This window comes from Nocardia anocheti, from assembly GCF_029675105.1.
GTDB lineage: Bacteria > Actinomycetota > Actinomycetes > Mycobacteriales > Mycobacteriaceae > Nocardia.
Window position 1 is genome coordinate 400,272 of sequence record NZ_JAQQFV010000005.1, and the last position, 196,283, is coordinate 596,554.

The following is a 196,283-nucleotide window of genomic DNA, read 5'->3' on the forward strand; positions in this document are numbered from 1 at the left end:
TTCGCGACGTTCATCCTCGGCATGCTGTGGAAGCGGATGACCCCGGCGGCGGGCTGGATCGGCCTGGTCAGCGGCACGCTGGCGGCGGTGTTCGTCTTCCTGCTCAACGAGACCGGGGTGACGAACCTGTCCGGACAGGGCGCCAGTTTCGTGGCCGCCGGTGCCGCGTTCGTGGTCGACATCGCCGTCAGCGTCGCGGTCACCCTGGTGACCAGGCCGAAACCCGCCGCCGAGCTGGTGGGCCTGGTGTACTCGGAGACGCCCAAGGCGCTGCGCACCGATCCCGACGCGGACTCGCTGCCGTGGTATCAGCGGCCCGTGCTGCTGGCCGGGATCGCGCTGGTGCTGGTGATCGCGTTGAACATCGTCGTCGGATAGGGAGTCAGGGCAATGCTTTTCGATATCCGTACCATCATCGGCGCCCTGCTGGGCTGTTACGGCGTGGTACTGGTGGTCACCTCGCTGCTCCAGGACGACGCGGTCCAGTCGGCCAAGACCGGCGGCGTCGACGTGAATCTGTGGGCGGGCCTCGGCATGGCCGCGGTGGCGGTGGTGTTCGTCGGGTGGGCGCTGCTGCGACCGGTGCGTGCCCCCGCGCCCGAGGAACACACGCCGGACCCGTGACGGGTCACGCCTGGTTGGCGCCCGCGATGCCGTCCTCGACCACGAAACTCGCCCGGTCGGTGATCGGCGCACCGGGCCGGGTGACGTACGGGACGACCCGGAAATCGCTGCGCCACCACCGATGATCCAGTTCGACGCGGACGTAACCGCGCTGGCGGTTGTAGAACTTCATATCGGGATTGGCGGCGAGCAGGACGCGGCCGGTGTCGGTGAGGTCCCCGCCGTCACCGCCGGTGGTGATCGAGGTGCCGGTGAACTCGGTCGCCACCACGGCGGACCCGGGATCGCTGTAGTCGCGGCGCAGATCGGCGACGTAGTTCTCGTGGCGGTCACCGGTGATCACCACCAGATTGCCCGCCGCGCGGTCGGCGGCCGCGCCGAGTACGGCATTGCGGTCGGCGACGTAGCCGTCCCAGGCGTCGGTACCCACCAGCAGCGCGGGGCCGGGGTCGTAGTCGGACTGCGCCATCGCGACCTGGTTGCCGAGCACCTGCCAGCGGGCCGGTGAGGTGGCCAGGCCGTCGACGAGCCAATCCCGCTGGGCCGCACCGAGAATCGTGCGGTCCGGGGCGAAGCGCTCGGCGCAGCCGGTGACCGCGGTGCCGTCGCCGCAGGCCAGCGCGGAGCGGTACTGCCGGGTATCGATCATGGTGAACTCGGCCAGGTCGCCGAAACGGTAGCGGCGGTGCAGGTGCAGGCTCGGCCCGATCGGCAGCTGGGCGCGGCGCATCGGCTGGTGCTCGTACATCGCCTGGAAGGCCGCCGCCTTGCGGCGCCGGAACAGCGGGGGCAGACGGTGGATGTCGAAGCCGAGGCCGGGATGCTCACCGGCCCAGTTGTTGTCGACCTCGTGGTCGTCGAGGGTGACCAGCCAGGGGAACGCCGCGTGCGAGGCTTGGAGCGGCGCCTCGGATTTGGCCTGGGCGTAGCGCAGCCGGTAGCCGGTCAGATCCACGGCCTCCCCGGCCAGCTGCGGCGGCATGCTCGCCCCGCGCCGGGCCAGCAGCCAGGAGGTCTCGTAGATGTAGTCGCCCAGGTGCACGACCAGGTCGAGGTCTTCGGCGCCCAGATGCTCGTAGGCGGTGTAGTAGCCCGAACTCCAGGACTGACAGGACGCGAACGCGAACCGCATCCGCGCGGTCGGGCTGTCCGAGGCGGGCGCGGTGCGGGTGCGCCCGACCGGTGAGATCGCCGAACCCACCCGGAAGCGGTAGTGGTACCAGCGGTCCGGGGCGAGCCCGGCGATCTCGGGGTGCACGCTGTGGCCCAGCGCGCGGGTCGCCACCGCCTCACCCCTGGCGACGATCTTCGCGAACCGCTCGTCCTCGGCGACCTCGTAGTCGACGGTGACCGGCGCGACCGGCATCCCGCCGTACCCGTCGGGCGCCAGCGGGTCCGGGGCGAGCTTCGTCCACAGCACGAAGCCGTCCGGTGTCGGCTCGCCCGAGGCGACACCCAGCGAGAACAGGTCACCGCCAGGGCGGCGCGGGGCGGCGAAGCGGGCGCTGCTCGCCGCCGAGGCACCCACCGCGGCCGCGAGCGACCCCGCGACGCCGTAGCGCAGCAGCTGCCTGCGGGATACCGCCATCGCCCGTGGTTCCTTTCGCCGCCGACCGGAGATCACTGTCGATTCTGTCCGGTTTCCGCGCGTGCGGCGAGTGCGATGCGTCCCGGCCCCGCCGGAGGACAGGCCGGGACGCGGTGTCCGCTACTTCGCGGGCGGGGTGAACGGGGCGTTGATGGTGGTGACGTACTGGATCGCCGCCCCGACCGCGACCGGCGCGGCGATGAGGACCTGCCCGGCCAGCGCCCCCAGCGAGCCGACGGCGAGGATGCCCCCGAGGCAGCCCACCGCCGCGGCCGGAATGAACGGACCGAACAGTCCGATGATGGTGGCGGAGGCGACCGTCGCGCCGATGACGCCGCCGAGCACACAGCCGACCGCCGCGCCGCCGATGCCGCCCACCAGCGCGCCGATCGCGGCACCGAGGCTGATCGTGCTGGTCATCCGCGACCAGGCGGCCTGCTCCCGGTCGTACTCCGACTTCCACGGTGCCTTGTCCTCGAAGGGCAGCGCGACCGGCTGGTAGACGGCCTTGGCCATATCCAGTTCGGGGGTGAGGGTGGCGCTGCGGCCGGTGATCTGGGCGGCGATCGGGAACTCGAAGTCGTCGAGACGGAAACGCAACGGGGTCGCGGCGACGGTGGTGCCGTCGGCGGCGAGCACCTTGAACGCGCCGTCCTCGGTGATCAGCGAGCCCGCGTCGGTGGTGATGTGCGAGACGCCGTCGATGGCTTCGGCGGTGAAGCCGATCGGGGCCGGGTCGGCGTGGGCGGTGGTGGCGGTGACGGTGCCCGCGGCGAGCAGGGCGGCGGTGGCCAGGGCGAGCTTGGTGAACGTCATGGTGGTTCCTTCATCCGGGATGTCTACGGGCAGGCGTCATCGCGACGGCACCCGAAGACGGGAAAGTGTGTGGCGGCGCGGCGGTTTCGCCACGCCGAGTAGGGGAGTGGGGTCAGGCGTCGGGGTAGGCGCGCGCGGCCAGGCCGAGTGCGACGTCGACGAGCAGGAAGGCCAGCAGGCTCAGCCCGACGAGCGGAATGAACCAGCCGACACCGACCGCGGCGACGACCAGCGGCACGGCCAGCCACGGCGACGTGCGTCGCAGGACCCCGCGACGCGGCGGCGTGCCGAGCGCGAGCCGGGTCGCCTTGCGGGTGGGCCTGCGCTGCCACCACATGAGGTAGCCGAGCACGGCGACGGTGATCAGGCCGAGCATGATCGCGAGCAGAAGCAGCTGGTTGGGCAGCCCGAACAGCAGACCCATGTGGAAGGCGATGCCCCAGTTGGTGAGCTTGGCCATGAGCGGCCAGTCGGCGTAGGCGAGCCGGTCGGTCACGGTGCCCGTCGCGCCGTCGACCGCGACGGCGTCGATGGTGTAGGTGCCCGGTAGGCGGATCTCCTTGACGACGAACGCCTGCTCCGGCTTACCCGGAATGCTGATCTCGGCGCCCTGGTCGATGCCTTCGGCCTGCGCCACCGCGAAGACCCGGTCGAGCTGGGCGATGATGGCGGTCGGGTCGGCCGGGGCGGGGGCGACGGTGCCCGCGCTGTGGTGGTCACCGCCCGCGGGCTGGGCCGGGCCGGTCGCGCCGGGCAGGGTCGCGGTGACCGCGGGGGTGGTCCAGCTGAGTTCCTGGCGCAGCTTCGTGACGTTCTCGCCCGCGTAGGTCGACCAGGTCATGCCGGTGGCCGAGAGCAGCAGCGCCACCGGCAGCACCCACAGCCCGATCGCGCCGTGCCAGTTCATCTTCCGGCGTCGGGGCTGGGACAGGTCGGGCGTCAGCAGCCAGCGTGCCTGGTTGCGGGCGCGGCGCTTGCGTACCCGGTGCACCCACAGCACCAGGCCGAACAGCGCGATCACCCACAGCCAGGACGCGGCCAGCTCGCTGTAGAGCCTGCCCGGTTCACCCAGGTGCAGGCTGCGATGGAATTCGCTGAGCCACGCCCGCAGCGGCAGCGCGCCGCCACTGCCGTAGACGACGGCCTCGCCCACCGGCTGCGCGGTGTGCGGGTCGACGAAGACCGAGAGCCGCTCGGAATCGCCGAGCGACGGGTCGTTGAACAGCACGCGGGTGGTGTCACCCTGGCCGGGTGCCGGGGCGACGGCGACCGGAGTGAGATCCGGTCGGGCGGAGACGGCGGCGCCGACCTGGGTCGAGAGGGCCTGGTCGGGGCCGGTGGTGTCGACCTGGAGCAGATCGCGCGAGACGATCTGCTCGAGCGTCGGCGCGATCGCGTAGAGCGCGCCGGTGAACGCCGCGACGAGGATGAACGGGGCGACGAAGATCCCCGCGTAGAAATGCAGGCGCAGGGCCAGCGGCGCCAGGCGCACGGCCCGGCGTCTGCCGGGCGGAGGGGTTGCCGAGGTCTCGACCTCGACCGGACGGGTGTCCGTGATGCTCATGATGATTCGTTTCTGCCAGGGCTGGAGCCCGGTGGCGCGCGTGATGACCCGACGACGGATCGTGCGCACCGGACCTGGCCAGCGCTGTCCACGCCGCGAAGCTCGCGGCCGATCCCGCATCGTCGACAGTGCCCATGGGACACGTCAGGGGTCGGCCGGGAGACCCGGCGAAACAGCGCACGGGGAAGGTCCGTGCACCGGGTGAGGGAGATCAGAAAGGAATCGCGAGGGGTGGACCGCGGGTGCGCAGCGTCTGCGCGGCGAAGATCCGCAGGATGACGCGGTCACGATGGATCAGGCGCAGCGGCGCCGGGTCGGGGACGCGGGGGGCGCGGTAGCGCAGGGGCAGGATCCGCGCCAGCACGGCACTGCCGATCCGGTAGGCGGCCTCGGCACCGAGGATGACGGCGGCGGCCAGGATCGCGGCCACCAGGTGGGCGGCGAGCATGCCCAGGCCGAGCGAGTCGGCGCCGTGATGGGAGTGCCCGGACCAGCTCATGGTGGTGTGGCCGAGCAACTGCCCGCCCAACAGCACCGCGGCCAGCCCGACCGCGCCGTGGCGCAGCGGGCCGATCCCCGCCACCACCGCGCCGATCACGGCCGAGACCGCGGCCAGCAGGGCGACGGTGGTACTTCCGGGCAGCGCGCCCCCGGCGGCCAAGCCGTGCGCGGCCAGCGACAACGCCCCCGACATCGAGCCCGCGCAGGCACCGCGCAGCCGCGCGCCGACGGCACGCGACGGCGCGGAGGCCCGCGCGAACTCGATGATCACCGGCTGATGATAGACGACCGGTATCGGCTCACTGCCCGTCGACCGCCATCTCGACCAGCGGCTTGCGCAGCAGTTTGCCGGTGGCGTTGCGCGGCAGTTCGTCGAGGAAGATCACCTCGCGCGGCACCTTGTAGCGGGCCAGGTTGGCGCGCACGAACTCCTTGATCTCGGCCGCGTCGCGCGCCGAGTCCGGACCGGGCACCACGAACGCGCGCAGCCGCTTGCCGTAGTCGCGGTCGTCGACGCCCACCACGGCCGCCTCGAACACGTCGGCCCGGCCCGCGATGAGGTTCTCCACCTCGAGCGGGAAGACGTTCTCGCCGCCGGAGACGATCATGTCGTCGTCGCGGCCGTCGATGTAGAGCAGCCCGTCTTCGTCGAAATGGCCGACGTCACCGCTGGACATCATGCCGTCGACCATCTCCTTGGTGCGGCCGTCGGTGTAGCCGGTGAAGGCGAAACCGTTGTCCACGAAGATGGTTCCGGTGACATTCGGCGCGGTGATCGGCTGGCGGTTCTCGTCGAGCAGCACGATCCGGATGCCGACCGGTGCCTTGCCCGCGGTGGTCGGCGCCTTGCGCAGGTCCTCGGGGGTGGCCACGGTCATCACCGCGCACTCGGTGGAGCCGTAGAGGTTGTAGAGGGTGTCGCCGAAGTAGTCCAGCGTGCGGGTCACCACGTCCGGGGCGATGGCCGAGCCCGCCGCGAAGATCACCTTCATGGTGCGCGGGTCGTAGTTCGCCAGCACCGCCTCGTCCAGGTCGAGGATGCGCTGGAGCATGGTCGGCACCACGACCAGCGAATCCGCCCGGTATTTCACGATATTGGCGAGCGTGAGTTCCGGATCGAACTTGCGCTGCTGGAAGATCACCCGATTGCCCAGCGCCAGCCCGAGGGTGAACTGCGACAGGCCGGTGCCGTGGAAGATCGGCGCGGCCATGATCATGGTGCCGTTGTTGGGCAGCGGCACCCGGTCCACGAACTGCGCCGAGGCGAACGGCGAGACCTTGTCGCGCGGGGCGCCCTTGGGGGTGCCGGTGGTGCCGCTGGTCAGGATGACCATGCCGCCGGGCTTGCCGGGCGCGCTCAGCGGCGCGACCGAGCGGCCCGCCACCAGCGAGTCCACGGTGGGGATCGACGGGTCGACGCCGTGCGCCTCGTCCACCCAGGTGAGCACGCGCGGGATGTCGGCCGGGATGGCGCTCATCAGGTCGACGAACTCGCTGTCGTGCAGCACCGCCTTGACCTTCTCGCGCGCGGCCACATCGGCGAACTGCGGCTTGGCGAAACCGGTGTTCATCAGCACCGCCCGCACGCCCAGCTTGCCCGCGGCCAGCAGGCTCAGCACCATGCCGCGATGGTCGCGGGCCAGCACCGCGACTACATCGCCCTCGGCGATCCCGCTGGCCCGCAGCCCGCGCGCGAAGGCATTGGACTGTTCGTCGAGCTGGCCGAAGGTCAGCTCACCGCGCTCGTCGACGATCGCGCCCGCGGTGGGCCGCGACTGCGCCGCGTGCATCACCACGCCCGCGAACGGCCCGAACTTGGAGACGTTGAAGAACGAGCGGGCGGCATGATCGGGACGCAGCGGATTGAACAGCTTGCGATCGACCATGACCTTGACGCCGAGCGCGAAATCACCGGCACGTCGGGCGGTGCCACCGAGCGCGGGCAGAGACAGAGACATCGAACAGCCTTCCGGCGGTGGCCCATGACGAGGGGGCCGGACCGCGTCCTCGAGATCCAGTGCTGGGTGACAGTATCAAGTACCGGCGGTTCCGGTGACAAGCAGTCTCAGGTACTCGCCGGTATCACTGGGAGACCTCATAGTCGACGAGCGCCCGCCGCAGGATCTTGCCGGTGGCGTTGCGGGGGAGTTCCTCGACGAACACGACCTCGCGCGGCACCTTGAACCGGGCCAGATTCGACTTCACGTGCTCCTTGATCTCGGCGGCCTCGACCGAGTGGCCCGGCTCCACCACGATGAAGGCGCGCAGCCGCTTGCCGAACTCGTCGTCGTCGACGCCGACCACGGCCACGTCGAACACGTCGGGCCGCTCCACCAGCAGGTTCTCGACTTCCTGCGGGAAGACGTTCTCGCCGCCGGAGACGATCATGTCGTCGTCGCGGCCGTCGACCATGAGCAGGCCGGAGGCGGTGAAGTGGCCGAGATCGCCGCTGGACATGTAGCCGTCGATGATCTGCTTGTTGCGCCCGTCGGTGTAGCCCTCGAACGGGGCGCCGCTGCGCACGAAGATCCGGCCCGGCGTCTCGGGGGTCTGGACACGCTGGTCGTTGTCGTCGTAGAGGCGCACCTCGCAGGTGATCGGCGAGCGGCCTACCGTGCCCGGCGCCTCGGCCAGCTCGGCCGGGTTGGCGATGGTGGCGATGGCCACCTCGGTGGAGCCGTAGAGGTTGTAGAGCACCGGGCCGAACGCCTCGGTGGCGCGGACGCACAGCTCCGGGGTGAGCGCGGAACCGGCGAACAGGATGACCTTCAGCGAGGACAGGTCGTACTTCGCGCGCACCTCGGCGGGCAGTTCGGTCATCCGGTGCAGCATGGTCGGCACGCAGACCAGCATCTCGACCTGGTGCTCGGCGATCGCGGCGAGGGTGGCCTCGGCGTCGAAGCGGCGGCGCATCACGATCTTGTTCGACAGGATCGAGCCCACCAGCCAGGTGCCCAGGCCGGTGCTGTGGAAGATCGGCGAGACGATCATCATGGTGCCCTGCTTGGGGAAGGGCACCCGGTCGACGAACTGCGCGGTGGCCATCGGGGTGACCTTGGTGCGCGGGGCGCCCTTGGGCAGGCCGGTGGTGCCGCTGGTGAGGATGATGAAGCCGCCGGGCTTGCTCGGGGCGGGCAGGTCGTCGGTGCTGTTGTTCGCGATGAGATCGTCGAAGGTGGTCGCGCCCTCGGGCAGTTCGGTGCCCTCGTCGACCCAGGTGAGGTAGCGCGGCAGCTCGGGCGGCAGGGCGTCGAGCAGGCCGAGGAATTCGCTGTCGTGCAGCACCGCGCGCACGTTCTCGCGCGCGCACACCTCGGCGAACTGCGGCTTGGCGAAGCCGGTGTTCATCAGCGCGATCCGCGCGCCCAGCTTGCCCGCCGCGATCATCGACATGATCAGCCCGCGGTGATCGCGCGCCAGCACGGCGATGACGGTGCCCTCGCCGATGCCCGCCGCCTGCAGTCCGCGCGCCACCGCGGTCGACTGCTCGTCGAGTTCCCGGTAGGTGAGTTCCCCGCGCTCGTCGGCCAGGGCGACCTGGTCGGGTACCACGCGGGCGGAATGCCGGACCAGGGTGGCCTGCGGGCCGTAGATCTTGGATTCCTTCATCGTCCGCAGGGTCTCGAGCGGCTTGGTCGGGTCGGACACGCCGCGCGAACGCAGCACTCCGAGGGCCTTCACGCTTTCGAGCAGGTGGGACACGTTCACTCGGCTACCTCCGGGCTTCGCTGATCTGATGCTCACCGTAGCAGCCGGTATGCTCTACATCACAGTGTTCTAACCGGACAATTGGGATATTTCTCCGCTCACCGCTGCGCGCTGGCCAAGGTCGCGAGCAGCGGGACGAGCCTGGCCTCGGGAACCTCGAAGCGCCCCCGCCCGGCCGTCTGCAACCAGCCGACCGCCGCGAGCTGACGAAGGTGCTGGTAGATCTCGGCCGAGGTGCCCAGTTCCTCGATCGCGGCGAGGTCGGCGGCGGTGCGGCGGCCGTAGACGATCTCCTGCAGCAGTCGCAGCCGGACCGGGTCGGCCAGGGCGGCAAGGCAATTGGCGGCCTCGATGGTCCACACGTCGCCCACCACGGCGTCGGTGGCGAACTGGGCCTGCCAGTTCAGCTGCTCGCCGGTGGGCAGGTGCAGCGCGCCCGCCAGCAGCACGCCGCCGTTGCGCGCCCCGGCGGCCTCGAACTCCTGCCGCAACCGGGCCACGGCCCACGGCAGGTTCGGGTCGCCACCGTCGGGGCGGTTCTCCAGGGCGGTGACCCGCCGTTCCAGTTCTTCGAGTCGGTCGACCAGATCCACGCGGTCAACCTACGCCACGCCGAAACCCTTGCGCCGCAATCCCACCCTCGCGTGACCCGGAACGCGGCAGCGCACCCCGGCGCGGTGCCGGGGTGCGCTGGGAAAAAACCGCTCAGCCGGTGACGGCGCCGAACGAGGGCTGCTGGATGGTGCCCAGCTGGTAGGCGTACCCGTCGGGGTGCTGCTCGTCGACCGGGACCGACCAGCGGTGCCACAGCGTGCCGTAGACCGCCGCGACGATCAGGCCGCCGCCGGTGTTCAGCGCCGCGGTGCGGATGGTGGTGTCCACCGGGACGTCCTGGTGCTCGGTGAGCACCGCGGTGCCGCTCTGCCCGTTGGACAGGTTCAGCCACATCACCTCGAGTTTGGCGCCGTTCTGGTTCGGCGAGATCGTGCCGGGGCCGCCGAAGAAGCCGAAGCGGAAGCCGTCGATGTCCAGGGCGATGCCCGAGCCGTAGACGCCGGGACCGCCGCCGTTCTGGCCGATGTCGGAGGTCGCGGGAATCTGGAACGGCTGCGCGGGCAGCGCCACCTCGACGGTGCCGTCCTCGGTCAGCCGGTCCAGGGCCGCCAGCGCGCCCTCGTTCCCGGCGACGGAGGTGCGCAGCTGCGCGACGGCGGCGGCCACGTCCACGGTCCGCGGCTCGGGATCGGCGACCGCGGGGGCCGCGAAGACGACGGCGATCGCGGCCGAGGTGGCGGCGACAGCGGTGGTGAGACGACGCATGAAGATCGAATGACGCATAACCAGCTCTCCCTCGAGTGTTCCTGGTACTGCTTTCACTCGAGCACCGTAACCGAGACGCGTATCACACTCGAGGCCACCCCGCTATCACGGCATCGGGGCGATCTGCACCTTGTATCCGCGATAGAGCTCCGGCTTCGCGGTGAGCACCGGCATGTCCAGGTGCTGGGCGGTGAACACCACCGGCGCGACCAGCGGCCAGTCGATATGGTCGTCGGCCATCGGCACGGTGGTGCCGACGCGGATGGCGGTGGCGGCGTCGAGTTCGGCCCAGCGCACCGCGACGCGATTGTCGAGCAGGCGGCCGAGTTCGTCGATGTTGTCGACCGCGCGCATGGCGGCCATCAGGCTCACCGAGGGCACCACCATGATCCGGCGCTGCTGGGTGAACTGGCGCATGATCACCTGGCCGAACAGCGGTGAGCGGGCCAGCGAGGTGAGCGCGGTGTGGTCGGCGACGCTCACCGCTCGCTCGCGGCCGTGCCGTTCAACGCGCGCATCAGGGTGCTCAGTTTCGCTTCCGCGTCGGCGATCTCGGCCTCGGAATGCTGCTTGATCCGATCGTCGAGCCTGCCGAGGATCTGTTCGCGCAGATCGTCGTTGAAGTACGCCGGGGGTAATGCCCCGTGCCGTAACACCTCAGCGGGTACCACCGCGACCAGCTCCTTCCCCTCCCGGGTCACGATCACCGGCCGTCCGCTCGCGGACACGCCGTCGAAAACACTACCGAGCTGCCCCCGCAACTCGGTCAGTGGCACTGTCTCGTAATCAGCCATAGTCCACTGTACATCGCTGTGTACAGTGGACTGTCGGCTTCGGCTCAGGCGACTTTGCGGGCCGGTTCGCTGCGGTAGCGGGTGGCCGGGCCGTCGATGCTCAGCAGCTTCCAGGTGAGCTTGGCGACGGGATTCATCATGCCGCTGTTGGTGGCCAGCGCCCGCACGTCACCGAAGATGTTGCGGATGGTGCTCTGCGATTCCTCGCAACCCCAATACGCCTCGCGCATCACCTCGGCGGGGATGTCGAACTTGTCGACGAACTCCTTGGGTGGGGTCATGATCATGTCGAGCATCACCCGCATGGCGATCGGGAAGGCCACCGAGAGTACGGCCTTGGTGATCGGGTTCATCCCCGGCACGTTGCGGCGCAGGTACTCGTGGGCGAAGGAGATGTGGCGGGCCTCCTCGGCCACGTGGATCTGCATGACGCGCTGCACCATCGGATGCAGGTCGACCCCGGCGCGCAGCAGTGACTTCTGCAGGTGGTCGATCGGCTCCTCGCCGCCCAGGATCATGGTGAAGAACAGCTCGGGGAAGTACTTCACGGCGGGCCAGATGGCCATCGTCAGCTTGCGATCGATGCTGCCCATGCCGACCACATCGCGGTAACCGATGCGGTTGATCATCTCCTGGAACATCATCGTGTGGTTGCACTCTTCGGCAGCCTCGTGGGTGACGTAGCGGAATTCCGGGTCACCGTTGGGCACCGAGACCAGGTACTGCATGAGCCCGCGGATGAGCAGTTGCTCGAAGTCCAGGCCCACCTTGGCGATGCCCGCCTGTCGCCACATGCCCATGGCGATCTGCTTCTCGACCGGCTGTGCCTTGTACCAGGGATGACGGCCCAGCGGGTCCTCGTCGGGCATGATCCAGCGCGGGTCGTCGGAGTGCACGGCGAACTCGGGCGAATCCCAGTCGATGTCGACATAGGGATCGAAGTGCCGGTTCACCGAGCCTTCGGACAGGTTGCGCAGGATCTCGTGGTACTCGGGATCGGTCGCGGTGTTCTTGGTTGTCGACAGCATCGGTGATGTCTCCTTCGTGTGGCGCACGTCCCACTTTATATGAGACCCAGGGTCTCAGACAACAGCGGCTCGCGCGAGTTCGCGTATCCGGCTCGCGCCACCGAGCGCACGTAGCATGGAGTGATGGCCCGTCTCACCCCCGCCGGAGCCACCTGGCCCGAGCTGAGCGTCGACTCCTGGTCCGATACCCGCGACACCCTGCACATGTGGTTGCAGATCGTCGGCAAACTGCAGCTGTCGGGAACCGCGCTGGTCAATCACTGGTGGAACGCCACCTCGCGGGTCAGCGCCCGCGGGTTGCGCACCGGTGCGATCCCGGTGGACGGGCGGGTGCTCGACATCGAGTTCGACTTCGTCGACCACGAACTGAACCTGCGCACCAGCGACGGCCGCCGGGCCTGCGTGGTGCTGCGTCCACGCACGGTCGCCGACTTCTACGGCGAGCTGCGTGACATCCTGGGCAGCCTCGATGTCGCCATCGACATCGACGCCTCACCCAACGAGGTCGACCCGGCCATCCCGTTCGCGCGCGACACCACCCACGGTTCCTACGACGCCGATGCCGTGCACCTGTTCTGGCAGCAGCTGGTGCAGATCGACCGGGTCTTCGCGCTGTGGCGAGCGGGTTTCGCCGGGAAATCCAGTCCGGTGCACGTGTTCTGGGGCTCGTTCGACCTGGCCTGCACCCGTTTCTCCGGCCGCAGCGCACCCCCGCATCCCGGCGGCGCGCCGAACTGCGCGGACTGGGTGATGGAGGAGGCCTACTCGCGCGAATGCGCCAGTGCCGGTTTCTGGCCCGGCGGCGCCGAGGGCATGTTCTACGCCTACGCCTATCCCGCTCCGGAGGGCTACAGTGACCGTCCCTCGGGTCCCGACGCCGCCCACTGGGACACCGACCTCGGCGAATTCGTGCTGCCCTACGAGGCGGTACGCACCGCACCCGACCCCGACGCCACCCTGCTCGACTTCCTCGACACCACCTACGCGGCCGCCGCCGACCTGGCCCACTGGGACCGCAAGCTGCTCGACGTCGACCCGCACCGCCTGGACCGGCGCCTCCACCTCGACGACACCACCCGCCTGTGAACTAGTCGTTCGCGGGCTCCTCCGGAGCCTTGCGCCGCAGCTGTCCCCGGACCATCAGCACCCCCGCCGCCACCAGCCAGATCACCGCGTAGATCACCGCCCGCACCGGGCTCCAATTCGCCACCAGCAGGCCGACGGCCACACCGCCCGCCACGCCGAGGATCATGATCGGATTCCCAGTGCTGCTCATGCGAGCGATCATTCCACGGCGCGCGCCGATGAGTTCGCCGATCGCGACCCGTCCACATCCGTATGGACCGTGATCTCATCGAGCGTCGACTGCGCGCCGAACGCCTCGACCTCGCCGATTTCCTCGAGCGACTCACCCCCGACGAGTGGTCACGCGACTCGCTGTGCGGGCAATGGTCGGTGCGCGACGTCGCCGCCCACCTCACCACCGCCGACACCCTCGGCGCCACCCTCACCGGCCTGATCCGCGCTCGTGGCAATTGGGACCGGATGAACGCCGACGCGGCCGTCGCGCGCGCGGCCCGACACACCCCCGCTGAACTCGTCGCCCAGCTGCGGGCCTTCGCCGAGTCCCCGCGCCGCTCGCCCGGCGCCGCCCCGCTGGACCCGCTGGCCGACATCATCGTGCACGGCCAGGACATCGCCCGCCCGCTCGGCCGCACCCGCACCGCGCCCACCGACGAGGTCGTCGCCTGTCTCGACCACATCGTCGCCAGCCGTTTCTACGGCGCCCGCAAGCGCCTGCGCGGCCAGCGCCTGACCGCTACCGACGCCGACTGGACCTACGGCACCGGCCCCGAGCAGGTGCAGGCCCCCGCCCTGGACCTGCTGCTGCTCGCCACCGGCCGTCCGCTCGCGTCCTGAACCGGATGGCGAGGCGGCGACCGTCGGGCTCGGGGGGTGATGGTCGTGCTGGAGTCCTACTCCGGGTGATCCGGTAGCGACGCGACGACCGCTTCCCACGCGTCGTGCAGGTGATGGCACACCGGCCCGGTCTGGGTGAGCACGGTGACGCACCGGTTCTGGTGGTCGTAGAGCTCCACCGCCGAGGTCTTCCCGGCGACGCCGTGCGCCTCGGTGACCCAGCATTCGGCCAGCAGGCTCGGGTCCAGCGCGTACCGCGCCGCGTTGTACATCACCGCCACGTGACCGCCCGCCCACTCGGCCATCGCCGCCCGCCCGCGATGCAGCTGCACACACCCACCGCCGGGCACGGCGACGGTGTGGGCCAGGCTGACCTCGGTGAGATGGGTCAGCAGATGCGGCACGACCCGCTCGTCGACGCGCCGGGCGCCGGTGAACGGCAGCACCCGGTAGCGCGCGGGCGACAGGTCGTCGAGGTGGGTGATCTGGTCGGTCTCGCGCCAGTTCACCGTCGTCCAGTCCAGCGCGCTGGCCGGTTCCGGCTCGGCCGCCGGTGCCGATTCCAGCGCCTGCACCATGAGCCGGTCCGACATCGGAGTGAGGTAGGCGCGGTGGGTGCCGGTGGCGTCGGCCAGGGTCAGCGCGCGCGGGGTGAGCACGGTATCGGTGACCAGGCCGGGGTGCACCCGCAGCGCGATCTGCTGATCGCCGCAGCTCAGCGCCTCACCGGGCAGCGCGGGCTGCTGGTATTCGCCGGTCTGGCTGAGCAGGGCGACATCGTTGGCCGTCACCGAGACGACGGTGCCGAGGGCGGGCAGCGCCGCGGCGACCACGCGGGGGCCCGCGACGAGGTGGCGGGCCGGGCAGCGCTCGCAGCGCCCGTTGTCAGTACACATCGCGGACGTACCGCTTCTCGCGCTTGAGCGTGTTGACGTAGGCGTCGGCGCCGTCGGCGTCGAGTCCGCCGTGCTCGGCGACGATCGCGTGCAGCGCCTTGTCCACGTCCTTGGCCATCCGGGTGGCGTCACCGCACACATAGAAGTGCCCGCCCTCCTCGAGCCAGGCGAACAGGTCGGCGCCGTGCTCGCGCATGCGCGTCTGCACGTAGATCTTCTCGGCCTGGTCGCGGGAGAACGCGAGGTCGAGCCGGTTCAGCACGCCCGAGTCGTGCCAGCCGGTCAGCTCGTCGGCGTAGATGTAGTCGTGCTCGCGGTGCTGGTCACCGAAGAACAGCCAGTTGCGGCCCTGCGCGCCACGCTGTTCGCGTTCCTGCAGGAACGCGCGGAACGGCGCGATGCCGGTCCCGGGGCCGACCATGATCATCGGGGCGTCGTCGTCGCCGGGGACGCGGAAGTGCTTGTTGGGCTGCAGGAAGATCTTGGCGCCCTCGCTGCGATCGGCCAGGAAGGTCGAACACACCCCGCCGCGCTCACGCCCGGCCCCCTGGTAGCGCACGCTGGCCACCGTCAGATGGATGTGGTCGGGATGGGCCAGCGAGCTCGACGAGATCGAATAGGCCCGGTGTACAAGGGGTTTGAGAAGTCCGACGAACTCCTCGAGGCTGAGCGCGTCACCGCCGATGCGCAGGATGTCGAGGATGTCCTTGCCGTAGAGCCAGCGGTCGAGCACGTCCTTGACCCCGCCGCGCAGCACGTGCGAGAGCTCCTCGTGCTCGGCGCGGCTCTCCACCTCGCTGAGCAGATCCTTGGACGGGGTGCTGATCTCGTAGCGATGACCCAGCAGCTCCCCGAGCGGCTCGCCGTCGACGAGGGTGTCGGGCGAGACCCGGAAGTGCTCGGTGATGGCCGCGACCAGTGCCGGATCGTTCTCCGGTACCACGGCCAGCGCGTCGCCCGCCTCGTAGACGATGCCGCTGTCGGCCAGCGCGAACTCGAAGTGGCGGATCTCCTTGCCCGAGCCCGCCCCCGACAGCACCCGATTCACCGGCAGCAGCGCGGAATACGGGTTCTTGCGGGTCCAGCCGGACCGCGCCACCGTGCTCGGTGGCGGTGTGCCCGGATTGCCGCTGGCCCCGGCCAGGGTGACCAGCGTCGAGACCGCGCTGTGCACCCATTCGGCGGCGGCGGTCTCGTAGTCGACATCGCAGTCGGCCCGGCCCACGATGCGGTGCGCGCCCAACTGCTCGAGCCGGGTGTCGATGAGCTTGCCCGCCTGACAGAACCCGTCGTAGCCGGTGTCACCGAGCGCGAGCACGCCGTAGGCGACGCCCTCCATGCGCGGCGCGGTGGTGGCCGAGAGCGCGTCCCAGAACAATTCGGCGTTGTCGGGCATCTCGCCCTCGCCGTAGGTGGAGGTGATGATCAGGACGTACTTCAGCCCGGCGAACTCGTCGAGCGCGATCTCGTCGAGCCCCCTGACGGTGGCGTCGAACCCCTGCGCCTTGGCCGCGGCGGCCGCGTCCCCGGCGACGCTCTCGGCATTGCCGGTCTGGGTGCCGTAGAGGATGCGCAGCGGCACCCGCGGGGCCCCGGTGTCGGTGACGGCCGCGGGCGGGGCGGACAGGTTCATCGCCAGCCGCGAGTGCAGCCCGGCCAGGAAGCCGGACAGCCAGGCGCGCTGGTCCTCGTTGAACGGGGCGTCTTCGGGAATGTAGGCGATTTTCATGCGCTGGTGACCGTTTCGAGGGCGGGGCCGGACAGGGCGACGACGGGAACGGCCTGGTGGGCGAACAGTTCCTCGAACGACGGCAGACGGCCGATCTTGTCAATGTTCTTGGCGGTCTGGAACAGGATCCAGCCGTAGGTGCCGGGGCTGTCCATGGACCGGACATTGCGCCTGCTCAGCGCCTGCTTGTAGTCGGAGAGGCGCTTGTCGGCGACGAGCACAGCGAGATCGTCGTCGCTGAAGCCGTCGATGGCCTCGCGGGCGTACTTCTGCAGCTTCTGGATGAGGAAGAAGTCCTCGGTGAGGATCAGATTCCGCACGGCCTTGCCGACCACCGGATCGTCGACCTTCGCCGGACCCGACATGCGTGAGAGCGCCAGCTGCTGGGCCATGTTCAGCACCGTGTAGGTGTTGAGCAGGGCGAACATCTCTTCGTTGTCGGTGTCGCCGTAGCCGGGGACCGAGCCGTCCAGGACGGTGCGCTGCTCACGGTAGGACAGCTTGAACTTGCGCACCTGGTGTCCGGCCAGCGCCGCGGCGAGCTCGTCGAGCAGTTCGCGGCGGGTCTTGGCGGCCAGGATCGCGTCGGAGTCCTGGTACTGCAGCAGCGCGCGCGGCATGGCGTAGCTGAGCAGGTGCCGGGTACTTTCCCAGTCTTCCAGCAGCGCACGGCCTTTCACCGATCCGGTGGCGGCGACATGCCATTCGAGCATGGTGCGCGCGGCCAGCTCGTGGAACGGCGCGTCGGTGATCGGCAGCACCAGCACCGAGTCGGCGCTCACCTTGGCGGCCAGGTCACCGTCGGGGTTGTACTGGTAGAGGAATCCGCCGCTCATGCCGTTGGCGACGCCCTTGCCGAAGCCGCCGATATTGAGCACGGCACCGTTGGTCATGTACTCGCACAGGAATTCACCCACGCCCTCGACCACCGCGGTGGCGCCGGAGTTACGCACCGCGAACCGGTCACCGGCCTGGCCCTCCACGAATAATCGACCACCGGAGGCACCGAAGAGCGCGAAGTTGCCGATCAGCACATTGGCGCCCTCGGCGCCGCCGCCGGGGGAGCGCACCACGATGGTGCCGCCGCAGGCGCTCTTGCCGACGCCGTCGTTGCAGGTTCCGGTGTGGGTCAGGGTCATGCCGTCGGTGCAGAACACGCCGTAGCTCTGGCCCGCCGAACCGGTGGTGGTGACGCCGACGCTGTCGGGCAGCAGATACCGGCGCCCGCGATCGTCGACGGTGACCGCCGCGCCCTCGGCGCCCTCGTGATTGAGCAGGCGCTCGATGTCGATGGCGAGCTGCCCGCCGACGCTCTTGTTCCGATTGGTCAGCGCCACCGGCGCGTAGGAGACCCCGCCCAGATCGAGCCGCGCGAGGAAGGCGTCGTCGATCGCGAAGTCCTTCTCCATGTAGATCGGGTCCGCGACGATCACCTCCTCGGCGACCTCGAGCATGCGCCGCAGATCCAGCGTGCCGATGCTGGACGGGTGGTCGTGCAGGTGCAGCAGATCGCTGCGCCCGCGCGCCTCGCGCAGCGAACGCAGCCCCAGCGTCGCCAGGATCTCGCGCACCTCGTGCGAGATGTTGAGCAGATACTGCGCCAGCGCGCGCGGATCACCTTCGAACACTTCGGCATTGGTGGTGAGCCCGGCCGGACACTTGATATTGCAGTTCTTGGCCATCACGCACTTGAGCATCATCAGCGCGGTGGTGCCGAACTCGAAGCTGTCGGCGCCCAGCAGCGCCGATTTCACCACGTCACTGGCGGTCTGGTGCGCGCCGGAACAGCGCAGGATCACCTTCTGGCGAATCCCGTTGGCGCACAGCGCCTGATGCACCTCGGCCACACCGATCTCGGCGGAACGCCCCGCGTACTTGAGGCTCGTCACCGCCGCGGCGCCGGTGCCACCGGTATTGCCCGCGACATTGATGACATCGGCCCCGGCCTTGGCCACGCCGACCGCGATCGTGCCGATGCCCTCGGAGGACACCAGCTTCACGATCACCCGCACGCGGGCGGCCTTGCAGTCGTGGATCAGCTGGGCGAGATCCTCGATCGAGTAGGTGTCGTGATGCGGTGGGGGAGAGACGAGTTCGACACCGGGCGTGCCACCACGCGCCGCCGCGATCTCCACGGTCACCTTCGGCGCGGGCAGCTGACCACCCTCGCCGGGCTTGGCGCCCTGACCGATCTTGATCTCGAGTTCCTGCAGCATCGGGTCGGCCAGGTACCCCGACCACACGCCGAAGCGCCCGGAGGCGAACTGCTTGATCCGCGACCCACGGATGGTGCCGTAGCGGGTGATGTGTTCGCCGCCCTCACCGCAGTTGGACATGCCGCCGACCATATTGGTGCCGTGCGCGACCGCCTCGTGCGCCGGAGCCACCAGCGCGCCGTGACTCATCGCGCCCGAGGCGAGGGTGCCGGTGATCTCGCTGGCGGGCTGAACCCGGTGCAGCGGAATCGATTCCGGTGCGGTGCGGACCGCCGCGAGGTAGCGCTCGGCCTCGCCGGTGGCGCGCAGGCGCAGGGTGTCGTCGACGATCGCGTGATGTTCGATCGCCGTGCCGAAGCGCGCGTACAGCGATTCCGCCAGGACGGTCAGCCGCTCGGGACCGTGGGCCAGCCGCAGGACGAACTCGCCGTCGACCCGCTCGCACGAGAGCCCGCGCACCTGGAAGTCGTTGTTCCCGAGGCGCGCGAACTGGCCCATCTCGCTGCGGAATTCGTCGGCGGTGTGCACGAAGTTCACGTCGGCGGGCAGGGCCAGCACATCGCGCAGCGCGGCCGGGCGACGGGTGCGCTCGGCGTTCATGGCCCGCACGAAGTGCCGGTAGCCCGGGGTGATGTCGAAGCTGTCGATCGCGCGCGGGGTGAGCTGGTCGAAGCTGGTGTTGCGGTAGGCGTCGTCGTCGAGACCGAAGGCGCCTTCGAGCTGGTTGAGCGGCAGCAGGCGCAGGAAGGTGGCGTCGGTCATGGCCGGGTTGTCGGGGCGGGCGGTGTCGTCGAAGGAGATGGCCTCCTCGGTCATGTCGACGAAACCGCGCACCGCGGTGGTGCCGTAGGAGTGGCCAGCGCCCTCGGCCCGCTCCTTGAACAGGCCCAGCAGTGGGATGTCCTTGTCGCCGGTCACGGTGAGCGCGCGGGCGTGCCAGTCCGCGACCGCCGCCGCCAGCGTCGCGAACCCGACGCCCGCCACCGGCGAGACCACGTTCGGGAAGTACTTGTGCAGCACCGGGTCACCGGTGTCGAGATAGTTCGGCTCGAAGAACTCGCCGCCGATATAGCTCTCGACCGTGCACAGCCCGACCCGGCCCATGGTCTTCATCAGCGACTTCTCGGCCGCCTTGGCGAAGTGCTTGAACGCGGCGTCGGCGTCGTCACCGAACTTCTCCTCCGCGCGCATCTGCACGGCCAGCGGATACACCGCCGAGGCACCGAAGCCCAGCACGGCGGCGATGTGGTGCGAGGAGCACAGCTGCCCGCTCTCGGCGATCACCGAGACCCGCAGGCGCAGACCCTGTTCGATCAGGCGCTGGTTGATCGCCGAGACCACCATGATCAGCGGCATGGCCGCGCGTTCGGCCGAGACGTGCCGGTCGGTGATCACCGCGATGCCGCCGGACTCGCGGGCGAAGGCCTCGATCTCGTCGCACAGGGCGTCGATCGCGGCCACCAGCGCCTCGGCATTGGCGGCCGGGTCGGTGAGGTCGACGCGGTAGCGCATGCCGAAGCGGCGCACCGGGGTCTGCTCCTGATCGCGGATCTTGAGCATGTCCAGGTGGGTGAGGATCGGCGAGCGCACCACGATCTGCGGCGCGGCGGTGGCGCCGCTGTTGGGCTTGGCGCCCAGCGCCACCCGCAGCGTCATGCCGTCGGCCTCGCGGATGCTGTCCAGCGGCGGGTTGGTGACCTGCGCGAACCGCTGCGAGAAGTACTTGGCGACCCCGCCCTCCTGATCCGACAGGGCGTTGATCGCCGCGCCGTAGCCCATCGCGGAGATCTTCTCCTGGCCGGTGGCCAGCATCGGGTCCATCAGGAACTTGAAGCTCTCCTGATTGAGCGAGTACGCGACATAGCGCTGGTGCCGGGTCAGATCCCCGTCGTAGCGGGCGGGCGAGCCCTGACCCACCGGCGGCACGGCGGGCAGGTCCGCCAGATTCGTGCGCGCGGCGGCGAGCATGGCCGGATAGTCGTGGCGCGCGGCCAGCATCTCCAGCGCCTCGGTGGTGGTGTAGGACCGGCGCTGAGCGTGATCGAAGTAGAGCATGCCGCCCGCCTCGATCCGGCCCCGATGGGTGACCTCCTCCGGCGGGAAGTACACCTGACCCGCCTCCGACATCACGCCCAGGTACTCGGCGGTCTCCACGGTGCGCAGCGGGCGCAGGCCCAGGCGGTCCAGGCGGGCACCGATGATGGTGCCGTCGCCGAAGATCAGCGCGGCCGGGCCGTCGTTCTTCTCCTCGTAGAGGCTGAAGTACTCCAGCATCGCCGTGACCCGCGGCGACAGGGTGGTGTCGTTCTCCCAGGCGGGCGGCATCATCGCGACGACGGCGGTGACCAGGTCCAGCTCGTCCTCGAGCACCCGGTTCTGCAGGGTCTGGTCCAGGCGACAGCTGTCGGACTGGCCCAGCGGCCGGATGATCGCCCGGTTGCGGGCCAGCGCGATCGCGTTCTCCGACAGGCGGTTCTTCTTGTCGGTGTTGAGCTCACCGTTGTGGGCCATCAGCCGGAACGGCTGGGCCATCGTGGCGTTGGGCGCGGTATTGGTGGAGAAGCGGGTGTGGAAGAACATCGAGTGCACCTCCATCCGCGGATCGTTGAGATCGCGGAAGTAGGGCACCACTTCGTTCGAGTTGAGCCTGCCCTTGAGCACCTGGGTGCGCGCGCTCAGCGACAGCGGATACATGCCCAGCAGTTCCGGGCGGGTGTAGGCGATCGCCTCGATCGCCATGAGCGCGTCGTGGATCTTGCGGTCGTCGTCGGCCCGGAACACCCACTGGCGGATCGGCAGCTGGTACTTGCGCGCCGCCGGGCGGATGGCGTCGTCGTCGACGGGCACCTCGCGCACGCACAGGATCTCGAACCCCTGCGCGCGCAGCGCCGCCTCGATGACGGCCTCGGCCTCGCCGTGGAACGCCGGATCGGTGGGCAGGAAGAAGTTGCCCACGCCGAACTGCCCGAGCGTGAGATCCGCCCGCCCGGTGACCTCGGCGAAGAACCGCAGCGACAGGTCCAGGTTCACCCCGGCCCCGTCACCCACGCCCTCCGACGACATCCCGCCACGATGCGGCACCGCGCACAGCGCCTCGTGCAGCTTGTGGATGATCTCGTGCGTCTGAACGCCGTCCTTGCGCGTCAGAAACCCGACCCCGCAACTGCTCTTCTCCAGCGCCGCGTCATACAGCCCACTCAAACGACGATTCTCCTCGGCCCGCGCCACCAACGACGCACCCACTCTGTCTTCCTCTGCCGCCCGACCCAGCACACGGCAAATGAGCAGAGCCTAGCCTAAGTAAGCCTCAGCTAAGTCCCCGAGCGGCCAGCATCACACCCCTCACAAGACCCCAAACCAAACTGATAGGTATGTGACCAGCCCCTGGTCGGTTCACTCGCGTTGCGCAACAATGGAGTTCGTTCTCGCGGGGCACGTCGACGGACAAAGGGGGAGGCCGCATGGCACAGACGACTGTTTCTGTCGAAGCCAGGGACGACTACTGGGTGATCGCCTTCAGCCGCCGCGACGATCAGCTGCTCGACGCGCTCAAGACGGCCATCCCGCAGCGTTCACGCAGCTATGACAGGGCGAATGTCGAATGGCACATCAGGGTCGACGTCAGCGGCCTTCTGTCCACCTTCGAGCGGCTCGACGCTCGGGTGGAGCGGCTCGGTGAGCAGGCCGCACGAGATGATGTCCCCGGCGACGTCGCGCACTGGAAAAACAAGTACGACGTGATGGACACGACGGCCCGGCAACAGCAGGTCTACATTCGGCAACTCGAGGACGAGATCGAGCAACTACGCACCAGCGTGCAGCGGCTGCGGAAGGAATCGGCGGAACGGGTCGGTGGATCGGGCGACGGCGGAACCTGGGCTGAGCAGTTGTTCGGTTACCTGGCCGCCAGTCGTACGGAGGCGGTTTTCAAGGCGCTGACGAAGACCTTCCATCCCGACAACATCAAGACCGGTGACACGGTTCTGATGCAGCAACTGAACGACGCCCGTGACCGGTAAGCGATGGTGGCGGACCAGCGGAGGTGATCGTGACCGATCCGCCACGATGGGTGGCCATGGCCCGTATACGCAGGCAGAGCGGTCCTTCCATCTCGAACTGGCACAATGGCAGACCGAACAGGATCAGCTCGACACCCTCGTCGCGGTGGCGCGGAGGATGGCCCGCCGCGGCGGCGGGACGGAATACGGCGTGGTGCTGAAGTCGGGCGAGACGGCATTGTTCGCGGACAACAGTCGGCTGATCGAGCCGAGGAGGCAGCGGGGGTACTCGTCCGGCCGATCGTCAGGGGTGAGTGTTCGCATCGCCAGAGGGGTTTGGTACCGCACCAGCGGCTATCGGGGAACCTATGTGCCCGGGCCTGAGCTACAGACGTCCGTTGATATCGGCCGGGCGGTGATCACCACTGCCCGAGTGATCTTCACCGGCGGCAAAATCACCAGGGAGTGGCGGTTCGACAAGCTGGTCGGTGTCGCCAGCGAGGGCGACGTGGTCCTGATGCACGTCGAGAATCGTCAGAAGGTCTCGGGGTTGCTCGTCGACTGTGGCTCCGCGGAATTCCGTGCCTACCTCGAGGTCGCACTGGCCGTAGCCCAGCGCGGCATGGCCGCCGCCGTCGAGGAACTGAAAGCGGCAGCAGACGCGCACATGGCCAGACAACCGCGGCAGTTCGGGCAGTACTGATCAATCGATGAGTTGCTGGACCCCAAGTTGATATCGCCGATGCGGTGGCGATATCGGACGATCCGAATCAGGTGGTGCTGGCGTGGGCGGCGATGATGCGCCAGCCGTGGGTCTCGTCGTGGTGCCAGGTTCGGGTGTAGCGCATGCGGGCGGCGAAAGGGGTGCCGTGGACGGTGCCTTCGACGGTGCCGAGGAACCAGGTGACTCCGGTGGGGCCGTCGGTGCGCACGGTCAGGTCTTCTTCGATCAGTTTCGTCATCACCTGGGCCCGGGTGCGATGCAGTTCGAGGTCGTCGGACTTGGTGTAGACATCGCCGCCCATGGTGAAGATCAGGCGGTCGTCCAGTAGGCGGTCCAGTGCGTCGACGTCGCCAGCGAGTTGTGCGGCCTGCAGTCGATGTTCGGCGTCGCGTAGATCCTCCATGCGTCCGAGCCTGCCAGTCGCGGCGCCGCGGGGCTCGGGTTTTCACGTTCGGCTGAATGCGCGCACCCCGGAAAACGAAGAACCGGCACGAGTCGACTCGCACCGGTTCTCCGTTGTCTACCAGCTCACTTCAGCTCGGCGGAGGACTTCCCGAGCACGCGGCGAGCCACGATCAGCTGCTGGATCTGCTGGGTGCCTTCGAAGATGTCGAGGATCTTCGAGTCGCGGCCCCACTTCTCCAGGAGCAGGCGCTGGGAGTAGCCCAGGGTGCCCGCCAGTTCGACGGCCTTGAGGGAGACGTCGGTGCCGGTGCGACCGGCCTTGGCCTTGGACATCGAAGCCTCGAGCGAGTTGGGCTTCTTGTTGTCGGCCATCCAGGCCGCGCGCAGGGCCAGCAGGTAGGCCGACTCGTAATCGGCTTCCATGCGCAGGAATTCGGCGGCGGCGGCGTGCTGGTTCATGGCGGGGGTGTCGTAGGAGATCTCGACACCGGCCTCGGTGAGGATGACGCGCAGCTCCTCGAGGGCGGCGCGGGTGACGCCGATCGCCATGGCGGCCACCAGCGGACGGGTGTTGTCGAAGGTCTGCATGACCCCCGCGAAACCCTTCTCCACGTTCACTTCCGGCGAGCCGAGGATGTTGTCGGCGGGAATCCGGCAATCCTGCAGCAGCAGCACGGCGGTGTCGGAAGCCTTGATGCCGAGCTTGTGCTCGAGACGCGCCACCGACAGGCCGGGAGCGTCGCGCGGCACGACGAACGACTTGATCGCCGCGCGGCCCAGGCTCTTGTCGACCGAGGCCCACACCACGACGTGGGTGGAACGCTCACCGGCGGTGACGAAGATCTTCTCGCCGTTGAGGACCCACTCGTCGCCGTCGAGCACGGCGGTGGTGGTGACGGCCGCGGAGTCCGAGCCGAAGGACGGCTCGGTGATGGCCATCGAGGCCCACACCTTGCCGAAGCGGGCCAGCTGCTCGTCGGTGGCGACCGCGGCGATGGCCGCGTTGCCCAGACCCTGGTAGGGGATGGTCAGCATCAGGCCGACATCGCCCCAGGAGGTCTCGAGCGCGTTGAGCAGCGCGGACATGTTGCCGCCGTTGGCATTGGCGACGATGCCGGTGTCGGCCGCCTCGTCGTTGCGGCCGCCCGCGGCGCCACCGATCTTCTGGGTGCCGGAGTCCGACAGGCCCTCGATCATGGCGGCCATGGTGTCGAGCTCGACCGGGTACTCGTGCTCGGCGAGGTCGTACTTGCGCGAGATCGGACGGAAGATCTGGGAGGCGACCTGGTGGGCCTGGTTGGCGCTCGCCTTCAGCTTCTTGGGGAGTTCGAGATTGATCATGGGAAGTCTCCTGGAAGGTAAGAAACGGGCCGTTACACCAGCACGATGCCCTCGGCGACGCCGATGGCACGAAGGTCGCGGTACCAGCGCTCGACCGGGTGTTCCTTGGTGAAGCCGTGGCCGCCGAGCAGCTGCACGCCGTCCAGGCCGATCTGCATGCCCTTGTCGGTGGCCAGCTTGCGCGCCAGCGCCGCCTCGCGGTGGAACGACAGGCCCTGCTCGGCGCGCGACGCACCCCGCAGCGTCACGAGCCGGAGACCGTCGAGCTCGATGGCCATATTGGCGACCATGAACGCGACCGCCTGACGGTGCGAGATCGGCTCGCCGAACGCCTCGCGCTCGTTGACATAGGGGATCACGTAGTCGAGCACGGCCTGACCGGTGCCGATGGCCAGCGAGGACCAGCCCAGCCGCGCCAGCTGCACGGCGTCGGTGTACTCGGCGGCGCGGGCGGCGGCGTCACCGTCGCCGAGCACGGCGTCGGTGCTCACGGCGACGTTGTCCAGGATCAGACGGCCCAGGCCCGCGGCGCGCAGACCCATGCTCGGGTCGGCTTCCACCGACAGACCGGCGGTGTCGGACTCGACGACGAACAGCGCGGGGCGCCCGTCGAGCTCGGCGGCGACGATGAACAGCTCGGCGTCGGCGGCGGCCGGGACCAGGCTCTTCACGCCGTTGAGGCGGTAGCCGCTGGGGGAGCGGGTGGCCTTGGTCTGTAGGGCGAACGGGTCGAACAGGGCGCGCGGCTCGTTGATCACCACGGACGCCTGCGGCACGTTCTCGCCGGTGAAGGCGGGCAGGTAGGTCTTCTGCTGGGCGTCGGTGCCCCACTGCGACAGCGCCACGGCGACACCGCTGGGCGCCAGGATCGGCAGCGCGAGGCCCATGTCACCGTGCGCGAGCGCCTCGGCGACCAGGGAGTTGGTGACGGCGCCACGCTCGGAGGCGGCGCCCTCGAGCTCCTCGGGCACGTTGATCAGGGTGATGCCGAGTTCGGCGGCGCGCTCGAGCAGGTCGCGCGGGGCCTTGGCGGCGTTGTCGGCCTCGTAGGCGGCCGGGCGCAGGATCTCCCCGGCGAAGTCCTTCACGGTCTCGACGATCATCTGCTGCTCGTCGGACGGGGTGAGGTCGAAGTAGTCCTTGGTCTTGGACTCGTTGTCGGCCAGGCGCTGCGGCTTGCCGCCACCGGTGACCTTGGCGAAGGTGCGGGTGGCCGCGCCCAGTGTGCGGAACCCGGTCTTGGTGCCCTCGTAGGTGACTCGCTCGATGGGCTTGCGCAAGTTGTACTTCTCGGCGAGCTCCGACCCGGTAATGGTCGTCAAAGCGCGCATCGCGGTGCCCATCCAGTCCCGCTTGGGCTGGCTGAGGCCGACCGCGGACGTGTCGTTCGGACGTCGCTTGGTCGCGCTGTCTCGAGTGCTCATCATCACCTGATTTCCTCGGCTGTCGGGACACTGGCTGCCCCGCCTATCTTACTCCTCGGTAAGACTATCTTACTCCGGAGTAAGAAATGCAATGATCCCTTGGGAGAATCGCCGGATTCTGTCACGCTGGACTGGTGTCTGTCCTGGTGTCGGCCTTCGCGCTCGTCCTGTTGCTGACCTCCCCGCGCTACGGCTACCACCGCGACGAGCTGTACTTCCTGGCCGCCGGACAGCGCCTGGACTGGGGTTATCCCGATCAACCACCGCTCGTCCCCGCCCTCGCGCGACTCCTGAGCGCCATCGATCCCGACGCCCTCTGGCTGCTGCGGTTGCCCGCGACGCTGGCGGCCACCCTCGTCGTGGTCTGCGCCGGGCTGATGGCGCGCGAACTCGGTGGCGGGCGCGGCGCGCGGGTCCTGGCGGCGGGCGCCGTGGCGAGTGCCGCGCTGGTGCAGGGCGCGGGTCACCTGTTCGGGACGACGATCTTCGATCTGGCCGCGTGGTCGCTGATCTGCCTGCTGGTGCTGAAACTGGTCCGCGGGGCCGACCCGCGCTGGTGGCTCGCGGTCGGCGCGGCGGTCGGCCTCGGCGTCCTGAACAAGGTGCTGATCGTCGTGCCGGTGGCCGCGCTGACGTTCGCGCTCCTGCTCACCCCGGCCCGAAAGATCCTCGCCACCAGGTACTTCCCGGCCGCGATCGGCATCGCCGCGGTCCTCGCCGCGCCGTATCTGTGGTGGCAGGCGAGCAACGACTGGCCGCAGTGGACGCTGAGTCGGGCGATCGCCGCCGGTTCCTCGGGCACCTCGGACTCGCCGATCATGTTCGTGCTCTTGCAGTTCGGCCTCATCGGCCCGCTGCTCGTGCCGCTGTGGGCCTACGGGCTGTGGCGATTGTGGCGCTCGCGGTATCGGGCTTTCGCGCTCGCCTACGGCCTGCTGTTCGTGGTCTTCCTGATCGCGGGCGGGAAGGCGTACTACCTCGGCGGGATGTATCCGGTACTGCTGGCGTCCGGCGCGGTCGGGCTGACCGGGTGGTTGGGTGCGAACCGGAAGCGCTGGGCGGCAGCGGGTTCCGTGGTGGCACTCAATGCGGCCCTGTCGGCCTCGTTGTTCCTGCCCTTGCTCCCGGTGCAGGCCGTCTCCGAGTCACCGATGCTCGCGGTGAACTACGACGCGGGCGAGACCATCGGCTGGCCCCGCTTCGTCGAGCAGGTCGCCGCCGCCCATCCGCCCGGCGCCGCGATCCTCACCGCCAACTACGGCGAAGCGGGCGCCATCGAGCACTACGGCGCCGCCCACGACCTACCCACCCCGCATTCCGGCCACAACGCCTACTGGTCGTGGGACCCGCCACCGGACACCGCGACCACGGTCCTCACCGTCGGCCTGGCACGCGACCGCCTCACCGCCCTGTGCGCGACCGTCGAACCGGCGGGCGTGATCGACACCGGCCTCGACAACGACGAACAGGGCGCCCCCTTGTTCCTCTGCCAAGACCCCCGCCACCCCTGGTCCCAGCTGTGGCCCCACCTCCGCACGCTGGGGTGACCGAGCTGGTGACCAAGGGTCCAGGTTCAGAGGTGGTGGCGGTCGAGGAAGTCGGTGAGGAGTTTCTGCCACGCGTCGGGCTGCTCGAGCATGACGACGTGGCCCGCGTCGATCTCGGTGTACTCGGCGTCGGGGATTCCGGCGGCGAGGGCACGGGAGTTGGCGGGGTCGATCAGCAGATCGGCGGTGGTGGCGACGACGAGGGTTGGCACGGTGATGCCGGGCAGGTCGGCGGTGGTGTCGACCCGGGCGACCAGGTCGGCCTGCTGGCGGGTGCCACCGGGGATCGCGGCGCCGATCTCGTCGACGAGCGTGTCGACGAGCTCGGCGGGCAGGGCGTTGAGGTGGCGCGCGGAGAACCCGGTCGCCATGATCAGGCGCGCGAAATCGGCGTGGTCCGCGCGGTCGATGAGGTCCTGCCAGCCCCGCAGGATCAGCCGTGCCCGATTGTCCGGCGCGGCGAAGCCCGCGGTGAGGATCAGGCCGGTGACCCGCTCGGGATGACGGGCGGCCGCGCGCACGGCCACCGCGGTGCCGAGCGAGAACCCGACGAGGGTGAAGGTGTGCACGCCCGCCTCGACCGCGGCGGCCACCAGCGCGTCGGCGAGGGCGTCGAGGGTCAGCGGGGTGTCGTCGGCCGGGTAGTCCGAGCCGACCACGGTGTGGGTGCGGGCGAGGGCGGGAATCACGGGACCGAAGTTGGCCTCGATCCCGCCGCCCGCGCCGTGGGCGAGCACGATGCCGGGGCCCGAGCCGTGGACGGTGGTCTGCAAGGGAATCGCTGTCATGGCAGCGAAGTTAGGTATTCACATGGATGTGAAGGTCAAGTCCGGTGCGGGAGGTCACATGCTGATCGGTGAACTGGCCCGGCGCACCGGCGTCGCCGCGCGGCTGCTGCGCTACTACGAGGAACAGGGCCTGTTGCGGCCGAACCGCGGTCCCAACGGCTACCGCACCTACCCTGAGGACGCGCTGCGGACCGTCGAACGGATTCGCGAACTACTCGCTGCCGGACTGACCACCGAGGACATCGCCGCCCTGCTCCCGTGCGCGCACGCCGACGCCCCGGTCCAGGCGTGCGAGATGTCGGTGCGGATCATGGCCGAGCGCACCGCCGAACTCGACCGACGCATCGAGGTCCTCGACCGTCAGCGTGCCCAGTTGACCGCGCAGCTCGACGCCAGCCTCGCCCACGCGGACCCGACGGCCCGTTGAACCGCGGCGGGGACCCCCGCCGCGGAACCTCATTCGCGCACGTAGAACCGCAGCGTGAGATAGGCGGTGAGCGCGGCGAACACGATGCCGATGGGCGCGATCGTCAACGCGACCACCGCGATGTCGTCACCGGTGATGCGCGGGAACACATTGCTGTCGAACAGCGGGCCCAGCGCCCGGTCGATCACCAGCGGCCGCGCGATCACCAGACCCAGCACCGCCAACACCGAGCCCACGAACGCCGCCGCCACCGCCTCGAGCAGGAACGGCAGCTGGGTATACCAGCGCGTCGCGCCGACCAGACGCATGATGCCGACTTCCGTACGCCGGGTGAACGCGGCGATCTGCACCATGTTCAGCACCAGCAGCATGGCCGCCAGCGCCATCACCAGCGCCAGGCCGAACGCGGCGTTGCGCAACCCGTCGAACAGGCTCACCAGCCGGTCCACGAACTCCTTGTCGTTGGCCACGATCCGCACGCCCTGGCGGGTGGCGAAGCTGTCGTAGATGTGCTGGTACTGGTCGGCGTCGGTCATCTTCACCCGCAGCGAGGCGGGCAGCGGTGAGTCCTTGATGTACTGCACCATCTCGGGCTGGTCGGCGAAGAGCTTCTGGGCCTCCTCCAGCGCGTCGGCGCGATTGAGGAACTGCACGCTCTCCACGCCCGAGGTCGACTTCAGATCGGCCAGCAGCGTCTTGCACGGCTCGGCCGCGCAGTCCGGGTCGGTGTCGGAGATGGCGTCGTCGAGGTAGAACCGCACCTCGAGGCGGCCGATGAAGAAGTTCTCGGTCTTGTCGGCCATCCGCACCGACAGCATGCCGCCGCCGAGCATCATCAGCGACACCGCCGTGGTGAGGATCATCGCGATCGTCATCGTCAGATTGCGGCGCAGGCCGTCGGCGACCTCGGTGAACAGGAAACTCAGTCGCATTATCGCCCCACCCCGTAGACGCCGGTCGCCTCGTCGCGCACGAGTCTGCCGTGGTCGAGTTCCACCACCCGCCTGCGCATGGCGTCGACGATGTGATTGTCGTGGGTGGCCATCAGCACCGTGGTGCCGATGCGGTTGATCCGCTCCAGCAGCGCCATGATGTCGGCGCTGGTCTCGGGATCGAGATTGCCGGTGGGCTCGTCGGCCAGCAGCACCAGCGGCCGGTTGACGAACGCGCGCGCGATCGCCACCCGCTGCTGCTCACCCCCGGACAGCTCCGAGGGCAACCGGTTGCCCTTGCCACCGAGCCCGACCATGTCGAGCACCTCGGGCACCGTGCGCTCGATGAACTGGCGTCGCTTGCCGATCACCTCGAGCGCGAAGGCCACGTTCTGCTCCACGGTCTTCTGCTGCAGCAGCCGGAAGTCCTGGAACACGCACCCGATGCGCTGACGCAGCTTGGGCACCTTGCGGCCGGGTAACCGGTCGACCCGGAAGTCGGCCACCCGGATCTCGCCGGAGGTCGGCGACTCCTCCTTGAGCAGCAGCCGCATGAACGTCGACTTCCCCGAACCGGACGGACCGATGATGAAGACGAACTCGCCCTTGTCCACGTCGACCGAAACGTTGTCCAGCGCGGGCCGCGTCGAGGTCTTGTACGACTTGGTGACGTTGCGCATGGTGATCACGGGGAGCCAGTGTAGCCAGCGAGCGCCCGGTGACCTGGCCGGTGACGGGACCGGGCGGGCTCAGCGCGTCGGATCGACCCAGGCCGGGACGGTGTTGAGCAGCGTCGTCGGCGGGGTGTCCACCTTCTCGACGGGCTTGACGAGCACATAGACGACGAACGTCGACAGCCACGCGGCCATCAGGATCGCCGTGGACTTACGTGGTTTCACTGATTCCTTCCTTCCGCAGCGCCGCGGCGACCCGTACGCGCAGCTCGCGACCCACTTCGAATTGCTTGCCCGGCAACGTGCGGGCAACCATCCGGATGTTCATCTCGTCGAGGGTGAGACCTTCCACACCCATCACCGACGGCTCGTCGAGCAGCAGCGGCTCGAGCTTGCGGTCCTGATAGGCGGTGGTGCACACCTCGTGCAGTACTTCGTTGATCTTGGTGATGTCGGCCTGGGCGGAAACCGGCACGTCGATGGCGGCGCGGGCCCAGTCCTTGGACAGGTTGGTCACCTTCACGATCTGGCCGTTGGGGACCGTGATCACCTCACCGTCGGAGTTGCGCAGCGTGGTGATGCGCAGCGTCACGTCCTCGACGGTGCCCTCGGCCGGGTCACCCGAGCCGGTGACCGCGATGCTCACCACGTCACCGAAGCCGTACTGGCGTTCGGTGATGAGGAAGAACCCGGCCAGGATGTCCTGCACGATGCGCTGCGCGCCGAAACCGAGCGCGGCGCCGAGCACCGCCGCGGGCGCGACCAGTCCGGTCACCGCGAAGCCCAGCCGACGTAACACCTCGATGCCGACCAGCACGTAGACGATGGTCAGCACCACCCAGGTGATGACCTGGGCCAGGGCGTGCCGGTGCTTGGCCGCCTCGGTGCGGACCAGCGCGTCGCTGGTGCGGAAGCCGGAGTCGATCTTGCTGGTCACGCGGTCGCGGATGAACGCCGCGAACCGGCCGAACAGCATCGCTCCGACGACGAGCAGCACGATCTCGAGCCCACTGGATCGCAGCCAGGCGGTGATCTCGGGGGCGGTCTCGATCGCGAGGTGGTCGTTCACACGAAAAGGTTACAGGCCGGTCACGGTGCCAGGTCAAACGCACGTGAGCGCATCCCGGCGAGCGAATCGGTGGCTACGCGTCGGCCTGATCGCGCATGCGCCAACGGATTCCGGACTCGATGAACCCGTCGATGTCGCCGTCGAGCACCGCCGTGGGGTTGTTCACCTCATGATTGGTGCGCAGATCCTTGACCATCTGGTACGGATGCAGCACATAGGAACGCATCTGGTTGCCCCAGGACGCGCCCTCGTTGGTCTTGAGCGCGTCCATCTGGGCGCGCTCCTCCTGGCGCTTGCGCTCGAGCAGCTTGGCCTGCAGCACGCGCATGGCCGAGATCTTGTTCTGCAGCTGCGACTTCTCGTTCTGGCAGGTCACGACGATGCCGGTGGGGATGTGGGTCAGGCGCACCGCGGAGTCGGTGGTGTTGACCGACTGGCCGCCGGGGCCCGAGGACCGGTACACGTCGACGCGCACGTCACCGTCGGGGATCTCGATGTGGTCGGTGGTCTCCACCACCGGCAGCACCTCGACCTCGGCGAAGGAGGTCTGGCGGCGGCCCTGGTTGTCGAACGGGCTGATCCGCACCAGGCGATGGGTGCCCATCTCGACCGAGAGGGTGCCGTAGGCGTAGGGCGACTTCACCGCGAAGGTGGCGCTCTTGATGCCCGCCTCCTCGGCGTAGGAGGTGTCGTAGACCTCCACGGAGTACTTGTGCCGCTCGGCCCAGCGGATGTACATGCGCATCAGCATCTGGGCCCAGTCCGCGGCGTCCACGCCACCGGCGCCGGAACGGATGTTGACCAGCGCGTCGCGCTTGTCGTACTCGCCGGAGAGCAGGGTGCGCACCTCCATGGCCTCGATGTCGACGCGCAGGCTGGCCCGCTCGGCGTCGGCGTCGGCGGTGGCCTCGGTGGCGGCCGCGCCCTCCTCGGCCTCGGCCAGCTCGTAGAGCACAGGGAGGTCTTCGAGGCGCTGGCGCAGGTCCTCCACGCGGCGCAGCTCACTCTGCGCGTGCGAGAGCTCGCTGGTCACCTGCTGGGCGTGGTCCTGGTTGTTCCACAACTCCGGATCGGCGGCCTGATGTTCGAGCTCGTCGATGCGACGGCGGAGCTCCTCGACATCGAGGACCGACTCGACCGTCTTGAGCGTGGTGTCGAGTTCGGCGAGATCGGCGATAACGTCAGGATGCACGATTCCCAAGGTTACCGGTCGCCTCCGACACGGTGAAACACCGCGCTCGGCGGCCCCACAACTGAACCCCGAGGTGCCCTTGGTGAGCTGATGCAGATGCACCCGCTCCCGCGGACTCAACCGCAACGTGTCGGCCAGCGCCGAGAGCACCGGCGGCGAAGGATGCCGATCACGCCCCTGCTCCAGCCGGATCAGATACTCCACGCTCACCCCGGCCAGCATGGCGACCTCGGCGCGGCGCAGGCCGGGGGTGCGTCGGCGGGGGCCGGTGGGCAGGCCGAGCTCGGCGGGGGAGACCGCTTCGCGGCGGGTCCGCAGGAACAGCCCGAGTTCGTTGTCGCTCACCTCGTCGACGGTACCGACGGGAACGGTGTTGAGAGTGGCCGTGTCACTACCACTCTCAGCGTGGTCTCCCTGCCAGGTTCGCCCGGCGGAACAGTGGGTGGCACCGGCCGATCGGGGCCGGTCACGACCCAGGAGGACAGCGTGTCCACACAGCCACTGAAGCTCGCGATCGTCATCGGCAGCGTCCGGGAGGGGCGGTTCGGTCCGGTGGTCGCGAACTGGTTCGCCCAGCAGGTCGACGATCGTTTCGACGTCGACGTCATCGATCCGGCCGACGCCGAGGTGCCCGCCGCGCTGCCCGCGGTCTCGCCCGCGCTCGAGCCCGACCCGGTCCGTCCGGCGGGCATGGCCGACCTCACCGCGCGCCTGGCGGCCGCCGACGCGTTCGTGATCGTCACCCCCGACTACAACCGCAGCTACCCGGCCGCGCTCAAGGCCGTCATCGACTGGCACTACACCCAGTGGGACGCCAAGACCATCGGCTTCGTCGGCTACAGCGGCGCCTCGGGCGGCCTGCTCGCCATCGAGCACCTGCGGCAGGTGTTCAACGAACTCAACGCGCACACCGTCCGTGACTATGTCTCGTTTCCGCGCTACTACCTGCTCTTCGACGAGGCCGGACAGCTGCGCGAGCCGGACGAGTCCGAGGCCGCCGCGCGCGCGATGCTCGACCAGCTGCACTGGTGGGCGAGCGCTCTGGTGGCGGCTCGGTCGTCGTCGGTCGCGGCCTGACCCGCGACGCGCGGGACCGCGTCGGGCCACACGGGCCCGCCGAATACACTGCCCGCGTGGCTGCCTACACCGCTGACCTGGACCTCGCCCTGCGCTTGGCCGACGAAGCCGACGCGATCTCGAAGGCGCGCTTCGGCGCCGTGGACCTGAAGGTCGACGCGAAACCGGATCTCACGCCCGTCTCCGATGCCGATCTGGCGGTGGAGCAGGTCGTTCGGCGGGTGCTCGGCACCGAACGTCCCGGTGACGCCGTGCTCGGCGAGGAGTTCGGTGGCGACGCCGAGTTCACCGGCAGGCAGTGGGTGGTCGACCCGATCGACGGCACCAAGAACTTCGTGCGCGGCGTCCCGGTGTGGGCGAGCCTGATCGCCCTGCTCGAGGACGGCGTCCCGGTGGTCGGTGTGGTGAGCGCGCCCGCGCTGGGCAGGCGCTGGTGGGCGGCGGCCGGGTCGGGAGCCTGGGTGCAGGTGCACCCGGGCGCGCCGCAGCCGCTGTCGGTCTCGGCGGTGGGCGCTCTCGGTGATGCCAGCCTGGCGTTCTCCAGCCTGTCCGGCTGGCACGAGCGTGGTCTGCGGGAGAAGTTCGTCGATCTCACCGACGAGGTCTGGCGGGTGCGCGGCTACGGCGATTTCTTCAACTACTGCCTGGTCGCCGAGGGCGCGGTGGACATCGCCGCCGAGCCGGAGGTCTCGCTGTGGGACCTGGCCGCCCTCGACATCCTGGTCCGCGAGGCGGGCGGCACGTTCACCTCCCTGGACGGGCGGCCCGGTCCGCACGGCGGCGACGCCGTGGCGAGCAACGGGCTGCTCCAGGCCGAGGTCCTGGACCGTTTGCGCGGCTGAATCGGAGTTGTCCACAGGTGGACAACTTCCGGTCAGGGCCCTGATCCGGGCCCTCGGCCGGGCTGCGGGCCCGCCGCTCGCTCGTAGGATGGCCCGGTGAGCAATTCCGGCGCCACAGCCCCCGACATCGACGACTTCCCGCCCGAGGACTACCCGCCCGACGACGCCTACGCGTCCGCCGGTGGTTACGTCTCCGAGCACGACTTCGACGACACCGGCGGCTTCCACTTCGACGATCTCGCCCCGGCCGGTCCCGCCAGGGCGGCAGCTCCCGGCCGCCCCGAGACGGCCGAGGAAGTGCTGCGCCGGGTCTTCGGCTACGACAGCTTCCGCGGCGACCAGGCCGCCATCGTCGAGCAGGTCGTCGGCGGGGGCGACGCGCTGGTCCTCATGCCGACCGGTGGCGGTAAATCGCTGTGCTACCAGGTGCCCTCGCTGGTGCGCCCGGGTGTCGGCGTGGTCGTCTCGCCGCTGATCGCGCTCATGCAGGACCAGGTCGACGCGCTCAGCGCCCTCGGCGTCCGCGCCGGATTCCTCAACTCCACCCAGTCGCCGGATCAGCGCCGCACGGTGGAGGCCCAGTTCGTCGCCGGTGACCTCGACCTGCTCTATCTCGCGCCGGAACGACTGCGTCTGGACTCAACGCTGCGGCTGCTCGATCGCGGCACGGTGGCGCTGTTCGCCATCGACGAGGCCCACTGCGTCTCGCAGTGGGGTCACGATTTCCGGCCCGACTACCTGGCGCTGTCGCTGCTGCACGAGCGTTGGCCCGATGTCCCGCGCATCGCCCTCACCGCGACCGCCACCGAGAAGACCGCCGCCGAGATCGTCGAGCGCCTCGATCTCGGTGCGGCGAAACAGTTCGTCGCCAGCTTCGACCGGCCCAATATCCAGTACCGGATCGAGAGCAAGAACCGCGCCGACCGTCAGCTGCTCGACTTCATCCGCACCGAGCATGCGGGTGACGCGGGCATCGTCTACTGCCTGTCGCGCAATTCGGTCGAGAAGACCGCGGCCATGCTCACCGAGAACGGTGTGCGCGCGGTGCCGTATCACGCGGGCCTGGACAACCGCACCCGCGCCGAGAACCAGGCCAGGTTCCTGCGTGAGGACGGCCTGGTCGTGGTCGCCACGATCGCCTTCGGCATGGGCATCGACAAACCCGACGTGCGCTTCGTCGCCCATCTCGACCTGCCCAAATCCGTCGAGGGCTACTACCAGGAGACCGGCCGCGCGGGCCGCGACGGTCTGCCGTCGACGGCCTGGATGGTCTACGGCCTGGCCGATGTCGTCCAGCAGCGCAAGATGATCGACTCCAGCGAGGGCGACGCCGCGCACCGGCGTCAGCTGCAACTGCACCTCGACGCCATGCTCGCGCTGTGCGAGACGGTGGGCTGTCGCCGCGTGCGGCTGCTGAACTACTTCGGCCAGCCCGGCGCCGCGTGCGGCAACTGCGATGTGTGTCTGAACCCGCCGCAGACCTGGGACGGCACCGTCCCCGCGCAGAAGCTGCTGTCGACGGTGCTGCGGCTCAAACGCGAACGCGGCCAGGCCTTCGGCGCGGGCCACCTCATCGACATCCTGCTCGGCAAGACCAACCCGAAGATCACCCAGCACCGGCACAACGAGCTGTCGGTCTTCGGCATCGGCACCGACCTGCGCGACACCGAGTGGCGCGGTGTGGTCCGGCAGCTGCTGGCCGGTGGGCTGCTGGCCGTGCAGGGCGAGTACGGCGTGCTGGCCCTCACCGACGCGAGCAACGAGGTGCTCTTCGAGGGCAAACAGGTGCCGATGCGGCGCGAACCCGAACGCGCGGCCAAGCCAGCCAGGGCCGCCAAGACGGCCAAGGCCGTCGTCGACCTGCCCGCCGCCGACGTTCCGCTGTTCGAGCGCCTGCGCGCCTGGCGCGCGGCCACCGCCAAGGAACAGGGTGTGCCCGCCTACGTGGTGTTCCACGACGCCACCCTGCGTGAGATCGCGGCCCGCAAGCCCGCCGATCTGGCCGCGCTGGGCACCGTCGCGGGTGTGGGCGAGAACAAACTGGCCCGCTACGGCGAGGGGGTGTTGTCCACACTCCACGAGGAATAGCCCGTCGACCGGCGCATCGCGCGTTACTGTCGAGGAATGGCAGACGGTGACGGAGCCGACGAGGACACCTCCGGTGGCGCGGGCGGGGCGGCCGAAGCCCCACCGCCACCCGCGCCGCGCCGCGTGACCGACCCGGTCGTCGCGCCCGTCCTGCTCGGCAATCGCCACCCGGTGATCCATCGGGGCCGACCGCGCTGGACCACCGTCGGCCTGATCCTGCTGTTCACCGCCGCGCTGATCCTCTACCTGGCGCTGCGCCCCGGCGGCTGATCACGCCATGGAATAAAGCGCTGGCGCCGTCACTTAGAGTTGACCGTTATGAAGGAGAAAGGCCGGAAGGTCATCGCGACCAACCGCCGCGCGCGGCACAACTACACGATCCTCGACACCTATGAGGCGGGGATCGCGCTGGTCGGCACCGAGGTGAAGAGCCTGCGCGAAGGCAAAGCCTCCCTCGTCGACGCCTTCGCGACCGTCGACAACGGGGAGGTCTGGCTGCGCGGCCTGCACATCCCGGAGTTCAGCCACGGCACCTGGACCAACCACTCGCCGCGGCGCACCCGCAAGCTGCTGCTGCACAAGCGCGAGATCGAGCACCTGGTCGGCAAGTCCAGGGAGGGCAACCAGACGCTGGTGCCGCTGTCGATGTACTTCTCCGACGGCAAGGTCAAGGTGGAGCTCGCACTCGCCAAGGGCAAGCAGGATTACGACAAGCGCCAGGATCTGGCTCGCCGACAGGCCGAGCGTGAGGTCACCCGCGAGATCGGTCGACGGGTCAAAGGCATGCGTTGATCTCCGTCGCGCTCGCCCTAATCGCGGCGGCGGGCTACGGAGTCAGCGACTTCTTCGGCGGCATCGCCGCCCGACGGGTCACCGCGTTGCGCGTGGTCGTGGTGTCGTATCCGTTCTCGGTGCTGCTGGTCCTGGTGATCGCGCCGCTGGTCGGCGGGCACGCGGACGCGGCCTCGGTCTTCTGGGGTCTGGCCGCCGGGGTGGCCAGTGGGCTGGCGGTGTGGTGGTTCTACGCCGCCCTGGCGGACGGGCCCATGTCGGTGGTGTCGCCGGTGACGGCGGTGCTCGTCGCCGGGATCCCGGTGATCGCCGGGTTCTTCCTGGGCGAGCGCCCCGGCCCGCTAGCGGTGGCCGGGATCGCGCTCGCGCTGGTGGCGGTCGTGCTGGTCAGCCGGGAGGCGCCCGACGAGACCACCGAGGAGATCATCGGCGGTCGCGAACTGCGCTTCTCCCGTCGCGTCGCCCTGCTGACGGTCGGTTCCGGCGCCGCGTTCGGCTTCGCCTTCTTCTTCCTGCACGAGACCAGCCCGGAGGCGGGCCTGTGGCCGCTGCTCGCCCAGCGCGTGGCCGCCACGGTCGTGGTGTGGACCTCCGCGCTGGCCGCCGGGGAGTTCGGCGGCCTGCACGGCGAACCGCTGCGCCTGGCGCTGGCCGTCGGCGTGCTCGACGTGATCGCCAACGCCGCCCTGCTCTACGCCTTCCACGGCTCGATGCTGTCGGTGGTCAGCGTGATCGGCTCGCTCTACCCGGCCGCCACCGTGCTGCTGGCCATGGTGCTGCTCGGCGAGCGGATCGGCGGCTGGCAGAAGGTGGGGATGGGCCTCGCGCTCGCGGCGGTCGGGATGATCGCCGCGAACTAGAGCCGCGTGCAGGGCTCGTGGATCCCCAGCTTGCCCAGCGTGGTGCCCTGATATCCGGTGCTGATCGCCCGCGCGCCCATCGGCGCGGACTTGTCCGGTTCGAACACCACCGACCACTCCGCCGACAGATCCGGCGCGCTGGCCCCCGTCGGGTGCACCACCACCATGCCCTCGCCGTCGGGTTTCAGGTCGGTGACCGTGCGCCGCAGCCCGGGCCGGGTCAGCTCACCGGCCTCGGCGGCCGCGATGAGCAGGGCCTTGAGCGGATAGGAGATCGCCCAGCCCAGCGAGTAGCCGAAATTGGCCGGTTCGCGATCGACCGCCGCGCGCGCGTGCTGGGCGCCGAGGCTGTCGCCCGCCCACCCGTCGACCGGGGTCGTGTAGTTGAACAGCGCGGTGAGCGCGGGCGCGGCGGGCGTCTGCAGCAGCGCCGCGTTCCAGGTGGGCAGCGAGCCCAGGAAACGACCGGTGAATCCGGACTGCACCAGCTTGCCCACGATCTCCGCGGTCTCACCCGGTCCGGTGGCCAGCATGACCAGATCCGGTGAGGCCGCCAGCACCTCCTCCACCGGCCCGTCCTGATTGCCCACCTCACCGTTGGGCCCGGTCTCGATCATGTCGACGATGGTGGCGCCGTTGGCGACCGCCCACTTCATCGCGCCCGCGGCGTAGTCGCCACCCCAGTTCCCGCGATAGGCCACGATGGCGATATCGCGCGGGTTGTAATGGTTCTCGGCGAACCAATCCAGGCCCATCACGGCCTCGGTGCAGTACGAATAGCCCGCGCTGAGCACCAGATTGCGGTCCGCGCTGCGATAGTTCCAGCCCGACCACTGGGTGGCGGCCACGCTCACCATGTCGTCGGCGTCCATCTGGTTGAGCAGCGCGATCGACTGCCCGGTCCCCAGGCTCTGCGCCAACGCGAGCACATGCGGCTCGATCTCCTGATACGCCGTGCGATGGGTGCGCGGGTCGAAGGAGGTGTTGCGGGCGTAGGTGGTGATGTCGACGTCGTAGCCGCCGATCCCACCCGACTTGTTCACCTGGTTCCAGAACGCCAGCTGGCCCTCGTTCATCGAGATACCCAGCGGCGCGAACGGCCCGCCGCCGAGATCGGAGAGCACGCCGAGATAGATGCACCCCCGGTCCTTGTGCTCGGAGCCGGGACACGGCTCACTCGTCACACCCGGTCCATAGTTCTGCGCACCCGTCGAGCAGGCCGCCACGGCCGACACGAGCGCGGCCACGACCGGGATCACCACGGCACGGCGCAGTGCCCGCGGTTTGGTGAATGCCATCAGGTAACTCCTAGTTCCAGTCGCCCAGAGGATCTCGCTGTCCCAGTGCGGCCGAACGAGAACAGTACCCGCCTCCACCGGCCCGGCCACCCGGATTGACCCAGCCGGATTGGCGATGTTCGCTACCCGGTGACCGAGCCGACACCGCCCACTGGCACAAATAAGGGGAAGAAACGTCGCGGCGGGAGTGTTAACATGACTAGCCCGCACGGTGCGGGCACGTACGGGGCTGAACGGTTTCGACTGCGTACGTTGATTCAGGGGAAGCGTGTCGGTGCAGGCAAGAGACCACCGTAAGCGTCGTTGCAACCAATTAAGCGCCGATTCCAATCAGCGCGAGTACGCCCTCGCTGCCTAAGTAGCAGGTCGTCTCTGTCAGACCGGGTTCGTCTCTCGACCCGGACCCTGGCATCAGCTAGAGAGACTCACCGTCCGGCCCGGTCGCGGGGTCGGGTGGAAAATCAAACAGTGACTGGGATCGTCATCCGAGCTTGTTCGCGAGACCCGGAGATCCAAGTAGAGACCTAGCGAACTGCACACGGAGAAGCCCTGAAGACGCGGCGGAGGACCCGGGTTCGATTCCCGGCAGCTCCACTCGAGGCCCCTCACCTGACACGCAGGTGAGGGGCTTTTTCGTGGGTCAGAGACGGGCGCCCTTCTCCAGGTTGCACCTGCGGCACAGGATCTGGAGGTTGTTCACGCTGGTCGCGCCGCCGCGGCTGAGCGGGATGACGTGGTCGAACTCCAGGTAGTGGGTGTCGGCGCACTGGCAGCACTTCCCGCCGTCGCGCTGCCACACTTCGGATTTCACGTTCGGCGGGATCGACCGGGTGTCGCGCTGGCCCGGTGCGAGCACGAGTCGTTTCGAGACGCGCAGTGCGCCTTCGAGTACCGCCGCGACGTACTCGGGGTCGGGGACGCTGTAGGTGCCGCCGCCGCGCGCGGTGGTCGCCGAGATGATGACGTTGCCGTATTCGCTCGTCACCGACACGATCCTGGCCCAGGGCAGTTCGCTGCCCGCCGCCGCGCCGACGAACCGCAGCTTCTTGCTGCTGCCAACCAACCTGCCGTTCGTGTGCTTCGGCCCGCTGGCCAGGTACTTGGTGTGGGTCGCGTTGACGTCGATGTAGAGCGTCTCGTCGGAGTCCAGGTGCAGGTCCTCGCGTCGGATGCGGGGGAGATCACCGGCCCGGACCTGGGTGAGCGAGCGGCCGCGCAGCATGCGCTGGCGGAGCTGGTCGATGTGTCGGCGGGCGACGGACAGATCGACGGCCGCCTCGAGATCCTGGATGGCCCGTTCGAAGCCGCTGAGCTCGGATTCCTCGATCTCGTCGTCGGCGAACGCGAAAGTCACCAGCCGCTCCAGATAGGCGACGGCGAGCGGCCGCAATGTCTCCCGGCCGCTCTCGTCGTCGATCCGCTGGAAGCGCAGACCCGTCCAGAGGTCGTCCCACCCGCTGCCCTGCGGACCGGAGGTCGTAAGCACCTGCCACGCGTGGGTCCGCCACATCGCGAGGAACCGGTTGACGTCGCCTTCACACCACCGACAGGGCGGCGGGCTACCGAACCGGGGCACACGCTTGTCCCGGCCGCAGCGCTCGCAGATCGCGGGGTCCGCCGGAAAGATCTGCTGGAAGTCCTCGGTCCACGCCGAGCCGTTCCACCACCGGAGTCGCCCGGTCTGTCCCGACTCCGGGTACCAGCCAGGTGCCATCCGAGCCGCAGCCGCAGCCGCAGCCGCAGTCGCAGTCGCAGCAGGACCCAGGGGCGGGGCCGGAGCAGCGATCGGGGGAGGCGGCGGAGCCGGGGCCGGGGGCGGCGGGACATGATCGGCCAGTGCGGAACCCTCCGGCGAATCGTCGACCGACACCCCGAACTCCTCGGCGAGCCCCCGCAGCCCACTGGCCCACCCCTGCCCGACCGACCGGAACTTCCACAGCCCGTTGCGTCGATAGAACTCCCCGAGCATCATGGCCGTCACCGCGTCGGGCTGGTCGACATCGAACGAGATCAGCGTCTCGCTGCCGTCCTTCACGGTCAATGTCAGGTCGGTGACGTCGCTGAACGATTTCTCCTCGACCGAACTCGAGATGACGATGCGGGAGACCGCCGGTTCGACGGTGGTGAGCGACACCGCGAGCACCGCCCGACCCGCCCGCGACTCGGTGAGCGCCACCGCGCCGGAGGGATGGCGAGCCGCGTTGTAGAAGACGAAATCCTCGTCGGTGCGTATCTTCCCGGTCTCGGCCAGCAGTAGTGCCTGGGGGTCGACCTCGTGCTGCGATTTCCACGTCAACACCACTGTCACTGCGGGGGAAGCGACCGCAGCGTTCTCACCTCTGGAGAGCTTCACGCCTGCACACCGTCGGCATGCGAGGTTCCGTTACACATCCGGCGTGGCGCAGCTCGGCGAGTTCTATTTCACCGCAAGGGATTTCGCCCACCAAGCCGTAGGTGGCCGGTCCGGGAAGATTGTGCGGGAACGTCCGGGAAAACCGGTCCGAGCAGCGACGATGGTGAATCTGTGCCGCCTTGGCCCACTGTGCACACCCCCTCGGTAGGATCCAGCCAGGCGGGGTAGGGCCGGAGGGAAATGTTGTGATCGAGGTGTGGGGTACGCGGGTGGCCGTCCGGTACGGGGACGGGCGGCTGGTGACTACGCCGCTGCGGGCCGACAACGAGGTGGGCCTCGATGTCTCGGTCGCGGAGCTGGCCAGGGTCGCGTTGGCGACCACCGAGGACGGGCTGCTCGCGCTGTTGCTGTTCTTCCGCTCGGCCGACCATGTGGTCAACGGGGTGCCCACCGAACGGCAGCCGGTGCCGGTGTTCCTCGAGACCGGGGTGCGCGCGCAGGCGCAGGTGCTGGTCCGCGCGGTCGAACGGGACCTGATCGGTCTGCGGCGGATGTTCCCGCCCCGGCCGAATCTGGTGCCCCCGCAACTGGTTCCCGGTCCCGACGGCCCGCAGCGCCCCGATGTGACGGCGGCCGCGGGCCGCATGCGTTATGTGGGCAATTCGCTGCCGGAGATCGCGCTGCTGCACGGCTGCGCGCGGGCCGACGAGTACGTGCTCGAGATCGCGCAGGCCGGACACGAGGGGGTGCCGGGTCTGGTAGCCGTCAGCACCCTGCGGCTGCTGTTCCTGTCGACCTGGGCGGTCTACGAGTTCCCGGTCGCGGTCGTCACCGGCTCGAAGATCCTGACGCCGCCGGGAAAGGTTGCCACCCTGCGGGTTTCGGGCGCCGGAGCCGAGCTGGACTTCCTGGATTGGGATCCGGTCGATTTCGTCCGGGTCGCCGAGGCGCTGCGCCTGGCCTGCGAGATCGAGCACGCCGACGGCTCGATCGCCCAGTCGCTGCCGTCCTCGGCGGACCTGTTCGACGAATGGCAGCTGCTGGTGGAGCGTCGCAAACTCGGCATGGTCGAGGACGATCCGTTCCGCCGTCGGGCGGTCGGGATCATGCTGGCGATGCCGGGCTGAACACCGGCGCGCCCCGGTGCAGCGCCACCCGCCGCCACGGGCTCGACGGTCGCAGGTGCAGTCCGGCGATCATCCGGCTGCGTTCGGCCACTTGCCTTTTCGCGGCCGAGAGGTCCTGGGTGGCGGCCCAGAAGATGGCTCCGGTGAGGAAGCCGTCGCCGAACTGACGCCAGTTGCGGTAGTGCTGCCTGGCCCGGTCCAGGCCGGTCAGCATGTGTTCCCAGGCTTCGTCCTCGGTGAGGTAACCGGCGGTACACGCCGCCCGGGCGATGAACACCAGCCGGGCCAGGTCCCAGGCGGTGGCGTCGGTCTGCAACGGGCTCGGCAGGCTGTCGGTGATGCCGAGTTTGATGGCCTGCAGCCAGGCGTCGTAGTCGCGGTCGATACCCGCCGGACCCCGGTAGCCACGGAAACCCGAGAGCGTGTGCAGGAATTCGCGGTGCTCGTCGGCCAGACCGGTGCGATCCACGCGCCCGTTGTCGCCCGCCGCGGCCACGGCCAGCGGGTGCACGAGTTCGAACAGTGGCGCGTGCATGCCCGCCAGCAGCCTGCGGACGGTGTCGCGGGCATCCTCGGCGTTGTCCACACCCCACGATTCGTGCAGGCCCTCGATGGCGGTCTCGCGCCGGGTGACGGTGCTGTCTGGCTCCTCGGGCAGAAAGGCGACGCCGTCGCAGTGCGCGCCCCAACTGCGCCCGTAGTAGGCGCCCACCGCGAGCGCGGTGATCCGGTTGTCGTCGATCGCCGCGCCCGACCACACGTCGGGCTCGGTGTCGATGTCGGACCCGGGAAAACTCGCGATCCGCGGCGCCCCACCGCGCACCGATGCCGCTGATTGCATGGAGCCCACCCCTCCGCCGAACGGAATGCTGTCGCCGCCAGATGCTACCGACCGCTACCCGGCCGCCCGTGGCGCGTACATGATGATGCCCACCCCGGCCAGGCACACCAGCGCCCCGACGACATCCCACCGATCCGGTCGGAACCCGTCCAACGCCATCGCCCACAGCAGCGACCCCGCCACGAAAACCCCACCGTAAGCGGCCAGAATCCGCCCGAAATGGGCGTCCGGCTGCAGGGTCGCCACGAACCCGTACACCCCCAACGCCACCACCCCGGCCCCGATCCACACCGTCCCGCGCTGCTCCCGCACCCCCTGCCAGATCAACCAGGCTCCACCGATCTCGGCGACAGCCGCCAGCACGAACAACAACGCCGAACGCAGGACGGTCATACGGGGACCCTATGCCGGACCGGGACGTGTCGGTGGGCAGGGCTACCGTCGGGTGATGACCGAGTACCGGGAGCGCGCGGCACGGATCGACCGGGCCGTAGTGTGGACGCGCGGTGTCGGCGCGTCGGCCGGGCAGGTGACGGTGTTTCCCGACGGGTGTATGGATCTGATCTGGACCGAGGGCGCGTTGACGGTGGCCGGGCCCGACAGCCGGGCCTTTCTCGCACCCGCGGCGCGCGCCGGGGAGTTCGTCGGGATCCGGTTCGCGCCGGGAGGCGCGCCCGCGCTGCTGGGGGTGCCCGCGGTGGAACTGCTGAATCAACGCGTCGACCTGGCTGATCTGCTTCCCGCGCGGACGGTCCGGACACTTGTCGACACGATCGACAACGCGCCCGACCGCGCGGCGGCGCTGGAGACCGTCGCCGCGCGCTTGGCGGACGGAAAGGCGCGGGCCGATCCGGTGCTCACCGCCGTCGCCGACACCCTCGCCACGGGCGCGACGGTGGCGGAGACGGCCGTCCTGACCGGGCTCTCGGCACGGATGCTGCACCGACGGAGCCTGGTGGCGTTCGGGTACGGGCCCAAGATGTTGGCCCGAATTCTCCGATTCCAGCGGGCGCTCGCCGCCGTACGCGCCGGAATCCCGGCCGCCGAAACCGCCGCGGTGACCGGGTTCGCCGATCAGGCCCATCTGTCGCGAGAGTTCCGTGACCTGGCCGGATGCTCGGTTCGGGCGCTGGCACCGCCGTAATCGGTCGCACCGTGCCCGGAAAGTCTCATTCGGCAACGACCCGGGGGAAAGTTATGCTCACAGAGCACGCCCCGTCGCTTGTGCCAGGCAAGTCCGAAACACGACGAGAGGATGTGACCCGAATGATCGACGAATCCGTGTACTCCACGCTCCGTATCGAGGCCGAACGAGACGAAGTCCGTCGACTTGTCGTCGGTGCCGTCGTCGTCCGCCACCACCGGGTGCTCATCCTCCGCCGCCGACGATCCGACGCGCTGGGCGGCCGCTGGGAACTACCGAGCGGGGTCGTGGAACCCGGCGAGGCCCTCGACGACGCGGTGGCCCGCGAGGTCGCCGAGGAGACCGGACTCGAGGTCACCGGGGTCACCGACTACCTGGGCGAATTCGACTACCTGTCCAGTACTGGCGCGCGGACCAGGCAGTTCACCTTCGTCGTCGACGTCGCCGCGACCGGACCGGTGCGCCTGACCGAGCACGACACCCACCTGTGGACCAGGCTGACCGGGGAACCGCCGGTCAGCGACGAGGTCCGCGAGATCCTGGGCCGGTACCAGCGACGGCAGCGCGATCCGAGCGGCTGGTCGGCCTACTCGCTGGGCAACGGGGCGTAGAGGTCGATGCCCTGGCCGTCGGGGTCGGCGAGCGAGGCATAGCGCTGACCCCAGAAGGCGTCCCAGGGTTCCAGTTCGCCGTGATAGCCGTCGGCGACGAGCTCAGCCCACAGTTTGTCCACCTCGGCAGGGTCGGCGCAGCGGAACGCGATTCCGCTGCGGCCGGACCCGGTGGGCGGCTGCCAGCCCGGGGAGAAGGAGGCGATCACCGCCTCGGTGTCCAAGGCCAGGCGCAGGCCGCCGCCGAGCGGGGCCTCGGTGTGGGCCTCGGTCTCCGCGCCTTCGGGGAACGCGAGGCCGAGCTTGCGATAGAAGGTCACCGAGGCGGCCATGTCGGAGACGACGAGCGAGATCACATCCAGCTGTGGAGTCATATCCGCAGCGTAGGCGAGGGATCGGTGGTCGTCTTGAACGAATCGGACACTCAGCGGGTGGGCGCGGGCACCAGTTCGGCGATGAGGTTGCCGATCAGGATGCGCAGGTGGTCGCGGATGCCGCGCACCACTTCGATGGGTTGCCCGGCCGGGTCGGCGAGGACCCAGTCGCGGTAGCTGATCCCGGGGAAGTACGGGCACACCTCGCCGCACCCCATCGTCACCACCACATCCGAGACGCCGACGGCGTCGTCGGTGAGCGCCTTGGGTCGTTCGCCCGCGATGTCGATGCCGATCTCGGCCATGGCCGCCACGGCGACCGGGTGCGGCGCGTCGGCCGGTTCGCTGCCCGCGGTACGCACCTCGATGCGGTCCCCGGCCATCGCGCGCAGCAATCCCGCCGCCATCTGTGACCGACCCGCGTTCTGGACGCAGACGAACAACACGCGGGGTGTGTGGGCCATGGTCGCCCTTTCGGCGCAGGAGCGAAGTGCTTGTGGCACTTCAGATATACCCGCGCCGACAGGCCGGAACAACCGGTACCGGGGGAATCAGTCCAGCGGACCCAGCACCCGGCGCACGTAGTCGTTGGCGAACACCCCGGTCGGGTCGAGGCGACGGCGCACCGCGGTGAACCGGTCCCAGTCGGGGTAGCGCGGACGCAGGGTCTCAGCGGTCTGGTAGTGCCGTTTGCCCCAGTGCGGCCTGCCGCCGTAGGTGTCGAAAACCGCTTCGCAGGCACGGAAATACGGGTCCCACACCATGCCCTCGTACTGGTGCACCGCGATGTAGCAGGTGTCGCGCCCGCCCGCGGGGGACAGGAACGCGTCGTCGGGGGCCACCCAGCGCACCTCGATCGGCATGGGGGTGTCGAAGCGCTTGGCGAGCTCGACGATCTCGCGGACCGCCGCCACCGAATGCTGCCGGGGCACGGCGTATTCCATCTCGTTGAACCGCACCAGGCGCGGGGTGGCGAAGACGCGGTAGGAGCGATCGATCTGCCGGTTGTTGCTGCCCGCGAACGCGGCCAGTCGGTGGATGGTGGGGATGGCGGCCGGAATCCGCCTGCCCACCTTGCACATCCCGTCGTAGAGGTGGTTGGCGAGCAGGATGTCGTTGAGCCACTCGGTGATCCGGCCGCGCGGCTGCTCGACGGCGTCGGTGCGGTTGAGGGCCTTGGTCATCGCCACCGGGCTGTGCGGGAAGGCGAAGAACTCGAAGTGGTCGTTGCCGTCGACGTAGCTGTCCAGATCGGCGAGCACCTCGTCGAGCGGGACCGGCCGTTCGACGTTGTCGAGCACGAAGGAGGGCTCGAGCTGCAGCGTCGTGGCGGTGACGACGCCGAGCGCGCCGATGCTGACCCGCGCGGCCTTCCAGCCGTCCGGATCGGTCTGCTCGTTGAGCTCCACCCGGCTGCCGTCGGCCAGCATGACCTCCACCGAGTGCAGCGCCGCGGAGATGTTCTGCAGTTTCGCGCCGGTGCCGTGGGTGGCGGTCGCGGTGGCTCCCGCGATGGTCTGGGTGTCGATATCGCCCAGGTTGGGGAACGCCAGTCCGTGCTCGTGCAGCAGCGGGCTGGCCGCGTTGAGCGTGAGCCCCGCCTCCACGCGGACCCGGCCGGTCGCGGTGTCGACGTCGAGCACCCGGTTCAGTTTGCCCAGGTCGAGCAGGGTGCCATCGGTGAGCACCGCGTCGGTGAACGAATGACCCGACCCCGCGACCCGCACGGTGCGTCCCGCGTCGGCCGACGCGGTGACGATCTCGGCCAGTTCTTCGACGCCGCGGGGCGCGGCGACGACGGCGGGTGTGCAGCGCTGCTCGCCCGCCCAGTTCACCCAGGTGCTCTTGGTCATGTGTCCAAGAGTAAGGGATGAAGTGTGACGCGCGCTACTGGTCGGCCCGGGTGGCAACCGACCGGCGATCCGGGGCGTGCTGGTGAAATCGGTTCAGCGGCGGCGGCCGATGCAGCCCGCGGCCTTGGCCTGCTCGACTTCCTCGTCGGTGAGCGGGTCGACGAGCAGCGGGCGGCGGGGGACGGCGTCGCTGCGTACACCGTTGAGGGTGACAGCCATATAGCGCTGCCACACTTCGGAATTCACCGGACCCGCGAACTCGGCGAACGCGTTGACCATGTGGATCAGGGCGAAGAAGTCCGAGGTGGTGATGTCGGCGTGCACGGCACCCGCCTCACGGGCGCGCTCGACGATCGCGGTCACCGATGGGCGGATGCGGTCGCGCAGTTCGGCGAAGCGCGCCGGATCTTCCTCGAGTTCGAGCATCACCTCGCCGAAGCCGCGATTGGCCGCGAGGTGGCGGCAGGCGTTCTCGAAGAACTCCACCAGGCCGAGCCAGGCGTCGGGATTGTCGAGCGCGGCCTCGGCGGCCTCGGCGAAGTCGACCAGGTGCTGGTCGAAGACCTCGGTGATGAGCTCTTTCTTGTTCGCGAAGCGGCGATAGACCGTGCCGACGCCGACACCGGCGCGTTCGGCGACGTCGTCGAGGGTGATCTCGAGACCGTGGTCGGCGAACAGTTCGCGGGCGGCCGCGACGATCCGCTGCTGATTGCGCACGGCGTCGGCGCGCAGGCGGCGGGGTGGTGCTGGGGTCGTCGTGGCGTGATTCACAGGTGCATCCTAGCAATCCGGGGATTAAGTGGAGGTGGTTTCTCCGTTAATCTGGTAGCTTCAGTGAAGCGGAGGCGGTATCTCCAATTATGCCACCGGAAACACACCAGACGACGCACAAGGGGAGTTATGACCACCACACTCGACACCGGGACCAAGCGTCCCGCGGACGCGGGCACGAGCCGCCGGGGTTCGCACGCCCTGCGCTGGTGGGTGCTCGCCGTCCTCGGCATCGCCCAGCTCATGGTCGTGCTGGACGCGACGATCGTGAACATCGCCCTGCCCGCCGCCCAGGCCGACCTCGGCTTCGGCGACGGTGACCGGCAGTGGGTCATCACCGGCTACGCGCTGGCCTTCGGCAGCCTGCTGCTGCTCGGTGGTCGGCTCAGTGACCTGTTCGGCCGCCGCAACACCTTCATCGTCGGCCTGATCGGCTTCGCGGCCGCCTCGGCCATCGGCGGTGCCGCGAGCAGCTTCGAGATGCTCGTCGCCGCCCGCGTCGGCCAGGGTGTGTTCGGCGCGCTGCTCGCGCCCGCCGCGCTCTCGCTGCTGACGGTCACCTTCACCGAACCCAAGGAACGCGCCAAGGCCTTCGGCATCTTCGGTGCCGTCGCCGGTGCCGGTGGCGCGATCGGCCTGCTGCTCGGTGGCGCGCTCACCGAATGGGCCTCGTGGCGGTGGGCGATGTACGTCAACCTGATCTTCGCCGCCGTGGCGCTGGTCGGTGCCGTGCTACTGCTGGCCAAGCACACCGCGACCACCCGTCCCAAGCTGGACTGGCCCGGCACGATCGCCGTCACCGCCGCGCTGTTCGGCATCGTCTACGGCTTCTCGCACGCCGAGTCGCACGGCTGGAGCGATCCGACCACGCTGGCCTTCCTGATCGGTGGCGCCGTGCTGCTCGCGGTGTTCGTGTGGATCGAGACCCGCGTCGCGCATCCGCTGCTGCCGCTGCGCATCGTGGCCGACCGCACCCGTGGCGCGTCCTACCTGACCGTGTTCACCATGGGCATCGGGATGTTCGCGATCTTCCTGTTCCTCACCTTCTACATGCAGCTGACCCTGGAATACACCCCGATCGTCACCGGTCTGGCGTTCCTGCCGATGGTCGCGGGCATGGTGGCCTCCTCGACCACCGCGCCCTCGCTGCTGCTGCCCAAGGTCGGCCCGAAGATCGTCATCAGCGGTGGTTTCCTGGTCGCGGCCGTCGGCATGATCTGGCTGACCCGCATCGGCCTGGACACCAGCTACGCCACCCACATCCTGCCCGCCCTGATCCTGCTGGGCCTCGGCCTGGGTGCCGCGATGTCGGTCGCCTTCCAGGGCGCCACGGCGGGTGTGCACCACGAGGACGCCGGTGTCGCCTCGGCGATGGTCAACACCAGCCAGCAGGTCGGTGGCTCGATCGGCACCGCGTTGCTGAGCACCATCGCGGCCTCGGCGATGACCGACTACGTGTCCTCGCATCAGCCCGGCCCGCTCACCCTGGCGCAGGGCGCGATCGAGAGCTACACCACCAGTTTCTGGTGGGGCGCGGCCACATTCGTGCTCGGCGCGATCGTGATCGCCGTGCTCATGCCGAACACGGTGCCCGCCCCGGCCGAGGGCGAGCCGGTGCTGGCGCACTGATCGACGCGACGAGAACCGAAGGCCCGGACCGGATAACGGTTCGGGCCTTCGGCCTGTGCGCGGTTTGCCCGGTATTCGCTGTATCGCGGACGCGCCGCGACGGTGCCAGCCGAGGCGGACGCGGCGGATGTCGGTGGCTGTCGATACCATGAGCAACGACCATCAGCGGATCGGACGCGGCCTCGGCCGCTCGATCCGCGGTGCCCGGCCACGATCGCGACCCGCTGGGCGAGGCCGTATCGCACGGACGACGTGAACGCGACGGAAGGGGGCCGGGAGATGAGCGTTGCGCTCGGATCCGTCGGCGGCATGCTCGGGGCACCGGCCCGCGACCGAGGGGTGCCCGCGCGTCGCGAAACCACCCCGCCGCCGGGTGGGTCGGCGGTTACCATTGTCGATCCGGCGTCGCCGGGTGGTCCGACCGGCGCGAGCGCGGGCGCATGATCCTCATGACCAGCCGCGCGCAGCCGACACGAAAGGGTACTTCTGCCATGGCCCACGATCGCGCCGGACGGCCCGCCCGCCCGACCGACCTGGTGGACGTCGCCCACCTGGTCACCGCGTACTACAGCCGCGTTCCCGATCCGGCCGAACCGGGCCAGCGGGTCGTCTTCGGTACCTCCGGCCACCGCGGCTCCAGCGTGGACTGCGCGTTCAACGAAGCGCACATCATGGCTATCACCCAGGCGATCGTGGAATACCGCGCCACCCGAGGGATCACCGGTCCGGTCTATCTCGCGCGCGACACCCACGCCCTGTCCGAACCCGCCTGGACCACCGCGCTCGAGGTCCTCGCCGGGAACGATGTCACCGCGGTGATCGACGCCCGCGGCCGCTACACGCCCACCCCCGCGCTGAGTCACGCTGTGTTGCGGCACAACCGGGGCGGCACCAAGCACCAGGCCGACGGCATCGTCGTCACGCCCTCGCACAACCCGCCCGGCGACGGCGGCTTCAAATACAACCCCCCGCACGGCGGTCCGGCCGACACCAAGGCCACCGACGCCATCGCCGCGCGCGCCAACGAGCTGCTGCGCGGCGGCCTCGCCGAGGTCCGTCGGGTGCCGCTCGACCAGGCGCTGAACACCCATGTGCAGCGCTACGACTACCTCGACCACTACGTCGCCGATCTGCCGAATGCCCTGAACCTGGACGCGATCCGCGGTGCGGGCATCCGCCTGGGCGCCGACCCGATGGGCGGCGCGAGCGTGGACTACTGGGAGGAGATCGGACAGCGCTTCGATCTCGAACTCGAGGTCGTCAACCCGTTCGTCGACCCCACCTGGCGCTTCATGACCCTCGACAGCGACGGTCAGATCCGGATGGACCCGTCCTCGCGCCACGCCATGGCCGCGCTGGTCGGCATCAAGGACGACTACGACATCTCCACCGGCAACGACGCCGACGCCGACCGCCACGGCATCGTCACGCCCGACGGTGGCCTGATGAACCCCAACCACTTCCTGGCCGTGGCCATCGAATACCTGGTCGCCAACCGCATGTGGTGGGACGCGCTCACCAAGATCGGCAAGACGGTGGTCACCTCGTCCATGGTCGACCGGGTGGTCGGCGTGCTCGGCCGCGATGTGCACGAGGTGCCGGTCGGGTTCAAATGGTTCGTGCCCGGGTTGTTCAGCGGCAGCCTGGCTTTCGGCGGTGAGGAGAGCGCGGGCGCGTCGTTCCTGCGGATGGACGGCACCGTGTGGACCACCGACAAGGACGGCATCCTGCTGGCCCTGCTGGCCGCCGAGATCGCCGCCGTCACCGGGCAGACGCCCTCGGCCCGCTACGGCGAATTGGAACGTCAGTACGGCAGCCCCGCCTACGCGCGCATCGACGCCGTGGCCACCAGCGAACAGAAGGCCAAGCTGGCCCGGCTCACCCCCGACGCCGTCACCGGCACCGAGATCGCCGGGGAGGAGATCACCGGCATCCTCACCACCGCGCGCGGCAACGGCGCGCCGCTGGGCGGGCTCAAGGTCACCACCGAGAACGCTTGGTTCGCCGCCCGTCCCTCCGGCACCGAGGACAAGTACAAGATCTACGCGGAGTCCTTCCTCGGCCCCGAGCACCTCACCCAGGTGCAGGCCGCGGCCGAGGAGATGGTGAACCAGGCGCTGGGCGAGTGAGCGCGCCGGGCAAAGTCCGGCTACCCGCCGAGATCTGGGTCCTGATCGCGGCGGCCTTCGTGATCGCGCTCGGTTTCGGGCTGGTCGCCCCCGTGCTGCCGCAGTACGCGCGTCAGTTCGGCGTCGGCATCGCGGCCGCCTCGGCCATCGTGAGCGCCTTCGCGCTGATGCGGTTGTTGTTCGCGCCCGCGAGCGGACGGCTGGTGCAGAAGCTGGGGGAGCGGCGGGTCTATCTGGCTGGCATCGTCATCGTCGCGCTGTCGACCGGCGCGTGCGCGCTGGCGCAGACGTATTGGCAACTGCTGGTGCTGCGTTCGCTCGGCGGCGTCGGGTCGACGATGTTCACCGTGTCGTCGATGGCGCTGATCATCCGGGTCTCGCCCCCGGCGGCGCGCGGACGGGTCTCGGGGATCTACTCGACCAGTTTCCTGATCGGTTCGCTGCTGGGTCCGCTGGTCGGTGGCGGGCTGGCCGGGCTCGGACTGCGGGCGCCGTTCGTCATCTATATGGCCGCGCTGCTCGTGGTCTGCGTGATCGTCTTCGCCGGACTGCGCGACTCCCCGGTCCTGGTCGCCGACGATGCCGCCGCCACGCCGGTGTTCACCTTCCGGCACGCCTGGGCCGAACCCGCCTACCGGTCGGTCCTGCTGTCGAGCTTCGCGGGCGGCGCGGCCGTGTTCGGCGTGCGGATGGCGTTCGTCCCCCTGCTGGTGGTGGAGACCCTGCACCAGGAATCCGGCATGGCTGGCGTCGCGCTGACCGTGTTCGCCGCGGGCAACGCGGCGGTCCTGTTCGTCTCCGGACGGCTCTCCGACCGTTTCGGCCGCAAACCGTTCCTGATCGCCGGTTCGGCCATCTGCGCCCTGGGCACCGGCGTCCTCGGCTTCGCCCCCTCGCTGACCTGGTTCCTGATCGCGTCGTTCGTCGCCGGGCTCGGCTCTGGCATGTTCAGCCCCGCCCAGCAGGCGGCGCTGGCCGACGTCATCGGGGCGCGGGCCCGCGGCGGCCCGGTGCTGGCCGCCTTCCAGATGGCGGCCGATCTGGGCACCGTGCTCGGGCCGATCGTGATCGGCTGGCTGGCCGAACGCACCTCGTTCGGCGTGGGCATGGCCGTCACCGGCACGCTGCTCGCTGTGTCGGCCGGGGTCTGGCTGGCGACCCCCGAACCGTCCCGGATCGTCCATCCCGAGGACCCCACCCACCCCGATCACGCCGGTGACGGCATCGACCCGCAGTGCGGCTGCGACGGCGCCGACGGTCTCCCGGTGGTGCGCGACGGCCTGCTCGCGACCGCCCGCCGCGACAAGCACGACGCCACCCGCTGACGCGCAACCGCAGGTCAACGCCATTTCCGGGTGCCCGGACACCGCCCGGCCAGCGACTCGAGGCAGAGTGGACGGGTGAGCAGCGCCAAGTCACCCCACAATCCGCGCCCCGTGTCCAGCAACACCACCTACGCGCTGGCCGCGGTGGCGCTCGTACTGATCGGGGCGATCGTGTTCGCCGCGTACCAGTGGGGCAACGACGGGCCGCCCCCGGTGCGCAACGAGGGCTACGGACCGGTCCACGACCCGGCCGTCCAGGCGAGCGTCACCCCCGAGGGCGTGATCCGCCTCGGCAAACCCGACGCCGCGAAGACGATCGACCTGTTCGAGGACCCGATCTGCCCCGCCTGCGGTGTCCTCGAGACCAGCTACGGTCAGGAACTCGCGCAGAAGATCGACGAGGGCGAGCTCGCGATCAACTACCACTTCGTCACCTTCCTCGACGACAAGTCCAAGAGCAAGGACTACTCCACCCGCGCCTTCGCCGCGAATCTCTGTGTCGCCCAGACCGGTTCGGGCCCCGTCTACGGCAAGTTCCACGAAACCGTCTTCACCACCCGCCAGCCCGACGAAGGCGGCGCCGACCTGAGCAACCCCGCCCTGGCCACCATCGCCACCGAATCCGGCGCCCCCGAGTCCGTCGCCTCCTGCATCACCGGCGGCGCCCAACTCGACGCCGCCCGCACCGCCGCCGCCAAGAACCTCGCCGACCTCGACGCCCGCACCGACAACAAGGCCGCCACCCCGGCCCTCTTCGACGGCACCACCAAGATCGACTGGTCCGACGAGAACTGGGTCACCACCCTCACCCCCTGACCCACCCCCAGTGAGGTTCCCCACACCCCACCCCTCACCCACGACACTCCCACCCCCACCACCCCCTCCCGCCCCACCCTGGATTCCCCACTTTTCCGCCCTCTACCAGCCGATTTGTAGTCGCCGAGAACCATGGTGTAACTTCATTCAGGCAGCAGCGAGAGCGGCTGAAACAAAAGAACAAGGGGCTATGGCGCAGCTGGTAGCGCACCACACTGGCAGTGTGGGGGTCAGGGGTTCGAGTCCCCTTAGCTCCACTTTCGAAAAACCCTCTCCGATCTGCGTCGGAGAGGGTTTTTTCATGTCCTGGGCATGTCCTCCGCCGCTCGGTGAACAGTCGCGGCCGACCCACGGACAAGGCCGCCGAACGTCAGTGCCGTGCTCGGTCTCGGATGGCGCTCTCCGCGTGCTCGTCGGCGTCGAAGCTCAACTGCAGGTCGTGGCCGATCTCGTTGCCGGAGACGGTGACCCGGCTGGTCACCGGTGGGTAGCTGCGGGCGATGAGGGTGTACTCGCCGTCGGGCAGGTTGGTGACCGAGTAGCGGCCGTCCTCGTCGGTGCGGGCGGTCTTCATCGGCGTGCCGGAACTGTCGAGCACGGTCACCTGGACGCCGTAGATCGTCCGGCCGTCGGCTCGTACCGTGCCCGACAGGCTCGCCATCGGCGCCAGTTCGACATCGAAACGCAGCAGGCCGCTGTCGGGGACGGTCAGCGTCACCGCGGTGGGCCGCATCCGGTCGGCGACCGCCACGAGGGTGTAGGTGCCCGCGACCACGCCATGGCAGGCGTAGGTGCCGTCGGTCGTTGTCACCGCGGCACCGACGACCTCGCCGTGCAGGTCGGTCACGGTGATCGTGGTGTCGGGCACGGGTTCCTGGATGGCCGTGCGGACGACTCCCGACAGTTCGCCGGATGCGCGCAGGGCGAGGTCGAGGTGCTGGGCGCCGCCGTCGGTGACCGTGACGTGCACCGCCTCCGGCTGTAGCCCGTTCGCCGCGACGATCAGGACGTAGCGTCCCGAGGTGGGCGGGTCGATGAAGAAGTGGCCGTCGGGGTCGCCGGTCGTTCGGGAAACCTGATGGCCGCCCGCGTCGATCAGGGTCAGTGCCGCGTCCGGCACCGGATGCCCGTTGTCGCGCAGGACGCGGCCGCTGAGCGTGCGGCCCAGCATCCGTTCGGTGGCCGCGCCGAGGACCGGATGCTCGGGCACCCGCTGCTCGGTATACGCCGCCGCGGCGTCCACCGACAGCACGTGATCGGACCGCAGTTTCGTGCCTTCCACATCGATGTCGGGCAGGATCCGATCGAGCCACTTCGGCATCCACCACGACCATTTGCCCATGATCACCAGCAGCGCGGGGACCAGCACCATGCGCACCAGCAGCGCGTCGATGGCGACACCGGCGGCCAGCGCGAACCCCATGGATTTGGCGGTGACATCGGACTCGAGCAGGAAGGAACCGAACACCGAGATCATGATGATCGCGGCCGAGGTGACCACCCTGGCGCCGTGGTGGTAGCCGGAGATCATGGCGTGCCTGGGCGACTTGCCGCCCACGTATTCCTCGCGGATACGGGTCACCAGGAACACCTGGTAGTCCATGGCGAGCCCGAACACCAAGCCGATCAACATGATCGGCAGGAAACTGACGATCGGCTGCGGATCGGCGATCAGGTCGAAGGCGCCTTCCTGGAACACCAGCACCGTGGCGCCGAAGGTGGCCGCCATGGACAGCAGGAAGCCGAGCGCCGCGGTGAGCGGGACCAGAATGGACCGGAACACCAGGATCAGCAGGACGAAGGCCGCCGCGGCCACGATCGCCAGGTAGGGGACGATCTTGCCGAGCAGGACATGGTCCATGTCGGCGTAGATGGCGGTGGTGCCGGTGATGCCGTACTCGATGCCGAAGCGCTGGGTCAGCTCGTCCTCGGCGTCGCGGGCTTCGCGCACCAGGTCCTTGGTGGCCTGGTCGTTCGGCCCGGACCGCGGTACTCCGTTGAGCATTGCGCCGAGCCCGTTCTCGCTGAACTTCGGTGCGCTCAGGTAGTCCATCTGCGGGAACGTGGCGAGCCGCTCGCGCAGTGCCTCGACCGCGTTCGCGCGTTCGCCCTGCGGCACGTTCTCGAGGTCGGCGACCACGGTCAGGACGCCGTTGCTGCCCTCGCCGAAGCCCTCGGTGCGAATGTCGTAGGCCTGCCGGACCGTGGAGTCGGTCGGGAAACTGTCCTCGCCGGGCAGGCCTAGTTGCAGGTCGAGTGCGGGCAATGCCAGCGCGCCGAGGGCGGCCACCGAGACGACCAGCGCGGCCCAGGGCGCTCTGCCGATCAGCCGGGCCACCCGCATGCCGAAGGTGACGGAGGTGTCGTCCTCCGGGTCGTGCCGGGCGACCAGCGGGATCCTGGGCTTGAACAGGGTCCGGCCGAACGCGCCGAGCAGGGCGGGCATCAGGGTGATGGCGGTGAGCACGGCGAAGAACGCGGCGATCGCGCCACCGAGCCCCATGAAGGTCAGGAAATTGACGCCGACGATGCTCAGCGCGCCCAACGCGATGATCACGGTGAGACCGGCGAACACCACGGCGGACCCGGCGGTGCCGACCGAAATCCCCGCGGCCTCTTCGGGACTGCCCGCCACCCGCAGTTCGTGCTTGTACCGGGAGACGATGAACAGCGCGTAGTCGATCGACAACGCGATACCGATCATGGACGCCAGAAAGGTGGTGAAGCTCGGCACTTCGATGATCGCGGTGCCCAGCATGATCACCGACAGCGCGGCGCCGAGGCCGACGATGGCGGTGATGATCGGGACGACCGCCGCCACGATCGCGCCGAAGGCGATCACCATCACGACCAGGGCCACGCCCATGCCGATCATCTCGGCCTGCCCGCCGGGCTGCTGCTGCTCGTGCGCGATCGCACCGCCGAGTTCGACGGTCAGCCCGCGTTCACGGGCGGGATCGGCGACCCGGTAGGCGGCATCACGGGCCTCGTCGGTGACGTCGACGGCCGAGGCGATGTCGAACGGCACGGTGAGCACGGCGACGGTGGCCGGGGCGTCGGCGTTCAAGACGTTGAGCGGGGCGCCGGAGCACTGGGCCGGGTCAGGCTTGCTCAGGCATTTCATCGCTTCGGTCACGTCGACCGGATTCCGCAGCGCCGCACCGTCTTCGCCGGTGACCAGTGGCTTGCCATCGACCGCGAGCGTCCGCAGATCGGCGATCACCGCGTCGATGGCCGCGCGATTTTCCTTGTCGGTCAGCTTGGTTCCCGCGGGTGCCGCGAAGACGTAATCGCCACTGACGGCGTCGATGCCGAATTGGTCGGACATGCCGGGAAACTGTTTGTCCAGGATGTCGGTGGCACGTTCGGACGGGAGCGACGGCATGCTGAACTCGTCGCTCATCGAGGTGCTCACCATGGCACTGGCCGCGCCGAGTACCCCGAAGAGCACGAGCCAGACCGGAAGCACGATCCACTTTCGCCGGAAAGCGAATTTGCCCCACCGATACAGGTATACGGACACGCGGGTTCTCCTAGAGGTCACCGAATTGTGCCGAGCTCAGAACTCGTAGACAGCACCCACGCGGCCCGCTCCGCCGTCGAACCGCCACCACCCGGCGCCCTCTACCTACCGTTTGGTCGACAGACTACCGAGTCGTAAACGGAGGAGTCACCTCGACCTTCGCGAGCGTGTGTCCTCGCCCAGATCATCGTGGTCCGATCACCCGCCGGACCGAGCCGGTTCCGGTCATCATGACGGCCAGGCCGTCTCGTCGATCGCGAGCCATGGTGCGCTCGCGACGAGGGTCGGGGTCAGCGCGGTGATCACCTTGGTGCGGCGGTGGAGGTGGGACTGGTCGACATAACCCGCCGCGATCGCGGTCTCCGCGGGCGAGCGGCCCGCCGCCAGGAGATGGGCGGCACGGTCGAAGCGGACGAGGTCGGACGCGCGGTGGGGCGAGACGCCGAGCCGGGTGCGGAAGTGGGACCAGAGTCGCTGGGGGGTCCAGCCGGTTTCGGTGGCGATGGTTTCGATGCGGAGCCGTCCGCCGGTGCGGACCGTTCGGTCCCAGGCGTAGACGAATTCGGGTGCGACAGTGAAGTTTCCGGGTGTCCGGCTTCGTAGGAACGCGCTCGTCAGGGCGAATCGGTCGTCCCACCGCGGGATCGAACGGAGTCGCTCGATCAAGAGGACAGCGCTGGTGCCCCACAGGTGCGACAACGGGGTCACGGTGCCGCCGATCATCTCGGTGTCTCGGAGAATCGCGGCGGCGACAATGGGGGACAGGCGGATCTGCAACACTTCGCCGGGCCCCGCGCCGGAGATGCGGAAGGCACCGGCGCCGAGCCCGATGACCGCGCTCCCCGTGACCGGGCCTCGGGGACCGTCACAGACGACGCCACGCTCGCTGAGATCGACCAGGAGCGTCACCGACGGATGCGGGATCATCGTGAGGTCCACGGGACCTGCGTCGTGGTAGCGGAAACCCGCCATCCGGACTCCCGGCATCGCGACACCGCCCGGGACAGCGACGTCGACCCTGCCCCAGTCCAGTCGGTCGACGGTCATATCTCCCAGGCTAGCCGGACCGGGACAGCGTGACATTCGTACAAGACGGCGCGACGAGTCGTCGACGAAGCTGTCGGTATGAGCGAATCGAGCCCCGACCGGACCCGTATCGACACGACAGTCCACGGGATGCACGTCGTCATCGACGGGGACCCGGCCGCACCGCCGCTATTGCTCATCCACGGTTCCGGCGCCACCGGTTCGATGTGGGCACCGGTGGTGCCCTCGCTCGCCACGACAAATCGGGTGATCACCATCGACCTGCCAGGGTGCGGCCGCTCCGAGCCCGCGTCCACGTACGCCGTTGCCCAGCAGGCGGACCGGACAGCGGCACTGTTGGACGAACTCGGATTCCGGAATCTGACAGTCGTCGGCCACTCCAGCGGGGGATACGTCGCCACCGCCCTGGTGGAGCGTCGTCCGGACCTGGTCGGTGAGCTGGTCCTGGTCAGCACCGGCCCGAGCCTCGCGGCGCTCGCGCCCGAGCCCGCGATCATCAAGGCCCTCACCGCGCCGCCCTTCGGACCGCTCGTGTGGGCGATCCGGACCGACTCGATGATCCGCCGCGGACTGGCAGCCACCGCGGCGGCCCCGATCACGGTGCCCGACACCGCGATAGCCGATCTGCGAAGGACGAGCTATCGCGAGTTCCGTGCGATTCTCGCCGCCAATCTCGACTACCTCACCGAGAAGAACGTGCCCGAGCGCCTCATCGCCGCCGGGAAACCACTCCTGGTGATCTTCGGAGATTCCGATCCGCGCTGGGACCCGGCCGCCGCGCACCAGTACGAGGCGGTGCCGGGTGCCGAACTCCGATACCTGCGCGGCGTCGGGCACCTGGCGATGCTCGAAGACCACGAAGCCCTCGCCCGCTCGATCCTCGACTACACACACTGATCCCGCCGACAGCCGCCACTATTCGAGCAGCGGAAACCTTCCAGAGGTGAGCAGGCCCGCGATGGCGTCGATCTTGGCCTGCGGAGCGGCGTAATCGGGATGGGCCAGTAGCAGCCCGGCGGCGGTGTGCAGGTGATCGAGCTGGGCGGCCGCGGCTCTGACGTCGCGGCCACCGGGGGTGATCGGGTGGGTCGCGAAGACGAGGTCATCCGTGACCCGGCCCAGTTGCCGCGCCCTGTCGACGCGGCGGGCACAGCGGCACTTCGCCGAGGGCTCGACCACCCCGCACGTCGAACGCAGGAATCCGCCGAGACGCCGCTTGGCGCGTTCCAGCCGCTTCTGACAGGCCGCGGGTGTCGTCTCCAGAATCCACGCCGACTCGGCGGCGCTCAGCCCGAAGACCTCACCGAGCACGAACACCACCCGCTCCTCGCGGCTCAGGCATTGCAACATCGCCTGCGTGCAGCTCAGTCGGGTCTCCTCAGTGAGCAGCACCGCTTCCGGGCCTCGATAGTCCGCGTCGGCGAGCCCGTCGGCGAGGTCGGCACGGAACTCGTCCAGCCCGATCTCCGCGCGTTCCTGCGCCGACCGTCGACGCTGGTTGAGCAGGTGGTTCACCCCGACCCGGTAGGCCCAGGTCAGCAACTTCGCCTCCCCGCGCCAGGTGGCCAGGCGGGTGATCACACGCAACAGGATCTCCTGCACGGCGTCCTCCGCGTCGGCCGGACGGCCCACCATCCGCAGCGCCAGCCGGTACAGCGGATCCTGGAGGCGGGCGATCACCTCACGCAGCGCCGCCTGATCACCGTCGACCGCCCGCGCGACGAGACGCCGTTCCTCGGGGTCCGGGCCGCTCTCCGGTTCGGTGCTCACCAGTCCGTACCCTGCCCGGCGCGGACGTTCAACCCGTGCCTGCGCAGCCAATTCGCCACCGCGTTCCCGATGGCGTCGGGCTGGTCTTCGGGGCTGTGATGGGCTCCGGGCCCCACCGACTCGACTTCGATCGAGGCGAAAGTCGCTGCGGCCCAGTCGATGAGTTCCGGGGCGCCCAGACCCACACCCGGTTCGACGCGCATCAGCAGCTTGGGCACCTCCGGGCTATCCCGCATCCACCGCCCGTACCGCTCGACCCGCGCGCTCACGTCGGCCGGTGCGCCGTCCAGCGGAAACTCCCTGGCCCAGGCCAACATCGGGCGACGCGAGGCCGGTGTCGGGTAGGGCGCGCGGTAAGCGTCCAGGTCGGTCTCGGTCAGTCCGGCGATCAGCTTGGGCAGGTTGTATTCGATGAACAGATTCTCCTCCAGCACCGCGCGTTCGCCAGCCAGGGAACGGAAGGTGCGGAACATCTCGGCCGACGCGGGCGGCAGCTCCTCCCAGGCCAGGGGCCGCAGGAAGGTCTCGATCAGCGCGATCCCTCGGACGCGGCCGGGATGGCGGGCCGCGTAGTCCATCGCGAGTGCCCCACCCCAGTCGTGGCCGACCAGGATCGTCTCCCCGAGGTCGAGCGCGTCGAACCAGGCGTCCACGTAGCGGGCGTGGTCATCGAGGCGGTACGCGATGTCCGGTTTTCCGGACTCGCCCATCCCGATGAGGTCCGGCGCCAGGCAGCGGGCGTGCCCGTCGACGTGCGGAATCACCTTGCGCCACAGATACGACGAGGTCGGGTTGCCGTGCAGGAAGACGACGGGCGTCGGGCCCGATCCGGTGTCGCGGTAGTGCAGAAACGAGTCGAGAACCTCGACGATGGCCATGGGATGTCCTTTCCATTGTGTCCTTCACTCCGGTTGGACACCGATGACCATGTCGATCCGACAGAGCTTCGCTGTGATGTGCGTTACCGATGCCATCGTGGCGGGAGGCGGGCAGACTCGATGGGCTATGGATGTTCGTGACATCGGCCGGGGTACCGCGCGTCGACAACTGCTCTCCGGCTGGCCGCAGGTGCCGGGATGGGTGGTCGACGGCGTCGTCACGGCGGTCGTGACCGTGGTGACGATCGGGCCGCAGGTGCTCGACGGGCGGCCGTGGTGGGTGATCGGGCTGGCCGCGATGGCCTCGGTGCCGCTGATCTGGCGCAGGCGGGCGCCGCTGCCGACACTGGGGGTGGTCGGGGTCGGGATCATCGCGCTGGCGTGCGCGCACGCACTGCCGGTCCTGCCGTACGGAACCGTGGTGTGCGCGTACACGATCGCCGCCTACGCCGGAACGGCGGAGCGCGCGATCGCGATCGTCACGGGCGTGCTGGGGATTCTCGTCTCGCTGGTGCTCCCGGGCGAGCCGCTCGAGTCCTACGGGTACGCGGCCTTGTCGTTCCTCACCGCATGGGCTCTGGGCACCGGCGTTCGGGCACGTCACACCCAGATCGAGTTGTTGCGCGAGCGGACGCGTCGGGTGGACGAGGAGCGAGTCGCGGCGGTGGCCCGCGAACGGGTCCGGATCGCGCGGGACGTGCACGATATCGTCACGCACGCGCTGGGTGTGATGATCGTGCAGGCCGAGACCGGTCCGCTGGTCACCCACACCGATCCGGTGCGGGCGGATGACACCTTCGCCGGAATCGCCGACACCGGTCGCGCCGCCGTACGCGAATTGCGGCTCAGCTTGGCCACTTTGAGCGATGGCGGTGAGACCGCGCGGCATCAGCCGGGGCTCGAAGCCATCCCCGATCTCGTGGAGCTGAGCCAGCGCGGTGGACTCCAGGCGAGTTTCCGCGAGAAGGGCGAGCGCGCAACGGTTTCCGGCGAGGTCGGCACGGCGGCCTACCGGGTGGTGCAGCAGGCGCTGGCCAATACCCTCGAGCACGCGCGAGCTCGGCGGGCGGAGGTCGTGCTGCGCTGGTCCGAGTCCCTGCTCACTGTCGAGGTCGGCGACGATGGCCGATCCGGAGCCGCCACCGCGCCCACGGGCTCGGGGCTGGGTTTGATCGGCCTGCGGGCGCGGGTGGAAGCCTGCGGTGGCGTGCTGACGGGCGGTCGATCCGAGTCCGGCTTCACCGTCGTCGCCGAACTGCCGGTCGAGCGGGAGCGGTGAGCATGCGGATTCTCGTGGTCGACGATCAGGATCTGTTCCGCGCCGGTTTCTCGATGATCCTGTCGGCCGAAGCGGACATGACCGTCGTCGGGGAGGCCGCCGACGGGCTCGAAGCCGTCGAGTCGGCCGCGGCGCTGGCCCCCGATGTGGTGGTGATGGATGTCCGCATGCCGCGCCTGGACGGCGTCGCGGCCACCGCCCGGATCTGCGCCGCCACCACGGCGAAAGTCCTGGTGCTCACCATGTTCGACGCCGACGAGTACGTGTACGCCGCGCTGCGCGCCGGTGCCAGCGGGTTCCTGCTCAAAGACGCTCGTCGCGAGGAACTGGTCGCGGCGGTGCGCGTGGTCGCCGCCGGTGAGGCCCTGCTCGCACCGGCCGTCACCCGCCGCCTGATCGCCCGACTCGCGCACCAGGGCCTGCCGCGACCGGAACTGGCGAACCGGCTCGACGACCTCACCGAACGCGAACGCGACACCCTGCGCGAACTGGCGCGCGGCCAGTCCAATGCCGAGATCGCCCGCGCCCTGACCGTCAGCGAGCACACCGTGAAAACCCATGTCAGCACCGTGCTCTCGAAGCTCGCACTGCGAGATCGGTTGCAAGCGGTGGTCTTCGCGTACGAGGCCGGGCTCGTGGTCGTGGGACGGGATCACCCGTAGGGGCGAGTCCCGGTTCACTCTCGTCGGCGATGCGTGTGCGCGGTGGTCCGACCAGCATCGAGAGGGTGAAAAGTTACCTGTCGGTGCCCTTGGCGGTCGCTGTCTCGGCGGTGCTGTGGCTGTTCGGTACCGGTCTGCACCCGTATCCCGGACTCGTCGCGCTCGCCCCGCTGCCCGTGCTGCTGATGGCCTCCCGCGTGCCGGGCCCGATCGCCTTCGGCGCCGCGCTGATCTCCTGGCTCCTCGGCGCCGCCCCGTTCGTTCCCTACTTCTCCGGCACGCTCGAGCAACCTCCGCTGCCGACCATCCTGCTGCTGGGCGTCACCGCCACGACCTACGCCAGCTCGATCCTGTTGACCGGCACACTGATTCGTCGTGGTCGGCCGGGCGCCGCCGTGCTCGCGCTACCCGCGGGCTGGGTGCTGATGGAATTCCTGCTCGCCGCGACCGGCCTGTTCGGCGCCTGGTGGAGCCTGGCCTACACCCAGGCCGAGGTGCTGCCGCTGATCCAGATCGCGGCCCTGACCGGGCGGCTCGGAATCTCCTTCCTGATCCTGCTGATTCCATCGACCCTCGCGGTGCTGATCGACGCACCTCGACCGCTGCGGATCCGCTGTGCGGCCGGGACGTGCGCGGTGCTTGTCGCGGTCGTCGGCTACGGACTGTGGCAGTTGTCCGCGCCCGCCGGACGTGAGTCGGTCGCCGTCGCGCTCGTCGCGGTGTCCCAACCCGAAGAGTACGTCCCGGTCGACACCCCCGAGGGGCGCGACATGATCACCAGAGTGGTGACGGAGGTCGACCGGCTCGCCGACCAGGGCGCGCGAATCGTGGTGCTCCCGGAAAAGGCTTGGCGTGCGGACGAATCGACATTGCCGCTGCTGGCCGACCCGCTGACCGGAGTCGCCCAGCGTCGTGGTGTGGACATCATCGCCGGACTAGTCCTCACGCGTGGGGAGACCAGCGTGAACGCGGCGATCGACTTTCCGTCGGGCCTGGTCTACGCCAAACACCATCTGGTCGCGGGCCTGGAAGACGAACTCACCCCGGGCACCGACCTCGCGGCCCTGCCCGGCACGGACTGGGCCATGGCCGTGTGCTTCGATCTGGATTTCCCGGACCTGGTCCGCGCCAACAGGAATCAGGGCACCTCGCTGCTGCTGGTCCCGGCTTTGGATTTTCGCGTCGACCACTGGCTGCACAGCCGCATGGCGGTATTGCGCGGCGTCGAATCCGGTGTGAGCGTCGCCCGTTCGCCCCAGCTCGGTGACCTCGTGCTCAGCGACGCGAACGGCCGAGTCCTCGCCACCGCCTCCGCCGACATCACTCGCACCGTGTCGGTCCTCGCCGACGTTCTCCTGCCCCCGCATCCGACTTTCTACGCCCGGACCGGTGACTGGTTCGCGGCGGTGGCGGGCCTGCTGCTCGCGTTCTCGGTCCTCACCGTCGTGCGCGGCCGCGACGCCCGGTCTCGGCAGCCGGACCCCTCGTCGTCCGGCTAGCTGGAACTTCCGGGCAGCAGTCCCGCCGAGCCGCTGCCGAGCTGGGCGTCGCCGGTGACCTCGAGGACGAGGGTCTTGGTGGAGGAGCCCTGGGTGGCCACGATCGTGTAGGTGCCCTTGGCCGGTGGGCGCCAGCCGCCGCGCAGCGCGCTGCGCTCGCGGTCGGGGTAGTCCAGGCGCTCGGCCGAGGCGAGCTCCTGGCCGTTGATCGTCAGGGTGGCGGGCAGCGCGTAGTCGGCACCGAACATCCGGGCCATCACGGTGCAGTTGGCGCCCACGTAATCGCACGCGACGGGTATTTCGCTGTTGCCCCAGGCGGAGACGGTGATGTCCTCCACCTCCGCTGAGGCCGTGGGGATCAGGATGGCCGGGAGAACGAGTGCGCCCGCCGCGAGGGCGGTCAGTCCTGCGATTCGCATGGGTCAGGTGGTCCTTCGCATCGGTGTGATCGGTCCCCGGCAATCGTCCGGGAACCTCATGAAGCGGTAGGTTTCCACAGTTTCCGAAGGCCCGGTACCCCGAAAAACCAGGGCTTGTCGCCGAATTCCGGCCTCGCGTGTCGGCCGTGGATCTGTTATGGTCAAATAGACCATAACTAAGGAGAAGGCGATGGCAGACATCAGTAGCTACCCCGGATTGCGGCACCTCAGGGGAGCCCCGACCGTCCACGTCCGGCACGTCCGCCGGGGCCGGGTTCTGCACGACGGCACCGGGCTGAGCTTCTGGTTCCGTCCGAGCACGGCGGTTCTCAGCGAGGTCCCGGTGGACGATCGCGAGCTGCCGATGCTCTTCCACGCCCGCACCCGCGACTACCAGGACGTCACCGTCCAGCTCACGGTCACCTACCGCTGCGTCGATCCCGAGACGGCGACGAGCCGGATCGACTTCTCGATCGACCCCGACACCGGAACCTGGCGGCAGGACCCGCTGAGCCAGATCGCCAACACCCTCACCGAGAACACCCAGCAACACGCCCTCGAGGTCCTGGCCACGCTCGATCTCGAGACCGCCCTGCGCACCGGCGTCGACAAGGTGAAGGAGGCCACCTCGGGCAGGCTGACCGCGGCCCATATCGGCCTGGAGATCATCGACATCCGCGTCGTCGCGATCCGTCCGGACGCGGAGATGGAGAAGGCGCTGCAGACCACGATCCGCGAGAAGGTCCAGCAGGAAGCCGACCGGGCAACCTTCGAGCGGCGCGCCCTCGCCGTCGAACGCGAACGCGCGATCAGCGAGAACGAACTGCAGAACCAGATCGAGCTGGCCAAGCGCGAGGAACTGCTGGTCGTCCAGCGCGGTGCGAACACACTCAAGAAGGCCGAGGACCAGGCCAGAGCCAGCAGGATCGCCGACGACGCCAGGGCCGACGGCATCCGCAAACTCGCCGAGGCCGAAGCCGCCGGTGAGAAGGCGCGCCTGGACGCGTACCGGGAGGTCCCCCGGGAAACGCTCTACGCGCTGGCGGCCAAGGAACTCGCGGGCAACCTGCCGGAGATCGGCAGCATCACGCTCACGCCGGACATGCTCGCGCCGATCCTGCAACGGCTCACCCGATGAGCCTGGCACCGCGCATCGTGCTGGTGCACCGCCGCACCGAGCTGTCCGAACTGCTGGCACGGCACGGCACGCGCGGGCAGGTGGAGTTCTTCCTCCGGTCGCGCGACCGCTCGCTGGACGAGGTGGCGGAGCGTGACCGGCAGCTGCGCGCGGCATTGGCCGAGGTCAGCGGCGCGATCCCGCTGGGATGGCGACGTGGTGTGGTCGAGCGGGAGGATCTGTCGCGGTTCCTGTTCGCGCCCGAGGACATCGTCGTGATCGTCGGGCAGGACGGGCTGGTCGCCAACGTGGCGAAATATCTCGACGGCCAGCCCGTCATCGGCATCAGCCCCGAGCCGGGTGTGCTCGCCAGGCATGCCCCCGCCGACGCGGCGCAACTCCTGCACCACACCGGCGACACCGACGCCCTCACGATGGTCGAGGCCACCGCCGACGACGGCCGGAAACTGCACGCGCTCAACGAGATCTACCTCGGCCACCCCAGCCACCAGACCAGCCGCTACCGCATCCACGACGAACGCCAAGCCTCCTCGGGCATCCTCGTCGGCACCGGCACGGGCGCCACCGGCTGGTGCTCCTCGATCCACCGCGAACGAAAGAGCCGACTACCCCTCCCCACCCCCACCGAACGCCGACTCGTCTGGTTCGTCCGAGAGGTCTGGTCTTCCCCGACCACCGGCGTCACCCACACCGAAGGCGAGATCACCGACGAAAACCTCCACATCGACATCGAATCCGACGGCCTGGTCGCCTTCGGCGACGGCATCGAACACGACGCCCTACGCCTGTCCTGGGGCCAACGCCTGACCATCACCCCCGCCCCCACCCACCTCCACCTGGTCCGCTGAGGGCGGCTCGTGCTGTCGACGATTCGCTGGACATTTCTCACGAGCGGGTGTGCGAAACATCCCGAGCATCCTCGCCTCCCCGCTAATATCGAACATCGTTGTTGCAGTTGAAGGTTGGGTCGACCTGTCGGTGACTTGGGCGTGGGGGTGCTGTTGTCGGTCCCGGAATCTCGCCCGCTGGACAGACCAGTCGCGAGGGGGAATGCACGCTGGATTCCGACGAACTGGCCCGCCGCGGCCGCGAGGTGTTGGTAGCTGCCGGTACACGGCGCCAGTGGCCGCCCGGAGCCGTACTCATGAACGAGGGCGACCGGTCGGACCATGTCGTGATCATTCAGGCCGGCAGAGTGAAGGTGACATCGGCAGCGGAGAGCGGCAAGCAGGTTCTGCTCGCCATTCGAGGACCCAGTGACCTGCTCGGTGAGTTTTCGGCGATCGACGGTCGGGCGCGATCAGCGACGGTGACCGCACTGTCCACCGTGACCACGACCGTGGTATCCGGCCAGGCCTTTCGAGCGATGCTGCGCGATGACGGCCTGACCGCATTCGCCATGCTGCAACTGGTGGTTCATCGCCTACGTGAGGCCGACATGCAGCGTCTGGAGTATGGCGCGCATACCGTGATCGAGCGCGTTTCGCGGCTCCTGCTCGACTACGCGTCTCGGTACGGACACGTCGATGACGATCGCGTGGTCATCACTCTGCCGCTGACCCAGGACGAACTTGCCCATGCCGCGGGGGCCTCCCGCGAAGCAGTCGCCAAGTCGCTGCGGCGGCTGAGAGACCGCAATGCCCTGCGAACCGGACGGCGGCGTATCGAAATTCTCCGGCCGGACCTCCTCGCGGAGTTCGCCGGCGGCGTCCCGAGTGTGTATTCGGACGCAGACATGCCGGGTGCGTCCGACCGAACATGAGGTAGCCCCGACGTCCCACGGAGGAATCATGAACGCACCTATGCACCGCAGCTTTCTCGTAGTCGATGTCGAAAATTCCAGTGAGCTGGGCAATGTCGAGCTTGCTGCGATGCGCGCGACGCTCTACAGCGTGCTCGACGATGCGCTGACGGGGTCCGTCGCCGTCGTGGCCAAGGAGGACCGAGGCGACGGCTTCCTGCTCATCCTGGAAGCCTCGGTGCTGGATGTGCTCGATCGGTTGGTCGGCCAGCTGCTGGAGGGTGTCCACCAGCACAACGGCACGGTTGGTCCACTGGACTGGCTGCGGATACGAATCGCGGCACATGAGGGCTATGTGCACCAGGGGCCGAACGGATGGTCGAGTGATGCGCTGACGGCTACCTTCCGCATGAACAACTCCACTCTGGTGAAGGAAACCCTGAAAGGGGCCTCTCGGGCTGAGGCCGTGGTCGTGGTCTCCGACGCGGTATATCAGGGGATCGTGCGGCACAACTACCGGCCGACGGTGACTGCGACGGGGTATTGCAGCGCGGATATCCCTATCCAGGGTGATGCCCGGGTGTGGATCCGTGTGCCCGGCTATGCGGAGCCGCCGGTACCTGTGCGTACGGACGCGGCGCCGCCGGCCGAGCAGACCGGACGGAAATCCATGCCCGGAGTCGACGGGGTGACCGCCAACAACATGTTCGTCGGCGATGTGCACGCCCAGATGATCATCGGGCGAGACAACGTCAGCAGGCCGGCGTGAACGAACCGAAGCCCGCAAGTCAGCCGAAGCCGGAGCCGCCAGCGGAAGGTCCGAACCGATCCGCGCCCGGAGAAGAAGCCGATGCTGGTCCAGCTGATGCGGGTTCGGAGGAGGAGAGTCACCGCGACCGGGTAGCGGCTGCTGCCAATCGCCGTGACCCACGTTCCGCGTGGTGGGCACGGGTCGATGCGCTCAGTGAGTTGAGCGGGGACCAGCCGCTGGCGACCAACCTCTTCTTGGGCAGCGTGCAGGTCGGCACCCTGGTTGGTCGGGACAGTCATGTCGGCACAGTGAGCACCGGGTTGGTACCCAGTGGCGCGGTCTCGGCGAACTTGTTGGACGAGATCGCACAGCAGTTCGTGGCTCCGCCGGTGTTCACGGAAATGCGCCGCAGGCTACGCGAGCAGGCACTGTTGCTCGTCCGGGCGCCGCAGGGATGGGGGCGGACAACGGCCGCATTGCATGCGCTGCAGCTCGACACTTCCGCTGGTGTGCGAAAGCTCGGCCCCGACGTACAACTGCGGTCCCTCGATATCGAGTTCGTTCCGCACTCGGGGTACTTGGGCGATGTCTTGGAGGTGGATCAGGTGCGGACCCTCCGCGAGTTCCATCTCGAGCAGTTGGCCCGACGTCTCCACGAGGCCGGATGTCGGTTGATCGTACTGCTGGACAGCAAGGCTCGGTTGTCGCCCGATGTCGAACCCTTCGTGCTGGACGGAGGTGACCCCACTGGGGCGCCGTCGATTGTCCGCCATCATCTCGACCGGAACGGCTGCCTGGAGATACTCGAGGATGCCGAGGCCGCATTACTCCTCGCGGAGATCACCGAGGATCGTCCCTCTGCGCGAGAAATCGCCGGTATCGCGGCGAAACTTGTCGATGCAGCGCACGGGAAGATAGACGTCGTTGAGATCAGGACGCAGCACTCAGCCTCGAGGGAGAGCGAATTCCAGCACTGGTTCTCGCAACTCGACAGCGAAACCCGGACGTTCGCTATCGCTCTCGCGGTTTTCAACGGAATGCCGGTGCACCTGGTGTCCAATGTCGGGCTGATGCTCGCGCAACGAATTCAACAAGAACAGTCTGTCGGTGAGGGCGAGCCGCAGCGATTGGTCTTCAGTAAGCGAACCTCCGACCTGCTCGCTGAAGCCGAGGCAACGCTGTGCGACTCGGACGAGGAGACCGAGTACGGTCGGATCTCGGTCCGAGCTGTGAAGTATCGGGACAGTGGACGACCTCGCCGTGTTCTCGAGCACGTCTTGCACGAATATCACGCCGCGCACCAATTGATTCGTGAGTGGCTCCGCGATCTCGGTGGGTATGCAGACCTGGATGTGTGTACGCGGGCCGGGGTAGCGATCGGATTTCTGTCCACCTTGGAGTTCGATCACGCACGACAGCTGGTCATCGAACCGTGGGCAGATAGCGGCGATGAGAACGAGCAGGCTGCTGCGATGGGTGCCCTCCAATTCCCGGCCCTGGTGCCCGGACTCCTGCCTTTGCTGGATCGCATGCTCACGGCATGGGTACGGCGCGAGCAGCCGCTCGCGCGGAAGTTGACGGCGATCGCGGTGTTGGGGAGCACGGTCGGCCAGCAGATGCCGGACCGCGCGATCGAGATACTGCGTGGGATGGCTCGGAGTAAGAACTGGGCCGTTCAAGATGCGGTCGGCGACAGCATTATCCAGCTGTTTCTCGAGGGGGGTTTGACGGGACGAGTTCTCGGCGAGGTTCGGAAATGGACTGGGTCAGCGCATTACAGCGTTCGTGAGACCGGATTCTGGTGCGCTCTGCGGTTGAGTGTGTCCATGGACGTGGACACTTCGCGGGGCGCGGTGGCATGGCCGGTGATGGTATTTCTCGCCGATCTCTCGGAAAAGTACCGAAACGACGTGGTGGCCATCTTCTCCCGTTTGATGGATGCGCCGATCTTCATGCCTTTGGCATTCGACGAGCTGCGTCGCTGGGTCGATCTCGCCGAGAAAGATCGAGAACTTCGGGTGCCGCTGGGACGACTCTTGATCGACTTCGGGATGGCGACGCGAGACCTGGATACTCTGGCCTTTCAGCTACAGGACTGGCGTGAGGATCCTGACGGTCCGGTCGCTGCTGTCGACGACTTGTTGGTGATGCTCGATCAGAAGAGGGGAAACTGAGATGTTCACCGATGGACCGAGTCCTTTGATTCGCTACGTGGAGATGAATCGCACGTCCTGGAGGAGGTTTCGACCTGCCGCAGGCGGTCACCTCGTGGCAGTGTCGGTCGGCCGCGGCAGCGATCTGGCGGTCGCAGATCGCCGCCTCTCGGCAGCCGAGGCGTATTACAGTCCGCCGCTGGCCATGTACTGGGTGGACGTCGGGGTGCACCATGCGGTCGACAAGTTCGATCTCCCGACCGCCGAGGGGGTGTTCACCTTCGCCGCGGAAGCGGATTTGTCGTGGCGGATCAGCGATCCGGTGCGCGCGGTCGCGGATAGAACCTCCAGCGGGGAAGCGGTATACCGCCCGTTTCTCGCGCAGGAGTTCCGCCGATTGAGCAGAGATTTCGATCCTGATCAGTTCGCCGAGGCGGAGAAATGCATCAACGAGCACCTCGGAGATCGCAGCTTCGAACTCACTTGTGGCGTAACGCTGCTGGGCTGCGCTGTGCGGCTGCGTCCGGGCGCAAGTACGCACACCCATCTTCGAGAAGCCGGGCTCGACAAGCGACGAGCGCAGCGTCGTGAAGCGGCACACAGCGCCTTGATGCATTCGGCGGAACTTCATCGGGTCGAGGACGCCACGTTGCACGACCTGACGCGACAGAACAGGGCACACCGCCGGGAACTCACCGAACTGGAGCAGCAGCATCAGCTGATCCTCGAGCAGCAGCGGATGAGCGTCTACGCGGATGCGTTGCAGACCGGTGAACTCGGCGTGCTCGCCCTCCGCCTGGCCACCAACAGAGAAGACGTGAACCAGGTCATCCAATTGATGATGGACCAGAAGAAGCTCGATTTCGATTCCGCTCGGTTGACGCTGAACGCGCTCCTGGAGCAGCGCTTGGTCAGCCGGAGAGATGTCCAAGACATCATGTCGCACGCAACCAAACTCGTTGCGGGACAGCTGAATCCTCGCGCGATGGTGGGTGCATCCGTACCTCCGAAGTCTCCTGAGCTGACCGCACTGGTGAAGCCGGCCGTAGAGGAGGCCGAGATCGTCGATGCGCCGGGTTCCAGCGGGGGTGATGGTGGCTAGCGCGGCCCCGTCCGGAAACGCGTTGACGGAGCTACCTCTCATCGGCGGCATACTCGGGGAGACGGATCGGCTCCTGCTCGATCTGGGTTACTCCGTCTGGTGGGCGCAGACCGTCGAGTTCATGATCCTGATGATCGTGCTCTTCGTGGCACTCACGACGTTGCTGGGCCGATTCGTGCCGTGGGTGAGCGATGCGCTGGTCCGCCGAGCGGACCGCTTGGTCGCGCCGCTGCCAGCCCTTCTGCTGGCGCCGGAATGGGTGGCCACCACGCTGAAAGTCAGACTCGGTGGTACCCCCGGCCGCGTGGTGTACGGATATGGTGACGGCGTGCTGCTTCTCGTCGACGGCGTGCAAGCGCTCCTGACCGGCGGATTGCGGATCCTCGGCGTGATCGGCCGGTTCGGCCGGCCGATCACATGTCTTCTCATCGTCCTGGGATTTCTGTCGTGGAACAGCGGATCCTGTGTAGGTGGTGATCCGCAGACCTGTGTATCCCCTGCTCGGCACTGGAGCCAACAGCTCGACGATGCGGCCGCGCCTCGGTGAGGCCCGCCGACTATCCCCACAGCGTTGCCAGCAACCAGACCACGAACACGACCACACTGACCGCGCTCCAGCGCAAAGCTACTGCGAACCGTCGGTACTTGCGTCTGGCGATCTCGGCGAGCGCGCCAGCCTGTCGCCAGGCATGGTCGGCGAGTGCCGGTGCGGGCGGGCGGTTACTGCCTTCCTCGGGAAAGGTCAGAAAGCAGAACCAGTTTCCCGCACCGGCTCCGCGAAGGTCCGGTCGTAATGTGACGCCGAGGTAGCCCATGCACACGATCAGGCTCGTTGACAGGACGATCGCTACCGCACCCGAGGTCGCGCTCATGCCGGTCCGGCCCACGGTGACCAACCCGGTCAGGGCGAAGCCGTTTGCGGTCAGCAGCAGTCCGGCCTTCGTGTCGGCGGCGAGGATGACCCGGTTGAACTCCGAGATCGTCCGGAGTGCGGTATTGAGATCGTCGACGCGGCCGAGTCTTTTCCTGGGAATTGTCATGAGACCAGGGGACCATCGGGCTGAAACGGACTCCAGGTACTAAGACACAGTCGTCAGCGGAGGGCGATTTTCGAGCCGCCGGAGAACGCGGAGTCGTGCAGTTCGAGGGCGGCGGGGGTGGTTCCGGCGGGGACGTCGAAGACGACCACCACCTGAACCGAATTGCCGGGATTGATCTCGGAGGTCATCGCGGAGTCCTCGTTGACATTGATTCCGGCCATGGTGTCGTTCTCGAACTCCCGGCCCTGGTCATCGATCAGCTTCTGGTTGTTCGCCCAGTAGGACTGCGCCTTGTTGCCGATGTTGGTGACCGTGAACTCGAATTTTCCGTCCCGCACCGTCGAACCCGCTGCCGCGACGTCGTTTTCGGGTTCCGGAGCGGAAGCGCCCGGAGCGGCGGGTGCCGCGGGTGCCGCAGTGGTGAACGTCGCCGCGACCTTGTCCTCGCTGTCGCTACCCGCCACCAGCGCGAGGCAGCCGCCGAATCCGCACAGCACGAATACCCCGACGATCGTCAAGATGATGACATTCGAGTTGCTCTTGCGCGGCGGAGGCGGCGGATAGCCGGGCCGCGGGCCGTACGGCGGCTGGGGATTCGAGGGCGGCGGGTACGGCGGTGTCGTCAAGTGTTGTTCCTTCGCTAGGTCTGCGCGGTTCCACGCGGAAGGATCATCTCCGGTGATCGTGGAAGTGTTACGCATGTCACGAAGTTGCGAGGTTTATCCGCCGGGCCTCCGAATCCACTGGTAGTGGGTGGGTCTGGTCGTCAGTGGATGTCGTGGCCGGGGTGTTGGGTGTCGTAGGTGTGGCGGGATTCGGCGATGGTGTCGCGGTGGGCGAGGGACCAGGCGGCGAGGGCTTCGACGAGGTGGGTGAGGCTGGCGCCGGTGGGGGTGAGGCGGTAGTCGACCTGGGCGGGGACGGTGGGGTAGACGGTGCGGGTGAGCAGGCCGTCACGTTCGAGGCGGCGCAGGGTGAGGGTGAGCATGCGCTGGGAGATGCCGTGGATGCCGCGCTGGAGTTCGCGGAAGCGGCGGGGGCCGCGGGCCATTTCGACGATGACCAGGACCGACCACTTGTCGCCGACACGGTCGAGGACGTCGCGGATGCCGCAGTCGGGGTGTTCGGGCAGGCCGCACGGGTCCAGGTCGGCGGGGTGGGTTACTGCGGTGTGCGTGGGTGACATGAGAGTGCCTTCTTGTGGGCGGACGACGGGCGGACGACCATTCACTGTAGTTACCGAAGAGAACCACACGGGGAGAAGGCAATTCGATGATCATGGTCACGGGCGCGCACGGTCAGCTCGGTTCGGGTGTTCTCGCGCGCTTGCGGGCGGACGGTGTCCCCGCGGTCGGCGGGAGCCGCACGGCCGCCACGGATATCCGGCCGCTCGACTTCGACGACCCGGAAACCCTCGACCTGCGCGACATCTCGACGCTGGTGCTGATCTCGGCCGGTTACGCCGAGGACGATCAGGTGATCAGGCGGCATCGCGCGGTGATCGACGCGGCGGTGCGCGACGGGGTCGGGCACGTCGTCTACACCAGCCTGGCCGGTGTGGGCGACCACCTCGCTTTCGCCCTGGCCCATCGCGCCACCGAACGCCTGCTCACGGACAGCGGCCTGCCCTGGACCGTGCTGCGCAACGGTCTGTACGCGGAGCTGTTCGGTTCGTCGCTGCGGTGGGCGGACGCGGACACCGTCGAATCGGCGTTCGGAACGGGCGCCCTCGCGGCGGTGGCCCGGGCCGACCTCGCCGAGGCCGCGGCTGTCGTCGCCACGGCACCTGCCGCCCACGCGGGCCGGATCTACGAGCTCGTCGGCACCCCGATCACCGCCGACGCGGTGGCCGGAGAGCTGGGCGTCCGACACCGTGACATCGATCTGGCCACCCTCCGCGCCGGGGCGCTCGCCACCGACGGCCTCCTACCGTTCCAGCCGCCGATGATCGCGTCCATCGCCACGGCCGTCCGCCACGGATTCCTCGCCACGCCCGGCCACGATCTGGAAGCACTGCTCGGCCGTCCGATCACCGACCCGCTGCCCGTCGCCGCCGAGACGGCCGCGCTCCTGCGTCCACCGGTGCCCGCGGTGCGGTGACCTGCCGGGCTCGTCTTGGGCCGTGCGCGACCCGTCATCGGCGATACTCGAGCGACTCGGGCGTGAAGCCCATCGGACGAGAGGCGTGCGATGACGGTTGTGGCGTTGATTTTTCTCGGCATCGCCGTGCTGTTGCACGGCTACATCTTCGTGATGGAGTCCCTGCAGTGGACCAGTCCGCGTACCAGGGCGACCTTCGGGATCACCGCCGAGCAGGCCGAGGCCACCCGGGAGATGGCGTTCAATCAGGGCTTCTACAACCTGTTCCTGGCGGTGGTCGCGGCCGTCGGCATGGGCTTCACCGTCTTCGGTGACACCGGGATCGGTCTGGCGCTGGTGCTGGCGGGAGCGGGGTCGATGGTGGCGGCGGGGGTGGTGCTGCTGGTGTCCTCGCCGGACAAGGCGCGCGCCGCCCTGATCCAGCTGGTCCCCCCGCTGATCGGCTGCCTCGCCCTGGTGATCGCGCACTGACCCGCTGTTAGGATCCGGCAGTCAGAATCCGACGAGCAGGTGAGCGAGGCCGTGGGCGCCGAGGACGCAGGGGACGGGCAGGGCGGCAGGCCCGCGCCGAAGAGCTCGCGTGGTCTGCGGACCAGGGCCGCGCTGGTCACCGCGGCGCGTGAGGTCTTCGAGCGCGACGGTTTCCTCGATGCCAGGACCAGCGATATCGCCAAGGCCGCCGGGGTCGCGTCGGGCTCGTTCTACACCTACTTCGACGGCAAGGACGAGATCTTCGCCGAGGTGGTCCGGCAGCTGCGTGAGGAGATGTTGCATCCGCACGTGCGTGAGCGCACCGGGGTGGATGATCCGCGCGAACTCATCGCCGCGGCCAATACCGAATACCTGCGGTCCTATCGTCGCCACGCGCGGCTGATGGCGGTGCTCGAGCAGGTCTCGCAGGTGGACGAGACCTTCCGCGCGCTGCGCTACGAGCGCGGGTCGGCGCTGATCGAGCGCAACGCGGCGATGATCCGGGACCTGCAGCGGCTCGGGCGCGTCGACGCCGAACTGGATGCCAGGGCGACGGCGCTGTCGCTGTCGGCGATGGTCAGCCGGACCGCGTATCTGGTGTTCGTCGGCGGTGAGCAGGTGCCGTTCGACACGCTGGTGGAGACGTTGAACCGGTTGTGGTTCAACGCCCTCCGCCTCACCTGACTCACACGAACGCGAACAGCGGCGGCACCGCGCAGACGACCGCTGCCGCCCAGATCCCGTACACCGGAAGGTAATCGGTCTGCCAGCGTTCGAGATCGGCGAAACCGCGCCGCCCCCGGACGAAACCGATGCCCAGCCGCACCGACCACACCAGGTTCACCAGCAGCACCACATTCATGCCGAGGGCCACCACTTTGTTGGGCGTCGAGCCGAATTCGGCGATCCGCGACAGCATGGCCGCCAGCATCACCACGTCCACGGCCAGCGCGCTGATCACCAGCACCAGCTGGACGCGGTCGAAGAGGCCGGGCGGGGTGAGCGGGTCGCGGGCCGAGATCGAGTAGAGCAGCAGACCCAGGACCAGGACGAGGATCAGGTCCATCAGGATCAGCAGGTCGCGGTCGACATCGATCACGTCGCGGGTGGTCGCGAACGCCACCAGCAGGGCCACCAGCATGACGATGGTCAGCGGGGTGAACACCCTGGTCAGCACGGGCGCGATGTTCTCCACCACGCTCTGCTTGGCCTCCACCAGCCAGGCCGCCACGACCATGGCGCCCGCCACGCCGAACGGCAGCACCCAGTTCTGGAAGATCGGCTCCACGTCGAGGTCGAGGGTGCTGAAAGCGCCCGCGGTCAGCCCCATCAGGACGCCGCCGCCGAGGGCGAGCAGGCTCAGATAGACCACCCATTCGCCGGTGAACCGGATGAAGTCCATCCGGCGCCGTGCGCAGCGCCAGTCGCCGCCGACATAGGCGAGGCCGACGGCGAACCACAGGGCGATCGGGGTGTGGATGGCGGCGATGATCTCGGTCGCGCCGTCCTCCTCGAACGGGTACAGGTTCACTACCAGCGCCGCGAGCAGGAACGGAACCACCAGCAGCGCGGTGACTTTCGCGCTCACCTGACGCTTCCACGCGAAATACCCCGCGAGGAACGGTAGGACGAGCAGGCTGACGTTCAGTCCGAGGTAGGGGCCGTCGAGGAAGGTGACGCCCGCCTTCAGCGCCAGCGCGGCGCCGACGGCGAGGCCGAGGACCACCGTCAGCTCCCGGTTGCTCTGGCGCTCATCGTCTTCGGTGGTGTCGGGCAGCAGGACGAGCTGTTTCCAGAGTCGCTCGGAGTGCTCGCGGGCGAACTCCCGCGAGATCGCGTCGACGGCGCCCATCCGTTTCACCGCGACCAGGAAGGCTTCATCGTCGGCCAAGCCCGCCTCGCGCAGGGTCGAGATGCGTTCGCGCAGATGGTCTTCCATCTCGTCGACATCGGCGACCGAGATCGCGCGGTGGCGCTGGACATAGCCGCGCCACTGGTCGATGTGGGCCTGCAGCTGTGCGTCGGTGCTCATCACGCCCATCCCTTCGCGGTCGTCGGCGGGCGCGTGGCGTCGCGCCAGACCTGTTCGAGTGCCTCGGCGACCACCTGCCACTGCGCCTGTCGTTCGGCGAGCGCGGCGCGGCCCGCCTCGGTGATCAGGTAGTGCTTGCGGCGGCGGCCGCTGTCGGCGGTGCGCCAGGCCGAGGACACGTAGCCGAGTCGCTCGAGGCGGTGCAGCAGGGGATAGAGCATGCCGTCGGTCCACTGCATCCGGCCGTGCGAGAGCGTGGTGACCTGCTCGAGGATGGCGTAACCGTAGGACTCGCCGTCGGCCAGAATGCCCAGCACGAGGGGGGTGGCCGAGGCCGCCACCAGGTCTTTGTCGATGCGCATCGGGCTCCTATACCTAGAACTGCTAGGTCATAACCTAACAGATCTAGGTATGGATTCCCGGGGGGTGCGGATTTCGCACCCTAGGGTGATAATTCGGCCGGATCGCCTAACGGGTCCTCGGAGGGTCCCGATGTTGCCTTCGTACGCGCAATCGCGCACTGGGGACTCGGAATCGAGGAAACATGAACAAGGCAGTTCGGATGAGTGCGCTGGTCGCGATCGCCGCGGGGTTGGTCGCGGGCTGCACCGACAGTGACGGGGTGGTGACCCTGCCGTCGACCTCCCGCGCGACGACCTCCGCGCCCGCCCCGTCCGGTGACGCGGCTGCGACCACGGCCCCCGGCGTGACACCCGCGCCCGACGGCGACCCCGCGGTGACGCCCGCGCCCGGCGGTGGCGCGCCCGCGGTCACACCCGCGCCGGGCGGGTCCGAGGTGCCCGCCGACGACATCGGCGGGCCCGGCCGCTGCATCGATCCGGCCTCGACCGGCGTGCGGGACGCGGTCGCCGGACTCGGTGGCGGCTGGGTCGCCACGCAGGCCGCTACCGATGTGCCGGGGGACTGCGGTCAACTGCTCTGGGTCCGCGCGGTGGGCGGCAACTCGGCGGGCGCGCCGATCCACATCCTGTTCTTCCACGACGGAACCTACTTGGGCACGGCCACTTCCGAGCCGTACGCGTTCACGTCGGTGAGCGGGTCGAACGGCAACGCGGTGAGCGTCGACTACAAGTGGCTGGTGGCCGACGAACCGTTCGCGGCGCCGCAGGGCGGTCCGGCCACCATCACCTACACCTGGACCGGGTCCGGTGTGGTGATGAGCGACCCGCTACCGCCGGAGGTCACCCAGCCGCACCGCTGAGTGTCAGGCCGCGGTCCGGTCCGGGTGCAGCACCAGCACGGTGATCTCGCTGGGCGCGAAGACCCGCAGTTGCGGACCCCAGAAGCCGGTGCCGCGGCTGGTGTAGAGCTGGGTGTGGTTCGCGTGCCTGCTCAGCCCGGCCACGACCGGCTGATCGAGGCGGACCAGATAGTGGAACGGCCAGATCTGCCCGCCGTGGGTGTGTCCGGAGATCTGCAGCGCGACCCCCGCCGCCGCGCTGTCGGTGATCTGCTTGGGCTGATGGGCCAGCAGCACCACGGGCAGTTCCGGATCGGCACCGGCCAGCGCGGCGGGCAGATCGGGGCCGTGACCGGGCAGGCCGACGCCGGTCGGGTCGTCGATACCGGCGATCACCAGGCGCGCGCCGTGGTGGGCCAGGGTGCGGTGTTCGTTGTGCAGGGGCTGCCAGCCGAGACCGGCCATGTGGTCGATCCAGCCCTGCGCGTCGCCGAAGTACTCGTGGTTGCCGGTGATGTAGAAGCGGCCCAGCGGGGCGTCGACCTTGGCCAGCGGATCGACCTGGGCGCGGCGCTTCTCGACCGAGCCGTCGGCCAGGTCACCCGCGTGGCAGGCGATATCCGGGCGCTGCGCGTTGACCACCTCGACCACCCGTTCCGACCAGCCGCGCCGGTCCAGCGCGGCGAAGTGGGTGTCGGTGACGACCACGACGCGCAGGCCGTCCAGCTGCTCGTCCAGGCCACGCAGGGCGACGTCGACCGTGCGCACCCGCGGCACCCGCCGCGCCTCGTACACGCCCCACGCGATCAGTGCCGCCGAGATCGTCAGCACCCCGGTCGCCACGATGCGCGCGGCGAGCGCTCCGTCGACCCCGGCGATCGCCAGCGCGCCCCGCGCGAGCAGGCCGAACACCGACCACGCCAACACCACCCACAGCACGCCGAGCAGGGTGTCGCCCACGATCACCGCGGGGTCGGACTGCGCGGGCCCGTGGCCGAGGAACATCCCGGCGGGCAGGGCGAGGAACCCGAGCACGGCCAGCGCGGTGCCGGTCCAGAACAGGGGACCGGTGCCGCCGGTGGGCGCGGCGACCAGGGTCCACCACGGCAGTGCGAACAGCACCGCCGGGACCAGCAGGAACATCAACAGGCGTACGGCGAGCTTCACGGAGGTCCGTCCTTGGCAGGGCCGCCGGGGGCGCGGCCACGATCGACCATCCAGCGTAGCGTCCGCCGACGCGGGGCCGGTCGGCGAGAACGCGCAGGCAGCGCAGGTGGCGCGAAGCGGATTGCCCCGCATCGCAATTCGATGTGCCCCCGGCTTCGGGGGCGCGCTATGCTGCCCGGCAGGATCCGTGGCGCAGGTCGTGCGCGTACGGCGGGTCGCGTGGGGAAGCGGCGAGGCCGCGTGAACGAAAGGTCTGATCAGCATCATGCGTGGCGTAATTCGGGGAGGCGCGCAGGAGCGCCGGGACAGATCGGGCCTGGTCCGGCGGACTCTGGTCGGGGCGACGGTGGCCGCGCTGCTGCCGTGGGGCCTGGTGGCCGCGCCCGCCTCGGCCGACGCCGATCCCTCGGCGATCGACTTCCCGGTCGACTCGTCGATGGGCACCATCAACACCCGCATCATCCGCGCCGCCGACGGCAACACCGACCGGGTGGTCTACCTGCTCGACGGCGAACGCGCCGAGAACGACCTCAACGGCTGGGAGAAGCACACCTCCATCCCGGCGCAGATGGCCAAGTTCAACATCAATGTGGTGATGCCGGTCGGTGGCCAGTCCAGCTTCTACGCTGACTGGGACCAGCCGAGCAGCTTCAACGGCGTCAACCCCGACGGATCGATGCTGCCCAGTGCCGACTCCGGTTCGGCCATCGGCGGCTGGGAGGACACCCAGGGCAAGACCAACACCTATCGGTGGGAGACCTTCATCACCGAGACCCTGCCCGACGCGCTGAAGTCGCGGCTGGGTTTCAGCGACACCCGCAACGGCGTGGTCGGGCTGTCCAGCGGTGGCAGTGCCGCGCTGCTGATGGCGGCCTACCACCCCGAGCAGTTCACCTACGCCGGATCGCTGTCGGGCTACCTGCACATGTCGATGCCGGGTATGCGCGAGGCGCTGGCCGGGGCGATGATCGCCAGCGGCGGCTACAACATCGAGTCGATGGCGCCCGCCGGGAGCGAGAAGTGGAAGCGGATGGACCCCTACGGGTTCGCCGAGAAGCTCATCGCCAACAACACCCGCCTCTACATCTCGGCCGGTAGCGCCAAGCCCGCCGACCAGGACCTGTCCTCGATCGACGCGATCACCCAGGGCATGCCGCTCGAGGCCATCGCGCTGGCCAATACGCGGTCGTTCGAAAAGCGGCTCACGGCACTGGAATACACCAATGTCAGCTACGACTTCCCCGACATCGGTATCCACAACTGGGGTACCTGGGAGCAGGTCGCGATCCGGTTGATGCCGGACATGGCGCGCAATATCGGCAAGCCGCTGCCCGCGGGCGCCCCGCCCGCCGGTGGGGAGCCGCCGGTGGGTGCGCCGCCCGGGGGTGGACCCGAGGGTGGTCAGCCGCCTGCGGGTGAGCCGCCGAAGTAGTTTCTCGGACAACGAAACCGCCGCTCCGATTCGGGGCGGCGGTTTTCGCTTTCCTCGGGCTGGGCGGAACTTCTGCGGTTGGTGCGGAAGCCTCTACGTGCGGTGCGGAAGCCGCCGTCGACTCGCGGTGGCGGCCTCCGTCGTCCGGTCAGCTGGTTCGTATAGGACCGGGAGTCGTCCAGCCCCAGCGGGTTTCGGTGTGGACATCGATGTCCGCCGGGGGTGCGGCGACGTAGCGGGTGAGGCGTTGGAGTTCGCCCCAGTCGCGGGTCCAGTCCTCGGCGAGGTAGGCCGGGATGGTGGCTGATCGCGTGAGCATGCCGGTCCAGCCGAGGGGGCCGCCGCCGGTGTCGCCCTGCCAGGTCTCCGAGACCTGGGCATTGAGCTTGTCCGGCAGGATGCGCCAGATCGGGAGTTCGGCGACGCCGTCGCGGTGGTCGAACGGGCGCTGGCACGGGAAGGCCAGTCCCACATGCCAATCCGCGAGGACCGGGTCTTTGTCGCCGACCATGGTGTTGAGCGTCGCGAGCTTGGGCAGGCGTGGTGGGGTGAGGGCCAGCCAGCGCATCGGATCGGGCTCGCCTGATTCCGTCACGAGCCGAACCGCCGTGGTGCCCTGCGGAATCCGATCCAGGTCGATCGGTAGGTTCCGCCAGCCCGGAGCTCCGCCCACCGACGGCGGCGCGAGATCGCCCAGCGCGGTGACGGTGCCGTCCTCGGCCCGACTCGCGAACTCGACCCGAAGCTTCTGCCCCGGCATGGGCGCACCATCCGGCCCCGCCCCCTCGATGTGCCCGGCGACGGTGAGAATCAGGACCCGGTAGGCGGGATCGCGCTGTGCGGCAGCGAGATCCAGGCGGTACCACTGGGTGGTCAGCTTCGTCTGCTGCGGTGCGCCGGTCGAATAGCTGCCCAGGACCGGGGTGCGTTCCGGCGCGAGCCCGAACGGGAGTGCGACGGTGCTGCTGTTGACACCGGTCACGGCCGGACCTCCGGCGCCAGGCGCGGGTCCGGTACCGCCCGGGGGCGCGCCGCTTCCGCCTGGCGGCGCACCGGCTGGGCCGCCCGGAGCCGTGCTGCCGGGAGCGCCCTGTGCCGCGCCGCCACTTCCGCCGGGGCCGTTCGGGGCAGAACCGGTGGGGCCGCCTGGTGTGTTTCCGGCGGGGGCGGGGCCGGAACCCGAAGGGGGTGCGGAGGATTGGCCGGGGCCGGGGTCGGGCATGAGGCTGCCGACTCCGTTGGGGGTGAAGCCGGTGTTCTCGGCGGTGAGGCCGTCGGCGATGGTGCCGGTGTAGGGGGTGAGGAGGGAGTCGGCGGTGTTGGTTTCGACCAGGACGTCGTCGGCCATGGCGCACCGGTCGCCGGTGAGGGTGCGCAGGTTCGACAGGCCGACCGAGTAGGCGGGAAATTGCGAGATCATCGCGGTGGCGAGGGACCCCACTTCGAACAGCACCATCGCCGCTGCGGCGAGAGTGAGGGCGGTGATCGTCGGTGGCCGGGAGGACAGTGCGCGGCCAGGGGTGTCGCGACGGTCTCCCGACCCCGACCCCGAGCTCGTGGTGGCCGTCGACGTGGGGGCAGCAGTGTCTGTGCTCGCCGGATCGTCGGGTGGAGGCGGATCGGCGAGCGCGGACGGGGTGCGCGCGACGTGCTCGGGGGTGCGGTAGTACTGCCAGAGGGCGTAGGCGGCTGCCGCGCCGGAGGCGATGAGGAAGAGGGAGGACACCGCGACGCCCGCGAGAGTGGGAGCGCGGTCGGGCCAGGGGACGCCGTAGCCGGAGACGTACCACCAGCCGTTGGAGCCGGTGAAGGTCACCGCGAGCAGGAAGAGGATTCCGGCGGTGAAGAGGGTGCGGAGGTAGGGGGCTCGGATGATATTGCGGCTCAACGTGACAGCGGTGACCGCCGCGAGCGGCCCGGCCAGCCCGGCGTAGACGCCGAAGTGGTGGGTCCACTTGGTGGGGGTGAGCATCATCAGCAGCAGGGCCAGCACGATGACCGCGAGCAGTCGGCCGACGGGTCCGCGTGCGGTGCCGGGAATGCGCCCGCCGCGCCGGACGGCGACGAGGATGCCGACCACGAGACAGCCGAGCATGGCGAGGATGCCGAATCGGCGGGCCAGCGAACCATCTGGGTTGACCGACAGGAGCGAATCCCAGCGGGTCCGTTCCTCGAACCAGGCCATATCGGGTCCGACGAGTTGCCGTACGCGGGTGGCCTCCAGCACCGTCGCCAGCGTCTGATCGGCGAAGACGACCACGAGCACCAGCGTGCCCGCCGCCGCGATGGGCGCGAGCACCGCCGCATAGCGCAGGCGGGAACCGGAGCGGGCCCGGGCGATGATCGTGCGCAGGACCGGGCGTCCGCCGACCAGCAGCGCGCCCACGCAGATCAGGCCGGTGGGGCCTGCGGCGAGGGAGAAGGCGGCGATGAGGACGGCGATCGCGGCGGGGAGCAGGCGGCGGGTGGCGATGGCCCGCTCCATCGAGCACCAGGTGAGCAGGGCGCCGACGGCGATGAGCGGTTCGGGACGCAGACCGTTGTTGTAGGGCAGCCAGATCGTGAGGAAGACCAGGGCGGCGGTCCAGCGGGCCGTGCGGTTCGCGGCGATGCTGGAACCCAGGCGCGGCAGCACTTCTCGGCTGAGCAATAGCCAGCACACCAGTCCGGCCAACAGGGCGGGTAGCCGCATCCACAGACCCGCGTCGCTGATCCGGGTCATCCAGGCCAGCACCTCGTACGGCCAACCGAAGGGCGCCTCGGCGACCTGGAACCAGCGGTAGTAGTTGGCGGTGTACCCGGCCTCGCGCGCGGAGCGGGCCATGGTGAGGATGTAGCCGTCGTCGGAACTGTTGGCGCCGATCACATGCCAGAGCACCAGCGTGCCCGCCACCACCGCGTCGAGTCCGGTGCACCGCCACCACCGGGCGGGCAGCACCCGTCGGGAACGTCGTCCGTCGCGGAGGTCACCGCGATGCAGGCAGATCAGCGCGATCAGCGTGCACAGCAGGGCGCCGAGGATCGCCGCGAGTTTCGCCGCGCTCGGACTCGACGAGAACCGCGCGTCGATCTCCGCGTGCAGCCGGGCATCGCCCATCCGGCCACGATCCAATTCGGTGTAGACACCGACGATCTGCGGACGCACATCGCCCTCGACCACCGTCCGCATCGGCGACCCGTCGTCCTTGGTGAGCCCGACGATCTCGACGGTCGACCGCGTCGCCGTGGATGTCACGGTGAACGCCCCGCACCCCGCGGCCGCACCGGCATCGCCCGGAGCACCGGCGCCGGGCGTGCCGGAGGGCGGCGTGCTGGACGGCGCACCAGTCCCCGGTGCTGTCGACGGCTGACCCGCCGGTGGCGTTGTACCTGGACCGGTCGCCCCTGGCGCGGCGGGTGCACCCGGATTCGCGACGCTGGGCACCGCACCGGGACCACCACTCGGCCCACTACCGGGCGCAACCGGTGCGCCGGTGGGGCGAGCCCCGTTCGGAGTGCCCGCCGGGTCACCAGCTGTGGGCTGGCTGCCCGGGGGCAGGGAACCGGGGCTGAGCCCCGCGGGCAATCCGGCTGGGCCGCTGGGCGGTGCGGGTGCACCTGACGGGCCGCCGAGGGCGGGTGCACCTGACGGGCTACCGGGGGCGGGTGCACCTGACGGGCTACCGGGGGCGGGTGCACCTGACGGGCTACCGGGGACGGGCGCTCCTGACGGGCCACTGGGGGCGGGCGCACCTGATGGGCCACCCGGGCTGGGCGCACCTGACGGGTTACCGAGGGCGGGCGGTCCCGCAGGGGTGCTGGGTGGTGAGGCGGGCGCTGAGCCCGGTGGAGTCGTCGGTTGCCCTGCGGCCGAACCGGCTGTAGCGCTGATGATCTCGGTCATCGGCACGCTCAGCAGCAGGCGGTCGCGCAGGACCACCGCCAGGGTTCGGCCGGTGTCGGGGCGGTCTTCGATGCGGGCGACCAGGCCCTTCGATCCGGCGCGGGGCGCCTGGGGTGGGACGGTGGCCAGGACGGTGCCGCCGGTGAGGTCGCGCAGGGCGGTACAGGGGATGCTCGCGTCCAGGGACAGGGGGACGTAGTCCACCAGCGGGGCGCTGAGTTGTAGCGACTGGGGCTGGGGCCAGTTCAGGCTCGCGCGGTGTTGCTGGACCGGAAGCAGCGGGACGAGAACCGCCAGCAACACTCCGAGCACCCCCGCTGCGATGCCGATCACTTTCACACGGCCGGAGCCGGAAGAATCTGCATGCACGACTCCCGATGCTAGCGAGGCTCAGCGGGGACGGCGCAGTTCGGTGACCGCGATCCTGGCCGCCTCGCCGATGGCGGCGTCGACCACCGGCAGCATCGGATCGGCGCGGGCCGCGCGCGTGAACACCGCGACGGCCACCGGGATCTCGTCGGGGAACTCGACCACCGCCACCTCGTTGCGGATCACCCCGATGGTGCCGGTCTTGCCCGCCACCACGACCCCGCGATGCGGAAAACCGGCGGCGATGCGATGCGGCCAGACCTGCCTGCTCATCACCGACCGCACGAAAACCTTTCCCTCCGTGGACAACACCCGACCCGACCACAGGGCGTCGAGCAGGGTCGTCATCTGCGCCGGGGTGGTCGCGCTGGTGTAGGCGGGGTCGTAGGCCGAGACGGACCACGCCTCGTCGTTGTCGGCCAGCGCGGCGAAGGCGGCGGCGGTGCTGGGGGTGTCGGTGTCGCGTACCAGGTCGCGGTGCAGGTCGGCGGTGCCGCCGACGACGCGGGTGTCGGTGAGGCCGAGTTCGGTGACCAGCTCACCGATCGCCGCGAGCCCCACCTCGCCGAGCAGCACATCGGCGGCGGCGTTGTCGGAGACCGTCATCATGGAGGTCGCCAGATCGCGGCGGCTCAGGGTGACCGGATCGTGCAGCGCGGCGAGCCCGGTGGGGCCGGGTGTGCAGTCGGCGGGGTCCACGGTGAGGCGGGCGGTGGGGTCGAGAAGGCCGTCGTCCACCTGGCGGCAGAACGCGACCAGGAGCAGCAGTTTGTAGACCGAGGCGGTGACGACGCGGTCCCGCCCGTCGACGCAGACCTCGGCCGACGAGCCGTCGCAGCGCCGGGCATGTAACCAGCCGCTGCATCCGGCGTCCGCGAAGACGGCGCGAATCCGTTGGACGACAGCGGAATCCGTATCAGTGCGATTCACCGCAACCGCTCCCGGTACAGCACCCGGTCGACGGCCTCGGCGTGCGTCGCGGCATCGGCGCGGCGGATCACCCGGACGCGCAACGCCACCGACTGGGCCGCCAACGTCAGCCAGGCGACGCCGGGCGTCGGTGTGGGTGGCGTGGCGATCACGCCGAAACTCGTGCCCGCGGCCACCGCCGCCAGCACCGACCGGTCGTCGGGTGCGGCGAGAACCGGGGTGTCCAGCCCCCGTTCGCGCAGCAGATCGACGACGGCGTCGAAGGCCGGGGGATTGGCCGACCGGGGTGGATGCGCGAAATGCAGTCCGGCGAGCATCGGGAACACCGGCCGCTCGGTGGTGGTGCTGCGATGGTCGGCGGGGACGACCAGCCAGCGCGGCAGCTTGACGACAGGCCCCGCCTCGACCCCGTCGACCAGCGCCGGATGCTCGACCACCGCCACATCGCACACCCCGGCCCGCACCTGCGCGATCAGATCGACCGTCGCGCCCAAGGTGGTCGACACGCTCGCCTCGGCACCGCGCAGCGCCGTGACGCAGGCCGTGACGAGCCGCGCGGGCAGTGCCGTCGTGGACGCGAAGCGCACGGTGCCGCTGCGCCGGGCGAGGCGCTGGGACTCGGCCAGGAGACGGTCGGCGTCGTCGACGAGCAGCCGGGCGCGCGGGAGCAAGTGCCTGCCCGCCGGGGTGAGTCGCGCGCCCCGGCTGGTGCGGTGGATGAGTTCGACCTCGAGATGCTGTTCCAGCCTGCGCAAGCCCTGGGACAGCGGCGGCTGCGTCATGTCCAGGGCCGCGGCCGCCCGCCCGAAGTGGCCCTCGTCGGCGACCGCGACGAAGAACCGGAGATGGCGGAGCAGGTCCATGACCGCCATTGAACCAGCGCCCTGGCGGGGAATTCGGCGGATCGGGCGCCACGGATCACCCCGGTACGCGTCCGCACGCGGTGCCACCTGCGCCGATATCGAGGGCGACTCGCCCGCCCGGCGTGCCGGTATTGGCCTCGGCCCGAGGCCGGGTGGTCTGCTGCGGCCGTGACTTCCTTCCTCTCGCACCGCAGTCGGTGGTGCCTACACCTGGCCGCCGTCGCCCTGGCCGCGACCGTGACGGCCTGCTCGACCGAGCCCGCACCCGCCCCCGCGACCCCCACGACCACCTCCACCACCGAGGTATTCGCCGATCTCGAAGCGAAATACGATGCCCGCCTCGGACTCTCGGTGATCGACACCGCCGACGACCGCACCGTCTCCCATCGCGACCAGGAACGCTTCCCGATCGCCTCGACCTTCAAGGGCATCGCCTGCGGCGCGCTGCTCCAGGCGCATCCCCTGTCGACAGGCTATTTCGACCGCGTCATCCACTACACCGCCGCCGATCTCGTCGACTATTCACCCGAGACCCAACAGCACGTGGACACCGGCATGACCGTCGCCGACCTCTGTGCCGCCGCCATCACCCTCTCCGACAACACCGCGGGCAACCTGGTGCTCCGCGAGCTGGGCGGTCCCGCGGGCTTCACCGCCTTCGTCCGCACCCTCGGTGACACCGTCACCCGCCTGGACCGCTGGGAAACCGACCTCAATACCGCCATCCCCGGCGACGACCGCGACACCACCACCCCCGCCGCACTCGCGGCCGACTACCGCGCCCTGCTGCTCGGCCCCGCCCTGGCCGAACCCGAACGCGCGCAACTCACCACCTGGCTGCTGGCCAACACCACCGGTGCCGAACGCATCAGGGCGGGCCTGCCCGGCGACTGGAAAGTCGGCGACAAGACCGGCACCCCCGCCTACGGCTCGGCCCTCGATGTCGCCATCGCCTGGCCACCCGGGCGCGCCCCCCTGATCCTCGCGGTGCTGTCCACCAGGTCCGAGCAGGACGCCGAACCCTCCAACACCCTGATTGCCGAGGCGACGAGAAGCGCTCTGTCCCAACTCAACTGATGGTGGCCGCGCTGCCTCGTCGTACAACCGGCGGACCCGAGGCGGCCGTCCTCACCTGATCACACGCCCGCGCGCAGGACCTCGGTCGAGGCGCGGTAGCGGCCGGGGGCGGTGCCGTATTCGCGGGTGAAGGCCTTGCTGAAGGCGTATTCGGAGCTGTAGCCGGTGCGGCGCGCGATGGTCGACAGCGGGTGGTCGCTGGTGCGCAGCAACTGGGCGGCGGTGAGCATGCGCCAGCGGGTCAGGTAGCTCAGGGGTGGCTCGCCGAGCAGGGCGGTGAAGCGTTTGGCGAAGGCGGCGCGACTCAAACCCGCGCGGGCGCCGAGCGATTCGACGGTCCAGGGGTGGGCGGGATCGGCGTGGATGCCGCGCAGCGCGGGCGCGAGGTGCGGGTCGGTGAAGGCCGCCGTCCAGCGGGAGGCGTCGTTGTCGGTGAGCCAGGCGCGCAGGAGATAGAGCAGCAGCAGGTCGAGCAGGGGTGGGACGGCCGCGTCCGAGCCGGGATGCGGGTGGGTGAGTTCGTCGGCGAGCAGGTCGACCGCCGCGCGCAGCGACGGATGCGCGCCCAGGCGGGCCGGGATGTGGACCACCTCGGGCAGTTCGGTCAGCAGGGGATGGGTGCGGTCGGCGGCGAGGTCGTAGGAACCGCACAGCAGGGTGGCCGGTGCGCCGGGGCCGTCGACCGCGCGCTGGTCGTGGGGGCCCGCGATCTCGGTGACCGGGCTGTCGGGATGGTCGAGCAGGCCGTGGGCGAGGCCGCGGGGCATGAGGACCGCATCGCCGGTACCCAGGGCGATCGGCGCCGCGTCGGGCCGGGTGAGCCAGCACGAACCCCGCAGGACCACATGGAATCCCGCGCCCTCGACCTGCGGATAGTGCCGTCCCCACGGTGCGTGCCGGACGAACAGTCCCGAGGCGGGACTGCCGGTGCGCGCGGTGGCGAGGACATCGCTGAGCAGGTCCATATCCAGAACTGTACCTGTGAAGACGAATGGATATCTCTAGAAGACAATGGATGATTTTCTGTCTCCATCTGCGTGCATACGGTACGTACATCAGCCGATGAGCAAGGAGTGGGACATGAAGATCGCCGTCTACGGAGCCAGTGGACACGTCGGCCGGTTCGCGGTCGCCGAACTGCGCGAGCGAGGGATCGAGACCGTCGTCGTGGGACGTGACGCCCAGCGCATCAATGGATTCGGTGCGGAGTACCGGGTGGCCGCCGCCGATGACCTCCCCGCCCTGCGCACCGCGTTCACCGGCGTCGACGCCGTGATCAGCACCCTGCCCGACTACACCGGCACCGGTGCGCACGTGCTGCGCGCCGCGATCGAGGTGGGCGCGCACTATGCCGACGTCGCGGGCGAACAGCTCTACGTCGCCGAGGTCTTCGGGGAGCACAGCCAGCGGGCCGCCGCCGCGGGCGTCACCCTGGCCCCGGCGATGACCGAAGCGGGCGTGTTCGGTGACCTGCTGGCCCACCTCGGTGCCGAACGCCTCGGCGGAGCCGACGAGATCGTCCTGAGCCACGTCGCGAAGCCGGGCGGCGCGGGCTCGCGGGGGAGCATGCGCACAGTCCTGCGGAATCTCGACGTGTTCACCGGGGGTGGACTGTCCTGGATCGACGGGGAATTCCGCACCGGCGCCACCGCGCGCCGCGACACTTTCGCACTGCCCGGAGAATCAGAACCTGTTGCTGTCGTGAAATTCCCGCAACCGTCGGTGGTGACCATTCCCCGGCACGTCACCGCGGGCGCGGTGGAAGGTGTTCTGGCACGTTCGATTTTCGATGTGATCGGCACTGTCACCGAGGCGGACGTGGCCGCCGCCCCGGAGGTGCCGAGCGCACCCGCGCCGTATTCGATGATCGTCGACATCCGACACGGGCAACAGCGACTGCGCGGCATCGGCAGCGGTCCCGACGCGTATCGCAACAGCGCTCAGCTGGTCGTCGAGGCCGCGACCAGGATCGTCGCGGGGGCGGGCAAGCCGGGCGCGCAGGCCCCGGCGGAGCTGTTCGACCCCGTCGAATTCCTCGGCGCGGTGGCCGCCTTCGGGATGACCTGGTCACTGGAATGAGCCCGGCGGACGGCCCCGGTGCCAAGTGTGTGCGAACACATAGTGAACCGCGCTCGTCCGAGTGGCAGGCGGGGCGGGGGCTCGATATGCTCGCATGCACTATCTGAACGGGCTGTCGTGCCGCGTGATTGGTTCGAGATTGGCGGTTGGGGGCCTGTGAATACTGCGGAAGTCGAACCGATGACGCCTGCGCCGGAACGGTCGGCGCCCGCCGAGCGCGACGGTGCCGGACAGGCCGGGTCCGTGGTCTTCGGCGCCGGAATCGCCATGGTGGTGATCGCGGTCGTCACGGCGGTTTTCGCACCGGCCACCATCGGTATCCCGGTTCTCAGTGCTGCCGTCGCGGCGGTCGTCGTCGGTTGCCCGGCGGTCTTCCTCGCGCTGCGGGCCAGGGCCGATGCCCAGCGCAGTAGGGCCGCCGCCGACCAGGCCGAGCGGGAATTGGCCAGGACCGTGGCCGATTCGACCCAGCGCGTCGCCCAGGCCGAGGAGCACACCGCCGCCTTCGCGTGGGAGGCACAGGAGAACGGCCGCCGTGGTGCCGCGGCCCTGGCGGCCTTCGCCGGTGCCGCGGGCCGCATCCAGGCCATGACCACCTCCATGCTGGCCGAACTGCGCGAGATGGAACACCGCCACGCCGACCCGCGCGTGCTCACCGACCTGCTCCACATCGATCACCGCACCGCCCAGACCGGCCGCCTCGCCGACAGCATCGCCGTGCTCAGCGGTGCCCGCACCGGTCGCCGCTGGGCGAAACCGATTGCGATGGAATCCATCCTGCGCGGCGCGATGGGCCGGGTCGCGGGCTATCAGCGGGTGCGGTTGCGCGCGGTCGCCGAGGTCGGCATCGCCGGACACGCCGCCGAGGGCGTGATGCACACCCTGGCCGAGCTGCTCGACAACGCCTGCAACTTCTCCCCGCCCACCACCGAGGTGCACGTCTACGCCGCCGAAGTGCCCGCGGGCGTGGTGATCACGATCGAGGACAGCGGCCTGGTCATGAGCGAATCGGCGCTGCGTCGCGCCGAGGCCGCCGTCTCCGGTCGCGATCACAAGGGCAAGGGTGTCGACCTGGCCTCGCTCTCGGGCACCCGTCTCGGCCTGGCCGTGGTCGGCAATCTCGCGCGCAAACACGATCTGACCGTGTCGTATCGGCCCTCGGCCATCGGCGGCACGGCCGTGGTGGTCGTGGTCCCGCGTGAGCTCACCGCGCGGGCCGAACGTCGCGGTGCCGGTCTGCTCGCCACCCCGACGCCGCGCCCGGTGGAACCCCCGCGCCCGATCGAGGCGCCGCGCGCCGATCTCGGCCAGTTCGACACCCCGATCCCGCGCGCCCAGCACCCCCGGCACGCCAGCACCGATTTCGGCTGGCCCGAGACCACCGCCGCGCCCGAGCAGCAGGTACCCGACGCCACCCCCGTGCTGCCGAAACGGCGCCGGGGCAGCACCCTGGCCCAGGTCCATCCCGAAGGTCTGTCCACCCCACCGGCCGCCGATGCCGCGCCGACGAAGCCCGCGGCACTGGGCGCCTTCCAACGTTCCGCGCCGGGCCGCCGCCACGCTGCCCCCGACTCTCCGGAGGACCGATGACCACCACATCCACCAACCTCGGCTGGTTGCTCGAGAAACTGCTCGCCCGCACCCCACGCGCCAGGCACGCCCTGCTGCTCTCCGGTGACGGGCTCAAGATCTGCCACACCCCGGAACTCGATGTCGACCGCGCCGACCAGCTCGCCGCCATCGCCGCCGGTTTCCAGAGCCTGTCGCACGGGGCTTCCGTCGAATTCGGTGACGGGCGTGGCGGTGTCCGCCAGTCGATGACCGAGTTCTACGGCGGCATCCTGTTCGTGATCGAGGCCGGACGTGGCGCGCACTTAGCGGTGGTGGCCGCCGAGGACGCCGACGCGGGCCTGGTCGGGCACACCATGCACGAACTCGTCGAGCAGCTGGGCGAGCATATGCAGGCCCAACCGAGACGGGTGGTGCCGAATTGACCAGGGCGCTGCGCGACGACGATCCCGACCGGTTCTACACGCTCACCGGCGGTCGCGCCCCGGCCACCGAGGACTTCGACCTGGTCACCCTGGTGGTCAGCGAATCGGCGCCCTCGGCCGGGATGACCTCCGAACAGGTGGCCATCCTGCGCATGTGCCGGGCGCCCACCGCCGTGGTGGAGATCGCCGCCGAACTGCGCCTGCCCGTCGGGGTCGCCACCGTGGTGCTCTCGGATCTGCTGCACGCGGGCAAGATCACCGTCCGTCCCCCGCTCTCGGCAGCGATGACGCTGGATCTCTCCACCCTCGAGAAGGTGCTCGTTGGACTTCGCAAACTCTGAGCTCGCGCCCGAACGCGCCCAGGCGCCGTTGGACGCCACGGTCAAGCACGGCTTGAAGATCGTGGTGATCGGCGGCTTCGGGGTCGGCAAGACGACCCTGGTGCGTTCGGTCAGCGAGATCAGGCCGCTCGACACCGAGGCCACGATGACCGATGTCGGCGTCGGCGTCGACGACGCCGAGGGGGTGCCCGGCAAGTCGACCACCACGGTGGCCTTCGACTTCGGCCGCATCTCCCTCGACGAAGAGCACGTGCTGTATCTGTTCGGCGCGCCGGGGCAGCAACGGTTCTGGTTCCTGTGGGACCGGCTGTTCACCGGCGCGCTGGGCGCGATCGTGCTGGTCGACCAGCGTCGCATCGCCGACTCCTGGTACGCGATCGACCGCCTCGAACACCAGGGCACCCCGTTCGTGGTGGCCTGCAACGACTTCGGCGAGTCCCACGCTCCCGAGACGGTGCGCGAGGCGCTGGACCTGGACCCGGCGGTGCCGCTGCTGATGTGTGACGCGCGCTCGCGCGAATCGAGCAAACAGGTGCTGATCGCACTGGTCGAGCACCTGTATTCCGCTGTCCCGCAGGGGGAATCCGTTTCATGAGCATTCCGACGGGCGCGTGCCCGGTCACCGGCGCCGTCCCGTTGAGCGGGCCGGAATTCCACATCGAACCGCACGAGGTCTACCGCAAGATGCGCCGCGACCACGGTCCGGTGGTCGCGGTCGAACTGCCCGGCGGGTTCCCGGCCTGGCTGATCATCGGCTATCGCGAACTGCACCAGGTGACCAGCGATCCGCTGCTGTTCCCGCGTGACGTGTCGCTGTGGAACCAGTGGAGCCGGGTGCCCGAGGACTGGCCGCTGCTGCCGATGGTCGGCCGACCGATGCCCTCGATCTACTTCACCGCCGGTGCCGAGCACCGCCGTCACCTGGCCATGGTGGAGCCCGCCCTGGACGCGGTGGACCACTTCGAATTGCGCAGGGCCTGTGAGGAACTCGCCGACCGGCTGGTCGACGGCTTCTGCGGGCGCGGCACCGCCGACCTGGTCGCCGAGTTCGCCGAACCGCTGCCGGTGCTGGCGCTGGGCCGCATCCTCGGCCTGCCCGACGCCGACGCCGCCGACCTCGCCGCCACCATGAAGGCCCTCGCCGACGGCGGCGCCGACGCCCAGGACGGCTTCGTGCGCTTCGGCGAGCACATGGCCCGGCTGCTGATGAGCAAGAAGGCCAGGCCCGGCGGCGATCTCACCTCGCTCATGCTGGCCGATCCCGAGCCGTTCACCGACGAGGAATACATCAACGACCTGATGGCCATCACCGCCGCCGGTCACCTCACCACCGCCGACTGGCTGGGCAGCTCGATGCGGCTCATGCTCACCGACGACCGCTTCGCCGCCGCGCTGGGCGGCGGCAGACGCAGTGTCGGCCAAGCGATGAACGAGGTGCTCTGGGAAGAGGGCCCCACCTCGATCCTGGCCGGGCGCTGGGCCGCCCGCGACACCCGCCTGGGCGATCAGACCATCCGCGCGGGCGACATGCTGCTGCTGGGATTGGCCGCGGCCAACCTCGACCCGCACATCCGCCAGTCCTTCACCGACGGCGACACCGTGCCCACCGGCAACAACGCGCACTTCGCGTTCAGCTACGGCGAATACCGCTGCCCGTTCCCGGCGCAGCAGATCGCCGAGATCATCGCCAGGACCGGGATCGAGGTGCTGCTCGACCGGCTCCCCGACGTCGACCTGGCGGTCCCCGCCGACCAATTGACCCGGCGCCCTTCGGCTTTCCTTCGGGGCATGACCGCACTGCCCGTTCGTTTCACACCGGTTCGACCCGTCGGAGGTTCGTCGTGAGTTCCCAATGCCCGTTCGCCATCGACCCCATGGTCGGTGACCTCGACGGAGAAACCGCCCACCTCCGCGCGCAGGGCCCGATCACCCGCATCGACCTGCTCGGCGTGCCCGCCTGGACCGTCACCGACCACGCGACCGCCCGCAAACTCACCACCGATCCGCGCCTGATCAAGGACATCAACGCCTGGAAGCTCTACACCGACGGTGTGGTGACCAACCAGTGGCCGCTGATCGGCATGGTCGACGTGGACCGCTCGATGTTCAATGTCGACGGCGCCGAGCATCGCCGTCTGCGCCTCAAGACCGCCCAGGCGCTGGCCCCGCGTCGGCTCGAGGAGCTGCGCCCGGTGATCGAGCGCCTCACCGCCGAACTGCTCGACGACCTCGCCGCCGCGGGCGCCGACGGCACCCCGGTGGACCTCAAGCAGGTCTTCGCCTACCCGCTGCCCATGCGGGTGGTCGGCGACCTGATGGGCGTCGCGCGCGAGGACCACGCGCAGCTGCTGGACTGGTACAAGAAGTTCTTCTCGGTGATGACCCCGCAGGACGAGCGCCTGCGCGTGATCGGCGAGCTGGACGTGTACTTCACCGACCAGGTCCGCCAGAAGATCGCGAACCCCGGCGACGATCTCACCTCGGCGTTCGTGGTGGCCGACGAGGAGGGCGGCGAGCCGCTCACCGAGGAGGAGGCGATCGGCAACATCAAGGCCCTCGTCGCCGCCGGACACGAGACCACCGTGAGCCTGATCGTCAACACCGTGCGCGCGCTGCTGGGCGAGCCCGAGCAGCTGGCCAAGGTGCTGGCCGGGGACGTGGAGTGGAAGCAGGTGATCGAGGAGTCGCTGCGCTGGGACGGCCCGGTCTCGCACCTGCTGATGCGCTTCGCCACCGAGGACATCACCGTGGGCGACACCGTGATCGCCAAGGGCGAGGGCGTGGTGATGTCCTACCGCGCGATCGGGCGCGACATCGCCGTACACGGCGAGACGGCCGACGAGTTCGACGTTACCCGCGCGACCGCCAACCGCCACCTGGCCTTCGGTTACGGCCCGCACATCTGCCCCGGCGCGGCCCTGTCGCGGCTGGAGGCGGCCATCGCGCTGCCCGCGCTGTTCGACCGGTTCCCCGAGCTGAAGCTCGCGGTGCCCGACAGCGAGCTCGGCAATCTGCCAGTGCTCACCCAGAACGATCTGGCCGCGCTGCCGATCATCCTGAACTGACCGGCGTCGCGTCGCGCCCGGCGAAGACTCGCCGGGCGCGACGCTCAACGTTGTTCTACAGCCCCAGATCGCGGCCGATGAGTTCCTTCATGATCTCGTTGGAGCCCGCCCAGATCTTGGTGACCCTGGCGTCCATCCAGGCCCGCGCGACCTTGTATTCGCGCATGTAGCCGTAGCCGCCGTGCAGCTGCACGCACGCGTCGAGCACCTCGTTCTGCACCTGCGCCGACCACCACTTGGCCTTGGCCGCGTCCACGGCCGACAGCTCGCCCTCGGCGTGCGCGGCCACGCACTGGTCCACGAACGCCTGTGTCACTTCGACTTTGGTGACCAGCTCGGCGAAGAGGAACTTGTTGTACTGGAAGCTGCCGATCTGCTGACCGAACGCCTTGCGTTCCTTGGCGTACCGCAGCGTCTCGTCGAGCACCGCCGCCGCGTGCGCGATGTTCGACACCGCCGCGCCGACGCGTTCCTGCGGCAGGCGCTCCATCATGGCGATGAAACCGCGGTCGACCTCGCCGATGCGGTTGGTGTCGGGCACCCGGACATTGTCGAAGAACAGTTCGGCGGTGTCGGATTCGGGCTGGCCGACCTTGTCGAGCTTGCGGCCTCGGGTGAAGCCGTCCATGCCGTTCTCCACGGCGAACAGGGTGATGCCCTTGGCCTTCTTCTCCGGGCTGGTGCGCGCGGCGACGATCACCAGGTCGGCGTTGAAGCCGTTGGTGATGAAGGTCTTGGAGCCGTTGATGATCCAGTCCTCGCCGTCGCGCACGGCGGTGGTCTTGAGCGCGGCCAGGTCCGAGCCGCCGGAGGGCTCGGTCATGCCGATGGCGGTGACGATCTCGCCGGTGCAGAACTTGGGCAGCCAGCGCCGCTTCTGCTCGTCGGTGGTCAGTTCCACCAGGTAGGGCGCACAGACGTCGTAGTGGATGCCGAACGAAGAAGACAGGGCCGCACCGGCTTTGGCCAGTTCCTCGCCGAGGACCGCGGCGAAGCGCCAGTCGCCCGCGTCGCTGCCGCCGAACTCCTCCGGGATGCCCAGGCCGAGGTAGCCCAGTTCGCCCGCGGCCAGCCAGGTCTCGCGGTCGATGGAGCGCTGTTCGATGAACTTCTCGGCGTGCGGCTCCACCGAGCGCTTGACGAATTCGGCGACCGAGGCCCGGAAGGCTTCGTGGTCTTCGGTGTAGAGGGTGCGCTTCATGGTTTTCCTTTCAGCATTACCAGCGACGCCTGCACGACCTTGGCCGCGTCGGGTTCCTCGCCGCTGATCACATCGGTGTAGATGAAGGTCTCGGTGATCCGCGCGAGCAGCAGCGCCAGTTCCGGCACCGGCAGCGGCGGATCGAGTTCGCCCGCCGCGACGGCCTCGGTGAGCAGATCGGCGATGACGGCCACGAAGCGCCGCTGCACCGAGCCCGCCGTGGTGGTGAGCAGACGCAGCGCGCGCTCGGGTTCGCGGCGCAGGAACTGACGGAACGCCTCGGAGGTGTTGACGGCCTGCGCGAAGTCGCCGAGGACGGTGGCGATCCGGTGCGCGCCGCGCGTGTCGGTGACGGCGATGGCGCGGCGCAGGGTGGGTTCGGCGACCGACCAGATCACTTCGGCGAGCAGTTCGTCGCGACCGCCGACCCAGCGGAACAGGGTGGCCCGGTTGACGCCGAGCTCGTCGGCGAGTTCCTTCATCTCCAGCCTGCGTCCGGCCAGGAAGCCGGAGCGGGCGGCCTTGAAGGCGGTGATGGCGTCGGGGCGGGCGGCGAGCTCGTCGAGGCGCTGTCCCAGTGCGGTCTGTTCGCGCACGTCACCTCCCGGTCGGCCTACTGCAACGTTTCGCCCAGTGTATTGGTCATGCAACATCTGTCAATATGTCGCATCGGGGGCACAAAAAATCCCCCGGTCATGATGACCGGGGGATCTCGTTGTAGCCCCGACGGGATTTGAACCCGCGCTACCGCCTTGAGAGGGCGGCGTCCTAGGCCGCTAGACGACGGGGCCAGAACCACAGCTCACCGGGGTGAACCGCGCGGAACATACGATAGCCGACGACTGGTCGTTCAGCCAAAACGGCTGGTCGGGGTCTCGCCGGGGGTCAGAAATCGACGGCGTCGCGGATGATCGGGCAGGTCATGCAGTGCCCGCCGCCGCGACCGCGGCCCAGTTCGGCGCCGACGATGGTGATCACCTCGACGCCCTGCTTGCGCAGCGCGGTGTTGGTGTGGGTGTTGCGGTCGTAGGCGAACACGACGCCCGGTTCCACGGCGACGAGGTTGTTGCCGCTGTCCCACTGCTGGCGTTCGTTGGCGTAGTAGCCGCCGCCGGTGTCGACCACACGCAGTTCCGGGAAGCCGAGAGCTTTGGCGATCACGGTGAGGAACGGGTCGGATTCGTCGGTCACCTCGATCGGGTTCTTGTCGCCGGGGCGCAGCGAGAAGGCGTGGATGCCGTGCACGATGTCGGGGAAGATGGTGACCAGGTCGCGGTCGGCGAAGGTGAACACGGTGTCCAGGTGCATGGCCGCGCGCAGTTTCGGCATGCCCGCCACGATCACCCGCTCGGCGGCACCGTGGTCGAACAGGGCCTGGGCGACCTGGCTGATGGCCTGACGCGAGGTGCGCTCGCTCATGCCGACCAGCACCACGCCGTTGCCGACGGGCATCACGTCACCGCCCTCGAAAGTGGCCAGGCCCCAGTCGAGTTCGGGGTCGCCCCACCAGACGCGGGCACCGGTGTAGTCGGGGTGGAAGGTGTAGATCGCCTTCATCAGCAGGGTCTCGTCGTGGCGGGCGGGCCAGTAGAGCGGGTTGAGGGTCAGGCCGCCGTAGATCCAGCAGGTGGTGTCGCGGGTGTAGAGGGTGTTGGGCAGGGGCGGGAGCAGGTATTCGCGGGCGCCGCTCTGTTCGCGGGCCAGGGCACGATAGGCCAGGTCGCTGCCGGGGACATCGGCCACGGCCAGTCCGCCGATGAGGTGGGTGGCCAGCGCGCGGTCGTCGAGGGATTCCAGGTAGCCGCGGGTCTGTTCGATGAGGCCGATGCCGACCTCGTTGGGGGTCATCGTGCGGTCCAGGATCCAGTCCCTGGCGCCGGGCACGGCCAGGGTCTCGGTGAGCAGGTTGTGCAGTTCGACGACCTCCACGCCGCGGTCGCGCAGCTTGGCGACGAAGTCGAAATGGTCGCGGGTGGCGTTCTGCACCCACAGCACGTCGTCGAAGAGCAGATCGTCGCAGTTGGTGGGGGTGAGCCGTTCGTGGGCCAGGCCGGGCGCGCAGACCAGGACCTTGCGCAGCGTGCCGACCTCGGAGTGCACGCCGTAGGCGGATGCGGGCTGGGTCATGGGCTTTCCTCCTGGACGGCGACGGGGTCAGATGGTGATCCAGCCTGCGGCCAGGCCGACGATCCCGGCGACGGCACCGATGATCGATCCGACCAGCAGCAGGATTTCCCAGCCCTGGAACGGCGTGCGACCCTGCTCGCGGCGGGCCAGCCAGAACAGGATCGAGCCGGGGGCGTAGATGATGAGCGAGAGCAGCAGGAACTCCGGGCCAGCGGCCATGATCATGAAGGTGGTGTAGAGCGTGGCGATCGCGGCGACGATCAGTTCCTTGCGCCGGTCCTCGGGGTGCAGCTCGGTGTAGGTCTCGCCGGTGTAGGCCAGTTTGAGCGCGTAGGCCGCGGCCAGCAGGTAGGGCACCAGCGACAGCGAACTGCACAGCTTCAGCGTGAAGGTGAAGGCGTCGTCGGAGAACAGCGTGGTCAGCAGCACCAGCTGGATCAGGACCGTGGTGAAGATCAGCGCGACCACGGGCACCTTGTGGGCGTTGACGCGGGCCAGGAACGAGGGCATGTCCTCGTCGTCGGCGGCGACGTAGAGGACCTCGGCGGCCATCAGCGTCCAGGCCAGGTAGGCGCCGAGCACCGAGACGATCAGGCCGATGCTGATGAACCACGCGCCCCAGGTGCCCACGGCCGATTCGAACACCGGCGACATCGACGGCTGCTGCACCTCGGCGAGTTCGTCGCGCGGCAGGATGCCGAACGACACCATGGTCACCGAGGCGAACAGCGCCAGCACGCTGAGGAATCCGAGCACGGTGGCCCGGCCGATATCGGAACGCTTGCGCGCGTAGCGCGAATACACGCTCGCGCCCTCGATGCCGAGGAAGACGAACACGGTGATCAGCATGGTGGAGCGGACCTGCTCGAACAGCGACTCCGAATACGCGTCGCCGCCCCAGAAGTTGTCGGCGAAAACCCCGGCGTCGAAATAGAACACCAGCACGATGATGAACACGAGGATCGGCACGATCTTGGCGATGGTGACGATCTTGTTGATCGCCGCCGCCCCCTGCACCCCGCGCAACACGATGAAGTGGAACGCCCAGATGAACACCGTGGACAGCAGCACCGCGGGCACCGTATTGCCCTCACCGAAGATCGGAAGCACCTGTCCGAGCGTCGATTTGATGAGCACCCAGTAGCTGACATTGCCCACACACGCGCTGGCCCAGTACCCGAACGCTGAGAAGAACCCGAGGTATTCGCCGAATCCGGCCTTGGCGTAGGCGTACACACCGGCATCCAGATCGGGCTTGCGAATGGCCAGCGCCTGGAACACCAGGGCCAGCATCAACATGCCGGTACCCGCGATGCCCCACGCGATCAGCGCACCGAAACCACCGGTGGCCTGGCCGAAATTGCGGGGTAGCGAGAAGACACCCGCCCCGACCATCGAACCGACCACCATCGCCGACAGCGTCAGCAACGGCATCGTCTTGGTGGGCGCTACCTCGGTTTTCGTCATCCGTGACTCCCCGGGCGAACCTGCTGGACGTAACGGCGTGCGGCTAGCCGAATGTTAGCCGAGCGTCGGTTCTCCCGGGCCCGGGCGGACGGAAGTGAGCGTGCCCGTCTTCAGATCGTGATGATGCGCGGGCGCTAGGGCAGTTCCCAGACGTGGAGAGTGTTGTCGGCGCAGCCAGCGATGACGGTGGTCCGGCCGCCGCGCCGCGCGGTGGTGACCGCCTCGGCGGAGCAGCCGGTCAGGGGCTCACCGACCGGGCGGCCGGTCGCGAGATCCCAGACGCGGACGGTGCCGTCACGGGCGCCGGAGACGATGACGGTGCGGCCTTGGTATTCGGCGGTCGTGAGGGCCCTGACCCAGCTCTCGTGGCCGGTGAGCGGGTCCCCGACGAGGTGCCCGGTGGCGAGATCCCAGATTCGGAGGGTGTCGTCGTTGGCGCCGGAAATGATGACGGTGCGGCCGTCGAGTTGGGCGCTGGTGACGGCGGCGATGTCCTTCGTGTGGCCGATCAGGGGCTGGCCGACGGGGCGGCCGGTCTCCAGGTCCCACACGCGGACGACCGTGTCCGTGCCGCCCGCGATCACGACGTCGCGGCCGTCGATCCGGGTCGTGGCGACGGCGTCGACATTGTTGACGGTCATGGGGGCCACGCCGTCGGTGGTGCCCGCGAATCCTTCGCGCAGGCGTCGGCCGGTGGCGAGGTCCACCATGGCGACGCCGGAGGAGAGGCCAGCGAGGACGACGGTGCGCCCGTTCCGTTGGGCGGTCGCCAGTGCCGCGGGATCGCGGACGGACAGTTCGCCGGGAACGCCGTCGCTCGCGATCTCGCCGATGGGGATGGCCGCCGCGAGGTCCCAGAGGCGGATGGCGTCCGAACCGCCGGAGACGATGACGGTGCGGCCGTCGCGTTCGCCGGTGGCGAGTGCCTCGACGCGGTCCGCGCGGTCGGCGAGCGGTGGGCCGACCGGCTGGCCCGAGGCGAGGTCCCAGAGGCGGATCGAGCCGTCGTCGCTGGCGGAGATGATGACGGTGCGGCCGTCGCGTTGGGCGGTCGTGACGGCGTTGACGGTGTCGGTGTGGCCGGTCAGTACGCCGACGTAGTGCTCGACATCGTGATCGGTGGTGCCGGAATCGTTTCGCTCTTCGCGGGTCAGCACCACCGTGGTGATCGCGGCGACCACGCCGAGGATGATGACCGAGGCGGCGACGGCCCACCGAGAGCGTCGGTGGCCGCTGGGCGGAGGAGGGATCGGATGTTCGGCGCCGACCGGCCACGCGTCGGCCGCGGACGAGCCCGTACCACGGAAGCGCGGCTCGCTGTCGGATGCCCGCCCCACGTCCCCCGTGCCGCCCGGGCCGAGAGACTCCCCGGGACGGTCCGGGCCGAAACTCTCGACCACGGAGGAAAACCTACCCGAGGTGAGACCCGCGCGTGGTTGACCCGGTGCGATGCCGGGGGAAGGGTGGGGTGATGGCGGGTAAGGAAGTGCGGGGCGGGGTCGAGATGTCGAACCTCGACCAGCCGCTGTTCGACGGTGCCGAGGCGACCAAGCGGGATCTCATCGACTACCTGGAGTTCGTGGGGGAGCGGTTGGTGGGGGTGCTGCGGGGGCGGCCGCTGTCGGTGGTACGGGTGCGGCCGGGGCAGGAGCCGTTCATGCAGAAGAATCTGCCGAAGTACACGCCGGAGTGGGTGGCGCGCACGACCGTGTGGGCGGAGAGTTCGCGGCGTGAGATCACCTACGCGCTGTGTGATGATCCGCGGACACTGCTCTGGTTCGGGAATCAGCGGGCGGTGGAATATCACCCGACGCTGTTCCTCGCCGAAACCGCCCCGGCGCCAACCCATCTGGTACTCGATCTCGATCCCTCGCCCGGGCAGGATTTCGCCGACGCGGTCGCGGGGGCACGGCTCATCAGGGAGGCGCTGGCCGCCGACGGGTTGGCGGGGGCGGTGAAGACGAGCGGGTCCAAGGGGGTGCACGTCTTCGTGCCGGTGGTGGCGGGTGTCGATGTGGAGGACGCCGCGGCGGCGACGCGGGCGGTCGCGGCCCGTGCCGAACGCCTCGATCCGGCGGTCGGCACGACGGCCTTCATCCGCGAAGACCGGCACGGGAAAGTCTTCCTCGATGCCACCCGCGCGGGCGGCGCCACCGTGGCCGCCGCCTACAGTCCGCGCATCCGACCTGGCGTCACCGTGTCGTTCCCGCTGCGCTGGTCCGACCTCGACGACGTGACCCCTGCCGAATTCACCCTGCGCACCGTTCCCGACCTGCTCGGCGACAGCGATCCCTGGGCGTCGGAAATGCCTGCCCCTCAAGAACTTCCGGCCGACCTGATCGAGGAGGGCCACACGATTCCGATCGCCCGGGTGCAGGCCATGCACGAGGGCAAGCGTCGTGCCCGGGCGCGGCGGGAGGAATGACCGCCGTGTGGCGCGAGAAGTCGCACGGGAACGTAACCCGTTGGGCCGCACCGCCCGCCCGGTGACTACCCGCCCAGAGCGGCGACGCCCGCCTGGGCGAACTTCTGGTCGAGGTCGCCGCTGGGGGCGCCCGCCACGCCGATGCCCGCGATCGGGGCGCCGTTGGCCTTGACGGGGGCGCCGCCGCCGAGGAAGAGGGTGCCGTCGATGTCGGCGAGGTGGGGGGCGGATTCGAGGCGCTGGGTGAGTTCGGTGGTGGGGGCGTTCCAGGAGACGGCGGTGAAGGCCTTCTGCTGGGCGGCGTCGTAGGACTGCGGGCCCGCGCCGTCGCCGCGCAGGGTGACGATGACATTGCCGTTGCGATCGACCACGGCGACGCTCACGCGCTGGTTCTCCTTGGCGGCCGCGTCCAGGGCGGACTGGGCGGCCTCGGTGGCGGCGGCGAGGGTCAGGTGGGTGCTCTGCGCCAGGTGGGGCGCGGCGGCGTCGGCGACCACGGGGGTGCGGGTCGCGGGGTCCGGGTTCTGCGCCTGCACGGTCACCACACCGACCACACCGGCGCCGATCACCGCGGCGGTGGCACCGGCGACGACGAGACGGTTGCGGGTGCTGAACTTGGTGGACATGGCCTGCTCCTGAGGGGGTTCCGGCCGGTCGGCGGGATGCCGTGGCCTGCTGATATCCATCCTGTGGCCGATCGCGGCCCGGCGGATCGGCGGTGTGGCTGGATTCCGGCGGCCGGATCGGACGACATCCGGGTCAACCGATCGGTTGACCCGCCGCGGCCGGTGCGGCGGCGAGAATGGGAGACAGGAGGTGTGGAGATGGACCGGGCACTCGACCGCGCGGACGACGACCGGCTGCTGCCCGTCATCGTGCACAGCGCCTTCTATGTCCTGCTCGCCGCCTCGCTGCTGCGCTGGCTGATCCGCCACGGCGATTCCGGCGCGACGCCGTTGATCGTGGTGCTCGCGGCGGTGCTGGCCGTGCTCTACGCGCTGAGCGAGCTGCGGCAGTCGCATCGGCTGGAGTGGTTCGCGGGGCTGGTCGTCAGCTGGTCGGTGCTGGTGGTGCTGGCACCCAGCTTCGCCTGGTGCGCGGTGCCGCTGGTGTACACGGGGCTGCGGATTCTGTCCGAGCGGGTCGCGGTGACGCTGGTGGTGGTGCTGACCGGGCTGGTGGTGGTCAGCCAGGTGCGGCTGGCGGGCTGGCTCGATCCCAATCTGGTGCTCGCGCCACCGGCGGTCGCGGCGGTGACCACGGCACTGTTCGTCGGGATGCGTCGCCAGTCCGAGCGGCAGACCGCGCTCATCGACGACCTGGTGCGCACCCGCGCCGAACTGGCCGCGACCGAACGCCGCGAGGGCACCCTGGCCGAACGCGAACGGCTCGCCAGGGAGATCCACGACACCCTCGCCCAGGGCCTGTCCAGCCAGCGCATGCTGTTGCAGGCCGCCGACCTGGTGTGGGACAGCGAACCCGCGCGGGCCCGCGCCCACCTGCGGTCCGCCGCCGAGATCGCCGAACGCGATCTCACCGAGGCCCGCCGCTTCGTCCACGACCTGGCCCCGGCCGACCTCGCCGCGGGCGGATCACTGCCCGCGGCCCTGGCCGCCCTGGTCGCGCGCGAGTCGGGGGACACGCTAGAGGTGCGCCTGCATATAGAAGGAGCGCCCGGTCCGCTGCCGCAACGGGTCGAGGCCACGCTGCTCAGGATCGCCCAGGGCGCCCTGGCCAATGTCCGCGCACATGCCGCCGCGCGCCTCGCCACCGTGACCCTCACCTGCCTCGACGACCAGATCGTGCTCGATATCGCCGACGACGGCCGCGGTTTCGATCCGGACGCGGTGCCCGGCCCCCACGCGGAGGGCGGCCACGGCCTGCCCGCGATCCGCGCGCGGGTGCGTCAGCTGGGTGGCACCTGCGCCATCGAATCGGCCCCCGGCGACGGCACCGTCCTCTCGGCCGCGATCCCGCTCTCGGCTGGCTAGCATCAGCTCGTGACTGTGCGCCTGCTGCTCTGTGACGACCACGCCGTCGTGCGCGCCGGTCTGCGCGCGCTGCTGTCGAGCGCGCCGGACATCGAGGTGATCGACGAGGCCGCCGACGGGCCCGCCGCCGTCGCGCTGGCCGCGAGCCTGCGCCCCGATGTGGTGCTGATGGATCTGCAACTCGGCGGCGACATGGACGGCATCGAGGCGACCCGGCGGATCACCGCCCAGCCCGCGCCGACCCCGCACGTGCTGGTGCTGACCACCTACGACACCGACGCCGACATCACCCGCGCCATCGAGGCGGGCGCCACCGGGTACCTGCTCAAGGCCGAGCGGCCCGAGGAACTCTTCGCCGCCATCCACGCCGCCGCCAGCGGCCGCACGGCGCTGTCCGCCCCGGTCGCGGCCAGGGTGATGGCCAGAATGCGCAACCCCGGACCCACCCTCACCGCCCGCGAGCACGACATCCTCGGGCAGCTGGCCCAGGGCCTGGGCAATCGCGAGATCGCCCGTGCCCTGCACATCAGCGAGGCCACGGTGAAGACCCACCTGGGCCGCATCTACGACAAATTGGGCGTCGACACCCGCGCGGCGGCCGTCGCGGTGGCCACCGAGCGCCGATTGCTCGCCTGAAATGTCGGAAACGCGTGTGACCGGAGCCACGGTTCACCGGTGATCCCGGTCACGAAATGCATGATCAATGACAATCCTGTGATTACGGATTTATTACGGCAGACCTGCGCGGAACAGTGTTCTTTTGGACAAAGCTCGCTACAGAATCGTTCGTGATCGGGATGTGATCGAAGCTGGCATAGCCGCTACATTCGATCACGGCTTGAACAACAACCCGAGCCGAATCGAATCGCAGAACACCGGAAAGCCTGCCCCGCGATTCGAGGATCCCCGACATTCCTGAGGGGCAGGGACACGGCGATCGTCACCAGCCGGGCCGGTGGGCGCAGGTAGGAATCCTTATGTCTTTCAATCGCAAGTTCACCACTCGTGCCCTGGGCCTCGCCGCTGTCGCCGGTGCCATGATCGCCGTTCCGGCCGGTCTGACCACCGCCACCGCCTCGGCCAACAACTGGGACGCCGTGGCGCAGTGCGAGAGCAGCGGCGACTGGGGTATCAACACCGGTAACGGCTACTACGGCGGTCTGCAGTTCTCGCAGAGCACCTGGGAGGCCTACGGTGGTGCCGGTAGCGCCGACAACGCCAGCCGTGAAGAGCAGATCCGCGTGGCCGAGAACGTGCTGGCCGCACAGGGTCCCGGCGCCTGGCCGGTCTGCAGCGCCTACCTGTAAAGCGCGCTGCCACCCCGAGACTTTCCTTGTCGGGAAACGAAATTCCCGCTATTCGGAGCACACGCCGAATAGCGGGTTTTTTCGTGCCCGAATCTCATTCACCCTATTTGTATCGAGCGTCGCGCCATGCCCAGCCAATAGCCGTCGATGACGGTGCGTAACGAGTCGAGATCATCGAGACCGGCACCGAGGGTGAAGAACAGCGGGGCGAAGTGCTCGGTGCGTGGGTGCGCCAGCCGGGCGGCGGGCGCGGTGTGCTCGAAATCCAGTAGGGCGTCGATGTTTCGGGCGTCGAGCGCCTCGCGACCCCACTGGTCGAACTCGGCGGTGAAGGTGTGCACCTGCCGGTCGTCGCCGGTGATCGCGCGCAGATTGTGGGTGAAGAACCCGCTGCCGACGAGCAGGACACCCTCCTGGCGCAGGGGCGCGAGTGCGCGGCCGAACTTCAGGAGTTCCCGGGGATCCAGGGTGGGGACCGAGACCTGGAGGACGGGGATGTCGGCGTCGGGATACATCTGGGTCAGCGGGACGTACGCGCCGTGATCGAGCCCACGCTCGGGCTCCTCGGTGACCTCGCCGCCCAGCAACGCGCGCACCCGCGCGGCGAGTTCGGGCGCGCCGGGAGCGGGGTAGCGGACGTCGTAGTAGTGCTGGTCGAAGCCCCAGAAGTCGTAGACCAGCGGCACCGTGCTGGTCGCGCCGATGCTCACCGGCGCCGACTCCCAATGCGCCGAGACGATGAGGATCGCGCGCGGCCGCGGCAACTCCCCGGCCCAGGCCGCCAGTTCGGCGGGCCAGGTCGCGTGGTCGATCAGCGGTGGCGCGCCGTGGGACAGGTAGAGCACCGGCATGGTCATGTCCATGAGCAACAACCGGAGCCCGTCGGTTACTCCTCGAGGCGTGGGACCGCGTCGAGGCGGTGCACGGTGAGGGCGGCGGCGAGCATGCGCGAGGCCGTCGGGTCGGCCGGATCGAGGCCGGTGAGTTCGGCGATGCGGCGCAGCCGGTAGGTGAAGGTGTTGGGGTGGACGTGGATGCGTCGCGAGGCCGTCTTGCGGTCCGCGCCGTGGCGCAGATGGGCCTCGAGTGCCTCGATCAGATGGGGGCTCGACAGCAGCGGGACGACGCGCTGCGCCAGGCGTCCGCGGGCCGGTCCGGGGCGGGTGAGCTGGTATTCGAGCAGCAGGTCGTCGAGGCGGTAGCAGCCGCCGGGGCGGCCGCGCAGCCGGGCCAGCTCGGTGAGTTCGGCGGCGTCCTTGGCGGCGGCCGGGATGGCCTCGCGGGTGACACCGGAGAACTCGGCCAGATACACCGTCACCCCGAACTGCTCGGCCAGCCGGGTGGCGAGCGCGTCGAACTGGGCGGGGTCGAGCACATCGGTCTCGGAGGAGTTGCCGATCAGCGCGATGCCGTTGGCGCCGTCGAAGGTGGCGGGGGTGGTGGTGCCGGTCAGCTCGTCGAGCGCGCGTTGCAGAACGCGGATCCGGCGGCGGGTGACGAGGTTGGCGGCGCTGCCCGCGCGGGCGGGTTCGCTCAGGTGGATGGCCAGCACGGTGTACTGCTCGGTCAGCACGGTGTCGGCCCGGGCCGCGAGTTCCTCGGCGGGCAGGCCGCGCACCAGCGCCGAACACAGTTCGCGCCGGGCCTCCCGCTCGGCGTGATAGATCGACTGTTCGACCTCGGTGTAGGTCTCCACCACGGTCATGTTGATGTGGCGCAGCAGCTCGAGCAGGCGGCTGCCGACCACGATCAGCTCGGCCATCTCCGTCGGCTCGGCCAACGCGGAGGCCTCGGCCAGCACCGACTGGGCCGACCCGTGGATCGCGCCGATCAGCATCGGGAGCGGCAGCCGGTCCTCGGCGTGGCGTTCGGCGACCGGTCCGACGAACGCGGCCACCTCGGCCTGGGTGAACTCGCGGTCGGCGGCGATCGCCTCGAGCACGGCCCGCCCGCAGGCGTAGATGGTGGGCAGCACCTCGGCGGTGAAGTGTCCCGCGGGCAGTTCGGCGGGCGCGGTGGCGCCCAGCCCCTCGGCGAGCATGCGTTCGGCGATCTGGGGCCAGCGGGTGAGCAACCGCGCGGTCAGCGCGGGGCGGGTGGAAACGGGGTGTTCGGCGAGCATGACTCGATTGTGTCCGAGGACAGGGCGGCATGGGACCGGCCGGTCGAAAACGCACAGAACTTGGCGTCGGCGACAACCATCGCGCGGTTTTCTCGGTGCACGGTGCAGTGACAGCAGTGTGGCGCGGGTCATAGATTCGCAGAGCGCGTCGAAGCGACACTGCTCGTCGGCGCTGTTCGACGGAAGTGACACCATGACAACGCACACCCTGCGCCGCGCCCTCTGCGGCATCGGCATCGCCGCTGGCCTGACCGCCGCCTCGGCCCTCGGCACCACCCCCGCCACGGCGGAACCCACGCTCGAGCCGACCATCGCCTCGCTGGCGGCCTACCTCGACTCCACGATGGCCACCGCGGCCGACGGGCGCACGCCCACCGCGATCGCCGACACCGGCAGCGCCTCCGGGAGCGCCTCGGGCAGCGGCACGGGCTCGGCCGCGGCCAGCCGGGCCACCGACACGCTCGGCGAGGGCCCGGCGATGACCGCCCCGCTGGCCGCCTTCGCCTACAGCCTCCTGCACCCCGACGCGGCCCCACCCGGCGCCAACCGCTGGGACTGTAAGCCCTCGGCCGCGCATCCCAACCCGGTGGTCCTGCTGCACGGCACCTGGCTCAACGCCTTCGACACCTTCTCCTATCTCTCGCCGCGCCTGGCCGAGGCCGGGTTCTGCGTGTTCACCCTGAACTACGGCAAGTCCGGGCTCATCGAAGGCGGCGGTGTCGGGGCCATCCTGCCCGGCCGCAACGGGGTGGGACCGATGGTCGACTCCGCCCGCCAGGCCGGTGACTTCATCGACCGGGTGCGGGCCGCGACCGGCGCCGACAAGGTCGACATCATCGGGCACTCGCAGGGCGGCACCATCGCCAACCACTACCTGAAGTTCGGCGGCGGCCAGGACAAGGTCGGCAAGCTCGTCACCTTCGGCGCCACCCACCACGGCACCTCGCTGATGGGCATCGCCACCCTCGGTCGGATGATCAACAACGCCGGGATCGATATCCTCGGCTTCTACCGGCCGATCGTCGGGATCAGCAATATCGAGCAGGCGGTCGGCTCCCCGTTCTACGACACCCTCAACGCCAACGGTGACACCGTGCCCGGCGTCGCCTACACCGCGGTCGGTTCGCGCTACGACGAGGTGATGAACCCCTACGACTGGACCTTCCTCACCGCCGGTCCGGACGCCACCGTCGACAACATCACCCTGCAGGCGGGCTGCGAACAGGACATCTCCGACCACCTCACCATGATGTACTCGCCGCGCTCGGCCTCGATCGCCCTGCGCGCGCTCGATCCGACGCGTGGTCCGGAGCTGACGTGCGCGTTCAACCCGTGGTTCCTCGGTGGCGGCGGCAGCCTGTGAGTCCCGATCTGCTCGCGTCGCCGTGGCGGACCGCGCCGCTGCTCCCGCCCGACGACCCGTTCTACGCCGCCCCGCCCGCCGTCGAGTCGCTCGCGCCGGGCGAGGTGGTGCGGGCCCGGCCGGTGGAGACCGCGCTGTTCGGGCTGGTGCCGCAGCGGATCACGGCCTGGCAGTTGCTGTATCGCACCTGCGATCTCGACGGACGGCCGGAGGTGTCGGTGACGACGGTGCTGCTGCCCGCCGACGCCGATCCGGCCCGCTCGCGACCGCTGGTGTCGTTCCAGTGCGCGATCGATGCCGTTGCCCCGCAGTGCTTCCCGTCCTACGCGCTGCGGCGCGGGGCCAAGACGATGGGCTCGATCGCCCCGCTGGAACTGCCGATCATCGCGATGGCGTTGCGGCAGGGCTGGGCGGTCTCGGTTCCCGATCACGAGGGACTCGGTGGGCGGTTCGGCGCCGCCCGCGAGCCCGGCTACCGCGCCCTCGACGGAGCAAGGGCCGCACTGACTTTCGCGCCGCTGGGGCTGGACGCCTCGGCACCGGTGGCGCTGTGGGGGTACTCGGGCGGCGGGCTCGCGACGGCCTGGGCCGCCGAACTCGCCGCCGAGTACGCGCCGGAACTGCGGCTGGTCGGGGCCGCGGCCGGGTCGCCGGTGGGGGATCCGGCCGCGGCCTTCGTGCGACTCAACGGCGGCTGGTTCGCCGGGTTCCCCGCCGCCTTCGTGGCGGGGTTGCGCCAGGCCTACCCCGAACTCGACCAGGTGCTGCGCGATCACCTCGACGACCGCTACCAGGCGCTGCTCGGGGAAGCCGAACAGCGCAGCACCTTCGCGCTGCTGTTGCGGTTCCTGCGCCGCGATGTCAGCGGGCATCTGCGCGCCGGTCTGGACGGGTTGCTCGCCGAACCGGCCCTGTGCCGCATCCTCGCCGACATCGAACCCGGCACCCGCGCGCCCGCCGCGCCGCTACTGGTGGTGCAGGGGGTGCGCGACGAGGTGATCGCGGTGGCCGACATCGACGCCCACGTCGAGCGCTACCGTCGCGCCGGTGCCACCGTCCACTACCTGCGCATCCGCCGCGGCTCGCACCTGCCGCTCGAATTCCTCGTCGTCCCCGTGGTTCTCGACTGGCTCGCCGACCGGTTCGCCGGTCGCGCGGCCCCCACCGGCACCACCACGGTCGCCTCCGCGATCGGTGGCCCGCGTGCGCTGCGCACCCACCTCGCCTTCCTCGGCGTGGCTCTGCGCATGCTCACCGGCGGCCACCTCCCCTCGGCACCGGACCCGGAATTCACCTCGACGCCACTCCCGGAGCTTGTTAAGGTGCCAATGACCAAAAATTAGAGGGGGTGGCGATCGTGATCGACGAGGGAACCGTGCTGTGGCGTCCGACCGGGCCCGCCGAGCTCGCCCTGGTGGCCGAATCCGGGTGGCGCGCATGGCCACCCCGGCTGCCGGACCAGCCGATCTTCTACCCGGTGCTCACCGAGGACTACGCGATCATGATCGCCCGCGACTGGAACGTTCCCGCGTCCGGTTCCGGGTACGTCACCCGCTTCACCGTCGACACCGCCTACCTGGCGAACCACGAAGTCCACCAGGTCGGCGGCCGCGACATCCTCGAATACTGGATCCCCGCCGAGGAATTGGACGACTTCAACGCCCACCTCCTCGGCCCCATCGAGCTAATCCACACCTTCCCGGCCCCCGCCGACCCGGCGTGACCCCGGACCTGTTCACGCCCCGCGCCGTCGCCCGCCTGGCGAATCATCGCAGTGTTCTCCTGGCGGGCGCGGGCGGCGGTGCTCGCCGAGCGTCTGGCGCTGGACGCGGTGGTCCTCGTCGACGGCGGTACCGACATCCTCCTGCGCGGTGACGAGGAACGGCTGGGCACACCCGAGGAGGACCTGGCCAGTCTCGCCGCCGTCGCCGGTCTGGATTCCGGTCTCGAGCGGCAGGTCTTCTGCCTGGGGTTCGGGATCGACAGCTTCCACGGCGTCAACCATGTCCACGTCCTGGAGAACATCGCCGACCTGGACGCGGCCGGGGCGTATCTGGGCGCCTTCTCGATCCCCGGTGACGCGCCCGGCGCCCTGGTCTACCGCGACGCGGTCGACGCGGCGGCACGGGAGACACGGCGGCCGAGCCTGGTCAACGGCCAGATCGCGGCCGCGCTCGCCGGGGCGCACGGTGAGGTGGCCGTGCCGGGGCGGACGCGCGTGGGGGAGTTGTTCGTCAATCCGCTGATGGCCATGTACTTCACCTTCGACCTCGTCGGACTCGCCCGTCGGAACCGGTATCTGGAGCGACTCGAGGGGACCGTCACGGTCGAGGACGTGGCCCGTCGGATCGGGGAGTCCCGGGTGGGGCTCGCGCTGCGACCCCCGCGCGTCTTTCCGCACTGAATCGGTCCACGAAATGCGGCGTGCGCTGGGAATTCCCGGTTGTGTGTGACGGAATGTAGCGGTGCCCCTATTTCTCGGGGCATCTGGAATGTGTCCTTATCGGATGGCGCAAAAGGAATCTCAGAGGGCTCTCATATTCGCCTCAGGAACATGGTGTATCACGCGAAAAGCCCTGGTAGTGATAGGTTTTTGCCTCAACTGTTACCGTCGTCACGAAATCGCCGAATTCGTAACCCGGGGCGATCGGGGGTCGATATGCCATTCGTAAGCCAGCCCCGGCTGGACCTATCGAGAAACAGAGGAATTCTTATGATCCCCGTTATCATCGACACCGGTAGCGCCGCCCTGAACGGCCTCTTCGACACCCTCGGCGCCGCGCTCCACGGCATCGTCGACACCCTGTGGACCGGCTCCTTCGGCGGCTGATCCAGCCCCCAGGTCGATGTGACGACCAGGTCCGCCCTGACCGCGTGACCTACGAGAAGGCCCCGCACCCGGACGAGGTGTGGGGCCTTCCCGCGTTCAGTGCGAGTGCGTGGAGGTGCGACCGGGCACGTGCTTCGGACCGTGCGACTCGCCGCAGTGGCCTTCGTCGGGACGCGCGGCGCCGATGTCGAGCACCTTCGGGTTGGCATGGTCGACCTGCAGGGTGACGTGCCCGATGTGGTGCTCGTGGTCGAGCATGTGCGCGATGTCCTCGCGCACCGCGTGGCAGTCGTGGCCCGGCTCCACCAGCACGTGCGCCGAGAGCGCGGGCGAGCCGGAGGTGATCTCCCAGATGTGCAGGTCGTGCACCTCGGTGACACCCTCGCGGGCGGCCATGTCGCGACCCACCTGGGCGGGATCGAGATAGTCGGGCGCCGCCTCGAGGAAGATGCGGCTCGACGCGCGGATCAGCCCGATGCCCGCCTTGATCATCAGCACCACCACGATCAGGCTGGCGACGATGTCGGCCCGCGCCCAACCGGTGAGAATGATGACCAGACCGGCCACCGCGGTGGCGATGAAGGCGAACAGATCGTTGAGGATGTGCTGGTAGGCGCCCTCGACATTGAGACTGGACCGGTCGGCCTTGCTGATCATCCAGGTCGCCAGCACATTGACCACCACGCCGACCAGCGCGGTGATCAGCACCAGCGTGCCGTGTACCTCCGGCGGCTCGAACAGCCTGCGGATCGCCTCGTAACCCAGCCACAAGGCCAGCAGCAGCAGGGTCAACCCGTTGGCCTGGGCGGAGAGGATCTCCACCCGCTTCCAGCCGAAGGTCATCCGTCCCGCCGCCGGACGCGCCGCCAGCCGGATCGCCAGCAGAGCCAGCACGATGGAGGCCGCGTCGGTGGTCATGTGCGCCGCGTCCGAGAGCAGCGCCAGCGAATCGGCGATGACGCCGACGATCACCTCGCCGATCAGGAAGGTGACGATCACCGCCAGCGCGCCCGCCAGCCAGCGCCGATCGCTGTCGACCGACACTCCGTGGTCGTGCCCGTGTCCTGCGCCCATCGCGTTCCCCTTCTGCTGCGGTTCGATCGAGGGCTATCGTATGCACACATCGCTATGTGTGCAATTCCTTCGTTGTCGACGACGACGCGCGCGGGTGATCGCGGCTGGTCACCGGCGGTTACCAGCCTAGGCTCCGGGTGGGCTTCGTGGTGAGCTTGCTCAGTCCGGGTCGGGCCAGGTCTCCTCGACGATCACCCGGTCGGCCGCGTACCGTGCGGCGATCAGTGACGGGGGATAGGTCGGCCAGGCCGACACGGCGCCGGTCCGCTTGTCGATCACATACACCGAACCGCCCACCGGCACCGGCAGATCGGGCGGCGCGTGCGACGGCACCACCGCGAAAACGGCGAAACCGTCGGGGAATTCGGTGATCCGGCGTTCGGTTCCCGGCGCGTCGGCGGGAAGGTGATCGGCCGCGATGCGGGTGGCCTCGGCCCGGTCGACCGGCGTCTGCGCGTCGGTCGGATATGCATGGATGTCCACGTAACAGCTCCTCGCCGCGATTGTCGTCGCCGCGCCGCCGTCGTGGGTGGGGAATCGGGGAAGCCGCCGAAAAGGGCGAGCCCGGCAGCCCTGCTCCCCCCTCCTGGAGCAGGCCCGGCCGGGCTCGCGAGAAAAGTGTCGCGCGGACAGCCAGCAGTCTTCTGAAGACCGGCTTAAGAACCGCGTTGTCATCGAGGGCCGCTCCCGCGATACATCGATATGACCGACACACCCTGCGGCGCGCACTGCGCGCGACTGTGCACCAGAGACGGGCTGGCGGCCGTGCTGGCCGCCGACCACGGCCTGCTGCACTGGCGGGCGATGCGCAGCCTCGGCGACCGGGGCCTGGCCGAACACGCCGTGCAGGAGACCCTGCTGCGCGGCTGGCGCGCGTGCGGGGCCTTCGATGAGCGCAAAGGCACTGTGCGGGCGTGGCTTTCGGCGATCGAACGCAATGTCCTGATCGATATCGCGCGGGCGCGGGCGGCCCGGCCCGGTGACGTGGGCTGGGATGACATCACCGAGTTGCCCGGCTGCGGCGGACCGGATTTCGCGGACGGACTGATCGACGGTCTGCTCGTCGAGCACCTGCTCGCGCTGCTGCCGGAGCCGCAGCGGGCCGCTGTGGTCGAGGTGATTCTGCGCGATCGTGGATACCGGGAAGTGGCAGCGGATTTCGGCATTCCGGTGGGCACCGTGAAGACCCGCGTGCACTACGCACTGCGCTCGCTGCGTCAGTTGCCCGATGTTGCCTGACGCGTCCGATTTCCGCGCATCTGGGCGTCTGACCAGCGCTTTTTCCTTCTTATTCGCTGTTGCATTTCGGTAACGGTGCTTGATCTGTGGTAACGCTCGTTGCAAGAGTGAACCAGTGGGTTTGGTGTTACCAATGGGAAGGGAGGGGTGCTCCGGTCCCGGGGTGCCGACCGAACATATGCAACCAAACATCATCAATGCCGGTCTCTGCTCCGCTGTCTCCGCCGCGGTCGTGGTGTCGCTGTCCGGGCTGATGCCCGTGACCGCCCACGCGGCGCCACCCGGGCAGCCAGCCGACAGACTCGTGGGGAAGACGATCTTCCTCGATCCCGGTCACCAAGGACCGGATCACGCCGAAGACCTCGGTCGCCAGGTCGACGACGGCCGCGGCGGCACCAAGGACTGCCAGACCACCGGCATGACCTCGCTGCACGGCATCCCCGAGCACACCATCAACTGGGAGGTCGCACAGCTGGTCAAGGCGTCGCTGCAGGCACTGGGCGCCGAGGTGGTGCTCAGCCGTGGCGACGACTCGGGCTGGGGCGGATGCGTCGACGATCGGGCCCGCGCGGCCAACGCCTCGGGCGCCCAGATCGCGGTGAGTATCCACGCCGACAGCGCCCCCGCCGACCTGAGCGGCTTCCACCTCATCATCCCCGAACTGCCGATCCCCGACACCGCCGCCGAACAGGCCCAGTCCGGCGCGGGCCGGGCGGCCTCGGCCTCGGTGCGCGACGCCTACCGGGCCGCCGGTTTCACCTCGGCCACCTACGCCGGTGTCCAGGAGGGCCTGCAGACCCGCGCCGACATCGCTGGCCCCGCGCTGACCCATGTCCCCCTGGTCTTCGTCGAGATGGGCAACGGCGCCAACGCCGAGGACGCGGCCCTGCTGGAATCGCGCGAAGGACAGTTGAAGCACGCCGTCGCGATCGCCACCGGGGTGGTCGGGTTCTTGATGAACGCGCCCGTCGCCGGGACGACGCCGGTCGTCGAGTCGGATCAGGCCGCCGGGTCTCCCGGTGTGAGCCCGAACGGTACGGAGTCGACCGAGCCGGGTACCGCTGGGACCGAGTCTGGCACCGCTGCGACCGAGCCCGGAACCGCTGGGACCAAGCCTGGCACCGCTGGGACCGAGTCCGGTACCGCTGCGACCGACCCCGGTACTGCTGGGACCGAGCCCGGAACAGCGCCTCTTGAGGGCGCCGGACCTTCAGCTCCGCCTGCGGGTGCGCCCGCCGACAGCGCTGGCCCGGACGCACCGCCCGCCGCGGACGCCAACGGTGCTCCGGCACCTGACCAGGCGAACGGCGCGCCCGCGCAGGATACCGATCCCGCGTCGGACCAGCCCGGTGCCACCGCGCCGGACCCCGCCGCTCCGCTCTCGGCCGATCCCGCCACACCGCAGCCCAACCCGGCCGACGAGCCCGCTCCCGCCGCTCCGGCAGGCGACTCGGCTCCGGCCGCCGCAGGCGATCCCACTCCGGCGCGTGACGCGGACCCCGCACCCGCTCCGGCGGACGACCCGGCCCCGGCACCCGCTCCGGCGGACGACCCGGCCCCGGCGCCCGCTCCAGCCGACGAGCTCGCTCCCGACGAAGCCCCGGCCCCCGCCGCCGCCGAAATCGCCGCCCCGATCAGCCTGTTCGCCGCCGTCCGCCACCCGGTCGCCGACGACCCGAAACCCCCGACCGGCTCCAGCGGCCACCTCTCCATCCCCGGCGAGAAGAAGCCGGATCCGGCCACCAACGGCCCGTCCCCCATCGCCCCGAAGCCCCCGACCGGCTCCACCGGCGGCCTCACCATCCCCGGCGACACCCCGCCCCCGGCGGACCCGCCCGACGCCCCGGAAGGCACAGCCGACCCGACCCCCGAAAACGGCGTCGACCCGGCCCCGAGCGATTCCGCCCCGTCATCCGAGGCAGCTCCGACGGATGTTCCTGGCACGGAGGCTGGTCCGACGGATGTCCCGGCGCCAGAGGCAGCCTCGATGATCCTCGGCTCACATCCCGGCATGGGCGGGATCCTCACCCAGATCGCCGACGAGACCCCCGCGCAGGTCGACGCCAACGATCCCAGCAATACCGATACCGCGCCCGGCCAAGGCAACGACACCACCGTCCCCACCCAGGGCCAGGCTGAGACCACACCCACCCCGGGTGAGGCCACGCCGACCCAGGGCGAAACCGGTGTCGCACCCGCTCCGGGCGAGCCCGAGTCCACGCCGATCGAGGGCGAGACCGGCACCGCACCCGGTCAGGGCACGGCCGCCACCGCGCCCACTGAGGGCCAGATTGAGGCCGCACCCGATCCGGGTGAGTCCACGCCAACCGGGGGCGAGGCTGGTGTAGCACCCGCTCCGGGCAAGTCCGAGTCCACGCCGACCGACGGCGAGGCTGGCACCGCACCCGGTCAGGGCACGGCCGCCACCACGCCCACTGAGGGCCAGGCTGAGGCCGCACCCGATCCGAGTGAGTCCACGCCGATCGAGGGCGAGGCTGGTGCCGCACCCGCCCCCGGCGAGGCCGAGTCCACGCCGGTCGAGGGGGAGGCGACCACCGCACCCACGCCGGACGAGACCGACTCCACACCCGCTCAGCCCAACGCGGTTCCCGCCCCTGAGGACACCGCTCCGACGCCGGGCGCCACCTCGAACTCAGCCCCCGCTACCGAGCCCGGCTCCACGCCAGCACCGGGCGAAGCCACCGCTCCCACAGAGGAAGCCGTCCCTTCGGACAGCCCGCACTCGGTGCCGAGGACAGGCCCGGCCCGGACGAATACATCCGTTCCGCTGGCCATGCCGCACGCGGCCCCGGCTCCACGCGGCGTTCCGACCCAGGGCCACGGCCTGGTCCCGGCCCCGGGCGCGGACGCCGTCCCCACGCCCGGCGCTGCCCCGTCGGCCGTGCCCAACACCGTGCCGACTCCGGGCACTGCTCCCGCCCAGGGACTGGTCCCGGTGCCCGGCGCGGACCCTGTGCCGACGCCCGGCGCTGTTCCTCCGGCTGGTCTCGGTTCGGTACCCGGTAAGAACGCCGTCCCCGCACCGGGTGTTCCGACCGGTCTCGGACCCGTCCCCGGCGCGGTTCCCCCGACCGCGGCGGTCCCGCCCGCTGTGCCCAATACCGCCCACGGTCCGGGCCCTGCTCAGGCTCAGGCTCAGGGGCTGGTCCCGGTGCCCGGTGCGGATGCCGTGCCGACGCCCGGCGCTGTTCCTCCGCCGGGGCTCGGTTCGGTGCCCGGCGCCAACGCGGTCCCGGCTCCGAGTGCTCCGGCTGGCCCCGGATCGGTCCCCGGCGCGGACGCTGTTCCCACGCCCGGTGCTGTCCCGCCCGCCGTGCCCAACGCCGCCCACACTCCGAGGACCGCTCAGGGCCTGGGGCTGGTTCCGGTGCCCGGCGCGGATGCTGTGCCGACGCCCGGTGCTGTTCCTCCGGCCGGGCTCGGCTCTGTGCCCGGTACGGACGCGGCTCCCGGCAGCGCGCCGTCCGGCGGAACGAACTCGGCGCCGGTGCCCGGGCTCGGCTCGGGTCCCGTGCCGGGTTCGGTTCCGGCCGAATCGGATTCGGGTCCGGCCGCCCCGGGGTCCGCGCCCAGTACCGGTGCCGCCAAGACTACGACCTCCGTCCCGTCGACTCCGCCGAGCGCGGGTCCGGGGACCGCTCACGCGGACAACTCCGCCCCGGCGAACTCCAAACCGGTCGGAGCCCCGCGCCCTCCGGGTCGGCCGACGCCGTCTCAGCCCGCGACGCCGCCCGCACCGGCCCCGGCGCGCGCCCCGATCGCTGACCCGGTGCCCGTCGCCCCGGTCCGTACCGCGCCGCCGGGAGCACCCTCCGCCCCGGCACCGACTCCGCGCGAACGCGGCACCACGCCGAAGTCCCAGGCGACACCGGACGAGTCGACGCCGGACGTCAGCTCGCTGAGCAGTTCGATGGGTGGCCCGGTGATGACGCTCATGAACCTGCTGATGCCCATGGCCCAGTCCCTCGGCATGGACAACAGCGCCGCCACCAGCCAGCTGATCAACCTCGCCTACACCCTCGCGGGCGTGGTGTTCGGCCCGACGAAGTAATCAGGGCAGACGCGGGAACCCGTAGCCCGCGTACCACCGGATACGACGCCGGATCACCTCGGCGTTGAGCTCGGCATCCGGACTCGGAATCGTCAGACGAAGACCCGGCACGGCGGTCGTCACCAGGACGGCCGCCGTGTCGTTCGCGTGCAGGGGGCGTCCGTCGGGCAGTTGGAACCACGGGTAGCGTTCGGGTGGACACGGCCGCACCGATACCGCGGTGACACAGCGCAACTCGATGCGCAGCAACGGCGTGATCTGCGGTGGGTAGCCCGAGAGCTGCGGCCCGAGCCGATCGTGCGCGCGCACGACGAGAACGTCGCCGACCAGGGCGACCTGCACGTTGTAGGTCCCGTGCCGCCGGGGATTCTCGCCGAATCGGTGCCGGTGCTCGAAGGTCTGGATCCGGATCACGATCTCCTGCGCCGACTCGGCCAGATGCGCCGTGGAAGCGCCATGGATCCGTTTCCGCGCGAGCTCGGCCAGCGCCACCGACGCGATGGCCGCGGCCAGGCTCACGAAGACCGGCCAGACGGGCGGCCACGTTCCCTCGCTGACAGCCAGCCCTGTGACCCCCATCGCGAACTGCCCGAGATAGGCCACCGCACCCCACGGCCACCGACCAGCGGGCCAGAGCCGCTCGCGAACCCAACGGATCGCCCAGCCGTGCGCACCCACCACGACCAGCAGATATGCCAGTGGCCACAGCACCGACGGTGCGGTGAGCCATGCGGCGACCCCGAGCACCCCGGACCCGGCGGGCACGAGAACGAAGGCTCTCCCGAGATCCCGCGCGACCAGCGGCCATCGCGCGCGCAGACTCGCCGCGACGGTGGAATCCGCCACGTCCCGGGGAATCGGAAACAGCCGCTCCCACCCCGTCGCCAGCTCCCGGGTAGGCCCATACGACATCCCACGTCCCCCTCGGCTGCCTCGGTCGGCATTCACCGGCACATGCTGCCGTATCGGACCGGCCGCGGCCAGTCGGCGGATGCTCGATTCGAGGAGACGGTCCACCGGACCGAACGAGCGGGTGCCGGGTAGTGGCACCATGGTCTGCGTGATTCCTGTCGTCGTGGTCGCGGGCTTTCTCGGGTCGGGGAAGACGACCCTGCTCAATCATCTGTTGCGCAATAATCGGGGGACGCGCATCGGGGTGGTGGTCAACGACTTCGGGGCGGTGAACATCGACGCGATGCTGGTGGCGGGGCAGGTCGACGCGATGGTGTCGCTGGGGAACGGGTGCGTGTGTTGCGCGGTGGACGTGTCCGAGCTCGGTGACCTGTTCGGGCGGTTGGCGCAGCCACGCGGCGCGGTGGACGTGATCGTGGTGGAGGCCAGCGGCCTGGCCGAGCCGCGCAATCTGATCCGGATGGTGATCGCCGATCCGAATCCGCGCATCGGGTACGGCGGACTGGTCGAGGTGGTCGACGCCGAACAATTCGGGCAGACCAGCGCGCGCCATCCGGAGCTGATCTCACACCTGCGCCTGGCCGACCTGGTGCTGCTCAACAAGGCGGACCGGGTCGCCGAGCCCGCGCTGGCGGAGCTGCGCGCGCGACTGAGCGAGTGGGTGGGGCAGGTGCCGGTCTACGCGACCACGCACGGCCGGGTCGACCCCGGTCTCCTGTTCGACGAGCGCACCCCGGAGACCCCGACGGTGGCCCAGCAGCTGAGCTTCGATTCACTCCTCGATGACCACGATCACGACGAGCCCGGCCACCGCCACCTCCACGACGACTACGTCACAGTGACGTTCACGAGTGAGCACCCGCTCGACCCGCGCGCCCTGGTCGCCTTCCTGGAGGACCCGCCACCGGGCCTGTTCCGCGCCAAGGGATTCGTGGCCTTCGCCGTGACGGGTGAGCGTCGCAAATTCGAGGTGCACCTGGTCGGCAGGCACATCGTCTTCACCCCCGGCACGTGGCCGCGCGGTGAGCAGCGAGTGTCGAACCTGGTGCTGATCGGCGCGGGCATCGACACCGAGGTGGCGCTGAAACGCTTGCGCGACACCGCCGTCGACGGTCCCGACCGCGCCGACGAGCAGGCCATGCTCGGTGTCTGGCGCTACACCCCGAGTGTGGACTAGCCGCAGGCGTTGACCCATTCGGAGAGCCCGTCGGCGAACAACTGCCGCTTCCAGATGGGCACTTCGTGTTTGATCCGGTCCACCAACTCGTGGCAGACGGTGAACGCCTCGGCCCGATGCGGCGCCGCGACCGCGACCACCACCGCCAGATCGCCGATCGTGAGCGACCCGACACGGTGGGTCGCGGCGACCGGAAGATCGTGGGCGGCAGCCACTTCGGCGCACAACTGCCGCAGGAAGCGCTCGGCCTGGGGATGCGCCGAGTACTCCAGCGCGCTCACCGCCTGACCACCGTCGTGATTGCGCACCTTGCCGGTGAACACCACCACGGCACCGAATTCCGGTCCGTCGACGGCCTTTTCGACCTCGATCGGGTCCAGATCGTCCTCGCGGATCGCGGTCAGCCGGACGAGGCCCCGCTCAGTCATGGTCGCCTCCTCCGGACACCTGCGCCAGCAGATGATCCAACAACGGTTCCAGCACGGCGATGCCGTCTTTCACGCCACCGGGCGAGCCCGGCAGGTTCACTACGACGGTACGTCCTACCAGGCCCGCCACGCCACGGCTCAGCGCCGCGAGCGGGAATTTCTCGGTGCCGCGCTGCCGGATGGCATCGGCGACGCCGGGCAGTTCCCGGTCGAGCACCGCGCGCGTGGCCTCGGGAGTCGCGTCGGTGGGGGAGGCGCCGGTGCCACCGGTGGTGACGACCAGCGCCGGTCCGCCGGTCAGCGCGTCGGCCAGTCCGGTCGCGATCTCGGCATCGGCGTAGACGAGCGGTCCGCGCACCGAGAAACCCTGGGCGGTCAGCCATTCGGCGAGAACCGGACCGGTGGTGTCGGTGCGGGTCCCGGCGGCGGTGCGGGTGGAGGCCACCACCACGACCGCCGATCGCGAATCCATCACGGCGGCAACGTCATCCGGGGTGGCCACCGGACTGGTGACCTCGGGCGCCGAACGACTCTCCGGACGCACCCAATACCCGTGCTTACCACCCTCTTTGGTGACCAACCGCACCCCGTCCATCACCGCGGCCGGGTCCACCGCCTTCACCATGTCGTGCAGCGTCAGCCCCGCCACCGCGACGGCGGTCAGCGCCTCCATCTCCACCCCGGTCGGCCCGGTCGTCTTGGCCGTGGCCTCGACGGTGATGGATGTCTCGGTGAACCCGAACTCCACCTTCACCGACGACAGCGCCAGCTGATGACACAGCGGGATCAGCTCGGAAGTCTTCTTGGCACCGGCGATTCCGGCCAGCCGCGCGGTCGAGAGCACATCGGCCTTGGGCATCCCGTCGGCCCGCACCAGCGCGATCACCTCGGCCGTGGTCCGCAATTCCCCTGCGGCGACGGCGATCCGGGTGGTGTCGGCCTTGCCGCTCACATCCACCATGCGTGCGCGGCCTTCGCCGTCGACGTGGGACAACTCGCTCATAGCGACAAGATTCGCACAGGGGCGCCCTCGCCCAGCGAGGTGACCTCGGCCGGGACATCGACGAGCACATCGGCCCAGGCCATGCCCGCGATCAGGTGTGAACCGGGACCGCCGATCACCTCGACGCCGTTCTCGGTGCGCAGACCGCGCAGAAACTGGCGGCGCCCGGCGGGGGAGCGCAGCGGGGTCAGCAGGGTGGTCTCGGCGGTCTGGGCCGGGGGCAGGCCGCCCAGTGCCCGGATCGCCGGACGTGCGAACACCGCGTAGGACACCATCGTGCTCACCGGGTTGCCGGGGAAACTGAGCACCGGCACGCCGTCGACCACGGTGTAGCCCTGCGGCCCGCCCGGCTGCACGGCGACCGAGCCGAAAGTGCCGCCCAACGGTTCGAGGACGTCCTTGACCACCTCGAAGTCGCCCTTGGACACCCCACCGGAGGTGAACACGACATCGGCGGTCGCGGTGGCGGCGTGCAGGGCGGCGGTGAAGCGGGCCGGGTCGTCGGTGCTGTGCCCGATGTCGACCACGTCGACCTCGTCGGCGCGCAGCGCGGCGGCCAGCGCGATCCCGTTCGAGTTGTAGATCTGTCCCGGCGCGAGTTCGCTGCCCGCCGGGCGTAATTCGTCGCCGGTGGTCAGACATACCGCGCGCAGCCTGGTCAGTACCGGCACGGTGGGCAGGCCGACGGCGGCCAGCGCGGCGATGTGCCGGGGCGCCAGCACGGTGCCCGCCCGCGCCACCAGCGCGCCCACCCGCACATCGGTGCCCGCCTCGCGCACGAACTCGCCGCGTCCGCGTCCGCGTTCCACCACGATCCGCCGCGCTCCGGCCTGCACGTCCTCCACCGGGATCACACAGTCGGCGCCGGGCGGCATCGGCGCCCCGGTCATCACCTTCAGCGCCGAACCCGGCGGCAGTTCCGCACCGGCCTTACCCGCGGCGATCACCCCGGCGACCGGCAGCTCCACCGGCGTCACGGACACATCTGCGGCGCGCACCGCGTACCCGTCCATGGCCGAGTTCCGGAACACCGGCAGATCGATCGGCGAGAGCACGTCGGCGGCCAGGACGCGGCCGAGCGCGCCGGGCACCGGGACCTGTTCGTCCAGGCGGTCGGCGAGCGGGGCCAGCAGCGCGGCGACGGTGTCGCGGTACTCGTCGACGCTGCGGGCCGACGCGGTGGCGGGCCGGGGAGTCATGGTCCCAGCCTAATCGCCGCCGGACCGGCACGTTCCCCACGCGTGGCTCACCGCGCGGGGTGGCTCGCGGTGAGCTGACCAGTTCGCGACCAATCGGCCCGCCGCACCGGATGTGCTGGGCCTTACGGGTCATACTAGAGAGATGACGTTGGTCGAGATGGGGATTCCCGCTGTGCGAACGGAGCTGCCGTCCCTCGACGGCAGGCCCGACACGCCTTTCCTCGTCGACCGCTTCGGCCGTGTCGCCCGCGATCTGCGCGTGTCCATCACCGAGAAGTGCTCGCTGCGCTGCACGTACTGCATGCCCGAGGAGGGGCTGCCGCCGATTCCGCGCCAGGAACTGCTCACCACCGACGAGATCGTGCGACTGGTGTCGCTGGCGGTGCGCGAGCTCGGGGTGCGCGAGGTGCGCTTCACCGGCGGTGAGCCGCTCATGCGTCGCGAACTGGAGGACATCGTCGCGGGCTGCCACGCCGCCGTGCCCGACACGCCGCTGGCCATGACCACCAACGGCGTCGGCCTCGAACACCGGGTGCGCGCCCTGGCCGCGGCGGGCCTGTCGCGGGTCAATGTCTCCCTCGACACCGTCGACCGCGTCGATTTCACCCGCCTGACCCGCCGCGACCGCCTCGAATCGGTGCTCAACGGCATCCGCGCCGCCCGCGACACCGGGCTGGCCCCGGTGAAGGTGAACGCCGTGCTGATGCGCCAGAACCTCGCGGGCGCGCCGGACCTGCTGGCCTGGTGCCTGGCCGAGGGCTGCGAACTGCGCTTCATCGAGGAGATGCCGCTCGACGCCGATCACGAGTGGGCCCGCGACCACATGGTGACCGCGGCCGACCTCCTCGAGGTACTCGGCACCCGCTTCACCCTGACGCCCACCGCCCGCGCCGACCCCTCCGCCCCGGCGGAGAAATGGCTGGTCGACGGCGGTCCGGCGACGGTGGGCATCATCGCCACCGTCACCCGCAAGTTCTGCGACAACTGCGATCGCACCCGCCTCACCGCCGACGGCATGCTGCGCTCGTGCCTGTTCAGCGACCAGGAATTCGATGTGCGCACCGTGCTGCGGGCGGGCGCGAACGACGACGAGGTCGCCGAGCTGTGGCGCGGCGCGATGTGGCAGAAGTGGGCCGGTCACGGTATCGACGCCGCCGGTTTCGTCCCCCCGGAACGCACGATGGGAGCCATCGGTGGTTGAGGTCCGCTATTTCGCCGCGATCGCCGACGCGGTCGGCAAGAACACCGAATCACTCGACCTGCCCGCGGGCGCCACCGTCGCCGATCTGCGCGCGACCCTGGCCGCCACCTACGGCACCGAGGTCGACACCCTGGTCGGGGTGTGCGCCTTCCTCATCGGCGACGAACTCACCCGCGACCCGGCGGCCATGCTGGTCGAACGCGTCGACGTGCTGCCGCCCTTCGCGGGCGGCTGAGCATGGTCCAGAGCCGGGCCGCCGACGTCGCGACCTACCTCGCCGAACTCCCGCCCGAGCGCCGCGCGGCCCTGACCCGGCTGCGTGAGCTGTGCCTGGCCGAGCTGCCCGGCTTCACCGAGGTCATGGCCTACGGGATGCCCGCCTACCAGCGCGACGGCGTCGGCGAGATCGCCTTCGCCAGCCAGAAGCAGTACATCTCCTTCTACCTGCTGCGCACCGACGTCCGCGCGGCCTTCGCCGCCCGCCTCGCCGCCCACGACATGGGCAAGGGCTGCCTGCGCTTCCGCAAGGACCCGGACTACGACCTGGTCCGCGACCTGCTGCGTGCCACCGCGAGCGGCGAGGGCGTCAGCTGCTGACGACGGTCAGCGCCACCACGTGTCGAGCGGGGTGACCGGCACCGTGCGCTTGTGCCGGGTGTTGGTGAAGATCGACTCCAGCCGTTCGGCGACCTCGGGCGCCACCTCCTTGCCCTCGAGGTAGTCGTCGATCTCGCTGTAGCGCAGGCCGAGGGCCTCCTCGTCGGGCAGCGCGGGACGGTCGTCCTCGAGGTCGGCGGTGGGCACCTTCGACCACACGCTCGACGGCGCGCCGAGCTCCTGCAGCAGCGCCGCGCCCTGGCGCTTGGTCAGGCCGGTGAGCGGGGTCAGGTCGACGCCACCGTCGCCGAACTTGGTGAAGAAGCCGGTGACCGCCTCGGCGGCGTGGTCGGTGCCCACGACGAGCAGGTTCTCCTGCCCGGCCAGCGCGTACTGGGCGACCATCCGCTCGCGGGCCTTGATGTTGCCGCGCACGAAGTCGCGCAGCCGCTCGTGATCGAGCGCACCGGCCACCTCGAGGGCCACCGCGTCGGCGCCGGGCCGGATATTGACCACCACACAGCGATCGGGGTCGATGAAGTTCAGGGCGATCTGCGCGTCGTGCTCGTCGGCCTGCACGCCGTAGGGCAGGCGCACGGCCAGGAACTCGGCCTCGGCGCCCTCGGCGCGCAGTTCCTCGGCGGCGAGCTGGCACAGCCGACCGGCCAGCGAGCTGTCCTGACCGCCGCTGATGCCGAGGACGAAGCCCTTGGCCGGAGTGCTGCGCAGATAGTCCTTGAGGAAGTCGACGCGGCGGCGGACCTCCTGCTTCGGCTCGATCTCGGGCAGCACACCCAGTTCGGTGATGATCTGTTCACGCAGTGTCGCCATGCCGTCTCACTCTACTTGTGCGGCAGGCGAAACAACCCGGCGAACGAGCCATTCCCAGTTGTCGCCGATCTGGTCGCGGGTGAAGCCGAGCGCCCCGATCTGGTGGGTGACCAGCGCTGCGGTCAGAGTGGCCAGCAGCGAGTCGGCGATCAGGGGGACTGACCCGCGCACACCGGCGGCGTGGAGCAGCAGCTGGACGTGCGCCTTGTGCAGGCTGTAGGGGCCGCCGCCGAAGCGGGCGTCGCCCTGCTCGGCGGCCCGGTGCAGATCGCCTTCGACCTCGATGTCGAGCAGCCGGGTCCGCCCGAAGGCGATGAGCCGGTCGACCGGGTCGGCGGCGGGGCCCAGCGGGGCCGGGCCGAACATGAACGCGGCCTGGAACTTCTGCTCGGAGTGGTCGAGCAGGGCCAGCATCAGGCCGGTGCGGTTGCCGAAGCGGCGGAAGACGGTGCCCTTGCCGACCCCGGCGCGTCTGGCCAGCGCGTCCATCGTCAGCCCGTCGACGCCGTGCTCGCGCACCAGCCGCTGGGCCGCGTCGAGCAGCAGCGCGCGGTTGCGGGCGGCGTCGGCGCGTTCGGTGGGCTCCCCGCTGCCGGGCAGGAGCTGCCCGATCGGGAGCAACGGCGGCTCGTCCGACCTCGGTGTGCCGTAGCTCACGCTGCTCACGCGCCCTCCGGGGGAAGTAATCGGACCTTGGTCCGGTTAATGTCGGATGCATCAGTGAAACATCCCCACCTACTGAGTACACCAGGAGTTGTCATGAGCGAGACCCGCATCCTCACTCTCGTCGGAAGCCTGCGCGCGGGCTCGATCAACCGCCGCCTGGCCGAAGCCGCCGCGCAGACCGCGCCCGAGGGTGTGTCGGTCTCGATCTACGAGGGCCTCGGTGAGCTGCCCTTCTACAACGAGGACCTCGACGTGCCCGGCCAGGTGCCCGCGCAGGCCGAGGCGCTGCGCGCGGCCGTCGCCGAGGCGGGCGCGATCCTGCTGGTGACCCCCGAGTACAACGGCACCCTGCCCGCCGTACTGAAGAACGCCATCGACTGGGCCTCGCGTCCCTACGGCGCCGGTGCGATCAAGGGCAAGCCGGTCGCCGTGGTGAGCGCGTCGATCTCCCCGCGGGCGGCGGCCTGGGCGCACGGCGACACCGTCAAGTCGGTCGGCGTGGCCGGTGGCGTGGTCGTCGAGGCGGCCGTGGCGCAGTTCGGCGGCATCGGCGAGCGCTTCGGCGCGATCCACCCGGCCGAGGACGCCGAGGCGCTGACCCAGCTCGGCGCGGTGGTGCACGAACTGGTGGCCGCGGCGGGCGAGGTCGTCGTCACTGCGTAAGCTGTCCGTGGCTCTGACAGGGGCGTCGCATCCGTTCGCGGAGGCGACGCCCCTTCGCCGTCCGCGGGGTTTGCTGAAGACTCGCCGGGATGCGAAATCGTGATCTGGACCACATTTTTCCCTGCGTGGCGATCGCCCGTCCTGGGACTTACCGCGTGGGAATTACATCTGTGCGACTCGCAACACCTTGTGTTGTTCCAATCTGTCGGCCACTAGGTGTAGTGTCTTCGGTACTGGAAGACGGTGTGAAGCCACCACTGATCGGGCCCGAGGGAAGGGGTTACGAGCAGGGCTTTCTTCGCCAGATCCAGGAGTTTGCGCAGCATCACCCGTTCGTGCACTGCATACGGATCACAGGCTGTGGATCAGGCATAGGAGAGGGAGAACCCAGATGACTGTCACCGTGTACACCAAGCCCGCTTGCGTCCAGTGCAATGCCACCTACAAGGCGCTCGACAAGGCCGGGGTGGAGTACGACATCATCGACATCTCCGAGAACGCCGAGGCGCGCGACTACGTCATGGCGCTCGGGTACCTGCAGGCGCCGGTCGTCGTCGCCGGTGAGGACCACTGGTCGGGCTTCCGTCCCGACCGCATCAAGTCGCTGGCCGTCGCGGCCGCCTAGGACTTCGCCGGAAGGAGGCGCCATGCCCGAGCGGAGCACTCCGGGCGGGCTGGTCTACTTCTCCAGCGCTTCGGAGAACACCCATCGTTTCGTCGAGAAGCTGGGCCTCCCGGCCACTCGACTACCACTGCACACCGCTGAATCGCTGCGCGTCGACGAACCCTACGTGCTGATCACCCCCACCTACGGGGGCGGTCGGCACGTCATGGGTGGACAACGGTCCGACAAGGACCTCGTACCGCGGCAGGTCGCCAAGTTCCTCAACGACCCGCACAATCGCGCCCTGCTGCGCGGGGTGATCGCGGCCGGTAACACGAACTTCGGCGATACCTATTGCGCTGCGGGCGACATCATCTCGCGAAAATGCGGGGTGCCGTACCTGTATCGCTTCGAACTCATGGGAACCGCTGAGGACGTCGCGCGCGTCCGAGAGGGATTGGGATTGTTTTGGCAACAGCAACCACAGCACCGGCAGGCAAGTCAGCCCGTCTAGAGCAGGCCGCGGTGCGCGCCGACGCGGGTGAGGTCCTGGACTACCACGCCCTCAACGCCATGCTGAACCTGTACGGCCCGAACGGCGAGATCCAGTTCGACAAGGACCGCGAGGCGGCGCACCAGTACTTCCTGCAGCACGTCAACCAGAACACGGTCTTCTTCCACAACCTGGACGAGAAGCTCGACTACCTGGTCAAGGAGAACTACTACGAGACCGAGGTGCTCGACCAGTACGGTCGCCCCTTCGTCAAGAAGCTGTTCCAGCAGGCCTACGCCAAGAAGTTCCGGTTCCCCACCTTCCTCGGCGCGTTCAAGTACTACACCTCCTACACCCTCAAGACCTTCGATGGTAAGCGCTACCTCGAGCGGTTCGAAGACCGTGTCTGCATGGTCGCGCTGACCCTCGCCGCCGGTGACGAGGTCCTGGCCAGCAAGCTGGTCGACGAGATCATCGACGGTCGCTTCCAGCCCGCCACCCCCACCTTCCTCAACTCCGGCAAGAAGCAGCGCGGCGAGCCCGTGTCCTGCTTCCTGCTGCGCATCGAGGACAACATGGAGTCGATCGGTCGCTCGATCAACTCCGCGCTGCAGCTGTCCAAGCGCGGCGGCGGTGTCGCCTTGCTGCTCAGCAACATTCGCGAGCACGGCGCGCCGATCAAGAAGATCGAGAACCAGAGCTCGGGTGTCATCCCGATCATGAAGCTGCTGGAAGACTCGTTCTCCTACGCCAATCAGCTCGGCGCGCGCCAGGGCGCGGGCGCGGTGTACCTGCACGCCCACCACCCCGACATCTACCGCTTCCTCGACACCAAGCGCGAGAACGCCGACGAGAAGATCCGCATCAAGACCCTCTCGCTGGGCGTGGTGATCCCCGACATCACCTTCGAGCTGGCCAAGAAGAACGAGGACATGTACCTGTTCTCGCCGTATGACGTCGAGCGCATCTACGGCAAGCCGTTCGCCGATGTCGACGTCACCGAGAAGTACTACGAGATGGTCGACGACAAGCGCATCCGCAAGTCGAAGATCAAGGCGCGCGAGTTCTTCCAGACCATCGCCGAGCTGCAGTTCGAATCCGGCTACCCGTACATCATGTACGAGGACACCGTGAACCGGGCCAACCCCATCGCGGGCAAGATCACCCACTCGAACCTGTGCTCGGAGATCCTTCAGGTCTCCACCCCCTCGGAGTTCAACGACGACCTCTCCTACGCCAAGGTCGGCAAGGACATCTCCTGCAACCTGGGCTCGCTCAACATCGCCAAGGCGATGGACTCGCCCGATTTCGGTCAGACCATCGAGACCTCGATCCGCGCGCTCACCGCCGTCTCGGACCAGACCCACATCTACTCGGTGCCCTCGATCGAGCAGGGCAACAACGAATCCCACGCCATCGGCCTCGGCCAGATGAACCTGCACGGCTACCTGGCGCGCGAGCGGGTCCACTACGGCTCCGAAGAAGGTGTGGACTTCACCAACATCTACTTCTACACCGTGGTCTACCACGCGATCCGGGCCTCGAACCTGATCGCCAAGGAGCGCGGCAGCGCCTTCGGCGGCTTCGCCGAGTCCAAGTACGCCTCCGGCGAGTACTTCGACAAGTACACCGAGCAGGCATGGGAGCCCAAGACCGACAAGGTCCGCCAGCTCTTCGCCGACGCCGACATCCACATCCCCACCCAGGACGACTGGCGCGAGCTGAAAGCCTCGGTCCAGGAATTCGGCATCTACAACCAGAACCTCCAGGCCGTCCCGCCCACCGGCTCGATCTCCTACATCAACCACTCCACCAGCTCCATCCACCCGGTGGCGTCCAAGATCGAGATCCGCAAGGAAGGCAAGATCGGCCGCGTCTACTACCCGGCCCCGTATCTCACCAACGACAACCTCGAGTATTTCGAGGATGCCTACGAGATCGGTTACGAGAAGATCATCGACACCTACGCGGCGGCCACCCAGCATGTGGACCAAGGCCTGTCGCTGACCTTGTTCTTCAAGGACACTGTCACCACCCGTGACCTGAACAAGGCTCAGATCTACGCCTGGCGCAAGGGAATCAAGACGCTCTACTATATTCGTCTGCGTCAAATGGCATTGCAGGGGACTGAAATTGACAATTGTGTCTCCTGTATGCTATGACCACGCGCTAGTATAAAACTCGGTGCGGAGGTTTGATGGGCAAGCCGACTGATGGTGTGATCTATGGGATTCGTCTCCGCACCGAGTATGACTATCGCTATATCGGGCTGACGACGAAGTCGGAGCAAGTGCGTCTCCGCCAGCATTTCAAGGAAGCCCGTGCGGGTCGAAAGACTCCGCTGTATGACTGGCTGCGCAAGCAGGATCGCGATGCCGTGATAGCGGATGTCCTGGAATGGGTGTATGGCCTGAAGAATCTTGGTCGCGCTGAGATTGCGTGGATTGCCTATCTTCGGAAAGAAGGCCAGCCATTGCTCAATCTGGCAGACGGCGGACTCGGGCCTATTGGTGTGATCTGGACCCCGGAAATGCGTGAGGCCGCGCGGATCAGGTCGACCGGACGTCCGGGTGTCAGCCGGTTCGGCGACGAGAATCCGTTTTACGGCGGGACCCACTCGGCTGTACAGCGGGCAAAATGGTCGGCCGAACGCAAAGGTACATACCAAGGGGAAGCCAACCCCAACTACGGGAAGTTCGGTTCGGATCACCCGGGGTTCGGTCGGGTGATGTCGGAGGAATCGCGTCGGCGACTGTCCGAGATGAGAACGGGCTCCGGTAACCCGAACTACGGGCGGACGGCCAGTGCCGAGACCGGGCGAAGATGTCTGCCGTTCGGAAAGGTCGACCGATGCCGTCGAGCAGGCGAAGCGCGCACACCCGCTACCACACGAACATGGGCGTGTTCAAAGAGTCTTGTGCGCATTGCGTCGAGGACCGCGCACACCGGAACAATTCACATCCCGAGACCGAGAGCTGAATCGGATCAAGGTCCGGGTGCGTCAGCCGATACTGTCGAAGATGTCGAAGCAGCTCCAGCCGCCGCGGAACCACTGGGTGATCAGCTGCCAGGTGGACGGGTAGGTGCCGTCGGGGTGGCGTAGGCGCAGGCCGAAGGAGCATTTGCCGATGGTGGTGCGAGTGAGTCGCTGGATGACGGTGCGGTGCAGGAACGAGGCGCCGAGCCAGGCGGCCAGGCCGTAGAGGACGGCGGTAGGGCCGGAGGCGAGGTACCAGGCGGTGGCTCCGACGGCGGCGTGCAGGGCCATGTCGATGAGGAAGGCGGCGATCACGCCGGTCTCCGCGCCACTGGATGTTGTTCCGGTGAGCGGGAATTCGTCCGCGCGGCGGGCCGGTGCGGCGGGTTCGCGCGAGACGTAGGTCAGTCGTCCGTCGGCGGTGCGCTCGTATCGGCCGTTTCGCGCCGCGGGCCGGGTCGGTGCTGCAGTGCTCATGAGCTCAGCGTGGCGCACCCCGCTTAACGAACACCCACTGCCGACCTTGTCGTCGTGATCGCTTGTGCCGCAAGCTCGCTCGCAACAGCCGCTGTTCCCGCCGCTCGGCACCGCGGTGGGCTGGACCGGGGTGCTCGGGTTCGGTAGGCCGAGTACGGCCGCGAATACAGGCCCTTCGAGGACGACGGCCTGCCTGACGGAGAACATCTGCGCCCGTGGATGACCCAGCGTTTCCGTGCGGAACTGGAGCACAGTGGTCGGCCCTACGTCCTGCTGACCGGCCCGCCCGAGCGGCGTCTGGCCTACGCGGTGGCTGCGGTAGACGACTTGCTCGCGCGCGGTTGGGGAATCACCGATCCGCTCCCGGAGAAGCGCTAGCCCCAACCGCACGCGCGGATCAGCCCGCCGACCCGGTCGACCACGGGAACCCCGACGCCGATCCGGTGCCACCGCCTGACGGCAGTTCGGCGCCCGACGAACCCGGCCGGTGGATCTGGACGGTGACCGGATCGGTGCCGTCGGCCTCCACAGTGACGATGCGCGCTCCGGCGGCGGAGGTCACCCGGCCACCGGTGATGCGGACCTCGTAGCCGTCCGGATACGCCAGGTCGGAGACGTAGATCTCGGTCGGTGCCGAGGCCGCACGCGGCCGGTAGCGGTACGCGAAATCGCCGGTGGCGGAATCGAAGACCATCTTGTCCGGCGTACCCGCCGTGGCCTGCGGATAGGTGCGGACGAGTTGCTTGCCGAGTTCGCCGCGGAACGGATCACCGTCACTCGCGCTGTAGTGCCAGTAGTGCCAGCCGACGAAACGCTCGTCGGCGCGGGACACGGTGTTGTGCAGCACGGTCGGATCGCCGTCACCGAATTCGGTGACCAGCGTGGGGATGTCGGTGCGCGCGGTGAAGGAGTCGATGTTCGCCCAGGTCTTGTCCTGTTGCACCGGGCAGACCGCGCGCAGTTCCTCGGGCAGGTCGAGGTAGATGGCCAGCTGGCTCGGGATGCAGTAATCGTGCGGGGAGAACACGATGTTCGGGCTGGTGATCGGTGGATTCTTGCCCAGATGGCTGGGCATGGTCTCGTTCCAGGTGACATTCGGCTCCCAGAACACCGGCACCGCCGCATTGCGGGCCCGCACCGCGTCGGTCAGGTGTTGCAGTGCGCGTTGGTATTTCGCGTCGAAGTCGGGACAGCCGTTCGGGAAGCAGGTGAGAAACGGGGTGCCGGGCCAGGGCTCGTTGAGTAGTTCGATGCCGAGCACGCTCGCGTGTCCGTTCATCCGCTCGGCCAGGGCGCCGAGCGCGGTAGCGAGATGGTCGAGGACGCCGTAGGTGTTGTTCCAGACCTCGTCCCAGCCCGCGTTCATGCTCGGCATCAGGTAGTACAGCGGGAAGCCGGGGTTCGGCTCGCCGTCGCCGGGCCTGGCCCTGATCGCCCACTCGGGAAAACCGTTGCCGCCCCAGATGTTCGAGAGGCCGTCCTGATGATTGTCGAGCAGGGTGTAGATGCCGTGCGCGGCGAGCGTGTCCACGACGGTCTCGACCCGGTCCAGGTACGCGGTGTCGACCACGCCCTCGGTGGGCATCAGGCCGTCGAAGGAGACGCCGAGGCGCACGGTGGTGAAGCCGTGCCGCGCCAGGATCGCCGCCGACGCGTCGGTGAGTGTCATCCCGTCGCCGGGCTGTAGGTACGGCGCGGACTTGTCGACATTGTTCACTCCGTGCAGCAGCACGGTGCGCCCGTAGCCGTCGATCAGCTCGGCGCCCCGCGCGTGGAGGGGCGTGAGCCCGGGTTCCGCCGCGACCGGGGAGCTCCCCGCCATCGCCATCCCGGCGACCAGCGCCAGTGCCGTCATCCATCGCACGGCTCGGCCGCGCCTGACTGTCTCGATCATCCGCGTCCCTCGACTCCGCAGATGGACAAGCGTTCATTTGAACGCATGTCCAGTTCCATTGGCGAGTGAACATAGCCGGAGATCATCGGTGTGGTCAAGGACACATCGACGAAAATCTCCGCCGGAGCGCGACTCTCAGGGCAGGGACACCACTTCGCCGATGGTCCGCAGCAGCGTGGTGAACCACCGCGCGATCAACCGTTCCAGCGAAGGTGCGCGGCCGTCGGGATGGCGCAGGCGAAGACCGAACAGCGCAGTGCCGAGCGTGGCCCCGGCGAGCGTCTGGACGACTGTCCGGTGGACGAACGACGCCGCGATCCAGGCGAGCAGCCCGTACAGAATCGCCATCCCGGCCCCGGCGGGCCGCAGCGCCAGCCACACGCCGACGCCGATCAGAATGTGCAGCGACCAGTCGATCAGCACGGCGGCGACTATCGCGGGCACCGGCTTGCTGCCGTCGGATCGGCTGGTGGACAGGCTCTTCGGGCTCGGGACGGGTTGGCCGTCGGCGTCGAGCTCGGGTTTGAGGCTCAGCGTCCCATCGGCCCGTCGTGGATATCTCTTCGCCAGCGCCGCCGCCTCGCGCCGCTCCGCCCCCGGATCGCTCATATCCACCAGACTATTCCGCTGGCGGGCGTCGAGCACCCGCTGTCCGGGTGGCGACGAAGGCGGACCAGTTGAGCGGGTGGGTTCGTGGATCTCCGGTGCGCTGCCAGCGCTGTAGGCGGTCGCGTCCCATGGCCTGGACCGATTCCGGGAATCCGTGGGTGTCGGTCGACTCCACGAGTTGTGCGGCGGCACTCCACATTCCCTCCGTGTTGGGCAGTGGCCAGACACTCGACACGATCGAGCCGACGCCCGCCGCCAGCGCCGCGGTGGCCAGCCCCAGCGGTTCCAGCGCCCTGGTGGCGAAGCTGTCGCAGCCGATCATGATCAGCTCGTCGGCGGCGGGGAAGGTGGTGTGATCCTGGAACCACTCGGCGGCCGAGACCGTCCCGTCGGCCAGCACGAAGGCGGCCTGACCGGGGGACATGCTGTTGGCGAGCGAGGCGTGACCGGCGAAGACGATCTTCCTCGGCGGGCGCTCGGTGAGGGTGTCCCTGATGTTCTGTCGACTGGATCGCGTCGGCTGGTGCGCGCTGAGCCGCGTATGTGCCCAGCGTGGGAGGTGGTCGCCGACGAAGACCGAGCGCAGGTCGCGGGGGAGGGGGATGGCGCGGGGTCGGCGGCCCAGTAGACGTTCACCGCCGGGATCGAGGATGAGCGCGCTGCCGGTGGCGTTCTCGCGATGCGGGCGGGCCCTGGCCAGCAGGACCGGGGATGGGCAGTAGTTCAGGGCGCAGTGATCGTGGATACGGGTGCGGCCGTTCGGGAGTGGAAGGAGCCCGAGGGGGAGTTGGGCGGTCAGCCAGGTCGGTTGCACGAACAGGGTTGTCGGATCGGGGGATTCGATCAGGAAGGTGGCGATGGTCTCCGGGAGGAGCGCTGCGGCCAGCTGGTCGGCGAGTGCCTGTTCCTCGGCCGGTGTCACGGCGAGTGCCTCGTTGATGGCGGCGCGGTAGTCGGTGCCGTCCTCGCGGGTGGCCAGGGGGAGGACCTTGCGGTAGGCGGTGATCGCCTCGGTCACCGCGGATTTCGGTGTGCACGACGCCTCGTGTGCGCCGGTGCTCGTCACGACGGCGTGGTAGAGGCTGTCGCCGCGCTCCCATTGTGCCCACCAGATCCAGCGTGCGGTTCCGGCTTCGGCGGCCAGCCTCGGCAGGGAGAACGCGGTGTCGCCGTGTTCACCGTCGGTGAGTGAGACCGAGATCGGCGGGCTCAGGGGAATGTGGTGGTGGCGTGCGTCTTCGATGAGGGTCTGCTCGCCGGAACCACCCAGAAGATCGGCGATCTCGGCGGCGACGGCGGTGTCGACCGGCTGGGGGAGATGATCATCGGGGCGGACTTCGGCGAGCTCGTGCCGGGCGGGTGTGCTCTGCGAAGCTCCCTCGATGATGAGCCCGATGATCGCGAGTCGCGATTGTTCGCTGGCGAAGGCCGCTTGTAATGCTATGTGCCGCAGGAACTCCACCTGCCCGAGCAGTCCGGCACGCCATGTGGTCATGTCCTGTCTCGCCCACCAGGCCGCGTAGCCGGACAGGACCGTCACCGCGATCTGGAACGCGTCGTGCGGGTGCTTGTCGTGGACGTCATGGAGGAACTTGTTGACGGTCACGATCTTTCCGTCGAAAGTCTGATCGAGCGTCGCCGACATCATGACATCGCGATACTCGCTGAAATCTATCTCGCCGCAGCGGAACAATGCCTGTCCGAGATCGGCGCGGATCTCGATCGCCTGCGTGTAGTCCTTGCGGCGCAGGCAGAGATCGATCGCCGCGGTCAGGACTTTGGTCGCCGGGAGATACGCGCCCTCCTGCGTCCAGCGCTGTCCGATCGCGGACAGACAGCGAGACAGATCGCCCCACGCACCCGCCCGTCGAAATCCCTCGGTGGCCAGAATCAGATGGAATCGGGCGTTGTCCGGTGCGCTGTCCTGGGTCATGCGCGAGATCAGCAGATCGACCTCGGCGAGCCATCGCGTGTTGTTCACGGCCACGGCCTTCTCGCGCAGTGCCCAGAGTTCTTCCTCGGTGACGTGGAGACCCAAATGGCTGAGGATGTCGATCCTGGCCCACAGGACCGCGAGCTCGCGAAAAGATGAGGTGTCCAGTTCGGCGATCGAACCCAGGCATTCGAGCGCCTGGCGATACATGCCGATCTTGTGCAGCACGAAATAGCCGCACCACAGCAATTCCACTTTGATCTTCGGGTACTTGCCGATGTCGGGGTCGGCGAGCGCCTTCGCGACGAGGTCCACGCCTTCCCGCATCGCCGAGGCGGTGTCGGCGCGGGTGAGGCATTCCGCCTGCATGGCCCGCGCAGCCAGCCGATACTCCGCGTGTGGCGAGGCTTTGGCCACCTGGGCGCATATCCTCGCCTCGGTGCCGAGGGTGGAGAGATCGCGACCGAGCAGCCCGAGGGTGCGCATCAGACGCAGGACCAGCCAGTGGTGGCCTTGCGACGACAGCAACTGCACCAGCGTGCGCAGTTCCCGATAGGCGATATCGCGATCGGGCGTCGAATCGGCGAACTCGGCGAACTCGTCCGCGATCTGGCCCGCTCGCTGGTGATCGCGGTGGCGCAGCGCCCGGCGGATCTTGCGAGCCACCCGCACATGCGCCCCGCGACGCATCGGGGACGGGACCACGATGGGGCTCCCGTCGCAGTGTGGCGCGTGGTAGCCGTGCTCGGTGGCCAGCAGTTCGGCCAAGACGCCGTGCCGGGGGTAGGTGCCGGTGAGGTCGATCAGGTAGCGGATGATCGGGGCGCGCGCCGGGGAGATCTCGACATCGCTGTTGGACAGCAGGTGCGGCTGCCGGTAGTCCAGCACCAGGCCGACGACGTCGTGCAGCACGGACAGCTGGGTGCACGCGTCGATATCCGCGCACTTGCGCACGGTGTCCAGCAGTCGCCGAGCCACGGCGTCGTCGTCGCGGTGGAACCCATAGGCCGCTTCCAGCAGCAGATGGGCGGCCATATGCGTGTCGTTGTTGTACCGGTGCAGGTAGTACGCGGTGCCCACGAGCCAGTGCTGTGAGGAGTCGGCGCCGAAAGCCGCGCGCAACGCCGACATCTCGGCGAAGCGCGCGGCGGGTGGGGTCGCGAACGTGAACGCGGCGGGGCGGGCCCAACGCAGCGACGACGCGGGACCGTCGAAAAGCTCGCCGCCCTCAGTGAGGGCTTCGGTGAGCAAGCGCCCGGACCAGACCGCCAACCGGCGCCCCAGCCACACCGCCCCTCGGCGTGGCACCGACGTCACGGCTGACCCTGGCCTGCCTCACCCTCGGTGTCGATGCTCTCGGCCATCCGCCAGATCTCCTGCCCGCTCAGCTCCGGAAACGCGGTGCTGAGCAGCACGGCGGTGGCGAAACGGTCCCGCGAGCCCGGGTCGAGGATCGTCGCCGACATGCGCAGGGCCTCCGCCCGCGCGGCCGTGGTCGCGATCCGGTCGGCGAACCTGTCGGCGCGCACGCTCGCGCCGCGTGATTGCCAGAACAGCAGACCGCTGGCGGCGCCGGGCAGCAGACCGGCCGCCACGGTGGCGAGCCCCTGCGGGTCGCCGGGATCGCCGGTGAGCAGCCCGTACATGATGACGCCGATGGCGATGGCGCCGCACAGCAGGCTGGCGATCGTGGTCAGCCGTTGCTGCTGCTGGGCGCTGGCGTGGTTGGCGATGTCGAGGTCGGAGCGCTTGCGGGCGGCGGCCTCGAGCCAGTCGTGTGTCCACTCGGCGGGACGGTCGTCGGCGCTGAGGACCGGCGCCTCGGTGTTCTCGCCGCCCTCGGCGATGACCTGGGTCAGATGCTGGACGCGGGTGCGGGAGCGGCGGGCCTCGAGTAGCTGCAGCGCTGCCGCGTAGGCGGCGCCGAGAACGGTCGAACCGGCGGCGAACAGTTCGACGGACAGGATCTCACTCATTCCGGGTCCCTTCCGGACCTGGGGAACGGCAGGTCCAGAAGGGAGATCCGACCGATGGTCACGGGTGTTACCGTGCGGCGGCGTGTTCCGATTCGTACGGCGTGTTCACCGAAACGACTGTCCACCAGCGCATCCGCTCACCGCAGCGCCGGGATGACCTCGCGCTCGAACAGCTCGATACCGGAGGTGTCGTAGGCGGCCTCGGGGAAGTTGACGATGGTGTACGCCAGGCCGAGATCCCGGACGGCGGAGAGGCGTTCGACGATCTGTTCCGGGGTGCCGGTGGCCGCGCTGGTGGCGAACTGTTCGCGCACCCTGGTCTCGGCGGCCTCCGCGCCGAGGAACGGGGTGAGGCGGTCGACGACGGCGGCGAGGCGGTCGGCGACCTCGGCCTCGGTCGAGCCGACGACGGCGTTGAAGTTGGAGCTGCGGGTGATGGCGGCGAAATCGGTGCCGACCTCGGCGCAGTGCTCGGCCAGGATCGCCGACTTGCGGGCGAATTCGGCCGGGTCGCCGCTGAAGTTGGTGTAGTCGGCGTACTTGGCCGCGATGCGCAGTGTCTTCTTCTCGCCGCCACCGGCGACCCAGATCGGAATCCCGTTCTCCTGCAACGGTCGTGGGTGCACGATGGCGTCGTCGACCTGGTAGTACCTGCCGTCGAGGGTGGCGCGGCCGGTCTGCCAGGCCTGGCGGAAGATCTGCACGCCCTCGTCGAGGCGGCCGAGGCGTTCACCGGCGGAGGGGAAGCCGTAACCGTAAGCGCGCCATTCGTGTTCGTACCAGCCGCCGCCGATGCCCATTTCGACGCGGCCGCCGGAGATGAGGTCGACGGTGGCGGCGACCTTGGCCAGGTAGGCGGGGTTGCGGTAGCTCATGGCCGTACACATCTGGCCCAGCCGCACGCGCGAGGTGGTGGCCGCGAACGCCGACATCAACGTCCACGCCTCGTGGGTCGCCTCGTCGGTGGGGACCGGGGTGGTGTGGAAGTGGTCGTAGACCCAGATCGACTCCCAGTCGGGGACGCTGTCGAAGCGCTGGGCCAGCTCGCGCATCACCGCCCACTGGTCCGCCGGTTCGATATCGACCAGGTCGAGTCGCCAGCCCTGGGGGACGAAGATGCCGAAGCGCACAGGTTTCTCCTCGGTGTGAGTGACGGGAACCGCTGCCCCCACTGTCCCCACTGTCGCGCCGCCGGGCAACGGTTGCGCGCGCGCCGCGCCGAATCCCGGACCGGCGGATATGGGCGGAAAACCACTTGGCGCCAGGCGCGGGGGAATGCGATCCTGGAACCCGAATATGAATGATCCGACACCACCATGCCTCGGCGTGGATTTCGGCCGGGTGATCCAGGGCGCCGCCCTCACTCCCGGCACCGCAGACACACCCTTCCTCTCCGGTGGCCTCGCCGAAGCGATGCGCACCCCACCCACCACCGACGCCTTCGATGTCCTGGCCGCGTTGGTGCCCCGTTTCGAGGGCCGGGTCTGGGTGATCTCGAAATGCGGTCCCCGCATCGAGCAGCGCACCCGGCAATGGCTCGACCACCACGATTTCGCCGCGCGCACCGGCATTGCCCGTGCGCATCTACGGTTCTGCCGCACGCGCGCCGGGAAGCTGCCGCACTGTGGCGAGCTGGGCATCACACACATGATCGACGACCGGCTCGACGTCCATCGCCACCTGCGTGGACACGTCCCACACCTGTACCTGTTCGGCGCGCAGGCCGCCCCGGCCCCCGACTGGGTGACCCACGTGCCGGACTGGCGGGCGGTGGAACGCGCCCTCGGCGCCGACCTCCCGGGGTGAGCGGGGCCACTGTGGCCAGTGGTACGGCAGTGCCAAGGTGAAACGTCGGCGGATCGCATGTACCCTACGAAGTGAAGGATGTCCGGCCGCGGGTCGGCAGCGACGGCGAGGAGGTGGTGTTGTCATGCGCAGCGAACCCCCCAGTCGAAGGCCGCGCGGCGTCGCCCCTTCGTCCTCGTACTGATTCCCGGCCCGTTCGAGCCGGTCGTGCGTGATGGCCGTGGTGGTGGACGCCCGCGGTGTGTGCCACCGTTCCCCGATCCACACTCGTAGCATTCCCGCGCCGTTGTCGCCGGAGTGCGCGCCCGCGCGCCAGAGGACTGTCCCATGTCGCAGACCGATCTCGTCGAAGTACGTCACGTAACCATCGATCCCGTTGTGCCCGAAGCTGTTTCGGACCAGCGCGGCACCGAGGACCACTCGGTGACCGAGGCGCTGGCGATCCTGTCCGAATCGGTGCGCGACATCGTCGAAACCCACCGGGTCGCCGGGGTGATGGACTGGCTGGACAACCAACCGCCGCACGTCATCGCCGACGCGCTGGCCCGCATGGACGCCGTGCAGGCCGGGGTGGTGTTCCGCCTGCTGGACAAGGATCGCGCGATCACCGTGTTCGAGGAACTCGAGCCGGTCGACCAGCAGCAGATCCTGCAGGGCTTGCGGGAGAAGAGCTTTCGCGACCTGGTCGAGGCGATGGACCCCGACGACCGCGCCCGCATGCTGCGCGAGGCACCGGCCAAGGTCGCCAAGAAGGTGCTGGCCGGACTGAGCCCGCGCGAGCGGCGGATGACCGCCGCGCTGCTGGGCTACCCCGAGGGCTCGGTCGGCCTCTACATGACGCCCGAGGTCGTCGCCCTGCCCGACAACCTGACCGTCGCCCAGGCCCTGACCTGGGTGCGCGCCAAGGGCGGCAACGCCGAGACGGTGTACACGCTGCCGGTGGTCGACAACGGCCGCAAGCTCACCGGCATCGTCGAACTGCGCGAGCTGGTGCTGCACGCGCCGGAGGCGAAGGTCAGCGACCTCGTCGTCACCGAACCGCCGTTCGTGCGCGCGACCGACTCCGCGGAGAAGGCCGCGCGCCTGATGAGCTCCACCAACGACATCAACCTGGTCGTCGTCGACAGCGAGGACCGAGTGGTCGGGCTGCTCACCATCGACGACGCGGTGGAGGTGCTCGAGGCCGCCGACAGCGAGGACGTCGCCAAGCAGGCCGGTTCGGCGCCCTGGGAGGGCCACTACATGGCCGCCGGGGTGTTCCAGCTCGCGCGCTACCGGGCGCTGTGGCTGATGCTGCTGCTGTTCGCGGCCACGCTGACCGTCAGCGTCACCGACGTGTTCGCGGCGACCCTCGAGCAGGCGGCCAGCCTGGCGCTGTTCATCCCGCTGCTGATCGGCGCGGGTGGCAACGCGGGCGCGCAGGCCGCGACGGCGTGCGTGCGCGCGCTGGCCGTCGGCGAGGTGCGCGGCTCTGACCTGTTCAAGGTGATCTGGCGGGAATGCCGGGTCGGGCTGGTGCTGGGCGGGATGCTCGCGGCGGCCGGGCTATTGATCGGCACGCTGTTCGTGGGGCCGAAGATCGCGGTGGTCGTGGCGATCACGCTGGTGATCATCTGCGGCTGGGCCGCGACCATCGGCGGCACGATGCCCCTGCTGGCCAAGCGGGTCCGGATCGACCCCGCGGTGGTGTCGGCGCCGATGGTGACCACCCTGGTCGACGCGACCGGGCTGATCATCTACTTCACCACCGCCAAGCTGGTCCTGGGGATCTGAGCTCAGCGCTGCGGGAACAGCGTCAGCGCCTGGGCCATCACGTCCCTGGCGACGTCGTCGGTCTTGGCGACCACCTCGACGACCGGGAGGCGCCTGCCGAACGCGGTCGACTCGGCGGGCAGTTCGGGGCCGACGGCGGCGGTGTAGATCGGGATGGAACTGTCGTAGACCGAGACCGAGCGGTGCACGGTGCGGCCGTCGATGTTCTCCTCGGTGCTGTTGGCGGCCAGGTATTCGGGCACGCGGTATTCGTAGCTGACGGTGATCTTCTCGCCGCGATAACCGAACAGGCACTGGGTCAACCGCTGTTCGTCGTCGGGCACGGTGTCGGCGAGCTTGCCGCGCACCGTGCACGGGTCGGCGCCGAGCAGCACCGTCGGCACCGTGTCGGGGGAGGTGCCCTGCGGGGGCGACTCGCGCCAGCGATCGATCATGCCGGGCATCAGTTGATCGGCCACGGTGCACGGGTTGGTGCCGGGCGGGGTGGACAGGCCGAGATAGAACGACGCGCCCGCCGGGAAGTGTGCCGTCGCGCCACAGGCGCGGGGTTCCCCGGCGTCGCGGTCGGGGACCACGCGGACCTGCACGTCGCCGATCTGTGTGAGCACGCCCTTGGCGGCGGGGGGCAGGCCGGGCAGCAGGGTTGCGTGCCAGGTGAGGGTGGTGCCGTCGCCGGACTTGTCGCTGCCGATGATCGCCCGGCACGAATCCAGGCCGACGGTGACGCTCTTCACCTCGCCGAGATCGGCGAGCTCGTCGCGTGGCAGCACCGCGCACACATCGACCTGGCGTGTCGCCTGGGCGACCTCGTCGCGCTGCGCCGGGTCCTGCGGCACGTGCGACCAGAACTCCGGGGGTTGGGCCGGGATGACGGGCGATGGTGGGGGCGGCAGGGTGCCGTAGTCGGGAGCCTTGCCCGCATCGTCACCACACGCGGCGCAGACGAGCAACGCGCTGGCGGCCACCACCATCCTGCGATACATCGGCACCCCTGTCCTCGACAGACTCCGGCCCGGACTCGCGCCCGACCACCGAGTCTGCCCGGACCGGCAACTCCCACGCAAACGATCAGGGTCGGTCGTTCCCAGAACGTTGTCAGCGCGGATCGGCTCAGTTCAGGGTCGCCAGAGTCTCGCGCATGACCTGTTCGGCGATCGCCGGATCGGCCGTGACGGTGACGATCGGGACGCGGGGGCCGAGCAGGGCGTCGGTGGTTCCCGGGGCGAGCGCGGGGCCGACCGGGGCGGTCAGCGTGACGATCGACGGCACGCTCGACTCGACGCGGTAGACCTGCCGGGAACCCGCGGTGAAGGCCGGGATGTCGTCGAGTATTCCGCGCTCTTCGCGGTAGTCGAAGCCGACGACCGCCTCGCGGCCGTCGACGGTCAGCGCGCACTGGTCGACCCCCTGTTGGACCACCGGCACCTGGACGCCGATCAGCGGCGCGGCCGCGCACGGGTCCGCGCCGTCGACCACCGTGCGGTCGGAGTCGGGCGAACTACCCTGCGCGGGTTCGGCCCGCCAGTTCACCAGCGCGACGCGCAGCAGCGACTCGGCTGTCGCGCACGCGTCGCGCGGCGCGCGCACGGTCAAGGTCAGGGAGGCGCCGGAGACGAACAGCGCGTGCGCGTCGCAGTTGCCGCGCAGCGCCGGATCGGTGCTGGGTTCCTCGGCGTAGAGCGTGCGCACGTCGCCGAGTGCCCGTTCGTTCACCGGGCGGTCGCCCAGTTCGTATTCGCCCGAGAACAGGGTTCCGGCGGCCCAGGTCGCGTCGATCCCACCCGGATGCCCGTCGACGGCCATGTTCGCCCGACACTGTCGCGGGCTCACGTTCTCGACCACGCTCACCGCCCCGAGTTCGGCCAGCGATTCCCGTGGCAGCAGCGCGCACACGTCGATCGCCCGCACCTTGCGCAGTACCTCGATCTTCTGTTCGTCGGAATTCGGTGCGGCCGACCAGAATCCACCGCTGGGCATCGAGTCCACCGGCTCGGGACTCTGACATGCCGCGACCAGCACCGCCGTCGCCGCGAGCAGCAGCATCCGCCCGGACGATCGGTGCCGGGTGTGGTGCCCACCGCGACTCGAGGCGGCCGTGGTCGTGATGAGCTGTCGCACAGTGGTTCTCCTGGTCAGGCGGCGGGGAAGAGTTCGGCGGTGGCGGTCAGGACTTCGCGCAGGACGGCCGGGTCGCGACCGGTGAGCTTGACGACCGGAACGCGCGGACCCAGCGAGGACGGCGGTCCGCTCGAGGGCAGCGGTTCGCCGAGAATCGCTCCATACCAGAAGTTCTCGGTGATGCTGCGCAGGTCGTAGCCAGGGTGTCCGTTGACTTCCAGGAGTGGTTCGCCCTGGGTCAGAATGCCCTGCTGCTCGTAGGAGTACTGCAAGTCGATCGTGGTGCCCCGGTACTCGAAGACGCACCCGAACAGGAACTGTTTGTCCACGGGTGTGCTGATACCCAGCCGCGATGCCACCGCGCAGGGGTCCGCGCCGGTCAGCGGGGTGACGGGGTTGTCCGGGGAGGTGCCCGCGGCGGGCTGGGCGCGCAGCCGGTCGAGCGCGCCGGGCAGTATCCGGTCGACCAGGGCGCAGGGTTTGTCCGCGACGGGTGTGGAGACCTGTAGGTTGAGGCCGACGGTGGCGGGGAACAACGCCAGCCCCGTGCACGCGTGGGTGAGGACGTCCGGGTCCGGCGCGGTGTCACGCTGGGCCACGACCGAGGCGTCGCCGAGGCGGCTCGCGACACTGTCGGGCAGCGGTTCCAGCGGCTCGGCGGAGAGGAAGATCGACCAGTTCAGGCTCGTCTTCTTCTCGAAGTCGGTCGAATTCAGTTCCGCGACACAGGTATCGGTGGAACGCGCGGCCACCGACAGGACGGTGCCGTGTTCCTCGAGCGCCGCCCGGGGGATCAGCGCGCACGGATCGATGGCGCGGGCGGCGGCCAGGATCGCCAGCCGCTGCTCGTCGGTGGTCGGCGCGGTGTCCCACGCGATCGGCGTGACGGCCGCGGGCTCCGGATCGTCGCAGCCCGTCGCACCCGTCAGCAGGACCGTCGCGGCGACCGCACCGGCCAGTCGGCGAAGCATGGTGTTCCCCCTCGGGGCTCGTTCGCCCAGCGGAACGGGCGCACGAGGCGCAGTTTGCCGGGTGCTGCCGGGGAATGCAAAGCGTCGCCGGGGGTGACCGTGTTCACGACGCGGGGTGCTCCGGCGAGCGGGCCGGGCGAATCACCGTGATGCGGTGGTTGCGTCGCGGCGCGCGTACCGCACAATAGGGGCCGCGTGTGCGGTGCGTGGGTCCTGTCGATGACGGGGGATTTCGCGGGCCGCAACACAAGCTGTTGTGTTGCGTGAGGTCCCCACCCACTACGAGTAGTGTTCAGGGTGAAGGGCCTCGCGCGCGGCGGCGTCGGAGGTCACAGGTCTGGTGGAAAGGTGCGGAGGCGGAATGAAGCTCATCGATCGGGTACATGCCATCAACTGGAATCGGGTGCCCGATGAGAAGGACGCCGAGGTCTGGGACCGGCTCACCGGCAACTTCTGGCTGCCGGAGAAGGTGCCGGTGTCCAACGACATCCCCTCCTGGAACACCCTGACCCCCGACGAGAAGCAGCTCACCATGCGGGTCTTCACCGGCCTGACGCTGCTGGACACCATCCAGGGCACCGTCGGCGCGGTCTCGCTCATCCCCGACGCGCTCACCCCGCACGAGGAGGCGGTGTACACCAACATCGCGTTCATGGAGTCGGTGCACGCCAAGAGCTACAGCTCCATCTTCTCCACCCTGTGCTCCACCAAGGAGATCGACGAGGCGTTCCGCTGGTCGGAGGAGAACCGCAACCTGCAGCGCAAGGCCGAGATCGTCCTGTCGTACTACAACGGCGACGACCCGCTCAAGCGCAAGGTGGCCTCCACGCTGCTGGAGAGCTTCCTGTTCTACTCCGGCTTCTACCTGCCGATGCACTGGTCCTCGCGGGCCAAGCTCACCAACACCGCCGACATGATCCGCCTGATCATCCGCGACGAGGCCGTGCACGGGTACTACATCGGCTACAAGTACCAGAAGGGCCTCGAGCTGGTCACCCAGGCCGAGCGTGACGAGCTCAAGAACTACACCTTCGAGCTGCTCTTCGAGCTCTACGACAACGAGGTCGACTACACCCAGGACCTCTACGACGAGGTCGGCCTCACCGAGGACGTCAAGAAGTTCCTGCGCTACAACGCCAACAAGGCGCTGATGAACCTCGGTTACGAGGGCCTGTTCCCCAAGGACGAGTGCGAGGTGAACCCGGCCATCCTGTCGGCGCTGTCGCCCAACGCCGACGAGAACCACGACTTCTTCTCCGGCTCGGGTTCCAGCTACGTCATCGGCAAGGCGGTCAACACCGAGGACGAGGACTGGGAGTTCTAGCGGTCCGACCCCACGAACGCCGTCACACCCGTCCCGGTGTGGCGGCGTTTTGTGTCTGTGCCTGGCTCGCTCGGCGGTTTACTGTGAGATAGCGGTTTCCGTGCGGTGTGGCTGATGGGAGTGGACCATGAACGGCCTTGTCGTAGCGCTGGTCGGTGCGTTGCTGTGCTTCTACGGGATCCGTTCGGTGCACCTCGGGGTGATCGCCGTCGGCTTCGGCCTGGGCTGGATGATCGCCGACCTGTTCAACGCCTCGTTCGCCTGGCTGTTGCTGATCGGATTGATCGGCGCGGTGTCGTCGTGGGTGGTGACCTCGCTGGTCTTCCGCTTCGCCTCGTATTTCATCGGTGGGCTCACCGGCGCGATGGTCGGCGCGAAGCTGGCCACCGTGCTGCAACCCGGCGAGAGCCGCAATGTCGCGATGAGTCTGATCGTCATCCTGGCCATCGGCGTCGCGGGCGCGTTCCTGGCCGAGAAGTTCCGCGCGCGGGCCCTGCTGTGGCTCACCTCGATCGGCGGCGCGAGCATGATGCTCAGCGGGATCGGCCGGATGAGCGATTCGCTGGAATTCCTGCGCCACCCCGAGAACGGCTGGCAGCAGATCGGCTCCACCCTGGCCTGGATCGCGCTGTCGGCGGCGGGCTGGATCACCCAGCGGCACCTGTTCGCCGAGAAGCTGGGCATCCAGCATCTGGTCGGTGACGAGCAGCGCGAGGACCCCTCGGCCCGCAACGGCGGCTGGCCCAACGGCTGACGGCGGCGACCCCTCGCCGCCGCCGTCTCACCGCAGCGCCGCCAGCCCGCGCCGGTCGATCTTGCCGGTCGGCGTGCGCGGCAGGTCCTCGACGAAGATCACCTCACGCGGCGCCTTGAACCGAGCCAGATGGGTCTTCACGTATTCGCGCACCGCCTCGGCGTCGAGCTCGGTGGCCACGACGAAGGCCGCCAGCCGCTGCCCGAACTCCTCGTCCGGGACGCCGATCACCGCGGCCTCGGTGATCGCCGGATGCCGGTAGAGCAGGTCTTCCACCTCGCCCGGGAAGACGTTCTCGCCGCCGGAGACGATCATGTCGTCGTCGCGGCCATCGATGAAAAGCCTGCCCGCGGCGTCGAAATGGCCGAGATCACCGGTGCTCATCAGGCCGCCGCGCACCTGCTTGGACCCGCCGCCGGAGTAGCCGTGGAAGGCGATGCTGTTGCCGACGTGGACCGTGCCGACCACGCCGGGTTCGCTGATCCTGGTGCCGTCCTCGGCGTAGAGGGCGACGGTGATGCCGACCGGTGCCTTGCCGACCGTGCCCGGCGCGGCCACCCAGTCCGCCGGAGTCGCGATGGTGGCGGTGCCGGTCTCGGTGCAGCCGTAGAAGTTGTAGAGCACCGGACCGAACGCCTCGATCGCCCGGGTCCCCAGGGCCGAGGGCAGCGCGGCGCCCGCCGTGAAGACGATGCGCAGGGCGGTGGTGTCGGCGGCGGCGATGGCCTCGGGGCCGAGGTCGAGGAGGCGGCGCAGCATGGTCGGCACGAGCACGACCATGTCGGCGTGGTGTTCGGCGAGCTGGGCCAGCGCCCTGGCCGCATCGAACCTGCCGTGCAGGACCACGGTCGACCCGAGATTCAGGGCGAGGATGAACTGCGACAGGGCGGTGCCGTGGAACAGTGGCGCGCACAGCAGGACGGTCCGACATCGTCGCAGCGGTACCCGGTCGACGAATTGCGCTCCAGCCAAGGGTGATTCGACGCGGCGGGGTGCGCCCTTCGGGGTTCCGGTGGTGCCGCCGGTGAGCAGGACGAATCCGCCTTGGCGGGTGGGATCGGCGAGTCGTGGTGCGGGGCGGGAGTACTCGTGCGCGGCGTCGACTCGGATGGCGGCCGTGAGAGAGTCTGCCGTGGAGGAGGTTTCGTCCAGGTCGGCGGTGCCCCTGAGCATCGTGATCCCGTCGGGCACATCGCCCGCGTGCGCGGACAGGCTCGGGTCGAGGACGAGTGCGCTCACCTGTTCGCGGACCAGCACGTCCCGCAACTGCGCCGCGCCGAACCCGGTGTTCAGCAGGACCAGCCTGCTCCCGAGTTTGGCGGCGGCGGCCATGGTTTCGACCAACAGCAGCCCGTCGGGGGCGAGCACACCGACGGTGTCGGCGGCGCGGAGCCCCTCGGCGTGCCAGCGCGCGGCCAGGGCATCGGTGCGCTGGTCGAGCTGTCGATAGGTGAGTCGGGTGGTCCCGTCGACGAGCGCGACGCGATGCGGGACCTGTCGCGCGGAGGTCCGGATGCCCCCGGCGATCGGGCCGAGCGCGCGCATGGTTTGTGCGGTGCGCGCGGTCCGCGCCGGGCGACGCAGGTCGACGAGCCCGGCGCGCTGCATGACGGCGAGCTGCCGTGCGGCCGTGCGGAATCGGCGTACGGCGTTCATCGCGACATCCACTGGGACGCGGCGGCGGTCAGCATACCCGCGGCCCCGGGTCCGCTCCGGCGGTCACCGCGAGCAACCACGCCACCGTGCCCAGCTCGGGGACGATCTCGGCGCTGATGTGCTCCGACATCGGCACCCGGAACATCCGCAGGTTCACCCCGCGCGCGCAGTACCCGGCCACGATGTCGTCGATGGCCAGCTCGGCGGGCAGCAGTTGGTCGGTGGTGGAATGCCACATGAGCAGGGGGATGTCCGGGGTGTTCTCCGGGCGTCCGAGACTGGCCGCCGTCAAGCCGGGCCGGGCGGCTTCGAGCGCCGCTTCGGGGTCGGTCAGATAGTCGGTGACCGGACGTGGGAAGGCGGTGGCGACGGCGGTGTAGAGACAGCGTTCGCGCAGGTCCGCGGCGACCTGCTTGCCCTCCGGCGTGAGATATCGCTGCAGCGCCCGCTCGAAATCCGGGTACTCGCGGGCCAGGCCGAGAACCGCCAGCCAGCCGGTGAAATTGGCCTGCGGCTGCTGGCCCGAGATGGCGAACGGCGCGATGGCCACCTTGTCACCGGGGACACCGCCCTGCGCGCTGCCCCGGATCTCGAGTTCCGGCGCGTAGTGCTGGCGCTGCTCGGCCGCCGACGCCGAGGAATTGCCACCACCGGAATAGCCCCACAAACCCACCGGCGACGCCGCCAGCCCGAGCCCGGCGCGCTGGGCCGCGCGGATGCCGTCGAGCACCATCCGGCCCTCGCTCGGCGACATGATGGTGTTGTTCTTGCCGTCGAAATCGGTGACCACCACGGCCGCGCCCGCCGCGAGGAACTGGCCGATCAGCGCGATCTCCTTCTGGATTCCGGCGCGCAGCGTGTAGGACGGATTGCACTGCTGACCGAGGCTGTCGATCGCCTCCTGATACGAGATCAGCGGGCGCGCACCGGGGCCCAGCCACGGGATGCCCGGCATGAGCACGGTGGTGGCGGTGGCGATCGGGGTGTCGTGGGCGTCGGTGCTGCGCAGCAGGAGCTGGGTGGTGTGCACCGGGACGGGGAGGCCGAGCGCGTAGGTCTGCACGACGCGGCTGCGGATCACGTCGCCGTTGGCGTAGGCGGAGAAATCGTCGGGGTCGGCGTACCAGGGGTCGTGCTGGGGTGTCGGGATCGGGACGACGGCGGGATAGACCTGCGCCTCGTTCGGCAGCGGTGGGAGCGGGAAGTCCTCGGCTCCGGCGGGTGCGGCCGCGACGACCACGGTCGCGAGCAGGGGGAGGGCGCGCGCGAACCGGCGCGTTCGGGGGGTGGCCGTGCGGCGCTGCATGGCATCTCCTTCGGTAGGTGATGCCGATTACAGCACGGAGTCTTGTTGAGAACAAGAGTCCTTGTTCTATTTGGGTGATCGGTAGGCTGAGCTGCGTGACGTCCACCGACAAGAGCCCCGTCCGCCCGCGGCGCATCCAGGGACTGGACGCCGAGCAGCGGCGTGCGCGCAGGCGCGAGCAGATCCTGGCGGCCGCGTTCGACCTGATCGCCGCCGAGGGGTATGTCAATACGGCGATCGAACAGATCTGCCAGACCGCCTTCGTCGGCAACAAGGCGTTCTACGAACTGTTCGACAGCAAGGAAGCCTGCTATCTGGCCCTGCTCCAGCAGCAGAGCGAACGCGCCCAGGACATGGTCGCCGCCGCGCTGGCCGAGGCCACCGGCGACCGCGACGCCGTTGTCGCCGCCGTCATCGGCGCCTTCGCCCACTCCCTCGTCGACGACCCCCGCGTGGCCCGGGTGACCTTCGGCGAAGCCAGCGGCATCTCCGCCAAGGTCGAACAGCAACGCCGCACCAACCGCCGCTGGGCCGCCCAGTTCCTCGAAACCCTCTGGCGCACAAACGGATTCGTCCCCGACGCCGACCTCCCCCACCTGCACGCCATCGCGGTCTCCACCATCGGCGGCCTCTTCGACACCATCGCCGACTGGCTCCACACCGAAGCGGGCGCCACCGGCGACATCGACACCCTGATCCGCGACCTCACGGCCTTCGCCGACATCGTCCACCGGGGCCTGTCCGCCGCTTATCCGCCGTCCTGAAGGGTGCTCTAGTGGGCGAGTGCCAACCAACCCGGACCTGTGAGCAAGGACGCCGCTCGGGCGCGTACCAGGGATATCTGTTGCTCCCCACCTTCGAATGTCGACGGCCTTGTGGAGCGCTGTAGGTGGTGCTTTCGATAGCGCAGTGTTGGGACATCGAGAACGATGGCGGGCGCGAGTGCAGAGGCTGACATGAGTAGAGCGGTGTCCTCCATTCCACGCATCGCTGCCCATCCCCCGGCGGCGAGCAGCAGGTCACGACGCCACATCACCCCAGCGGGATGGACAGGCAACCGATAGGTGTCCGTGAGGGTGATCCAAGCTTCGAGTAGTTCGCCACGACCTATCAGACCGGGCGGTAGATCATCAGGGCAGAAACGCAATTCGCCTGAACTGAGTAGGTCGCGGGCGCGGCCGACGGCGAAGCCTGCCATGGGGTTCGCTTCAAGCGCAGCCGATAGATCAGTCAGAGCGTTGGGCTCCAGTTCGTCGTCAGCGTCGAGATTCTGGATGAGTGGTGCGGCGATCCGACCGAGTGCCACGTTGCGGGTGATCGCCGGACCCTCCCGTGTCCCGTTGAATGCGAGGTGAAGTCGGGGGTCGTCAGTAGCCCCGCAGTTGATCAGCGCGGCGGGAATCTCCGGGGTGCGGAGGCCATCTGCCTGAACGAACCACGACCAGTCGGTATGTGTTTGAGCACACAGCGATTGCCACGCGGCGGGTAGGTATCGGGCATACCCGGCGTGTACCGCCGTCAGCACCGCGATCTCCACGAAATGACAGTTTGCCATGTCGACGGACATGGAGTCTGCGACAATTGGGTGATATTCATCATTTCGATGATGCGGCAGGGGATCTCATGGACCACGTACGAATCAGATTGAGGTTGGCGGGGCTGGTAGCGGCTAGTTCGCGTGACCAGGAGCGTGATTGTGAACGGATTGCGATTCAACATATTGAGGAGAAGGCCGAGCCGCAGTTCAATGTGGTCTCAGCAGATTTCTATCGTGATCCGTATCTGATATGTGCAGATCGATATTGGTACTGGCGATTTATCGATGAGCCGACATTGGCTACGGCGCTGGCATGCGCGCGATGGATGGCTGAACATGTTGCCGCATACGTTCGTGAGTTGATCAGGGAAAAATGGGCGCTGGGCTATGCGTTCGTCACGCGAGACTCGATAGAATCGCTGAACGAGATCGCCGATGCGTCGAATGATTTCCTTGACTCCGGCGTGGACGGCTGTGACATGGCATATTTCGCGACTCTTTATCACGCCGGGAAGCTTCGGGCCAACGACCACTTCGATGAGCTCGCCGAGTTCCTCGACCGATCGCTTCTGGTGATCGCCGCAGGACCGCACCAGGAATCGCTACTGATCAAGGCATTGCGAGCTCTCGCTGCATTCGGGCGTCCAGGCGCTGATGTGGAGATGGCCCGGGAACTATTCGATGAGGTCTGGGACAGTTCGGGGAGGACCTTCGCGGTTGTGGATGTGGCTTTGCATGCACTCGACTCCAGTGCAGCGTTCGATGGACGGAGTGAACTTCTTCGTGAATGTGCAATCGAAGCGGTCGAAGCATACCCTCGTCGTGACATCCTGCACTTCCGGCTGGCGACAGGCTTGTGGTTGTGTGGCGAATACGATTCAGCGCTGCTCAATATCAATACTGCATTGCGGCTCCTGCCCGCCATCGGTGGCGGAGGGAGCCATACGCTCTTGCAAGAGCAATACCGTGCCCGGCGCGAATCCATCGAGGTGGCCATCGTAAATGCACACAACGTCATTGCAATGCGTGAGAGTGTCGAACGTACCCAGGATGATCTTACTGAATTGTCCAAGGCTACACGTGATCCATTGGTCAAGCTCGTCGGGGGTGCGATGAGCTTTGCTGTGAATGCAGCGTTCACTATCGTCGCGCTCTGTGTCAGTCAGCTCGGTTTTCTCCCCAGTGTGAGTAGTGGATGGGTCCTCGCTGTGCTCGGCTGTGGTCTGGTCCTGTTGATTTTGATGACAATTGGAGGGACGTGGACAATCGCACGTCGGACGTCAAGACGCTTGCCGAGCGGCGAATAGGTAGTGAGATTGATCATTCCGGTGTGGTGGCAGGCAGGGGACGTTCATGGATCACGCGCTGATCGAGTCGACGCTGGGTGGGCTGGTCGCGGCGAATTCGCGGGTGTTGGAACGGGATTGCGAGCAGATCGCGTTGCAGTACCTCGCGCAGCAGGTGGAGCCGCAGTTCGATGTGGACTCGGCGGATTTCGACAGTGATCCGCATCTGATCTGCGCGGATCGGTACTGGAATCAGCGGTTCCGGGCGGAGCCGACCCTGCACACGGCCGTGCAGTGCGCGGGCTGGATGGCCGAGCACGTGGCGGCGGCGGTGCACGAGCCGATCCGGGAGAAGTGGGCGCTGGGGTACGCGTTCATCACCCGGGATTCGGTGGAGTCGGGGGGGGAGATCGCGGACGCGACCGGTGACATCGTCGCGGCCGACGACAGTGGGTGCAACAAGGCGTATTTCGCGACGCTGTATCACGCCGGGAAGCTGCGGGCCGACTTCTACTTCGACGAACTCGCGCAGTTCCTCGACTCCTCACCACTGGCGATGGCGGCCGGGCCGCACCGGGAATCGGTGCTGTTCACCGCCTTGCGTGCCTTCGCGGCTTTCGGCAGCCGGTGGGTCACCGATGAGCGCGCCCGGGAACTGTTCGACCGGGTCTGGAGTGATGCCGATCGGACCTACGCGGCGGTGGATGTCGCGCTGAACGGGCTCGCCTACAGCGTGGAATTCGAGGGCCGCGACGAACTCCTGCGCGACCGGGCCACCGAAGCCGTCGCCGCCTATCCCGGCAGCCACATCCTGCACTTCCGTCTGGCGACCGGACAGTGGTGGTGCGGGGAATACGACGCCGCGCTGACCAGTATCGACACCGCCATCCGGTTGCTGCCTGCCATCGGTGGTCGGGTGAGTCACGAGCTGTTGCAGGAGCAGTACCGAGCGCGGCGCGAGGCGATCGAGGTTGCCCGCGTGCATGCTCGGCAGGCGGCCGCAGCGCGGGAGAGTGCCGAACGCACCGAGAACGAGATCGCGAAACTGGCCGAGACGGTGCGGGGTTCGGTGGTCAAGGTGATCGAAGGAGTGTCGATCTTCGCCGCGATCATCGCCTTCGCCGTCGGCTCGCTCAACATCAGTCTCAACGGGGCGTTGTCGCTGGGGGACCGGTTGTGGATTCTCGCGGCGTTCGGGGAAGGTTGCTGCTGTTCGCGCTGCTGGTGGTGGGTGGGACGTGGACGATCGTGCACCGGTTGTCGCGTCGGTCGTCGTGAGGGGTCAGCGTGGTGCGGTGCCGATGAGCTGACCCGACTGTGTCTTGGATTCGCAGATGACGAGGGTGGCGCCCGGGGCGGGGAGCAAGGTGTAGGGCTTGCACCTGTCCAGGGGCGCGGGGGTGGTTTCGGTGAGGTCGGGGCGCTGCCAGGTGTGTAGGCCGTGAGCGATCGAGATCAGTTCGTCGGCGAGCAGTAGGTGTGGGCGGCCGGATGCCAGCAGGCTGCTCAACGCCAGGGGCAGGGTGCGTGACCGGGTGGGGTCGTCGCGATCCGAGACGGTGGTTTCGCGGAAGTCGGCGCTGGTGAGGACCGTGGTCGAGTCGGCGGCGAGAACGTCGACAGAGTCGGTGATCTCGGCGGTGGTCAGGTCGGTGGGGCTGACGAAGTGGAGGTGGCGCAGGCCCTCGGTGCGGTAGCTCCAGTCGAGGGAGACGACGTCGTCGATGACGGAAATGGTTGGTAGGCGGTTCGGTTCGGGCGTGGGGAAGGCGCGTTCGGTGGTGATCGCTCCGGTGGTCGCGTCGAGTGCCCGCACGGTGGTCGAGGGGCCGCGTTCGTCGCGGCAGACCATCACCTGGTAGACGGCGATCGAGGTGACCGCGACCTGCGCGCGCTCCGTGCGACAGTTGTCGGGGACCGCTGGAGCGGACCACATCCGGGTGCCGGTGCGGGCGTCGTAGCGGCGGAAGTCACCGCCGTCGGCGCGGGCGAGCAGGGTGTGTTTCTCGTCGCCCGCCAGCGCGCGCAGGCCGGTTTCGGCGTCGCGGCTGAAATCCGAATCGGTCCAGAGGGTTTCGCCGGAGCTCGCGTCGAAGGCGATCCAGCCCGCGCCGTACCAGTAGGTGACCACGACATCGTCCCGGGTCAGCGACAGCGGGGTGTCTCGGTCGAGGTGGACACCGCGTGTGGTCGCGGCGGGGCGCAGATAGTGCCAGCGGGGTGTGCCGGTCGTGCCGTCGTAGGCGGTGATGCCGGTCGGTGTGCCGACGACGAATCCGTGGCCACCTGCCGCGACGGTGGCGGACGGGGGCAGGTCGATGCGGAATCGCTCCTGGCCCAGCGCTTTCGGCATCGAGGGAACCGGTCCGTCGGCGGCGGTGCGGTGGTCGATGAAGCGGCTGTCGTCACCGACCCACGCGGCGACTCCCGTCACCGCCACGGTGGCGAGGACGCCGATCGCGGCCATGATCGCGCTCGCGCGCTGGGGCAGTGCGCCGTACAGGGGCGGTGAGATCGCGGCACCGAGGACGAGCAGAGTGCCCGCGATCACGAGAACCAAAGCGGCGCACGACATCGGGAGGCTCGGGAAGGCCGCGTAGCGCTCGAAGGTCTTCTCGATCGTGGAGGGGATGTGCGTCTTCCAGACGACGACGAACTCCACGACCACGATCACGTGCATCGCCGCGCTCGGCAGATTGCCGATGCCCTTGGCCTGCAACGGGCGGGCCCAGCGCAGAGCACTGGCGAGCACGAGCACGGCGGCGGTGCCGAGCCCGACCGCGAACACTCCCAGCCTGGTGGAGAGGTCGGTGACGATCTCCGAGGAGATCTCGACGCGACTGTCGGCGGCGAACACCAGGCTGTAGAGCCCGAGCAGCACACCACCGACCAGTAGGACGACACCGAGGATCGCGGCGGCCGAGATCGGACGTGAATAGTCCGGTCGGCGTGGCAGAGACGTGCTGACGGTCATGGAACCCTCCCCCGAAGATGGTGCGGGCCTGAGGATAGCGGCCGTCGCGGTCGAGGATCAGGCGAGGACTACGACCGCGCAGGCGGTGAGGAAGAGGACCTGCAGGGCGGTACGGGCGGGGAGGGGCATGGTGGTGATGCCGAGGTCGGCGCGGGCGGCGCGGATATTGGCGGGGAACATCGCCAGGAGCAGGACGAACAAGCAGGCGGCGGCCAGGGGTGCGGTCGCGGGGATGAGGAGGCCGAGGGCGCCCGCCAGTTCGAGGATGCCGGTGAGGGTGACGAGGGTGGGGGCGTTGGGGAGGCGGGGCGGGACCATGGCGATGAGGGCGTCGCGGCGGGGTTGTTGGAAGTGGGCGGTCGCGGTGAGGGTGAACATGGCGGCCAAGCCGAGAGCGATGGTGTGGGGCCAGGAATCGAGCCAGGTCAGGGGGGTGAGCCAGCCGAGTAGGCGGGCCAGGAGGGTGACGGTCGTGAGGACGATGAAGGGGGCCATGAACAGCTCCTGAGGGCGGCGAACGGCGTCAATCTTGACACTGGAAAGATTGACACCGCGCGGGGAACTTGTCAATGGCAAGTTTGTCGGTCAGGATCTAGGCATGGCCAAGGGCGGGTATCACCACGGGGATCTGCGGGCGGCGCTGCTCGAGTCGGCCGCCGAGCAGATCGCGGCGGAGGGGGTGGAGGCGGTGTCGTTGCGGGCGCTGGCCCGGCGGGCGGGGGTGTCGCACGCGGCGCCCGCGCATCATTTCGGGGATCGGGCCGGGTTGTTCACCGCGCTGGCGATCGAGGGATTCGACATGCTGGCGGCGGAATTGGCGGCGGCGGGGCCGGACATGCGTGAGGTGGCGGTGGCCTACATCCGCTTCGCGCTGGCCCAGCCCGGCCGGTTCGATGTGATGTATCGGCGCGAGGTGCTGCGGGCCGACGATCCCGACCTCGCGGCCGCTCGCGAACGCTCGGGTGCGATGTTGCGGACGGGGATCGCCGAGTTGCGCGCCGGGCAGGCGCCCGACCGGCAGCGGTCCACCCGGTTGGCGGCCTGGTCGCTGGTGCACGGGTTCGCGACGCTGTGGCGGGAGGGGGCGCTGGAAGGTTCGGAGCTGGCGTCCTCGGCCGATCCCGAACAGCTGGCGCGGGCGATGCTGGCGACGGTGCAGTTCGACTGACGTGCGCGGTCGCGGATGCCGCCAGCGGTCCTGGGTGTCGCCGGACGTCGGAAGTGACCGGCGGAGGCAGCCCGATCGCCGAGGGGCCGACCGGTGGCGGGCTAGCGGGACGGTCGGCCACCGCTCGGCGGCTCACCACCCGGACCGGCCGGTGGCTGACCGTCTTGCCCTGCCGGTGGCTGGCCGCCCTGGCCGCCCGGTGGCTGACCGCCGGGAAAACCGCTGTCGGACTGGGTGTTCTGCGATTTGTCGGCGACACCGACGGTGAGCGAGACCGCCATGGCGGTGGCCGGTGTCCCGGTGACGGTGGCGAGTTCGGCGTCCCAGCCGTCGCCGAAGACATTATCCGACGACAGCGTGACGCCGGACATGTTGCGGGTGCTGGCGGTGTAGCCGGAGTCGGCGGCGAAGACGGTTTCGCAGGCGTCCTGGGGGAGGGCGATCTGGGAGGTCAGGCGGGCATTGTCCCCGGCGACGGCGATGGACAGCGAGTCGTAGACCTCGAAGTGGATGTGTGGCCAGCGGCCGGTGTAGCAGGCGGGGAAGATCGAGGTGAAGGTGACCGTGCCGCTGTCGTCGGCGACCTGGACGCCGCGCAGATAGTTCTGGTCGGTGACGCCCTCGCTGTAGAGCGAGTACCGGCCTTCGCGATCGCAGTGCCAGACGTAGACGGCCATGCCGGTGCCTACCGCGTTGGTCGTCAGGTCGACGAGATTCAGGGTCAGCGTCATCGGAACGCCCTGGGCCGTCCCGGAATACGCGCCGAAACTGCCGGTGATATCCGAGCGCACCACGCCCGATTCGATGAGCACATTGGGTCCGTTGGAACCGTCACCGGGGTACGGACCCGCGGTCTCGCCCGGTGCCGCGGCGGGCAGGGTGGACGGCGTGGCCGACGTCGAGCTCGTGGTACCGGGGGAATCGGTGGCGCAGGCCGCCGCGGCCGCGACTCCGGCGATGCCGAGCGCGCCCAGCATCCGTCGGCGCGACATCACCCGCAGGTCGTGGCCCAGTCCGAGATCATGGTCGTGCATCGCGTCTCCTCCGCTTCTCCGGTGTCGAGGACGACGGTAGGAGCGGGGTCTGCGTCGAGGCTGGGGACGCGCTGGGAGGTCGCTGGGAACGGTCAGTCGGTGACGTAGCCGTTGAGGCTGTCGCGCAGGTCGGTGAGGATGGCGCGGGCGGCGGTGAGGCCGGTGGTGTGCCAGATCTTGTCGTCGACGGCGAAGACGCGGCGGTCGGTGGCGGCGCCGAGCTCCTCGAACTCGGTGGAGCGCAGCACCTGTTTGCCGTGGTCCTCGCCCTGCTCGCCGTCGAACATCACGTAGACGATGTCGCCCTCGGCCTTGGTGGCCAGCTCGTCGGCGGTGATCTCGTAGGACTGGCCGCGCTGGGCGGTCGGGCGCTGCACGCCGACATCGGCGAGGACCTGGGCGGCGAAGGTCTCGCTGCCCTGCACCTGGGTGGTGTCGGCGGTGAAGCGCAGCACCGACGCCTGGGACTGGCTCGCGTTGAGGGCGGGGCCGAGGTCGTGGGCTTCGGTGAGGTAGTCGCGCAGGGCGGTCTGGGCGGCGGTGGCGCGATTCATGCCCGCGGCGTAGGCGGTGAAGTCGGACTGCCAGCTGCCGCCCTGACCGATGAGCACGGTGGGGGCGATGGCGCTCAGCGCCTCGTATCCGCCTGCGGCGGGGGCGATGTCGCCGAGGATGAGGTCCGGCTTCAGCTCGGCGACGCGCGCGGGGTCGGGCTGACCGATCCCGCCGACGCTGGGCACCTCGAGGACGCCGTAGCCCAGGTACATCGGTTGCGGGCGGTCGCCGTCGAGGGTCACCGCGCCCGCGACGCGCTCCCACAGGCCCAGCGCGCAGGCGGCGTCCAGGGCGGAGCTGGTGAGCACGACGATGCGCTGCGGGTCGGCGGGCACCTGGGAGACGCCCGCGGTGTGGGTGACCGCGCGGGTCGCGCCGGAGCCGGGATCGGGGGCGCTGGGCAGCGGGCAGGCGGTGGCGGTGTCGCGGTCGGCGCCGACCACACCGGCCCCGGCGATATTGGTGGTGGTGCGGGTGATGGCGCTGGCGTCGTCGGTCTTGTCCGCGCAGCCCGCGGTGAGCGCGACGGCGCACAGCAGCGCGGCGCCGACGGCGATGCCGCGCGAGCGGACACGACCGGCCCGCTCGGCGGTGCGACGGAATCGGGTGCGTTCTCGGGCGCTCACCGGCATGCGCACGAGGGTACTGCGTGGCCGCCGTGCTGCTCGCCGGGGGCGTCACCGGCGGCTGGCGCGGCGGAACCCGATGGCGGCGGGGACGGCGAACAGCAGCACCGCGCCCGCCGACCAGATCAGTGTGAGGACGAGCGGGCGGGCGACGGGCCCGTGATCGGCCAGGCCACGCATGGCGTCCACGGCCACCGACATCGGCTGATTGCGCACCACCGGCTGGATCCAGGTGGGGAAGGCGACCAGCGGGACGAACCCGGTGCTGAAGAACATCATCAGCGAGGTGAGGATGGTGATGCCCTCGACCAGCGCGGCCTTGGCGGTGTAGACGGCCACGGCGGTGACGATGGTGGCGAAGGCCAGCCCGAAGATCACCGGGACCAGCAGGAACACCAGCGCGGCCAGGGGGCCGTGGTGGAAACGGAACCCGAGCAGGAAACCGACCAGGATCACGGCGACGGTGCCCGCGAGGATGCGGCAGCCCTCGGCGAGGATGCGCGAGGCCAGGCCGGAGGCGCGGTGCACCGGCAGCACCCAGAACCGGGCCAGCAGGCCCGCGTCGCGCTCACGGCCCAGCAGGACCCCGCTCGCCACCGCGCCGGACAGCGCGCCGACCAGCGCGACCATCGGGACTGAGCCGTAGAGGGCGTCCTCGCCGGTGAACCGCTCGATCTGCCCGCCGACCACGATGTCGAGCATGAGCAGCAGCAGGCAGGGGATGAGCAGGGTCTCCAGCAGGGTGATCGGGTTGCGGGCCCAGCGCAGCAGCAGCCGCTGGGTCTGGATGAGGGTGTGCCGGACCAGCGCGGTCGGGGAGCTCTCGGTCAGCGGTGTCATCACGACCTCCGTGCGCCCAGCCGCACGGCCAGGGGCGCGCAGAGCAGCAGGATGGCGGCCAGCCACAGCAGTGACGGGCCCATCAGCGACCAGCTGACCACGCCCGCGTTGCCCGCGGTGTCCCCGGCCAGCGCGCGCAGGGCGATGGCGAACTGGGACACCGGCTGATTGCGCACGAACCACTGGATCCACTCCGGGAACTGCTCGGCCGGGGCCAGACCGGTGGAGAGCATGCCGAAGATCAACGGCGGCAGCACCAGCGCCTGGGAGGTGGCCTCGGGACTCCGGGACAGGGTGCCGATCACATCGGCGCCCAGGGTGAGCGCGATCCCGATGAGCAGGGAGAAGGCCAGGAAGCCGAGCGTGTGCCAGGTGTCGAGCCGGAATCGGAACCCGATGACGTAGCCCGCGGCGATGGCGGCGGCCAGCGAGATGACCAGTCGGAACAGATTGGCCGACATCCGCGCCGCCACCGGGACCAGCGGCCGCAGCGGCATGGCGCCGAAGCGGCGGTTGAGCCCGGCGACGGCGTCGGTGGCCGACCGGAAGGCCGCGGAGATGGCGGTGAAGGCGGCGGCCTGCAGGATGACCAGCGGCATCATGTATTGCGCGTAGCTGCTGAAACCGTTGCCGGAGAACATCATCACCGTCTTGAGCGGGATGTAGAAGCTGGCGGTGAACGCGGCCGGGGCCAGCACCGAGGACAGCACCTCACCGGACTTGACGGCGGGCACGATCAGCCGGGTGGTCAGCACCCACCACTGCTGGACCGTGGCGGGCGCGGCGCGGACGGTGGTGTGCCAGGTGGCGGTGGTCACGGGACGGCCTGCTCGGTCGTGGCCAGATGGCCGGTGAGCCCGAGGAACACGTCGTCGAGGGAGGGACGGCGCAGGGCGATGTCGACCAGCTCGATCCCGGCGTCGTCGAGGCGGCGCAGCGCTTCGGCGAGGGTCTTGGCGCCCTCGGGGGCGGGGATGGTGAGGCGATCGGACTCCGGGGTGAGCGCGGCGAGGTTCTCCGGCGGCAACAGGGCACCGAGGGCGGCGGCGATGGCGGGCAGGCCGTCGAGGTCGAGGGGCACGATCTCGCAGTAGCTGCCGCCCGTGCGGTGCTTGAGTTCGTCGGCGGTGCCCTCGGCGATCACCACACCGTGGTCGATGACGATGATCCGGTCGCTGAGCGCGTCGGCCTCCTCCAGGTACTGGGTGGTGAGCAGGGTGGTGATGCCCTCGTTCTTGAAGCCGCGCACCAGGTCCCAGACGCCCTGACGGCTGCGCGGGTCCAGGCCGGTGGTCGGCTCGTCGAGGAAGACCACATCGGGGCGCACCACCAGGCCGCAGGCGATGTCGATGCGGCGGCGCATGCCGCCGGAGTAGGTGCCGACGCGGCGTGCGGCGGCGCGGTCGAGATCGAATTCGGTGAGCAGTTCGCGTGCCCTGGCCTGGGCGGCGGGTTTGCGCAGGCCCATCAGCCTGCCGAACATGACCAGGTTCTCGTAGCCGCTGAGCATGTCGTCGAGGGCGGCGTACTGGCCGGTGAGCATGATGCTGCGGCGCACGGCGGCCGGGTCGGCGACGACATCGTGTCCGGCGACCATCGCCCGTCCCCGGTCGGGGGTGATCAGGGTGGACAGGATGTTGACCGTGGTGGTCTTGCCCGCGCCGTTGGGGCCGAGGATGCCCAGCACCTGGCCGGGGGCGGCGGCGAAGTCGACCCCGCGTAGGGCGTGCACGTCGCCGAAGGATTTCTCGATGCCCTCGACGACCACACCGCCGGTGCGCGCGGGGCTGGGGGCGAGAGTGGGTTCGACGCTCATAGCCGGTCTCCTGCTTCCATCTGGTCGTCGAGCAGTGGCGAGATCACCGACAGGGCCAGGGGAGTGGTCATCTCGTCGTGGGTCACGGGCACGTCGTGGCTGACGATCTCGCCGGTCACATAGGGCCGCCAGCCGTCGGGGCCCATCCATTCCTGCGGGTCGACGGCGGCGCGGAAGTAGAGCAGGTCGCCGTCGTACACCGGGCGCGTGTAGCCGGTTCTGGTGCCCGCGGAGGCGTTGTAGGAGGCGGCCATACGTTCGAGGGTGGCGGCGTCGACGAGTTCGACGCCGAGCCGGGCGGTGATGGCGTCGGCGGCCTGCTCGGCGGTGGCGTCGGCGGGGACGTCGTCGATGCCGAAGATGGCGCCGAAGGTGTGGATGAACGCGCCCGCCGTGAGGCGTTCGATGCTGTCGCCGTCGATATCGGCGGTGTCGGTGTCGAGCAGGGCGAGGACACCGACCCGCTCGCCCGCCGCGGCCAGTTCCACGGCCATGGCCTCGGCGATGAGCCCGCCGAACGACCACCCCAGCAGGTGGTAGGGGCCCTGCGGCTGCACCGCGCGGATCTCGCGGACGTAGCGGTGCGCGAATTCCTCGATGGAGCGGGCCGAGGGTTCGCGGCCGCCGAGATCGGGGGCCTGCAGGCCGTAGAGGGGTCGGCCGGGGCGGAGCTGCTCGGCGAATCCCAGGTAGCTCCAGGACATTCCGGAGGAGGAGTGCACGCAGAACAGGGCGGGTTTGTCACCGTCGGGGCGGATGGGGAGCAGGACGTCGAGACCGAGGCCGGTCGGCGCCGTGGGGGTCGCGGCGGTCATGGCGGCGGCTTCCTCGGCGGCGGCGGCGGTGCGGGCGGCGGGGGTGTCGGCGAAGTGGGCGGCGGCGGTGAGGGCCTGGGCCCACAGGTCGGCGAGTTCGGCGACATCGTCGTGGTCCAACAGCTCTGCGGCATAACCGAAGTCGGCGCGCAGGCGGTCGCCGACGACCATGGCGTTGATGTCGATGACCGCCATGACCGGCACCGCGCTGTGTTCGACGGCATCCAGGTCGCCGAGGTCGCCGGTGGGCAGCCAGCCGAGGCCCTCGAGTCCGGCGGGGGTCTCGACCGAGGTGTGCCTGCCCAGGTAGTTCACACAGATCTGGCCGGGCAGCCGGGACGGAAGCTGGTGGGCTGTTTCGGGATTCAGGTATCGGAGCAGGCCGAAGCCGATTCCCTTGTCCGGGACGGCCAGCAGGTCGTGTTTGACGGCGCGGATGGCGGCGCCCATGGCGGGGCCGCCGGTGCAGGCGTCGTCGAGGTCGATCCCGGCCAGGTCCAGCCGGACCGGATACAGGTTCGTGAACCAGCCGATGGTGCGCGACAGATCCGCCCCCGGCACCACTTCCTCCTGCCTGCCGTGACCTTCCAGGCGCAGCAGTGCCGAGCGTTCGTCCACGCCTCGCCGGGCGCGCCAGCGGGCGAGGGCCAGGGCGAGGGTGGCGAGCAGGGCGTCGGTGACGCCGCCGTGGAACAGCCGGGGCAGGGTGGTGAGCAGGGCGGTGGTAGTGGCTTCGTCCACCTCGATGTCGAGGCGGCGCACGGTGTGGCCCCGGTCGATGGCGGGATCGAGCGGGCGGGCGCCGAGCAGAGGGTCGGGGCCGCCGACCACACGCTGCCAGTAGTCGAGTTCGGCGACGCGGCGGTCGGTGTGCGCCTGTTCGGTGAGGGCGTGCGACCAGCGGCGCACCGAGGTGCCGACCTCCGGGAGCACCGGGGTGGTGTCCGCGGCGATCTGGGCCCAGGCGGCGATGAGGTCCTGCACCAGGATGCGCCAGGACACGCTGTCGATCACCAGGTGATGGGCGACGACGATCAGGCGGCCGGGCCGGGTGCGCGATCCGGCGTCGCCGACCGGGTCGAGCCAGACGAACTGGAGGACGACGCCGGTCGCGGGATCGAGCCGGTTCATCGCGGAATCCAGTGCGGTCTGGGCATATTCGCGCAGCTCCACGGGGTCGACAGCGGCGTCGAACTCGGTGCGGTGCACGAGCGCGTCGACGTCGACTGAGCCGGGTTCGGTCACGCGCAGCCGCCAGTCGTCGCCGTCGCGCCACAGGCGCGAGCGCATCATGTCGTGCCGGTCGATGACGGCGGTGAGGGTGGCGGTCAGCCGGGTGCGGTCGATGCCGACGGGCAGCTCGAGCACGGCGGTCTGGACGAATCGGTCGAAGTCGCCGCCGCGTTCGATCATGTACCGCACGATCGGGGTGAGCGGCAGCTCACCGATACCGCCGCCGGGCAGTTCCTCGAGCGCCTCCACCGTCTCGCCCGCGTCGATGACGGCGCCCAGCGCGGCGACGGTGCGATGTTCGAAGACCTGGAGCGGAGTGCAGTGCACGCCACGCTGTTTCGCCTGGGTGACCACCTGGATGGCGAGAATGCTGTCGCCGCCGAGGGCGAAGAACGAGTCGTCCACGCCCACCTGTTCGCGGCCGAGCAGTTCGGCGTAGATCTCGGCGAGGACCTGCTCGGTTGCGGTTCCGGGGGCGCGATAGGGGGTGTCGTCGGTGACGAACACCGGGTCCGGCAGCGCCTTGCGATCGAGTTTGCCGACGGCATTGATCGGGATGGCGTCCAGGACCGCGAACGCGGCGGGGACCATGTAGCCGGGCAGGGTGTCGGCGGCGACGGCACGCACGTGGTCGATATCGAGGTCGGCGCCGGGCAGACGCACCAGGTAGGCGGCGAGAGCGGTGGCGCCGGTGGGGCCCGGAACACCCAGGGTGACAGCGAGATCCACGCCGTCGACAGCGCTGAGCACCGCGTCGATCTCGCCGAGTTCGATGCGCTGGCCGCGCACCTTCACCTGGAAGTCGGTGCGGCCCAGATATTCCAGGGTCAGGGTGTGGTCACCGTGCTGGGTCCAGCGGACGAGATCGCCGGTGCGGTAGAGGCGGTCGCCGGGCTCGCCGAAGGGGTCGGCGACGAAGCGGGCGGCGGTGAGGACGGGGCGGGCGTGGTAGCCGCGGGCGGCGGCGGTGCCCGCCAGGTAGAGCTCACCGGCGACGCCGACGGGGACCGGCCGGAGTCGATCGTCGAGGACGAGTGCGCTCGCGCCCCGGATCGGCGTGCCGATAGTGACCGGCTCGGACTCCGACAAGGGGGCGGAACCCGTTGCCCAGATGGTGTATTCGGTCGGGCCGTAGAGATTCACCATGGTGCGGCCGTCCGCGCCGCCACACCAGCGTGCGACGAGATCGGGGCCGACCGCTTCACCGGCCACCGCCAGTACGCGGACGCTGGATACCTCGGCGGGATCGATGGTGGCCAGTGCCGAAGGGGTGATGACCATGTGGGTGACCTGTTCGGCGGCGATGAGTTCCGCGAGCGGAGCACCGCCGAAGACGTCCGGCGGGGCGATGACGGCGGCGGCACCGCAGCCGAAGGCCATGAGCGCCTCGAAGATCGAGGCGTCGAAGCTGGGGGAGGCGACCTGGAGGACGCGGGCATGTGCGTCGAGGGCGAGGTCGGCGCGCTGGGCGGCGATGAGGTCGGCCAGGCCGCGGTGGGTGACGGTGACGCCCTTGGGGGTACCGGTGGAGCCCGAGGTGTAGATCATCCAGGCGGGGTTCTCGATGCGGATCGGCGCGGGGAGTTCGTCGGGGGTGAGCGGGGCGTCGCTGGTGGTGGTGAGCTGGTCGGTCACCGTCGGGTCGTCGAGGACCAGCCAGTGGGTGGTGTCGGGGAGCTCGTTGCGGTATCGGGCGAGGGTGATGCCCACGCGCGCGCCGGAATCGGTGAGCATGTGCTCGATGCGGTCGGCGGGGTGTGTCGGGTCGACCGGGACGAAGGCGGCGCCGGTTTTGGCGGTGGCCCAGAGACTGGTGTGGAGGGCTTCCGAGCGAGGGAGTGAGAGGGCGACAACTGTTTCCGCGCGGGCCCCGGCCTCGATCAACAGCCTCGCCAGCTGATTGGAACGGGCATCGAGGTCGCGATAGGTGGTGGTGTCGGAAGGCGTTGGTGTGCCACGTGTCTCGGCATCCGCGTCCGCCGTCGCACCGGCAGCGATCCCCTCGGGAGGCTGAGTGGTGCTGGGCGGCGCGGGGGCAAGGGCCGGGTGCGGCCCGGGATCGGCGATCACGGCGGGGCGATCCGGGAAGGTGGCAGCCGTGGTGGTCAGCAGGTGGGCGAGGGTGGTGGTGCCGGTGGTGGGAGGGCCGTGGACCGGGATCAGGTGGGCGCGTTCGGAATCGGTGAGGATGTCGATATCGGCGACGGGGATGTCGATGTCGGCCAGGACGGCGGTGAGGACCTGGGTCCAGCGGGCGGCGAAGGCGGTGGCGGTGGGGGCGTCGAACAGGTCGGTGGCGTAGGACAGGACGCCCTCGATTCCGGCGGGGCCGGTGGGGTCGAAGCGTTCGCGCAGGTCGGCGGTGAGGTCGAAGGCGGAGGAGCGACGGTCGAAGTCCTCGACCTCGAAGCGCAGGCCGGGCAGTTCGAGGACGGGCTCGACGAAGTTCTGCAGGGACAGCGAGACCTGGAACAGGGGGTGGTGGGCGGTCGAGCGGGTGGGGTCGATGGCCTGGACGAGCTGCTCGAAGGGGACGTCGGTGTGGGCGAAGGCGTCCAGGTCGGTGGTGCGCACGGTGGTGAGGAATTCGCGGAAGTCGGTGCCGGGGTCGACCGGGGTGCGCAGGGCGAGGGTGTTGACGAACATGCCGACCACCGCGTCGAGGGCTTCCTCGCCGCGACCGGCCACCGGGGTGCCGATCACGATGTCGCCGGTGCCCGCCAGTCGCGACAGCAGGACTGCCAAGGTGGCGTGCACCACCATGAAGACGCTGACACCGTGGGCGGCGGCGAATTCGACCAGGGCACGGTGGGTTCGCGCATCGAGGGTGAAGGTGATGTCCTCGCTGCGCATCGTCTGGACCGCCGGGCGGGGGCGGTCGCTGGGGAGTTCCAGCGCGTCCGGCGCGTCGGCGAGGGCGTCCTTCCAGAATTGGATCTGCTGTGCGGCAAGCGAATCCGCATCGATCGCCGAACCCAGAACCTCGCGGTGCCACAGGGCGAAGTCCGCGTACTGCACGGCGAGGGGTGCCTGGGTGGGTGCCGAACCCGCGATACGCGCGGAGTAGGCGGCCACGAGGTCGGCGGCCAGCGGAGCCATGGACGCGCCGTCGGCGCTGATGTGGTGGACCACGAGCACCACCACGTGCACCGGAGTCTGGGAGGCGGGGGCCTCGGTCGCCTGGCGAAGGTTGGGGTCGCCGCCGTCCGGGCTGTTGTCGGGGGTCTCGGGCGTCTGTCGGATGGCGGTGTCGCGGCCGTGCGGGCCGGTATCCGGGGCTTCGGGGGAGCCCGGCCGCAGGGGAATTCGGGACTCGGCAGGCGGGGAATCCGACTCCGCGGGGATGACGTGGAACAGGGCGATGCGGAGTGGGGGCTCGCGGGTGAGGTCGAAGCCGGTGGCGGTGAGGTCGTTGATGCGGGCGCGCAAGGGGGCGCCGTCTTCGGTGTCGAGGACGGGGAGTGGTGGGGTGTCGGGGCCGACGACGACCTGGCGGGGGCCTTCGGGGTCGGCGGGGTAGCGGGTGCGGAGGGATTCGTGGCGGGTGATGACGTCGGTGAGGGCCTGGCGGAGGGCGGGGACGTCGAGGTCGCCGGTGAGGCGCAGGGCGATGGCGATGTTGTAGGCGGCGGAGTCGGGGTCGAGTTGGTTGAGGACCCACATGCGCTGCTGGGCGGGGGAGAGGGGGATGCGGTCGGGGCGGGGGTGGGCGGCCAGGGCGGGGCGGCCGGGGGCGCCGTCGGGGGCGGGGATCAGGCGGGTGGCGAGTTGGGCGACGGTGGGGGCGTCGAACAGGTCGCGCAGGGCGATGCCGGAGCCGAGGGCCGAATTCACGCGGGCGACGACCTTGGTCGCGCTCAGCGAGTTGCCGCCGAGTTCGAAGAAGGACTGGTCGACGCTGACCCGCTCGCTGCCGAGCACCTCGGCGAACACCGCCGCCACCGCCTCCTCCACGGGGGTGCGCGGTGCGAGGTAGGCATGCTGCGTGGCCGAGAAGTCCGGCACCGGAAGGGCTTTGCGGTCCAGCTTGCCGACCGGGGTCAGCGGGATGTCGTCGAGGAGCACGACATATGCGGGCACCATGTAGCCGGGCAGTTCGGCGGCGACCTGCGCGCGCAGGTCTTCGGGGTCGAGGTCGGCGCCGGGCGCGGGCAGCACGTAGGACACCAGCACGGTCGCCCCGGCCGGACCCTCGCGGCCGATGGTGACCGCGTATTCGACCTCGGGATCGCGGGAGAGCACCGCGTCGATCTCACCCAGCTCGATCCGCAGACCACGGATCTTGACCTGGAAATCGCTGCGGCCCAGGTATTCCAGGGTCAGCGCGTCGTCCGCGTCGCGCACCCAGCGCACCATGTCACCGGTGCGGTACATGCGGTCGCCGGGCGCGCCGAAGGGATCGGCGACGAAACGGCCCGCGGTCATCTCGACCCGGTGGAAGTACCCGCGCGCCAGCGCCGGGCCCGCCAGATACAGCTCGCCCTGGATGCCCACCGGGACCGGCCGCAACCAGCTGTCCAGGACCACCACCGCCGCACCGCGGATCGGGCCGCCGATGGTCACCGGCTCACCCGCGCGCAGCTCGGCGGGACCGGTGGCCCAGATGCTGAATTCGGTGGGACCGTACAGGTTCACCATGCGCCTGCCCGCCGCCCACTTCTCGATGAGCTCGGGGGTGGCCGCCTCGCCCGCGACGGCCAGCACGCGCAGGGCGGTGAGGTCGGTGGGTTCCATGGTGGCCAGAGCCGACGGGGTGATGACGGCGTGGGTGACGCGTTCGGTGCGCAGCAGGGCTTCCAGTTCGCCGCCGCCGTAGACCTCCGGTGGCGACACCACGAGCCGTCCGCCCGCCGCGTGCGCGGTGAGCATCTCGAACACCGAGGCGTCGAAGCTGGGGGAGGCGACCTGCAGAGCGCTGGCGGAGGGATCGAGATCGAGGGTTTCCCGTTGCGCGGTCACCAGATTCGCGATGCCACGATGGCTCAGCAGCACGGCCTTGGGTTTGCCGGTGGAGCCGGAGGTGTAGATGAGGTAGGCGGTGTGGTCGAGGTCGAGCGGGCCGCCACGTTCGGCGTCGGTGATGGGCGCGTCGGAGACGAGCATGGCGCGACGGATGGTGTTGAGGTCGTCGAGCAGCAGCCAGTCGATGGTGCCGGGCAGGGTTTCGCCGGTCGCCGTCACAGTGACGCCGATCGGGGCCCGGGAATCGGAGAGCATGTGCTCGATGCGCTCCACCGGATAGCTGGGGTCCAGGGGCACGAAGGCCGCGCCGGTCTTGGCCAGTGCCCACACCGCGACCACCGATTCCAGCGAGCGGGTCAGCGCCAGCACCACGAACACCTCGGGGCCCACCCCGCGCCCGAGCAGCACCCGGGCGAACCGGTTGGACCAGGCGTCGAGTTCGCCGTAGGTCATGTGCAGGTCACCGGAGCTCACCGCGAGGGCGCCGGGATCGAGGGCCGCACCGGCGGTGAGGATGTCGGGCAGGGTGCGCATCGGCACGGGCGGCGCGCCGTGGACCGGGGCGAGGGTGGCGAGTTCGGTGTCGTCACAGGTGCGGACCTGGGAGACGGGCAGTTCGGGGTGCTCGGCGAGCTGGACGAGCAGCCGGACGAACCGGTCCAGCAGAGACTGGGCGGCGGTGTGGTCGAGCTGGTCGGCCAGGTATTTCACGGTGACGCGCAGGGCGTCGCCGTCGGGGGTGTGCAGCGGAATCACCATGAGGTTGAGCGGATAGGGCGTGGCGTCGGTGCCTTCGACGTCGAGGACCCGCATTCCGGCGATGTCGAGGGCCTGGGACAGGGCCTCGCGGTCGATCGGATAGGACTCGAACACGGTGAGGGTGTCGAACAGTTCGGCCAGGCCGACCGCGCGGTGGATGGCGGCCAGGCCGACGTGCTGGTGATCCATCAACCGCGCCTGCTCGGTCTGCACGCGGCCCAGCAGATCGGCGACCTTCTCCGCCGGGTCGAGGGTCACCCGGACCGGGACGGTGTTGATGAACAGCCCCACCATCTCCTCGACGCCGGGCAGCTCCGGCGGGCGCCCGGACACGGTGCTGCCGAACACCACATCGGTGCGGCCCGTGAGCAGCGACAACATCATCGACCAGCCGATTTGGACCAGGGTGTTCACCGTGGCACCGGCCGCGCGGGCGGCGGCGTCGAGGGCCGCGACGGTGGTGGCGGGCAGCTCGTGCGAGCGCATGGCGGTCTCGGGGGAGGTGATGGCGGCCAGGCTGGGGACGGCGCGGGTGGGGGTGTCGATCCCGGCGAGCGCGTCATGCCAGGCGGTGAGTGAGGCGTCGGTGTCCTGCTCGGCGAGCCAGGACAGGAAACCGCGATAGGAGCGCGCCGGTGGCAGCGCCGACGGGTCACCCGCGGTGACGTAGAGCGCGAGGAGTTCGCGCACCAGCAGCGGGGTCGACCAACCGTCCAGCACCACATGGTGATTGGTCATCACCAGCCGGAAGGCGTCGGGGCCGGTGCGGATCAGGGTGAAGCGGAGCAGGGGCGGGTGGGTGAGGTCGAAGCGGGTGCGGGCGTCGAGGTCGATCACGCGGGCGAGTTCGCGGTCGCGCTCGACGGGGTCGGTGATATCGGTGAGATCGATGTCGTCCCAGCGGATCTCGGCGTGGGCCAGGACCAGTTGACGGGGGCCGTCGTCGGTTTCCACGAAGGCGGCGCGCAGGTTCTCGTGCCGATCGACCAGGGCTTGGGCGGCGCTGCGCAGGCGGGTGGCGTCGACGGTGCCCGCGAGGGTGAGCAGGGATTGGACGGTGTAGCCGTCGGCGGTGTCGGAGTCGTAGAGGGCGTGGAAGAGCAGGCCGTACTGGAGTGGGGAGAGGGGCCACACGTCCGCCAGGTGCGGGTGGGTGTGCTCCCAGCGGTCGATCTGGGGTTGGTCGACGGTGACGAGGTCGAAGTCCGAGGGGGTGTGGCCGCCCGCGCCGTCGGTCGCCGCATGGGTGACCAGAGCGGTCAGGGCCTGTGACCACAGGTCGGCCAGCTCGTGGACATCGTGTTCGGTGAGCAGGCGGCTCGCGTAGGCCCAGGTGACCTCGAGGCCCGCGTCGGTCAGGACGGCATTGATATCGACCGTCGCGGCCAGGGGTGCGTGGGCGTCGTTGGTGGCGGCGAAACGCTGGGGCAGCCAAGGGCCTTCGCCGGTGACGGCGCGGCCGAGATAGTTGAAGCTGAGCTGGGGTGTCGGGGCATCCGCGAGGGCGGTGGCGGTCTCGTCGTTGAGGTAGCGCAGCAGGCCGTAGCCGACGCCGCGATCGGGGATCGCGCGTAGCTGTTCCTTGGTGGCCTTGATCGCCGCACCCGCCGCCGGGCCCCCGGTGAAGGCGTTGTCGATGTCGATGCCGGTCAGGTCGACCGCCACCGGGTACACCGTGGTGAACCAGCCGACCGTGCGGGCGATATCGGCGCCGGGTAGCAGGGATTCGGCGCGGCCGTGGCCTTCCAGGGTGATCAGGGTGGCGATGCGGGCGCGCCAGCGGGCGACGGCGAGCGCGAGCGCTGCCAGGAGGACATCATCGGCGCCGCAATGGAATTGCTCGGGCAGGGTGGTGACCACGGCGTGCGCGGTGTCGGTGGACACCGTCGACTGCCACTGCGCCATGGTGTCGACGACATCGCGCGCCGGGTCGAAAGCCGCTGTGCCGAACGGTGGGTCGGGAGTTGCCGAGATGCGCTGCCAGGTGGACAGTTCGCCCGCGCGGGCAATGGCTTCGAGCGGCTGGCCGTGCGCCCACCGCCGGAACGAGGTACCGACCGGGTCGAGGGTGCCGCCGAATGCGGCGGTGGCCAAGTCGGGCAGCAGGATTCGCCAGGAGACGCCGTCGGTGACGAGGTGATGCAGCACCAGCCAGCACAGGGGAGCGGCATCGGCGCGCTCGAGGAGGACGAAGCGCGCGACCGTGCCGGTCGAGGGGTCCAGCTGGTCGGCGGCGCGCTGCAATGCCTGCTCGACGGCTGACACAGCCGCGTCAGGCCGGGTACCGGGAGCGGGTGTGGGGGCGCCTGTCGGCCCGTCGGCGGGAGGTGTCGCGGCGTGCTCGCGCTGTGAGCCGCGCTCCCCGGTGTGCGGATCCGCGCGGTCGTGGCCGAGGTGGTCGGTGGCCTCGGGAGCAGGTGCCGCCGCATCGGCGGCGACGGGGTGAGACGGAGCGCCCTGGCTCGCCGCGACCACCTCGAGGAGTGTCCCGGCCTCGACGGTGCCCTTCTCGGCGACCTCCCAGGTCCAGGTGCCAGGTGAGCCGCGCAGGGTGGAGCGGAGGATGTCGTGGTGGTCGAGGATCACTTGGAGGGCGTCGGTGAGGGGTGCGCGGCCGGTGCCTTCGGGCAGGCCGATGAGGACGGCCTGGGCGTAGCGGTGCCAGGGGGCGTCGTGGTCGAGCATGGCGTGCACGATGGGGGTGAGGGTGACCGGGCCGGTGCCGCCACCGGGGAGTTCATCCACGACGTGGACGGGGGTGTCGGTGGCGACGGCGGCCAGGGCGGCGACGGTCTTGCGTTCGAAGACGTCGCGGGCGCTGAAGGTGAGACCGGCCGCCTTGGCGCGGGAGACCAGCTGGATGGAGACGATGCTGTCGCCGCCGAGTGCGAAGAAGCTGTCGTCGGCGCCGACCGCGTCCACGCCCAGGACCTCGGCGAACAGGGCCGCGAGGAGTTCCTCGCGCGGTGTCGACGGTGGGCGCCCGGTGACGGTCTCGGTGCGGAAGTCCGGGGCGGGCAGCGCTTTCCGGTCGACCTTGCCGAGCGGGGTGAGCGGAACCCGATCGAGGACGGTGACCACGGCGGGCACCATGTAGGCCGGAAGTCGCTCGCCGACAGCCGCTTTGATCGCTTCCGGGTGCAGCTCGACGCCGGACTCGGCGGTGACGTAGGAGGCCAGCGCGGTGGCCCCGGCCGGTGTCTCCACACCCAGGGTGAGCGCGAAATCGACGCCGGGCAGACGGTGCAGCGCGGCGTCGATCTCGCCCAGCTCGATCCGGAAACCGCGCACCTTCACCTGGAAATCGCCGCGGCCCTGGTATTCCAGGGTGAACCGGCCGGTGTCGTCGGACCAGCGGACGAGATCGCCGGTGCGGTACAGGCGCTCGCCGGGCGCGTACGGGTTCGCGACGAAACGGCTCGCGGTGAGCCCGCCGCGACGGTGATATCCGCGCGCCAAGCCGGGCCCGGCGAGATACAGCTCGCCCACGGTCCCCGCTGGAACGGGACGCAGCCAGGGATCGATCACCAGACCGGACACGCCCCGGGTGAGGCCGCCGATGGTGACGGGAGCGCCGGGCACGAGGGGATCGCTCAGTGTGGTGGTGATCGTGGTCTCGGTGGGGCCGTAGCCGTTGAGCAGGGCGCGACCGGTCCACTTCGACACCAGCTCCGGCGGGCACGCGTCGCCGCCCACCACGATCGTGCGCAGCGCGGGCAGGGTCGCCGGGTCCAGCGAGCCGACCACGGCCGGGGTGACATTGAGATGGGTGACGCCGTGCGCGCGCAGCACCTCGGCCATCTCCTCGCCCGCGTAGGCCGAGGGCGGGACGATCGCCAGGGTGGCACCGGCGGCGAGGGTCACCAGGATCTCCTCGACCGAGATGTCGAAACTCGGCGACACCGCGTGGGCGACCACCGAAGCGGCGTCGACGCCGAATCCGGCGCCCGAACCGGTGGCCAGATTCGCCAGGCCGCGGTGGGAGACCAGCACGCCCTTGGGCAGGCCGGTCGAACCGGAGGTGTAGATGACGTAGGCGACCTGGTCCAGGTGTACGGGAGCGGTGCGGTCGGCGTCGGTGATCGGGGCGGGGTCCTGGGCGGCGACGGTCGCGTCGTCGAGGATCAGCCAGTCGATCCGGTCGGGGAGCTCGGGGCGGACCTCCGCGAGGGTCAGGCCGGTGACGACGCCGCTGTCGTCGAGCATGTGCTCGATGCGGTCGGCCGGATAGGTCGGATCGATGGGCACGAACGGCGCGCCGGTCTTCGCGACGGCGAGGGTGGCCATGACCGATTCGCGCGAGCGGGGAATGGACAGGGCCACACCGTGTTCCGGACCGGCACCGGCGGCGGTCAGGATCCGGGCCAGGCGGTTGGTATGGGCGTCGACCTCGCGATAGGTCATGGTCTCGTCGGTGCCCCAGCGCAGGGCGACCGCGTTCGGGTCGAGCGCGGCGCCCGCCGCCAGGATCTGCGGCAGCGTGCGCTCGGCGGTGCCCGCCGGGCCGCGCGCGGGTACCGAGACGGCCTGCTCGGCGTCGGAGAGCACCGGCACCGTCGAGAGCGGGGCGTCCGGACCGGCGGACAGGAAACGGTGCAGGAACCGCAGGAACCGGGCGTGGTGGGCGGCCAGGTCGGCGTCGCTGTAGAGATTGCCGTTGCCCTGTAGGTCGATGTGGGTGCTCTCGCCGCCGACCCCGGGATACAGGTTGACGAACAGGTCGTCGATCAGGCCCGAGGTGAGCACGTGCAGGCGACCCACCACCGGGCCCAGCGCGATCCGGGTGTCGACCATCATCAGATTCACGGCGGGACCGAACGAGACGGCCTCGTCCATGGCCCAGCCCAGATCGCGGACGATGTCCTCCTGGCGGTAGCGCTGTCTGCGCAGCGCGCCGGTGAGCTCGCTCTGCACCGCCAGGATCGCGGCGCCGACCGTGGTCCCCGGCGTCAGGGTGACGCGCAGGGGGACGACATTGGCCAGCATGCCGCCCGAGCGACGCAGCGTCGCCGAGGTGCGGGCCGAGACCGGCAGGCTCAGCACGACCTCGGCCGCACCGGTCATGGCGGCCAGGTAGGCGCCGAACGCGGCCACCACCGTCGGCGCGACACCGGAGTTCACGGCGGCGGCCACCTCGTCGAGCAGGGTCGCGGTGGCGGCGGGCAGGTCGCCGGACACGCGGCGCGGATGACCGTCGACGGCGGCGGCGCGGCCCGCCAGGGTCACCGGATCGGCCAGGTCGGCCAGGTGCGCGCGCCAGTACTCGCTGTCGGCGGCGAACCGGTCGGAGCTGCGATAGGCCAGGTCCGCGTCGACGATCTCGCGCAGCGGCTCGGCCTTGGCCGGGGGCGGCTCGCGGCCCTCGACGGCGGCGTCGTAGAGCTCGCCGGTGCGCTGGACCAGGGCCAGCGCGCCCATGCCGTCGAGCACGATGTGGTGCATCCGCGAATACCAGAACCAGCGGTCCTCGCCGACGCGCAGCATGGCCAGGCGGACCAGGCGGTCGCGCATCACGTCCAGCGGCGCGGAGTACTCCGCGCGCATCCAGGCGTGCGCCGCGCGCTCGGGGTCGGATTCGCCGCGCAGGTCCAGTTCGGTGATGTCGGCGTCGAGGGTGGGGTCGACGAGCTGATACGGCTGCCCGTCGACCTCGACCAGCCGCAGATAGCCGGTACCGAACTCGCGACCGACGCGGCGGACCACCGCGGTGAGCACCGCGAGGTCGACCGCGCCGCGCAACTCGACGTACTGGGCGATGGAGATGGGGGTGTCGCCCGCGATGTGCTGGGCGAACCAGATGCCCCGCTGGGCCGCGGACAGGGGGAAGGGACCTTCGGCGGCGTCGGCGTCCGACGCGAGCGAAGAAGTCTGGGTCATGAGCGGACCTGTGTTCTCATGTCTGGATCACCGTGTGTCCCCGACCGCGTACCGCACTCCAGATCCATTCTGAACCTGTCGGGACGGGATCGGAATGGGGTATCAGGAGACGGCGCGCAGATCGGCACCCGACAGCGGCGCGTCCGAACTCACCAGGTAGTGGCGCAGGGTGGCGCGATCGTCGAGCACCAGCCAGTCCACGGCGTCGCTCAGCGCCGGGCGGTGCTCCCGGACGGTGATCCCGAATCGGGGCGTGGGGGCGGTCTCCGCGACCGGGATCGCGCCGATCTTGCGCACGGCGGCCTCGGCGACGATCGCCTCGATCCTCGGCTCGACCACCAGCGCGACCCGCTCGCCCGCCGTGGCGCCGCGCGCGAGCAGCAGCCGGGCCAGGCGATTGGCCCAGCGGTCCAGATCGGCGTCGGCGAGGCGGCCGTCGGCGATCGGCGCGCGCTGCGGGAGCTGGATGACGTTGTCGGCGGGAGCGGTGGCCAGTGCGTGCATCGGATGTCCCCTCGGGGCTGGTGGGAGGTGGTTTTTCTTACCTCTCCACCCTCGCTGCCGGACGGGGCGTCCGACAGCGACCCCAGCGGTGGGGTGGCCGCTCCCAGGGTGAGCGAATACCACCCCGAGGTGGTGAACCGCTCAGCGCTTGTTGCCGCCGATGCTGAAATGCGCGCCGGTGACGTCGGAGAGTCCGGCCAGACGGCCGTAGGGGGTGTCCATCGGCTCGAAGACCACCTTGCCGCCCAGCGCCACCGCCTGCTCGGCGGTCTTGTCCACGTCCTCGGCGCCGAAGTAGATCGTCCACGCGCCCGGCAGGCCCTCGGGCAGGTGGGCGCTGCCGTCCATCACGCCACCGAGCATCGGGGAGGTGGCGTGCAGGGTGGTGTAGCGGAACTCGTCGGAATCGGCGACGGCGAAGGTGTCGTCCCAGCCGAAGACGTCCCGGTAGAAGGCCAGCGAGGGCTCGTAGGAGCGGGTCATCAGCTCGAACCAGGACGGCAGACCGACATGGTCGGACCAGGTGCCGTCGGCGACGGTGCCCCTGGCGCCGAACCCGTCGAAGGTGCCCGCCTGCCAGACCCCGACGCCCACGCCGCCGACATCGGCGAGCACGGCCATGGTGCCGATGTCGGCGACCGCCATCGGCGCGACGAAGACCTGCCCACCCGCCGCGCTCGCCTTGGCGGTGGTCACGGCCGCGTCGGGGGAGGACAGGTAGATCGTCCACCGGTCGGGGTAGACGTCGGCGGGGTCGTCCTGGCGCGTCATCGCCCCGGCCACGGCGCGGCCGTCCTTGCTGAACGTCGTGTAGCCGCCGAACTCCGGGCCGCCGCGTTCGGCGGTCCAGCCGAACAGTTCGCCGTAGAAGGCGATCGAGCGGTCCAGGTCGGCGGTGTAGAGATCGGCCCAGACGGGATCGCCGGGCTTCGGGGTGAAGGTCATGGGAGGCTCCTCGGTTCGACAGGGTGGTTCGACAGAGGCGGTGGGCGCGGGGCGCACCGTCATCGATCATGACGCGCCGAACGTCGAAAAGTCATCGCCGACAACCGTTGCACCCGCCGGACCTGCGGAGGAGGATCGAAGCCGTCCTCGGCCCGCCGTCTACGGCGCGCCGAATACGACACAGAGTAGGACCCGCGCGGAATGCTGCGGCAGCACGGTTTACGATCACTTCAACGCATGTCCGCTGCTTGCCTCCCGAGGCAGGGTCGGCGCTGCGAGTGACGTACAGGCATCTTCAGGAGGATCAGTGACTGCGGTAGAGCCCAGGCCAGTCCCTCAGTTGGAAGCGACTCGACCGTATCCGGCCCGGACCGGGCCGAAGGGCTCGTTCCTCTACAAGGCGGTCACCACCACCGACCCCAAGGTGCTCGGCACCATGTACCTGGTGACGGCGATCAGCTTCTTCCTGGTCGGCGGTCTCATGGCGCTGCTCATGCGCGCCGAGCTGGCGCGCCCGGGTCTGCAGTTCCTCTCGCCCGAGCAGTTCAACCAGCTGTTCACCATGCACGGCACGATCATGCTGCTGTTCTACGCGACCGCGATCGTGTTCGGCTTCGCCAACATCATCCTGCCGCTGCAGATCGGCGCCCCCGACGTCGCCTTCCCGCGTCTGAACGCGTTCAGCTACTGGCTGTACCTGTTCGGCGGCACCATGGCGACCGCGGGCTTCGTGACCCCCGGCGGCGCGGCGGACTTCGGCTGGACGGCCTACGTGCCGCTGACCGACATCCTGCACTCGCCCGGTGTCGGCACCGACCTGTGGATCCTGGGTCTGGCCGTGTCCGGTCTGGGCACCATCCTCGGTGGCGTCAACATGCTCACCACCGTGGTCTGCCTGCGCGCGCCCGGTATGACCATGTTCCGCATGCCGATCTTCACCTGGAACATCGCGGTGACCTCGGTCCTGGTGCTGCTGGCCTTCCCGCTGCTCACCGCGGCGCTGTTCGGTCTGGCCTACGACCGCCACCTGGGCGGCCACATCTACGACCCGGCCACCGGCGGCATCCTGCTCTACCAGCACCTGTTCTGGTTCTTCGGCCACCCCGAGGTCTACATCATCGCGCTGCCGTTCTTCGGCATCGTCTCCGAGATCTTCCCGGTCTTCAGCCGTAAGCCGATCTTCGGTTACACCACGCTGGTCTACGCGACGCTGGGTATCGCGGCGCTGTCGATCGCGGTGTGGGCGCACCACATGTACGCCACCGGCGCGGTGCTGCTGCCGTACTTCTCCTTCATGACCTTCCTGATCGCCGTCCCGACCGGTGTGAAGTTCTTCAACTGGATCGGCACCATGTGGCGCGGTCAGTTGACGTTCGAATCACCGATGCTGTGGTCGATCGGCTTCCTGGTGACCTTCCTCTTCGGTGGTCTGTCGGGTGTCATCCTGGCCTCGCCGCCGCTGGACTTCCACGTCACCGACTCGTACTTCGTCGTCGCGCACTTCCACTACGTGCTCTTCGGCACCATCGTGTTCGCCACCTTCGCCGGTATCTACTTCTGGTTCCCGAAGATCACCGGCCGCATGATGGACGAGCGTCTGGCCAAGTGGCACTTCTGGACCACCTTCGTCGGCTTCCACACCACCTTCCTGGTGCAGCACTGGCTGGGTGCCGAGGGCATGCCGCGTCGTTACGCCGACTACCTGCCCAGTGACGGCTTCACCACGCTGAACACCATCTCCACCATCGGTGCCTTCATCCTGGGCTCGTCGATGCTGCCGTTCGTGTGGAACACGTTCAAGAGCTACCGTTACGGCGAGGTCGTCACCGTGGACGACCCGTGGGGCTACGGCAACTCCCTGGAGTGGGCCACCACCTGCCCGCCGCCGCGCCACAACTTCTACGAGCTGCCGCGCATCCGGTCGGAGCGTCCCGCGTTCGAGCTGCACTACCCGCACATGGTCGAGCGGATGAAGGCCGAGGCGCACGTCGGCTGGGGCTCGGGCAAGCACAAGGCGCACGCCGCCGAGGAAGTCGCGCTCGCGAAGAAGTAGCAAAACACCGTAAGACAAGGGTGTGCACCTGCTGGGGTGACCAGCGGGTGCACACTCTTTTTGTGGGTAATCGAACGGAGCAGATCGACTTGGCCGACACCACAGTTCTCGTGACCGTCACCGGCCCGGACCGGCCCGGCGTCACGTCGGTCCTACTGACGGCGCTGTCCAAGCATCAGGTGAGCCTGCTCGACGTGGAACAGGTCGTCATCCGGGGGCGGCTGACCCTGGGCGTGCTGGTGTCGTGCCCGAACGACCCCGAGGCCCTCCAGGACGACCTCGAAGAGGCGATGAACACTGTCGGCATGCAGGTCGACGTCTCCGTCGACGCGCAGATCGGCAAGCCGCCGATGTCCACGCACGCCGTGGTCGTGCTCGGCGCGCCGGTCACCGCGCACGCCTTCAGCGCCATCTCGCGCATCCTGGCCGCCCTCGGCGCCAATATCGACACCATCCGCGGCATCGCCGACTACCCGGTGACCGGCATGGAACTCATGGTCACCGCGACCGACACCGGCGCCGACACCGACTCCCGGCTGCGCACCGCGCTGGCCGACGTGGCCGTCGCCGAACAGGTCGACATCGCGGTGGAACGCGCGGGATTGGCCCGCCGGGCCAAGCGGCTCATCGTCTTCGACGTGGACTCCACGCTCATCCAGGGCGAGGTCATCGAGATGCTGGCCGCGCACGCCGGGGTCGAGGAACAGGTCCGCGAGGTCACCGAGGCGGCCATGCGCGGCGAACTCGACTTCGCCGAATCGCTGCGGCAGCGGGTGGCCACCCTCGAGGGCCTGGACGCCTCGGTGATCGACGAGGTCGCCGACCGCATCGAGCTGACCCCCGGTGCCCGCACCACCATCCGCACGCTGCGCCGCATCGGGTTCCGCTGCGGTGTCGTCTCCGGCGGGTTCCGGCAGGTCATCGAGCCGCTCGCGCACGAGCTGGAACTCGACTTCGTGCAGGCCAACACGCTCGAGATCGTCGACGGCAAGCTCACCGGCCGGGTGGTCGGCGAGATCGTCGACCGGGCGTTCAAGGCCACCGCGCTGCGCAAGTTCGCCGCCGACGCCGGGGTGCCGATGGAACAGACCGTCGCGGTCGGTGACGGCGCCAACGACATCGACATGCTCAACGCCGCCGGGCTGGGCGTGGCGTTCAACGCCAAGCCCGCGCTGCGCGAGGTGGCCGACACGGCGCTGTCGCATCCGTATCTGGACGCGGTGCTGTTCATCCTCGGTGTCACCCGTGACGAGGTCGAGGCCGCCGACGCCCGTGACGGTGGCGTGCGACGGGTGCCGCTGCTCGGTCGCTGACGCCGAAACGAGACTGCCGGGACGTAGAGTGACGACGAGGTGTTCCGAGTCGTCGTCACTGTTCGTCACTGGGAGGCTGCGGTGCGTAGGACCATGTTCGTACTGATCACCGTGGCGGGCCTGGGCGCACTGACGGCGGGCTGCGGTGGCGACGATCCCGAGCCCACCCAGGTGGTGTTGCCGGACTACCCACCCGCCGATCCCGCGCCGCCGGTGCTGATCGACCAGACGGTCAACGGCGGCACCGTGGTGATGCCCGTCGGCCGCCGCCTGCACGTGCGGTTACCGCAGTCACCGGACTCCACCGAGCAGTGGGCGGTGGTGAACTTCGAGGCGGGCATCCTGGTGCCCGACGGTGGTCCCCAGGCCGACGGCAATGCCACGGTCTGGCGCTATCGCACCGTCCAGCCCGGTGCCACCGCTCTCCAATACAGCTACACCCCGGCCAACAAGGCGCCGGTCCGGCCCGCTCCCGCCTTCTTCCTCGACGTCCAGGTGAGGTGAGCGTCCGTCCGGTTCGATTACGCTGATCCGACGATGAGCGACGAATCGACCGGCACCGTGGACACCCCCGCCGACACCTTCGCGGCCCGGCACGCCGAACTCGCCCGCGGCTACGGCGGCGCGGGCGACCCCGAGGACCCGGCGCTGGTGCAGGCCATGCAGATGGTGCTGCACATCCCCAAGATCGATCCGCCCGCCCGCAGCGCCCTGCTGGCCGCCGCGGCCGCCTCGGCGCTGGCGGTGTGCCTGGACCCGCGTTCGGGACCGGGCGGGGAGTGGGAACCGCGATACCTGGCGTGGAAGCGCTCGCGGATCAGGAAGGTCGCGCGACGGGCCAGGGGCGCGCAGTGGGCGGCCGCGGGCGAGGTCGACGGGGTGACCGTCGAGGTCGACGGCGCGCAGGCCCGCGCGTTCGTGCCGGGACCGGTCGGCGCGATCGACCCGCGCGTACGCAGACTCCAGATCGGCGGCACCGATCTCGAACACGACGAGCCCGGCCCGCCCGACCCCGCGCTGCCGGTGCTGTGGGTGAACGCGGCGCTGGAGATGTCGGTGGGCAAGGCCGCGGCGCAGGTGGGTCACGCGAGCATGCTGCTGGCCGGTGCGCTGCCCCTCGACGTCGTCGAGGACTGGGCCGCGCGCGAGTTCCGCTGCGCGGTGCGCGACGCCGATCCCGAGCGGTGGGCCCGGCTGACCGCCGAGGTGGCGGCGGGCCGCGCGGTGGCCGTGCGCGACGCCGGATTCACCGAAGTGGCACCGGGTTCGATGACGGTGATCGCGGTGCCCGCCGGGCGTTGATCCGGCCGACACGCGCGTGGCGGGCTCCGCGCACCGTGTGACCCGGCCGCGCGCATCCGATCCGGGCCGGTCGTTCCGCAAAGCGGTCGGGTGGGCCAAGATGGAGCGCGTGTCGCAACCCGATCCCGATCCTGATCTGCTCATCGACTTCTCCGACGTCACCATCCGTCGCGCGGGCCGAACGCTCGTCGGCCCGGTGACCTGGCAGGTCGAGCTCGACGAACGCTGGGTGGTGCTCGGCCCCAACGGGGCGGGCAAGACCTCGCTGCTGAGAATGGCCGCCGCCGAGATCCACCCGACCTCCGGCGCGGCGAACCTGTTGGGGGAGACGCTCGGTCGCGTCGACGTCACCGAACTGCGCCCGCGCATCGGCCTGTCCTCGGCGGCGGTGGCCAGCCGCATCCCGGTGGACGAGAAGGTCAGCGACCTGGTGGTCTCGGCCGGGTACGCGGTGCTGGGCCGCTGGCGCGAGCGCTACGACAGCATCGACACCGAACGCGCGGTTGACATGCTGGAAACCCTGGGCGCCGAACACCTTTCCGACCGCACCTACGGCACCCTGTCCGAGGGTGAGCGCAAGCGCGTGCTGATCGCGCGGGCCCTGATGACCGACCCGGAACTGCTGCTGCTCGACGAACCCGCCGCGGGCCTGGACCTGGGTGGTCGCGAGGAACTCGTCGAACGGCTGGGCAATCTGGCCGCCGACCCCGACGCGCCCGCCATGGTCCTGGTGACCCACCACGTGGAGGAGATCCCGCCGGGCTTCACCCACGCGCTGCTGCTCAAGGAGGGCGAGGTGGTGAGCCAGGGCCTGCTCGAGGACGTCGTGACCGCCGCCAACCTCAGCGCCGCCTTCAGCCAGTCCATCGCGCTGGATCGGGTCGACGGGCGCTGGTTCGCCCGCCGGGCGCGGCGCGCGGGACAGCACCGCCGGGCCTGAGCACGGTTCCCACTCAGCGGCGGCATCGTTTCCCTCGCGAACCAAGCGGGCGTTAGGGTGCTGGCAGGCCGGTGCATCGGCGCACCGGCCCGAGCGCGTTCGGCGCGTCCGGGCCGCCTCCGGGCGGCTGTGGTCGCCGGGCAGCGCAGGCGGAGAGGAACGGTATGAGTGAGTCCGGGGTGCCCGTGCGGGACGCGTCGACGGTGATTCTGGTGCGCGACGGCGACGCGAGCCTCGAGGTGTTCCTGCAGCAGCGGGTCAAGGGCATGGCCTTCGCGGGCGGGATGACCGTGTTCCCCGGCGGCGGGGTCGACCGCACCGACGCCACCGCCGACATCGCCTGGGCCGGTCCCGGCCCGGACTGGTGGGCCCAGCGCTTCGGCATCGACGAACCGAGCGCGCAGGCGCTGGTCGCCGCCGCTGTGCGCGAGACGTTCGAGGAATGCGGCGTGCTGCTGGCGGGCCCGACCGCGCAGACCGTCGTCGACGATCCCACCCACTATCGCGAGGCCCGCGGCAGGCTCGAGCGCCGCGAACTCTCGCTGGCCGAGTTCCTGGCGGCCGAGGGACTCGTGCTGCGCGCCGACCTGCTGCGTCCGTGGTCCAACTGGATCACGCCGGTGGCCGAACCGCGCCGCTACGACACTCGGTTCTTCGTCGCCGTGCTGCCGCAGGGCCAGAGCGCCGACGGGGCCACCTCCGAGGCCGCCCGGGTGGCCTGGGCGAGCCCGCGCGACGCGCTGGCGAGCTGGAAGGCGGGCCAGCACGTGCTGCTGCCGCCCACCTGGTCGCAGCTCGACGCGCTGTGCGGATTCGCCGACACCGCCGCCGTGCTCGCCGCCGAGCGGCCGATCACCCCGATCATGCCCACCTACACGCCCACCGGCGACGGTCCGCCGCTCACCGACTTCCCCGACAACGGCCGGTATTTCGCGGAGCTGCCGCAGCTGGGTGCACTGGGCGGCCGGTAGGTTGACGGCATGGCCGAATTCGTCACCCTCGAGCTGCCCGCCGAGCCGTCCGCTCGCGGCGTCGCGCTGCTGCGCATCGATCGTCCGCCGCTGAACCTCGTCGACGCCCAGCTGGCCAGGGAGGTGGCCGCCGCCGCGGCGACCGTCGCCGGGCACCCCGGGGTGGCCGCGCTCATCGTCTCCGGTGACGAGCGGGTCTTCAGCGCGGGCGACGAGATGCGCGAACTCGCCGAGCTCGACTCCGGCCAGGCCGCCGCCATGGCCGCCGATCTGCAGCGCGCGCTGGGCTGCCTGACCCGGGTGCCGCAGCCCACCGTCGCCGCGATCACCGGCTACTGCCTCGGTGCCGGGCTGGAGCTGGCGCTGGGCGCCGACCACCGGATCATCGGCGACAACGTCAAGCTCGGGCTGCCGCAGATCAAGGCGGGCCTGATCCCACTGTCGGGCATCCGCCGACTCACCCAGCTGATCGGCGCGAGCCGCGCGAAGGACCTCGTCTACACCGGCCGTTTCGTCGACGCCGAGGAAGCCGCCGCGCTCGGCCTGGTCGACGAGGTCGTGGCCCCCGACGACGTGCTCTCCGCCGCCCGCCGCTGGGCCGAGCAGTTCGTCACCGCCGCTCCCCGCGCCCTCGCGGCCGCCAAGGCGGTCTTCGAGGCGGGCCCGCACGGCCACTCCGCCGCGGTCACCGAATGGTCGGCCCTGTTCGACACCGACGACGCCCGCACCGGCACCCGCGCCTTCGCCGCCGAGGGCCCCGACAGCGCCGTTTTCACCGGACATTGAGCGCGGTCCCGGTCGTTCGACCAGGTGGAACGGCCGGAAACAAGACCGCCCACCACGTGCTGAGGGTCTCCTATTACGCTGTCGTGTTATGACGGTTCACCCCGACGACCCCGCGCCGAACCCGCATGCCACCGAGGCCGAGGTCGAAGCAGCGCTGAAGGACACCAAGCTCGCCCAGGTCCTGTATCACGACTGGGAAGCGGAGACCTATGACGACAAGTGGTCGATCTCCTATGACGAGCGCTGTATCGCGTACGCGCGCGGCCGGTTCGACCTCGCCGTGGGCGACGCGCCGCTGCCCTACGAGCGGGCGCTCGAGCTCGGCTGCGGCACCGGCTTCTTCCTGCTGAACCTCATGCAGGGCGGCGTGGCGAAGTCGGGTTCGGTCACCGACCTCTCGCCCGGCATGGTCAAGGTGGCGCTGCGCAACGCCGAGAACCTCGGCCTGGACGTGGACGGCCGCGTCGCCGACGCCGAGACCATCCCCTACGACGACGACACCTTCGACCTGGTGTGCGGCCACGCTGTGCTGCATCACATCCCCGACGTGGAGCTGGCGCTCAAGGAGTGCCTGCGCGTGCTCAAGCCGGGCGGCCGTTTCGTCTTCGCCGGTGAACCGACCACCGTCGGCAATTTCTACGCCCGCAAGCTGGGCCAGGTCACCTGGAAGGTGACCACCGAGGTCACCAAGCTGCCGTTCCTGTCCGGCTGGCGCCGTCCACAGACCGAGCTGGACGAGTCCTCGCGCGCCGCCGCGCTCGAGGCCGTCGTCGACCTGCACACCTTCGATCCCAGCGATCTGGAGAAGATGGCGAAGTCGGCCGGTGCCGTGGACGTCAAGGCCACCACCGAGGAATTCGCCGCCGCCCTGTGGGGCTGGCCGGTGCGCACCTTCGAGGCCGCCGTGCCCGACGAGAAGCTCACCATCGGCTACCGCATGGCGCAGTACCGCGCCTGGCTGGGCCTGAGCTGGCTCGACGAGAACGTGCTGCGCAAGGTCGTGCCCCGCGAGTTCTTCTACAACGCGATGATCACCGGCGTGAAGCCGGGCGCCGCGCAGAAGTAGGTGGGGTACCGCTTCGGCCGCGACGACATCGCCTTTCTCGGCGGCGCGGCAGGTCGTGCCGCGCTGGCCGAGGTCGACCGGCTGGAGCTGACCCCCGCGACGCACCTGCGCGATATCGAGCAGGTGCGCCGCACCCACGGCGACCACACCGCCGCCCTCATCGAGACGGTGCGGTTGCGGCGCAAGGCCGCGGGGAAGCTGCCCGATTCGGCCGGGTGGTTGTTCACCGACGACGCGTTGCAGCAGGCCACGCCCGCGCTGGTCGCCCGGCATCGGGCGCAGCGGCTGGCCGGTCGCGCGGTGCATGATGTCACCTGCTCGATCGGTGCGGAACTGGCCGAATTGGCGCGGACCTGCCCGAATGTCATCGGCAGCGATCTCGACGAGATCCGCCTCGCCATCGCCGCCCACAATCTCGGTGTCGCGCCGGTGCTGGCGGCCGATCCCGGCGGGCTGCCGCACGGCCTCGCCCCTGGTTCTCCGGCCGACTCGCCGGACCCGCGCGTGTCCACCGCTGCCCGCGCCTCGGCTGGCTCCGTGCCCGGCGCCCTCGCTGCCGACGACCATCCCGATGCGGTGCCCGGCGCCGTCGCTGCCGACGACGACCCCGCGCCCGATGCCGTGTGCGGCGCCGTGTACCGCCACGGGACCATCGTGCTGGCCAGGGCCGACGCGCTCACCCCGACCTCCCGCGACACCGTGATCATCGCCGATCCGGCTCGGCGCGCCGATGGCCGCCGCACCTACGATCCGGCCAAACTCCAGCCCCCGCTGCCCGATCTCCTCGCCGCCTACGCCGGCCGCGATATCGCCGTGAAGTCCGCGCCCGGACTGGATTTCGACCGGCTCGGCTGGTCCGGAGAGATCGAGGTCGTCTCCCTCGACGGGTCGGTGCGCGAAGCGTGCCTGTGGTCGCCTGGACTGGCCGAACCGGGTGTCACCCGCCGCGCCACCGTCCTCGACTCCCGGGGCGGCGCGACCACTCTCACCGACGCCGACCCCGACGACATCCCCGACCGTGCTCCCGGCGACTGGATCATCGACCCCGACGGCGCGATCGTGCGTGCGGGCCTGGTCCGTCACTACGCCGCGAAACACGGCCTCTGGCAACTGGACCCACAGATCGCCTACCTCACCGGCGACACCGTCCCACCCGGCGTCCGCGGCTTCCACATCGAAGACCGCTTCGAACTCCGCGAGAAGACCCTCCGCCAGGAACTGTCCCGCCGCGACTGCGGCTCCCTCGAGATTCTCGTCCGCGGCATCGACCTCGACCCCGACGCCCTCCGCAAGAAGCTCAAACTCCGCGGCTCCCGCCCTTACACCCTGGTGATCACCCGCATCGGCCGCACGGGCGTCGTCTTCCTCTGCACAGCCAGCGGTGCACGTCCCTGACGACACCGCCTCACCTGTGGTCAGCGACGATCAGGTCCTCGGCGCGGCCACCCCACGCCCGACCAGCAACAGCGCTCCAGCGGCCAGCGTGGCGAGGGTGACGAACCCGCCCAGCAGCGGCCCATTCATGGCATGGTCCGGCGTCAGGCGGTCGATCATCGACCATCCGGTCACCGTGGCCGAACCGCTGAGCAGTCCGGACACGAAGACGCCAACCGTCGCGGCGGTGAGCACGGTCCGCTTGACCGCCGCCACGCCGACGACGCCGGAAGCGAGGCCGATTACCCCGCCCAGCAGGTAGAGCACCACCGCCGCCACCGCGGTTCCTCTGGACGTGAAGCCGACCGCGGGGTCGGCGAGATCGCCCAGGGACAGGGACCCGGCGATGATATCGACCCACGGAGCGGTGATCGTCACGAACGCGAGTGCGCCACTCGCGATCGCGACACCTCCGCCCCACCTGGCGAGGCTCGGCTGCTCGTTCGCGCGCGCGACGAGTCCGTTCCGCGAAGCTGTGGATGGGTGCGGTGTCTGGTACCCGGAATCGGTCATCGCCTACTTCTCTCACTCGCTGATGCGCGACGAGGACCGAGTCTAGAACCGCCGCGCCCCACCGCGTCGAGGAAGCGAAGTGGTCTGTTCTCGAGCGGATCTCGCGGCCGGATCGGCGGCCTGAGCGCCGCCTCCGGTGGGCGGAGGCGGCGGCGGGGATCAGTCGACGGCGGTGGCCTCGAGTTCGATCAGCTGGCCGGGGACGGCCAGGCGGGTGACCCCGAGCATGGTGGTGGACGGGGCCGCGCCCACCGCGCCCAGGCGGGCGGCCAGGACGCCGTAGTGCTGGAAGAGCAGGTCGACGTCGGTGGTGTAGACGTTGAGACGGACGACGTTCGTCAGCGTCATCCCGGCCTCGGTGAGGACGGCTTCGACATTGTCGAGGCTCAGTGCCAGCTGGGCGGCGAGGTCGTCGGGGTGCTCGGGCTTGCCCTCGGCGTTCATGGCCGTCTGTCCCGAGCAGTACAGGGTGCGGGTCGCCCCGGTGACGAGCTCGCCCTGGTTGAACCCCAGCTCGAGCGACCAGTCCACAGGGTTGACGGCCGTACGTTGCGCTGCCACATCAGCTCCATTCGATTCGGTGACCGACGTCCCTCGACGTCGTGGGAGCAAGCCTCACAGCGAATCACGACATCTTGTGTCGTGTATTCGGTGCTAGTTTTTCCGATGTGCGCGCGGACAGATTGGTGGCGCTGGTGCTGCTGCTGCGCCGGCGCGGCAGGCTGACAGCGGCCGAGCTGGCCGCCGAACTGGAGGTGTCGACGCGCACCGTCCTGCGCGATATCGAGGCGCTGTCGACGGCCGGGGTGCCCGTCTACACCGAACGCGGCAGGCACGGCGGTTTCGCCCTGCTGCCGGGTTTCCGCACCGAACTCACCGGCCTCAACCACGACGAGGCCCTGGCCCTGCTGATCGCCGGATCACGCCGGGGCGCCCAGGCTTTCGGGCTCGGCTCGGCGCTGGCCTCGGCCATGCTCAAGGTGGTCGACGCGCTGCCCGAGAGCTATCGCGACACCGCAACCGATGTGGCCGAACGGCTGCTCATCGAACCCGAGGCGGATCTGCTCGCCCGCAGGCAGGTCGTCGAGGAGGTGCCTGTCGCGATCCTGGCCGAGATCCGGCGCGCGGTCCTGGCCGGTCACAAGCTGCGCATCCACTACGCGGCTGTCGACCAGCCGCCGCGGTGGCGCACCGTCGACCCGATCGGCCTGGTTGTCGTCCGCGACCAGGGCTACCTGCTGGCCACCCGATCCGGCGAGGACCGTACCTACCGCCTGGCCCGGGTGCATGCCGCCGAGGAACTGGCGGAACCGGCCCAGCGCCCTGCCCGCGTCGACCTGGACCGCGCCTGGCAGGACCGCAGCACCCGCTTCCGCGCCGGTGGCGCGCAGCTCACCGTCGAACTCCTGCTCGCCCCCGCGCGCCGCGAGGAACTCGTCGGCACCGCACTGGCCGTGCTCGCCGAAGAACCCACCCCCGACGGCCTGCTGCGCCTCGAGGTCGCCTTCCAGGACGCCCGGCACGCCGAATGGGCCCTGTGGCAGCTCGGCACCGCCGCCGAAGCCCTGTCCCCACCGACCCTGCGCACCGCCCTGCGCGACCGCGCCATCGCCTTCGCCACCCACTACGACACTCCGAAAGGCCCCCGATGACCGTCTGGCACGCCCCCGCCGATGTCGACTACGACAGCGCCGTCGCCGAGCAACTCACCCTGATGGAAACCTACGCCGACGGGGAGATGACCCGCGCAGACTTCCTCACCGAATGGCGGTCCGCCCGCCGCCTCGCCACCACCAACGGCGAACAGGTCGGCGAGGATTTCGCCTGGATCCTCGACGGTGTGGACTCCGAAGTCCGCGACTACCCGACCGACCCCGCCCCACCCGAAGCCGACGACCCCTCCGAGGACCCCCTGCGCGCCGAAGTCGACCAGGCCCGCATCGCCCTGGGCGGGCTCTAACCCTCGATCTTCTTCACCACCCGTTGCACCGTGAGCCAGGTGCGGGTGGTGATGTCCTTGCCGTAGGTCTTGTCCAGGCGGGCCATGAAGTCGGGGGTGGCGCCGGTGCTGTTGTCGATGACGGTGAGGAAGGCGCGGGCCTCGGCGTCGTAGCCGATGACGCGGGTGAGGGGGTCATCGGGGAAGGCGGTGGTGTCGGCCTCGCGCATCTCGTGCTTGAAGAAGGTGACGGTGAGGTAGGAGCCGCGTTCGTGGGGCAGACCCTCGAACGGGTCGCGGTCGAGCAGGGCGCGCAGGGCGGCGTGGCTGCGGACGATGGTGCCGCCGGGGATGCCCAGCTCGGTGACCAGGCCCTGCTGGATGCGATCTTCCAGGTCGGCGGGGTCGTCGGCGGTGCGGAAGACGATGTTGCCGCTGCTGAGCACCGAGGCGACCCGGTCGAAACCGAGCCCCTCGAACACCCCGCGCAACTTCTCGTTCTTCATGTTGGGGTTGGCGGGCATGATCCCCCGCAGCAGCGCCGCATAGCTCTCCACGCCGGCGACGCTACCCACGCCCACCGACAGACTCCAGCACCGTCGGCCCGTGCCGGATCAGGCCTCGGCGGCGGCGTTCTTCTTGCGCTCGATATCGGCCAGGGCGGCCAGGTAGGCGGCGCGTTCCTCGGCGGTGGCGTCCCAGGCGACCTTGCGGTTCTTGACCACCTTGGCGGGCGCGCCGACGGCGATGCTGTAGTCGGGCACGTCCCCGCGCACCACGGCGTGGGCGCCGAGCACACAGCCGCGACCCACGCGGGTGTCGCGCAGCACCGTCACCTTGGCGGCGATCCAGGTGTCCGGGCCGATGCGCACGGGGCTCTTGACGATGCCCTGGTCCTTGATGGGCAGGGTGATGTCGTCCATCTTGTGGTCGAAGTCGCAGATGTAGCACCAGTCGGCGACCAGGGTGGACTCGCCGATCTCGATGTCGAGGTAGGTGTTGACGACGTTGTCCTTGCCGAAGACCACCTTGTCGCCGATGCGCAGCGAGCCCTCGTGGCAGCGGATGGCGTTGCCGTCGCCGATGTGCACCCAGCGGCCGATCTCCATGCGGGCGAAGCCGGGGGTCGCGTGGATCTCCACATTGCGCCCGAGGAACACCATGCCGCGCAGCACGATGTGCGGGTTGGCCAGGCGGAACTTGGCCAGCCGGTAGTAGCGCACCAGGTACCACGGGGTGTAGGCGCCGTTGGTGAGCACCCAGCGCAGCGAGTCCCTGGTCAGGAATCGCGCCTGCTGCGGATCCCGGCGGCGCGATCCACGCCAGCGTGCGCTCAGCGGGGCGCCCCACATGCTCGTCACGAAGTACTCTCCCGTCGTGATCCGCCGGGCCTGCCACCCGGGGATTCGGTCATCGGGTAAACAGAGTACTTTCGTCAGCGCACACCAACAGTGCCCTACCCCGATTACCCAGGGAGATCAGCAGGTGCGAACCCGGACTCGCGTCGTTGCCTCGCTCGCTGCCGCCGGAGTGGTGGCGCTGGCCGGATGTGGCACGGATGTGGACGACATCACCGTCGGCGCCGGAAAAGGCTGGCCCGCAGTGCATCACGCGGCCGCCAATGCGGGGGCCAGCCCCCTCGACGGGGCGAAGGCGGTGGTGCTGAGGTGGTCGCGGCCGGTCGGCGGGCCCATCGCCCAGCCGTTGACCATCGGTCCCGAGGGACAGATGTTCGTCACCACGAGCACCGCCAACTGCGCGGTCTTCTCCTTCCAGATGCGCACCGGTCGCAAACGCTTCTGCAATCAGCTCGGACCCTCGACGATCCAGGCGCCGACCGTGGTCGACGGGGTGAGCAATGTCTATGTCGGTGACGACGGCGCGGTGAACTCGTTCAACTACCTGGGTCAGCCGCGCTGGCGCACGCCGGTGGCCGGGGTGCCGGTGGCGATCCAGTTCACCGGCGACAGCAAGGTGCTCACGATCACCCAGTCCGGCCAGGTCGACGTGCTGAACCGGCAGACCGGCGGTCGCGAGGTGCCGACCCTGCAACTGCTCGGCGAGCCCGACTTCCTGCAGTTCCCCGGCCTGACCAGGCCCGCCTCCGGCGACGGCCTCGACGACTGCGAGACCGGCGGCCCGCGCTGCGCGGTCGCCAACACCACCGCCGTCGACCCGTCCACCGGCCGCTTCTACGTCACCGTGTGGGAGCCCGGCAAGGCCGCCGCGTCGCTGCGCGCCCTGCGCTACGCCGACGGCAAGGTGACCCAGGACTGGAACGCGGAGATGCTCACCGGCGGCAGCGCCACCAGCCCCACCCTCTCCGCCGACGGCGACACCGTCTACGTCGGGGACAACAGCGGTCGGCTGATCGCGGTGAACGCCGAGGACGGCAGCACCCGCTGGACCCACGCGCTGGGCTGGAACCCGCGCGGCGGCATCTCCGTGGTCGGCGATCTGATCGTTCCCGCGGGCGACGACGGCCACCTGACCGCCCTGCGCGACACCGGCGAGGCCGTCGAACTCGCCTGGGAACGCAAGGATCTCGCCCTGCGCGGCACCCCCGCCCTCACCACCGGCGGCGTCGGCTACACCGTCGCCGCGATCGGCGCGGGCCTCAACCTCATCACCTTCGACACCGCCACCGGCGAAACCCTCGACTCCGATCACCTCCCCGACGCCACCGGCACCGTCAACGGCCCGTCCATCGGCCCCGAGGGCGAGGTCGTCGTGGCCACCCGCCTCGGCGAGATCTTCGCCTTCGCCCCGGAGGTCTGAGCTCAGTACGGGTTGGCCGGGGCCGACCAGCGGGCGTTCAGGTCTCCGGCGAGCTGGCGGGGGAACGAGACGCGGGCGGGATCGCCGTCGGCGGTGTAGCGCTGCTCGGGGTGGGCGGCCAGCCAGTCCAGCCAGTAGGCCGAGTCGAACGGGACCGCGCCGCGGCCCGAACGGATGCGCGGCACGCCGCCGGGGTCGATGGCGCCGTAGGGGGCGGGGGCCGGGTTCGCGCCGACCAGCATGACCGCGTCGAAGGCGTAGGACGTGCCGTCCCAGCTGCCCGCGCGGGTCAGGGCGTGGTCGCGGGGGTGGATACCCAGCGGCAGGGCCATGGTCCGGACGGTGACCGACGGCGCGGCCTGGTGCACCGCGCGCACATTCCGCGCGAACTGACGTTGCACGCCCTCGGCGTCGAGACTCGCCAGGTTCGCGTGATCGGCGGTGTGCGCGCCGATCTCGTGTCCGTGGGCGACCAGCCAGGGCAGGGCGCGCGGGTCGCCGCCGAAGGGGTCGTTGTTGACGTAGAAGGTGGCGACCGGACGGAAATCCGGGTAGCGCGTGGCGAATTCGGCGAGGATGCCCGCCGCGCTGTCGGGGGCGACCGCGCCGGTGTCGGTGAAGGCGAGTTGGCTGTCGGTGGAGTCGTCGAAGGTGAGGACCACCGGGTGGGTTCCGGCGGGCAGGTCGAGATCGCCGGAAACGTACTGCGCGGCGGTGACCGGGCGGTAGTTCTCGCGGTGGAGGCGTTCCAGCTCGTCGCGGAACTCGGCGGGGGTCTGGTCGTACTCGCCCGCCGGATGCGGGGTGATCTGGTGATACATGAGCACCGGGACCAGCCCCAGTTCGTTGGCGGCGACCGCGGCGGGATCGGGCGGTGTCGTCGTCGCGGGTGGGGGCGCGATCGGTGGCGGTGGGGGCGCTGCGGAATTCGGTGCGGTGCACGCTGTGAGTGTCGCCGCGAGCAGCAACAGAACTCGGAGTACGGTCGTCGAACCACCCGCCATCGGCGCAATGTTACGGGGCGGCGGAGGTTTTTCCGTGATCTTCGAATATCCGTCGGCACGCGCCAGGACTACGGGATAGTGGCCTGACACACGGGATCGGAAGGCGGTGTGGGCGTTGGGAATGCGGCTCGGATCGGTCACTCGACGGCGCGGGGCGACGATCGCCTGCGGTGCCGTGCTCGCGGCGGTGGTGGTGGCGCTGGTGGCCGGATTCGCCCTGAGCAGATCGGCGGGGATGCCCGCCGCCGACGCCGTGGCACCGATGCTGCAGATCGCGCCCGCCGAGCCGGGGTCCTATCGCGCGCCGGTCGTGGTGCGCGGCACCGCCTCCGACGCGCAACGGGTCTCGGTCGGTGACGTGACGGCCACGCCCGGACCCGACGGCGCCTTCGAACTCTCGGTGCCGTGGGCGCCCGCGCTCAAGGTCGTCGCGGTGGACGCGGCGGGCAACGAGAGCCGTAGCACCGTCGTCACCGCGACGACGCTGCCGCGCACGCGGGCGGTGCACGTCACCGCGCACGCCTGGTCGCACGAGGGCCTGCGCGAGGCCGTGCTCGACCTGGCCAGGCAGGGCCGCATCGACACGGTGCAACTCGACATCAAGGACGAGGACGGCGTCGTCGGCTACGACTCGCAGGTGCCGCTGGCCCGCGAATCCGGCGCGGTCGCCGCGATCTACGACGCGCCCTCGGCGCTGAAACAGCTGCACGACCTGGGCCTGCGGGTCGTCGGGCGCATCGTCGCCTTCCGCGACCCGACGGTGGCCGCGTGGGCCTGGCACCACGGGAGGCCCGACTGGGTGATCCAGAACCCCTCCGGGCAGCCCTATTCCAGCCACTACGGCCCGATCGCCTTCACCAATGTCGCCAATGACGAAGTACGCCGCTACAACATCGATCTCGCGGTCGAAGGGGCCGAGCTCGGCTTCGACGGCATCATGTACGACTACGTGCGCCGCCCCGACGGCAGCCTGTCGAGCATGCGTTTCGCCGGTCTCACCGGCACCCCCACCACCGCGGTCGCCGACTTTCTGGCCCAGAGCCGCTACCCCGTGCACAGCGCGGGCGCGCACCTGGGCGCCGCCGTCTACGGCATCGCCGCGACCCGCCCCGACCAGATCGCCCAGGACATCCCCCTGATCGCCCGCAGCGTCGACTACGTGGCCCCCATGATCTACCCCTCGCACTGGAACTCCGGCGAATACGGCGTCGCCGACCCCAACGCCCAGCCCTACGACATCGTCCTGCGCTCCCTGCGCGACTTCCAATCCGCCGTCACGGGCACCGGCGCCGCCGTCATCCCCTGGCTCCAGGACTTCAGCCTCGGCGTCACCTACTCCGACGCCGAGATCGCCGCCCAGATCGCCGCCACCCGAGACGCGGGCATAGACAGCTTCTTCCTCTGGAACGCCGCCACCCGCTACCACGGCGGCGGCATCCACCCACCCGGCGACTAGGTTCTGTCTCGAAGTGTTGACGGCGGGCTGGTAGCCCGCCCTCAACTGTGTCGCAGCCACTGATTGATCC

173 protein-coding genes, 2 tRNA genes, 1 other RNA gene and 2 pseudogenes (1 of these 178 only partly in view) are annotated in these 196,283 nt (G+C 69.5%); 86 read left to right on the forward strand and 92 right to left on the reverse strand.

Annotated elements, in window-relative coordinates:
• Together QC180_RS15780 and QC180_RS15785 are read left to right on the forward strand one after the other, a co-directional pair.
• A protein-coding gene (locus QC180_RS15780) for a sodium:solute symporter family protein (RefSeq protein ID WP_278263483.1) crosses the window boundary here: on the forward strand, positions 1-378 show its end. 1,338 nt of this gene lie to the left of the window's left edge; only the last 378 of its 1,716 coding nucleotides appear in the window; its start codon lies off the left edge, out of view; its stop codon occupies positions 376-378.
• 12 nt (positions 379-390) lie between these two features.
• Positions 391-624, forward strand: coding sequence for a hypothetical protein (locus QC180_RS15785; RefSeq protein ID WP_278263484.1), 234 nt, complete (start codon positions 391-393; stop codon positions 622-624).
• Positions 625-628: 4 nt separating this feature from the next.
• Here QC180_RS15785 and QC180_RS15790 read toward each other — a convergent pair whose 3' ends face one another.
• The 11 genes from QC180_RS15790 to QC180_RS15840 form a co-directional block, all read right to left on the reverse strand.
• Positions 629-2,212 carry an alkaline phosphatase D family protein gene (locus QC180_RS15790; RefSeq protein WP_278263485.1) on the reverse strand — a complete coding sequence of 528 codons (1,584 nt, stop codon included), beginning with the start codon at positions 2,210-2,212 and terminating at the stop codon, positions 629-631.
• Between the two features lie 120 nt (positions 2,213-2,332).
• Positions 2,333-3,028, reverse strand: coding sequence for a DUF8020 domain-containing protein (locus tag QC180_RS15795; RefSeq protein WP_278263486.1), 696 nt, complete (start codon positions 3,026-3,028; stop codon positions 2,333-2,335).
• Positions 3,029-3,140: 112 nt separating this feature from the next.
• Positions 3,141-4,592, reverse strand: coding sequence for a PepSY-associated TM helix domain-containing protein (locus tag QC180_RS15800; protein WP_278263487.1), 1,452 nt, complete (start codon positions 4,590-4,592; stop codon positions 3,141-3,143).
• A gap of 211 nt (positions 4,593-4,803) precedes the next feature.
• Positions 4,804-5,364 (reverse strand): hypothetical protein, encoded by a 561-nt coding sequence (locus QC180_RS15805; RefSeq protein WP_278263488.1) that lies wholly within the window; start codon positions 5,362-5,364, stop codon positions 4,804-4,806.
• Positions 5,365-5,392: 28 nt separating this feature from the next.
• Positions 5,393-7,051 (reverse strand): acyl-CoA synthetase, encoded by a 1,659-nt coding sequence (locus QC180_RS15810; RefSeq protein WP_278263489.1) that lies wholly within the window; start codon positions 7,049-7,051, stop codon positions 5,393-5,395.
• Positions 7,052-7,175: 124 nt separating this feature from the next.
• A complete protein-coding gene (locus QC180_RS15815) occupies positions 7,176-8,801 on the reverse strand; it encodes an acyl-CoA synthetase (RefSeq protein ID WP_278263490.1) in 1,626 nt (541 codons plus the stop codon).
• Between the two features lie 98 nt (positions 8,802-8,899).
• On the reverse strand, positions 8,900-9,394 hold the full coding sequence (locus QC180_RS15820; protein WP_278263491.1) for an ArsR/SmtB family transcription factor: 495 nt from the start codon (positions 9,392-9,394) through the stop codon (positions 8,900-8,902).
• 112 nt (positions 9,395-9,506) lie between these two features.
• A complete protein-coding gene (locus tag QC180_RS15825; protein ID WP_278263492.1) occupies positions 9,507-10,139 on the reverse strand; it encodes a hypothetical protein in 633 nt (210 codons plus the stop codon).
• Positions 10,140-10,226: 87 nt separating this feature from the next.
• Positions 10,227-10,604, reverse strand: a complete 378-nt coding sequence (locus QC180_RS15830; RefSeq protein WP_278263493.1) for a PIN domain-containing protein — start codon at positions 10,602-10,604, stop codon at positions 10,227-10,229.
• Positions 10,601-10,915 (reverse strand): type II toxin-antitoxin system Phd/YefM family antitoxin, encoded by a 315-nt coding sequence (locus QC180_RS15835; protein WP_278263494.1) that lies wholly within the window; start codon positions 10,913-10,915, stop codon positions 10,601-10,603. The genes QC180_RS15830 and QC180_RS15835 overlap by 4 nt, the downstream gene beginning before the upstream one ends.
• A 44-nt stretch (positions 10,916-10,959) precedes the next feature.
• On the reverse strand, positions 10,960-11,943 hold the full coding sequence (locus QC180_RS15840) for an AurF N-oxygenase family protein (protein WP_278263495.1): 984 nt from the start codon (positions 11,941-11,943) through the stop codon (positions 10,960-10,962).
• Positions 11,944-12,066: 123 nt separating this feature from the next.
• On the opposite strand from QC180_RS15840, the gene QC180_RS15845 reads away from it, so the two are divergent.
• Complete coding sequence (locus tag QC180_RS15845; RefSeq protein ID WP_278263496.1) at positions 12,067-13,029, forward strand: DUF5996 family protein; 963 nt, start codon at positions 12,067-12,069, stop codon at positions 13,027-13,029.
• Position 13,030: 1 nt separating this feature from the next.
• Here QC180_RS15845 and QC180_RS15850 read toward each other — a convergent pair whose 3' ends face one another.
• Complete coding sequence (locus QC180_RS15850; RefSeq protein ID WP_278263497.1) at positions 13,031-13,219, reverse strand: hypothetical protein; 189 nt, start codon at positions 13,217-13,219, stop codon at positions 13,031-13,033.
• Positions 13,220-13,281: 62 nt separating this feature from the next.
• Between QC180_RS15850 and QC180_RS15855 the strand changes: the two genes are divergently transcribed.
• Positions 13,282-13,863, forward strand: coding sequence for a maleylpyruvate isomerase family mycothiol-dependent enzyme (locus QC180_RS15855; protein WP_278263498.1), 582 nt, complete (start codon positions 13,282-13,284; stop codon positions 13,861-13,863).
• A gap of 56 nt (positions 13,864-13,919) precedes the next feature.
• On the opposite strand, the gene QC180_RS15860 is transcribed toward QC180_RS15855, so the two are convergent.
• The 3 genes from QC180_RS15860 to QC180_RS15870 are packed head-to-tail and all read right to left on the reverse strand — an operon-like array spanning position 13,920 to position 21,905.
• Entirely contained in the window at positions 13,920-14,759 is an 840-nt protein-coding gene (locus QC180_RS15860) for a ChuX/HutX family heme-like substrate-binding protein (RefSeq protein WP_278263499.1), read from the reverse strand.
• Positions 14,749-16,488 carry a diflavin oxidoreductase gene (locus QC180_RS15865; protein ID WP_278263500.1) on the reverse strand — a complete coding sequence of 580 codons (1,740 nt, stop codon included), beginning with the start codon at positions 16,486-16,488 and terminating at the stop codon, positions 14,749-14,751. The genes QC180_RS15860 and QC180_RS15865 overlap by 11 nt, the downstream gene beginning before the upstream one ends.
• Positions 16,485-21,905, reverse strand: a complete 5,421-nt coding sequence (locus QC180_RS15870) for a glutamate synthase-related protein (RefSeq protein WP_278263501.1) — start codon at positions 21,903-21,905, stop codon at positions 16,485-16,487. Before QC180_RS15870 ends, QC180_RS15865 begins: the two co-directional genes overlap by 4 nt.
• A 260-nt stretch (positions 21,906-22,165) precedes the next feature.
• On the opposite strand from QC180_RS15870, the gene QC180_RS15875 reads away from it, so the two are divergent.
• Both QC180_RS15875 and QC180_RS15880 read left to right on the forward strand, forming a co-directional pair.
• Entirely contained in the window at positions 22,166-22,723 is a 558-nt protein-coding gene (locus tag QC180_RS15875) for a hypothetical protein (protein ID WP_278263502.1), read from the forward strand.
• Positions 22,724-22,769: 46 nt separating this feature from the next.
• Positions 22,770-23,405, forward strand: a complete 636-nt coding sequence (locus tag QC180_RS15880) for a hypothetical protein (RefSeq protein ID WP_278263503.1) — start codon at positions 22,770-22,772, stop codon at positions 23,403-23,405.
• Between the two features lie 67 nt (positions 23,406-23,472).
• Here the strand turns inward: QC180_RS15880 and QC180_RS15885 are convergent, their stop codons facing one another.
• The 3 genes from QC180_RS15885 to QC180_RS15895 form a co-directional block, all read right to left on the reverse strand.
• Entirely contained in the window at positions 23,473-23,829 is a 357-nt protein-coding gene (locus QC180_RS15885) for a nuclear transport factor 2 family protein (RefSeq protein WP_278263504.1), read from the reverse strand.
• Between the two features lie 125 nt (positions 23,830-23,954).
• Entirely contained in the window at positions 23,955-25,172 is a 1,218-nt protein-coding gene (locus QC180_RS15890) for an acyl-CoA dehydrogenase family protein (protein WP_278263505.1), read from the reverse strand.
• A 32-nt stretch (positions 25,173-25,204) separates the two neighbouring features.
• Positions 25,205-26,599, reverse strand: a complete 1,395-nt coding sequence (locus tag QC180_RS15895; RefSeq protein WP_278263506.1) for an acyl-CoA dehydrogenase family protein — start codon at positions 26,597-26,599, stop codon at positions 25,205-25,207.
• A 131-nt stretch (positions 26,600-26,730) separates the two neighbouring features.
• On the opposite strand from QC180_RS15895, the gene QC180_RS15900 reads away from it, so the two are divergent.
• Entirely contained in the window at positions 26,731-28,143 is a 1,413-nt protein-coding gene (locus QC180_RS15900) for a glycosyltransferase family 39 protein (RefSeq protein ID WP_278263507.1), read from the forward strand.
• Between the two features lie 26 nt (positions 28,144-28,169).
• Here the strand turns inward: QC180_RS15900 and QC180_RS15905 are convergent, their stop codons facing one another.
• Positions 28,170-28,931 carry an alpha/beta fold hydrolase gene (locus QC180_RS15905; protein ID WP_278263508.1) on the reverse strand — a complete coding sequence of 254 codons (762 nt, stop codon included), beginning with the start codon at positions 28,929-28,931 and terminating at the stop codon, positions 28,170-28,172.
• A 22-nt stretch (positions 28,932-28,953) separates the two neighbouring features.
• Here QC180_RS15905 and QC180_RS15910 point away from each other — a divergent pair, with 22 nt between their 5' ends.
• On the forward strand, positions 28,954-29,358 hold the full coding sequence (locus tag QC180_RS15910) for a MerR family transcriptional regulator (RefSeq protein WP_278263509.1): 405 nt from the start codon (positions 28,954-28,956) through the stop codon (positions 29,356-29,358).
• Positions 29,359-29,387: 29 nt separating this feature from the next.
• On the opposite strand, the gene ftsX is transcribed toward QC180_RS15910, so the two are convergent.
• The 6 genes and pseudogenes from ftsX to QC180_RS15940 all read right to left on the reverse strand — a co-directional run.
• The gene (ftsX, locus tag QC180_RS15915) at positions 29,388-30,290 is read right to left on the reverse strand and encodes a permease-like cell division protein FtsX (protein ID WP_278263510.1); all 903 of its coding nucleotides are present in this window, start codon (positions 30,288-30,290) and stop codon (positions 29,388-29,390) included.
• The gene (gene ftsE / locus QC180_RS15920; RefSeq protein ID WP_278263511.1) at positions 30,290-30,979 is read right to left on the reverse strand and encodes a cell division ATP-binding protein FtsE; all 690 of its coding nucleotides are present in this window, start codon (positions 30,977-30,979) and stop codon (positions 30,290-30,292) included. Before ftsE ends, ftsX begins: the two co-directional genes overlap by 1 nt.
• A 60-nt stretch (positions 30,980-31,039) precedes the next feature.
• Positions 31,040-31,189: an Rv3103c transmembrane domain-containing protein gene (locus QC180_RS15925; protein ID WP_278263512.1), complete on the reverse strand. Its 150-nt coding sequence runs from the start codon at positions 31,187-31,189 to the stop codon at positions 31,040-31,042.
• Positions 31,176-32,033: a mechanosensitive ion channel family protein gene (locus QC180_RS15930; RefSeq protein ID WP_278263513.1), complete on the reverse strand. Its 858-nt coding sequence runs from the start codon at positions 32,031-32,033 to the stop codon at positions 31,176-31,178. Before QC180_RS15930 ends, QC180_RS15925 begins: the two co-directional genes overlap by 14 nt.
• A gap of 73 nt (positions 32,034-32,106) precedes the next feature.
• Positions 32,107-33,225 carry a peptide chain release factor 2 gene (prfB, locus tag QC180_RS15935; protein ID WP_278263676.1) on the reverse strand — a complete coding sequence of 373 codons (1,119 nt, stop codon included), beginning with the start codon at positions 33,223-33,225 and terminating at the stop codon, positions 32,107-32,109.
• A gap of 105 nt (positions 33,226-33,330) precedes the next feature.
• Positions 33,331-33,570 (reverse strand): annotated as a pseudogene (locus QC180_RS15940) (helix-turn-helix domain-containing protein); the annotation flags it as partial.
• Between the two features lie 141 nt (positions 33,571-33,711).
• Between QC180_RS15940 and QC180_RS15945 the strand changes: the two are divergent.
• The 6 genes from QC180_RS15945 to QC180_RS15970 all read left to right on the forward strand — a co-directional run bounded on the left by QC180_RS15945 (position 33,712) and on the right by QC180_RS15970 (position 38,884).
• On the forward strand, positions 33,712-34,302 hold the full coding sequence (locus QC180_RS15945) for an NADPH-dependent FMN reductase (RefSeq protein ID WP_278263514.1): 591 nt from the start codon (positions 33,712-33,714) through the stop codon (positions 34,300-34,302).
• Between the two features lie 56 nt (positions 34,303-34,358).
• The gene (gene hisN, locus QC180_RS15950; RefSeq protein WP_278263515.1) at positions 34,359-35,144 is read left to right on the forward strand and encodes a histidinol-phosphatase; all 786 of its coding nucleotides are present in this window, start codon (positions 34,359-34,361) and stop codon (positions 35,142-35,144) included.
• A gap of 96 nt (positions 35,145-35,240) precedes the next feature.
• Complete coding sequence (gene recQ, locus QC180_RS15955; RefSeq protein WP_474646456.1) at positions 35,241-37,232, forward strand: DNA helicase RecQ; 1,992 nt, start codon at positions 35,241-35,243, stop codon at positions 37,230-37,232.
• Positions 37,233-37,268: 36 nt separating this feature from the next.
• Entirely contained in the window at positions 37,269-37,502 is a 234-nt protein-coding gene (locus tag QC180_RS15960) for a WLR motif membrane protein (protein ID WP_278263516.1), read from the forward strand.
• 48 nt (positions 37,503-37,550) lie between these two features.
• A complete protein-coding gene (gene smpB / locus QC180_RS15965) occupies positions 37,551-38,024 on the forward strand; it encodes an SsrA-binding protein SmpB (RefSeq protein WP_110036321.1) in 474 nt (157 codons plus the stop codon).
• Positions 38,021-38,884, forward strand: coding sequence for a DMT family transporter (locus QC180_RS15970; protein WP_278263517.1), 864 nt, complete (start codon positions 38,021-38,023; stop codon positions 38,882-38,884). Before smpB ends, QC180_RS15970 begins: the two co-directional genes overlap by 4 nt.
• On the opposite strand, the gene QC180_RS15975 is transcribed toward QC180_RS15970, so the two are convergent.
• On the reverse strand, positions 38,881-40,182 hold the full coding sequence (locus tag QC180_RS15975) for an ABC transporter substrate-binding protein (protein ID WP_278263518.1): 1,302 nt from the start codon (positions 40,180-40,182) through the stop codon (positions 38,881-38,883). The genes QC180_RS15970 and QC180_RS15975 overlap by 4 nt on opposite strands.
• Before the next feature lie 225 nt (positions 40,183-40,407).
• Between QC180_RS15975 and ssrA the strand changes: the two genes are divergently transcribed.
• Positions 40,408-40,779: a transfer-messenger RNA gene (gene ssrA / locus QC180_RS15980) on the forward strand.
• A gap of 43 nt (positions 40,780-40,822) precedes the next feature.
• Here ssrA and QC180_RS15985 read toward each other — a convergent pair.
• The gene (locus tag QC180_RS15985) at positions 40,823-42,535 is read right to left on the reverse strand and encodes a TerD family protein (protein ID WP_278263519.1); all 1,713 of its coding nucleotides are present in this window, start codon (positions 42,533-42,535) and stop codon (positions 40,823-40,825) included.
• Between the two features lie 245 nt (positions 42,536-42,780).
• Between QC180_RS15985 and QC180_RS15990 the strand changes: the two genes are divergently transcribed.
• Positions 42,781-43,662, forward strand: coding sequence for a hypothetical protein (locus tag QC180_RS15990; RefSeq protein WP_278263520.1), 882 nt, complete (start codon positions 42,781-42,783; stop codon positions 43,660-43,662).
• On the opposite strand, the gene QC180_RS15995 is transcribed toward QC180_RS15990, so the two are convergent.
• Positions 43,640-44,503: a DUF1266 domain-containing protein gene (locus QC180_RS15995; protein ID WP_278263521.1), complete on the reverse strand. Its 864-nt coding sequence runs from the start codon at positions 44,501-44,503 to the stop codon at positions 43,640-43,642. The genes QC180_RS15990 and QC180_RS15995 overlap by 23 nt on opposite strands.
• A 54-nt stretch (positions 44,504-44,557) precedes the next feature.
• Complete coding sequence (locus QC180_RS16000) at positions 44,558-44,896, reverse strand: YnfA family protein (RefSeq protein ID WP_278263522.1); 339 nt, start codon at positions 44,894-44,896, stop codon at positions 44,558-44,560.
• Between the two features lie 55 nt (positions 44,897-44,951).
• Here QC180_RS16000 and QC180_RS16005 point away from each other — a divergent pair, with 55 nt between their 5' ends.
• The gene (locus QC180_RS16005) at positions 44,952-45,647 is read left to right on the forward strand and encodes a helix-turn-helix domain-containing protein (protein ID WP_278263523.1); all 696 of its coding nucleotides are present in this window, start codon (positions 44,952-44,954) and stop codon (positions 45,645-45,647) included.
• 122 nt (positions 45,648-45,769) lie between these two features.
• Positions 45,770-46,258 (forward strand): NUDIX hydrolase, encoded by a 489-nt coding sequence (locus tag QC180_RS16010; RefSeq protein ID WP_278263524.1) that lies wholly within the window; start codon positions 45,770-45,772, stop codon positions 46,256-46,258.
• On the opposite strand, the gene QC180_RS16015 is transcribed toward QC180_RS16010, so the two are convergent.
• From QC180_RS16015 to QC180_RS16030, 4 genes are all read right to left on the reverse strand, one after another.
• Positions 46,234-46,632: a VOC family protein gene (locus QC180_RS16015; RefSeq protein WP_278263525.1), complete on the reverse strand. Its 399-nt coding sequence runs from the start codon at positions 46,630-46,632 to the stop codon at positions 46,234-46,236. The two genes, QC180_RS16010 and QC180_RS16015, sit on opposite strands and share 25 nt — an antisense overlap.
• 50 nt (positions 46,633-46,682) lie before the next feature.
• Positions 46,683-47,096, reverse strand: a complete 414-nt coding sequence (locus tag QC180_RS16020; RefSeq protein WP_278263526.1) for an arsenate reductase ArsC — start codon at positions 47,094-47,096, stop codon at positions 46,683-46,685.
• Positions 47,097-47,183: 87 nt separating this feature from the next.
• A complete protein-coding gene (locus QC180_RS16025) occupies positions 47,184-48,485 on the reverse strand; it encodes a D-arabinono-1,4-lactone oxidase (RefSeq protein WP_278263527.1) in 1,302 nt (433 codons plus the stop codon).
• A gap of 93 nt (positions 48,486-48,578) precedes the next feature.
• Complete coding sequence (locus QC180_RS16030) at positions 48,579-49,256, reverse strand: TetR/AcrR family transcriptional regulator (RefSeq protein WP_278263528.1); 678 nt, start codon at positions 49,254-49,256, stop codon at positions 48,579-48,581.
• 129 nt (positions 49,257-49,385) lie between these two features.
• Here QC180_RS16030 and QC180_RS16035 point away from each other — a divergent pair, with 129 nt between their 5' ends.
• The 5 genes from QC180_RS16035 to QC180_RS16055 all read left to right on the forward strand — a co-directional run bounded on the left by QC180_RS16035 (position 49,386) and on the right by QC180_RS16055 (position 55,412).
• Positions 49,386-50,885 carry an MFS transporter gene (locus QC180_RS16035; RefSeq protein WP_278263529.1) on the forward strand — a complete coding sequence of 500 codons (1,500 nt, stop codon included), beginning with the start codon at positions 49,386-49,388 and terminating at the stop codon, positions 50,883-50,885.
• A gap of 491 nt (positions 50,886-51,376) precedes the next feature.
• Complete coding sequence (gene pgm / locus QC180_RS16040; RefSeq protein WP_278263530.1) at positions 51,377-53,014, forward strand: phosphoglucomutase (alpha-D-glucose-1,6-bisphosphate-dependent); 1,638 nt, start codon at positions 51,377-51,379, stop codon at positions 53,012-53,014.
• Positions 53,011-54,339: an MFS transporter gene (locus QC180_RS16045; RefSeq protein WP_278263531.1), complete on the forward strand. Its 1,329-nt coding sequence runs from the start codon at positions 53,011-53,013 to the stop codon at positions 54,337-54,339. Before pgm ends, QC180_RS16045 begins: the two co-directional genes overlap by 4 nt.
• Before the next feature lie 111 nt (positions 54,340-54,450).
• A complete protein-coding gene (locus QC180_RS16050) occupies positions 54,451-55,155 on the forward strand; it encodes a DsbA family protein (protein WP_278263532.1) in 705 nt (234 codons plus the stop codon).
• Positions 55,156-55,339: 184 nt separating this feature from the next.
• Positions 55,340-55,412: transfer RNA gene (locus QC180_RS16055), tRNA-Ala, on the forward strand.
• Positions 55,413-55,525: 113 nt separating this feature from the next.
• On the opposite strand, the gene QC180_RS16065 is transcribed toward QC180_RS16055, so the two are convergent.
• Both QC180_RS16065 and QC180_RS16070 read right to left on the reverse strand, forming a co-directional pair.
• Positions 55,526-58,678, reverse strand: coding sequence for an MMPL family transporter (locus QC180_RS16065; protein WP_474646457.1), 3,153 nt, complete (start codon positions 58,676-58,678; stop codon positions 55,526-55,528).
• Between the two features lie 228 nt (positions 58,679-58,906).
• Positions 58,907-59,725: an AraC family transcriptional regulator gene (locus QC180_RS16070; RefSeq protein ID WP_278263533.1), complete on the reverse strand. Its 819-nt coding sequence runs from the start codon at positions 59,723-59,725 to the stop codon at positions 58,907-58,909.
• Between the two features lie 78 nt (positions 59,726-59,803).
• On the opposite strand from QC180_RS16070, the gene QC180_RS16075 reads away from it, so the two are divergent.
• Positions 59,804-60,622 carry an alpha/beta fold hydrolase gene (locus QC180_RS16075; RefSeq protein ID WP_278263534.1) on the forward strand — a complete coding sequence of 273 codons (819 nt, stop codon included), beginning with the start codon at positions 59,804-59,806 and terminating at the stop codon, positions 60,620-60,622.
• Between the two features lie 18 nt (positions 60,623-60,640).
• On the opposite strand, the gene QC180_RS16080 is transcribed toward QC180_RS16075, so the two are convergent.
• Both QC180_RS16080 and QC180_RS16085 read right to left on the reverse strand, forming a co-directional pair.
• On the reverse strand, positions 60,641-61,495 hold the full coding sequence (locus tag QC180_RS16080) for an RNA polymerase sigma factor (RefSeq protein ID WP_278263535.1): 855 nt from the start codon (positions 61,493-61,495) through the stop codon (positions 60,641-60,643).
• Entirely contained in the window at positions 61,492-62,373 is an 882-nt protein-coding gene (locus QC180_RS16085) for a haloalkane dehalogenase (protein ID WP_278263536.1), read from the reverse strand. The genes QC180_RS16080 and QC180_RS16085 overlap by 4 nt, the downstream gene beginning before the upstream one ends.
• A gap of 127 nt (positions 62,374-62,500) precedes the next feature.
• Here QC180_RS16085 and QC180_RS16090 point away from each other — a divergent pair, with 127 nt between their 5' ends.
• From QC180_RS16090 to QC180_RS16100, 3 genes are all read left to right on the forward strand, one after another.
• Complete coding sequence (locus QC180_RS16090) at positions 62,501-63,652, forward strand: sensor histidine kinase (protein WP_278263537.1); 1,152 nt, start codon at positions 62,501-62,503, stop codon at positions 63,650-63,652.
• A complete protein-coding gene (locus QC180_RS16095; RefSeq protein ID WP_278263538.1) occupies positions 63,649-64,314 on the forward strand; it encodes a response regulator in 666 nt (221 codons plus the stop codon). The genes QC180_RS16090 and QC180_RS16095 overlap by 4 nt, the downstream gene beginning before the upstream one ends.
• 65 nt (positions 64,315-64,379) lie before the next feature.
• Complete coding sequence (locus QC180_RS16100) at positions 64,380-65,813, forward strand: nitrilase-related carbon-nitrogen hydrolase (RefSeq protein ID WP_278263539.1); 1,434 nt, start codon at positions 64,380-64,382, stop codon at positions 65,811-65,813.
• Here the strand turns inward: QC180_RS16100 and QC180_RS16105 are convergent.
• On the reverse strand, positions 65,810-66,232 hold the full coding sequence (locus tag QC180_RS16105; protein ID WP_278263540.1) for a hypothetical protein: 423 nt from the start codon (positions 66,230-66,232) through the stop codon (positions 65,810-65,812). The genes QC180_RS16100 and QC180_RS16105 overlap by 4 nt on opposite strands.
• Before the next feature lie 190 nt (positions 66,233-66,422).
• Here QC180_RS16105 and QC180_RS16110 point away from each other — a divergent pair, with 190 nt between their 5' ends.
• The 7 genes from QC180_RS16110 (at position 66,423) to QC180_RS16140 (ending at position 73,664) form a co-directional block, all read left to right on the forward strand.
• Positions 66,423-67,370: an SPFH domain-containing protein gene (locus QC180_RS16110; protein WP_278263541.1), complete on the forward strand. Its 948-nt coding sequence runs from the start codon at positions 66,423-66,425 to the stop codon at positions 67,368-67,370.
• Entirely contained in the window at positions 67,367-68,218 is an 852-nt protein-coding gene (locus QC180_RS16115) for a hypothetical protein (RefSeq protein ID WP_278263542.1), read from the forward strand. Before QC180_RS16110 ends, QC180_RS16115 begins: the two co-directional genes overlap by 4 nt.
• Positions 68,219-68,463: 245 nt before the next feature.
• Entirely contained in the window at positions 68,464-69,132 is a 669-nt protein-coding gene (locus tag QC180_RS16120; protein WP_278263543.1) for a Crp/Fnr family transcriptional regulator, read from the forward strand.
• 28 nt (positions 69,133-69,160) lie between these two features.
• Entirely contained in the window at positions 69,161-69,880 is a 720-nt protein-coding gene (locus QC180_RS16125) for a hypothetical protein (protein ID WP_278263544.1), read from the forward strand.
• Positions 69,877-72,036, forward strand: a complete 2,160-nt coding sequence (locus tag QC180_RS16130) for a Rossmann-fold NAD(P)-binding domain-containing protein (protein WP_278263545.1) — start codon at positions 69,877-69,879, stop codon at positions 72,034-72,036. The genes QC180_RS16125 and QC180_RS16130 overlap by 4 nt, the downstream gene beginning before the upstream one ends.
• Positions 72,037-72,130: 94 nt before the next feature.
• Positions 72,131-73,117 (forward strand): hypothetical protein, encoded by a 987-nt coding sequence (locus QC180_RS16135; RefSeq protein ID WP_278263546.1) that lies wholly within the window; start codon positions 72,131-72,133, stop codon positions 73,115-73,117.
• A 22-nt stretch (positions 73,118-73,139) separates the two neighbouring features.
• Positions 73,140-73,664, forward strand: a complete 525-nt coding sequence (locus QC180_RS16140; protein ID WP_278263547.1) for a hypothetical protein — start codon at positions 73,140-73,142, stop codon at positions 73,662-73,664.
• A gap of 10 nt (positions 73,665-73,674) precedes the next feature.
• On the opposite strand, the gene QC180_RS16145 is transcribed toward QC180_RS16140, so the two are convergent.
• The 3 genes from QC180_RS16145 to QC180_RS16155 all read right to left on the reverse strand — a co-directional run bounded on the left by QC180_RS16145 (position 73,675) and on the right by QC180_RS16155 (position 75,343).
• Positions 73,675-74,157: a Pycsar system effector family protein gene (locus QC180_RS16145; RefSeq protein ID WP_278263548.1), complete on the reverse strand. Its 483-nt coding sequence runs from the start codon at positions 74,155-74,157 to the stop codon at positions 73,675-73,677.
• Positions 74,158-74,210: 53 nt separating this feature from the next.
• Positions 74,211-74,783 carry a DUF4352 domain-containing protein gene (locus tag QC180_RS16150; protein ID WP_278263549.1) on the reverse strand — a complete coding sequence of 191 codons (573 nt, stop codon included), beginning with the start codon at positions 74,781-74,783 and terminating at the stop codon, positions 74,211-74,213.
• A gap of 140 nt (positions 74,784-74,923) precedes the next feature.
• Positions 74,924-75,343: a winged helix-turn-helix transcriptional regulator gene (locus QC180_RS16155; protein ID WP_278263550.1), complete on the reverse strand. Its 420-nt coding sequence runs from the start codon at positions 75,341-75,343 to the stop codon at positions 74,924-74,926.
• Between the two features lie 86 nt (positions 75,344-75,429).
• Between QC180_RS16155 and QC180_RS16160 the strand changes: the two genes are divergently transcribed.
• The 3 genes from QC180_RS16160 to QC180_RS16170 all read left to right on the forward strand — a co-directional run bounded on the left by QC180_RS16160 (position 75,430) and on the right by QC180_RS16170 (position 77,412).
• Complete coding sequence (locus tag QC180_RS16160; protein WP_278263551.1) at positions 75,430-76,257, forward strand: NAD(P)H-binding protein; 828 nt, start codon at positions 75,430-75,432, stop codon at positions 76,255-76,257.
• A 90-nt stretch (positions 76,258-76,347) separates the two neighbouring features.
• The gene (locus QC180_RS16165) at positions 76,348-76,728 is read left to right on the forward strand and encodes a DUF1304 domain-containing protein (RefSeq protein ID WP_278263552.1); all 381 of its coding nucleotides are present in this window, start codon (positions 76,348-76,350) and stop codon (positions 76,726-76,728) included.
• Between the two features lie 39 nt (positions 76,729-76,767).
• Positions 76,768-77,412: a TetR/AcrR family transcriptional regulator gene (locus QC180_RS16170; protein ID WP_278263553.1), complete on the forward strand. Its 645-nt coding sequence runs from the start codon at positions 76,768-76,770 to the stop codon at positions 77,410-77,412.
• 1 nt (position 77,413) lies between these two features.
• On the opposite strand, the gene QC180_RS16175 is transcribed toward QC180_RS16170, so the two are convergent.
• Both QC180_RS16175 and QC180_RS16180 read right to left on the reverse strand, forming a co-directional pair.
• Positions 77,414-78,760 (reverse strand): permease prefix domain 1-containing protein, encoded by a 1,347-nt coding sequence (locus tag QC180_RS16175; protein WP_278263554.1) that lies wholly within the window; start codon positions 78,758-78,760, stop codon positions 77,414-77,416.
• Positions 78,760-79,122 (reverse strand): PadR family transcriptional regulator, encoded by a 363-nt coding sequence (locus QC180_RS16180; protein WP_278263555.1) that lies wholly within the window; start codon positions 79,120-79,122, stop codon positions 78,760-78,762. The genes QC180_RS16175 and QC180_RS16180 overlap by 1 nt, the downstream gene beginning before the upstream one ends.
• Before the next feature lie 200 nt (positions 79,123-79,322).
• Between QC180_RS16180 and QC180_RS16185 the strand changes: the two genes are divergently transcribed.
• Positions 79,323-79,982: an LppP/LprE family lipoprotein gene (locus QC180_RS16185; protein ID WP_278263556.1), complete on the forward strand. Its 660-nt coding sequence runs from the start codon at positions 79,323-79,325 to the stop codon at positions 79,980-79,982.
• A gap of 3 nt (positions 79,983-79,985) precedes the next feature.
• Here the strand turns inward: QC180_RS16185 and QC180_RS16190 are convergent, their stop codons facing one another.
• On the reverse strand, positions 79,986-81,104 hold the full coding sequence (locus QC180_RS16190) for a metallophosphoesterase (RefSeq protein WP_474646467.1): 1,119 nt from the start codon (positions 81,102-81,104) through the stop codon (positions 79,986-79,988).
• 289 nt (positions 81,105-81,393) lie between these two features.
• Here QC180_RS16190 and QC180_RS16195 point away from each other — a divergent pair, with 289 nt between their 5' ends.
• Positions 81,394-82,560 (forward strand): alpha/beta hydrolase, encoded by a 1,167-nt coding sequence (locus QC180_RS16195; RefSeq protein ID WP_278263558.1) that lies wholly within the window; start codon positions 81,394-81,396, stop codon positions 82,558-82,560.
• Positions 82,561-82,708: 148 nt separating this feature from the next.
• On the opposite strand, the gene QC180_RS16200 is transcribed toward QC180_RS16195, so the two are convergent.
• The 3 genes from QC180_RS16200 to QC180_RS16215 are packed head-to-tail and all read right to left on the reverse strand — an operon-like array spanning position 82,709 to position 88,614.
• Positions 82,709-86,812, reverse strand: a complete 4,104-nt coding sequence (locus tag QC180_RS16200) for an arabinosyltransferase domain-containing protein (protein ID WP_474646458.1) — start codon at positions 86,810-86,812, stop codon at positions 82,709-82,711.
• Positions 86,813-86,833: 21 nt separating this feature from the next.
• Positions 86,834-87,742 (reverse strand): serine hydrolase, encoded by a 909-nt coding sequence (locus QC180_RS16210; protein ID WP_278263559.1) that lies wholly within the window; start codon positions 87,740-87,742, stop codon positions 86,834-86,836.
• Positions 87,739-88,614 (reverse strand): LysR family transcriptional regulator, encoded by an 876-nt coding sequence (locus QC180_RS16215; RefSeq protein WP_278263560.1) that lies wholly within the window; start codon positions 88,612-88,614, stop codon positions 87,739-87,741. Before QC180_RS16215 ends, QC180_RS16210 begins: the two co-directional genes overlap by 4 nt.
• A 201-nt stretch (positions 88,615-88,815) precedes the next feature.
• Between QC180_RS16215 and bla the strand changes: the two genes are divergently transcribed.
• On the forward strand, positions 88,816-89,682 hold the full coding sequence (gene bla / locus QC180_RS16220) for a class A beta-lactamase (RefSeq protein WP_278263680.1): 867 nt from the start codon (positions 88,816-88,818) through the stop codon (positions 89,680-89,682).
• A gap of 59 nt (positions 89,683-89,741) precedes the next feature.
• On the opposite strand, the gene QC180_RS16225 is transcribed toward bla, so the two are convergent.
• The gene (locus QC180_RS16225) at positions 89,742-90,647 is read right to left on the reverse strand and encodes an AraC family transcriptional regulator (protein WP_278263561.1); all 906 of its coding nucleotides are present in this window, start codon (positions 90,645-90,647) and stop codon (positions 89,742-89,744) included.
• Between the two features lie 97 nt (positions 90,648-90,744).
• On the opposite strand from QC180_RS16225, the gene QC180_RS16230 reads away from it, so the two are divergent.
• The 7 genes from QC180_RS16230 (at position 90,745) to QC180_RS16260 (ending at position 97,161) form a co-directional block, all read left to right on the forward strand.
• Positions 90,745-91,761 (forward strand): saccharopine dehydrogenase NADP-binding domain-containing protein, encoded by a 1,017-nt coding sequence (locus tag QC180_RS16230; protein ID WP_278263562.1) that lies wholly within the window; start codon positions 90,745-90,747, stop codon positions 91,759-91,761.
• Between the two features lie 180 nt (positions 91,762-91,941).
• Entirely contained in the window at positions 91,942-93,351 is a 1,410-nt protein-coding gene (locus QC180_RS16235) for a sensor histidine kinase (protein WP_278263563.1), read from the forward strand.
• On the forward strand, positions 93,348-93,755 hold the full coding sequence (locus QC180_RS16240) for a roadblock/LC7 domain-containing protein (RefSeq protein WP_278263564.1): 408 nt from the start codon (positions 93,348-93,350) through the stop codon (positions 93,753-93,755). The genes QC180_RS16235 and QC180_RS16240 overlap by 4 nt, the downstream gene beginning before the upstream one ends.
• Positions 93,752-94,096 (forward strand): DUF742 domain-containing protein, encoded by a 345-nt coding sequence (locus QC180_RS16245; protein WP_278263565.1) that lies wholly within the window; start codon positions 93,752-93,754, stop codon positions 94,094-94,096. The genes QC180_RS16240 and QC180_RS16245 overlap by 4 nt, the downstream gene beginning before the upstream one ends.
• A complete protein-coding gene (locus tag QC180_RS16250) occupies positions 94,077-94,691 on the forward strand; it encodes a GTP-binding protein (protein ID WP_474646459.1) in 615 nt (204 codons plus the stop codon). The genes QC180_RS16245 and QC180_RS16250 overlap by 20 nt, the downstream gene beginning before the upstream one ends.
• Positions 94,688-95,941 carry a cytochrome P450 family protein gene (locus QC180_RS16255; RefSeq protein ID WP_278263566.1) on the forward strand — a complete coding sequence of 418 codons (1,254 nt, stop codon included), beginning with the start codon at positions 94,688-94,690 and terminating at the stop codon, positions 95,939-95,941. The genes QC180_RS16250 and QC180_RS16255 overlap by 4 nt, the downstream gene beginning before the upstream one ends.
• Entirely contained in the window at positions 95,938-97,161 is a 1,224-nt protein-coding gene (locus tag QC180_RS16260; RefSeq protein WP_278263567.1) for a cytochrome P450 family protein, read from the forward strand. The genes QC180_RS16255 and QC180_RS16260 overlap by 4 nt, the downstream gene beginning before the upstream one ends.
• A gap of 55 nt (positions 97,162-97,216) precedes the next feature.
• On the opposite strand, the gene QC180_RS16265 is transcribed toward QC180_RS16260, so the two are convergent.
• From QC180_RS16265 to QC180_RS16290, 6 genes are all read right to left on the reverse strand, one after another.
• Complete coding sequence (locus QC180_RS16265; protein ID WP_278263568.1) at positions 97,217-98,362, reverse strand: acyl-CoA dehydrogenase family protein; 1,146 nt, start codon at positions 98,360-98,362, stop codon at positions 97,217-97,219.
• The gene (locus tag QC180_RS16270) at positions 98,359-98,958 is read right to left on the reverse strand and encodes a QsdR family transcriptional regulator (protein WP_278263569.1); all 600 of its coding nucleotides are present in this window, start codon (positions 98,956-98,958) and stop codon (positions 98,359-98,361) included. The genes QC180_RS16265 and QC180_RS16270 overlap by 4 nt, the downstream gene beginning before the upstream one ends.
• 122 nt (positions 98,959-99,080) lie before the next feature.
• Positions 99,081-99,153, reverse strand: a tRNA-Glu gene (locus tag QC180_RS16275).
• Positions 99,154-99,247: 94 nt separating this feature from the next.
• Complete coding sequence (locus QC180_RS16280; RefSeq protein WP_278263570.1) at positions 99,248-100,489, reverse strand: arginine deiminase; 1,242 nt, start codon at positions 100,487-100,489, stop codon at positions 99,248-99,250.
• A 27-nt stretch (positions 100,490-100,516) separates the two neighbouring features.
• Complete coding sequence (locus QC180_RS16285; protein WP_278263571.1) at positions 100,517-101,956, reverse strand: basic amino acid/polyamine antiporter; 1,440 nt, start codon at positions 101,954-101,956, stop codon at positions 100,517-100,519.
• A 134-nt stretch (positions 101,957-102,090) separates the two neighbouring features.
• On the reverse strand, positions 102,091-103,137 hold the full coding sequence (locus QC180_RS16290; RefSeq protein WP_278263572.1) for a WD40 repeat domain-containing protein: 1,047 nt from the start codon (positions 103,135-103,137) through the stop codon (positions 102,091-102,093).
• Positions 103,138-103,427: 290 nt separating this feature from the next.
• Here QC180_RS16290 and QC180_RS16295 point away from each other — a divergent pair, with 290 nt between their 5' ends.
• Complete coding sequence (locus QC180_RS16295; protein WP_278263573.1) at positions 103,428-104,381, forward strand: DNA polymerase domain-containing protein; 954 nt, start codon at positions 103,428-103,430, stop codon at positions 104,379-104,381.
• A gap of 65 nt (positions 104,382-104,446) precedes the next feature.
• Here QC180_RS16295 and QC180_RS16300 read toward each other — a convergent pair whose 3' ends face one another.
• Positions 104,447-105,007: a GlcG/HbpS family heme-binding protein gene (locus QC180_RS16300; protein ID WP_278263574.1), complete on the reverse strand. Its 561-nt coding sequence runs from the start codon at positions 105,005-105,007 to the stop codon at positions 104,447-104,449.
• A 198-nt stretch (positions 105,008-105,205) separates the two neighbouring features.
• On the opposite strand from QC180_RS16300, the gene QC180_RS16305 reads away from it, so the two are divergent.
• The 3 genes and pseudogenes from QC180_RS16305 to QC180_RS16315 all read left to right on the forward strand — a co-directional run.
• Entirely contained in the window at positions 105,206-106,372 is a 1,167-nt protein-coding gene (locus tag QC180_RS16305; protein ID WP_278263575.1) for a sensor histidine kinase, read from the forward strand.
• Positions 106,373-106,381: 9 nt separating this feature from the next.
• Positions 106,382-107,008: a response regulator gene (locus QC180_RS16310; protein ID WP_278263576.1), complete on the forward strand. Its 627-nt coding sequence runs from the start codon at positions 106,382-106,384 to the stop codon at positions 107,006-107,008.
• A gap of 341 nt (positions 107,009-107,349) precedes the next feature.
• A pseudogene (locus QC180_RS16315) lies at positions 107,350-107,676 on the forward strand (transglycosylase family protein); the annotation flags it as partial.
• Between the two features lie 101 nt (positions 107,677-107,777).
• Here QC180_RS16315 and QC180_RS16320 read toward each other — a convergent pair.
• Both QC180_RS16320 and QC180_RS16325 read right to left on the reverse strand, forming a co-directional pair.
• A complete protein-coding gene (locus QC180_RS16320; RefSeq protein ID WP_278263578.1) occupies positions 107,778-108,542 on the reverse strand; it encodes a dioxygenase family protein in 765 nt (254 codons plus the stop codon).
• Positions 108,543-108,565: 23 nt separating this feature from the next.
• Complete coding sequence (locus tag QC180_RS16325; protein ID WP_278263579.1) at positions 108,566-109,801, reverse strand: PucR family transcriptional regulator; 1,236 nt, start codon at positions 109,799-109,801, stop codon at positions 108,566-108,568.
• 193 nt (positions 109,802-109,994) lie between these two features.
• Between QC180_RS16325 and QC180_RS16330 the strand changes: the two genes are divergently transcribed.
• The 4 genes from QC180_RS16330 to QC180_RS16345 are packed head-to-tail and all read left to right on the forward strand — an operon-like array spanning position 109,995 to position 113,568.
• The gene (locus tag QC180_RS16330; RefSeq protein ID WP_278263580.1) at positions 109,995-111,164 is read left to right on the forward strand and encodes an esterase/lipase family protein; all 1,170 of its coding nucleotides are present in this window, start codon (positions 109,995-109,997) and stop codon (positions 111,162-111,164) included.
• A complete protein-coding gene (locus QC180_RS16335; RefSeq protein WP_278263581.1) occupies positions 111,161-112,507 on the forward strand; it encodes a lipase family protein in 1,347 nt (448 codons plus the stop codon). Before QC180_RS16330 ends, QC180_RS16335 begins: the two co-directional genes overlap by 4 nt.
• Positions 112,508-112,521: 14 nt before the next feature.
• A complete protein-coding gene (locus QC180_RS16340) occupies positions 112,522-112,887 on the forward strand; it encodes an ADP-ribosylation/crystallin J1 (RefSeq protein ID WP_278263582.1) in 366 nt (121 codons plus the stop codon).
• 51 nt (positions 112,888-112,938) lie between these two features.
• Complete coding sequence (locus tag QC180_RS16345) at positions 112,939-113,568, forward strand: DUF1152 domain-containing protein (protein WP_278263583.1); 630 nt, start codon at positions 112,939-112,941, stop codon at positions 113,566-113,568.
• A gap of 522 nt (positions 113,569-114,090) precedes the next feature.
• On the opposite strand, the gene QC180_RS16350 is transcribed toward QC180_RS16345, so the two are convergent.
• Both QC180_RS16350 and QC180_RS16355 read right to left on the reverse strand, forming a co-directional pair.
• The gene (locus QC180_RS16350; protein WP_278263584.1) at positions 114,091-115,068 is read right to left on the reverse strand and encodes a cation diffusion facilitator family transporter; all 978 of its coding nucleotides are present in this window, start codon (positions 115,066-115,068) and stop codon (positions 114,091-114,093) included.
• 159 nt (positions 115,069-115,227) lie between these two features.
• Complete coding sequence (locus QC180_RS16355) at positions 115,228-115,551, reverse strand: hypothetical protein (RefSeq protein WP_278263585.1); 324 nt, start codon at positions 115,549-115,551, stop codon at positions 115,228-115,230.
• A 219-nt stretch (positions 115,552-115,770) separates the two neighbouring features.
• Here QC180_RS16355 and QC180_RS16360 point away from each other — a divergent pair, with 219 nt between their 5' ends.
• Complete coding sequence (locus QC180_RS16360) at positions 115,771-116,307, forward strand: sigma-70 family RNA polymerase sigma factor (protein WP_278263586.1); 537 nt, start codon at positions 115,771-115,773, stop codon at positions 116,305-116,307.
• Between the two features lie 178 nt (positions 116,308-116,485).
• Positions 116,486-120,379, forward strand: a complete 3,894-nt coding sequence (locus tag QC180_RS30360) for an N-acetylmuramoyl-L-alanine amidase (protein WP_474646460.1) — start codon at positions 116,486-116,488, stop codon at positions 120,377-120,379.
• Here the strand turns inward: QC180_RS30360 and QC180_RS16370 are convergent, their stop codons facing one another.
• The gene (locus tag QC180_RS16370) at positions 120,380-121,225 is read right to left on the reverse strand and encodes a hypothetical protein (protein ID WP_278263587.1); all 846 of its coding nucleotides are present in this window, start codon (positions 121,223-121,225) and stop codon (positions 120,380-120,382) included.
• Between the two features lie 214 nt (positions 121,226-121,439).
• On the opposite strand from QC180_RS16370, the gene QC180_RS16375 reads away from it, so the two are divergent.
• Complete coding sequence (locus tag QC180_RS16375) at positions 121,440-122,468, forward strand: CobW family GTP-binding protein (protein WP_474646461.1); 1,029 nt, start codon at positions 121,440-121,442, stop codon at positions 122,466-122,468.
• Here QC180_RS16375 and QC180_RS16380 read toward each other — a convergent pair.
• Genes QC180_RS16380 through QC180_RS16390 form a run of 3 tightly spaced genes read right to left on the reverse strand, consistent with a single transcriptional unit; the run spans position 122,465 to position 125,098 of the window.
• Positions 122,465-122,896, reverse strand: coding sequence for a molybdenum cofactor biosynthesis protein MoaE (locus QC180_RS16380; protein ID WP_278263588.1), 432 nt, complete (start codon positions 122,894-122,896; stop codon positions 122,465-122,467). The two genes, QC180_RS16375 and QC180_RS16380, sit on opposite strands and share 4 nt — an antisense overlap.
• On the reverse strand, positions 122,889-123,899 hold the full coding sequence (gene moaCB / locus QC180_RS16385) for a bifunctional molybdenum cofactor biosynthesis protein MoaC/MoaB (RefSeq protein WP_278263589.1): 1,011 nt from the start codon (positions 123,897-123,899) through the stop codon (positions 122,889-122,891). Before moaCB ends, QC180_RS16380 begins: the two co-directional genes overlap by 8 nt.
• Positions 123,896-125,098, reverse strand: coding sequence for a molybdopterin molybdotransferase MoeA (locus tag QC180_RS16390; protein WP_278263590.1), 1,203 nt, complete (start codon positions 125,096-125,098; stop codon positions 123,896-123,898). The genes moaCB and QC180_RS16390 overlap by 4 nt, the downstream gene beginning before the upstream one ends.
• A 142-nt stretch (positions 125,099-125,240) precedes the next feature.
• Between QC180_RS16390 and moaA the strand changes: the two genes are divergently transcribed.
• From moaA to QC180_RS16405, 3 genes are read left to right on the forward strand one after another with little or no spacing between them, the layout of a single operon-like run.
• Positions 125,241-126,299 (forward strand): GTP 3',8-cyclase MoaA, encoded by a 1,059-nt coding sequence (moaA, locus tag QC180_RS16395; RefSeq protein WP_278263591.1) that lies wholly within the window; start codon positions 125,241-125,243, stop codon positions 126,297-126,299.
• The gene (locus QC180_RS16400) at positions 126,292-126,534 is read left to right on the forward strand and encodes a MoaD/ThiS family protein (protein WP_278263592.1); all 243 of its coding nucleotides are present in this window, start codon (positions 126,292-126,294) and stop codon (positions 126,532-126,534) included. Before moaA ends, QC180_RS16400 begins: the two co-directional genes overlap by 8 nt.
• Positions 126,535-126,536: 2 nt before the next feature.
• On the forward strand, positions 126,537-126,896 hold the full coding sequence (locus tag QC180_RS16405; protein ID WP_278263593.1) for an iron chaperone: 360 nt from the start codon (positions 126,537-126,539) through the stop codon (positions 126,894-126,896).
• A 6-nt stretch (positions 126,897-126,902) separates the two neighbouring features.
• Here the strand turns inward: QC180_RS16405 and nadE are convergent, their stop codons facing one another.
• Together nadE and QC180_RS16415 are read right to left on the reverse strand one after the other, a co-directional pair.
• Entirely contained in the window at positions 126,903-127,727 is an 825-nt protein-coding gene (gene nadE, locus QC180_RS16410) for an ammonia-dependent NAD(+) synthetase (protein ID WP_278263594.1), read from the reverse strand.
• Between the two features lie 6 nt (positions 127,728-127,733).
• On the reverse strand, positions 127,734-128,384 hold the full coding sequence (locus QC180_RS16415) for a TetR/AcrR family transcriptional regulator (RefSeq protein WP_474646468.1): 651 nt from the start codon (positions 128,382-128,384) through the stop codon (positions 127,734-127,736).
• 102 nt (positions 128,385-128,486) lie between these two features.
• Between QC180_RS16415 and QC180_RS16420 the strand changes: the two genes are divergently transcribed.
• The 4 genes from QC180_RS16420 (at position 128,487) to nrdE (ending at position 132,315) form a co-directional block, all read left to right on the forward strand.
• A complete protein-coding gene (locus QC180_RS16420) occupies positions 128,487-129,056 on the forward strand; it encodes an NAD(P)H-dependent oxidoreductase (protein WP_278263595.1) in 570 nt (189 codons plus the stop codon).
• Positions 129,057-129,447: 391 nt separating this feature from the next.
• Positions 129,448-129,681 carry a glutaredoxin-like protein NrdH gene (gene nrdH, locus QC180_RS16425; protein WP_278263596.1) on the forward strand — a complete coding sequence of 78 codons (234 nt, stop codon included), beginning with the start codon at positions 129,448-129,450 and terminating at the stop codon, positions 129,679-129,681.
• Positions 129,682-129,703: 22 nt separating this feature from the next.
• Positions 129,704-130,174, forward strand: a complete 471-nt coding sequence (gene nrdI / locus QC180_RS16430) for a class Ib ribonucleoside-diphosphate reductase assembly flavoprotein NrdI (protein ID WP_278263597.1) — start codon at positions 129,704-129,706, stop codon at positions 130,172-130,174.
• An 11-nt stretch (positions 130,175-130,185) separates the two neighbouring features.
• A complete protein-coding gene (nrdE, locus tag QC180_RS16435; RefSeq protein WP_278263598.1) occupies positions 130,186-132,315 on the forward strand; it encodes a class 1b ribonucleoside-diphosphate reductase subunit alpha in 2,130 nt (709 codons plus the stop codon).
• 839 nt (positions 132,316-133,154) lie between these two features.
• Here the strand turns inward: nrdE and QC180_RS16445 are convergent.
• Positions 133,155-133,607: an RDD family protein gene (locus tag QC180_RS16445; RefSeq protein WP_278263599.1), complete on the reverse strand. Its 453-nt coding sequence runs from the start codon at positions 133,605-133,607 to the stop codon at positions 133,155-133,157.
• Positions 133,608-133,826: 219 nt separating this feature from the next.
• On the opposite strand from QC180_RS16445, the gene QC180_RS16450 reads away from it, so the two are divergent.
• Positions 133,827-133,985 carry a hypothetical protein gene (locus QC180_RS16450; protein WP_278263600.1) on the forward strand — a complete coding sequence of 53 codons (159 nt, stop codon included), beginning with the start codon at positions 133,827-133,829 and terminating at the stop codon, positions 133,983-133,985.
• Between the two features lie 19 nt (positions 133,986-134,004).
• Here QC180_RS16450 and QC180_RS16455 read toward each other — a convergent pair whose 3' ends face one another.
• The 5 genes from QC180_RS16455 to QC180_RS16475 form a co-directional block, all read right to left on the reverse strand.
• Positions 134,005-135,501: an endoglycoceramidase I gene (locus QC180_RS16455; protein ID WP_278263601.1), complete on the reverse strand. Its 1,497-nt coding sequence runs from the start codon at positions 135,499-135,501 to the stop codon at positions 134,005-134,007.
• 135 nt (positions 135,502-135,636) lie between these two features.
• The gene (locus QC180_RS16460) at positions 135,637-136,110 is read right to left on the reverse strand and encodes an RDD family protein (protein WP_278263602.1); all 474 of its coding nucleotides are present in this window, start codon (positions 136,108-136,110) and stop codon (positions 135,637-135,639) included.
• Between the two features lie 10 nt (positions 136,111-136,120).
• Positions 136,121-139,360, reverse strand: coding sequence for a CHAT domain-containing protein (locus tag QC180_RS16465; RefSeq protein ID WP_278263603.1), 3,240 nt, complete (start codon positions 139,358-139,360; stop codon positions 136,121-136,123).
• Entirely contained in the window at positions 139,357-140,019 is a 663-nt protein-coding gene (locus tag QC180_RS16470) for a TRADD-N-associated membrane domain-containing protein (protein ID WP_278263604.1), read from the reverse strand. The genes QC180_RS16465 and QC180_RS16470 overlap by 4 nt, the downstream gene beginning before the upstream one ends.
• 137 nt (positions 140,020-140,156) lie before the next feature.
• Positions 140,157-141,149, reverse strand: a complete 993-nt coding sequence (locus tag QC180_RS16475) for an LLM class F420-dependent oxidoreductase (RefSeq protein WP_278263605.1) — start codon at positions 141,147-141,149, stop codon at positions 140,157-140,159.
• A gap of 196 nt (positions 141,150-141,345) precedes the next feature.
• On the opposite strand from QC180_RS16475, the gene QC180_RS16480 reads away from it, so the two are divergent.
• Complete coding sequence (locus tag QC180_RS16480; RefSeq protein ID WP_278263606.1) at positions 141,346-141,825, forward strand: hypothetical protein; 480 nt, start codon at positions 141,346-141,348, stop codon at positions 141,823-141,825.
• A 327-nt stretch (positions 141,826-142,152) separates the two neighbouring features.
• Positions 142,153-143,598, forward strand: coding sequence for a magnesium transporter (mgtE, locus tag QC180_RS16485; RefSeq protein ID WP_278263607.1), 1,446 nt, complete (start codon positions 142,153-142,155; stop codon positions 143,596-143,598).
• Between the two features lie 2 nt (positions 143,599-143,600).
• Here the strand turns inward: mgtE and QC180_RS16490 are convergent, their stop codons facing one another.
• The 3 genes from QC180_RS16490 to QC180_RS16500 form a co-directional block, all read right to left on the reverse strand.
• Positions 143,601-144,581 (reverse strand): peptidase, encoded by a 981-nt coding sequence (locus QC180_RS16490; RefSeq protein ID WP_278263608.1) that lies wholly within the window; start codon positions 144,579-144,581, stop codon positions 143,601-143,603.
• 127 nt (positions 144,582-144,708) lie between these two features.
• Positions 144,709-145,716 carry a hypothetical protein gene (locus tag QC180_RS16495; RefSeq protein WP_278263609.1) on the reverse strand — a complete coding sequence of 336 codons (1,008 nt, stop codon included), beginning with the start codon at positions 145,714-145,716 and terminating at the stop codon, positions 144,709-144,711.
• A gap of 14 nt (positions 145,717-145,730) precedes the next feature.
• Positions 145,731-146,687: a hypothetical protein gene (locus QC180_RS16500; protein ID WP_278263610.1), complete on the reverse strand. Its 957-nt coding sequence runs from the start codon at positions 146,685-146,687 to the stop codon at positions 145,731-145,733.
• A 361-nt stretch (positions 146,688-147,048) separates the two neighbouring features.
• Between QC180_RS16500 and nrdF the strand changes: the two genes are divergently transcribed.
• Together nrdF and QC180_RS16510 are read left to right on the forward strand one after the other, a co-directional pair.
• Positions 147,049-148,011, forward strand: a complete 963-nt coding sequence (gene nrdF / locus QC180_RS16505; RefSeq protein WP_278263611.1) for a class 1b ribonucleoside-diphosphate reductase subunit beta — start codon at positions 147,049-147,051, stop codon at positions 148,009-148,011.
• Positions 148,012-148,138: 127 nt separating this feature from the next.
• On the forward strand, positions 148,139-148,765 hold the full coding sequence (locus tag QC180_RS16510) for an ABC-2 transporter permease (RefSeq protein WP_278263612.1): 627 nt from the start codon (positions 148,139-148,141) through the stop codon (positions 148,763-148,765).
• Positions 148,766-148,792: 27 nt separating this feature from the next.
• Here QC180_RS16510 and QC180_RS16515 read toward each other — a convergent pair whose 3' ends face one another.
• A complete protein-coding gene (locus tag QC180_RS16515) occupies positions 148,793-150,421 on the reverse strand; it encodes an AMP-binding protein (protein ID WP_278263613.1) in 1,629 nt (542 codons plus the stop codon).
• Positions 150,422-150,449: 28 nt separating this feature from the next.
• The gene (locus QC180_RS16520) at positions 150,450-151,727 is read right to left on the reverse strand and encodes a lipase family protein (protein ID WP_278263614.1); all 1,278 of its coding nucleotides are present in this window, start codon (positions 151,725-151,727) and stop codon (positions 150,450-150,452) included.
• Between the two features lie 95 nt (positions 151,728-151,822).
• On the opposite strand from QC180_RS16520, the gene QC180_RS16525 reads away from it, so the two are divergent.
• Positions 151,823-152,491 carry a TetR/AcrR family transcriptional regulator gene (locus QC180_RS16525; protein ID WP_278263615.1) on the forward strand — a complete coding sequence of 223 codons (669 nt, stop codon included), beginning with the start codon at positions 151,823-151,825 and terminating at the stop codon, positions 152,489-152,491.
• An 8-nt stretch (positions 152,492-152,499) separates the two neighbouring features.
• Here the strand turns inward: QC180_RS16525 and QC180_RS16530 are convergent, their stop codons facing one another.
• Positions 152,500-153,294, reverse strand: a complete 795-nt coding sequence (locus QC180_RS16530; protein ID WP_278263616.1) for a glycosyltransferase — start codon at positions 153,292-153,294, stop codon at positions 152,500-152,502.
• Between the two features lie 14 nt (positions 153,295-153,308).
• On the opposite strand from QC180_RS16530, the gene QC180_RS16535 reads away from it, so the two are divergent.
• Positions 153,309-154,571: a hypothetical protein gene (locus QC180_RS16535; RefSeq protein ID WP_278263617.1), complete on the forward strand. Its 1,263-nt coding sequence runs from the start codon at positions 153,309-153,311 to the stop codon at positions 154,569-154,571.
• 1,261 nt (positions 154,572-155,832) lie between these two features.
• Here the strand turns inward: QC180_RS16535 and QC180_RS16540 are convergent.
• A complete protein-coding gene (locus QC180_RS16540; protein WP_278263618.1) occupies positions 155,833-157,524 on the reverse strand; it encodes an outer membrane protein assembly factor BamB family protein in 1,692 nt (563 codons plus the stop codon).
• 57 nt (positions 157,525-157,581) lie between these two features.
• A complete protein-coding gene (locus QC180_RS16545) occupies positions 157,582-158,019 on the reverse strand; it encodes a DoxX family protein (protein ID WP_278263619.1) in 438 nt (145 codons plus the stop codon).
• A 103-nt stretch (positions 158,020-158,122) separates the two neighbouring features.
• On the opposite strand from QC180_RS16545, the gene QC180_RS16550 reads away from it, so the two are divergent.
• Complete coding sequence (locus QC180_RS16550) at positions 158,123-158,692, forward strand: TetR/AcrR family transcriptional regulator (protein ID WP_278263620.1); 570 nt, start codon at positions 158,123-158,125, stop codon at positions 158,690-158,692.
• 101 nt (positions 158,693-158,793) lie between these two features.
• Here QC180_RS16550 and QC180_RS16555 read toward each other — a convergent pair whose 3' ends face one another.
• From QC180_RS16555 to QC180_RS16590, 8 genes are all read right to left on the reverse strand, one after another.
• The gene (locus QC180_RS16555; protein WP_278263621.1) at positions 158,794-159,726 is read right to left on the reverse strand and encodes a dioxygenase family protein; all 933 of its coding nucleotides are present in this window, start codon (positions 159,724-159,726) and stop codon (positions 158,794-158,796) included.
• A gap of 92 nt (positions 159,727-159,818) precedes the next feature.
• Positions 159,819-160,913 (reverse strand): ABC transporter substrate-binding protein, encoded by a 1,095-nt coding sequence (locus QC180_RS16560; RefSeq protein WP_278263622.1) that lies wholly within the window; start codon positions 160,911-160,913, stop codon positions 159,819-159,821.
• 45 nt (positions 160,914-160,958) lie between these two features.
• Positions 160,959-161,747: an ABC transporter permease gene (locus tag QC180_RS16565; RefSeq protein ID WP_278263623.1), complete on the reverse strand. Its 789-nt coding sequence runs from the start codon at positions 161,745-161,747 to the stop codon at positions 160,959-160,961.
• The gene (locus QC180_RS16570) at positions 161,747-162,565 is read right to left on the reverse strand and encodes an ABC transporter permease (RefSeq protein WP_278263624.1); all 819 of its coding nucleotides are present in this window, start codon (positions 162,563-162,565) and stop codon (positions 161,747-161,749) included. Before QC180_RS16570 ends, QC180_RS16565 begins: the two co-directional genes overlap by 1 nt.
• Complete coding sequence (locus QC180_RS16575; RefSeq protein WP_278263625.1) at positions 162,562-163,563, reverse strand: ATP-binding cassette domain-containing protein; 1,002 nt, start codon at positions 163,561-163,563, stop codon at positions 162,562-162,564. The genes QC180_RS16570 and QC180_RS16575 overlap by 4 nt, the downstream gene beginning before the upstream one ends.
• Positions 163,560-177,209, reverse strand: a complete 13,650-nt coding sequence (locus QC180_RS16580; RefSeq protein WP_278263626.1) for a non-ribosomal peptide synthetase — start codon at positions 177,207-177,209, stop codon at positions 163,560-163,562. Before QC180_RS16580 ends, QC180_RS16575 begins: the two co-directional genes overlap by 4 nt.
• Before the next feature lie 102 nt (positions 177,210-177,311).
• Positions 177,312-177,713: an AMP-binding protein gene (locus QC180_RS16585; RefSeq protein ID WP_278263627.1), complete on the reverse strand. Its 402-nt coding sequence runs from the start codon at positions 177,711-177,713 to the stop codon at positions 177,312-177,314.
• Between the two features lie 141 nt (positions 177,714-177,854).
• Complete coding sequence (locus tag QC180_RS16590) at positions 177,855-178,658, reverse strand: VOC family protein (protein WP_278263628.1); 804 nt, start codon at positions 178,656-178,658, stop codon at positions 177,855-177,857.
• A gap of 307 nt (positions 178,659-178,965) precedes the next feature.
• Here QC180_RS16590 and ctaD point away from each other — a divergent pair, with 307 nt between their 5' ends.
• From ctaD to QC180_RS16635, 9 genes are all read left to right on the forward strand, one after another.
• Complete coding sequence (gene ctaD / locus QC180_RS16595; protein ID WP_278263629.1) at positions 178,966-180,711, forward strand: aa3-type cytochrome oxidase subunit I; 1,746 nt, start codon at positions 178,966-178,968, stop codon at positions 180,709-180,711.
• A gap of 83 nt (positions 180,712-180,794) precedes the next feature.
• Complete coding sequence (gene serB, locus QC180_RS16600; protein ID WP_278263685.1) at positions 180,795-182,024, forward strand: phosphoserine phosphatase SerB; 1,230 nt, start codon at positions 180,795-180,797, stop codon at positions 182,022-182,024.
• Between the two features lie 81 nt (positions 182,025-182,105).
• The gene (locus QC180_RS16605; protein WP_278263630.1) at positions 182,106-182,528 is read left to right on the forward strand and encodes a hypothetical protein; all 423 of its coding nucleotides are present in this window, start codon (positions 182,106-182,108) and stop codon (positions 182,526-182,528) included.
• 33 nt (positions 182,529-182,561) lie between these two features.
• The gene (locus tag QC180_RS16610; protein WP_278263631.1) at positions 182,562-183,326 is read left to right on the forward strand and encodes a peptidyl-tRNA hydrolase; all 765 of its coding nucleotides are present in this window, start codon (positions 182,562-182,564) and stop codon (positions 183,324-183,326) included.
• A gap of 100 nt (positions 183,327-183,426) precedes the next feature.
• Positions 183,427-184,266, forward strand: coding sequence for an ABC transporter ATP-binding protein (locus QC180_RS16615; protein WP_278263632.1), 840 nt, complete (start codon positions 183,427-183,429; stop codon positions 184,264-184,266).
• Between the two features lie 164 nt (positions 184,267-184,430).
• Positions 184,431-185,237: an NUDIX hydrolase gene (locus tag QC180_RS16620; RefSeq protein ID WP_278263633.1), complete on the forward strand. Its 807-nt coding sequence runs from the start codon at positions 184,431-184,433 to the stop codon at positions 185,235-185,237.
• A gap of 9 nt (positions 185,238-185,246) precedes the next feature.
• Positions 185,247-186,023, forward strand: coding sequence for an enoyl-CoA hydratase-related protein (locus QC180_RS16625; RefSeq protein WP_278263634.1), 777 nt, complete (start codon positions 185,247-185,249; stop codon positions 186,021-186,023).
• 88 nt (positions 186,024-186,111) lie between these two features.
• Positions 186,112-187,089 carry a class I SAM-dependent methyltransferase gene (locus QC180_RS16630; RefSeq protein WP_278263635.1) on the forward strand — a complete coding sequence of 326 codons (978 nt, stop codon included), beginning with the start codon at positions 186,112-186,114 and terminating at the stop codon, positions 187,087-187,089.
• Positions 187,090-188,484, forward strand: a complete 1,395-nt coding sequence (locus QC180_RS16635) for a THUMP-like domain-containing protein (RefSeq protein WP_278263636.1) — start codon at positions 187,090-187,092, stop codon at positions 188,482-188,484.
• Positions 188,485-188,514: 30 nt separating this feature from the next.
• Here QC180_RS16635 and QC180_RS16640 read toward each other — a convergent pair whose 3' ends face one another.
• Both QC180_RS16640 and QC180_RS16645 read right to left on the reverse strand, forming a co-directional pair.
• A complete protein-coding gene (locus QC180_RS16640; protein ID WP_278263637.1) occupies positions 188,515-189,036 on the reverse strand; it encodes a hypothetical protein in 522 nt (173 codons plus the stop codon).
• A 159-nt stretch (positions 189,037-189,195) separates the two neighbouring features.
• Positions 189,196-189,597: a RidA family protein gene (locus QC180_RS16645; protein WP_278263638.1), complete on the reverse strand. Its 402-nt coding sequence runs from the start codon at positions 189,595-189,597 to the stop codon at positions 189,196-189,198.
• Between the two features lie 107 nt (positions 189,598-189,704).
• Here QC180_RS16645 and QC180_RS16650 point away from each other — a divergent pair, with 107 nt between their 5' ends.
• Both QC180_RS16650 and QC180_RS16655 read left to right on the forward strand, forming a co-directional pair.
• Complete coding sequence (locus QC180_RS16650; RefSeq protein ID WP_278263639.1) at positions 189,705-190,688, forward strand: helix-turn-helix transcriptional regulator; 984 nt, start codon at positions 189,705-189,707, stop codon at positions 190,686-190,688.
• Entirely contained in the window at positions 190,685-190,996 is a 312-nt protein-coding gene (locus QC180_RS16655) for a hypothetical protein (protein WP_278263640.1), read from the forward strand. The genes QC180_RS16650 and QC180_RS16655 overlap by 4 nt, the downstream gene beginning before the upstream one ends.
• On the opposite strand, the gene QC180_RS16660 is transcribed toward QC180_RS16655, so the two are convergent.
• Together QC180_RS16660 and QC180_RS16665 are read right to left on the reverse strand one after the other, a co-directional pair.
• Complete coding sequence (locus QC180_RS16660; protein WP_278263641.1) at positions 190,993-191,532, reverse strand: DUF1697 domain-containing protein; 540 nt, start codon at positions 191,530-191,532, stop codon at positions 190,993-190,995. The genes QC180_RS16655 and QC180_RS16660 overlap by 4 nt on opposite strands.
• Before the next feature lie 57 nt (positions 191,533-191,589).
• Complete coding sequence (locus QC180_RS16665; RefSeq protein WP_278263642.1) at positions 191,590-192,336, reverse strand: acyltransferase; 747 nt, start codon at positions 192,334-192,336, stop codon at positions 191,590-191,592.
• Between the two features lie 124 nt (positions 192,337-192,460).
• Here QC180_RS16665 and QC180_RS16670 point away from each other — a divergent pair, with 124 nt between their 5' ends.
• A complete protein-coding gene (locus tag QC180_RS16670; protein WP_278263643.1) occupies positions 192,461-193,753 on the forward strand; it encodes an outer membrane protein assembly factor BamB family protein in 1,293 nt (430 codons plus the stop codon).
• A gap of 2 nt (positions 193,754-193,755) precedes the next feature.
• Here the strand turns inward: QC180_RS16670 and QC180_RS16675 are convergent, their stop codons facing one another.
• Positions 193,756-194,757: a polysaccharide deacetylase family protein gene (locus tag QC180_RS16675; protein ID WP_278263644.1), complete on the reverse strand. Its 1,002-nt coding sequence runs from the start codon at positions 194,755-194,757 to the stop codon at positions 193,756-193,758.
• Positions 194,758-194,878: 121 nt separating this feature from the next.
• Between QC180_RS16675 and QC180_RS16680 the strand changes: the two genes are divergently transcribed.
• Positions 194,879-196,213 carry a putative glycoside hydrolase gene (locus QC180_RS16680; protein WP_278263645.1) on the forward strand — a complete coding sequence of 445 codons (1,335 nt, stop codon included), beginning with the start codon at positions 194,879-194,881 and terminating at the stop codon, positions 196,211-196,213.
• The last annotated feature ends 70 nt before the right edge of the window (positions 196,214-196,283 follow it).

Coding starts and splice junctions, on each gene's coding strand:
- QC180_RS15785 (WP_278263484.1), top strand. CDS start 391: ATGCTTTTCGATATCCGTACCATCATCGGCGCCCTGCTGGGCTGTTAC.
- QC180_RS15790 (WP_278263485.1), bottom strand. CDS start 2,212: ATGGCGGTATCCCGCAGGCAGCTGCTGCGCTACGGCGTCGCGGGGTCG.
- QC180_RS15795 (WP_278263486.1), bottom strand. CDS start 3,028: ATGACGTTCACCAAGCTCGCCCTGGCCACCGCCGCCCTGCTCGCCGCG.
- QC180_RS15800 (WP_278263487.1), bottom strand. CDS start 4,592: ATGAGCATCACGGACACCCGTCCGGTCGAGGTCGAGACCTCGGCAACC.
- QC180_RS15810 (WP_278263489.1), bottom strand. CDS start 7,051: ATGTCTCTGTCTCTGCCCGCGCTCGGTGGCACCGCCCGACGTGCCGGT.
- QC180_RS15825 (WP_278263492.1), bottom strand. CDS start 10,139: ATGCGTCATTCGATCTTCATGCGTCGTCTCACCACCGCTGTCGCCGCC.
- QC180_RS15835 (WP_278263494.1), bottom strand. CDS start 10,915: ATGGCTGATTACGAGACAGTGCCACTGACCGAGTTGCGGGGGCAGCTC.
- QC180_RS15840 (WP_278263495.1), bottom strand. CDS start 11,943: ATGCTGTCGACAACCAAGAACACCGCGACCGATCCCGAGTACCACGAG.
- QC180_RS15845 (WP_278263496.1), top strand. CDS start 12,067: ATGGCCCGTCTCACCCCCGCCGGAGCCACCTGGCCCGAGCTGAGCGTC.
- QC180_RS15850 (WP_278263497.1), bottom strand. CDS start 13,219: ATGAGCAGCACTGGGAATCCGATCATGATCCTCGGCGTGGCGGGCGGT.
- QC180_RS15855 (WP_278263498.1), top strand. CDS start 13,282: ATGGACCGTGATCTCATCGAGCGTCGACTGCGCGCCGAACGCCTCGAC.
- QC180_RS15860 (WP_278263499.1), bottom strand. CDS start 14,759: ATGTGTACTGACAACGGGCGCTGCGAGCGCTGCCCGGCCCGCCACCTC.
- QC180_RS15865 (WP_278263500.1), bottom strand. CDS start 16,488: ATGAAAATCGCCTACATTCCCGAAGACGCCCCGTTCAACGAGGACCAG.
- QC180_RS15875 (WP_278263502.1), top strand. CDS start 22,166: ATGGCACAGACGACTGTTTCTGTCGAAGCCAGGGACGACTACTGGGTG.
- QC180_RS15880 (WP_278263503.1), top strand. CDS start 22,770: ATGGGTGGCCATGGCCCGTATACGCAGGCAGAGCGGTCCTTCCATCTC.
- QC180_RS15885 (WP_278263504.1), bottom strand. CDS start 23,829: ATGGAGGATCTACGCGACGCCGAACATCGACTGCAGGCCGCACAACTC.
- QC180_RS15890 (WP_278263505.1), bottom strand. CDS start 25,172: ATGATCAATCTCGAACTCCCCAAGAAGCTGAAGGCGAGCGCCAACCAG.
- QC180_RS15895 (WP_278263506.1), bottom strand. CDS start 26,599: ATGATGAGCACTCGAGACAGCGCGACCAAGCGACGTCCGAACGACACG.
- QC180_RS15905 (WP_278263508.1), bottom strand. CDS start 28,931: ATGACAGCGATTCCCTTGCAGACCACCGTCCACGGCTCGGGCCCCGGC.
- QC180_RS15910 (WP_278263509.1), top strand. CDS start 28,954: ATGGATGTGAAGGTCAAGTCCGGTGCGGGAGGTCACATGCTGATCGGT.
- ftsX (WP_278263510.1), bottom strand. CDS start 30,290: ATGCGACTGAGTTTCCTGTTCACCGAGGTCGCCGACGGCCTGCGCCGC.
- QC180_RS15960 (WP_278263516.1), top strand. CDS start 37,269: ATGGCAGACGGTGACGGAGCCGACGAGGACACCTCCGGTGGCGCGGGC.
- smpB (WP_110036321.1), top strand. CDS start 37,551: ATGAAGGAGAAAGGCCGGAAGGTCATCGCGACCAACCGCCGCGCGCGG.
- QC180_RS15975 (WP_278263518.1), bottom strand. CDS start 40,182: ATGGCATTCACCAAACCGCGGGCACTGCGCCGTGCCGTGGTGATCCCG.
- QC180_RS15995 (WP_278263521.1), bottom strand. CDS start 44,503: ATGCAATCAGCGGCATCGGTGCGCGGTGGGGCGCCGCGGATCGCGAGT.
- QC180_RS16000 (WP_278263522.1), bottom strand. CDS start 44,896: ATGACCGTCCTGCGTTCGGCGTTGTTGTTCGTGCTGGCGGCTGTCGCC.
- QC180_RS16005 (WP_278263523.1), top strand. CDS start 44,952: ATGACCGAGTACCGGGAGCGCGCGGCACGGATCGACCGGGCCGTAGTG.
- QC180_RS16010 (WP_278263524.1), top strand. CDS start 45,770: ATGATCGACGAATCCGTGTACTCCACGCTCCGTATCGAGGCCGAACGA.
- QC180_RS16015 (WP_278263525.1), bottom strand. CDS start 46,632: ATGACTCCACAGCTGGATGTGATCTCGCTCGTCGTCTCCGACATGGCC.
- QC180_RS16020 (WP_278263526.1), bottom strand. CDS start 47,096: ATGGCCCACACACCCCGCGTGTTGTTCGTCTGCGTCCAGAACGCGGGT.
- QC180_RS16025 (WP_278263527.1), bottom strand. CDS start 48,485: ATGACCAAGAGCACCTGGGTGAACTGGGCGGGCGAGCAGCGCTGCACA.
- QC180_RS16035 (WP_278263529.1), top strand. CDS start 49,386: ATGACCACCACACTCGACACCGGGACCAAGCGTCCCGCGGACGCGGGC.
- pgm (WP_278263530.1), top strand. CDS start 51,377: ATGGCCCACGATCGCGCCGGACGGCCCGCCCGCCCGACCGACCTGGTG.
- QC180_RS16070 (WP_278263533.1), bottom strand. CDS start 59,725: ATGACCGTCGACCGACTGGACTGGGGCAGGGTCGACGTCGCTGTCCCG.
- QC180_RS16075 (WP_278263534.1), top strand. CDS start 59,804: ATGAGCGAATCGAGCCCCGACCGGACCCGTATCGACACGACAGTCCAC.
- QC180_RS16085 (WP_278263536.1), bottom strand. CDS start 62,373: ATGGCCATCGTCGAGGTTCTCGACTCGTTTCTGCACTACCGCGACACC.
- QC180_RS16090 (WP_278263537.1), top strand. CDS start 62,501: ATGGATGTTCGTGACATCGGCCGGGGTACCGCGCGTCGACAACTGCTC.
- QC180_RS16105 (WP_278263540.1), bottom strand. CDS start 66,232: ATGCGAATCGCAGGACTGACCGCCCTCGCGGCGGGCGCACTCGTTCTC.
- QC180_RS16110 (WP_278263541.1), top strand. CDS start 66,423: ATGGCAGACATCAGTAGCTACCCCGGATTGCGGCACCTCAGGGGAGCC.
- QC180_RS16115 (WP_278263542.1), top strand. CDS start 67,367: ATGAGCCTGGCACCGCGCATCGTGCTGGTGCACCGCCGCACCGAGCTG.
- QC180_RS16125 (WP_278263544.1), top strand. CDS start 69,161: ATGAACGCACCTATGCACCGCAGCTTTCTCGTAGTCGATGTCGAAAAT.
- QC180_RS16145 (WP_278263548.1), bottom strand. CDS start 74,157: ATGACAATTCCCAGGAAAAGACTCGGCCGCGTCGACGATCTCAATACC.
- QC180_RS16155 (WP_278263550.1), bottom strand. CDS start 75,343: ATGTCACCCACGCACACCGCAGTAACCCACCCCGCCGACCTGGACCCG.
- QC180_RS16160 (WP_278263551.1), top strand. CDS start 75,430: ATGATCATGGTCACGGGCGCGCACGGTCAGCTCGGTTCGGGTGTTCTC.
- QC180_RS16165 (WP_278263552.1), top strand. CDS start 76,348: ATGACGGTTGTGGCGTTGATTTTTCTCGGCATCGCCGTGCTGTTGCAC.
- QC180_RS16175 (WP_278263554.1), bottom strand. CDS start 78,760: ATGAGCACCGACGCACAGCTGCAGGCCCACATCGACCAGTGGCGCGGC.
- QC180_RS16180 (WP_278263555.1), bottom strand. CDS start 79,122: ATGCGCATCGACAAAGACCTGGTGGCGGCCTCGGCCACCCCCCTCGTG.
- QC180_RS16185 (WP_278263556.1), top strand. CDS start 79,323: ATGAGTGCGCTGGTCGCGATCGCCGCGGGGTTGGTCGCGGGCTGCACC.
- QC180_RS16190 (WP_474646467.1), bottom strand. CDS start 81,104: ATGTTCCTGCTGGTCCCGGCGGTGCTGTTCGCACTGCCGTGGTGGACC.
- QC180_RS16195 (WP_278263558.1), top strand. CDS start 81,394: ATGCGTGGCGTAATTCGGGGAGGCGCGCAGGAGCGCCGGGACAGATCG.
- QC180_RS16215 (WP_278263560.1), bottom strand. CDS start 88,614: ATGGCGGTCATGGACCTGCTCCGCCATCTCCGGTTCTTCGTCGCGGTC.
- QC180_RS16225 (WP_278263561.1), bottom strand. CDS start 90,647: ATGGACCTGCTCAGCGATGTCCTCGCCACCGCGCGCACCGGCAGTCCC.
- QC180_RS16230 (WP_278263562.1), top strand. CDS start 90,745: ATGAGCAAGGAGTGGGACATGAAGATCGCCGTCTACGGAGCCAGTGGA.
- QC180_RS16235 (WP_278263563.1), top strand. CDS start 91,942: ATGACGCCTGCGCCGGAACGGTCGGCGCCCGCCGAGCGCGACGGTGCC.
- QC180_RS16240 (WP_278263564.1), top strand. CDS start 93,348: ATGACCACCACATCCACCAACCTCGGCTGGTTGCTCGAGAAACTGCTC.
- QC180_RS16255 (WP_278263566.1), top strand. CDS start 94,688: ATGAGCATTCCGACGGGCGCGTGCCCGGTCACCGGCGCCGTCCCGTTG.
- QC180_RS16265 (WP_278263568.1), bottom strand. CDS start 98,362: ATGAAGCGCACCCTCTACACCGAAGACCACGAAGCCTTCCGGGCCTCG.
- QC180_RS16280 (WP_278263570.1), bottom strand. CDS start 100,489: ATGACCCAGCCCGCATCCGCCTACGGCGTGCACTCCGAGGTCGGCACG.
- QC180_RS16285 (WP_278263571.1), bottom strand. CDS start 101,956: ATGACGAAAACCGAGGTAGCGCCCACCAAGACGATGCCGTTGCTGACG.
- QC180_RS16295 (WP_278263573.1), top strand. CDS start 103,428: ATGGCGGGTAAGGAAGTGCGGGGCGGGGTCGAGATGTCGAACCTCGAC.
- QC180_RS16300 (WP_278263574.1), bottom strand. CDS start 105,007: ATGTCCACCAAGTTCAGCACCCGCAACCGTCTCGTCGTCGCCGGTGCC.
- QC180_RS16305 (WP_278263575.1), top strand. CDS start 105,206: ATGGACCGGGCACTCGACCGCGCGGACGACGACCGGCTGCTGCCCGTC.
- QC180_RS16320 (WP_278263578.1), bottom strand. CDS start 108,542: ATGGACATGACCATGCCGGTGCTCTACCTGTCCCACGGCGCGCCACCG.
- QC180_RS16325 (WP_278263579.1), bottom strand. CDS start 109,801: ATGCTCGCCGAACACCCCGTTTCCACCCGCCCCGCGCTGACCGCGCGG.
- QC180_RS16330 (WP_278263580.1), top strand. CDS start 109,995: ATGACAACGCACACCCTGCGCCGCGCCCTCTGCGGCATCGGCATCGCC.
- QC180_RS16350 (WP_278263584.1), bottom strand. CDS start 115,068: ATGGGCGCAGGACACGGGCACGACCACGGAGTGTCGGTCGACAGCGAT.
- QC180_RS16360 (WP_278263586.1), top strand. CDS start 115,771: ATGACCGACACACCCTGCGGCGCGCACTGCGCGCGACTGTGCACCAGA.
- QC180_RS30360 (WP_474646460.1), top strand. CDS start 116,486: ATGCAACCAAACATCATCAATGCCGGTCTCTGCTCCGCTGTCTCCGCC.
- QC180_RS16380 (WP_278263588.1), bottom strand. CDS start 122,896: ATGACTGAGCGGGGCCTCGTCCGGCTGACCGCGATCCGCGAGGACGAT.
- moaCB (WP_278263589.1), bottom strand. CDS start 123,899: ATGAGCGAGTTGTCCCACGTCGACGGCGAAGGCCGCGCACGCATGGTG.
- QC180_RS16390 (WP_278263590.1), bottom strand. CDS start 125,098: ATGACTCCCCGGCCCGCCACCGCGTCGGCCCGCAGCGTCGACGAGTAC.
- moaA (WP_278263591.1), top strand. CDS start 125,241: ATGACGTTGGTCGAGATGGGGATTCCCGCTGTGCGAACGGAGCTGCCG.
- QC180_RS16405 (WP_278263593.1), top strand. CDS start 126,537: ATGGTCCAGAGCCGGGCCGCCGACGTCGCGACCTACCTCGCCGAACTC.
- nadE (WP_278263594.1), bottom strand. CDS start 127,727: ATGGCGACACTGCGTGAACAGATCATCACCGAACTGGGTGTGCTGCCC.
- QC180_RS16420 (WP_278263595.1), top strand. CDS start 128,487: ATGAGCGAGACCCGCATCCTCACTCTCGTCGGAAGCCTGCGCGCGGGC.
- nrdH (WP_278263596.1), top strand. CDS start 129,448: ATGACTGTCACCGTGTACACCAAGCCCGCTTGCGTCCAGTGCAATGCC.
- nrdI (WP_278263597.1), top strand. CDS start 129,704: ATGCCCGAGCGGAGCACTCCGGGCGGGCTGGTCTACTTCTCCAGCGCT.
- QC180_RS16445 (WP_278263599.1), bottom strand. CDS start 133,607: ATGAGCACTGCAGCACCGACCCGGCCCGCGGCGCGAAACGGCCGATAC.
- QC180_RS16450 (WP_278263600.1), top strand. CDS start 133,827: ATGACCCAGCGTTTCCGTGCGGAACTGGAGCACAGTGGTCGGCCCTAC.
- QC180_RS16455 (WP_278263601.1), bottom strand. CDS start 135,501: ATGATCGAGACAGTCAGGCGCGGCCGAGCCGTGCGATGGATGACGGCA.
- QC180_RS16460 (WP_278263602.1), bottom strand. CDS start 136,110: ATGAGCGATCCGGGGGCGGAGCGGCGCGAGGCGGCGGCGCTGGCGAAG.
- QC180_RS16470 (WP_278263604.1), bottom strand. CDS start 140,019: ATGAGTGAGATCCTGTCCGTCGAACTGTTCGCCGCCGGTTCGACCGTT.
- mgtE (WP_278263607.1), top strand. CDS start 142,153: ATGTCGCAGACCGATCTCGTCGAAGTACGTCACGTAACCATCGATCCC.
- QC180_RS16490 (WP_278263608.1), bottom strand. CDS start 144,581: ATGTATCGCAGGATGGTGGTGGCCGCCAGCGCGTTGCTCGTCTGCGCC.
- QC180_RS16500 (WP_278263610.1), bottom strand. CDS start 146,687: ATGCTTCGCCGACTGGCCGGTGCGGTCGCCGCGACGGTCCTGCTGACG.
- nrdF (WP_278263611.1), top strand. CDS start 147,049: ATGAAGCTCATCGATCGGGTACATGCCATCAACTGGAATCGGGTGCCC.
- QC180_RS16510 (WP_278263612.1), top strand. CDS start 148,139: ATGAACGGCCTTGTCGTAGCGCTGGTCGGTGCGTTGCTGTGCTTCTAC.
- QC180_RS16515 (WP_278263613.1), bottom strand. CDS start 150,421: ATGAACGCCGTACGCCGATTCCGCACGGCCGCACGGCAGCTCGCCGTC.
- QC180_RS16520 (WP_278263614.1), bottom strand. CDS start 151,727: ATGCAGCGCCGCACGGCCACCCCCCGAACGCGCCGGTTCGCGCGCGCC.
- QC180_RS16530 (WP_278263616.1), bottom strand. CDS start 153,294: ATGTCCGTCGACATGGCAAACTGTCATTTCGTGGAGATCGCGGTGCTG.
- QC180_RS16540 (WP_278263618.1), bottom strand. CDS start 157,524: ATGACCGTCAGCACGTCTCTGCCACGCCGACCGGACTATTCACGTCCG.
- QC180_RS16545 (WP_278263619.1), bottom strand. CDS start 158,019: ATGGCCCCCTTCATCGTCCTCACGACCGTCACCCTCCTGGCCCGCCTA.
- QC180_RS16550 (WP_278263620.1), top strand. CDS start 158,123: ATGGCCAAGGGCGGGTATCACCACGGGGATCTGCGGGCGGCGCTGCTC.
- QC180_RS16555 (WP_278263621.1), bottom strand. CDS start 159,726: ATGCACGACCATGATCTCGGACTGGGCCACGACCTGCGGGTGATGTCG.
- QC180_RS16560 (WP_278263622.1), bottom strand. CDS start 160,913: ATGCCGGTGAGCGCCCGAGAACGCACCCGATTCCGTCGCACCGCCGAG.
- QC180_RS16565 (WP_278263623.1), bottom strand. CDS start 161,747: ATGACACCGCTGACCGAGAGCTCCCCGACCGCGCTGGTCCGGCACACC.
- QC180_RS16575 (WP_278263625.1), bottom strand. CDS start 163,563: ATGAGCGTCGAACCCACTCTCGCCCCCAGCCCCGCGCGCACCGGCGGT.
- QC180_RS16580 (WP_278263626.1), bottom strand. CDS start 177,209: ATGACCCAGACTTCTTCGCTCGCGTCGGACGCCGACGCCGCCGAAGGT.
- QC180_RS16585 (WP_278263627.1), bottom strand. CDS start 177,713: ATGCACGCACTGGCCACCGCTCCCGCCGACAACGTCATCCAGCTCCCG.
- QC180_RS16590 (WP_278263628.1), bottom strand. CDS start 178,658: ATGACCTTCACCCCGAAGCCCGGCGATCCCGTCTGGGCCGATCTCTAC.
- QC180_RS16610 (WP_278263631.1), top strand. CDS start 182,562: ATGAGCGACGAATCGACCGGCACCGTGGACACCCCCGCCGACACCTTC.
- QC180_RS16615 (WP_278263632.1), top strand. CDS start 183,427: ATGGAGCGCGTGTCGCAACCCGATCCCGATCCTGATCTGCTCATCGAC.
- QC180_RS16620 (WP_278263633.1), top strand. CDS start 184,431: ATGAGTGAGTCCGGGGTGCCCGTGCGGGACGCGTCGACGGTGATTCTG.
- QC180_RS16625 (WP_278263634.1), top strand. CDS start 185,247: ATGGCCGAATTCGTCACCCTCGAGCTGCCCGCCGAGCCGTCCGCTCGC.
- QC180_RS16630 (WP_278263635.1), top strand. CDS start 186,112: ATGACGGTTCACCCCGACGACCCCGCGCCGAACCCGCATGCCACCGAG.
- QC180_RS16640 (WP_278263637.1), bottom strand. CDS start 189,036: ATGACCGATTCCGGGTACCAGACACCGCACCCATCCACAGCTTCGCGG.
- QC180_RS16655 (WP_278263640.1), top strand. CDS start 190,685: ATGACCGTCTGGCACGCCCCCGCCGATGTCGACTACGACAGCGCCGTC.
- QC180_RS16675 (WP_278263644.1), bottom strand. CDS start 194,757: ATGGCGGGTGGTTCGACGACCGTACTCCGAGTTCTGTTGCTGCTCGCG.
- QC180_RS16680 (WP_278263645.1), top strand. CDS start 194,879: ATGCGGCTCGGATCGGTCACTCGACGGCGCGGGGCGACGATCGCCTGC.